We start from the raw sequence: 230686 nt of genomic DNA, 5'->3' as shown, positions 1-230686 counted from the left end.
TATAAAAAAGAACGCGTTCGGTGGTCGTTGTCTTACCAGCGTCGATATGCGCCATAATACCTATGTTTCTATAACGCTCTATTGGAGTTTTTCTTGCCACAGTTTAATGCCTTACGATTAGTTCAACTTACAATTTACTCTGCACCGACACACCAATAACCCGACTCACTAAAATCTGAAATGTGAGAATGCTTTATTGGATTCCGCCATTCTGTGCACCTCTTCTCGTTTCTTTACTGCACCACCGCGCCCCTCAGCAGCCTCTGCCAACTCACCCGCCAGTCTGGCATCCATCGATTTCTCACTTCTTTTTCTGGCCGCATCTCTTAACCAACGCATCGCTAGCGCATTCCGGCGCACCGAGCGAACTTCAACCGGCACTTGATAGTTTGCCCCGCCAACGCGACGGCTTTTAACCTCTACAATTGGACGAACATTCGTTAAAGCTTGCGTAAAAACCTCCAAAGGATCACTTCCGGTTTTTTTCCCTATGTGCTCCAACGCACCATAAATAATTCTTTCCGCAACAGACTTTTTGCCACGCGTCATGAGCACATTAACAAATTTTGCCAATTCAACATTGTGATACTTTGGATCAGGCAATATTTCACGCTTTGGCACTTCTCTACGTCTTGGCATTATGTAACCTCTTTCTTACGCAAAATTTTTATAACACTAACTTCTTTAATTCAGTGAATATTAAAGTATGTTTCAAGCAGTTTTTGGTTTCTTCGAGCCGTATTTTGACCGCCCTTGTTTACGATCTTTAACGCCAGCCGTATCCAGACTACCCCTGACGGTATGATAACGCACACCCGGCAAATCCTTGACACGACCGCCACGTATCAGCACCACTGAGTGCTCCTGAAGATTGTGCCCCTCGCCACCGATATAACTTGTCACTTCAAATCCATTCGTCAACCTAACCCTAGCCACCTTTCGCAGTGCCGAGTTGGGCTTTTTAGGTGTAGTTGTATATACCCTTGTACACACTCCCCTTTTTTGCGGACTGTTCTCAAGCGCTGGAACATTGCTTTTCACTCGCTTAGCAACGCGTGGTTTTCGAACTAACTGACTGATTGTCGGCATTTCTGTATCCTAAAAAACTGTAACGGCTCACTGCCGTTCTTTATCTGTTTGCGGGGTTTATTTTATTACCCAACCAAAATTCTTATTGGCATTTATTTATCTGCATCTCATCTGAGCTCAAGATGCGGCAAAAAAGAGAGCGGATTCTATTGTGTTTATCAAACTATGTCAACATTAAGATAGGTAACCTTTAAAATTCTGACAATTTGCTTTACCTATCCGATCTTGATTATTCCCAGAACTTATAAACCAAATTCTGCCGGCTTACCGTTGAATATTTTCCATCACCGTTAATCTCTGAAATTTTGAAATTGCAATGGAAAGTTATCGATGGATTTTTTTATCAACTGAATCACCTCTTGCAGTACATCTTTTTTGGCGCCGGCCACGCGTACCATATCACCCTGGATACTGGCTTGCGCTTTCAGTTTGCTGTCTTTAATCTGCTTAATGATTTTTTTTGCTAACTCCGTTTCCAATCCGATCTTGACCGTTACCAGCTGCTTCACTTTGTTTCCACTGATCTTCTCCACCTGACCTTTATCCAAGCAGCGCACATCCACATTACGCTTGGTCAATCGGGTGCGGAGAATATCCAATATTTGCTCTAGTTTAAACTCGTCATCCGCGAATACCGTCAGCTGATAATCTGACTGCTCCACTCTCGCATCGGAGCCTTTAAAATCAAATCGCGCACCGACTTCCTTGTTGACTTGATCGACAGCATTTCTGACTTCCTGTTTATCAACTTCCGAAACAATATCAAATGAAGGCATTATTTCTCTCTTCGTACTAACAATAAAACCTGCAATTTCCTGCAAATTTGTTATTCGGGGATAAACCGGTGATTTTGATCAAGCTGCCAAAATCAATCAGGCGAAAAATTAACTGTTACTTTCTCTTTTTTCCGGCATTAGCTGCAATACGCATTCTTAAAGCATTCAATTTGATGAATCCGGCCGCATCCCCTTGATTATAAGCACCGGCGTCGTCTTCAAACGTTGCGATGGTCGGATCAAACAAGGAATCGGTTGGTGAATCTCGGCCGACCACAATGACATTTCCTTTATATAACTTCAGTCTCACCCAACCGTTTACTTTTGCCTGACTCGCATCGATCATCGTCTGCAACATCTTACGTTCCGGACTCCACCAATAACCGTTGTAAATCAGTGCGGCGTAGCGCGGCATTAAATCATCCTTCAAATGCGCCACTTCCCGGTCCAGCGTAATCGACTCAATGGCACGATGCGCTCGCAGCAGAATCGTTCCACCCGGCGTTTCATAACAGCCGCGCGATTTCATGCCGACATAGCGATTCTCCACCAAATCCAATCTGCCGATGCCATGCTTCCCGCCTAATTGATTAAGTTTCTCCAGCACACTCGCCGGTGATAATGCCGTGCCGTTCAGTGCCACCACATCTCCGCACTTAAACTCTAAATCCAAATACTCGGGTTCGTCCGGCGCTTTTTCCGGCGATACGCTCCAGCGCCACATGGATTCCTCCGGCTCCACCGCGGGATCCTCCAGAATCCGTCCTTCATAGGAAATATGTAACAGATTGGCATCCATGCTGTACGGCGATCCCGCTTTCTTTTTCATTTCGACTGGAATGCCATGCCGCTCGGCGTATTGCAGCAATTTTTCCCGAGAGGTCAAATCCCACTCGCGCCACGGCGCGATCACGTGAATATCCGGCTGCAATGCGTAATAACCCAACTCGAAACGCACTTGGTCATTGCCTTTACCGGTTGCGCCGTGAGAAACCGCATCCGCACCGGTTTCCTTGGCAATCTCGATCTGCCTTTTGGCGATCAACGGACGAGCAATACTGGTACCTAGCAAATATTCACCTTCATAAATCGTGTTGGCGCGAAACATGGGAAACACAAAATCGCGCACAAACTCCTCACGCAGATCATCGATATAAATTTCCTTTATACCGAACTGTTTTGCTTTCGCACGCGCCGGCTCGACTTCCTCGCCTTGCCCGATATCCGCGGTAAAAGTAACAACTTCGCATTGATAGGTATCCTGCAACCATTTCAGAATTACAGAGGTATCCAATCCTCCGGAAAATGCCAATACCACTTTTTTAATTTTTTTCATTGTTCCCAATAGGTTCGTTTACTGAGCGCCATACGATACTGCGCTCTTCATTAATCCCAAATTTCCGATTTAACTACCTGCGCTGACTCTGCCAAGCAGCAAATATTCCATCAATGCTTTTTGCGTATGCAGCCGGTTCTCAGCTTCATCCCACACCACCGATCGTGGTCCTTCCAGCACTTCAGCGCTTACCTCTTCACCGCGATGCGCCGGCAAGCAATGCATGAACAATGCATCCGGCTTTGCCAACGCCATCATTTCCTGATCTACACAAAACTCGGCAAAGTCATTCTTTCTTTGTTCCGCTTCGGCTTCGAATCCCATGCTGGTCCACACATCCGTTGTCACCAGATCCACGCCGGTCACTGCTTGATGCGGACTCTTGAATTTCTCAAAATGCGCGGTGCTTTTAAGTCCTATCCGATCAGGATCGATATCGTAACCTGGCGGCGTCGAGACATGCACTTTGAAATTGAAAATTTCGGCTGCCTGCAGCCAGGTATTGCACATATTGTTGGAATCGCCGATCCAAGCTACGGTTTTGCCTTCAATACCACCGCGGTGTTCGATATAGGTAAAAATATCGCTCATAATCTGACAGGGATGATACTCATCGGTTAATCCATTGATAACGGGCACCCGGGAGTGTTCCGCAAAACGGCTGACGATGTCATGTTGATACGTCCGGATCATGACCAGATCGACCATGCGGGAAATCACTCGCGCCGCATCTTCGACCGGTTCCCCGCGCCCCAGTTGGGTATCGCGCGTCGATAGATAAATGGCCGCACCGCCTAATTGATGCATGCCGGCTTCAAACGATAAACGTGTGCGCGTTGAACTCTTATCGAATATCATCGCCAGCGTGCGATCCGTCAGCGGCCAGTATTGCCGGTATTGTTTGAATTCTTGCTTTATCCAGCGAGCGCGTGCGAACAGATACTCATATTCGTCACGGCTAAAATCATTGAATTGCAAAAAATGCTTTATTTGCATAACAAGGTAGATAGCCAATCAGCCATATAGATTCAGAGCCGTCTGCTTAGCTATTCAAGAACTCCTCTATCAGTGAGCACGTGATATTCACGACTTGCTCAGCTTCGTCGCGCTGCATTACAAACGCAGGAAGCAGACGAATCACTTTATCCGATGTCACATTAATCAGTAATTTCTTCTCCAAGGCTTTTTTCACCAACTCAGCGCAAGGCACGGAAAGCTCAACGCCGACGATCAGCCCCTGACCACGAACTTGCACGACACCCGCTACATTTGCCAGTTGATTTCTTAACCGCTCGCGCATGAAATCGCCCAACTCGGTCGCATGATCGAGCAAACCTTCATCGGCTATCACATTCAGCGTTTCGATCGCCGCGGCGCAGGCTAAAGGATTGCCGCCAAACGTAGAAGCATGATTGCCCGGCTTAAAAACCTCGGCCGCTATGCCCTTCGCCAGGCAAGCACCGATCGCCACACCACCTCCCAGCCCCTTGGCCAGAGTGACGACATCCGGCATGATCTGGCTATGCTGAAACGCGAACCATTTGCCACTGCGCCCGATGCCGGATTGCACCTCGTCCAGCATCAACAACCAGTCATTCTGATTACACAAATGGCGCAATTCCTGCAGATAATGCACTTCAGGAATATTGACCCCGCCTTCGCCCTGGAAGGGCTCCACCAGTACTGCAACGACATCTTTATTATTGGCGGCAACCTGTGCAATCGCTTCCATATTGTTATAGGGAACACGCACAAAACCGGACAGCAATGGTTCAAATCCGGCTTGTACTTTACGGTTTCCGCTGGCAGTGAGTGTCGCCATGGTACGGCCATGAAATGACCGCTCCATGACAATGATCGTCGGCAGCGATATTCCCCGGTTATGCCCATGCAACCGGGCCAGCTTGATTGCCGCTTCGTTCGCTTCCGCGCCGGAATTGCAGAAAAATGCGTTGTCCATTCCAGACAACTCGGTCAGACGATCGGCCAGCCGTTCCTGCTTTTCGATGTGAAAAAGATTGGACGTATGAATCAACTTCCCGGCTTGTTCGCAAATCGCCTTGGTCAATCTCGGATGGCAGTGCCCCAATCCGCACACGGCAACACCGGATAACGCATCCAGATAACGCTCGCCCCGGTCATCCCATAACCACACGCCCTCGCCTTTGGCGAAAGTAACCGGCAACCGTGCATAGGTATTCATCAAATTAGACACAGCACCACACTCGCATTTTTAGATGGAAAATTCAATTCAGCGCTTCTCCCGGTAAGGTAAGCTAAGGAAAATTTGAAAAAGTTGTAATGTTTACCTATTTAATCTGCTTTTTCAAGCTTTTTTGTTTGAGTATAACCTTATTCAGCGCAATTTTTACCCGTTCATAACCCAAAGTTAATCGAGAAACGATGGCAGCATGTTAGAATGGCCCGATTGATAAATTTCTGATACCCGGTTTCAAGAAGATACATTTCTGCGTCATAACCCGTTGTTTCTCACAAAATCATAAGCTATGAATCAGTTCGCCAAGGAAACTTTGCCGATCAGTCTTGAAGAAGAAATGCGGCGTTCCTACCTTGATTACGCCATGAGCGTCATCGTGGGCCGTGCCCTGCCGGATGTCCGGGATGGTCTGAAGCCGGTGCACCGGCGCGTGTTATTTGCCATGCACGAGCTGTCCAACGACTGGAACCGGCCGTACAAAAAATCCGCACGTATCGTCGGTGACGTCATCGGTAAATACCATCCGCACGGCGATACCGCGGTCTACGATACCATCGTCCGGATGGCGCAGGATTTCTCATTGCGTTACATGCTGATCGACGGGCAAGGCAACTTCGGTTCTGTCGACGGCGACAATGCCGCGGCCATGCGTTACACCGAAATTCGCATGTCGCGCATCGCGCACGAGCTGCTGGTCGATTTGGACAAGGAAACGGTCGACTTCGGCCCGAACTACGACGGTTCGGAACAAGAACCACTAATTCTGCCCGCTAAAATCCCGAATCTGCTCATCAACGGCTCTTCTGGCATCGCCGTCGGCATGGCGACCAACATTCCGCCACATAATTTAGGCGAAGTGATCGATGCCTGCCTGGCGCTGCTTAAAAATCCGGAAATCAGCATCGATGAGCTGATCGAACTTATCCCGGCGCCCGATTTCCCGACCGCAGGCATCATTTACGGCGTCGAAGGCGTCAGAGACGGTTACCGCACCGGCCGGGGCCGCGTGGTGATGCGTGCACGCACGCATTTCGAGGATATGGAAAAAGGCAGCCGCCAATGCATCGTCATCGACGAACTGCCGTACCAGGTTAACAAAGCTAATTTATTGATACGCATCGGCGAACTGGTGCGCGACAAGAAAGTCGAAGGCATTTCCGATCTGCGCGACGAATCCGACAAATCCGGCATGCGCGTTGTCATCGAATTGAAGCGCGGCGAGCTGCCGGATGTCATCCTGAACAATCTGTATAAAGAAACCCAGATGCAGGATACCTTCGGCATGAACATGGTGGCATTACTCGACGGCCAGCCGCGGCTGCTGAACTTGAAACAGATTCTCGATGCCTTCCTGCGCCACCGCCGCGAAGTCGTCACGCGGCGCACGGTATTCGAGCTGAAAAAAGCGCGCGAACGCGGTCATCTATTGGAAGGTCTGGCGGTTGCGTTATCCAACGTCGATGAAATCATCGCATTGATCAAGGCCGCGCCGACACCGGCCGACGCCAAAGAAGGTTTGATGGCGAGAACGTGGCATTCCAATCTGGTTGAAGAAATGCTGAAGCGTGCGCTGGCCGATGCCAATGCCTTGCGCCCCGAAGGTCTGGATACCGCTTTTGGTTTGCAAGCGCAAGGCTACCGGCTCTCCGACGCTCAGGCGCAAGCGATCCTGGATTTGCGCCTGCAACGCTTGACCGGTTTGGAACAGGAAAAAATCGTCAACGAATATAAGGAAGTGATCGACAAGATCATCGACTATCTGGATATTCTGGCCAATCCGGAGCGCATTACCCGCATCATCACGGAAGAATTGGACGCCATCCGGCAGCAATTCGGCGATAAACGGCGCAGTGAAATCGTTCTCGACGCGCAAAATTTAAGCATCGAAGACTTGATCGCTCCCGCCGATGTCGTCGTGACGCTCTCGCACAGCGGTTATATCAAATCGCAATTGCTCGACGATTACCGCGCGCAAAAACGTGGCGGACGCGGCAAGCTGGCGACCAGTACCAAGGAAGACGACTTCATCGATAAATTGTTCATCGCCAACACGCACGACTACATCCTGTGCTTCTCAAGCCTGGGACGGGTTTACTGGATCAAGGTCTACGAAGTGCCGCAAGGTGGACGGCAATCGCGCGGCAAACCGATCATCAATTGGGTGCAACTCGAAGAAGGCGAAAAAATCAACGCCATACTGCCGGTCAAGACCTTCGACGACGATCACTTTGTCTTTATGGCGACGGCTTTCGGCACCGTCAAGAAAACACCGCTGTCGGAATTTTCCCGTCCGCGCAACAACGGCATCATCGCCATCGGTTTGGATGAAGGTGATTATCTGATCGGCGTCGAATTGACCGACGGCAAGCACGACGTGATGCTGTTCTCCGACAACGGCAAAGCCATGCGCTTCGACGAAAACGATGTGCGGCCGATGGGGCGTACCGCGCGCGGCGTGCGCGGCATGAAGCTCGGCCCGGGACAGCAGGTCATTTCGATGCTGGTGGCTGAAAATGAAGAACTGGCAGTACTCACCGCCACTGAAAACGGTTTCGGCAAACGTACGCCAATCGGCGAATACACTCGCCACAACCGTGGCACGCAAGGCATGATCGCGATCATCACCAGCTCGCGCAACGGCAAGGTGGTCGCGGCGAAACTGGTCAAACCGGATGACGAAATCATGCTGATCACTTCCGGCGGCGTGATGATCCGCACGCGTGTCAACGAAGTACGCGAAATGAGCCGCGCCACGCAAGGCGTCACCCTGATCAACCTCGATCCGGGTGAGAAACTGGCCGGACTGGAACGCGTCGTGGAAAGCGAAGATAGCGAAAGCGACGGCTAAGCGCTGACAATCTACCGGGAAACACGCAATGGAACAGATCTATAATTTCAGCGCCGGACCCGCAGTGCTCCCCAAGGAAGTGCTGCAACAGGCACGCGACGAAATGCTGGACTGGCACGGCAGTGGCATGTCGGTGATGGAAATGAGTCATCGCGGCAAGGAATTCATGGCCATCGCGGCGCAAATGGAAAACGATCTACGCGAACTGGCGGGGATTCCGCAAAACTACAAGGTGCTGTTCTTGCAAGGCGGCGCTTCCAGCCAATTTGCCATGGTGCCGATGAATCTGCTGCGCGGTAAAACCACAGCGGACTACATCAACACCGGTCAATGGTCAACCAAAGCGATCGAAGAAGCCGGCCGCTATTGCAGCGTCAATGTCGCCGCGTCATCCGCAGACGCGAATTTCACCTACGTGCCGCCGCAAGAACAATGGCGCCTCAACGCGCAAGCCGCGTATGTGCATTACACCAGCAACGAGACCATCGGCGGCGTCGAATTTCAATGGGTGCCTCAAACGGATGTTCCGCTGATCGTCGACATGTCGTCCGACATCCTGTCGCGTCCGCTGGATGTGACCCGTTTCGGCTTGATTTATGCCGGCGCGCAAAAGAATCTCGGCCCCGCCGGGTTGACGCTGGTGATCGTACGCGAGGATTTGTTGGGAAAACCTCTGCCCGGCACACCGACTTTGTACGACTATCAGATTCACGCCCAGAACGATTCGATGTACAACACGCCGCCCACTTATGCCATGTACATCACCGGTTTGGTGCTCACTTGGCTGAAGAAACAAGGCGGATTGGCGGCGATGGAAAAAATCAACATCGCCAAGGCGGATCTACTGTACAACTATCTCGACAGCACCGACTTCTATCATTGTCCGGTGGCGAAAGCCGACCGTTCGCGCATGAACGTGCCGTTCACATTAAAAGATTCCGCGCTGGACGGCGAATTTCTCAAGCAAGCGCAACAAAACGGTTTATTGCAACTGAAAGGCCATCGCTCAGTCGGCGGTATGCGCGCATCGATCTACAATGCCATGCCGCTCGAAGGTGTCGCGAAACTGGTCGCGTTCATGAAGGAGTTTGCTAATCGCTATGCCTGAACAACAAATCTTCAAGATTCTGACGCTCAACGCGATCTCAGCGCACGGACTCAACCGCTTTCCCGCCGATCATTATCAGGTCGGTCATGACATCGAGGAACCGGATGCCATCCTGGTGCGCTCGCACAATATGCTCAACAACATCATCCCGCCGAGTGTCAAAGCGATCGGCCGCGCCGGCGCGGGCACCAATAATATTCCGGTCGATGCCATGAACGCGCGCGGCGTGCCGGTCTTCAATACGCCCGGCGCCAACGCCAACGCCGTCAAGGAACTGGTGCTGGCCAGTTTGTTTCTGGCTGCACGCAATCTGGTTCCGGCATTGCAATTCGCCGACAGCCTGCAAGGCGACGATGCGGCATTGAACAAGCAAGCTGAAGACGGTAAAAAACGCTTCTCCGGCATCGAATTGCCGGGGCGCACGCTGGGTGTGATCGGTTTGGGGGAAATCGGACGTTTGGTAGCCAATTCGGCCATCCGGCTCGGCATGAAAGTCATCGGTTTCGACCCGAAGATCACCGTCGAATCGGCCTGGAGCCTGTCGGCGGAAGTCAAAAAGGCCAACAGCATGGAAGATCTGCTGCGCCACAGCGAATTCGCCAGCGTGCACGTGCCGCTGCTCGATTCGACGCGGCATTTGATCAATGATAACAACATACAGTTGATGAAGCATCATGCGACTCTGCTGAATTTTTCGCGCGCCGCGATCGTCGACGAAGATGCAATCCTGCGAGCCATCGCTGCCAATAAAATCAAAACTTACGTCAGCGATTTCCCCAGCCAGAAACTGCAACACCAGAAAGGCGTGATCACGTTGCCGCACCTCGGCGCATCGACCTCTGAGGCGGAGGACAACTGCGCCGTGATGGTAGTTGATCAGTTGATCGATTTCCTGCAGAACGGCAATATCGCCAACACCGTCAACTTTCCCGATACACAGATGGAACGCGAAGTACCTTACCGCGTCGCCGTCGCCAACGCCAACGTGCCGAACATTCTCGGGCAGATTTCGACCAGCATGGCCAAAGCCGGACTGAACATTCATACCATGATCAACAAATCGCGCGGCGAAATGGCGTATACGCTGGTGGATACCGACAGTCCGGTGCCGCCACCGGTTTTGCGCGAGATTTCATCGATCAGCGGCGTGCTGATGGCGCGCTACCTGCCGTTTGCGCAGTAAACTCCGCGCAATGACCGTATTGTCCAACACTTAGTCAGCTATGTCCGAACAACTCAAACAACTCCGCGATCAGATCGACGCCATCGACGACCAATTGCTGCAACTCATCAGCCGGCGCGCCGGGTTGGCGCAACAAGTCGGCAAGATCAAAAAGAGCGGCATCATTTACCGGCCTGAACGCGAAGCGCAAATTCTGGCGCGCATGCGGCAACACAACCCCGGCCCGATCAGCAATGAACATATCCAGCAATTGTTTACCGAAATCATGTCGCTGTGCCGCGCGCTGGAAAAACCGATGAGCGTGGCATTTCTCGGTCCGAACGGCACTTTCTCCGAGGAAGCGGCGCTGAAACGCTTCGGCAACGCGATCAGCGAAGTGCCGTGCGACTCGATCGACGATGTGTTCCGTACCGTGGAGTCGGATACCGCCCATTACGGCGTGGTGCCGGTGGAAAATTCTTCCGAAGGCGCGGTTGGCAGAACCATGGATTTGCTGCTGCAAACCCCGCTCACCATTTGCGGCGAGATTCAGCTGCCGGTGCATCAGTTTTTGATGGCACAGCAAACCGATCTGACGCACATCAGCAGGATTTATTCGCATCCGCAATCGCTGGCGCAATGTCATCATTGGCTCACCGCCAACTTGCCGCATTTGCCCAGTTCCGCGCTGATCCATGCCGCCAGCAACGCCGAAGCCGCACGCCAGGCCGCCGCCGACAAACAAGCGGCAGCCGTGGCAAGCAAAAGAGCGGCGGAATTATTCGAACTGACGATTTGCGCGGAAAACATCGAGGACGATCCGAAAAATACCACACGATTTTTAGTCATCGGTAAACAATCGGTCGATGTCTCGGGAAAAGACAAAACCTCGCTGATCGTATCGACCAGTAACCGTTCCGGTGCGATTTACACCCTGCTCGAACCGCTGGCGCAACACGGCGTCAGCATGAGCCGCCTGGAATCGCGCCCGTCGCGCACCGGGTTATGGCAGTACGTGTTTTTTATCGATCTGGAAGGACATCAGCAAGACGGCAATGTCGCAGCCGCATTGACCGAGTTACGTGAAAAAGCAGCTTTCATGAAAATCCTCGGGTCGTACCCGGCATCGTAACCGCCGATTGCCCTGTCATCTTGAGCCTATCGAACTCATCCGACTTTTCATTTCCGTTCTTTTAATCAATAACCATACTAAATCTTATGAATCTTTGTGATTTTGCTCCGGAATATATCCGCTCGATCCAACCCTACCAACCCGGCAAACCGATTTCGGAACTGGCGCGTGAAATCGGCCTGGACGAGTCGTACATCATTAAACTGGCGTCCAATGAGAACCCGCTCGGCACCAGCCCGCTGGCGTTGGACGCGATGATCAATACGCTGCATGACGTCGCGTTGTACCCGGATGGCAGCGGCTATGAACTGAAAGCGGCGTTGTCGAAACGCTACGGCGTCGATCCCGAGCAAATCGTTTTGGGCAACGGCTCCAACGACGTGCTGGATCTGGCTGCGCGCGTGTTCCTGAAACCGGGCGCCAGCGCGGTGTATTCGCAACATGCTTTTGCCGTGTATCCGCTGGTCACGCAGATGATCGGCGCCAACGGCATTGCGGTTCCCGCGCACGATTACGGTCACGACCTGCCCGCGATGCTCGACGCCATCACACCGGAAACGCGCGTCGTCTTTATCGCCAGTCCCAACAACCCGACCGGTACCTTATCGAGCGAAGAAGACTTGCTGCGCTTCATGGAACGGGTATCGCGCGATGTGCTGGTGGTCATGGACGAAGCGTATTACGAATACCTGCCGGAAGCGAACAAGCCGGACAGTATCCAGTGGCTGAAACAATTTTCCAATTTACTGATCACGCGCACGTTTTCCAAAGTGTACGGCTTGGCGGGTGTGCGCGTCGGCTTCGGGTTGACGCGCCCCGATGTCGCCAATCTGATGAACCGCGCACGGCAACCGTTCAACGTCAGCAGCATCGGCCTGGCCGGTGCGCTGGCGGCGTTGCACGACGCCGAGTTCGTGCAGCGTTCGTACGCATTGAACCGCGCCGGCATGCTGCAACTGACCGACGGCTTCCGCAAAATGAGCATCGAATACATTCCGTCGTACGGCAATTTCATCAGCTTCCGCGTCAAAGGCGAAGCCGCCAACACGCCGAAAGTGTATCAAAGCCTGCTGCGCCAAGGCGTCATCGTGCGCCCGCTGGGCATTTACGAAATGCCGCATCACCTGCGCGTCACCATCGGACTGGAAGCGCAAAACCGGCGCTTCCTCGAATCGCTCGAGCACGCCTTGAGCGAGCTGGATTAACCTTTCACCACTCCGTCGACAACCATGACAACTACCGTGGCTCTGAATAAATTGGTCATCATCGGCGTCGGTCTGATCGGCGGATCATTCGCGCTGGCGCTGCGTAAAGCCGGTCTGGTCAAACATATCACCGGTATCGGCCGCAGCCCGGCCAACATGCAACACGCCATCGAGTTGGGCGTAATCGACGAAATCGCCAGCGATACCGCAGCGGCGCTGCACAATGCCGATCTGTTGTTCCTGGCGATGCCGGTCGGCCAGACGGCTGCGACCATGGAACACATTGCTCCACACCTGCACGCCCACACGATCATCACCGACGCCGGCAGCACCAAGCAGGATGTCGTCACCGCCGCACGCCACTATCTGCCGCTGCAAAGCCGCCACCACTTCGTTCCCGGCCACCCGATCGCTGGTGCCGAGCACAGCGGTGTGCAAGCAGCGCAAGCGGATTTGTATACCCACAAACATGTGATCCTGACACCGCTACCGGAAACCAGCACGCAAGCTGTCGAACGGGTGCAGCAATTATGGCAAGCCTGTGGCGCCAACGTATCGCTGATGCCCGCGGACGAGCACGACCGCGTGCTCGCCGCGACCAGCCACCTACCGCACCTGTTGGCGTTCACGCTGATGAATCACCTCTTTCACAGCACCGGTCATCCCGAAAGCCTGCTGCGCTTCGCCGGCAGCGGCTTCCGCGACTTCACCCGCATCGCCAGCAGCTCGCCGGAAATGTGGCGCGACATTTGTCTGGCCAATCGAGAGGCGTTGCTTGAACAGATTAAGGCTTATCAGAATGAGTTGAACAGCCTGCGGGAAATGCTGGAAAAGCATGATGGTGAAGGGTTAGGGCAAGCGTTTTTACAGGCGCGGGAGATGCGGGAAGATTGGTTGAACAAGAAAACTTATTCGTAAAAGATCGAGAATGTTCGACGCCAAGCTTAATTTATTCTCAAAAGAATATATGAATTGTGATTTTCTCTATCGGGCGGTACAAGATAATCCAGATTTCACAGACATCAAAGAACATGTATCTGAATTATGGAAAACTTATCATCCATATGCAGACCCCCAATTCTCGCGTGAGTTTTCACGTCACTTCCTACAGAGATATTGGGAGCTCTGGCTTGGTGTCAAATTTATTGCTGCTGGTTTAACTCTTAATAGAAATTCAGGTGTAAGAAATCTCAGGGTTGTTTACAGAGAGGTTGATTGAAATAAGCGTTGAGTATTTCATAAGGGGTAGCATTATTCAAACTCTTGAGGCTTAACGGTATTGTAGAAGTTAATGAAACGGAGAAGCTGAATGCGTCGATCGGCGCTGTCTTTAAAGTGAATCTTACTGTGCCACATATCCATCAGGGTGCGGATAACCCGCTCAGCTTTACCGTTGGTTTGCGGACGATTGATACGGGTAAACTTCTGACCGATACCGTGCTGCCTGCAAGCTTTGACAAAAGCATGGCCGTCAGTTCCTTTAAATTCTTTGCCGTTGTCAGAATAAGCATAGTCGATCTGGTAAGGACATTGAGCAACAGTGCTTGTGAGAAAGCAAGCTGCACTATGCTGGGTTTTATCGGGAAGATATCGGCATACAATTCCCTGGAGAAATCATCGATGGCCACAAACAGGTACTCGCGAGGTTTATTGGCAGACTGTCCTTTCAATAATGGAAGCCGCTTGGTATCGAGGTGAACGAGCTCGCCCGGATAAGATTTGTTATAGCGCTTCGCTTCGCGCTTGAGACGTTCCTGGATGGTTTGCTCTACTTTAGCCAAACGTTTGAGGCCATACTGCAGTGTCTTGAAGCGCTGATTGGTACTGCTACGCGGAGTAAATTCCTGGAGTCTGGCTCGTTTCAGTACGTCATAAATCGTTGGCCGGCTGACGTGAAAGTATTCTGCCAGCTGAACTACCTTCCACAGCCGGGTTTGATACAGCCGCCAGATTTCCTGACGATCCAATAATGTTAAACGAGTGCGTTTGTGTATGTTCATCTACAGTATTCTCCTGAATACTGTAAACAACGCTAGAAATTCTTACACCCTATATCCTTGCTATCAATGTCGGTGATATTCCATTTATTTTCGTTGACGAGAATCCCCCAACTCTGAGTCATGTCTGCCTCGGATTTGGAGGAATCGCATATTCAGGTAGCTCAACACTTATATCTCCGTTCCCATTTATCTATCGTAAGAAATATCCGAATGATCCTATTAGTACAAGAATTTTCTATGACCCAGAATATAAATGGATATCTGGTATATTTTTGTCTGATGTGAATCCCTTTTATCTACCACAACGTAATCATATTCAATTCCTCCACAATCCTAATGCAGATATCAGAATTCCGTTAGGATGGTTTCCATATGGCTCCGAATGGTACTGCAACAATCAAAAACTCATCAACCACAAATAAACTAAAAATCAGTGCATAAAGTACAGCGTTTGTATGGCAACAATAAGCAAAATATATGCGCCATCTTTGTTAATTCTTCTTGAAATTTAGCTCTACTATTTTTAGTTACTCCCACCAGATTTACCAGGCTGTTTACCCGCCGCGCGCAAATCGACAATCTTATTCAACAGCTGAAACCAAAACGGCGCACCGAGCGATCCGGCGAAAGTCGTGATCAGAATCCCCATGATTTTGACCAGCCATTCCATGAAACCGAATCCCTCGGCAGCCCATTGTCCATCCGGTTTCTTCCAGCCGATGGGCAGATGCAATTCTCTGATTTGTCCGATCAAAGCACCGGCAGTTCGGGCGGACTGTTCAATCCTTTTGATCGCGGCAGCGTTTGTGGCGGCAGTATCCGCTTCCACTTGATTGTCCGGTAGCTCTGGCGATTTATCATCCCCGTCTGCTGGCGGTTTTTGTTCCGCCGGTTGCTGCGCCATCAAGCCGGCAATATCCGCCGATGACACCGCTTCAACCAATGCTTGCCTGAGCGCGATATCGGTCCACAGAGTTTGGGAAATTTTGATGGCATCGATGTTCAGCGCAGTACATACGATCAGCGCAACGGCAAAAATGACGATCTGTGTTTTCTGTTTGTACCAGCCGCCCACGCGATCCATCGCATCGTTGTACCAGCCTTCCAAGTTCTTGCGCGCTTTTTCGGCATCATCCCCGGCTTCATGCAATAACAGGAGGATCGACCGGCCCGCTTCGGTTTTTGCATACAAGCCTTGCTGTTCGATCGTCTCGATTAACGCTTTGTTGTCGGCCGGCAGCTTTCCGGTATTGCCGGTCATGATGTCCATCAATGCCAGGGTAAAATTCTTCGGCGGAATATACGATGGTTTTTGCCCTTCCTTTGAAAGTCCGTTGATCAGCGGATGCTTATAAAGATCGTCGGCCAGCTTGTTGCCATCACCCGATTGCAGCAGATTTCCCAGCCCCGCTTCGAGATTTTTTGCCCGCAAGCGCAAGAATTGCGCGAGCATCTCGTTGATCGCGGAACACAGCAGACTGATCAGCACGAACAGAAACACCATGCCCATGGCAATATCCAGTATCGAGGAATTCAGCATATTTTCACCATTCTAGTTAGTCGTTTTGCGTCATTTTGCATCGAAAACATCGGATCAAAAACTGATGACTTTGTTTGACAGCTTTTTTGCTTTTCAGTATAGTCGATTTCATATCAGGGTTAAGATTTTTCCATAACATTAGAAGAATCAAATAATAATAAAGGGTTACCCCGTTATTAGTCTCACACCAACCCGCCCAAAGACCCTTCACCGGAACAGGTAACAAATCAGCAGTTTTCCGCTGATCAGCAAGTTCAGTCAAATTTAAAACGAAACAACCGGGATTCACCGGTAATTGGTGAATGTCGTACCAGCATCACTGCATCTGATCGTTTCTCGTCCATCCTTGATAACGCGAATCGATGAGTTGAATTACTAAGACAAGCGAAACCGGGCGCATCGCCCAGTGCATCGGGTTTTATTAATAGGCGGTTACTATGGCTACAAATGTCTCTTTCAAATTAGCAGGTTATCCTGAAAGCATCGCCCGGCAATCCGCAACAACCGCATTGCCGCGAGCCGGTGCGATGATCAGCAATTTAAAAAGCACAAGCCGTTCGCACCACACCCATTTCGGATTGGGAACATTGGGTTTTCTTGCCGCCAAGCGCGGCGCACCGGATTGGCAATCGTTGGTATTGGTGTCCAACCGGCATGTCTTGCTCGCTCACGGTGCTGAATGCGGCGACATGATTTTCCAGCCGGATCACGAAGAACTCGGCGATCAAGTCGTGTTTGACGCGCCACGCTTAAATGCCGTTGCCAAAATCGATGATGCCGGACTGTGCGAGCATTTTTCCTATGCCTACCCCGGAGAAGCCGAGAAGCCCTATTTCATCGACTGCGCAACTGCTGCGTTGCTGTTAAAGCAAAGCAAGAATCCGCAACAAATTCACACCAAAACACAGCATTTCAGCAAAGTGGCCAGAGTGCATCCGCACGATACCTTCGCGGGACGGGAACTCAAAGTGCGCTTGTCAGGCCGGGATAACACGGTGTGGGGAAAAGTCATCGACAGCCAAGCCACGGTTGAAACGGTGAGCGGCGAGCGCTGCCATAACACATTGGTAATCCGCGCCACCCCCGATCACAAAGGCGTACTGCGGCCGTTCTCACGCAACGGCGATTCCGGCGCATTGCTGATCGACCAGTATCAGCGCGCTGTCGGATTACTGTGGGGCAATCACCTGCTCGATCCCGCCATATCGTACGCCTGCCATATCCATCCGGTGCTCAGTTATCTGCAAATTACACCGTGGTGTTTCGATTTTTGCGCAGCGCAATCAACTCAACAGGATTAACACGATGCAACGGAAACATTTCATTCAATCGACGAACGCTTGCTGCGTCGGATGGAGGTAACGCCAATGGATCAAAAAGAACTGGCTGCATTACACGCGGAAGCCGAGGCCGAACTGAAAAAAATTCCCGGTGTTATCGGTGTCGGCTACGGCTTGAAAGAAGTCGGCGGCAAAACCACGAATCAGGTTTCGTTTCGCGTTTACGTCAAGGAAAAGCGCAAACCGGAAGACTTGAATCCGGCCGATGTCATTCCGAAAGAATACAAGGGTATACCCACCGATGTGGTGCTGGTCATTCAAACCAAACCGTTGCATTGCGAAGACTTGGATCAACATTCACCGTTGATCGGCGGCATATCGATTACCAATTTCAAAACCAATGCGTCGAACGACGTAGAAATAGGTACGTTGGGATGCTTTGCCACGTTGAACGGTGTCAGCGGACCGGAAAATGTCGTACTGCTCTCGAATAATCATGTTCTTGCTGCCAACAGCGCAGTCAATGGCGATACCATTTATCAACCCCGTTTCATTAGTAGCGGCGGAACCATTAGTGTAGACGCCACCCAAGAACGTCGCAATCCCATTGGAAAAATACACAATGTCGGGCAAAAAGCGCCTTACTCCTACACTTACCCCAGCGAAGGCGCACAAGACTATTACCTGGATTGCGCTATTGCCAAATTGGATATTTGCATTTCCAGCTGGTGCCACACCAATTGCGGCGTGTCGTACAAAAACGAAATCCGCGGACTGAATATCGGCGGCAACAGTAAATTGGAAGATATCGCCCGTGTCGCACAAAGCGATCTGAGCGGCGGCGATTATGTCGTGTACAAAGTTGGCCGCACCACCAGCAAAACGACAGGCAAGGTCATTGACCCCATCGCCATCGAAGCTGCGGGCGGGCGTTTTTTACTCATCGAAGCCACTCAGCCGGATTGCAACGGCATATTGCAATTTTCCGCACATGGCGACTCGGGTTCCGCCGTAGTCAATGCGCAAAACAAAATCATAGCGCTTTTGTACGGAGGCGATGCAAGTAACCCAGCCAGATCGGCGGCTTGCCATATCCACCCGATCATGTCATTCCTCAGCATCACCCCCATCACCACCGCCAATCCGCCGGTCGGCCCCGCCGGGCAAACGTTGAACGATGTCGAAGGCATTTTCACCGGCATCAACCACACCATCGAAGTACGCGAGCGCTTTTTAAACACGCGCAAAGGCGCGGAGATTTACCAGCAGATTCTCGATCACCGTCAGGAAGTCATTGCACTCGTCAACCATCGTCGGCCGGTCACGGTGGCTTGGCATCGCAGCAAAGGTCCTTCGTTCTTGGCACACTTTGTCAACAATGCGCGCGATCCCGCGCACATCATTCCGTTTGAAGTGGAAGGCATCAGCCGCGATCAGATGATCCGGCGCATGGCCGAGGTGCTCACGCAGCATGGCAGCGAGTCTTTGCAACAAGTTGTCCGCCACTACTTTGACGAAGTGATGGGATTCATTAACAGTTTCGATAACCTGCACGAATTCGTTAAGCAATTTGAAGATGCATCCGGCTCCGGTGACTTCAGCGATCACATCGCACGCAAGAAGGAGACCGTCGATGTCAAATGAAGTGGATACCTTACAGCGCGTTCTGCTGCAAATCTCCAACGTATTGGAGCCGCTGGAGCGCGAGCTGAATAGCACGCGCGCGGTGCAAACATTTGCCGAACTCGGCATCACGCTCAATAGCGGCCAAGTGTCGTCGCTGGCTTCGCCGATGCAAGCGCTGGTCGCCAGCAGCAAAACCGTGCTGCAAAAAGCCGGGGATTTGGTGGAAGCCATCGAAGCGGAAAATATCGAGCAAATTGTCGCCATCAGCGTGGAACTGATCAGCCAGGTCATCACCGCAATCCAGAAAATCGACCAATTGCAAACCGCCGTGCAAGGCATCGGCGGTATTCCGGCCAGTGTTTCCAGTCATTTTGCCGAACGCTTGTTCAATTACTTGCTCGTCCGCGCGCTGGATGCCGCCAACGGCGTCAACGAGTTTCTCGAGTTGCTGGGCATACTCGAGCGGCAACGCAACAATGTCGGCTCCACTGACCCGGGCAACCCGGAATTCACCATCTCGACCTTTCATTTCAATGAGCTGGGCAAATGGCTGGAATCGCCGGTGACCGCCTTGCAGTCGCATTACAACTGGGGCAGCAACAGCCTCGACGCAGCGAATTTGTTGCAGCGGCTCGAACGCTTGTTGCTGCATCTCAAAGCACCAGTTTTTTATGATGACACGTCGCCCACGCCGATTCTCGAAGCGGTCATTTTTCAACTGCGGCCGCGCACCGATCTCAATCCTAATGGCTTGAGCTTATCGGTCCGGCAGAATCTCAGCCCCGGCAAAATCGAATTTGCCGCCGACGATTTAAAAGTCACGCTGGATTTGCAGGCCACGCTGCCGTTCGGCACGGAATTAGTGATCCAGCCACCGGCCAAGTTTACTTTCCAGACTACCAGTCCGGCCGATACGGTTTCCGGTTCGTTGAATCTCAGCGTCAGCGCCGATCGCACGCAAGCCGCAACGCCTTATCTGCTAATCGGCGACCCGGACGGCAGCCGGCTGGAAGTGGGTAAATTCGGTGTCAACTTTGGCGGCCGGATTCAAGGCAGCGGCGGACAATCGACGGCCGATTTTACCGTCGGCGGTGAAATCGGCGCCGGTAAGCTGTCGATCTCGTTTGCCGATGGCGATGGTTTTATCACCGATATTTTGAGCGGTATCCAGCTTAATTCCGACTTCGGCATGATGTTCGGTTACAACAGCAGCGACGGTCTGTTTTTCGTCGGCAGCAGCGCGCTGGAAATCCAATTGCCGCTGCATCTGAATCTCGGCCCGGTGGAAGTCAGCGCGTTAACTTTTTCCGTCGGTATCGAAAACAACAAATTCCCCACCGCCATTTCAACGGATATCAAAGCCGCGCTGGGCCCGCTCGCTGCTGTCGTGGAAAACATCGGCTTGGCCATCGATTTCGCCTTGGTGGACAACCGTAGCGGCAACGCCGGGCCGGTCGATATCAGTCTGGGCTTCAAGCCGCCGAACGGCGTCGGCCTATCGCTCGATGTCGGCATCGTCAAAGGCGGCGGCTATCTCTACTTTGATTTTGACAAGGAAGAATACGCCGGTGCGCTGGAACTGATGTTCAGCGGCATCGTCACGGTCAAAGCGATCGGCCTGATCACCACGCGCATGCCCGACGGCTCCGAAGGTTTCTCGCTGTTGATCATTCTCAGCGCCGAATTCGGCACGCCGTTCCAATTGGGTTTCGGATTCACTTTAAACGCCGTCGGCGGATTGCTCGGCCTGAACCGCACCATGGAACTGGAAGTGATCGCCGCCGGTGTGCGCACCGGATCGATCAACAGCATCATGTTCCCGGACAATATCATCGAGAATGCGCCACGCATCATCAGCGATCTGCGCCAATTCTTTCCGCCCGCGCAGGATGTGTTTCTGATCGGCCCGATGGCAAAGCTCGGCTGGGGAACACCGACACTGGTGAGCGCATCGCTGGGTATCATCGTCGAGATACCGCCGGGTAATATCGCCATTCTCGGCGTGCTGAAAGTCGCGCTGCCCGACGAAGACGCGGCACTGATCATCATTCAGGTCAGTTTCATCGGCGCGCTGGAAGTCGACAAGCAACGCTTGTGGTTTTATGCCAGCCTGTACGATTCGCGGGTCATTTTTCTCACCATCGACGGCGATATGGGGTTATTGATCGCTTGGGGCGACAAGGCCAATTTTGTCATCAGTGTGGGCGGTTTTCACCCCTCCTTTAAGCCGCCTCCACTGCCTTTTCCCAACCCCAACCGGATTGCGATCAACATCCTGAATACCTCATTCGCGCGCATCCGCGTGGAAGGGTATTTCGCCGTCACCTCAAATACCGTGCAGTTCGGCGCCAAGGCGGAAGTTTATTTCGGTCTCAGCGCGTTCAATATTTCCGGTCATATCGGCTTTGACGCGTTGTTCCAGTTCTCGCCGTTCTACTTCATCATTACCGTTTCCGCCTCGTTCGACGTCAAAGTGTTCGGTGTCGGCTTGTTCGGCGTGCATATGCGCGGCGAACTCGAAGGCACATCGCCGTGGCATATCGAAGGTGAAGGCTCGATCTCGCTGCTGTTCTGGGATATCGACGTACCCTTCAGCCACACCTGGGGCGAGGATGAAAACACCACCTTGCCGTCCATCGACATCATGCCGCTGATCACGGCGGAATTCGACAAACTGGACAACTGGACAGCCGAATTACCGGTATCCAACCAACTGCTGGTGTCATTGCGCACGATCGAAGGCAGCAGCGATTTGATTTTGCATCCGGTCGGCGTGTTGCGCGTCAACCAGCGCGCCATCCCGCTCGATCTGGATCTCGACAAGGTCGGCAATCAAAAACCGAAAGACGCAAAACGGCTGACTGTCGAAGTGGTCGACACCGGCTTGGCCAAAGTCGCGGACACAAAAGAATCGTTTGCCACGGCGCAATACAAAAACTTGAGCGACGCCAATAAATTGAGCGCGCCCTCCTACGAAAAACAAAATGCCGGCATCGAACTGTCGGTCAGCAACCAGCAACTAAAATCGTCGGCAGCGGTTAAACGCGTGGTGCGCTACGAACAAAATATCATCGACAACAATTTCATTTCGCTGCTGATCCGCTTTGTCGCCATCGGCGCCGAATTTTTCAATCACTTCCTGGGCCGCAATGCCGCATCGAAATCGGCACTCTCGGCAAGTTACAAGGTACAAAAAGCGCCGGTCGAGCAGAAAATCGTCGTGAAGGAAACCGGTTACGTGGTCGCTTCGACGATGAACAACAGTCCGCATAGCAAAGACGCTTATTTCGCCACGCACGCGCAAGCGCAAGACTTTCTGCGTAAGCAAGTGAATCAGTCGCCCGGACTGCAAGATAATTTGCACGTCATCCCGAGTACGGAAGCGGCACCCTTGCAGGAGGCGGCATAATGGCGATCGGCACGTATACTTTTCTCCCGTGGTTACGGCAAGGCGTTGCCAATAATATTCAGTCGGCGGATCTGGATGCTTCGGTCAAAACGCGCGCCAGCGTCGCCGTCAGTCTAAATATCAAAGGCAGCGGCGGCGAAGGCGGCGATGTAGCCGCTCCGGTCAATAAGAACGTCGCGCTGTACGGCCCCGGCGACATCATCGGTATCGAATCGCGCGCAGTGATCAAAACCGAACCGCTCAACTGGATTACCAACTTCGAACCGAATTATCTGTGCCACATCGAGTTTTACGACGAAGATTTTCCGTGGCGTTACACCCCCGCCGCACCCGCGGGATCGCGGCTACGGCCTTGGGTCACGCTGATCGTATTGAGCGAAGCCGAGTTTGCCGAAGGCGGCAATATTTCCGGCAAGCCGCTGCCCTTCATCGACATCAAGGCCAATCCGCTCGCAACGGTATTTCCCAAAGCCGAGGAACTGTGGGCATGGGCGCATGTGCACGTTAACAAAAATATCGCCGGCAATCAGGATGCGCCGCAAGCGCCGGACATCAACACCGCGCTGTCGCAACTGCAAACTGTGCTGGCGCAAAACGCCGACGAAGCCTATTCGCGTATCGTCTGCCCGCGCAAATTGACCCCGAACGAACGCTACCACGCGTTTCTGATCCCGACCTTTGAAACCGGCCGCTTGGCCGGATTGGGGCTAAATCCCGACGATGCGCCGCATGCGACATCCTCGGCATGGGGCGAAGGCCGCCCGGCGCCGACGCAATTCCCGGTTTACTACCGCTGGTTTTTCCGCACCGGCTCGCAAGGCGATTTCGAATATCTGGTACGGCTGCTCGAGCCGAAACCGGCGGATAGCCGCGTCGGCCGCCGCGATATCGACGTTCAGAACCCCGGTTCCAACATCAGCGGCATCCAAAATCCGGATCTCGAAGGTGTACTGAAACTCGGCGGCGCGCTGCTCGCGCCGTTAAGCAAGGAAGCCGAGCAGGAAATCGCCAAGTGGGAAAACTGGGATCAACCGTATCCGCATGTGTTCCAGCAGGAATTGGCAGCCTTTCTGAATCTCACCGACGACTACGCCCGGCTCGCCGCCGATGCGGCTAACCAGAATACCGATTTGCCCGCGGAAATTCAGGCCGACCCCGATCCGCTGATCACCCCGCCGATTTACGGGCGCTGGCACGCACTCCGCAATCGCGTATTAAAAGAAGCCGACGGCAGCGATGCACCGAACAATGATAACTGGTTGCACGAACTCAACCTCGACCCGCGTTGGCGCAGCGCCGCCGGTTTCGGCACCGACGTCATCATCGCCAACCAAGAGGAATACATGGATGCGGCGTGGGATCAGGTCGGCGATGTGCTCGAAGCCAACCGCCAAATCCGTCTGGCGCAACTGGCCAAGATCACCGCCAACAGCTGGTATCAAAAGCAAGTATTGCCATTGCAGCAAATCAGCCACGACAAAGTACTGTTCATGACGGCGCCGGTGCAAAAACGCGTCATCAGCCAAGGCATCACGGTTTCTCATCGAATCAAGCAAAGCCTGGTGACGCCCGCGCTGACCTCTGCACCTTTACGGCGCATGTTGCGCCCGAACGGCCGCTTGCAAAAGCTATCTGCTTTCGATGAAAGTATTCATGCAAATAATTTAATTACCCGCGTCAATGATGGCGTTGTCACCGCCGCCCCGCCGCATGTGATCCCCGCTACGTTGCCGTCACTGGATAATCTCTCGCAAGATGCGCAACCGAAGAATGTGCCGTCCTGGTTGCTGGATTTGCTGAAACGTTATCCGTTCATCCCTTACCTTTTGTTGACATTGATTCTGCTGCTGATCGTCGTGCTGGCGGTTATCGGCGCCAGCGCCGGAATCTGGGCTGTAGCAGCGGCGGTTGGCGCGGGATTATTGTGGGCGTACCGCACCGCACAGCGTTTGATTGCGCAAGCCAATCAAGCCGACTCGGTGTCCGAAACCGGGCAAACACCGGCTGCGGTGGACGCGATGCCACCGAGCAGTAATTTTGTGCTGACGCCGGAACTGAATCTGCTGACATTGGATCCCGCCAATCCGCCGCAACCGGCAACCGCCGGCGCAACCGACAGCGCGCAATCGAGCCGCTTTAAAACAGCGCTGAAAGATTCTTACACACTGCTGCAAAACGGCTTGCAAGCCGGTGTCATCCCCGCAGCCGTACCGGTAAATGTCGCCCAACTGGCGACCGATACATTGGTCAAACTGAACCCGGCGGTTACTATTCCAAAATGGACGCTGGGCAACATCCTGTTACCGCCGCATATCATCGGATTGATCGGCGAAAAGTTTGTCGAAGCGATGGCGTACCCGGAATTCGATATCCCGATGTACAAACCGCTGGTCGATAAATCCACCGAGCAGTTTGTGCCAAACCTGAATTACATTGCACAAAACACCATCACGTTATTGAAGACCAACCAGCCCTTCATCGAGTCGTACATGGTCGGCCTCAATCACGAATTCGCGCGCGAGTTGCTGTGGCGCGAATATCCGACCGATCAGCGCGGCTCCTATTTCCGGCAGTTCTGGGACGTCAGCGGTTTCCTGAGTCCGGCCGAAGATAGCGAGCAGCGCCGCGAGGAATTGAAAGACATTCCGCCGATTCACCGCTGGTCGCGATTCTCCAAACTGGGCGAGCACGACCATCGCGAACAAGGTCTGGAAAACGAGGAAGAATTGGTCCTGGTGATTCGCGGCGAATTGCTGAAAAAATACCCCAATGCGGTCATCTATGCGCAAAAAGCCAAATGGCAGCCGATCAGCGACACCAATCCGGCGCCGAACAAAAATACCGAACGAGTATTCGACGACAACGTGCCGATCAAAACGCCGCTGTACGAAGCCCAAGTCAAACCGGACATTTACTTTTTCGGCTTCGATTTAACCGAAGAAGAAGCGCGCGGCAATCCCGAAGTCGACGATGAACCGGGCTGGTTCTTCGTGATCAAGGAAAGGCCGGGTGAACCGCGTTTCGGTCTGGATATCGACCGCGAAGGTCCGATTCAGGTTTGGAACGACTTAGCGTGGACAGATGTTGCGCCCGGCATCAGTGACGGCGAATTTATCGACATCGCCAGCGCACCCGCGCGCAGCTTGCCCAATACGGCGCCGGGCGGCACCGCGCAGGAAAAAGCGGAGCAGTGGAAAGAAGATCATTTGCTGAGTTGGACCAATAATATCAACTCGGCGGAACTGGCTTATATCCTGTTCCAAGCGCCCGTGCTGGTTGGCGTGCATGCTGCCGAAATGCTGCCGCGCGACTAAACCTGGCGATCCACGTATGAAAAACTAACCGGCAGAATTTGGCTTATGACCCCATTTAAAGACACTCAAGAGCAGATCGATCAGGCACGGCAGCAGCACCGGCAAAGCCGCCTAGACTGGTCTGTGACCAATGAAAAGCTGCAAAAAAACGAGCGTTTGATCGCATCGTTGCGCCGCCGGACAGACGGCAAAGCCAAGGAACAGTTGCAAGCATTGCTGCACGAGCAGGATGCATTGCGTGGCAATGCCGTCAAATTACAAGCCGAACTTGAGCGTAACCGGCAAGTACTGATTGATCGGGAAGCGCTGTTCGAAGTTTTTTCCGATCCCACTCAAAACATCGCACAACTCAACGATCTTCATCCGATTCTGCTGTTTCCGCTACGCATTGAGACACGCTTCAAAACAGTTTCCAACCCCGATGTGCGCGATGGCGTTCTCAATCAACTATGGGTGCGTGTCTACCCGGACGACATCAGTGTCGACACCTTCGAAGAAATTCCTTCCGAAGTCGAAATCAGCAATACGCGTGTTTATTGGACCAATATCTGGAAAGCGGGCGGCGCCGATAGCGAAAAACGTGCGGCGTGGCAAGCGCTGGTCAAAAGCCACGGCGCGGGCCGGGCGTATTGGTTGAGTCAATTGTTCAAACCGTTGAATCTGACTGAAGAACCGATCAAAGCCGACGGTGATTATCTCCTGGTAATCGTGTCCGAACAGCCGCTGCCCGCTGCCGAGAAACCCATTGTGCAGCAATACTGGCAAGCCGTATTTAACGCCAATAACGATGTCACGGCCTTGGATACGGCGTATGACAAACTCAAAAACGATCTCGGCGAAGCGCGCGCGCAAGAAATCGTCGCTTCGTATCAGCCGCAGAACTTGAACGTCAAACCCGCGCAACCCGAAACCATCACCAACGTGCGCGTTGAATTCCTGGAATTACCCGTTATCAATAGCGTCGATACACAACTGCAAGCTTGGACCAATCCGGCGCGTGTGGCGTTGTTACCGGAACGGTTTGTGGTGATGGGTTTCAACGGTAAGGAACAAACGTTGCAGCACATCGGCCGCCCGGTACCCTCGGAACTGATCGTCGGACCCAATCCCAATGCCCCGGAAGATCAACAGCTACGTCTCGAAGACGACGAACTGATCGTGCCCGATGAAATGAAATGGGCCACCGATTTTGACGAAGCGGTCGCCAAAGGCATGGGGTTCAAGATTAACTTAAACGATATCCAAGCGCGGCGCGGTTTCGACCGGCTGTTTGTGCTCGGTGTCCGGCTCAGCGCCGATGTCGATAAAAGCCGCGAGCAGTTGCAGCAGTTGATTCAGCACCATCAACGCAGCCGCAAAGGATTCAGTTTCCTGATGCAGGGCGCGCCGACCAATAACGTCGAAGATCAGGAAAGCAGCTACACTTGGTTCAGCGATGCCGATGCCAGTTACGATCATTATTTCAATCAGCTTATCACCGACGACGACCCCACCGACTGGCGCACACGAAAGGATGGCCGCTGGCTGGCACACAGCCTTGGACTTGACCCGGCGATTCTGAAATTATCGCCGCAGTATTACGCCAGCGATCAACTGGAAGCCCGGGCGATGAACGAAGCGCTATGGCCAGCGACATTGGGCTATTTCATGGATCAGATGATGGAGCCGGTGTTCAGCGACGACACCATCACCGCTACGCGCAACTATTTCAACCGCTACGTGCTCGGCCGCGGCACACTGCCGGCAATCCGCATCGGCAAGCAGCCTTATGGCATCCTGCCGGCTACACCGTTCTCGCGCATGGCATGGATCAATCGCAAATTGTTCAACAACGACCGGCTGGAACCGCAAATCTCAGGCTCTTTTTTGTTCCTATCCCGGCTCTACACACTCATCAAGAAAGCCGATGAACGTTGGACTTCGCTGCTACCGAACGTGTCGTATGTCGGCAAACCGCAAACCGACCCGCAGCAAGCGTTACTCGATATCGTCGGCTTACATCCCGCATCGGTCGAGTTTTATCAACGCTACGCGGAAAGCGCCGAACAGTTGTACAACCGCTATAAAACTTCCGGCATCAACGGTGCAATTTACGCCGCGATCGTATCGCTTGTGTATACCCAAAGCGGTCTCAATCTACTGGCGCAATTGGGCTATTCGGCGCAGGACAACAACAAGATTCCCGACATTCTGAACAAATTTTTCACGCTCGCCGCCAACTTGCTGAAAGGCCCGTTGATCGACGACCAAGCGCTTTCGGAATTCAATCCGGTGCGGGTTTATCACACCGATGGTTCGAATTACCTCGAATGGCTCGCTGCCGCAGCGCGCAATTCGCACAACACGCTGCGCTTGCAGCAAGGATTCATCGACGACAAGCCGCCAACCGCGTTGCTCTATTTGATGCTGCACCATGCACTTGATCTGTCTTACCTCGATACCAGTTTGCGCTTGCACCTGGAAGCAAATGTGCTGAATCCGCAACAATTTTCACTGGCAAAACGCGAGCCGAAGTTTCTGCATATCCAGGAAGCCGATGACGATAAAGGCAGCCCCTGGCAATATCTATACAAAGCCGAACCGGCGATCACCAGCCAGCCGGATTTGCAAATCGCCGACTTCATTCCGCAAATCCTGACGCTGAAGAATCCCTACCTGAATACGCAAATCAACGCGCTGGAGCGATTGCAACAAACACCCACGGCACGGCTGGAAAGGATTTTCGCCGAGCATATCGATTGTTGCAGCTACCGCCTCGACACGTGGTGGTTGGGACTGTTGAACGTGCAACTGGATATCATGCAACAAATCGCCGGGCAAACGCAGCCGGAGCCAGGCACGACACCGGATCATGATAACGCTGCCGACTCGCATGGTTGCTACTTGGGAGCCTACGGCTGGCTGGAAGATGTCCGGCCGGAAAACAAAAATCTGACACCGGTCAAGCTGACTGAAGAGCTCGATAAAATTTTCAATAAACCCGGGCAAGCACCATTGGCCGCTGACGACAAGAATTTCGGCTACATCCACGCACCTTCGTTGAACCATGCCGTCACCGCCGCGGTGCTGCGCAACGGTTTTCTGGCCAACGCCACACCGAGCAATCCCGACAGTCTGGCGATCAACCTCACCTCCGAGCGCGTGCGGTTGGCGATGAACGTCATCGATGGCATGCGCAACGGCCAGAGCCTCTCAGCATTGCTCGGATACTATCTGGAGCGCGGTTTGCACGATGCCGGCGATTTGTTCCTCGACAGCATCATCTTCGATTTGCGCAAGCAATTCCCGCTTGCCGGCGACCGGCTATCGATCACCGCAACCGCCAGCAACACACCGATCAGCGCAGTGGAAGCACGCAACGTGGTCGACGGCTTGGCGCTGATCGAGCATGTTCAGACGCAAACCGGTACGAACCGGAATTATCCCTTCGGTATTACGCAACTCCCCACAATTACCGAACAAAACAAACTGGATGCGATCAATCGCGAAGTGCAGCGCATCATGAACATCAACGACGCCGTTGCCGATCTGGCGATGGCGGAAGGCGTCTATCAAGTGGTGCGCGGCAATTACGAGCGTGCTGCCGGCACACTCGATGCTTTCAGCAAGGGACATTTCCCGCCGATCCCGGAAGTGGTGCAGACACCACGCAGCGGCGTCACACTAACGCACCGGGTCGGCTTGCACTTGCGTGCCGGATTGAATCCCGGCGACCCTGCAAACAGCACGCCGCGCGCCAAAGGAGAACCGGCCGTCAATCAATGGTTGACACAGTTATTGCCGCCGATGAACGACATTTTTTGTAGCGTCGATTATTACAACCAAGGTAATGCGCAACAGAAGCAACAAACGGTCAGCGCGCAGGATTTGGGCTTGCTGGCGAGCGACCTGATGTATATGTTGTCGAGCGACCAGCAGCAAATGACCGCGCTCGACGACCGCATCCTGACCTACGTGTATGCCATTCCCGGTGTGCGCGTCGACAGCGAGATCAGAATTCAATACCGTGGCAAGCTGCCCGGAAAATTCTCGTTCTTTGAAGTGATGCCGATGCTGCTCGATCTTAAAGCGCTGATCACGCAATCGCGCCCGCTCAAAACCACCGACGTGAAGCTGCCGGACGAAGCATCGCAACAAGATGACGGCGTGGCAGCCATCCGCGTGGAAAAAGCCACCGCGATACGTGACTTGCTGTTGCCGCAACAAACGGCCTTGAACGCGCTGAAAACACAAATCGATACCTGGTTAAACGACCCCGATCCGGCCATCGCGGAAAGTAATGCGCTCGCTCATCTCGATGAAATGATCAACGGTTATTTGCCGGTTGCACACGCGATCGGTCAGTTCGGTCTGACCGGCGCAGCAACCGGTTTTGTACACGATTGGCGGCGTACTCAATTCCTAGCGTTGCTGGAGAAACTGCAAGGCATCGTCACGCGCTGGCAAGCGGCGCTGCTGGAATTCGAGCAACGCATCGCCGATTTCGCCACGCTCGATCCGGCGATACCGGTCGAAGACAAAATGCAGTATCTGATGCAAGTGGCATTATTGATCGTGACCGAATCGATCCCGATCCCGGCATCGAACGATCCCAACGATTTGCTCACCACGCTGAATACCACGCATAAAACGAATTTTCAGAGCAGCCTGACCAATCTTGAAAATCTGCTGGCAAGCGCCAGCCAGGTTGGTGCGTTGTATGCATCGCTGCAAGCCAAGGAAAGCGATATCGCATTGCACGACACACAGACATTGGATATTGCCGATCATAAAAAAGCCATCGTCAGCTTTGCACAAACCTTGCAGGCCAAAGTACAAGCGCTGACGGTGGATATCGACAAGCGCCTGGCAACGGCCAACGGCTTGATCACCGGCGATGCTTCGGCATCCGCCGAGCAACGCATCGACGAATTGACGCGCGCAATCCGGCAGTTGACGCATGAAGATTTCGTCATCCTGCCTGAGTTTAATTTGAGTGCCGCGCATGGCGGCGAATGGCAGCAAAGCTACGATGATCGCGCGCAATTGCTGAATTATCAGAAAAATGATCTGGGTACGGATTTTCCTGAAGACAATTGGTTGTACGGTATCGCCCGGGTTCGGGAAAAATTGCAACGCTGGGAAAGCGTTATGCAGTTTGGCGAGGCACTGAACAATGTCAGTCTAAATCTGACGCCGTTGCAGTTTCCGTATCGCGCCGACGATCATTGGCTGGCGTTGCAATATCCCGATACCCAACCCGGCACGGGCGAGCCGTTTGTGATCGACGGCGACAAATTGCTGTACACCGCGCATTATGCCGATGCTTTCGCGCAGAGCGCAGCGGTCTGCGGATTATTACTCGACGAATGGACCGAAGTCATTCCCACCACGCAGGAAACCACCGGTTTGACGTTTCATTACGACCGCCCCAATTGCGAAGCCCCGCAATCGTTGCTGCTGGCGTTACCGGCCAATTTTACCGGTCACTGGCAGTGGCAGGATCTGGTCGATACTTTGCACGAAACCTTGGACATGGCGCGCAAACGCGCCGTCGAACCGGCGCATTGGAACGAAACCGAGTACGCCCGTTTCCTGCCTGCTGTGGTTTCATCGGTAACCCGTTATCCAATCATGATGACACTCGATCTGGCCTTCAATAACGCAGTGCAATTCAAATCCAACGTTGAGAGTTAGCTATGAACGATTTTATTGCGATAAAAAATATTCAGGAAGTGCTCGATCGCAAAGTCTTGTTACCCACGGTGGTACTGTGGAACCGCCTGGAAGGACGGCCACGCACCAAAAACTTTATCCGCGCGCTGCGCGCGGAAGTGCGCGATCCGCTGTGGATGCTGTGCAAACAGTGGCAAACCGGGGAATTCAAGGGTGACGACGCCGGATCGCCGATCTTTGCCAAGGTACATATGACTACCACTGAGCTGACCAAATATCAGCCGGGCAATGCCGCCGCGCAGGATTTTGACCGGTCGGCGCCGCTGGAAGCGATCGTCGAACAACGGCCGCTACCCTATAACGGGCAACAACACATTCTGTCGCTCGATATTCGTTTGCTGATGGGGCGGCAATGGCTGAAGTATTTGCAATCGGCCGGTTTGTCGGCGTTGAAACCGCAATACCTGCAACATCCCGGTTATCGCATCGCCGAACCCGATCCCGCCAGCCGTAGCGATGCTTTTTTAACCGCGCATCCGGCGGTGTGGCAAAGTTTCTCGGCCATGGCGGGGCGCGCCATGGATGGCGCCAATCTGTATTTTTATCTGAAAGCCGACAGCTCGCACTACGCCTACGACGGCATCACTTTGGCGAGTGACGGCGATAAAATCATCATCGATGATCTAGCCGAAAAATTCGTGCAATGGTACGAACAATTGTTTTATCAGCCGGATCAAGGTCAAAACGACGCCTGGCTGCCGCAGCAACTGGAATATCAATTTGCCGTTTCGGCGCCGCAGAATGGCACGGAAAAAATCATGACCGCCGAGGAGTATTACCAAGGCCGGTTGGATTGGTACAACCTGGACGTCGATCCGGCCCGGGAAAGCTTGAGCGATGGCAATGGCGATTCGGTGGCAGGAAAATCCACTTTGTCGTTCTTTCCGACCGCGATTCAATTCGAGGGCATGCCGAACACGCGCTGGTGGACGTTTGAAGAAGGCAAAACCAATTTCGGCGACATCAAACCCGATACCACCGATATCAACAAGCTGCTGTTAATGGAATTCGGCTTGGTGTATGCCAACGATTGGTTTCTGGTGCCTTTTCAGTTGCCGGTCGGCAGCATCGCCAATGTGCAAGGACTCGCGGTCACCAATGTGTTCGGCGAAAGAACTTGGGTCACGGCATCCGGATCGGGCAGCGATGAAGACTGGCAGCGCTGGGCGATGTACAACCTATCGGTCAAAGGCAGCGATGACGTTCGCGCCGATACCTCGCTGCTGTTGTTACCGACTGTGCCTAAAATTCAGGAAGGAAAGCCGTTCGAAGAATTGTGGTTTGTGCGCGATGAAGTGGCCAACATGGTGTGGGGGATCGAAAAAAATATCCCATTGGCAACCGGTCGCAGCAAACCGGGCAATGAAGCAGGACGTGAACTCTTCAGCCGCCTGGAAAGTATTCTGGATGGCGAAATCGAGGGGGGATTGGTTGTACCGGACATTCCGGAAGCAAGCGCCGCCATCCGTTATCAACTGATGCAAGGCGTACCGGAAAATTGGATTCCGATGATTCCCGTGCATCTCGACAACAACAACCGGGAAATCCAATTGCAGCGCGCGTCAATGCCGCGCATCATCCTGGGCGATCCCAATCCGCCGGAAAAAATCAAACCGCGCACAGTGCTATTGCGGCAAGGGCTCGATCTGCAACCGCCGCAGCCTTATTTTCTGCACGAAGAGGAAGTGCCGCGGGCCGGTATTCAAGTCACACAAGCGTATCAGCGCACGCGCTGGAACAACGGTCAGGTCTTTTGCTGGCTCGGCGTGAAAAAACAAACCGGCCGTGGCGAAGGCAGCAGCGGTTTGGCGTTCGATCGCGTCAAACCGGTTAATCAACGGCTGCGCCCCGCGCTGCGGCCGCCATCAAAATAACCTTATGAAACCAAGGGCTTTGCCGCCTACCCGGGCAATCGGTGTCCACCCAGGCGGCAAAGAAAGACCACACTCACTTCGATAAAATTTCGGGCTGAAAAAATTATCATCAGCAGTATATAATTTTTGTTTTCATCTTTTACCCGATCAAAATGCAGGAACCTAAACCCCCGGTTATTGAACCATATACCTTTGTTTTCAAATGGAAGCGCTTTCTCGTACATTGTGCGATCATGGGTTTCTGTATATTCCTGGGTCTGATGACCTGGTATTTCGGTAAACCGCCCAGCGTCCGTTTTTATGAAACCAAATCGGAAGAACCGCTTACCGCTCCATTAACATCCGGTATCGATATGGCTCTGGATACGCGCAGCTCCGTTGCCGTCAAAGAGAGTGAGCCGCTGCAAGTGGAATTGTTTAAAGGCAATGTTTACTTTGACATCCAGAAACATGCCACTCAGCAACTGGAAGTGAAAGTCGGCAACACCATCATCAAGGATTTCGGCACCCGTTTCAGTGTTGAATTACATAAGGACGGCACCGCTCATATCGCAGTGGCGGACGGACATGTCAAACTTCACGTCGCAACCGGGGTATATCAGATCAGCTCACTGGAACAAGCGGATTTTGACGACATCAAAGTCAGCAAACATCGCCTCGTAACCGAGCGGGAAGTCGCACCTTGGCGCTCCGACCAATAATCTGATTACAATTGCTCTGGAAGAACAAGAAAAGCAGAGGAGCATAGGCTCCCCTGCAGATAGACTTACTTAATTAAGCGTGTTTACGGCAGCTTGCTACGAAACCCAGTATACCCAACCCAGCCAGTAACATAGCGTAGGATTCGGGTTCAGATACCGGAGTCAAGATTGCGGAAGTCAGGAAAATTCCGTCTTCCGGCTGATTCGGAAAGAAACCAATATCGCTGGTATTGAATGCACCGCTCGCACTATCCCAGAAGATATGATACATGTGGTGATTACCCTCATCAGTAATAACCGCGTCACCCTTGTATGCCGAGAATTCGCTTACATCCGCTTTGATCACATTGACCGGATAATTCGCTGCATAAAAACCTTCCAGCGGATTGCCACTATCGCCTAAATTTAACGGAACAAAGCTCAACATTTCAGGCGTGCCAAAATGCAATCCGAGATCAGTCTGTGCGCCTCCCGGGGTGATTGCAGTGAGTTTGCCGGTACCTTCTGATACAACTACCAAAGTATGGGCCGGAATACTACCGAACGCCTGAGGAGTAAAATCCAAGCCTTCCGCATCGCCACCTACGTTTGCCAATAAATTGACGGATCCAGTGCTATCGACTGTATAGACATTACCTGTTTGCGTTGTTACCAGCATATTAAAACCGTAAGCACCATAAGGATCAAATGCAATGCCACGAACATCTCTGCTTAATCCAGAAGCGAATAATGACTGTGTCAATCCGTCGTTAGAGAAACGGTAAATATTGCCCGCCGCTTCTGATCCTGCAAATATATCGCGCGCTGCGTTTGATCCAAATCCACCCAGTCTGAGTGAGCTGGAGACATATATTTCGCCAATACTGCTACTGCTGATAGGCAGTGGCGAGCCAAAAGGCTGCAGACTACCGCCAGCAAGATCGGTTTGGTAAAGTTGATTATTGAAATAGTTTGAACCTACGAATTTATTGCCAGCATATGCGAATCCAATGGATGAGCCGCCCATACTGCCTACAAATGTATTAAAGCTGACGGCGAGTGCATTGCCTGTCCACAATAATGCCAAGCTTCCCATTACTGATTGACGTTACCAATTTCTTTTTCATTTTGTTCTCCTGTCGATCAAGGGTGAATTATTTTTATTCGGTAAATGATCATAAACTTAAAGAATCCCTTCAATAAGGGAAGTCTATACTATTTTATCCAGGTTATTTGTCCTGCTTTTTGGTACTTTAACACCTGGAATCAAATAGTAATGACAGGAGTAGATTAGCATAAATTCTGCCGGTAACCTATAACCTCAAGCTTCTGATGTTACCCTGCTATCTGATGCTAAAATTTGATTTATACGAACCTTATGAGCGCACCACGAGGCATCCCATTCCTTGCCGGACTAGATTCTGGCAGGCCGTACGGGCTTGGCTTTCTTGCAAACCTACCAGACGTGCCCGGTACAGTTTGCGATTACTGACTTCCACTTCGGTTATCACCACCTCACCCGGTATCCAACGCGCAGCAACCTGCGCCTGTGCATGGGCCCGGTTCGATTCTTGATAAGAGCCGATCTGCACCGCCCAGCTGTCGTTCAACGGCGTGGCTGTCTTCTGCGGTTGAGATTGCGAGTTGACTGACGGCTTGACAGCCGATTGTTGTACCGTGGGCTCAACTGCCTTTTCAGAAGTAAGGTTTGATTTGGCACGCGGAACTTGAGCTCCGGCCTTCTCTTTCCGCTCACCGGGTGATCCTGCCGATATGGTCCGGCTATTGACGGTATTACTGGCTAATTGAACCGAACTCTGGTTAAAGCTGCGGTCAAGCAATTGCGCCATGTGCTGATCGCGTGCGGCAGCGGTATTTCCCCCCATTACAACGGCCACCACACGCCGATTACCGCGTTTCGCCGAAGTCGCCACGTTAAAACCGGAAGCTCGGATAAAACCGGTTTTCAAACCATCGACACCCGGCGTGTTTCGCACCATACGGTTATGACTCTTATAGACAGTACCTTTATGACTGAAAGATTGCGTGGAAAAAAAATGATAATACTTGGGAAAATCCTTGATCAGCCGTACCGAGAGGGTAACCATATCGCGTGCTGTCGTCTTCTGTTCGGTATTGGGCAGACCCGAAGCGTTACGAAAAGTCGTGGAATGCATGCCCAGTTTGCGCGCTTTCTCGGTCATCATACGGCCAAAGTTCGTTTCGCTCGTACCCAAAGCCTCAGCCACCACAGCCGCCACATCGTTTGCCGAACGCACGATCAGCGCCGGAATCGCTTCCCGTACACTGATGCTGTCGCCGGCGCGCAGACCAATGTTCGTCGACGGCATTGATGCCGCATGACCGGATACCAGCATGCGCGAATCCAGCGTCATTTTGTGCTGCTCGATCGCCTCGAACAAAAGATAAAGCGTCATCATTTTGGTCAGCGAAGCGGGATAACGGCTGGCATCGGCATGAGACTCGTGCAACACTGCCCCGCTATCCGCATCAATTACGATAGAAGCCGAACGGGGATTCGCTTGCACTGGGTTTACCAGGAACAGTGACCCTAACACTGCGAAAACAAGAAAACCTTGCACCACCCCACACTCTGACATCGTCATCCTTTTCACCCTCGCCAAATATCGATCAATATTAAGAAACATCCATGAGTGGCATGACACTACGCCGCTCCCGCTGAAAAAATTTCCCTTTTGCGGCAATGATGGCAAGTGTCGTCTGATATTTGCTTGCTTATTATTTTTAACATTGATCATAGGATGATGACCTCCAGCGTTCTATCGCGGAATTTAACGATTGCATAGTTTACTAGATCAATCGAGTACGCTATTTCATAATAAATAGCATATTTCCCTCTATCTACAAAGCATTTTATGAAATGTTCTCGATGATTGAGTTCTGTGTAATTACGCTGCTTGTATTTAAAAAGAATCAATCCGCGAGGAATAGCGTATTTATGGAATACCGATACCGTAACATACAGTATCTGAGGTGTGAAGGCCGCAGAAAGGATACTTCTAAGCGCAGCCGGGTAAACCGATATGAATTTTACAGTTGAAGAACACAAGAACACCGCCTCAATGGCAGTGTTCTTGTACAACAGGAGACTTAAAACTCTTCCCAGTCACCGCCACCGGCGGCGGCAACTTTGCGCGGTTGAGCTTCTATCGCTGCTGGAGCCGTATTATTAACATTGGCCGCTATCTTTTTGGTAGCAGACCCACGATTAGGCAGCTTAGCAACAGTGCGATTACTTCTTTTTACCGGAGTTGCTGCGACATGGCCACTATCTCTCGACAACTTGAAGGTACTTACCGCTTGTGTCAGTGCTTGCGTCTGATCTTGCATGGATTCCGCCGCTGCCGCCGCTTCTTCCACCAAGGCCGCATTTTGTTGCGTCACCTCGTCCATCTGCGTTACCGCTTGGTTAACTTGCTCAATTCCCGAGCTTTGTTCTTGCGACGCAGCGGAAATCTCAGCCATGATATCTGTCACACGTTTCACAGCACTGACGATCTCATCCATGGTTGCACCCGCTTCATCCACCAGGCGCGAGCCATCCTCCACCTTCGCTACCGAGTCGCTGATCAGTTCTTTGATCTCCTTCGCTGCTGCTGCCGAGCGCTGCGCCAGCGTGCGCACTTCCGTAGCCACGACAGCAAATCCACGGCCTTGCTCACCCGCACGCGCTGCTTCCACTGCGGCATTCAACGCCAAAATATTAGTTTGGAACGCAATACCGTCTATGACACTGATAATGTCGACAATCTTCTTCGAGCTTTCATTGATCGAACTCATGGTTTGTACCACTTGACCGACTACTGTTCCTCCCTTCACTGCAACTTCGGAAGCACCTGCGGCCAGTTGATTCGCCTGACGAGCGTTATCCGCATTTTGCCTTACCGTGGAAGTCAGCTCCTCCATTGAAGACGCCGTTTCTTCCAAACTGGATGCTTGCTCTTCGGTACGCTGACTCAAATCTGAATTACCGGAAGCAATCTCACCGGAAGCCGTCGCGATTTGATCCGTACCCATACGCACCTTACCTACCAAATCCGATAAATTGTCATTCATAGTTTTCAGCGCCTGCAACAAGCGACCTGTTTCATTGGTTGAATTGACCTCAATACGGCTGGTCAGATCACCCGAAGCAACTGCATTGGCAACAGCAATGGCTTCATTCAAAGGCCCCACTACTGCGCGAATTAACAGGTAGCCGATGACTGCCGCCAGCACTATACCCAATGCAATCACGATAATGCTGGTAATAAAAATATTTTCGTAGTTTGCTTGCGATGCGCCGAATTCTTTCTTACCTTCATCGCGTTGAAGTTCAATTAACTTGAACATGGTCGCATGCGCTGCATCAAATCTAGGCGTTGCCTCGGTAGCATTTTTAACTGCCGCATCGAAATCACCGGCCGCAGCCAAGGCCATGGTACGATTACGCGCTTCCGTATAAGCTTTCCATTCGTGATTAAAGTTCTCTATCAATGTTTTTTCTATCGGCGTCAAATTGGTCGCCAAGTACCTTTGCCAGGCATTGACAATCTCAGCATCGCGCTGATCGGTCATGGCTTGCCGTTCTTTTACTACTTCCGGTTTACGTGCGTATGAAGCAATAACCGCATTAAGTCGTGTCCGTTGCATGCGATCTATAACCAGACCCAATTCCCCCAAAGGAACAGCACGATCTTCATACACAGCTTTGAAAGCATCATTCGTTTGATTTAATCCATAAATGCCCAAACTACCGATACCGACCAGCAATACCGACAACAAGCTTATTACCAATATCAATCGCGATTTAATTGTCATATTGTTAAACACTATAGAGTCTCCTTAAAGTCATTCCATTAAAAATTACTTACCTATCAACCCACGCTTCGCTCAAGCAATCCCATATCACTACTACTCATCAATTTTTCGATATCGATCAATATCAGCATTCGTTCTCCGACCGTTCCCAACCCTGTAATATATTCGGTATCGATGACGGAACCGAATTCAGGCGCGGGCCGTATCTGACCGGCCTCAAGATCGATCACATCCGATACGCCATCGACAACGATTCCCATCACTCGCCCGGCTACATTTAAAATAATCACAACGGTAAATTGGTTGTAATCCACACTATCCAGCTTGAATTTAATTCTCATATCCACGATCGGAACGATGATTCCACGCAGATTAACAACACCTTTGACAAACTCGGGGGCATTCGCTATTTGTGTAACAGAATCGTATCCTCTGATCTCCTGTACTTTGAGTATCTCAATTCCATACTCTTCGCTACCCAGGCGGAAGGTTAGAAATTCGTTGGTCATGTGTTTAGCTGCGGAGCCGGGTGACTCAGTAAGTACATTAACAGCTTGCATCTGCGGCATAGTTTCTGCTCCTCTTATACAAATCATTTAAAACTGAATTGATTCAATGATTATTGAATTTTGTATATTCTTTGTGAATATTCCTTCATAACTCTATTAATTCTCATAATTTTTTACTTTGTGGAGCACAGCTAGCTGTTACGGATTTTGTGCAGCTTATTTATATCAGCGGATTCTCTTTATCTACTAAGAAATCATGTAAGTTATAAGCAAGATTATTCTTACATAAATCTTTATTTATTATCTCTTGATGAAAATTCATCATATAAATAATTGGTTAGTATTGGATAAATATTCCGATTTTTTACTTCCTATAAAAAAACGCCATCCAAAAAATCTGGATGGCGCCTTTTATGCCAACTCAATCGAATTTAAAATTCTTCCCAATCATCCCCGCCGCCGGCAGCCACTTTACGCGGCTGAGCCGGTATTGCAGCGCTACTTGCTACGGATTTCATCGCAATTTTCTTTGTTGCAGGTCCCCGATCCGGCAATTTGGCCACTGCGGCGGCACGACTGTTTCTTTTAACCGCCACAGGCGCTCCTTGACCTCCCGATAGTTTGAAGGTGCTGATTGCCTGCGTTAAGGCTTGCGCTTGTTCCTGCATGGATTCCGCCGCCGCCGCCGCTTCTTCCACCAACGCGGCATTCTGTTGCGTCACCTCGTCCATCTGCGTCACCGCTTGGTTGACTTGCTCAATGCCGGAGCTTTGTTCTTGCGATGCCGCCGAGATCTCGCTCATGATGTCCGTGACCCGTTTCACCGCATTGACGATCTCGTCCATGGTCGCACCCGCTTCGTCCACCAGGCGCGTGCCGTCTTCCACTTTCGCCACTGAGTCGCTGATCAGCTCTTTGATCTCCTTCGCCGCTGCTGCCGAGCGTTGTGCTAGCGTGCGTACTTCCGTCGCCACCACCGCGAATCCGCGCCCTTGTTCTCCGGCGCGGGCTGCTTCAACCGCGGCATTGAGCGCCAGGATGTTGGTTTGGAAGGCTATGCCGTCGATCACGCTGATGATGTCGACAATTTTTTTCGAGCTTTCATTGATCGAGCTCATGGTTTGCACCACTTGTCCGACCACTGCGCCGCCTTTCATCGCAACGTCGGATGCGCCCGCAGCCAGTTGATTCGCCTGACGCGCATTATCCGCATTCTGCTTGACGGTCGATGTCAGTTCTTCCATCGACGACGCCGTTTCCTCCAAGCTGGATGCCTGTTCTTCCGTGCGTTGGCTCAAATCCGAGTTACCCGATGCAATTTCTCCCGATGCCGTTGTGATCTGGTCGGTTCCCGAGCGGACTTTAGCGACCAGGTCGACCAAATTTTCGTTCATCGTTTTCAGCGCTTGCATCAAACGTCCTGTCGATGATTTGGTTGAGGTCACAGCGATATGCGAGGTCAGGTCACCGGAAGCTACACGATGCGCAATTTCAATCGCTTCATTCAGAGGCGCCACAATCGAGCGCAGCAACAAGAACCCCAGAATAATTGCAAGTGCAGCGCCTCCCACCATGGTTGCCACCGATGCAATAAAAATACTTTCATAGCTGCTTTGAGCCGCAGCATATTCTTCAGCAGCAACGGCTCCTTGCAAGTCAAGTAAAGCAAAGACGGTATCTCTCAGTATGTTAAATTTTTGCGTGGTATCCGTTGCAAGATATTTCGCCGCAGCGTCGAAATCTCCGGCTATCGCAAGCTGAAAAGTTTTATTCATTGAATTGACATACAGAGCATGCTGCTCACTTTTCGTTTTAGTGAGAACCTCTTCTTCCGGTGTTAATGCGGTCGTCAAATATTGCGCCCAAACACCTTCGTTTTGCTTGACAAGCCGGTTTGCTTCTTCCGCAAGTTTCTTTGAGATCTCGACATTCTTCGATTCGGTAGCATCTATCGCATTTTTTCGCACCTGATACCAAACATCCAGAATTTTTCCCAACTGTACTGCTGTCACCGTACGGTCTTCATAAACTGACTTCAACCCATCGTTGGAATGATTGAAGCCATACAAACCCAAAACACCAATACCTATCATTAGCGCTGACAACATGCTGATCACAAACATCAAGCGAAATTTAATCGACGTATCTGTAAACATCACTATCTCCGTTAAATTTTCCCAAAAAATAATTTTTTACTAATTAATACTTTGTTCGACCAACCCCATATCACTGCTACTCATGAGTTTCTCGATATCGATCAATATCAACATGCGTTCGCCAACGGTTCCCAGCCCCATGATATATTCGGTATCGATTACCGAGCCAAGCCCTGGCGTTGGCCGCATCTGTTCAGCTTCCAAGCTGAGTACGTCGGATACCCCATCCACTACGATCCCCATGACACGTCCGGCCACATTCAGGATAATCACCACGGTGAATTGATCGTATGTCGCATTACTTAGTCTGAATTTAATCCGCATATCCACAATCGGCACGATAATTCCACGCAGATTAACAACTCCTTTGATAAACTCCGGTGCATTGGCTATCTGTGTAATGGCGTCATACCCACGGATTTCCTGAACTTTTAGGATTTCTATTCCATACTCCTCGCTACCCAAACGGAAGGTCAGGAATTCATTTACCATCTGATTGATTGCTGAACCGGATGATTCAGTCACTTTACTTATTGCCCGTTCCACATACATTGCTTAAGCTCCTGTTATCCTCTTTATAAACTTGAATCAACGTCAATTTCTAAATCCCCTTTACTGATTATTGTTTTTTTTCTGTTTATTCTTATCATCCAATTTCGTAAAAATAAATTCATTTGTAGGTTTTTTCTTACGACAAAAAGAAAAATTTTCTTTAATTATTTTTTAGAAAATTATTAAATTTCTTTAACTTCAATAAGAAATATTTTTACAAATTTAGAAAACAGACTTCTAAAAATATAAAATATTTGGGTCTTAGGAAGTTAAGCACTTACTAAAGTGTGCTAACTTTCTGAGATGAATGCTAAAAACAGATACTATTTTCGTTCTCGAATCAGAGAAGCAAAATTCAGGCAACTTATTCGATGTTTTTCGATGGATTTTACTGCTACTGACACAGCCCAATTGACCGGCATTTCTATCCGATCCGTCAATACCATTTATCTTAAAATACGACAGCGAATTGCCCAGAATTGCGAACTTGAATCCCCTCTGCAAGGTTCTGTAGAAGTTGATGAGTCTTACTTTGGTGCCCAGCGAGTCAGGGGTAAAAGGGGGCGGGGCGCTTATGGCAAAACAATAGTCTTTGGTGTGCTTAAACGCCAAGGAAAAGTTTATACAGAGATTGTTCCAGATTGCTCTAAAGCGACATTGCAAGCCATTATCCGTGGGCATGTAGCGCCCGATACCGTAATCCATTCCGATGGATGGCGTGGTTATGACGGATTGGTCGATATCGGCTTTGATAAGCACTTCAGGGTTCACCATGGTGACAATGAGTTTGCCAGTGGCGAGCGGCATATTAATGGTATCGAGTCTTTCTGGAGTTTTGCTAAAAGACGTTTGGCCAAGTTCAATGGTGTGCCCGAACATACTTTCTACCTGCACTTGAAAGAAACCGAATTTCGTTTTAATCATCGCCGTGATAATCTCTATCATGAAATTCTTAAATTGTTACGTTTAAACCCGCTTTAACTTCCTAAGACCCAATATTTTTATTCGGATAATAAGAAGATTGAATGGAATTCTTATTGTGAATAAGAAAAGCGCACAAAATCATGCTATAAATTTTGTTTTATTCATGGGTATAGCAAAATGGCGATTGAAGGAATGAATCATTTCACGGTGCTAAGCAAGGACCTGGAAAGAAGCAAGAATTTTTATATCAAAGCATTGGGATTGACTGAGGGTTATCGTCCGCCGTTTGCGTTTCCGGGTGCATGGCTGTATGCCGGAAATCAGGCCATTCTGCATATCATGACAGGCAAGCCCATGCCTGCCGACGCAGCCGGCATAATCGATCATATGGCTTTCACGGCAACCAACCTGCAGGCCACGGTTGATACCTTAAAGCAGCATGGTATTCCGTATGATTTGCACCGTCTGAAAGGATTGGATATCTGGCAGTTGTTTTGCCATGATCCGGACGGTGCAAAGGTGGAGTTGGATTTTCCCGCCAGCGAGCCGGAACCCAAGGTTTAGAATATTATTTTACGCATTTCGGCTGTTTACCCGCAGCACGAGCTTGCTGCATCAGTGCATTAGACTTGGGTAAGCGCGCGCGCAAATCATCGATGCGCGTTTCATGTGACGGATGGGTCGACAGGAATTCAACCGGTTGCGTTCCCTGACTGGCCTGTGCCATTTTCTGCCACAGCGTGACGCTTTCAGCCGGATTAAATCCAGCCTTCGCCATCAACTCAATGCCGATCATATCCGCCTCGCTTTCATGCAGACGGCTGAACGGCATGATGATGCCGTACTGCGCGCCGACACCCAGCAAACTGACCGCTGTCTGTCCCATCGGCGTAGTTGGCGCGGCAACCGCCGCAATCAGCGCGATTCCCATTTGTGCTCCGAGTTTTTGCGACATCCTTTCATTACTGTGCCGCGCCAGCACGTGACCGATTTCATGGCCAATCACGGTCGCCAGTTGATCCTGGTTATCGACCAGCTCAACCAAGCCGGTATGCACACCGATTTTCTGACCCGGCAATGCAAAAGCATTCAAGGTGTTGTCTTCAAACACGACCACTTCCCAATTCCCGCCAACTTCATGGGTAAGGGCATCAGCAACACAAGTAACAAACTGATTTTCCTTCGAATCCTGGTTGATCTTCTTTTCACTTTTCAGATTTGTGAAAGCTTGCAATCCCATCGCATTGACTTCACTGTCAGGCATAAAGATCAGCTGGCTTCTACCCATCGGCGAAGTCGCACAAGCCGTTAGAGTCAATATCACCCACAAAGCGCCAATAAATCTCAGTTTCATATCCGAATTTCTCCTCATTCAGGGGCAGGTATTTTGTTCCGGCATCGTGATGACGCGCTATAAAATCAGTCATTTTCTTCACAGTTATTATATTGAAATTCTCACAGGGCTAACCGGCTAAAGTATGCTATAACGCATTTTTCGACAAACAAAAGGGAGTCTGCAAAATGGGCGATCATGTTTATAAAATTATCGAAATTGTCGGCTCGTCGACTAAAAGCAGCGATGACGCAATTCAGCAAGCCATCGCCAAAGCCGGCGCAAGCTTGCATAACCTGGATTGGTTTGAAGTGGTGGAAACGCGCGGACATATCGTCAATGCCAAGGTCGCGCATTATCAGGTCAAGTTGAAGATCGGCTTCCGCTTGGATTGATGAGTTAATCATTTAATTTCTGCGATCCATCTAATAAAACAATTCGCGCAATAAAGCCTCAGATCGTGAGGCTTTATCTTAGCGCAATCCAAGTTTCTGCTCAGTGCCATATATTCTTCAAGTATCACAACCGAGCCGACATCATCGTCCGGCGGCGGCGGCGCTCTAATCCCTCTACACAGCACACACTCATCCAGATGCAGCATCAAGTCAACCGGTTCGCGGTATAATTAAACAATTTACCCAATAAAAACATCGTCCCCATGCAAGAAAAATACCATCCCCAGGAAATTGAAAAGAATGCCCAGCAGCATTGGGAGCAAACCGCCGCATTCAAAGCCGTTGAAACCCCCGGTAAACCGAAATATTACTGCCTGTCGATGTTCCCTTATCCATCCGGCAAGTTGCACATGGGGCATGTGCGCAACTACACCATCGGCGACGTGCTGTCGCGTTATCGCCGCATGCAGGGCTACAACGTATTGCAGCCGATGGGTTGGGACGCGTTCGGGCTGCCGGCGGAAAATGCTGCGATGCAAAACAACATCTCACCGGCGAAATGGACCTACGACAACATCGCCTACATGCGCAAGCAACTGAAAAGCCTGGGGTTGAGTATCGATTGGACACGCGAAATCGCCACTTGCGACCCAAGCTATTATCACTGGAATCAATGGCTGTTTTTACGCATGCTGGAAAAAGGGTTGGCATACCAAACCACCGGCACGGTCAATTGGGATCCGGTCGATCAGACCGTACTGGCCAATGAACAAGTCATCGACGGTTGTGGCTGGCGCACCGGCGCGCCGGTGGAAAAACGCGAAATCCCGATGTACTACCTGAAAATCACCCAATACGCCGATGAATTGCTGGCTGCGCTAGATAACCTGCAAGGTTGGCCGGAGCGGGTCAGAACCATGCAAGCCAACTGGATCGGCAAAAGCTACGGTGTCGACATCACCTTCCCCGCCGACCGCGAATCAGGCGCGCCGCAGGATCTGAAAGTGTTCACCACGCGCGCGGATACGTTGATGGGCGCCACCTATGTGGCGGTTGCCGCTGAGCACCCGATCGCATTGCACGCTGCCCAAAACAATCCAGCACTGCAAGCCTTCATCCAGGAATGCAAACTGGGCTCCGCCAAGGAAGCCGATCTCGCCACGCAGGAAAAGAAAGGCATGGATACCGGTTTGTTCGTGATCCATCCGCTCAATGGTGAAAAGTTACCGGTGTGGGTCGCCAATTACGTACTGATGGGTTACGGCGAAGGCGCCGTGATGGCGGTACCGGCACACGATGAACGCGATTTTGCCTTTGCCACGCAGTACCGCTTACCGATCAAAGCAGTCATCAAACCGATCGAAGACAATCTGACACTGCCTTTGCCGGAAGCCTATGTGGAACATGGCACAACCTTCGATTCCGGCGCATTCTCCGGATTGAATTTTGAGCAAGCGGTCGATGCCATCGCCGCAGCATTGCAACAAAAAGGACTGGGCAGCAAGCGCGTGCAGTTCCGCCTGCGTGACTGGGGCATTTCCCGTCAGCGTTACTGGGGTTGTCCGATTCCGCTGATCCATTGCAGCGATTGCGGCGTGGTGCCGGTACCCGACGATCAATTGCCGGTAGTGCTGCCGCAGGATCTGGTGCCGGACGGTTCCGGCAATCCACTGGCCAAGACACCGTCGTTCTATGAATGCAGTTGTCCGAAATGCGGTAAAACGGCGCGCCGTGAAACCGATACCATGGACACATTTGTCGATTCCTCATGGTATTACGCCCGCTATGCCTGCCCGGATCAGCATAACGCCATGACCGACGAACGCGTCAATTATTGGCTGCCTGCCGATCAGTATATCGGCGGCATCGAGCACGCCATTTTGCATCTGCTGTACTCGCGCTTCTGGAGCAAGATCATGCGCGATCTGGGTTTGCTGAAACTGGACGAGCCGTTCACCAACCTGCTGACGCAAGGGATGGTGCTGAATGAAATCTTTTACCGCAAATCCGGTAGCGGTCGCATCACCTATTACAATCCAACGGAAGTCACGTTGCAGTTCGACGATCAGGGTAAACGCTGCGGCGCAATCCTACAAACCGACAATCAGCCAGTGGAATCCGGTGGCATCGGTACCATGTCGAAATCCAAAAATAATGGGGTCGATCCGCAAAAACTGGTGGAAGAATACGGCGCCGATACCGCACGCCTGTTCATGATGTTCGCCAGCCCGCCGACGCAAACGCTGGAATGGGCGGATGCCGGCGTTGACGGCGCCTATCGTTTTCTCAAGCGCTTGTGGCGGCAAGCCTACGTCCACCTGCAATCCGGCGCGGTCAAAGTCGATCCGGACTTGCACGCGGCATTGCCAGCGGAACTCAAGGCCCTGCGCTGCCAACTGCATCAAACCATCGCCAAGGTCACTGACGATCTGGAACGCCGCCATACCTTCAACACCGCCATCGCCGCCGTGATGGAACTGATGAACGGCCTGGCAAAATGCCAGGATGCCGATCCCGCCAGCCGCAACTTGATGCAGGAAACCCTGGAAAACATCGTGCTGCTGCTATCGCCGATCGTGCCGCACATTTGTCATGAACTGTGGCGTGAATTGAAACCTGGCACAGAATTATTCGAACAATCCTGGCCGAAAGCAGATGATGCCGCCATGATTCAGGATGAAATCCAGCTGATCGTGCAGGTCAATGGCAAATTGCGCGGACAGATCAATATCGCCAAGGATGCCAGCAAGGAAACCATCGAACAGGCAGCACTGAACAATGAACATGTACAGAAATTTATCGAAGGGCAAGCGATCAAGAAAATCATCGTCGTACCCGGCCGGCTCGTCAACATCGTGGTGTAAAATCCAGCTACCATGCCAACCATGAAACTAAGCAAACAGAAAATTTTCATCCTGCTGATGCTGTTCCTGCTGACGGCTTGCGGCTTTCATTTGCGCGGGCAGATTAGCTCTTTGCCGTTCAAGTCTCTGTACATCGCAGCGCCGGAAAGCAGCACCATCGGTATGAACCTGGAGCGCGCCATCGGCACGTCGTCGACCACCAAAGTGGTCGCCACCGCGGCAGAAGCCGAAGCCACGCTGGAAGTCATCAGCGCTAGCAGTGAAAAGGTCATTCTGTCGCTATCGGGAGGTGGCCGGGTGCGCGACTTCAATCTGGTGTACCGCGTCAAGTACCGGCTCTACAATAAAGAGGGCGTGGAAATCGTGCCATATACCGAAATCACGCTGACACGCATTCTACCGTTCCTGGACGCGCAAATTCTCGCCAAGGAAGCGGAAGAAAAACTGCTGCAAAAAGATATGCAGGCTGATGCAATCCAGCAAATGCTATGGCGCTTATCGACCATCAAGATATAGACCGGAATGAGTAGCGGAAACTTCTCCGCTGCCGGCCGGCCATTCACCTCGTCATGCGGATAAAACTGGAACAGCTGCCCCAGCAACTGCAAAAACAAACCGCTCCGCTGTACACACTGTCCGGTAACGAACCGCTGCTGATCCTGGAAGCTGCCGATTCGATTCGTACACACGCACGCCAGCAAGGATATACCGAGCGAGAACTGTTCACTGTCGATCAGCATTTCGATTGGGCGGAACTGCTCAACGCCGGTCATAACCTGTCACTGTTCGGCGAGCGCAAAATCCTGGATATCCGCATTCCTACCGGCAAACCCGGCCGGGAAGGCGGCAAAGCACTCGAAGCGTATTGCGCCGCATTGCCGTCCGACACCGTGACACTGATCACACTACCGCGCATCGACAAACAAGGACAAGCAAGCAAATGGTTCAAAGCGCTCGAAACCGCCGGCACGCTGATTCCGGTGTACCCGGTCGAACGCGATCAACTCCCCGGCTGGATCGGGCAGCGTCTCGCCCAGCAGCGGCAAAAAGCCGATACCGCCACCCTGCAGTTTCTCGCCGGTCAAGTCGAGGGCAATCTGCTCGCCGCCCACCAGGAAATCCAAAAACTCGCGCTGCTCTATCCCGCCGGCAATTTGACCTTCGATCAAGTTAAAGATGTCGTGCTGAACGTCGCGCGTTACGATGTCTACCAACTATCCGACGCCATGATTGCAGGTGACACCGCCCGTTTTCAGCGCATTCTGACCGGCTTGCAAGGCGAAGGCACTGCACCGCTGCTGATTCTCGCCACGCTGGCCGAGCAAATCCGCCAATTAATCATCATCCGCAAGGGCTTGGACAACAACCAGCCGCCTGCGCAATTACTGCAAACGGCGAGAATTTGGGGTGAGCGGCAAAAAACCGTAATCGCCGCCGCCAGACGCATCAGTCTGCAAATGCTGATACAAGGACTGGCCGATGCCGCGGAAATCGACCGGATGATTAAAGGAGTGGCGCAAGGCGATGCTTGGGAGGCGTTGCTGCATCTTGGATTGCGCTTTGCCGCTCGCGGCCATCGATAAGCTGACCCGGTATACTCAAAGTAATCAAGTTTGATTTTCAGATAGGAATGAAGTAGCGTGCACAAATAAAGACTGAATGCGATTGCTAACTCTATTTCACGAACAATGATAACGGGAGGGCAGTATGACGAAAGTTCTTGTTCTGTACTACAGTATGTATGGTCATATCGAAATTTTGGCCAATGCGGTAGCCGAAGGTGCACGCAACGTCGAGAATACCGAAGTTATCATTAAACGCGTCCCCGAACTCATGCCGGAAGAAGTAGCACGAAGGGTCGGTGCCAAGCTGGATCAGCCAGCACCCATCGCGACGGTTGATGAACTCCCAAACTATGATGCCATTATCTTCGGCACACCCACACGCTTCGGCAATATGTGCGCGCAAATGCGTAATTTCCTGGATCAGACCGGCCGGTTGTGGCTGAGCGGCGGCCTGATCGGTAAAGTGGGCAGCGTGTTTACCTCTACAGGCACGCAGCATGGCGGGCAGGAAACCACGATCACTTCCTTTCATACCACCTTGCTGCATCACGGCATGATCATCGTCGGTGTTCCCTATTCCTGCCAGGAAATCATGAACATGAGTGAAATCACCGGCGGCTCGCCCTATGGGGCAAGCACGTTAGCCAGTGGCGATGGCAAACGCCAGCCGTCAGATAATGAAATAAAAATTGCACGCTTTCAGGGCGCTCACGTCGCGCAAGTGGCCAGCAAACTCGCCCGCTGACGGAGGAGGGGTTTGGGGGAACATAATGTCTACTCTTTCCATCAACAGGAATTTTTGATGATGAACCCAAAATCACCAGCGCTTTCACCCGTTCTGTTTTTACCCCACGGCGGCGGGCCGTTACCGGTTCTCGGTGACAAAGGGCATGAAAAAATGGTTTCTTTTCTAAAGGAAATCACCAGTGAGCTGGGTGAGCCAGCAGCGATTTTAGTCATCAGCGCCCACTGGGAAGAGGAACAAGCAACGATAACCAGCAATAGCCATCCCGAAATAATCTATGATTATTATGGATTTCCTGCTGAAGCCTACACCATTCAATATGCGGCGCCGGGCAATCCCGGGTTGGCGAAGGAAATTCACGCGTTGTTAATGGCAAGTGGTATACCGGCAAAACTCGACGAGCAGCGCGGTTTTGATCATGGATTGTTTGTGCCGCTCAAGCTGATGTTTCCGCAAGCCAGGATTCCATGTATTCAGCTATCGTTACTCAAGAATTTGAATCCGGGAAAGCATATCGCTCTTGGAAAAGCGATTGCATCGCTGCGAGAGAAAAATATTCTGATCATCGGTTCAGGCATGTCATTTCATAATTTGAAAACATTTTTCTCTAACAATATCGATAGCAGCAAAGAAAATGAAGGATTTGATCACTGGTTGATTGAAACATGCACCGATCCAGCGATTTCATCCGAAGCGCGCGAACAACGATTGATAGAGTGGGAAAAGGCACCCTTTGCCCGGTTTTGTCATCCGAGAGAAGAGCATTTATTGCCCTTGCATGTTTGCTATGGTATCGCTTGTTTCGGCACTCCAATTGCAAAGGTTGCATTTAATGATCAGATTATGGGAAAAAAAGTGACGAGTTTGCTGTGGCAGTAGGATCATGGAATGGAGAATTAACATGAAAAAAGCAAAATTGGCAAATTGCATATTCGGCTGTCTAATTGCAATCATTTTTACGATAAGCAACGCATGGCCGGCACAAGATGAGAAAAACAATCCCGGATTTGCATGGAAGGATGGCGCGGAAATTTACGCCAAAATCTGCGCGTATTGCCATGAAGCGCAAGTCGGGCCGCAACTTCGCAATCGCGAACTTCCCGCAGCCTATATTCGCGCAGTCGTTCGTAATGGGAACCGGGCCATGCCGGCTTTTCGTCCTTCGGAAATCGACGATGAATCATTAATCAAGCTGGCGGATTTCATTTCAAACAAACAAGCTCAGCATTAAGGAGGTCACATTTCATGGATGAAAAGCGGCGTATCCTCATCAAGGGCATGGTGACCGGCGGAACCTTGCTGGCCTTCGGTATTCCTACCATCGCTCAAGCAGCATCCATCAGCCAAACGCTCTCCGGTAGCACGCGCAACTGCCAGCTGTTGCTGGGAAACACCCCCATCGATGAAGCATTTGCCAAAGGTGCTCAAGCCGCTTGCAGTCACTACATCGATTTCCATCACGGTACATTACCGGCATTCCCATTAGAAAACGCGCTATTAACCAACCCGCTACGCATCGTCAATTTATTGACGCAATCCCGGGATATGCGTTGGATTGCCGTCATGGATTACGCCAGCGCGGCCATCTTCACTGAATTGGTGAGGAATTTAGAAGGGCGTCTGCTTTCATTGGGCTCACACATGTCTTCGTCCGGCAATGACGCTTCCTTTCCTACGCGACATGTGTGGACTAGCGCATCACCGGCGTACAGCGCCGCGGGATTGCTGGCTTCCTTGCTCAGCCAGGGTCAGCATGATTTCTCCATTGTCGAAAATTTTCTTGAACAAACGGCGGTTGATCGTGCAATCAATGATTCATCGTTAGCGGGATTTTCGTCTTATCGGTTGGCAGAGCGGCCCGCAACTCATTTGCATTGTGCCGGAGTATCGCCGTTGGAAGCCGGTCAACTGATTGGCTGGAAAACATCGGAAAATTGGAAATCGGCATCATCCCGGAGCGATGAATCTTCCATCGATCAAGACAAAACAGCGGCAAGTGCAACAACTGAACAGCTCCGGTTTGACAACTGGATAGAAGCTACCGGTTACGCGATCGTGGCCACTGCAATAGGTATGGGAACGCATCAGGAATCTTGTTCCAGCCGCGCATTTGTATATCGATCCGGTCAGAGCGATCCAGATCATCGAGGGTTACCGGGAAATCATTTTGTTTCGTTTGTCATCGACGTGTAGGGAGAACACAGCATGGCCAGTCAATATATCGCATTGCCCAAAGGCGTATCGGAAAAAAACTTCGATGCGGCCATCCGTGATTTTCGCAAGGTCCTGGGCGATACTTCTGTACTCACCAGTGCGGAGCAGCTTGCGCCTTACATCAAGACGATGATGCCGGTTCCCGATAGCGACCATACGCCGTCCGCGGCATTACTGGCAACCACCGTCGAGCAAATCCAGAAAATCGTGGCGATTTGCAATCAGTACAAAGTACCGATCTGGATGATTTCCACCGGGAAAAATCTGGGTTATGGCTCGGCCGCTCCGGCAGAACGGGGTCAGGTGGTGCTTGATCTCAAGCGCATGAACCGCATCATCGAAGTGGACAAGGATCTGGCCTTTGCCTTGGTTGAACCGGGTGTCACCTATCAGCAACTCTACGATTACATCAAAGAACACAAATTGGGTTTATGGCTATCTATGCCCGCCCCTTCCGCCATCGCCGGGCCGGTGGGCAATACGCTGGATCGGGGCGTGGGTTACACACCTTATGGCGAGCACTTCCTATTTGCTTGCGGTATGGAAGTCGTGCTGGCGAATGGCGAGGTATTGCGCACTGGCATGGGTTCGATGCCTAATTCCAATACTTGGCAGGTCTTCAAATGGGGCTATGGCCCCTACTTGGATGGCATTTTCACGCAATCCAACTATGGCATCGTGACTAAATTCGGTTTTTGGCTGATGCCTGAACCACCGGCATTCAAGCCGTTTGTGATTCAATATCAGCATGAAGAAGATATCGTAGAAATTGTCGAAACGATTCGTCCGTTGCGTATCAGCGGTGTGATTCCCAACGCTGTGGTCATTGCCCATGCGCTCTATGAGGCGCCGGTGAAAGCCAAGCGCAGTGATTATGTGTCCGGACCGGGTTCAATTCCGGATGAAGCGGTGTATCGGATCATGAAAGATCACAAACTGGGCATCTGGAACGTCTATGCCGCACTCTATGGCACGCAGGAGCAGATTGATGTGAATTGGAACATCGTCACGCAAGCATTCGGTCAATCGGGCAAAGCTAAGATACTAACGGAACAGGAAGCCGGTGATGATCCCGCATTTGCTTACCGCGCCAAGCTCATGCGCGGAGAAATGACGTTGACGGAGTTTTCGCTGTATAACTGGCGCGGAGGTGGCGGGTCGATGTGGTTTGCGCCGGTTTCGCAAGCACGTGGCAGTGAAACCCTGAAACAAATGGCGCTGACCAAGCAAATATTGGCCAAGTATGGACTGGATTATTCCGGCGAATTCATCGTCGGCATGCGCGATATGCATCATATCGTCGACGTGCTGTACGACAAGACCGATCCTGAACAGACGAAAGCGGCTTACCAGTGCTTCGATGAACTGCTGACGGAATTTTCCGCGCGGGGGTATGGCACTTATCGCGTCAATACCGCCTTCATGAATAAAGTCGCCGAAACCTATGGTCCGGTGCAGCGGAAAGTACACAAAACGCTCAAGAAAGCGCTGGATCCCAATGGCATCATCGCGCCTGGGAAGTCAGGCATTCGCTAACTTTATCCTGAGCAAGCATGAAATAACGATCCCAAAGCGGAGGTGCACGTGAAAACAATCAAGGCAGCCGTTGTCCGCCAGCCAGGCGGGCCTTTCCAGATAGAAGAACTGGTACAGGATGAGCCACATTTTGATGAAGTGCGCGTGCGCATTGTCGCAACAGGAATGTGCCATACCGATATGGTCGCGCGCGATCAGCTTTATCAAGTGCCGCTTCCCATCGTGCTTGGACATGAAGGATCGGGGATAGTCGAGCAAATCGGCAGCAACGTGAAGAAAGTCGCGGTTGGCGATCACGTGGTGCTGACTTATATGTGGTGCGGTCACTGCAAGCCTTGTTTGAATGGTGATCTGACTTATTGCGAGCATTTTTATGCCCTGAATTTCAATGGCGCACGCGAAGATGGCAGCACATCAACCTTCACAGCCGGTAACACAGCGGAACCCATTCACGATCATTTCTTTGGGCAGTCGTCATTCGGCACCTTTGCGCTGGTGCACGAACGTAACGTCATCAAAGTACCCAACGATGCGCCCTTGGAGTTGCTCGGCCCGCTGGGCTGCGGCATTCAGACTGGCGCGGGAGCCGTGATAAATGCACTCAAGGTGAGTCCGGGCAGCAGTTTCGCGGCTTTTGGCGGCGGCGCAGTGGGACTCAGCGCTGTGATGGCGGCACGGGCTGCCGGCGCTACCACCATCATCTCGGCGGACGTGGTTCCTGCGAGATTGGCATTGGCGATGGAACTTGGAGCCACGCACACCATCAACAGCCGGGAAACCGATCCCGTCGAAGCGGTTCGTAAAATTACCGGTGGTGGCGCTGATTTCGCACTGGAATCCAGCGGACGCTCAGCCGTGCTGCGTCAGGCCATTGATGCGCTGGCTATCCGGGGAACATGCGGCATTGTCGGCGCACCTGCGTTGGGTACCGAAGCGAGCTTCGATGTGAACGGCGTGATGACGGCAGGGAAACGCATTATCGGCATCGTCGAAGGCGATAGCAAACCGGATCTTTTCATTCCGGCGCTGGTTGAGCTTTATCAGCAGGGAAGATTTCCTTTTGACAAGCTAGTGAAGTTTTACTCCCTCGATCAAATCAATCAAGCTGCTGAAGATAGCGAGAAGGGCATCACGATTAAACCGATTATCCGGCTAGAGTAAAAAATTTATCAACTTTCCTCCGAATATCTTCAACTGGATTTTGGGTAAAACAAACAGGGAAAATGCATTATGGAAAATAAAAAAGAATCTCCACCGCCTTATTCAAATTTCGATCAACTATTGATCAACGGTCAATGGCGGCACGGCAGGGGAACAAAGGTTCTAAGCGATCTGAATCCATACAATGGCAGCACGCTGGTTGAAATCCCCCATGCCAATCGCGATGACATGGATGAAGCCTATCGTGGCACCGCCAAGGCGCAGCGCGCATGGGCGGCATTACTGCCGGGCGAGCGCGCAGCCATCATGCGCCGCGCGGCGCAGATCATGGAAGCGCGGCGCGAAGAAATTGTGTCATGGATCATTCATGAATCCGGCGGCACGCGCATCAAAGCCAATCTGGAATGGAATGCCGTGCATGGCGTACTGCTCGAGGCAGCCACGCTGCCTTATTTGGTGGAAGGCCGGATTCTGCCCGCCGATATTCCCGGCAAGGAAAGCCGCATGTACCGTAAACCCGTCGGCGTTGTCGGTGTGATCAGCCCTTGGAATTGGCCATTCCAGCTCACCGCTCGTTCCGCAGCACCCGCGCTCGCGGTCGGTAATGCTGTCGTGGTCAAGCCAGCCAGCGATACCCCGGTAACGGGCGGACTGCTGTTTGCAAAAATCCTTGAAGAAGCAGAATTACCTCCTGGCGTACTCAGCGTTATCGTCGGCGCAGGCAGTGAGATTGGCGATGCCTTTGTCACTCACCCTATTCCTCGCGTCATATCGTTTACCGGCTCAACGCCCGTTGGCCGCAATATCGCAAAGCTAGCGGCTGAGGGCCCCATGCTAAAGCGACTTGAGTTGGAGCTGGGCGGGAATGGTCCGTTCGTGGTATTGAATGATGCCGACCTGGGGCAAGCTGTGGAAGCTGCCGTGTTTGGTAAATTTCTTCACCAGGGCCAAACCTGCATGAGCGTTAATCGTTTTATTATCGAGGATCGAATTCATGATGAGTTCGTCGAACGCTTTGCCGATCGTGTGCGTCAATTGAAAGCAGGTGACCCGAATGCGCCTGATACGATGATTGGACCTATTATCAATGAATCCCAGTTAAATGGCCTGCAACAACGGATCCGCGATGCTCTTTCAGCGGGGGCGCACCAAATGGTGGGTGGCGAAGCGCAAGGATTAGTACTTCCACCGCATGTATTTTCTCAAGTCACCAATCAGATGCCACTGGCGCAAACGGAATCGTTCGGCCCCATTGCACCGATCATACGTGCACACAATGAAGCCGAAGCATTGAGTATCGCCAATGACACCGATCTTGGGTTGGCTGCCGCGGTGTTTACGCAAGATGTCGAACGCGGTCTTCGATTCGCACAGCAGCTTGAATCCGGCATGGCGCATATCAATGATCAGCCAGTCAATGATCTACCTTATAACCCATTCGGCGGTGAGAAAAATTCAGGCGTCGGCCGTTTCAATGGGGCTTGGGCCGTGGCAGCATTCACGACTGATCAATGGGTCAGCATTCAGCATATACCGCGTCACTACCCCTTCAATGCCCGGAATATTACATAAGCTTCAAGCTATTGAAGCTCTTATCAAACACAATGTGGTGTCTGCAAAAATCCATGACTGCCGAGCAGCCCCACGCTGAAGAATGCCACCTTTGCAACCTTGGTAAATCTGTGAAATTCTCCTGACCCCGGTAATCCTCTAAAAAGCAACGCGATGATGATCACATCTTCACTGCATGCTACTTTTTCTGATCAGTCGTCTTATTTTCCTTTTTTTCCTTTGTAATCGGATTCTGAAGTCCATAACCCTCTTCTTTGGCTTTGTAACCGCCGTATGCACCAACCCCTCCCGCTGCAAGAAGCCAGCATCCCGATAGCATTGGAATCATGAGCAGAGTTACCATGCCATTTAATATCTTTGCTTTCATCGCAACCCTCCAGCAAAATTTATCAAAATCTCCCCCCTGTTTGCCATTCTAATACCGGCAATTTCAACAAGGGAATAAGCATAATGCTTATTTTAAGGATCTGGGTTAGTAGATGCGCTAATCTGTGGCCATATTTCCATAATAATTCGGACCATTAGTATAATCCCCACATCGCCCGGAAATAACAATGGGAGCCGTAGCTCCCATTGTTAATACCCCATCACTTTGAAGTATTACACTTCAGTTGCTTTTCTACGGCGCGCCATGAAGCCCGTTAAAACCAAGCCGGCCAATAGCATGGCATAAGTTTCAGGCTCGGGAACCGGAGTTACTTCAAATCCGGCGTACCTCACGTTGGATTGCGAATTGTTATAGAAACCGAATTGTCCTGATGTGAAAGTGGAATCCAAAACCGTGACATTCCATAATTCGGTGGCTCCCTGATTGATGACAATATGAATTTCTCCGGGATTGACGTTGTACTCCAGGTGGAATGTGTATAAAACATTGTCAACCCACCCCTTCGTACTGGAATGATTGGTCGCAAGCACACTCATATCGCCGAAATCAACCTGATTCTCCCAGAATTCCGCCAGCGATAAATCGGCAAGCCCATCGCCGGTTGCACCTTCAAATTTCTTGATGGTCATACCTTCCGCCGCTGTGCGGCCTACGTAGCCTTGCGATGCTTTTTTCCAGTCGAACAAATAAAAATTGCTGGAATTTTGATAACCGAATGCAAAACCCATGTAATCATCGTCGCCGGATGGTTTGACTTGCCAGGTGCCGTCAACGGTATAGCTGCTCAGGTTTTGGTTGTTCAAAAAGAACGACGGATCGGCATTCAGTTTTTGCTCAACTGCGGTATTGCCGGGTTCCAGCACCCAATTTCCGGCACCCTGTCCGCCTGGGTAATTCAGTGTCAATTCCGTCCACCCTGATAAATCGACAGGCGCTGCTTGTGCGGTAATTGAAGTGCACGATAGTAATCCTGCGATCGCCCAGTAGCGTAAATTTTTATTCTTCATGATAAAACCCCTCAAAATATTTTTATTATCACAAGATCTCTATTAATTCATTATCAATAGCTTACCTTGTTTATTTCCGGTAAAAATTTAACTCTTGACATTTTCACCGGGATTGATATTAAACCTTTCAAGCAATAATCTGAATAAGTATTTCACTTATTTTTCGAATCTTATTACTGCAAACCGGCAACAAAACCGCATTGCTGCCGGTTTGAAATCCGGCATTACGCATGGAGCAAAGCAACCGAGACCTATCCACACGCTAGGCGAGGCAGTGAGCGCCGAGCAAAGAAGTGATTCGCTCGTGCAGTCAATTAACCGGCATTTCCTTAATCTGCGTGACTAATGCGCGATGGCTCTTATACTCTAGTAGCGCTCATACGCCAGCACCGGCGCCAGCCAGCGTTCGGCTTCTTCCAGGGTCCAGCCTTTGCGCTTGGCGTAGTCTTCTACCTGATCCTTGCCGATTTTACCAACGGCGAAGAAAGACGATTCCGGGTGCGAGAAATAAAATCCCGACACCGCAGCCGTCGGCACCATGGCAAACGATTCGGTAATGACGATGCCAGCATTTTCGGTGGCGTTCAGCGTCGCAAACAACGGGCCTTTTTCGGTATGATCCGGGCACGCGGGATAACCCGGCGCAGGACGGATACCAAGGTATTCTTCGTTGATCAATTGCTCGTTGCTCAAGGTCTCATCCTTGGCATAGCCCCAGAATTCACGGCGCACGCGCATGTGCATATGTTCGGCGAAGGCTTCCGCCAGGCGATCGGCCAGCGCTTTCAGCACGATGGCGCTGTAATCGTCGTTGACCGCTTCGAATGCTTTGATGCGCTCATCGATGCCGAATCCCGCGCCGACTGCAAACAAGCCGATGGTATCTTGAATTCCGGTGTCCTTCGGCGCGATGTAATCCGCCAGGCAACGGTTCGGCTTGCCGCTCGGTTTCTGATCCTGCTGTCGCAGGCAGTGATACACCATCGCAATTTTGCTGCGGGTGGCATCGGTATAGATTTCAATGTCGTCGCCGACCGCATTCGCCGGGAAAAGACCGATCACGGCATTGGCGCTGAGCCACTTCTGCTCGACGATTTTCTTCAGCATGGCCTGCGCATCACGGAACAGTTGGCTGGCGGTTTCGCCAACCACTTCATCGGTCAGAATGTCGGGATAGCGCCCCGCCAGTTCCCATGCCTGGAAGAACGGTGTCCAGTCGATGAACGGCACGATTTTATCGAGTGGATAATTGTTCAGCGTGCGCACACCGATCAATTGCGGCTGATGCGGTTGGTAATTGGCCCAGTCGGTCTTGAACGCATTGGCGCGCGCTTCTTGCAGCGTCAGCAGTTTGGCCGGGCCTTTCTTATTTTTGTGCTGGGTGCGGACTTTTTCGTATTCGTCCTTGATGTTCTGCACGTAATTCGCGCGAAGGTCTTCCGACAGCAAATTGCTGCACACGCCGACCGCGCGGCTGGCGTCGGGAACCCACACCGTCGGCCCTTCGTAATGCGGCGCAATCTTAACAGCGGTATGCACGCGCGACGTCGTCGCACCACCGATCAGCAGCGGAATGGTGAATCCCTCGCGCTGCATTTCCTTAGCCACATGCGCCATTTCCTCGAGCGACGGCGTGATCAGCCCGGACAAGCCGATGATATCGGCATTTTCACGCCGCGCCATATCGAGAATCTGCGCGCTCGGCACCATGACGCCCATGTTGATCACTTCGTAATTGTTGCACTGCAATACCACCGCAACGATGTTCTTGCCGATGTCGTGCACATCGCCCTTGACCGTGGCGACGACGATCTTGCCTTTCGGTTTGTCGTCGCCGAGTAGTTTCTTCTCCGCTTCGATGTACGGCAACAGATACGCCACCGCCTGTTTCATCACTCGCGCCGATTTGACCACCTGCGGCAAAAACATTTTTCCGGCGCCGAACAAATCACCGACCACGCTCATGCCATCCATCAGCGGACCCTCGATGACTTGAATCGGCCGGCCGCCTTTTTTCTCGATCTCGGCACGCGCTTCTTCGGTATCGACTTCGATGAACGTGGCAATGCCTCTGACCAGCGCATGCGTCAAGCGCTGTTGCAACGGCTCATCACGCCATGCCAGATCTTCCACCTGTTCCTTTTTCTGCCCCTTGTACTGTTCGGCAAATTCGACCAGACGCTCGGTTGCATCCAGGCGGCGGTTCAGCAGCACATCTTCGACCTTTTCCAGCAATTCGGGCGGAATATCGGAATACACGCCGAGCTGCCCGGCGTTGACGATCCCCATCGTCATGCCGGCCCTGATCGCGTGATACAGGAAAGCGGTGTGAATCGCCTCGCGGATCGGCTCGTTGCCGCGGAAAGAGAACGACACGTTCGACACCCCGCCGCTGACCTTGGCGTACGGCAAAGTCTGCTTGATCGCGCGCGTCGCTTCGATGAAATCGACACCGTAGTTGTTGTGTTCCTCGATCCCTGTGGCGATGGCAAAAATGTTCGGATCGAAAATGATGTCCTCCGGCGGGAAGCCAACCTTGTCCACCAGAATGCGGTAACTGCGCGTGCAGATCTCGACCTTGCGCTGCAACGTATCCGCCTGCCCTTGCTCGTCGAACGCCATGACGATTACGGCGGCGCCATAGCGGCGCGCCAGCTTGGCGTGATGGATAAATTCTTCTTCACCTTCTTTCATGCTGATCGAGTTGATGACCGATTTGCCCTGAATACATTTCAAACCGGCCTGGATCACCGTCCACTTGCTCGAGTCCAGCATGATCGGCACCTTGCAGATATCCGGTTCGGCTGCCACCAGATTGAGGAACGTCACCATGGCCTTGTGCGAATCGAGCATGGCTTCGTCCATGTTGATGTCGATGATCTGCGCACCGTTTTCCACCTGGCTGCGCGCCACGTTCAGCGCTTCCGCATAGTTGTCGTTCAGGATCAGCCGGGCAAAAGCGCGTGAACCGGTCACGTTGGTGCGCTCACCGACGTTTACGAACAGCGAATCGTCACCGATGTTCAATGGTTCCAGACCCGACAGCCGCAATTTTTTCGGAATGTCGGGAATCTTGCGCGGTGCGATAGGTGCAACCGCTTGCGCAATGGCTTTGATATGTGCCGGCGTGGTGCCGCAACAGCCGCCGACAATATTGACGAAACCGTCTTGTGCAAAGCCTTTGATCTGGCTGGCGGTATATTCCGGCGATTCGTCATAGCCAGTCTCGGACAAAGGATTCGGCAGACCTGCATTGGGATGCACGCTGATGTATACGTTCGCCACACCGGCCAGTTCCTCGATATACGGACGCATCAGTTCGGCGCCCAGCGCGCAGTTGATACCCACCGACAATGGCCGGGTGTGGCTGACCGAGTTCCAGAAGGCTTCCGGCGTCTGTCCTGACAAGGTGCGCCCCGAAGCATCGGTGATCGTCACCGAAATCATGACCGGCAAGCGTATGCCGTGATCCTCGAAAAATTGATCGATGGCAAACAGCGCCGCCTTGGCGTTCAGTGAATCGAAAATGGTTTCCACCAGCAAAATGTCCGCACCGCCATCGACCAGCCCGCGGATCGACTCGGTGTAGTCGGTGACCAGTTGATCGAACGAAATATTGCGAAAACCGGGGTCGTTGACATCGGGGGAAATCGATGCGGTTTTGGTGGTTGGACCGATCACACCGGCGACAAAACGCGGCTTGTTGGGTGTTTTGGCTTCATATTCTTGTGCCGCATCGCGCGCCAATTTAGCAGCGGCGACATTCAATTCGTACACCAGATCCTGCATGTGGTAATCCGCCATCGACACCGCGTTAGAATTGAACGTGTTGGTCTCGATGATATCCGCACCCGCTTCCAGATAACCGGCGTGAATCGAGCGGATGATGTCCGGTTGCGTCAGCGTCAGCAGATCGTTGTTACCCTTCAGGTCATGCGCAAAATCCGCAAAACGCTGTCCGCGGAAATCCGCCTCGGTGAGTTTGAAGGTTTGAATCATGGTGCCCATCGCACCATCCAGAATCAGGATGCGCTGGGAAAATAAACTTTCCAATAAAGCTGTGCGGGATTCTCTCGTCATGGATTCAATGATGTTGTAATTAGATGAAGGGGCATTATACCTGAGACGGTTTGATCTATTGGTAAGGGAAAAAGCAGGATTACACACTTCTTTATCCTGTGAATCGCCTTACTCCGCCAAAAAAATACGAACCCTATTAATACCGGCTTGTAGAACTTAAAATGATAACATTCTCCTTTGGAGCATATGCTATGGGTATAGCAACTGCAAGCGGTATCCTAATGCGCCTAAATTCGTGCTGTCGAAATCCAGCCGGACATCGATTTCCTGCTGCGGCTGAATGAATTGCCGTGTGTTATCCTCTTCCGGCAAGTATTCCACGGCGGTAAAGATGCGGCTGGCAATGATTTGTCCCTGTGCATCCAGTAACAATAGTTGCAAAGCCGGAAGAGCTTGCGGGAAAAGCGCATGATTGCTGATGGTGGCACGCATGGTGGTGACTTCCGGCTGGCGCGCGGGATTTTTCTGTAAATCGGATGATTCGATACCGAGCTGCCGGATGTCTTGCGGGTAAGGCACCTGACAGCCGATGAGCGCACAATAGTGCTCCAGATGAGGCCGGGTTTCCGGTTTGATCATGGTCAGTTTCGTGCGATTGGCGAATGCGACCTGGCCGATTAAGACCAACAGCAACAATAGGCTGGCCCATCCCCAGGCACTCGATGATTGCCTTGCCGGTTCATCGTCAAATAAGCCAGCGGATGATTCCGCATCGGTTTGTTCCCAGCCCGGGGTTTCGTTATCTTCATGCGGCGCAGGCAGGTATGTTTCTACCGCCGCTTCGGTTTTCACGGCCGGTTGCAGCGGATATTCGAGCGCCGATTCATTCACGGTAATCAATGTAGCGAATCCGTTGAAAACCCGCTGACAATGCCCGCACCGCACATCGCCGCCGTGCGCTTGCAGTTGCGCGGCATTGACGCGAAAAGTCGTGCCGCAACCGGGGCAAAGTGTCACCAACGCCATGAATCACCCGCAGTATGCAATCGCATGCAAAAGCACCGCTAATGAACAACGGAATTATACGGCTTACTTACCTTCAAGCCAGGAACGGCCATTATTTCACCTTTTGCTACCGGTTAACAGCACCCAGCCTTCCTGTTCGCCGGCGATGTTCATATTGAACCATTGCTGATAAGTATCTCTGACTTCCTCGGCTTGCTCCTCCAGTATCCCGGATAAAACGATATGGCCGTGTGGCCGGACAATCTGTGCAAGCAGCGGCGCCAGTAGAATCAAAGGATTCGCCAGGATATTGGCGACCAAGACGTCCGTTTGTTCCGCCGCTTGCAAATTCCATTCCGTGACTTGATATGCCGTTGCAAAATGAAATCCCGACGGATCGCACTGATTACGCAGCGCGTTTTCCTCGCTGGCTTTGATCGCTTGGGGATCGATATCGATACCGGTGACATGCTGCGCGCCCAGCTTTAGCGCCGCAATGGCGAGTATGCCCGAACCGCAGCCATAATCCACGACGGTAGCGCCCGGCTGCAAATTCTGATCCAGCCAGCGCAAACATAATTGTGTCGTGGGATGACTCCCGGTACCGAAAGCCAATCCGGGATCGAGTATCAAGTTGATGGCCGCAGGATCGGGCGATGCGTGCCAGGTCGGCACAATCCACAAACGCGCCGAGATTTGAATCGGATCGAATTGCGATTGCGTCAGGCGCACCCAATCCTGTTCTTCGATCCGCTCAACACGGTGATTGAGCGGTTGATCCGTTTGCGCGATGGACGCGACATTACGCAGAATCTCAACGATATCCGCGTCTGCATTGAACAGCGCGGAAACTTCCGCGTGCTGCCAGATTTCTCCGCTGGGTTCGCCAGGCTCGCCGAACAGCATCTGTTCGTCTGCCGTATCGGCGGCGGCATCGTGAATATCCACCGACAATGCACCCTGTTCCAGCAGCGCATCGCTCAGTGTTTCGGCGTGCGCCGCATCCGTTTCGATAATCAGTGTCACCCAGGACATGCGGCGGGATAAGAATTGTTAACGGAAGAATCGAGCCGGATATGCTTGCCTGTCAATTCGATTTGTTATGCAACGCGAGCTTTTGCTCTAAATAGTGAATCGAAGCGCCGCCGCGCAAAAAGGTGGCATCGTTGAGCAGATCGCGGTGCAGTGGAATGTTCGTTTTAATACCGGTGATCACCATTTCCGACAATGCGATACGCATACGGGCGATCGCCTGTTCGCGCGTGTCGCCGTAGGTGATAATCTTGCCGATCATGGAATCGTAATACGGCGGCACCATGTAATTGTGGTAAACGTGCGAATCCACGCGCACCCCCGGCCCGCCCGGCGCATGATATTGCGTAATGCGTCCGGCGGATGGCGTCAGCTTATAGGCATCCTCGGCATTAATGCGGCATTCGATCGCATGCCCTTTCATGACGATGTCTTTCTGCTTGACCGGCAGCACAACACCGGCTGCAACGTTGATTTGTGCCTGCACCAGATCGATGCCGGTCACCGCTTCGGTGACCGGATGCTCAACCTGCAAACGCGTGTTCATTTCGATGAAATAAAATTCGTTGTTCTCGAACAAAAACTCAAATGTGCCAACACCGCGATATTTGATGCGGCGACACGCTTCCGCGCAACGCTCGCCGATTTTGTCGCGTAATTTTTCCGGTATGCCGGGTGCCGGCGCCTCTTCCAGAATTTTCTGATGGCGGCGCTGCATGGAGCAATCGCGTTCTCCCAGATGCACGGCATTGCCATACTCATCGATTAATAATTGAAACTCGATATGACGAGGATTTTCAAGAAATTTTTCCGCATACACCACCGGATTGCCAAATGCGGTCTGTGCTTCGTTGCGTGTCACGATGATCGCATTCGATAGCGCAGCTTCGGTATGCACCACGCGCATGCCGCGCCCGCCGCCGCCGCCAGCCGCTTTAATGATGATCGGATAACCGATTTCGCGCGCAATCTTCTTGATCTCATCGATGTCTTCCGGCAACGCGCCGTCCGATCCCGGCACGCAAGGCACACCGGCTTTTTTCATGGCATTCTTCGCGCTGACCTTGTCACCCATCAAACGGATGGTTTCCGGACGCGGACCGATAAACACGAAGCCGCTTTTTTCCACGCGCTCGGCAAAATCGGCGTTTTCCGACAGAAACCCATAGCCGGGATGAATCGCCTCGGAATCGGTCACCTCGGCCGCGCTGATGATGGCCGGTACGTTTAAATAACTGTGCGCCGCCGCCGCCGGGCCGATGCACACCGACTCATCGGCCAATTTGACGTACTTCGCTTCCGCATCCGCTTCGGAATGCACGGCAACTGTCTTGATACCCATCGCACGGCAAGCGCGCTGTATCCGCAAAGCGATTTCGCCGCGATTGGCAATAAGGATTTTTTCAAACATAGAATTTAGCCTTTATTCAGACTATTGGATGACGAATAAAGGCTCGCCGTATTCGACCGGTTGACCGTTTTCCAGCAAGATCGCTTTAATCACCCCGCTTTTATCGGCTTCAATCTCATTCAACAGTTTCATCGCTTCAATGATGCACAAGGTATCGCCTTCCTTAACTCTTTGCCCGACCTCCACGAAAGCATTGGCACCCGGAGATGGCGCGCGATAAAACGTACCGACCATCGGTGACTTGACAACATGTCCCTCGGGGATTGAACTCTTGTCGGAACCATTGCCTTCTGCGGCTTTATCCACATCCGGTGCAGCAGCTGGCACTGGTTGCTGAACCGGTGCCATAACCGGCTGCATGGCGGGCGGCATGAATGCATAGTTCTGCACGCCGGAACCCGACTTGCTGATGCGAACTTTCTCCTCGCCCTCGGTAATTTCCAGTTCCGCGATACTCGACTCTTCAACCAGCTCAATGAGCTTCTTAAGCTTTCTTAAATCCATTTTCAATCTCCCGAGACGATGTCTCGTTTTAAGGTAGTGTTAGCACTGAAAAACAATGTTACTGAATGTAAAAATGAGCAAAATGACGGCATCGCAAAAGAATTGAAATTACAGAAAGAAATTAACGTATAAACCGGCGGATCAATAAGAGGTCATCGCATATTCCAGCGCAAGCTCATAGCCTTTTGCCCCCAAACCGCTGATCACACCGACTGCCAGATCTGAAAAATAAGATCGCTGGCGGAAAGGTTCGCGCGCATAAACATTCGATAAATGCACTTCAATGAATGGCAGCTTCACGGCGGCAAGTGCATCGCGCATCGCCACGCTGGTATGGGTGTATGCAGCCGGGTTGATAATAATAAAATCCGTCCCGTCATGCATTGTTTGCTGAATCCTGTCGATCAATGCAGATTCCGCATTATTCTGAAAAAAATCCAGCCTAATCCCTTTATTTTCAGTTAGCTTGCTTAAATTTCTGTTAATATCCTGAAGTGTAACAGCACCATAAATATCCGGCTCGCGCACTCCCAGCAAATTCAAATTTGGGCCATGCATGATCAAAATATTTTGCACTTTTACACTTTTTAAGTCCATTTTAATAATTATGGACTCTTATACTAAAAATGTACAGATTTTAACGAAATTAGCCGAACTTAAACGAATATTTGTTAAAAATATTGAACCTAGATCTTCAATAAATTAGGTGTGCATTATTCAAAAGACATAACAAGAGAAAGCATGCACAATCTTGAATTCAATTCTTTATCATTTGCCGGCAACCCTCCAACCATCTATAATACGCCGCTCAATTTGCATTCAGGCTGTTGTAGCTCAGTTGGTAGAGCAACTGATTCGTAATCAGTAGGTCGGAGGTTCGACTCCTCTCAACAGCACCATAAAACAAAGACTTAGAAACATAACCGAACCGCTTTTACTTCGATTGTGTCAAATTTGTGCCATTAAGTACGTTATCCACGATTCTGGCATGTTGAGCAAATTGCTCTGGAGCTAGATGCGCATAACGTCTTACCATCTCAGCAGATTCCCATGCGCCCATCTCCTGAATGACATTTAATGGCACACCATTCTGAGTTAACCAACTTGCCCAAGTATGGCGCAAATCATGCCAGCGAAAATCTTCAATACCTGCACGTTTTAACGCTTTATACCAAGCTTTTGTATTAACTTGGATGATTGGTCTGCCCTTGTAACTAAATACTGACTTGGGATTCTTGCCGATCTGTTTGGTTAATACTGCTATAGCCGTCGCATTGAGCGTTACATGAATCGGCTTTCCAGCTTTAGCCTGATCACCGTGAATCCATGCAACATTTCGTTGCATATCCACTTGCGACCATTCCAGTTTCGTGACATTCGACCGTCTCAACCCTGTAGCTAATGAAAACCTTACAATATCCGCCAAATGTTCCGGCAATTCCTGGATAAGCAAATTTGCTTGCTCTGCACTTAAATAACGTACTCGGCGCTTTGCTTCACGATACAGCTTGATAACAGGGGGCTTATCAATCCATTCCCAATCTAAAGCAGATCGCCGCAAGATCGCACGAATTAGCGCCAATAAGCGATTAGCTGTTGCTGGACTTGATTGCTGAAGCTTTAGCTCACCAATGTTTGCGATTACATCACGAGTCAACTCATCCAGATACTTGCCTCTGAAGAACTGTTGGATCCAGTTTATTTTAGCCACATCTTCATGATGTGACTTTTTATGTTGCGTCTCCATCAGCCATTTATAAGCCGCCTCATCCCAAGTTCGCCTTGGCTTATCCCCCAGTCTTGCAACGCGCCAGGACTCCGCTTTCAACTTGTCGTGGAATTCTTGCGCCTGGGTTTTATCTTCAGTTGCAGCAGAGCATCTAACTCGCTCGCCGCTTGGTGTGGTGAAACTAATCCACCACGTCTTACCACGTTTACAGAGTGACATAATTGTTTCTCCTCATGTCCCACTTGCAACGCTTGCCGGGTGCAAGCATATAACGAGCGAATGTGGTCGGCAAGATCATCTTCAATAAATGCCCATCGTTTACCTAATTTTGCACCCGGAATAATTCCTGCTTTAGCGCGACGGCGCACTTCTTCAGGGTGCAATTTCAAGAATTGGGCAGCTTCACTTAAATTTAATGTTCTCATGCGCCATTCCATTGCATTGTTAAAAAAGATTAGCTATAACAAAATCAAAAATATGGTTACAACCGAAATTAAGAGTAAGGTTGATGCCATCAAATTGATAATGGCCGCCTGCCTGGAAATTCTGGTCAGCTCATAAATCTCCTGACCCTCTCCACTTTTTATCCTTTCATCAATCAGCTGAATACAGCTTTCCAGGAATTGGTCTCGTGTTAATTGCGCGTTACCCATGGATGAACTAATAATGGCATTGGATTTCTTGGTCGAATATTCACACCACCGATTAAAGTTTTCTTCCAATATCGCCTGGTAATTTCTTAACAGCTCAGCATGGGCTTCTTTATTTTGTTCCAGCAATACTTCGTTGAGTGTATGCATCATCAATACCGGATCATCCTGCGACAAAACTATTCCATGCTCTGACGCTATTCTTTCAATGAGCGCATCTAATTTGTCGGCACTCATGTTAGAACTGCCGCTACATTTTCAATATTGGTAAAAAGCTGCCTGCGGATAATCGTTAACCTTTGGCGTACCATCACCGGCAAAGAACTATTTTTAAGCGCTTCATCAAAGGTAAATTTTGATTGCAGGATTTCGCTTAAATCTTTGCCGAAAGTCTCAGGCTTGTAGTGCGGAATTCGGATAATGGCTGATACTCGGGCTTTGTTATCCACATACGCTTTCATTTCTTCGAACTGTTTGCCATTCATGGTGATTTCTCCCCAATAGGGATTTAACCAGACAACGAACAGTGCTTCCTTGGGGAATTGTTTAATCAGATGCACAAACCCATTCAATGTGTCCAGTAAAGCCTGACTACCCGTGATGACGGTATGCACAACCAATTCATGCCCCATATCCAAAAGTAAGGCGGGTATCTGGTTGCTGATGAGATAATGTGACATCGGTACAAAGGTGCTGGCACCATTATCAATAATGACGTCATTGTCTGCTTTAGCTATCAATTCAATTAAATCATCAAACTTTCTCGGATCAATCTCATCATTGTTCATCACATTAATCTGCTTAACATTGAGCTTTTTAAATCCATAAAAAGTGGCATTAACCGGGTCTGTATCAATGCATAATGGATTGCCGCCTTTGGCAAACTTATGTTGTGCTAGCGTGGATGATATGAACGATTTGCCTACTCCGCCCTTCCCTTGCAAAATCATATGTATTTTAGCCATCAGACCAACTCCTCTTTTTCAGTTGCAGAATTAAAACGAAATCCTTCATGATTACTCCCAGCTGTCTTTTCTTGATCAATGCGCGAATGATGCTTTCTGTCCTCCCCAATATGTCGATTGACCAAAGTCCTGAACCATTGATAAGAACATTTGATCTTCTCTTCCTGGTGCAAAATGTTCCAGATTTGGCGAATCGTCCAACCATCCTTTAATGCCTGCTCAATATCAGGCTTCAACGCGATGAACGCCGGTAAAAATTGCTTACCGGTACTTTTGTTTTTATCCGCATAAAGTGCGATTCGATCTGATAAGGATTTAGTCATCACACAATTTCCACAAAAATATTTATCTTGGCGTCCAAACAGCTTTTTGATTTTTTGCTTTCCTTTCTGTTTCTTTTTGTTGTTTTCAATTTCTTTGAGTTTCTTATTCTTTCTTTTTGTTTCCAAGTCACTGTTATTTAGTTGAATCAAGCTTCTTTCAAGTATTTTTATACTGATTGAAATTATGATATAACGAAAGTAATCTATTTGCAAACATCGATTATAGTGTTAGTATATTTCTTGAAACTCACAGAACCGGGCAAGATATGTGGAGATGGCCATCTCCACTCCAACTTATTTGCACTCTGTGCTCAACGTTGATCTTGCTCTTCGAGGAAAACCGAAATGATTACCCAAAAGAACCCCAAGACAATCGGAAAAGAAAGAAGAGATAAGAAGCTTAGGGTTCCTGTTTTGCCAATCGAGGAAGCTGAAATAAAGACTAAGGCGCAGGATGCCGGATTAACCGTTGCCGAGTATCTGCGCAATCTGGGCCTGGGTTATCAAGTACCCAGTATTGTTGACAGCAGACAGGTAGATAGCCTGCTAAAAATTAACGGTGATCTTGGCAGATTGGGTGGATTGATCAAACTTTGGCTTACCAACGACAAGCGTACAAAATTGATTGGCAAGTCACAGTTGCATATGACCTTGGACAGTATCCGAAATACGCAAAGCACGATGCTGGATGTCATTATGAAGCTTAAAAAATAACTTTCGGAATAGTCCTTTTTGACTTAAGCAGCTTAAATACGATGATCGCTAAAATCATACCCATCAAATGTGTGCGCAAAAGCAGCTTTTCTGTGCTGATACAGTACTTAACTGATCCCCAAGACAAGAGTGAACGTGTCAGCCAGATCAAGGTATCAAACTGCTATACAGACGATCTAATGGCTGGCTTACTTGAAATTCAGAACACGCAGGAAATGAACACGCGCGCCAAATCAGACAAAACCTGTCATTTGGTGCTGAGTTTCCCTGAAGGAGAGCGTTCATCCCTTGCTGATCTGAATGCCATTGAAGAGCGATTTTGCGAGGCTCTGGGTTTTGTTGGCCATCAACGCATCAGCGTAGTCCACGATGACACCAATAACCTGCACGTGCATATTGCGATTAACAAGATACATCCTATAAACCTCACAATCCATAACCCTTACTATGACTACAAAAAAGTAGCAAAGCTTTGTGAGCAGATTGAACAGGAATATGGTTTAACAAAAGTTAATCATGAAACTTTAAGTGATAAAGCCTCCAGAGTGGCTCAGGAAATTGAAACCAGAACAGGGGTGGAGAGTTTATTGGGCTGGATCAGGCGTGAGTGCTTGAATGAATTGAAGCAGTCGGACAACTGGCAGGATTTGCATCAGGTTCTAGCTAGACATGGCCTTGAAATCAAGGAACGTGGCAACGGGTTTGTATTGGTTGCCAACAATGGTGTGGCTGTTAAAGCCAGTTCGGTTGACCGTTCTCTCTCCAAAGGCAATTTGACCCAAAGACTGGGCGCTTTTGTATCTGGTGAGCATTCTGTTCAATCTTCAAGTCCAGACACCAAACAATACCAGCCAAGACCGCTACAAAATCAAATGGATACTTCAAAGCTCTATTCAAGATACCAGCAAGAGCAAGCGAATAGCGTCAGACATCGTTCAAGCCAGTGGGTTATGTTGCGCCAAAACAGAGATCGATTAATAAAACGCGCCAAACAGGAAGCAAAACTCAAGCGCAACCTCATTAAAAACATCAAAGCCGGGAGATTGGCAAAGAAAGCGCTATACGCAACCGCACATCAGCAGTTCAAAACAACGATAGCAGTCATTAAAAATGATTACCAGAAAGCCTACCAGCACTCTAAAACCCGTCATTCCAGAATGGGGTGGTTGGATTGGCTAGCATTTGAGGCCAAAAATGGTAATGCTGAAGCATTAGGTGTTTTGCGATCCAGAAGAACCGGTCAATTTAAAGGCAACCAAATATCGGCCAAGCAAAGCCATGATTGTTTCAGCACCGACCGGGACTTCAAGGATAGTTTTGATGAATCGATTACCAAAATCGGTACAGTCACTTATAAAGCAGGATCAACCACCATCCGCGATGACGGCAAACGGCTCATCGTTCTGCCGGATACATCGCGTGAGGCATTGGCAGACATTTTGCAAGTGGCCATGAAGAAGTACGGCTGCCACCTGGCGATCAATGGAACTGAATCGTTTCGTCTTGAGATAGCACAGGTCGCAGTACAAAACCAAATGCACGTGACTTTTGATGATAAGGCACTGGAACAATACCGTCAGCGATTAATGAAACAGCACAGGGTCAATAAAGCGCAATCGGCAGGTCAAAAACGATCCGTTACCTAAACCACTCGAAGGAGTCTTTGATGAATAAAGCCAATTTTGATTCTAAAGACAGCAGAAATATTACAAAAGATACATTTATCGTTCGGCTATTGTCCGTTGTGTGTCTTGTTGGCGGATTCCAAGTCGCCACCCAGTATTTTGCCTATAAATTCAATTATCAAGAACAATTAGGCGCGCACTTTTTTTGCATCTATGAACCCTGGGCAATTCTGCTATGGGCAAATAAATGGTATGGCGAGTATTCGGGCATCTTCGATCTGGCGGCAGGTTTCGGCATTTTATTCTCCAGCATCGGTTTGATACTGGTATTGGTCATTAAAATGGTGCTGGCCAATTCATCCAGAACCAATCAAGGATTGCATGGTTCGGCCAGATGGGCAGATAAAAAGGACATTGTAGCTGCAGGATTGCTTGCAACAGGCAAGAATCACAAAAGTAACCAGAGCGACGCCGTTTATGTCGGCGGCTGGCGGGATAATTCCGGCAAAACCCACTATCTGAAACACAGTGGCCCGGAACATGTATTGTGTTATGCCCCAACCCGCTCTGGCAAGGGTGTCAGTCTCGTCATACCGACTCTGCTTTCCTGGACTCAGAGTGCAGTCATTACTGACCTCAAAGGTGAGTTATGGGCATTGACCGCCGGTTGGAGAAAGCATTATGCCAAGAACAAGGTACTACGTTTTGATCCGGCATCAACCAGTAGTGCGCACTGGAATCCGCTGGATGAAATCCAGATTGGCAGCGGGATGGAAGTGGCCGACGTTCAAAACCTGACTACCTTAATTGTTGATCCGGATGGTAAAGGATTACAAACCCACTGGCAGAAGACCAGCCAGGCATTGCTGGTAGGTGTCATTTTGCATGCTTTGTATAAATCAGAGCGAGAAGGAATCCCTGCCACATTCTCGACTGTCGATGCAATGCTCTCTGATCCTGATCGCGATATCAGGGAATTGTGGATGGAAATGGCCATGCAAGATTATCTGGACGGCAAAAGTCACTCGGTTATTGCAGCCAGTGCGCGCGACATGCTGGATCGCCCTGAAGAAGAAGCGGGTTCCGTGTTGTCGACAGCCAAATCGTATTTGTCTTTGTACCGCGATCCGATCGTGGCCAACAATATCAGCACATCGGATTTCACAATCCGCGACCTCATGCACCATGAGCATCCCGTCAGCTTATACATTGTGTCACACCCCAATGACAAATCGCGGTTGCGTCCTTTAATCCGCATTCTGATCAATATGATCATCAGAAAGCTGGCCGACAGAATCACGTTTAAAGACGGTCAACCCAGCGCACATTACAAACACAAGCTTTTGTTGATGCTGGATGAATTCCCAAGTTTAGGAAAACTTGAAATTTTTCAGGAATCCCTCGCATTTATCGCAGGCTATGGCATGAAAGCCTATCTGATCTGCCAGGACTTAAATCAGCTTAAAAGCCGTGAGACCGGCTACGGGCATGATGAAGCGATTACTTCCAATTGTCATATCCAGACCGCGTTTGCACCCAATCGGATTGAAACGGCGGAGCACTTATCCAAACTGACCGGGCAAACCACGGTTATCAAAGAACAGATCACCACCAGCGGCCGCAGGTCATCGATGATGCATGGACATGTCACCCGTACCTTACAGGAGACGCAGCGCGCGTTATTAACGCCGGATGAGTGTATGCGACTGCCCGGCCCGATGAAAGATGCTGACGGCAAGATTACCAAGCCAGGCGACATGATTATTTATGTGGCCGGTTTCCCCGCAATCTATGGCACACAGCCTTTGTACTTTCAGGATGAAACCTTTACCGCACGAGCGCAAGTCAATCCCCCAAGCTTCAGCGATAAATTAACCGGACTGTGAGATACCTCGCACGCTTGAGAATCAACTTCATGAAAAAAACAATCAAAATCCTGGTTGTATTTGTTCTAGCAGTGAGCGTTAGCCTATTTGTGCTGAGTATTGGTGCACGAATCAGCGGGATTTATATCAATTCAACGCCCAGCTTGCCAGTGGGTTTCTACAAAGTGGTTGATGAACCGATTTTAAGCGGCGCTTATGTTGCTTTCTGCCCACCACAGAATGTGGTTTTTGATATGGCCAAGGATCGATCCTACATCAACCGAGGGGATTGCCCTGGCGGTTATGGTTTGTTGCTCAAACGCGTCTTTGCACAATCCGGAGATGTGGTTTCCATCAATCAGGCTGGCATCTTTGTGAATAGTGAACATTTGCCCAACAGTGCTCAGCTCACAGCCGATGCTGATGGTCAACCCTTGCCACAATACCGGCTTCAAGCGGTACTGGATGATTCTGAATACCTACTGCTATCCGATTTAAACTCCCAATCCTTTGATGCGCGCTATTTCGGACTGATTGCGCGTGATCAGATTCAACAGGTTGTCCGTCCAGTTTTTACCTGGAGTCATTAATTAAAATTTAAAGGAGACAATGTTATGGATAGACCGCAGATTGATGCTGAAACCAACAATCCTGACATAACAGAAATCATTCAGGAAAAACTACTCGATGCAGAAATACCGGGCTTCCAGGCTGAATTTGATCCCTTAGAGGCTGAAAGGCTGGGCGCATTCACGGAAGATGCTTTGAGTGAACAAGATGCGCTGGATAGCGGCATTGATCATACAGCGGAGGTTGACGATGAAAGAGGCTAAGAAGGCTTTTCATGAACAAGTCGCCGAGAATCTGATTGAGCAACTTAAAAAAGGTGTTGCGCCTTGGCAAAAGCCCTGGAAACCCGGTGATCTGCTGGCCGTATTACCCATGAATCCAACAACGGGTAAGCGCTATCGAGGCATTAATAGCCTGAATCTGATGAGTCGTGCACATACCGATCCACGTTGGCTAACCTACAAGCAAGCGGTAAGTCTGGGGGCACAGGTGCGCAAAGGTGAAAAAAGCACGCTCGTGCAATACTGGAAATTCACCGATGAACGCATCAAAACCGATGACAACAATAATCCTGTACTAAATAGTGAAGGTAATCCTATTAAAGAACAGGTCAGACTGGAGCGTCCCAGGGTGTTTTATGCCGCCGTATTTAATGCGCAGCAGATGGATAATCTGCCAGAACTCGATATAAAAGCCCCTGACTGGGATCCACTGGAGCGGGCAGAACGCATATTACAAGCATCCCATGCCGTGATCCGCCATGGCGAGGCTGATCGTGCATTTTACCGGCCATCAACTGACAGTATCCACTTACCCCATAAGCACCAGTTTCCGACCCCCGATCGCTACTACGCAACCGCCCTGCATGAACTGGGCCACTGGACAGGTCATGAATTGCGCTTAAGTCGTGATCTATCGCATCCATTTGGAAGCGAAGACTATGCCAAAGAAGAATTACGTGCCGAGATTGCCAGCATGTTGCTCAGCGGTGAGCTGGGTATTGGTCATGATCCGGGGCAGCATGTGGCTTATGTAAATTCATGGATCAAAGCGCTGCAGGAGGATCCGACAGAGATATTTCGTGCTGCTGCTGATGCGGAAAAAATCCAGGATTATGTACTGGCATTGTCACAACAACAGGAAATTGCACAGAAAATTGATAAGCAGGAGGCAACCAAAATGGATCAAATCAAGCAAAACACCACAGCTTATTTACTGAATCTCTCACCTGATCTGGCCACCATCGCATCTCGCAATATCAAACTGTTGAATGAGTTGACACAGGATATGTCAAAAAAGGATCAGGATGCCATCATTCTGGTTGCCGATGCACTCAAATTTTCGAGGGGCGGCGGCATTGATAACCTGGAGTTTGAAGAGGTGGCAAAAGACAAACTGGGTTTTAGCATTCCTGCTAGCTGGAATGGACAATTACAGATTCAGGGTAACATCATTCAAACCGATGAAAATGGTATTAAGTCTATAGTATCCGCTGATTCAATAAACATGGAGCCACAATTTTGGGGCGTGACTATGCAGCGTGATGATCAGACCTTTCAATGGGTGAGAGACTGTGAATCCAAACAAGAAGCGCAAGATTTAACGGATCTGCTCGCACTTATAGATGTCGCTGCAGAACAAAATGAACATGAAAAGGCCATTAAGCTTGCCAACATCCATGAAAACCGCATTCGAAATGATCCAATTAGCACTGGAGTATCGATATCAGGAGCCAAGACCGAGCAAGATGATGACAATGCTCGTCAATATTTGATTGTTCCTTATACGGAAAAGGATTTGGCGAAATCTGCTGGCGCTCGTTGGGACAAGAAGGCCCATGCCTGGTATGTAGGGTCAGAAGCAGATATTCAAACATTACAACGTTGGCTGCCGGAGAATGTTTCCAGACAGCAGGAACCGGCTATCGATCCTCACGTGGAATTTGCTGAATTGCTGCGCGCTCAAGGTTGCCGGGTTGATGGCAATCATCCGGTGATGGATGGCGGCACACACAGAATTAAAGTTGAAGGTGACAAGCCGGGTGAGAAATCAGGTTTTTATGTGGCGCATCTGGATGGTCATCCTGCCGGATATTTCAAGAACAATCGAACCGGTATTGAAATTCGCTGGAAGGCTAAGGGGTATTCGTTAACGGATGAGCAGAAAGCCGAGCTGATCGCCCAAGCTGCTATCAAGCAGCAGAACAGAAAAGCCGAACAACATGCACAGCAAATTAAAGTTGCTGATGCAATTCAGCAATTGCTGACTATCGCACCTGCTGCCGATTCCGAACATCCTTATCTGAAAGAGAAGCATGCCCGGCCAGGCGATTTAAGAATCGTGCCGCAGAATGTGCATGATTTGCCAACCGATTCAATCATCAAAATTGGTCAGAACTGGCAGGAAGTCAGGCTACTACGTGAGGAAAATCCAGACAGTATTGTACTGACTGCCGGTGATTTATTGCTGGCTGTACAAGATATTCATGGTCAGATCTGGAGTGCGCAAACGATACAACCCAGTGGTGCAAAGCTTTTTGCAGCGGGTAGCAAGAAAGAGAATAACTTTCATGTGGCGGGTAATGCAGGTCAGGGATTGGATGCAGCAATTAACAAATTACCTGCCATTGTAATTGCTGAAGGTTATGCCACCGCAGATACATTATCTCAGGGGCTGAATTATCCTGTCATAGCTGCATTTGATTCAGGTAACTTGCCCAAAGTTGCGCAGGATTTACATCATAAATACCCGCACAAGCCAATCGTTATCGCAGGCGACGATGATTATCATCTGGAATCCACCCTTGGCAAAAATCCCGGCAAGGAAAAAGCGTTGGAAGCAGCGACATTGGTAAATGGGGCTGTGGTATTTCCGATTTTTGCGCCGGGTGAACGGAACTCAAGGAAATTAAATGATTTTAATGATCTCGCCAATAAAAGCGCGTTGGGTATTGAGGCAGTCAAACGACAAGTTGGATCGGTTGTTGAAAAAATATCTCAGCAGGCTAAGCAGGACAGCTTATTGAAGTTACAAGTCCCTATTGAACCTAAGCAGCAGGAAATCAAGCAAAAACGTGCATTGACCAGGTAATCTTTTAAGGAGACCATAAGATGCGCGATAATATGCTGAAGATTCCAGGAAACCCATTCGATTCTGATGAAGGTGATCTTTATGAAAAAATTGAGACTCGTCCCGGTACTACAGACAAGCAAAAGAAAGCAGGAAGAGGTGCCTATACAGAACTGCTTGAAGCTCATGCTCGATGGGCAGGTGGCACCTTATTGGGTTGTGATTTCCCAAAAGACTTCAAAGAAAAAGGAGGAACCACTTTCCTGAATCAGCGCATCAAGTCAGGCCATGATCTGGCAATAATGACGCAAATATTACGCGATCCGCGTTATGAGACACTGAGAATCTTCTATACCCGTATGAATCGCATCATTCATCATACGGCTGTGAGTTCCAGATTGCCGGGTGCAGTCTATTTGGAAAAGATTGGGCATGCCAAACATGATCTGGGTGTTTTAGTAGGAAAGACTAGACGACATGTTAAAGCAGATGGTTACTGGTTATTGCATAATCATCCATCGGGTAGTGCTACGCCATCGAGTCAGGATGTCAGACTCACAGAGATACTGGCATCAACTGTTCCGAGTTTCAAAGGCCATGTGGTAATCAATACCAGTCAATACAGTGTCATTGATAAAGACGGTCATGTCGATTTTGTGGCTTGGATGGGTGATCAGGCAGGAGGTTATCAGAATAATCATTATAAAAGTCATGAGCTGCTTTTGGAGAAAATAGCCTCACCGGAGGATCTGGCAAAGATAGGTCATGCTTTAAAAAAGCGAGATCAGTTTTTTAACTTCATAGGGCTTAGTGCAACAGGTTTTGTATTGTCGTTAAGTGAGTTACCCCTGTCTGTATTGGAGCGTCCTCAAAATCTGCTTCTGGCACGACTACAAAATTTTGCACGCAATTCTGGCGTCAATACGGTATTTGCCATCACGAACACCAATGATTACAGACACCCGGTATTATCCAAAGCCTGTGAAGCTGGCATCTTAAAAGATGTGCTAACCGTAGAGGGCTCTGATTATCGTTCATTGCGGGAAGAAGGATTATTTGCGTCAATGCCCGGTGAAATAAGCGCCATTCTTAGAAAGCCCAGATCCTTTGTGAAGGAAGATGGCGGATTAACCAAGTTAAGGGGCAAAGGACGCAATAGGTAGCGGACTGGATGACTATTTGTGGCGGTATTGAATTCAATTAGAAAAGCTTTAGTTGTGTTTGCTGTGCAAAAACTGAAAGTGATATTTCTAGATCCCCTTTTTTTCTAATTGTGGTGATTTCCGCACTTATGGTTTTATCTCCAATAAAAAATTGCGGTGTTTCGCTCTTCCATGAGTCAAGTACAATTGGTGCTGTAACTTTTAATAAAATTTCCTTAGTTGCCGCATGTTCTCTTTTATCAGTCCATTTATTTATTCTAGTTTCGGAACGACGATAAGGTGCATAATTAGAGACACTCTGAAATTCGTTTAGAGGCAGTGAATTTTGAGAAGAATCTAAATTGTATTTTGTAGAAGGCAATGGATTTGTGGTTTTTACGAGAACAACACCATCCTTAAATCCACCAACTTTATTTAGTTTTCTTTCCTTTGCTTTTGTGACTTCGGACATGTCTGCTTTTAAACTATTTAATATCCCATCTATAACTTCTTGGACATCTGATAATTCTTCGATTATTGAGTCATGATCTTTCGCATCTAAAACTTCAAGAGATTCTTCTACCAGTTTTTCACATAAAGCTCTTAATAGGTCATCACCTATTAAACGTTCAGCTTTTACAAGTTCTCCACCCGATTCAATTTTTTGAGGGATCTTGTCTCTAACTAACTTATTAAATACCTGCTGCTCATTATCACCTTTAAATGTAGTACCTGCTTCTACATTTGCGCCCGTTTGAAGAAGTTGATAATAAGCATGAGAAAGAGTAGCCCCTTCTAGAAAAATAACAGCATCAATTTTTTTAACTAGCCCACCAATTTTTTGTAATGCATTTCTATCACGTAACAATATTTCATCTTGAGGTTTTACAAGCACTCTTCTAATACTCTTGTCATTCGAATCTACAAGTGCTTCTAGTTTTGCAATATCTTCAAAATTTTTAATTTCAAATATTTTATCAAAATGCGTTTTATTTCTATGACCATGACTTCTTTGTATTTTTTTTAAGTCATATTCTTCATGATACCAAGGTAAAACCGAAGCTGTAGAAAATTCCTTTGGGACACCAACAAACCACATGATGCTTAGTGGCTTATCTTCTTGAGTCGATATCAGTCTAGAATCACAAGCTATTTTTCGGATCCATTTTTTATATCTAATGCTGCTTTTCCAATCATACGGTTTGGAAATTGCTTGATTTATCCATGTACCATTTTCATTTGGGGCAACACAATTACGTTTAAAGTTCTTCTTCTCTGTGAGAACGTAATTGTCGATTGATGTACTAGCCTTATCGATATCTGAATATAGTGTGTCAACAATATAATTATCATGTGAGTTGTAATACAATCCTTCGGGAATACCCCATAAAGCTTCAATTTGGACTTTCCTTTCCCCTGGTGCAGAGAAAGCAAAAGCTGATGCTTCAGCAGGAATAAAGTTATGAAAAATGAAAGCTAATTCTATAGGCCCTGAAACTTGACTCAAAAGAATTTTAGATTTACTTATTAACCATTCTTTTGCATCTTCAATATTTCTGACTTCATGTGTGCGAGGAAGAAGCTGTTTATTTGATAGTTCATCACTAACAATATCGGTTCTTATAACCAATGAGGATCTTACCAATTCACCAATATCGTGTAATAACTCTTCTTGGAAATTTCCATTAGAAATTTCTTTTATTACTCCCTGATTATCTAGAACATATAAACTGGTTATCGGAAGATCAAGTTCCATATAAGTAAAAACATTGTTAATCTTATGATACTTCCTACCATGTTCTTTCGATATTTTAGAAAGTATTTTGGGCACGAAGGAAAAATGTGATTGATTATTTTTTTTACAGTGTTTTACAGGATCAAAATTTCCTAATAAACTTTCAACATCAGCCTGAACCAAATATATGATTTTGCCATCCCATACCCATTCAAAATGCAATCGACATTGATGTGCAGTTCCCCATGATGCTGCTTTCTTTAAAACATTTTGTAGAGATATTTTGATATTACAATCTAGGGGTTTTAGCGCAGACTCAAAATTATTTTCTTTACTTCGCCAATTGCGCAAATTAATTTGAAATGGCTCTTTTTCATTTTCTATTTCACCTAACCAATCTCTTGATTCTTTGGAGCATCTTCGTTCATTTGATAGATGACCTTTGGCAGAAACCAACGAGTATTTCTGAATAATAAGATTTATTTGTTCGTTTCTTAGCGTTTCATCTGAGATGATCTGTACTAGCCAACTTATTAGGTCATCAGCTAGTTTATTGGATCTTGCTATTTTTGTATGGAATTTTCCTCGATTCTGGATAGATTCGTTTATCCCGGAAGATCTCAAAGTTAGATGCGTTTCATTATCTAATCCAGTCTTTTTAAGTGCAAAAGTTAGTTCGAGAAACCATTCTGCAATTAGCAAATGAAGTTGTGAGTGATCCATCTTGCTTGCAGATGCTACAAGCTCTCCAGAGACTACAAAAAATGGGAGTGTCCATAAAGATGGAATACAAGCAAGACCGAAAGCTTTTTCACCTACTAATTCAGTTGAAACTTGATCGGGTAATAATTCAATAATTTCATCTTTATGTACCAATAGAATATTATTGATAGGAGTTAATCCATTAATAATATTTTTTGACATCACTTTTATGTACTTTATTTTTTATGATGTAAGCTTGTAGGACCAAAAAGAACCATTGCAATTTCATACATTTTTCCGATTGCTTGGTCAGCAAAATAACCAACTAAGAATCCAATGCCTATAGCCGATGCTGCTGAATGACTAAATTTAATGGTATCTGACCCAATATAACTTGCGCTAATTAATGTACCGACAGCAAAAGATATGCTTATAGACATAAAAGGTGATAACAATCTCCAAATTTGTCTGTCCAGGTGCCAATATCCACGCGCAACTACCCGGTACATGTACTTTATCGAAAAGGTTGTTCCCCCTAATAGTCCCGCAAAACAATAGTAGCTGTAAATACGAAAAATTTTTGGATCTAATATTTCTGGATTAAAAAGAAAGTTTTCGAGATATCTATTCCACGTTAAAAGTATTCCGAGAAGTGACATAAGAAGCAGAATAAATAGATAGATAGACTCGAACCTTATAATTTGCATCGCATCTTTAGGATATTTGCTTTGCCATTCATATTGTTGCCTTCCATCAGTGGGCTCAGCCGTGCTCGCATTGGGATCATGTGCTTCATGGCTATTGTTACTCATCGGATTTATTCCAGAAACTAGCTTAGGCCTTGCAGCTCTAGTGCTGTTCGTTGGGTTTTTTCAAGGAGGGGAAAATTCTTGTAGTCGCTAATAAGCTCATTTCCTGTTTTCCTTGCCAATATTTTTCTAAAGAATTGAGAAACTGGTCTATCAACTATGTGCAAATACCCATTAATTTTGCTAAGAGTTGGTGGTGTTTCACTATAAAAAAGGTAGTCTCGGCCACATGATTTATTGGTAATTTCACTTGCGATACATTTTTGCCACGGTAACCTAGTCTCTTTTAAATCTTCTAATAGAGATTCAACAAATGGGACGAAATGAAAATGAGCATGATCAACGCCGCATCCTGTTGGAGAGCCGCTATATGATGCACCATGCTCAAACATTACTGGCCGACCAAATTTTTCTTCAATATATTTATAAATTTTTAGTGCTAATCTTACAAATTCATCATCTTCGTACAGTTCTGACATGTCATATATATGTTTTCTTGGAACAATCATTACCCATCCATCTATAAAAGCCCCAATTGAAGGAATTACCATGTAATTGGGCGTTTCATGAATTGGTTTATCGACAATTCCGTTTATATGTCTGCTTTTTACGATTGAGCACAACCTGCATAAATCAGTTGTTGTACTTTTCATTTTTGAACTCACTAATAAAAAATGGTCAGTTAAGCTTAATAATTTACACTGGAATGAAATTATTTGTTTGATTCATAAATTTTGATGACTTAGCATCAAAATCTCTTATTGAAATTCCACTGTGATAATAGTTCGTATCAAACTTTGGCAAAGTTTTCAGGTTAGTTAATAGTAGCTCTCTTCCAATAAATGAATTCCCACCAATTGGATGGGTTGAGTATGTACTATCAATTATGCAGCCGTTAACTTGTTTTCCAGACAGATACATATCACGAATAATTTTTGAATCATCATACGATAAAACCCAAGGAATATCGCAAAAATTATGTAAATATTCATATAATGCAGCGTGTTCATTTTCATCAAATACATATCTATAAAGTCTATCCGCCTTGTTGTAGTAGGGGGGGTCAAAATAAAGAAAACATGAGGAAGTAATGCTTTGACAGATAAAATTCCTCCAAGGTTTATTTTCAATAAAATTTACCCTATCTGCATAACTAGACAATTTTTCTATCCGTGCAGCCAATTTTTCTCGATTGAATCTACATCCAATTGTCCAGCGATCCTGTTTTCTTCCTCCAATAGGACCTGCATGCTTATGTAATAAACCAGAAAAAGAGGTTCTGTTGAGATAGAGGCATTGGAATGCCTGTTCTCTAAGTGTTTGAGGAGTTTTTGATTTTTGATAATCCCAGTATTCAAGTGTCAAAGGAGCGGTCATTACTTGCTCGCAAAGCCATTTGCTATCGGAGGTAGAAAAAACAGCTTTCCATAGAGATGCGATCATTGGATCTAAGTCATTTAGACTAATTGTTTCAACTGCATCAGCTTCCAGTAGGTTTAGAGAAATTGAAGCTCCACCACAGAATGGTTCAATAAATGTTTTCGGTTGCAGTTTGTTCAGCTTAAAAATAGACACGAGTATTTTAGCATGTCGGCCTTTTCCACCCGGGTATCTCAATAAACTGCCAGAAAGGGATCTAATTTTGAGAGGTTCTGATGCCACGCTATTTCACCAATTTTCTATGCATTGAACAGTAACTATATAAAGTATCCAGTTTTTTTAACACAACCCATGCACGACTAGTGTTCAGAAAAGATCGCTCTGATTATGAATACATCAAGTCGAGCGCATCTGCATCCAACGACAAAGATGGTTTGTACCACAATAAATGCATGCGTTCACTATTCACTTGACCATAATCGCACCAGTTTATAGATGTTGAGCTTTTATTTAGCAATCGCACTGAAAACAAAAGCACTACAGTTGCACAACACACTTTCTATTACTAGAGCAGATTATGCCGCACAAGATCAAGTATCCGTGCCCCATATAGCTTCTTGCTTTAACGATACAACAATCCAGAGCCACGCAATATTTTAATAAAATTCTATAAGAATCTTGTTTTAATCGGTTCTACACCAATTGCAAGAACAGTAGCACTAAATACCAGCTCATCGCATATTTAAAATAATAGGGGCTGTAGTAGATCAGGTTAAATCTGGGTCCAAAGTTTGTGTATTTATAGTTGCTGTTTAGGTGTTCCATAATTAAATCTAAATTCACATTCTTTGAGAAACAGAGGAAATGATCCTTTAGGAATACCATTGTATTTTCTTAAGACGCATTTTGCCTGATTCCAAAAGTTTTCAATGCCGTTGATGTGATTCTTACCTTGAGCAAATAGCGTGGAATGATTGATCCGTTCATGGTAAAAATGATTCACGTCGAGAGCATTATAACTGCGGTAACAGTCTGTATAAACTATGCTGTCAGGTGCTATTTTTCTAGTAATGGGCGGCTCAACGTTTCTGTCTTGGTATCTCCAACAACCTTCGTATAGACCTTATCACCGCGTTTCAATATGCCAAACACAGCAACCTTATGGAGATTATCTCGTAACGGAAGCCATCGGATGAAGTCGAAAGTAACAAGCGGGCGTTAATGATAAATGTTCCATCGATTGCCTTGGCATCGGTCGCGTTATCGTATGTAACGGGTTCAATGCGCAGTTCGTCAATGGAGATCGTCATGATTATTCGCTTCCGTTGACAGGGCTTGCAGTGCTAGTTCAGCAATGGAAAAATCCGAATCTGCGTTTTGGCGATCATCATCTTCCAAAAACCATGAAGCCGATAAGCCAGCATATGCCAATGTCCACTGCAATAAGCGCCGTCGTTCCAAATTAGCAGCTTGCGCAATCACGTAAGATTGGCGAATAAATCTGATGGGATCAGTGACCGATGGTAATTCCGGATTGCACAGAAGATTCGCATAATCATAGCCGCGCTCACCGATTATGCGCTTCGGGTCGATGGCAAGCCAACCGCGCGAACCAAAATCTAATACGTTTTCATGATGTATGTCACCATGCAGCACTACAATGTCGTGCGGTGAGGCCAACAACTCGCGGGCGGCAGCTAAACTTTCAAGAAGCACGCCCCCTTCGCGCTGTGCAGCCGACTCTAACGCCTCAAACCAAATATTTAATGGGATAAGCTCTGGCGGCGGCATAGATCGGGGTTGGTGTAGTTTGGCGATTACATTGCAAGCAATGCGGCTAGCCTCATCATCTTGACCATTGCATGCCATCTGCATGAGAGAATTAGCTCCTTGAGCCCGTTCCATCAGTAGTGCATCACCTTCGTAAGCATACACTCGCGCTGCGCCATCGCCATTCCACCATTGCATGACTAAACCGCCAAATTTTTCTTCGGTATCCATGACAATTTTCAGCATGGCAGGATTGCCATTTATGTGCCCATCCATACGCACTGGCAATAAATAGCTGCCGCGCGTGACAATGGGGTCGCCATCGGGAAGGAGATTCCATCGTCTTAAATAAGGTTCAAACATAAAATCATTTCAGCAGAGCTTATTATTTTTCTGAGCGTATGACACTTCTACCTTTTCGCATGGCGTGATTGGGTGCTTGTTAGTGCAAATAATCAACTTGTTTCAGATTTTCAGAAATAAACAACCTCCCTGGCAAGACCACGGGGTATTAGAAAAGCGCAAGCTGACGCAGTTCTTCTTTTGGCATACCTTGGTTCTTTACATACCGCTCAACTACATTCCAATCCGCTCTTCCCCCTACAGTTGCGATAATAGCCATCCGTCCAAAACTCTCCATTCCACAGGTCTTCCGGCCTCTTCTTAAACAATTCTCGCGCTGTAATGCTCTTGAACACCCTTACAATCTGACCCGGTGCAATCTTCGGATGCGCTGTACAAAGTATATGACATGGTCTTTGCGCAACCTATCTGCTCAAACTCAATGTCGTAGCGCTCTTCTATCTCTTTCGTAGTCATCATAATGATTCTTACAACCGCTTCGTCTAACAGCCCTCGTCTGTATTTCACAGGAAATGCAATGTGATAATGTATCTACCACGCATAGTGGCTCGCCTTTTCTACGACATCTCGCATCCCAACATTCTAAAACCTAATTAGATCCCCGTGGCAAAACCACAGGGAATCACAAGATGAAAAAATGAAAATTCTCGTTATTATATCAATGATTATTTGTAGCTTAATTGGCTGCGTGACATATGACACTTCTAATCAGTTAGAACAAAATGATAAATGTGCCTTAGCGGGAAGAGCATTCATGCACTCTTGCATGAGTAGGAGATAACTTTAATAAATTTCAGATAAATTAAAAACATGAGATATTGAACAGATTAATAGGTTATTCTGGAATCACTAGCAACAAAATAGAAGCTTGTCAGGCTGCTAACCCTCTCCCCTCCTAGATGTATATAAAATCTGAAGATTAAAGCAACCAATAGCGGTTTTATATTATTTGGCCCAAATGCTCTGATAAATGACCCTAGGGCCACTAATAATTTTTTATTAGCCTCCTCATAATGTCTTCTACACAAACCATTAGAGGAGCACCACAAAATGCAATTTACTCAAATCAGAAATGCCACACTTAAAATTAATTATGGTGGTAAGAAAATATTAATTGATCCTTGGTTAGCGGAAAAAGGAGCCTTGCCGGGGTTTGGCGGGACGATCAATGAACATATTCGCAACCCAACGTCAGAATTACCTATGCCAATCAATGAAATAATTGATGTGGATGCGGTTATCTTAACGCATGATCATCCAGATCATTGGGATGATGCGGCTAAAAAGGCAATTCCTAAAGACATGTTGATTTTTACCCAACATGAAAAAGATGCAAAAGCCGTAAAATCTGCCGGATTTAACAATGTTCAGATACTAAATGAAGTCAATGATTATGAGGGTATTACGCTGATTAAAACATTGGGACAACATGGAAGGCCGAAGGTAGTAGAGGATATGAAAGAATTGCTGGGAGAAGTGAGCGGTATCATTCTCAAACATCCCGACGAAAAAACATTTTATATCGCTGGAGATACGGTCTGGTGTGAAGAAGTCGAGAATACCTTGAGCAAATATCATCCTGATGTGGTTGTATTAAATAGTTGTGATGCACAAGTTATTGGTAATGAATCTATTATTATGGGCAAGGAAGATATTTATGAGGTCTACAAAGCCGCTCCTGAAGCAACTATTATTGCAAGCCACATGGAAGCAGTGAATCATGCCACTTTAACCAGAAAAGAGCTGGGTGAATTTCTCAGAGCAAAGGAAATGACGCAACGAGTATTAGTACCCCATGATGGTGAATCATATACGTTCTGAGGTCAAAATAATGCATCTACCTTACTGATGCATTATTTTCTTCATATATTGTCTGATTATTTACAAGCTTTCATCATAAATACTATTTGAACGGTAAAAAAGTTTACCCTGCGAGGTTTTAATATGACAGTCCCATTAGTTGCGGTTGTTGCTTTTAATCATTTCAGCCCTTTTCACTTATCGGTACCATGTATTATTTTTGGTGATCTCCTGCACGATCAAAAATTATTTGAACTGAAGATCTATGCAGAGGAATCGGGCCAGATACGTTCAAATGAGGGGCTGAGTGTTCAATCGTCACTTAGTGTGGAGGAATTGGCGAAAGCAGACATTATTATTGTTCCTTCTTGGCGAGATCCTGCTGAAAAGCCAAACCAGGTAATGCTGGATGCAATGGTTGAGGCACATGCTCGAGGTAATCAAGTTGTAGGGCTGTGTTTGGGCACTTATGTGCTTGCGTATGCAGGTTTACTGAAAAACCATAAGGCGGCTACGCATTGGGAGTTTGAGCAGGATTTCATAAATCGTTTTCCTGATGTAGAACTCGACTGTAATGCGCTATATGTTGATGATGATCGTTTGATTACTTCGGCAGGGACAGCAGCCGGTCTCGACTGTTGTTTATATCTAGTTCGCCAGCGTTACGGCAGTGCAATTGCTAATAAATTGGCTAGACGTATGGTGATTCCTCCATATAGAGAAGGTGGTCAGGCACAATTTATTGAACGTCCTGTGCCTGTTTCAACACAGGATGCCAGAATCAACAAGCTTCTAGATTATTTAAGAAATAATTTAAATAAAATACATGGGTTGGATGAACTTGCTCAATATTGCATGATGAGCCGACGTACCTTCACCCGACAATTTTACAAAGCAACTGGAATGACAGTTGGAGATTGGCTATTAATAGAGCGCCTTCAGCGAAGTCAGGAATTATTAGAATCTACCTCTTTAGCAATAGATACTATTGCAGAGCAAGTAGGATTTCATTCTACTGTTTCCCTGCGTCAACATTTCAAACATAGATTTAATGTAACTCCAAGTGAATGGCGAAAAACTTTTCAAGGTAAATATCCACGCTTAGCATCCGCCGAGATAGCCTAAGAATCTTTGTTATTTTTTTATTAATTTTTACTGCGGAGAACTATACATGGCAGAGTATGTAGATGAAGTCGTTATTCCTTATGATCGTGATTTGGGGCCGGTACTTTTCGATTATTATGGTGTAGACACTGCGCGACGTATTTCAGAGCAATCACCACGCGACGTGCTTGAAATTGCAGCTGGCACAGGTATTGTCACCCGTCATTTACGTGACATGTTACCTAAAGAGACTCACTTGACTGCGGTGGACATTAGCGATTCCATGATGGAACTAGCCCGCACAAAATTTCTTTCCAATGAACAGATCATCTTCCAAAATGCCGACGCTACCGCGTTACCATTCGAAGACGAGGCGTTCGATGCTGTAGTCTGCCAATTCGGTATTATGTTTTTCGATAAAGAACTAGCATTTCGTGAGACGTATCGAATGCTGAAGCCTGGAGGCAATTACTTGTTCCGTGTCTGGGATTCTGAAAAGTACAATCCATTCGCGAGCTTGAGCTTTGAGGTATTCAAACAATTTTTTCCTTCAGATCCTCCCCACTTTTTATTTGAACCAGTTTCGTGTCACCAAATCGATCCCATCAAAGAAAAACTGATAAATGTTGGTTTTGATAATATAGAAATCTCAGTTCAGCGCCATTCATACGACATTTTAGATGTGACTGCTTTTGCACGTGCATTAGTGTTTTCGCCAGTTATTTTTGAAATAAGAGATCGTGGCGGTGTTGATCCGGAGGATATAGTTAAGGTGTTAGCAGAGGCATTTAAAAAAGAATATGGTTCAAATCCAATGCGCTATCCGATGCAAGCCATATTGTTTGAAACGGAAAGACTTTAAGTATTGCGGGCAGATGTTATTTAAAATCGAAAATTAATATCTAGCATATCGAATGAATTATTTTGGGTCTTAGGAAGTTAAGCACATACTAAAGTGTGCTAACTTACTGAGATGGCTTCCCTTTATAAAGTAGCATACGAAATATCATACCCACCGGCGAACCGATCTCAAATATCTGGCATAGTCATCGCCAAATTTAGCCAATAGGGCATTTTCTTCCGAAATAATCTGAAATCGATTTAAATACACAACAAACAGCGGTAACAACAAAACAGACAAGACATTTGCTAAAAATACGCCCCATGCCGCAAGCATCAACAAAAATCCGACATACATGGGATTTCGGCTCAATCTATAGACACCGGTGGTGACTATAGAAGTGGCTAATCCAGGAGTCAATGGATTTGCTGTTGTTTTTGCTGAAATAAATTCAACGGCAGCGACAATGATCAATGCAAAACCTATTAACCATAATGCCCCTGCCACCCACTCCTTGCCCGGAATTTGAATCACCGCCCATGGATTCATCGATGAAACAAACCACATGACTACTGCAAACAAAAGAACCAACATAGCCGGCGGAATTTTAAGTTCAAGACAATACATAGCTTACTAGAATGAAGCAATATCCTTAGAAGATTCTGAATGGGAATCAAGTGATGTTTTCGCTAAAAATAACCAGCAATGATTCCGATAAGCTTGGTAAGCACAACAAGAATTGTGCATCAATTGTGAACCGCTACTATCTCTAAACTGAGTAGTCAAAGTCCCAAGTGGAGCGACACCACATGCTATAAAAATGCAACCTCCTACCGCTCCTTTATTCCAGTGCGACACAGAAAATGATAGTAGAAGAAATAGGAAAAACATAACTAACTGATAATTCCAGAATATGCCACTCCAAAGTACCCAGAAACCAACAATCGACAAGAGAAAACTTCCAGCCAAGACAAGTAAGATAACCACTATCTTTTTCCAATGATTACGATGTCCAGATTCTTTCTTCATTCTAACGAAAGAGGCACGATGATGACAGAGAAGAATGTCAATCCCGGAGATGGTATAGACTCATAGATCCTCAATATATTTACTTATATCTCACCAATATGAGCGTTACCATCATTTATTTCTGAATTTATGTTCAATACTCATCAAACTCCATGATGCTCTAGATTTCAAGCATTTTGTGCATTCAGATCTGAGAATTTGTGCTGATGTATCGAACCATCAGGGAAACCGGTTCTGCTACTATAGCAATCAAAGAACAGGCTGACACTTTTCTCCACGTTGCTTTTCGAGCCACATCCAGTTCGATGATCGGACAGGACTAAAGCGCGAGATACTCAGTGAAAGCCTATGATGGTATTTGTTTCGAGTTTAATCCAGTTTGATCTATATTTATTGTTTTGATAGTTCGTTGTTCCCTGTAACTGGTTTTGCCTTGCTACTTGTTAACAAGTTGGGTGGCGGACCTATCGGCTCAAAATCTTTCAGCAAGGGAATGTCATCCTTATAAACCCAGCGGATATCCGTGTCGAAAGTACCTTGCGGCCCCCAACTACCAGTGAATTTCTTGCCATCCGGGGTAAAAGTCCAACACATGTCCTCACCGTCAGTATTTATGGAATCACCGAGATTGATCGGCTCTTGCCATTCACCATTTGCTTTTTGATGTGAAATCCACATATCATGCCCACCACGGGAACCCAGATCAGTCCGCATACTGGTGACGACTAAACTTTTTCCATCTTTTGACAGCCCAGTCCAGTGCATGTGATCACGCTGCGGAGAGTTAATTTTCGATCCCAGGCTTACCGGTTTTTGCCATATCCCATTTTTCTTCTCAACTTTCCAGATATCACTCTCTTGTGTTACCCCTGGCTGGCTATAGTTGAAATAAATCAGGCTGTCAGAAGCAATAATCGGACAGTGTTCCTCACCGGTCGGCGTATTGATGCTGGGGAGTTCCGGAACATCATTCCAGTTCCTGGCCGATTGCCATACGCCATCTACTTTCTGAACGACGTATAAATCACCCGACAATAAATTACCGGGTTCATATCTTGTAAAATAGATGACATTTCCATCATCGGAAAAACTCGGTTCCAGTTCCCAAGCTGCCGTATTAATATTTGGCCCGACAGCAGGATCAATATCAGATCCTAAGTGAATAGGCGGTTGCCAGACACCATCTACATTGTGAGACATCCATATATCGAAGTTGTACGGGTTACCGGATGATTCTAGGCTACCTTCACGGGTCGACACAAAAATTGCAGTTTTGCCGTCTGCGCTATAGGTAATCTCGATTTCTGAACCAGGCGAATTGATCGGCTCACCCATGCTTTTTGAGATGCGTGGCAACTCCGAGGCACTCCCGTGGCCGGCTCCATGCATACCTGGCATTGCATAAGAAACACCATGCACTAACAGCAATACAAGCGATGTGCAGCCAAGTTTTGCAGTAATCAGTTTACTTTTCATCATAATTGCTCCCTCTTAAAATAATAGCCCCAAATTTAATGTGACGATCCCGAAAATCTTTCCAATCACCGCTAAGCACATAACTCTTCTTTATGTCAGTCAAAGATCAATTAGCGCTTTCTTGATTGCTTAGTTAATTTAAATTGTTGCGTTTCTGATTTGCTTAAATTGCATTCTTATATACTCCTCTATCAGTATTTGATGGAGTTTATTATGAGTAAACTGCTGGAAAATGGCAGTGACCCACGGGACATTTCTCACAACATTTGGGCCAAAAAAATATTGAATCGAACGACAACTTTCCAAACGAATTGATCAAGGTAATTGTTGTGAGGCACTGATAATTGTGACAAGGGGGTGTAATATCTTTGCGTATAAATTCAGCATAACTTGTTAGCTATACTTTTTCATATGCGCCGGTATTCAATACCAAAATCATAAAACTTACTTCCTCCAGTTTGAGAACAAATTATCATCAAAACATATTGTTATAATTAAACTATCTGACAAGTGTAAATAGCGCAACCTCCTTTTGGTTCATCAAATACAACGCAGCTTATCGTCCACCTTGCGGAAAGAGAAGGAAAAATGAGACTACTAACTAAAAAATGCATTCCAAACCACTTTGACAATCAAGCCAATTGCAACACTAATTGCTAAAATGGCAAAACTTTGCTGCAATCTATGTCCTGCAAAACGATGAGCGAATAATCTGCCAACCAATATTCCTGCGATAGTTCCACCACAAAAGGGAAAAGCAATCGACCATATCAGAGCACCAATCAGTATTGCTGAAACAACACCAGTCAGAGAAACCAATGCAATAATGGTGAGTGATGTGGCCAATATGGATTGCATGTTCAGATTAGTGACTTTCTTGAGTGTAGGAACGATTACAAATCCACCACCTACGCCTAGTAAGCCTGACAGAAAACCTGCCATCGTGCCTGACAATGTTAATGCTCTAAAGCAAGGGATGTTCCAAACCAAACGTTCGCCGATTTCATCCAGTCGGCAAGGTGGATCAGCCATTATTCTCACGTCTTTGTTATTTTCATCCAGGCTTTGGTGAAACATGCGAATAGCAACATAAATTAACACACAGGCAAACAACAAGGTCAGCGGTGCGTTTGGCAACTGTTGTGCAGCCCATATGCCTATGGGGGCAGTCAGCGCACCTGTCGCTGCGATCAGCATAGCTGCCCGGTATCTGACAATTTTTTGCCTGAATGCCAACAATGCCCCGATTGCAGCTGACAAGCCGACCGCAAGTAAACCAATGGGAGCAGCTTCTGCAACCGTAAGATGCAAGCTGAACATGAGCAGCGGCACCGCAATGATGGCACCGCCAGCCCCTGTTAGTGCAAGAACGATGCCTGTGAATGAGCCCAGTAGAATGCTGATTAAGTCTGGTTCCATTTTACTTAACTTACACCTGTTGAACGAGTGAGCCATTCGCGGCCTTTCAACATGCCGTTCCAGTATAACCAAGGAAATAATCTGGCTTTTAGAAACCACGCAAATCGCCTTGCCACGGTCGGATTAAGTGGAAAAGTGGGCAGCAATTTACCGCCAAAACCAAATTCGGCTAATATCACCTTGCCATCCCCTACCGTAAGAGGACAAGCACCATAACCATCATAAATATTAGGAAATTCTCTCCCTTCTTTGGCTGCCAGGAGATTTTCTGCCACTATGACAATTTGCTTTCTGGCTGCGGCGGCTGTTTTGGCATTAGGCGAAGAGCAGGCATCTCCTAAGGAAAAGATGTTGGAGTAACGCGGGTGCTGCAACGTTTTGGGATTGACCTCACAAAATCCGGCAGCATCGGCCAAAGAGCTTTTTGTGATGAAGTCTGGCGCAACCTGAGGCGGTACCACGTGCAGCATATCAAACGGCTTTTCCATGCGTGTAACATTTCCTTCGCTATCCTTGATGTCGAAGACGGCTATTTTGTTGGTGCCATCAACTTTTACCAGATTGGAATTAAATGCCAGTTTTGCATGATAACGTTTCACATACTCCATCAGTGGCGGGACAAAATCAGCTACACCAAACAATACTGCACCGGCCGTATTGAATTCGACTTCGATATTGTCCAGCAAATGATGGCGCAACCAATAATCAGAAGATAGATACATGGCTTTTTGAGGAGCACCGGCACATTTGATCGGCATGGAAGGCTGCGTAAACAAGGCCTTGCCGCTTTTGAGATTCTTCGTCAGTGACCAAGTATAAGGCGCCAAATCAAAATGATAGTTGGAGGTGACGCCATTTTTGCCGAGTGTTTCTTGTAAACCATCGATTTTTTCCCAAGCCAAACGTATACCTGGACAAACGATCAATTGCCTATAGCCAATTGAACGGCCATCTGCCAGATTAACTAGATTGTTGTCCGGTTCAAATCCAATCGCTGCTGTTTGTACCCATTCTGCATTCGGTGGAATGACATCTGCCATGTTCCGCACCGTTTGTGCCATGTCATAAGCGCCACCACCAACCAGTGTCCAGGCGGGCTGATAATAATGTTTATCACAGGGTTCGATGATGGCAATGCGAAGAGCAGGCCTGCGGTGCATGAGACTAGCAGTCACTCCGATTCCTGCTGCGCCACCACCTATCACAACAATGTCAAACGCATTACCCCAATTACAAGCAGCTGCCACTGAAAGTGACTTGTCTTGGGATGCGTGTGGAATGTGAATTGTTTCAAGTGCTTCACCTGTCCAACTGCAAGCGGCTCTGACAAATTCATCCTCATATTCGGGCTCTTGTTTTTGCCTGATCAGTCCATACAATGCCCTGGCCCGATTGCCAGTATTACAGAAAGCAAGAATTGGTCCGGGCAATTCAGTTAGTAGTTTGTTGAATGATTCAATCTTTTCGGTGGAGACTGGGCCAATTTCGATGGGTAAATAAATAAAATTGATTCCAAATGGGCGCGCTGCTTTTTCTAGTTCCAGGCTAGAGGGCTGGATATCGCCTTCTTCATGATCAGGACGATTGCAAATAATGGATTTATATCCCGCTGCTGCTATTTCTGCCAAATCATTTACACTAATTTGGCGAGTAACAAACAATTTCTCATCCAATTTTGTCGTAACTATGCTCATTTTTTTCTCCTTCCAAATCATCCCAAGCAAATTTAAATAACACCCATATCTATGAATGCTAATGATGGCCGCATGCGCATCCAGGTGCGTGTCCGCGATTTGTTTGATCGAGTTTTGGCTGAAGCGAGCGCATTGCCAGATCACGGCCACGTGCCATGTTGCCATGCATCGCAGGGGCAAAAAGAATCACTTTTTCTGTCATGTTTCCGCATGCCGAACAATCCGGGTTGGATGCGTTAATTGAATGACGTACTTCAAATTGGAGCTTGCACTGTGTACACAAGTAATCATAAGTTGGCATTTGGAATCCTTATTTATTACATGAATGGCATTTTTCAGAAACACTAAGATATGACCACTTGAGATGCCAAGTGGTCACGCTTTTAGGTTTTTTCTCTTAAATTTAGCTCCAACGAGGCGGTTGTTTTTCTTTAACGCCGAATTGAGCAGAAGTGACATCGGTCCTGGCCCGTTTTTCAGTGTCTCGTGTCGGTGCTCTCAGTCGGCGCGTTTCAACTTCCCAGATCCAGCCGCTGATGACTACATCCTTGGGAATGAGAGGGTGATTTTTAAATGCTTCGATGGTCTTCATGCAGGTTACATCTACGTCATCCATCATTCCGATCCACTTGGCAAATGCACCTTTCTCTAACTTCTGCTCTGGCAGAGTTGGATCCAACGCGATATTATCCGGATCAATTCCCTTGTCACGAAAAGCCTTTTCCAGATCAGTCGCATTTGCAGACAGCATGCCGCATTGCGTGTGCTGCACAATAACAATTTCTGTGGTGCCAAAAAAATTACAAGTCAGCATCGCCGAGCGAATTGCATCGTCGGTGACGATTCCTCCAGCATTACGGAAACAATGTGCATCTCCATGACCTGCCGGGGTATCCACATGGATACCGAGCGCCTCATCTATCGGCAGGCGTTCGTCCATACAAGCAAGTACCCACAACTTCCGGTTATTATGCCCACCCGCTCCATGACGGCGACGTTGTGCCCAGTGATCATATGAGGCTAAGCGTGTATCCAGTTCCTCTTTGAGAGTTTTCAATTTTGAGTCTCCTCGGTAATAGGTTGAAATTTAAAACTCCCTAAAACGATCTACTTTCTCAGTAGAACCTTAAGGGTTTCCTAGGGTATATAACCCGTGCACCTAGTTATTTCGAGATGCAATAAAGTTAATAGCAAATACCATGCCATCAAGATAAAAATAATATTTATTATTAATTACAATAAGTTAAGTTTTATTTGTTGCTAGCTTAGTGAAGCTATGCTTCAATAAGTGAAGATTAACTTCACTAATCATCCATAATTTATGAATAACAATCCTCTTTCTGAGTTAACGCCGATCTTTTTTTTGCAAACCTTCATTCTTGAACTGATGCATGCCAGCGAACAGCAGGGACAAAAGCATTGTGAAGAGTTGATTGAGCATATAGCCCAAACTGCAGGATGTTTTTTTGAAGAAACTTATCGAGAAAATACTAATAAAAATGAACAGCTCGATAATGAAAGCTATACCGAACTAATACTCGGCATCAAAAACAATATCGGAGGTAAATTTTCGCTGGTCTCCAGCAATCAGGACTGTATTACAGTTACTAATTCTCGCTGTCCTTTCGGTGAACAAGTTACTAATTTTCCTGAATTATGTAGAATGACTTCCAGTGTATTTGGAGGTATCGCGGCCAGAAACTTTGGTTACGCCAAAGTTGAAATCAAAAAAAGTATAGCCCGCAAAGATGGCAAGTGTGATGTATGTATTTACACGAATCCACATGCAGCAAAAGGCCATGCGGGAATGGAATATACCGATTCGACACCAGTTAAGGAAATCAACGATACGAATGAATTGCAGTGCCGAATTGAAACTAGTATGCAGAGACTTTGGCAGAAACAAAATAGGCAAATATCAGAAAAACATCAGCCTCCTGCAATCATCGCAAAATCACCAATGATGCAGAAAATACTGCAATCAATTGAGATTATTGCCCCTACTATGGCAACGGTTCTGATTCAGGGTCAAACAGGCGTAGGTAAGGAGCTTATAGCACGTGCCATACATGCAATGAGCGATCGCTACAATAAGCCATTCATCGCCATTAACTGTGGCGCGATTCCAGAAAGCTTGATTGAAAGCAGCTTATTCGGACATGAAAAAGGCGCTTTTACAGGAGCCCTCGAGGTACACCACGGTTTCTTTGAGCGAGCCGAAGGCGGTACTTTATTTCTTGATGAAGTCGATTCATTGTCGCCAGCTGCACAAACCAGATTGCTTCGTGTAATCCAGGAAGGAGAATTGGAGAGAGTTGGCGGCAAGCAAACCTTGGCGGTTGATGTAAGGATCATTTCAGCAACAAATCAGAATCTGGAAGGACTTGTTAAACAGGATCTCTTCCGCAATGACCTATACTACCGCATCAATGTAGTGCGTTTAAGTATTCCTCCCTTGGTCGAGCGACCGGAGGATTTACCTTATCTTGTGCAATTGATCATTCAGCGATTGAATAAGCGTTATAACAAACAGGTTAAATCAGTAAGCCGTGAAGTTATGCAGAAAATCCGCACTTATCATTGGCCAGGCAATGTTCGTGAGCTAGAAAACATCCTTGAGCGTAGCATCTTGTTTGTTAGTGGCAAAGAAATGACTGAATTGGATATAGAGCTTCCAACTAAAACAAAAAGTATTGGTGAATGGAAAGACGAAAAAGAATATGCTCTTACCAAAATTGAAAAATCATTCCTTGAAACAGCTTTGAAACAACACCATGGAAATATAAAAAAAGTGTCTGAGAACATGGGAATTACTTCACGTGCTGTTTATGCCAAACTAAAAAAATACGAAATAAACTTGGCAGAATTCCGTATTTTTGATTGAAACCATCATATCAATCTCGAAATGGCCACGCAAATTCGGACAGCCCCCTAAGTGTTAGCTTTGCTCAACCCAAACAGAAGTGTATGGGTCAAATTATTAGAAAGTCCCAATGCGTCAAGACTACAACAGAAGCAGAAACAACGTTTAAAAACAGATTCATTCTATAAATCACTGCTAATATAAATGCTGTTGGTGCGGAGTGTTAGTACTCATAACGAATACGAGAAACTGACACGCTAACCCTAATCCGATTAGCATGATTTCAATTTAATAATTGAACAAAATTCTACACAGGAATTCTATACTGCATACAGCTAGTTTCTTATCGAAACCAACGGACGACCAATGGAATTGAAGGAGATTAAATGGAACTCGGAATTATCATTTACTCGAATGATCCAGAAACTATATGGAGCACCTTCCGGCTTGGAATTTTCTCCCGTAAGCAAGGAAGATACTGTTACAGTCTTTTTGCTTGGAGAAGGTATGGAGGTAGAATCTCTTAATAGGGATAAGTTTGATATTACCGGTCAGATTCACAGTTTTTTGGATACAGGTGGTGCAATTCTAGCTTGCGGAACCGTCTTAAGCTTCGTCAGTCTGAAGAATTAGGAATCTATCCGATATCCACGATACAGGATTTATATAGTCTGATTCACAATTTATATAAGATATTGATATTTTGTGTAAATTACCAATGGATAATAAGCAGCATTGAGGCTAGATATATACTACCAAAACATCTGACCCAGGCAGTTGGTTTCAGGAACATGCGAACCAGTCTCTGCGACTAATCCATAATACAAAATACAAGACTCGATAAAGATGCGGCCATTATTGATGTGGGAGGGAGGAACTTCCAGGCTAGTAGATGATCCTGTGGTCGAGGGCTATACTGAGTTGACAGTATTTGATTCATCATCAACTGCGCTTGTTGTTGCCAGACAGCGTTGGGGGGCATGCGGATATTGTTCACTGGATAGAGGCGATAATATTACCCGTGCAAAATTTCTCCTGAATCGATTCGACATTTAGCATGACCGAGCAGTGTTCCATTTTTTGACTGATCCAGCAGATCGCCATGCTTATGTCGATCGGGTTTTAAGTTTAGTTCGACCAGACGGACCATGTGAATGGTGCCACTCTTGCCGAGATGGGCCAGAAAAATTTAGTGGTCTTACCCGGATGAGATACCAATCCGAAGCCCTACATGAGGTATTTGGAGATCTTTTCAGCTAGTCGAACATGAAAAAGAGGCACGCCATACGCCGTTTGGAGTTTGTTTATTGCTATTGCCGCAAGAGGTAGTAAGTGATAATTCCTCGAATAAATATCTTCAGAGTGCATAATCTTTCCCGGGTAGAAGCGCAACGTATTGATCCTGATTATTTCTTTTTGCTAAATGTTTTTGAGATTTCTAAACTTTTAGACTCTTGCAAGAGCATCGCAGGCACCCAGCGTATGTAAATCAACTCACCGACCAGTTCCACCAGCGTTTGAGTAACGATGACGACAGATGCCAGAATCCAGCCGTCCGGCAAAGCCAATGCTAAAGGCAGAACCACCAGCGAATTCCGCGTCCCTGCGCTAAAAATGAGTGCTCGTCCTGCCTGTGTGTCCAGGCGAAACGCATATGCCGTCAAGCGAGCAAGAAACGGCATGATAGCCATGAAGGCCATATAAACTGGCACGACTTGTGCCACAACCGGAAGGTACTCGTCTATTCTGTCAATTTGAGATGCTACGACGAAAAGTAATGTCATTGCCATAAAGGGCACCGGAAGCCACGCCGTGACTTCAAGCCAGATGGCACCGCTACGTCGGCGTTTTGCCCAAAACTCGGTCGATAAGGCAAGTCCCAGAGGAAGCACAATCAATACAAGAAAAGCTTCCAGGAATGGTTCAGCACTCATGACTTGTGCATCTTGCTCTTCCATGAAAAGCCATAGATACACGGGCAGAAGAAGCATCTGGGTAAGCAGCAGCAAAGGTGTGGAAGCAAGCACGAGTCGGGCATTGCCACGACCAAGATGGGTAAAAACGACAACGTAATCAATACAAGGTGTTAACAGAACCAGATATACCCCAAGTAGCAGTGGTGGGTGCTCCGGTAAAAGAAGCGACAAAAACCAGACCACGATGGGTACGATGATGAAATTGACTATCAATAGCGCGGCTGTAAACCGTTTGTTCGCGAACGCAGCGCGCAACTGAAGGAATGGAATCTGCGTAAACATGCTATAAAGCAGCACCGCAAGCACGGGGGAAATCAAATACTCTAGGCTGGCACCAAAGTTAGGATGCCACAACCCAAGCCCCACCCCGGCAGCCAAGGCTACCGCGTATAACTCTATCTGATTTTCTTCCAGCTGTTCTCTTCGCATGTGTTTCCTTAAAATACAAACCATCCCGGGTCAGCGCCAAATTTGTGCCATAATTTGGCGCAACGTTTTATTTCAATGATTCTGATCATTTTGGTATAACGATTGTAATTCAACCTATAAATCTTCGATCGACTCCATATAATTTTATGGTTCTTAGGAAGTTAAAGCGGGTTAGAACGTAGTAATTTAAGAATTGCATAATAGAGATTATCACGACGATGATTAAATCGAAATTCTGTTTCTTTCAGGTGTAGATAAAAGGTATGTTCAGGAACGCCATTGAACTTTGCCAAACGTCTTTTTGCAAAACCCCAGAAAGATTCGATTCCGTTAATGTGCCGTTCGCCACTGGCAAACTAGTTGTTGCCATGATGAACCCTGAAGTGTTTATCAAAACCGATATCGACCAGCCCGTCATAGCCGTGCCACCCATCGGAATGAATGATTATGTCTGGTGCTACATGCCCACGGATAATGGTTTTCAATGTGGCTTTAGAGCAATCCGGAACAATCTCCGTATATACTTTCCCCAGGCGCTTCAATACACCAAAAACAATTGTTTTGCCAAAACACCTCGACCTCTTTTACCCCTGATGCGTTGCGCACCAAAATAAGACTCGTCGACTTCTACAGCACCTTGAAGAGGCGATTCAAGCTCGCAACACTGAGCTATTCTTTGCCGGACTTTGAGGTAAATCGTATTAACAGACCGTGTAGAAATATCGGTCAATTGTGCGGTACTTGTGGCAGTAAAATCCAGAGCAAAACAGCGGATAAGTTGCCTGAATTTAGCTTCTCTGATTCGAGAACGAAAATAGTATCTGTTTTTAACATTAATCTCAGTAAGTTAGTACACTTTTGTAAGTACTTAACTTCCTAAGACTCAATTTTATTTATCCGCTACTTTGAAAATTCACATGTCGGGAAACGAATTGATACATGGTACATAAACATTCCCACGATCATAACCATAACCACACCCCAAAAAACTTTGATCGCGCATTCGCAATTATTGAGATTATGAATCGGCCCGGGGTGATTCAGTAACACGCTTTACCAGGCAACACATTCGTTCAGCACAACAAATCAGAAGTGATGCATTACCCTGCTTGACATCGCTGAAAGAGACTCAACACCATGCCGCATGGGTGACTCCAGCAAACAAAGCAGGTAAAAGGCTGCCTTGGGTACATCATCATAGGCAATTTCAAGATATTTCTGTTGGGCACATATCACATACTAGTGTATTGGGCAAATACTCGCAGGAATATCTAAATAAGTTTTGTTATCGCTTCACAACCGCCGTCGCGTGTTACATGAACTTCCGCTACGACTGCTTAACGCTTGCGCGCGGCATGTTCCAATAAAGTGTGCAGTGCCTTTGTTAAGATGCATAAATATTTATTTATCTGATTTTGACATCTTACTATTTCCGGTATATCATCCCCAAAAAAGAGAATGACTGGTCTACTTTTTTGAAAAGAAAAAATAGTAACAGACGATATAAATGCCGGATACAAATGCGAAAAATTCATTTCTTTAATTTGTTTGTCATGGAGGTCTGACGATGGTTAACTCGAATATCAAAAATATCGTCAATGGAATTGATCTTGAGCAATCCCAAGTCATATACGGTCAGATTAAGATAGAGGGTAACAACGATATTGCCAAACCTCACTATCAGGCGACAGTTGTTTGGGACAACGGTTACAACACTACCACGAGCGTAAATGGTGATCAGACCATCATCGGCGATGAGCCGGTCCGCTATGGGGGAGGAGGCATGGGTATTACACCGCAGGATCTTCTACTTACCGCCGTTGGCCATTGTCTTGCCGCCACTTATATCGGCGGATTATCGGTTGCCCGGATTAATGTGGAATCACTCCGCCTGCATGTTTCAGGGCGTGTCAATTTCCGGGCGGCTTTTGCAATAGAACCGGGCAACCCCGGATTTGAAGATATAACGGTTGTAGTGGAGATACAGACTGACGCGCCATTGGACAAAGTAACCGCTCTTTTGAAAAAACTGCAGCAGATAGCTCCCATACCGGACACCATCATGCGTCCGGTTCCGGTCAACATCGAGATTCATCACCATTCAGAGCAGGCCACAATGCCACATGACTGACAACAGCTTATTACGGCGAAACGCTACAGGCCGGATCATATACGCCAGAACACATTCCCGGTTGGAAACAGGAAAGGAGATAAGCAATGAAAGCCAGTGATATTCATGACGTGACCGTAATCGGTGCAGGCCCGGCAGGTTTGTCGGTAGCCTATGAACTGACAAAAGCAGAACTGACTCCACTGGTATTGGAACGTACGCTTGCTGTAGGGGATGTCTGGCGCAATCATTATGATGGTCTGCGCCTGAATACAGGTCGTTTCCTTTCAGCCCTGCCAGGCAGTAAATTCCCAAGATCTACTGGAGCATGGCCTTCGCGTGATGCGGTCGTGCATCTACTCGAAACATTTCCCGCTCGGGGCGGTTTCACTGTACAGACTGGAATCGAAATTAAAAAAGTCAGTTATGACCGTAACCGCGATATCTGGTTGATCACAAGCAGTGATGGCCGACAATTTGAATCCCGGGCGGTTGTCATGGCAATCGGCACTTGCCGTATTCCGGTGATTCCTGAATGGGAAGGGAGAGAGGCTTTTCCAGGAGAAATCATTCACTCTTCAAAATTCAAACGTGCACAAGATTACGCGGGAAAGCATGTGCTCGTGATCGGCAGCGGAAATTCTGCGGCTGAAATTGCCAGCAGACTGACTGAATATGCGAGCTCGGTAGCGATGTCTGTCAGGACACCGCCGTACTTTTTGCCCAAAAGTATTTATGGTATTCCGATTGTAGGCCTAGGAATAGGGTTAAAGCATTTGCCCAATAATCTAGTTGATATGTTGCTAAGCTTTCTGCAACGCAGAACGATAGGTGATCTGACAGCATATGGTCTCCCGTTTCCAACGATGCCCCTCACCAGGCAATACGCTATCAATAATGTAGTGCCGATTCTATACGGTCCTTTCGCTAACGATGTTCGTGCCGGTCGGATCAAAATCGTCGGACCGATACAGAAAATTTCGGGGCGGATGGCACATGTTCTGAATACTGTTGGAACAGCACAGGATAGTGATAACACCGTGACGACGCTGGAACCTGATGTCATTGTTGCTGGAACCGGTTTTCGTACCGGAGTTCCTGAGCTTGTTCAGATACCGGGCATTGCTGACGAGAAGGGTAGGCCAAAAATTTCGGGTGACCAGGAATTCGAGGGAGCGCCCCGTCTCTACTTTATCGGACAAGTCAATCCACTCAGTGGTCAGTTGCGGGAAATTCGCATCGAAGCTGGCAAAATCGCCAGGAAAATCAGGAAACAGATTGGGGCAAAATAGAGTGAGAATGTTTGAAGAGATTCTTTTACCTCAATGGCTTAAAAATCATGGATCTACCAGTATGAAGGCCGATGTCAGCATACTGGATTACCTTGACAACGATGCCTAGAAAAATATCAGTAGAGGAAAAAATACTGCGGACGACACGTCGTCTGTTTTGCCGTGTGGGCATTCATGCTACCGGTATCGCCAGAATCATTGAAGAATCGGGTGTATCCCGGCGCAGTCTCTATACGCATTACGGATCGAAAGAAAACCTGCTCAAAGCCGTGTTCGAGGCAGAGGCAGATATGTGGTTCCGTTGGTTTGATTTGGATCTTCCGACAATGGAATGCTCTCCTTTCGACCGCATCCTGGCACTGTTCGATTTAATGCAGGACTGGTTCGGCAGTGAAGATTTTTTCGGTTGTGTATTTATCAATGCCGTGGCTGAACATGAAAAGAGCAATGGCTGGATACAGGAAATAGCCAACGGGCACAGGGAGAAAATAAATGCCAGACTCCAGGCAATGGTAGCGGAAAGCGGCGCACGGAATCCCGAGATAGTAACGGAAAAACTGAGCCTATTGATTGATGGCACCATCGTGACAGCAATGGTTACCGGCAATGGTGAAATTGCGCATATAGGACGATTAGCTGCTGAGGATATTCTGCGCAGCGCTACATAGGAGAGAATATTACCTTGAACTGGTCGCTACATATTGACAGAGCGCTGCCCCAACCCTTGCGAGTAATTTTAAGAGGTGCGGGACAGGTAGTTTTCTGCTGCAATGCCGTAACGGGATTCATTGTTCTGGCTGCATTCTATGCTGGTGGAGTAATCTTGGGGCTGGCTGCAACCGTTGGGGTAATCAGCAGTACGGTTACCGCGTATGCTCTCAGATTCTGCGAGGATGATATTGATGCTGGATTATATGGATTTAACGGCACTCTGGTAGGGCCCTGCCTGTTTCTATTTCTCGAGCAAACGCCTCAGCTCTGGCTCTACATTGTACTTGCCTCGATGCTGTCAAGCATCGTGTGGGTTACTCTGGCGAGAATTCTCCAGAACTTTAAGATTCCAGCTGCAACCTCGCCATTCGTCCTGACTAGCTGGTTGTTTTTGATAACGATATACGCATTTGATAGTTATGCACGACCAGCATTACCCGCAGCAAGCACTCAAACAACTGCGATAGAAATAGGGGCCATACCTATCGAAACGTGGTTTAGCGCGCTAGCAAGAAGTCTAAGCCAAGTTATCCTTACTGACAGTATCCTTGCCGGCGGTTTACTTTTAATGGGTATTGCGATCGCTTCGCTGCGTGGCGCACTCATGGCCATAGGCGGAGCAATCATCGGGGTTGTCTTGCCAGCGCTGATTGGGATTAGCCAGGAGGTAATCGAGATAGGGCTGTATGGATTCAATCCGGTCCTGACTATGATTGCGGTAGGGTGGGTTTTTCTTGAACCTACTGCTAAAAGTGCTGCGCTGGCAGTATTAGCTGGTATTCTGGCAGTGTTATGCCAAGCAGTATTATCTAGTCTACTGACACCCATGGGTCTGCCCGTTCTGGCATCTCCCTTTATTCTTACCTTATGGGTAGTCCTGTTTATTGCGAGTAAATCCAGATACTGATTTTCGGCAGCAATGAGTTAAGCAAATTATCCCCTTTTCGATTCCAGAAAACATTTCCAGGAGGAGTTTATGACCACAATCTGGCAGAATTTATCGATCCACACCCGGCGCCTTGTAATTGTCACGGGAATATTGATGAGCATCGTTGTGATCGGCATGCAGTTTCACGTAAGCTCTCAGGGAGACAGATCGGAAACTTATCCCAAAGGCTTTCGTGGCGGCACCTGCACGATCGAGTCCGATACATTATTGATCGGCTATTCCGCTTATTTTATTCCTGATGACTATGAAATACCGGAAGATGCATTGAGTGCAATGGCCGCTCCAATTCTGTGTGGAAAAATACCCGGCCCGGGCCTGCTCAGTATTACCATCGATCTGTTATATCCCGTAACTATACGGGAACAGCCCGTAGCACTTACCCTGTTCAGGGAAGTCGATGGAAAATCAGGGCAACCACTTCTTTCGGCTCCTGCCGGAAATTATCATTCAGGCATCATTTCCCAGGAAATTCGTATTAAGGAAACGGGAGAATACATATTCCGTCTCTCCGGAATAGATGAGCACCAGGCTGAATTCAATCTGGAAATCCCGATCACGGTCGGCACGGAATGGTATGAGCCTTTCATTCAGTTCTGGCCTTTGCTCTTACTAAGCGCGGTAGCTGTCTTTTTATATAATCTCAGACGAATGGTCGATTAGTTTTTCTTCTGCTTATAAAGATCCGGTCATTTGACCACCGTACTATGGTCGATCAGACACTTTATCCTATCAGTTAACGTTTACTGGAGAACTCAATGACAGGTTATTTTGGCAACGTCGCTATCCCTTACGATCAAGACCTCGGCCCGGTGCTTTTCGAGCACTATGGCGCCGACATCGCACAACGTACCGTGGAAAGATCACTTAAGGACGTGCTTGAAGTTGCCGTCGGTGCTGGTATAATACCCGTAAGTTGCGTAATATGCTCGCAACACACAACTGACTGCAATCGACACCAGTAATTCCATGCTGGATGTTGCCCATGCGAAATTTCTTCCTCATGAACAATTCATATTTTTTGATAAAGAAATGCCTTTTCGCGAAATCCACCGGACATTGAGACATGGCGGGTGTTACTTGTTCAATGTCTGGGGCTCGGAACACTACAATCCATTCGCCAGGTTGAGTTTCGAAGTACTTAATCAATTCTTTCCGTCGGATACGCCCAGATTCCTGTTCAATCCCATTTCCTGTCATGCAATCGACCCCATCAAAGAAATACTCACTCGTTCAGGCTTTGACCGAATCGTAATATTAGTCTCAATCAATTACGTGCGGTTGATATCTCTCGAATTGGCAAAAAACAAAGTAGACTTGAGAGTCAATATCTGCAAGCGATCAAACAAGCTTTGGCAATTGTCAGTAGAAATATCAAAAACACTGACAAATTTTCAAAAAATTTATAAAATTTGTATCTAATGAATAGCAAAAAGTGTTGGATTTTGATCCGGTGGGCTAAAAAGACAAAAGAATCCAACTGTGCCAAATTTATGCTAAATCGCCCTGCAAAAGGTAGTCACCATAATTGCTAGAAGTGCCATCTTCAAGAAAGCGACTATCATTAATCCATAGCTGAAGTAATCCGTTCTTCCAACCAATCAGCCCATTTAACAGCTCTGGCAATCAAATCAGAGCGATACTTTGCATTATATTTTGGAGTCCGTGAATGATAATTGGCTGCTTTTGTCCAGATGTCGCCCTTGTCATTCCTGATATGCAGACGCACCCGCCAGGCGGCCAGATCATAGGCATAACAACCAACTCTTGCCACATGCTCAGCCGTGATGCCATATTTGGATAAATCTTGTAGGTATGAGGTATTAAACTGCATAGAACCAACATCGTAAGTGCCATTCCTATTATTGACCCATTGACCTGGCTTGCCGCCCTCTTTTTCGGCTATCGCCAGTAAGATATTGGCGGGTATTTCATACTTGATGGCAGCAGTGATTGAACACACCACCCTTTCTTGCATATCCGGCGGCAAATCCATCATCGAGCGAATCGTTTAAATGCCTTATTAATTATTTACCCCTCCTCGCGAAATATTGTTCATACCTGACGATTCCTGAGCCTGGCCTTTTTCTATGGCACTCCGTAAGGCATTCGTCCCTGCACTTCTTGCTGCCGTCAGCCGACTTGCTGCCAATGTGCCACCATAAGATGCAACAGCCGCCGCCGTACCTGCCGCTGCCATAAAACCGCTGGCGCCATAACTGCCAATTCCGACAGTCGAACCTATGCTACTACCCGTTATAATACCAGCGAGCAACAGCGGCAATCTGGAAATCAATACAAAAAACGCAATCGAAAAAATCAGCATAACCGCCAGTTCTTCATAATTCAGAACGTTTTTACCCATTTTGGTGTAAAAACTGGTTAACAGATCACTGCCAATACCGACAATCAGGAGCATTACAAATAGCTGAATACCGACACCCAGAACTGTTTTAAAGTAGTTTATGGCAATATCGGATGTCCAGCGTGCGCCGCCAAAACCTAAGAAGAAGATACCTGCATACATTAATACCCATCCTGATATCAGCAAGAGCAGCATGTTGACTGCAATTACTGTCAGAATAATTAAAATAATCAAAGAAATGATAAAACCCATCAGACTATCCATAGGCTGCATAAATGTAAGACTATTAGTTGCCTGGTTCCAGATTAAAATACCTGTGTGCATGATACCGGCATGACTGGCTCCACTTGGCAGACCAGCAGCGGTTCCGCCTAGTTGCTGCATCGAATCTATGATTGTCCCTGCAATATTGTGCCCTGATACTGCATTGGTCAGCAGCCAGAAGTAAAAGCCTGTAAAGATAATAAAACGGGTGAACTCGGCAAAGAAATCCGCGATATCGGCTTTGCGCAACAGCATCATTCCAAATGTCCACACCATCGAAATCAGCACCAACGTCCAGAACAAACGCTCGGCCGCGGCCTGAACAACATTTTGCCAGCTCTTAACCTTTGTCCAAAATTTTTGGACAACCTGATCCAACACACTCTGATTGGTTGCTGGATCAATGTAGGCCAGCTCAGCAGATGCCTTTGTAGAAAGAAATATCAGAAGCAAGGTACTTAATAAGACACATAATAATTTGTACATATGTTTGATCTCTTGATTCTTCTCGCAATTTTAGGCGAACAACTATTTTGCTTTTTCTAATTCAATTGGATTACCCGTTTCATCTACTGGCCCATTAATAGTCCATCTAATTCCAGGCGGCATCTCACTTAATTCCTTCTTAGGCTCCTTCAATTCAAGCTTGCCATCGCCATCCTTATAACACCCTGACGACAGCAACAAAGACAATGAACAGATAACTGCAATAATCAAATGACCTTTTTTCATCGGTATCTCCTTAGGTTAGAGTTTCAAAAGGCGTCCCTGACAGACCAGTTTCTACCCACTGGCAGTATTTCAGGACTCAATCGCTTGGTTGCCGCCTCACGCGCAGCCTGTTGCATGGCCTTTTGGTCTACCTCGGCCTGACTTAGCGTATTGGCAGCATTATGCTGGGCAATGAGCATTTGACGCATTTGCAGCAACTGATTTGCCTGGTACGCGGCCAACTGGTTGGCATATTGTAGGGCTTCCATTTGTCCCTGGGCCGACTCGGTTTTTTGTTGCAGGACTTGCAGGTGAGCAGCATCCACTGGAATCTGATTCTGATGTTCGCTTAAACCCCGTAATAACGAATCATTGGCATTTTTTTGTGCGTCCGTACTGGTATTTTGTCCTTCCTTCAGGAGTTTCCAGGCGCCCTCATTGCATTTTTCCTGCAAACTAAAACACGGGGAACTGCGATAATATTCAACATTGCGAAACCGCTGCATATAACCATCCAGTCCGCCATACTGCTGTTCATAATAGCGTATGGTATTGGTCAAATTGATGAGCTTGTTCATCGCATACTCCACTTTCGCCCAGACATATGCAGGCGGTGCCATGGTGTTTCGAATCATGTTCTCATATTGCTGCAATTGCGTCTGATACTGCTCTATTTGCTTTTGTGTCTGTTCAATTGCTTCAAGCGCGGTAATCGTGGTTTGCTTGATATTTGCCACATCAATGACAGCCATTCCACCGGCTTTTATAACCGGTGAATAACCAGTATTACCCAGCACAAGCAGTATCATGATCAATCGGGTGGTTAGATTTTTACTGTTTGTCATGTTTGAACCTCCTGTCATTAATAATCAAATGATTGGTATGGCTTAGAGAACTTCATGTCTTTGGTCACAATGATGTTAAAGCGATACCCTGGCCTGATTTCAAGGGTGGGTGATATATTCAGGTTTTTCCGAATGAGATTGGCGGTCACCAACCCCAATTGCTGACCCAATGACTGACTCATGATGCTCCCGGCGTTTTGTCGTCCGAACGCACCGCCTGCATCACGCTGACTGTACGCGGCACCGGCCACGATCGCCGACATGATCAGCGCTGAGCCGAAGATGCGCAGGTAATGGTTATTCACCAGATCCTTAAACCCTGCATAACCCACCCCGTCAGCACCCGGCATGGCACCGATATCCATGGTCTTGCCATCCGGAAAGATAATGCGTTGCCAGGCAACCAGCACACGTGCCTGACCAAATTCTACTTCGCTGGAATAAGTACCCACCAATCTGGATCCTTGCGGAATCAAACGCCATTTGCCGATCGGTGAATCATAAATATGCTGGCTCACCTGCGCCATGATCTGCCCCGGCAGGCTGGAATTAATACCTGATATCAAGGTTGCCGGTATTACAAACCCTGTTTGCAAAACATAAGGCGATGCGGGCTTTTGGACTTCGCTATTTAATTTCCAGCGTTCCTCGCCACTCGCTGAATCAAAGCGCGAATAATCCTTATCCCGAGCACCAGCCTCGTCATCCAGCAAGCGAGGTGTTCCATCATCCATGAATTCATCACTTCTACCCATTCCCATTCCTCCGGCTACACTCGCCCCCCCATCCTGCCGCAACTGCGCCAGGCGCGCATGATAAGCCGCCGTAGGATCTTCGCGCAGGTTTACATCGATCTGTTGACGCACCGATGCCAATTTTGCCAACATTTCCTCGCGTGTTTTAGGTGCACCGGCGTTGGCTAAATTCGGCGATGATCCTGAGCTTCTCGGTGCAACGACATTCACATTGGTTTTGGCCTTGATCGCTTCTTCCATTTGCTGGCGTTTTAGCATCCGAATATGCGCAATATCAGCGTGAAGCGATGGATCGACAGTATCCATAAAGGGCGGCAAAGGCGGCCGATCCAGATCCGCTGGTCGTTCAATAATAATTCCCTGTAGGGGTGCTTTTTCGGTTAAATCAGGAGTTTTAGTCTGAGTTTTGGGTTCGATAATGCCGCCGATATAGTCCTTGGCAATCAGTGCGGCAAAAGAATTGCTCGACTGAGCATCATGATTACCATCAAAATCGTATTGACCGCGTTCAGCTGCGCGATTCATGGCGACGATCATCATAAGCAACATGAATATCAGCATGATTGCGCCAAAGATAACAATCGGCAGGTTATTGACGCGCCGCACCCCAACGTTTTTGGCAACTACATCCGGGGATGAATCAGGCGACAGGAGTTTTGAATTGGTTGACATCACTCTTACCCCCTTATTCTTTTCTCACCCAAAGACCGGCAGGATGGATACTGTCGGCCTGTACCGCGAATGCGCGCGACAATCGCATATCGTCAATCATGAGTTTGACATGATACAAATCACCCGACTGATCTACGATGTAACTTAGCGTGGATCCTTTTTGCGGTTCAGTATCAGGTTGATGCGGCGCAGCAAAGATTTGCTGCTGAATTGATTGCTGAGTCGCTTCCTGAACTGCAAACCCTGCCAGTCTCAGGTTCTCGATCAAGGCATGACCAAACGGATCATTAACCACATGGCGCAGATTGAACTTCGTATTGGCCGCCGGATACAGCCGCACTATTTGGGCTGTCACGTCATCAGCCATGTCTTTGCTGTATGTAGTTGAAGGATTTTGAATAAAATTGCCATACGGTTGGCTTACACAACCATTCAATAGCAATAAAACCAGCATGAGGATAAAAACAGAGTTGGATGCGGTGATCATTTTATTCATCATCATTTCCCCCGCGTAATCGTCACTCGGCTTTGATTGCCGCCGACACCGGCAATTAGAATCGCACGATCAAAAACGGTATCCACAATATAGCGATCACCCTGCAAACGGTAATTCACCATAACCGTTTCATCATCGCTAAAAATGCCACCTTCTTTGTTCAGTAGTAGCAAAGTCGGTGCTTCCGTTTGCGCCATGATGGCAGGCATTTGTATGATGGTTTTCAGACCGTCGTTATAAACACGCAGCGGTTTCCAAGCGGCATCCCCAGACACTGCATACGCAAAATCCAGATTGCCCAGATATTCCCCGGTTTCAGAAATGGTGCGCGATCTCCTGACTCCCATCGCATGGCTTTCTTTATCTCTGATCGCATCCCATTTAATCAGCGCATCTTCCGGATAAGTAAAACTCACTCTCGGCATAAAATCACGCCGATGAGATCGCAAGCGCAGGTGATACGTGCGCCGGTTGGTCGTCACAACTAAGGATGTTTCCAGCCCCACATCCAGTGGTTTTACGATCAGATGTTGCACCTCAGCATATCCTTGACCGGTCACTGCCGGTTCTATTAGCCAGCGCGCCTGATCACCCAAGTGGATGGAATTCACTTGCTCACCCGGCTGCAATTCGATATCGCAGACCTGCAATACCGCACAGACGATGCTGGGTTGCTGAGAGCCAAACAGAAAACGAATGGATCCATCCGGTCCTGCAACCGGCTTTGTGCCGGTGGGGTTGCTTGATTGCCATTTCTTGGCCAGATCAATTGCGGCGCGCTCCTGCGGGGTTAGTTGAGGATTCTTATCGGTGAAATACGCTTCTGACAAGCCGTTGGCATAGCTTGGAGCAGCGAGTCCAATGGACAAAATCAATGTGCTCAGGATACTTAAAGCGAATAACGGTTTCATGATGAGTGCCCTCTTTAGGTTTGTTTCGACCAGGAGAAATCCTGGATATAAATACCCAGCGGGTTATTTCGGATCTGTTCTTCCGTGGTGCTTTGCGTGGTCGGCTTGTTATAGATCCTGAGCAAAGCACGCATTTTGAAAGGTGGCTCGGTTAAGTGCCCTTGCCGGTCATAGACTTTCTCCAGCCAATCGACCTGCCAGGTCTCCGGTGATTGGGGAATCACCGATATGATTTCAACATTAACCGTTTGGGTTTCAGCCCGTTTGAAAGGACTGCTGGCCTCACTGCTATTGAACCATTCGTTGGCTTTTGCCGTGGCGGGATCGTTATTGGATAGCATGGCATACGCACGAAAGATGGCGCGCCGTTGCAAGGCGATATCCGGTGTTACCATGCGCAAATCATTAATAAACGCTGCCACGGACGCATGCACCACGCGCTGATCGGCCACCGCGGCAATATCCGCACGGGAAACCGCGATGGCTTCCCCCAGTTTATTAACCTGCACCACATAAGGGATGAATTTAGATTGGCTGCCGATAGCAATGACTCCACCTACTCCTGCCAGCGCAATCAACAAACAAAGAAGAGCTAACATTTGCCACATAGTGCGCGAAGCAATTACTTCCCTCATGTGATCATTCCAGGTACGCCTTGCTGACTGATAGGGATTTTCATTTTCACCAAAACGGCGACCGCCTTCCATCCTGTCGTCATTAACGCGCATAGTTTTATGCGCACCCGGCTTTAGCTTGAATAGTTCGTTGATCATATTCATGCGGCAACTCCATAATCAGATAACGTTAATCCTTTGATCGTCAACCATTCGTGAACCCAGCCATCACCATACTTGTCATGTAGATTCTTGATGGTTGCAATCGATTCCTTATCCGTAGATCCCACAAAAGCGAGCGCCAATGGTCCAAGCGCCAAGTCGTAGAGCCGCCTGCCGTTCTCGGACACGGTGTAATATTGCTGCTTGGGAATGGCAGAAGCCAGAATATCAATCTGGCGCGTATTCAATCCCATGCGCCGGTAGAGTGCCGAAGCCTCTTCATCACGGGCGAATACATTGGGTAGAAATATCTTGGTGGCGGTGGATTCGACAATGACATCGAGAATCCCGCTGTTGGCCGCATCCGACAGGCTTTGTGTTGCCATCAACACCAAGCAATTGTTTTTACGCATGACTTTCAGCCATTCGCGGATCTTTGCGCGAAACACCGGATGACCCAACATCAACCAGGCTTCATCCAGAATAATGGCGGAAGGTTGCCCATGCAGACTGCGCTCGATGCGGCGAAACAGATACAGCAACGTGGGCAGTGCGTATTTATCACCGAGATTCATCAATTCTTCGATTTCGAACGTGGTGAAGGTCGACAGATTCAAACCATCGGCTTCAGCATCGAGCAAATGTCCCATCATGCCGTCGATGGTGTATTGCCGAAGATACTCGCGTATGGATTCATCCTGGATCGTCACTGACAAATCCGATAAGGTTTTTGAGCCGCTTTGATGCATGTTAGTAATGGCCTGACTGATTTCGTTACGCTGCAGAGGCGTGACTGTGATGTTGTTTAATTCAACCATCAAACAAATCCATTCCAGCGCCCAGGCACGATCGCCCTTGGTGTGCAAGAACTGCAATGGACAGAAAGACAGCGATTCATCATCGCCTGCTACGGTGAAATGCTGACCACCCACCGCTTTTGTTAGCGGATACATTGACATTCCCTTGTCAAAGCAATAAATCGATATGCCGGAGTAACGTCTCAATTGTGCGGCAATCAACGCCAAGTGCGTGGACTTACCGGCTCCGGTTGGGCCGAACATGAAAGTGTGACCTAAATCACGCACATGCAGATTCAGCCGGAAAGGGGTTGCTCCTTGTGTGACGCAGTGCATCAATGGCGGTGAATTGGGGGGATACATCGGACAGGGTGCTATGGGTTTACCTGTCCAGATGGTATTGACCGGCAACAGATCGGCCAGATTCATCGTATTGATGAGAGGCCTGCGCACATTCTCGACACCGTGACCGGGCAGGCTTCCCAGATAAGCATCCATGGTGTTAATCGTCTCAACCCGTGCGGCAAATCCCAAATGATTGATGGCTTTCTCTACCTTTCGCCCGGCTTCTTCCAATGCTGCCCGATCTTCCATCATCAGAACGACTACGCTGGTATAGTAGCCTTGACCTACAAAACCGCTATTCGTCTCAGCAATCGCTGACTGCGCATCTTCAGTCATATTAAGAGCGTCTTCATCGATGTTGCTGCTTTGCAGATTAAACACCTGGTCAAAGAATCCACGAATTTTTTGTTTCCAGCGTCTGCGGAATTTTTCCAGATGGTTGACTGCTTCATGCGTATCCATAAAGATAAAGCGCGATGACCAGCGGTATACGCCTGGCAATTCAGAGAGCAGATTTAACATGCCGGGAGAAGATTCTAGCGGAAAACCTTCAATCGAGACCACTTGAACAAAATTGCGGCCAATTTTGGGCACGACCCCACCCCACATTTCCTGACCACCCAGCAAGGTATCCAGGTACATCGGATTGGCCGGTAGCACCATCGGGTGATCCAGGCCGGTTACGCATAATTGCAGCCACTGCAAGAAATCATCATGGGTGATGGTTGTACTGTCCTCATTGACCAGTTTGCGGCTTCTTAAACGCGACAAATGAAATACGCTGGATAATCGGGATTCAAAGTTGGCACATTCTCGCTGGAAATAATCCAGCAATCCTTGCGTTCTGGCTTTTTGATCCGGAGCTTGGGCTTCATCGTCAAACATCAGTTCTACAAACTTGCGTTGTGCCAGCATCGGCGGCAAATACGTCAGTGATACGATAAAGCAGCTCTCGTACATTGTGCCGATACGCTCGAACAGATTGCGCCGTTCCTCGTCAATGGCAGCGGTCACAGGATCGGGATAATTGGAGTGGGCTTTATCGGAATAACCTTGTGCCGGTTTGCGGATCGCATCGATATGAATCATCCAGCCGTTTCCTAAGCGTGATAACGCCTGATTAATGCGAAATGACACCCGTTCACGCTCAATCTCGGTACTACTGGCAGTATCATCGCCACAAAATACCCAGGCGGCCATCAACGAACCGTTCTTGCCGACAATCACACCGTCTTCTACCACTGCCGCATACACCAGCAGATCGGCAAAGCCCATTGCTTTGGATCGATGTTGATCCAGTCTTAATTCTTTATCCGTATCACGGATACGGATAAACAGTATCAGAAGCAGCGCAGCTCCAGAGATTGCGATAAGAATTGTGATGGCGGCAATCATAGATGCTGTTTTTCCTGTTGGCGGGTATTATCATAAAAAGGAGTGCTTCGCGCCGGATAGTATTTTTTGTATTTCATCTGGCGTAAGTAAACATGACGCAGTTGTGGATCATTTTTAGCCATCAATCGTAGTGCAAACAGTGCAAAAACCCATAGTGCTATGCCGAAGAGTGTGGCTTTGACTTCCATCGCCACAAAAATTGAAGTCGCTACAATCAGAATAGAAAACATGACCAGTTCCCGGTCGCCACCCATAAACAGGTTAGGACGGTTACCCGATTGACGGATAGGTATTGTTCGCAAAGCCATAATCAGCCTCCTATTCTTGTGGATTTACGACTGATTCCTGGATTTCACCCGGAATAACCGCACCCTGAAATAGATTAGTCATGATGTTGTTGGCGCCCACGAGTAATGCCATAACCAGCACGATAAAAATCAAGGTGCGGAAAAACGCATTGAGCTCACCGCCAAAGATCAGAATGCCGCCTGCAACGACAATGCCGACGATAGATAGGGTAAAAGCAACCGGGCCGGTGACAGAGTTTCTCAGATTAACCAGCCAGGTTTCATAGGGAAGCGCGCCACCCGCGCCTACAGCCGCTTGTGCGTTATCGGTTGAAAACAAAAGCGCAAACAAAAAAGCGATTGAGAAGAAACAAAAGAATGGAGAGATATCCTTGATATGAATCAGTTTCATAGACTGGCTCCTATGGATGATTTACAACTTTTTGATCTGGTAACTTCCTCTTTTAAAACCTTGCACTTCGATAATCTGCTGGATTTTTCTGCCGTGGGGTGCGCGCGTGATATGTACCACCATATCAACAGCCTCTGCGATTAATGACATGATCTCTTTAGGTGCTGAAGGATTGCGTGAAATCAGGGATTCCAGGCGGGTTAGTCCTGATAGCGCATCATTGGCGTGCAAAGTTGCAGCTCCTCCCTCATGACCGGTGTTCCAAGCATCGAGTAAATCCAATGCTTCAGGGCCTCTCACTTCACCGACCAGAATGCGATCCGGGCGCATACGCAAGGTTGTTTTTAACAATTGCGTCATGTCGACATCAAGTGTGGTGTGATACTGAACAAAATTCTGTGCGGCGCATTGAATCTCACCGGTATCCTCGAGGATGAAGATTCGCTCATCCGGGTCACTGCGAACCATTTCATTGATAATGGCGTTAATCAGCGTTGTTTTACCTGATCCGGTGCCACCAATGACTAGAATGTTGCGGTGCTTGTGCACGCTATCTTTGATGACATCAGAGTGTCTTGGCGACAACACGCCGGTTTCCACATACTGCTCAAGCGTAAAGATCTTGATGGCTTTTTTGCGGATGGCAAATGTGGGGGATGAAACAATGGGGGGTAGTTGACCGGCAAAGCGTGAATTATCGAGCGGGAATTCACCTTCAATCATCGGGTTGAATCGATTGACTTCCTTGCCATGGAAGCCTGCAACCGTTTTGATGACCGCTTCAACCTGAGCAGCCTGGATAATTCCGATATGTTGTATCTTCTGACCCAGCTTCTCTTGCCAGATACGGCCATCAGCGTTGACCATGATTTCAACCGTTTCAGGATCTTGCAAGGCCGACAATATTTCCCGTGCATCGCGTTCCAGCTTGCTCTTTGCCCGGTCTTTAACGGTTGTGACGTGAGGTAATTGATCTTGCGATGTCATGCGAGTACTCCAACGACTTACACATGACATTACAATATAACGTAATTACATTTTGTGCAATACTTTTTTTACTGTTTCTTTACTGCTTTTTATTACTTTATTTATTTCTTACTTTTGTTTTTTAACAAGAACGCTCTGTTCTTTTTATCCCATTGCTCGACTTGATAAGCCTCAAATTCACTCAGCACGCCCCCTTTCCAGACAAAGCCTTTAGGCAAATGCTTTAGTTTTCGATTGGTTAATGCTTCAAGATCAGCCGTGCTCATATCCGAACTATCCAATAGCATTGGCAGTGGGGTCTCGAGTGCTTCTGCAATTGCCTCTATAATTCTAAGTGATGGATTGGCTTTATCATTGGTCAGATCAGTAAAAAAAGAGATGGAAACACCCGCCTTCTCTGCTAATTCTGACTTGGTCATATCCTTTTCATCAAGGATACGCAAAATATTTGTGATTAAGATTAAATTGTACATATAATAGCCCTGCCATTTTTAGGGTTTAAGCAGCTTAACTAATCAACACCATTGTTTTGCAGTAGTATTGCTGCTATTTTAATCCAAAATAAATACGCAAATTTATTAATTCTATGGAGGGCTAAATAATAGTTTCGTTATATGCATATTTTATGGATAATTATTAATAGTAGGTTTAGAATAGAAATTTAAACTAAAGATTTATCATATCATTGATTTATATCAATATAATTAATATTAATAGTTACCTTAGAATGCTATGAATAGAGGGTAGATGAGTGACTGATGGAAAATCTGATGAATCTGAAAATACATGCTGTTTTCAGATACGAGAGATTAAGCATTCAATAATAAACTGAACAAGAAGAACAAAAATATAAAAGCGCAAAAACAACTTTTGCGCTGTTTTATTTGTTGATGACTGCATCCATCGTTTCTATCTTTCTAATCATAAATTGGCAGAATCATTTAATCCCAATAAATATTTCTGCCCAGCATAACGAGCGCAAGTTAGGTCCACGATAAAAATGACAGAGAAAAAAAAGGAAAATATAAAAGGGCTTGTTGCGCCTATCGGTGCAACAGAAATTGATATTACGCTGATCAGCGAAGATGCCCATCAACCCAGGAAGGAGTTTAATCAGGAAACGTTACGAGAATTAACGGAGACGATTAAATTACGCGGAGTCAAATCACCGATATCGGTTCGCCCCAATCCGGATAAACCAGGAACTTATATCATTAATCATGGGGCGCGACGCTATCGCGCCAGCATTAATGCCGGATTAACCAAGATTCCTGCATTCATTGATACCGATTACAGCGAAGCGGATCAGGTAATCGAAAATCTGCAAAGAGATGATTTAACCTCCAGAGAGATTGCTGACTTTATTGGACGGCAACTGGCCGGTGGTAAAACCAAGTCTGAAATTGCCAGACTCATTGGCAAAACCAATCCTTATATCACCATGCATGCCACACTCCTTGATCTACCTGATCCACTCGCAGATGTATACCGGACAGGCCGTTGCACTGATGTCACTGCACTCTATGATTTAACAAGGCTGTATAAAGCCAATAAAGAGGAAGTAATCACTTGGCTGGCGCTCAGTACGCAAGAAGAGATATCACGATTGGATGTCTATCAATTCAGTCAATTCTTAAAGCTGAAAAAAACACCCTCATCTAATTCTGCGGATGATCAAGTATCCAGCGCTGAAGGCAAATCAAATACTCTTTCAGCTCATAACAACGATCAAAAACAAACCACGCCGAATTCATTGCTGGATTCTATTTACAACCTGATTAAAAAAGACAAACGCAAGCCACAGGATTTAATGCGCGATCTGTCTAACGATAATAAAGAGTTACTAAAAACCAAGATTAGCGATTATTTTGAGCAAGGCAGAAATTGCCCAAATATCGTTCAGTTCACCATCAAAGCGCTTCAAGACGGCAGCTTCTCAGCTAAGGGCAGCGGCGCACTGCAATTGGTCGCCTTTTTGCATGGTATGGAAAGATCAGAGTCTTTCGATCTCATGAAAATACTGGAAGAAATTGCCGGACAACAGGAAGCAGGATAAATTAATCTTGCCAGTAATCCTACTTACAACTAATTTGAAATGACGACACCCGCAAAGCTACGAATGATTGTAATGAATGGCCAAAAGATTCTACAAACTCAAAATAATAATGAATGGGAGACGGTTGGCACTATCAAGAAGGTTGATGAAGGCATCAAGCCGGGTGTCTACAATATTTATTTAGCTAAAACACCTGTCGACAAAAATCAGTATGAGGGGCAAGTTATTCATATTGATAAAGAGAATGCTGTTTTTTATCAGCAGGTCAAGAAGGATTTTATTGTGCACCAATTAAAGGCTATTGATGGTAAACCAGTTGCTGGGAAAGATGCAGCCATTACGTATGATGGGGAAAAAGCTACATTAACTCTAATAGATGCGCTTAAGAATAAAAGAACGTTGAAAATTTGATTTGTCTGGCACAGATTATCGTACAAAAGTTAAATTACTTTCGGCAAAGCCGGAGGCTTATTGGGTGAACGCCTCAAAGGCGCCCTAAACCATGAGCCGCCCAAAAGGCGGCTAAACATCCAATTTCATTTGATCGTAGCGTTCATCCTCATGCTCTTGGTTGCGGATATACGCCCTGACTATCCCTTCATCAAGTCCGACCGTCGAAACAAAATCCCCTCGAGCCCAGGAACCTCACCAGTAAAATTCTTTACTCGACCTCTGAAGCGCCTCACTATCGCAATTGCGCTTTTCCCCTTGATGTACCCCATCACGTTCGACACCGCATATTTCGGTGGAATGCTGATGCACATGTGCACGTGATCCGGCATAATGTGCCCTTCTACAATCTTCGCTTCCTTATATCCCGCAAGTTCGTGGAATATCTCGCCCAGATGCTTGCGCAATACCCTAAATATACGCTTCTTCGGAATGAAAACCATATGGCACTTACAATCCCATCTTGTGTGGGTCAAACTCTGATACTCTTTCATCCTGAATCTCCTTCTCTTGTTCGAGATAGAAGATTTCCAATGACCGCCGTATAGGTCAAACCACTGTGAGTCCCCCGGCAAAGTGGGGGGCTTACCCCACTGAGTTACCACTTTCAGTATCTACAATAGACAAGTAGAAGAAGTATTAGAACGGCTCAAATTATTGTATGATGCACACCACATTGTTTTTGCAGATTACCTCTCATGCCTAGAAGCCGTCCAAGAGTCAAGACCGTAATCATGATCTTGTGGAGCGATCCTGAAATCAAGGCTACATGCGAAATAGTGGCGATCCAGGATCGTCGCAGTCTCACCAATTTAGTGGAGGTACTGCTGGTTAATCATTGCAAGATGTCTGCACCCTGCCCGATTCTGCGAAGGAAACCCGTAAATGAAAAGATCCGCGAAACCCCAGAAAGCCTCTTCAATGCAGGGGTGTAACGATGATGCAGGTTTGCCTGAGATTCATTTCTATCGTGCGAATGAGAAGCCCTATGGGGTGTTCAGTAACCTATACAGGCGCCCCATAGTGTTTGAGGGACGCGAGTATCCGACATCTGAGCATGCATACCAGGCAGGCAAGGCAGCCAAGGAATCGGTGCGCGAATGGATTTTGAGCGCACCAAGTCCATCGCTGGTGGCAATGGCTGCTCATGGGTTATATACGTGGGATATTGTTCCGGACTGGTCGAAGGTGAAGTTCGATCGGATGCGGGGCGTATTGCGTGCCAAATTCACCCAGCATCAGGATCTCCGTGAATTGCTCCTTTCCACGGGGGATGCGCGATTAGTTGAGTCGGCTAAGACAGATAACCCCGTCAATCGTCTGTGGGGTGAAGTGAACGGAAAAGGCAAAAATATGCTGGGAGTCCTCCTCATGGAGCTGCGTTCAGAGCTTAGGAGCAAGTCTGTACAGTCAAAAAGTAATACGAAGCCGAACGGAAAATCGCGAGCCCATTCCTTGTCGGGAATGGCGATAGTCGAGCTAGCGTGCTGATGTATCCAAGATGGATAACAGCCATTACGATACGGAGCTAGATCAGCTTGCAGCGACATATCAGCATGGTTTGATGCTCGATGTGGCGCCGCTGAGATCGGCAATAGCGGCCGCTTGTGAATCAAGTATCATTGGCGTCGGCTCAGGTGGGTCGTATACGGTGGCGTCATTGCTGTGCAATTTGCACGAGACGTATACGGGGCGTGTATCCAGACCGGTTACCCCTTTGGAGGTAATCTGCAATCCTACGCTGGCGGCATCCAGTCCGGTATTCCTTATCTCTGCCGAAGGACGAAATCCAGATATCTCTGAAGCATTGCGGCGAGCGCGCAGGCATAGCGCGAGAACGATCCACGTTCTGACCAATCGCACAAGCAGTCCACTACAGGAGTGTGTAAGCGGACTTACGGATGTAAGTGCGCACGTCTTCGATCTCGAAAAGAAAGATGGCTATCTGGCAACCAACAGTCTGTTGTTAGATGCAACAGTCGTTGCCCGAGCTTATGGTGAGCTCGACCAACACCGCCACAAGGATGCGCTACCCTCGCAACTAGACCATCTGCGAATCGGTAACCAGTCGATTACAGAGTGGCTGGAAAACGCACAGGACTTCATCACTGAAGTAGCAAGACGCGGTACACTGACCGTTGTGTTTTCGCCGCTCCTTCGCCCCATTGCCGCCGATCTTGAATCCAAATTGTCTGAAGCGGCGTTGCTTCATTGTCAATTGGCCGATATTCGGTCATACGCTCATGGACGGCACCTCTGGCTTGCGCAGCGCCCAGATGAATGCGCGATGTTGGTATTGACCGAACCAACGCTTGGTGATCTATGGGGGCATATGGTTGCACTCGTGCCTAGTGACATTCCCGCTTATACGATGCCTCTTAACGGCTCATCCCCCTCTGATTTGATTGCGGGAATTATCGCGCAGATGCACTTCGTTGCTGAGATTGCTCGTATGCTTGGCAAAGATCCTGGACGTCCGGATGTTCCACAGTTCGGGAGGGAATTGTATTACCTCGACTTGCTTGCCGTTGTTCCAGCGCCAGTGAATCACTCAGACGGTGCCGAACTTTCAAAATCGGAAGTACTAGGTGCACATTGGCCTTCTGCGCGAAGCACGGGGGCGATTCTTCGCGAACGAGAAGCATTCTGTGACGCATTAGATAAGCAGCACTTCCATGCTGTGGTCTTTGACTATGATGGTACTCTTTGTAGCTCACAAAGGAAGGATGGGGCGCCACCAAAGAGCGTGTTGGAACAAATCGAAAAACTGGTACAGGCCGGGGTTGTCGTTGGTATAGCATCTGGTCGTGGAGGCTCAATTCAGGAGCGTCTGCAGGAGAGCCTCTCATCCGACGTATTGGGACATATCCAGCTTGGTCTTTATAACGGGGGATGGGTTGGCAGTGCTGCCTCAGCACCAGAACAAAGGATCGAAACCAGCGAGTTTTTAAGTCATGTTAATCGAATCGCGGTGCGATTGAGAAATCTGGGTGTACCTATTCAGGATGTAAGAACTACCCATCCCTACCAAGTCAGTATTCGCTTCCGCGAAGGGCTGTCGACCGAGCAGATGTGGTTTGTGATGGCCGACTCGTTACGCCAGGCTGGACTTGATTTATCGAGTATGGTTAGAAGCAAGCATTCAATTGATGTGCTGGCTAAGGGTATAAGCAAAGCGAGATTGATTGCGCACATCATCCAAAATTTCAAAATAGACCCGCAAGCTATATTGACGATGGGTGATCAGGGGGCATGGCCTGGCAACGACACGGCATTGCTTGAGCACAAGTATTCTTTGAGTGTAGACGTCCCCTCACGAAGGCTTGATCGTGGCTGGAAGCTAGCACCAGCTCATTTGCGGGACGTGGACGCGACACTTTGGTATCTCAATCAGATCACAATTGAATCTGGTGCCAACCGGTTTCATATTTCAATACCCCATTAAGGACATCAGGTCGATACATGCGAGATCAAAATGCTGCGCAACTTCTGGCTACAGTCATGGGATGGCATGATGAGGCGACAGTCTCACGAATCCTGCCCAAGCTGCAGCTACTCGCCGACTACAAGTATGACCACTATCAACGATTCGGGCCTGGGCGCCGGTTCATAGAAAACTTGGCGCTCTGGTTGAACCAATTCGCCGAGCCTGACCGTGAAGCAGCTCTCGAGCTGGTCACCGAGCGGTTGGTGTACCTCTCTGACGAAGAATTCTCGCACTTAGTCCGTACCGCCTACCCAGATGTGATAGTGCAGGAGCGCATGCGTCTGGTGGCAGAGGAATATGACATACCCAGCCATCGGATAATGAAGATTGTTCGTCATAGACGTTTCGAGGAACTACGAATCAAATCGCTCTATCTGGGACTCAGCGATGGTGCCAGGACGAACGAGCTTCGACGCGCGAGCGGCAATGCGATCAGCAACGAGCAAATATGGCAGGCCTATGAACTTGGTGAAGACAAGGCCGAGGAAATGACCGATGATCTTGAGGAGACGCTGAAGAAGAATGGGTATCCTGCAGAGCAAGCACGATTCAATCTGATCTGGCTTCTAGACGACTTTTCCGGGAGCGGTAACACCTATATTCGCTATGATGCGAGCAAAGGCGTCTTCAAGGGCAAAATTCGGAAGATCTACGACAGGCTACATCGGGGCGATCTGGTAGATCCGGTGCACTACGAGGTCTTCTTGTTGCTCTACGTAGCGACCCGCCAGGCAATCGATCACATTGAATACTGGGTTGAACGATTCACGTCCGAATTCGGATACAAGCCGCTCCAGATTAGAGTCCTTTGCCCCATAGAGCCGGATATCGCTCTGACGCAGAACGTTTCTCTCCCGCTAAGCAACTTGCTGGCCAACACGGCGTACTATGACGTTCGGGCAACGGATAAGCACATTGCTGTTGGGGGAACCGCAGACGCTCGGCTTGGCTTTGCCGGATGCGCATTGCCCGTAGTTTTATCACACAACACGCCAAACAACTCCATCTATCTGCTTTGGGGACCGGAATCCTTCAACCCGTTCGGCCTGTTCCCAAGGATGAGCAGGCACAGAGAGTTCTAATGGCATACAAGGCTAACCCTTTTCTCGAAAGGATGTCCGAGCGAACTACATCGGACATGGATTTCGCCCGACTGTTCTCCCCGAAGATATTGGAGAAGTTGGCAGAGGACGCTTTCGAGGGGGCAGTACATATTTTCCGCAGTGCGCCCGGGGCCGGTAAGACGACGCTACTACGGGCGTTTACGCCGACAGCATTAGGTGCATTCTGGAGTTCGCGGCATATTCCTGAACTCACAGAATCATTTAAACACCTTGTCTCTCGCGGAGTGGTCGATGATCAGGACGGTCCGCAAATGCTTGGTGTCATCTTGTCGTGCGCCTCTGGTTATGCCGACCTTCCTCCAGGCGCCGAGCTCGCAAATGAAGGGTTGTTCCGAGCGCTACTGGATTGCCGAGTTGTACTTCGGACGCTGCGCAGTATCAGTGCTTTGGTCGGCATCAGTTCTACCGAGCAACTTGGCGCGGTTCGCTTGACTTACGGTGAGTCCGCCGCCGACCTGAAGTGTATTCCACGCCACGAAGACCCCCGTCAGCTCGTGGCCTGGGCAGAGCAGCATGAGCAACGCGTCTACGCACAGCTTGACGCATTTGCTGGCCATCAGGATGCAAGCATGCCATTGCATGTGCGATTTGAGAGCATTCTCTGGCTTCAATCCGTTAGCTTCCATTTCAAGGATCGAATCGTTGCACCGCGGCGCCTTCTGATGATTGACGATCTCCACAAATTACGTCGGAAGCAGCGAACACTCCTGATTGACGAGCTTACGGTATTGCGTCCCACCATTCCAGTATGGCTTGCCGAGAGAGCAAGCGCACTTGGAAATGATCTACTTTCGCAGGGGGCTCGCCAAGGACGTGACCTGCGCGAATACGCACTTGAGGACATGTGGAGCGGGTCCAAGGGTACCCACCAGTTCATGGCGTTCGCGCAGAATATTCTTGACCGGCGAATGTCCCTCCAAGACGTCGTTGCATCAAGCTCATTCTCGCAGTGTCTCCAAAGCGAATATTCTCCCGACGAAATCAGGGAAGAGGTCACTCGAGGGATCGAGGCTTTTAATACTGAGGTGCGCAGGCATGAGGGCAATGTTCGATACAGCGAATGGTTGGCACGAGCTCAACAACGAGTCGCAGAACCGACGATCGAAGCGCTCATCGACATGTACGTCATACGTACGTGGATAACTCGCGACGAAGCAAAGAGGCAGATGACACTTGACTTGGCGCTATCGATGGAGGAGCTCGAGGATAAAGACAATTCTCAGGTACGTGGCGCTGCGGAAATCTTCATCCATGACGAACTAAAGATCCCGTACTACTATGGTCTCGAACGCCTATGCGTATTGGCGACAAGCAATATTGAGGAGTTGTTATCACTTGCCGCCGCCCTCTACGTTGGGTTGCAAGCAAAACAAGTATTACGGAAACCGCAATTGGTTCTATCGCCATCTGAACAAGAGAAACTTCTCGTCGAAGCGGCGAAGCGCAAACGCGAGTTTATTCCGAAAAATCATACTGAGGGTTCACGTGCCTTCCGACTTCTCGATTCGATAGGCGGGTTTTGTCGCGAAAAAACATTTCAGCGAAACGCGCCCTATGCCCCGGGAGTAACGGGTATACGTTTGTCTCAAACGGAGTTTGCCAAGCTACATTCGACCTCAAGAGCCCTGGGCGGCATGGGCGATATTCTGACCCGAGTGCTTGCCGAATGCGCTGCCGATAATCTTGTTGTAACGAAACAAAGCTCTGCAAGTGCATCACGGGAAAGCGGAATGATCTTCTATCTGAATCGGACGCTTTGTGCCTGTTACGGACTGCCAGTGCAAATGGGGGGATGGCAGGACGTATCAGTAAGTGAGCTCATCGATTGGATGGAGCGCGGTTTTGTTCCGAACCGGCGACGCAAGTTGGAGATGAGCTAAGAATGCTTTGGGACCACTACATCTTTCGACGCGGGCGCGATGTCCACGAGTTATGGGATCAGCTGTTTGATTCCCGACCGGTCAGGATTCTCTATATCGCGGGGCGCGGTTTCGATGTCCGAGCCCAGAATGTCATGCGCGAATTCGTTTCAAGCGTGCAGGCCTCAGGGCGTAGAATCGAGAAAGCGCAACTTCTGTTGATCGGTTTCAGCGATTACACGCTCGATGACGAAATCAGTCAACTGACCGAGGAAAACGCTGCGGCACTCCAGTCGGTTTTCGCCCCGTTTGGTGGTTGCCAGACTATTACAATTGGTGGATCGTCGGGTGGCGAGGACGACCTCAGCACAGGAACTGCCCTAAAACTCGGAACGAGCCAGGTACTGGCCGAAGTGACAGACCAGACCGACATTGTCTTGGATGTCAGCTCTCTTCCGCGTGTTGCTTACCTCTCGTTGCTGACGAGCTTGCTTAACAAGCTCGTTCCCAACAAGAATGCCGGAGGTGAAATCTCGCCACTGACGGCGAACGGTGTGAACTTCCAAGTCCTGGTAGGCGAAGATGCTGCTCTTGACGGACACATTCAGGCCGAGGATCCAAGCAATGACCTCGTCATGATTCCAGGTTTTTCTGGCGCTCTGCATGCAGAGAGCGTCCAGGACTGGCCTCTGGTTTGGTTCCCCATCTTGGGAGAGGGACGTGTAAGCCAACTTCAAAAAGTCATGGCTTCCGCAGTGATTCCCAACTCAGCAGAGATATGCCCTGTTCTGCCACATCCCTCACGCAACCCTAGGCGTGCTGACAATTTGCTAGTGGAGTACAAGATACCGTTGTTCGACAGTCGACAAACTCCTACGTCAAATATCTTGTACGCCCATGAGTCGAACCCATTTGAGGCATATCGTCAACTGCTCGGTGCGATGCAGCGTTACCGTAACAGTATGACTATTATGGGTGGTTGTCGGCTAGTGGTTACACCGCTCGGGAGTAAGCTTATTACGTTGGGCGCCGGGCTGGCTTGCTTTGAAATGAGGCCATCTGATCTCAACGACAAGTACGGAGTAGCAATCCCGCATGCCGAGCCAACTCGGTATGTTGCATCGGTCGATACGATCAAAGCATCAAAGCCAGAGATTTCCGTAATGCTACTTACAGGCGATGCGTACTCCGCCACTTAACGCTAGGAGTGGACTAGGCCAATGGTCTTTAGGTGTTTGCTAACCGATAATGCTTATCAGTCTTGAGTCTCAGACAAGTCGAGGTTGCTTCGAAACTTTCATTTCACGCCGGTTATGAACATGCACACCGTCGAAGGAAATTTACACCGACCGTGGCTACCACCGTCACGGACTGACAGAGGGAGTCAAGGTATGGATTACAGGTGCCAGGCGAACAGTGACGTTAGCAATCAAAAAGAAAATCAAACAGCGCAATGCAGTGGAGCCAATGATTCAGGCACATGAAGAATAATGGGCTTTTTGGAAAAAACTTGGGATTGTAGTAGATCCGGTTAAATCTGAGTCCAAAGTTTAAGTATTTTTAGTTGTTGTTTAAGAGTTCCATAGTTGAGTCTGAATTCGCATTATTTGAGAAATAGTGGAAATGATCCCTTAGGAATACCATTGTATTTTCTTAAGACGCGTTTAGTCTGATTCTAGAAGTTTTCAATGCCGTTGTAGCCTAATGGAATGGACACCCATTACCCTAAACGACATCGAAGTGCCAAAGTAGCTTTCATCTAATTCCACCACACCATCAAAAATTTCGTGAGATTCCTGCTCCAGATGGTAAACAATTACTTCCCGTATTTTGCGATAAAACAGTGCTGCACTATTGAGTTATATTTCCAGTATATCGGCTACCGATCTTGCTGTAACCTCCAACACAAAATACTCCAGCAGCCTTGATTGTATTTTCTTCAATAATCCACAATGACTTATCTTCATTCAATTAGCTTAGCATCTAAACTAATCTACTACAGGCCCCAAAACTTTCTCAAAAGCGCTGCAGGTGATGTCATGTAACATGCCATATCGTAAACGAGTAGGCAAGCTTGCATTCGGTTGCAGGAAATATTCTGGTCCCTGGTATTGAACACCACCGCGCATGGCTCTCCCTGCCGCGCAAGCACATAGATTGCTGCAAAAGAAGGAAATTAACCCACTCAGACGACAGCTTCCAGACCGCGTTTCTGCACAAGATATAGCAACTTAAGAGCGGTGCCTGTTGGCCGTTTCTGTCCAATCTCCCATTTTTGTACTGTCGAAACACTAGTATTTAGTATGGCAGCAAACACCGCCTGACTGACACGTGTGGCTTCGCGAATTTGTTTTATCTGCTCCGGTCCCAACGATTCAATAGGCGGCAAGCACAATCGGTCGAATTCATGCAGCGTAACCTGATCCAGCACATCAGCCTTGTGTAAGCCCTTGGCCGTGTCATGTACAGCCTCGAGAATGGTTGATTTAGTTTTGCGCATCGCAGTTAATCTCCATTAATTCTCCCGCATGTTGTGCTTGATCGAGCGCCTGTGTTGTCAGTGACAGCAGGTGAGCAGCCAACAGCTTTAGGGCTACCTCTTCATCTTTGTCAATGTTGCTACGTTCGTTCTTCGGAAAACCAAATAAGAATATCCAACGGTTTCCTTTATTGGTGGCGACCAACGTGCGAAAACCGCTCCTCTTTCCTTGCCCTGGCCGCGCAATTCGTTTTTTCAGCAGTCCATTGCCGAGATCGGCATCATACAGTCCCTCTGTCATCTCATGTACGGCTGCGCAAAGACTGGACGAGGTTAACCCTTGTTTGTTTGCCCAACGATCAAACCATCGCGTCTTATAAACGACCATCCTGTATCTATCCTAAATGAAATATAGCACTTAGTGATATATCTGACAAGCTGAAACCTATAACATATTCGTTTTTAATTGGAACAGATAAACCGAAAATCCTCTGTTAATCACAAAAAATGTTGCCCTAAATGTTGCCCAAGCTATGCCAAAACATGCCAATTTATGCTTATCCTTAGGCAACATTACAATTATAACTAATTGATAAATATGACACCATCAATTTAAACTGCTGGTTCGAATCCCGCCTTCCCGCCACTAACCATGTATTCATGTGATATTGAAGCATATCGAATATTAATTACCATCAATGATCTCATCAAAAAAGTTTCGCTTGCTGGCTCTTTCTGAAGATAATAGCGGGCTTAAAAAGTACCCATAAAATCGCCCTTGCCAACTTCCAAACCATTGTGCCGCAAAATTGCATAGGCAGTGGTGACATGGAAGAAAAATTGCGACAAACCATAGTTGGTCAGATAATTGCGGCCAAGCAGCTTTTTCTCTTTTGGTGTTCCCGGGCGTAACACGATTTCACGCGTTTCGCTGCCTTCAAATTGTTCTGGTGCTAGACTTTCGATAAATAACAGAGTCTTACTTATTCGTGCTTGCAGATCGGCGAAAGTTTGTTCGTTGTCCTCATACACCGGCGCTTCAATCCCTGCCAGCCTTGCCGACACGCTCTTGGCAAAATCAGCAGCGACTTGCACCTGGCGGATTAAGGGAAACATATCAGGATATAGTCTGGCATTTAACAATACGGCTGGCTCAAATTTTTTCTCGGTTGCGTAGGCTTCAGCTTTGGTTAGAATGGCGCTTAAACTGTTCAATATCTGTTTGAAAACCGGTACGGATGTTTGGTACATATAAGACTTGGTCATAAATCGTTCTCAATTGGTTGATGATAGTAATGATAGATACCGGTACAAGTATCTCACATGATTAATTAAGGTTTGTGCGAACCACACTCACCTCCTGATGGAATTGGAAGTTAAATTTGTTCTGGAATGCGTTTTGTCTTGGCAAATTTACGGTTGATAGGTGTAATCAAGGTAAAATGCCAAGGATTCCCGATCAAGATAGGCGCCAGCTTACAAGCGGAATATAAAAAATGCAGCCAAATTTCTTCAATCATCTGGTACTCATCAGCGTATTTGAGCTCAAAAGAGGTTTTGCTACCCGAAAAAGTATATTGCCGTTGGTAACCTTTGTAGTCGTTTGGTATTTCATTTTACTGTATCCAATACGATTTGCTGCTGAGCTGTTGGTTCAGGAAAAGGAATTACAGGTAGAATTCAGTTTCTTTGACTTGATTGGCTTTGGTTCAATACAGCACTGGCCTATTCCTGAGTTTGGTGTATTCTGGCACTTTGCGCTAATGATATTCCCGATGTTGAGTATCTTACTCGCAGCCGATCAAACCTGTTCTGATCGAGAGCACGGCACGCTACGCTTTATTGTCATACGCAGTAGCCGTGATCGTGTATTCTTTGGCCGGTTTGTAGGCACTATACTGATTCAAGCAGTATGGATCAGTGCGGCCACATTCAGTACCTTTATTCTTGCTTTGACCCGTGATGCTTCGCTTCTTTATTTTGTATTGCCGGATTTTCCCATCCTAATTCTTAACTTAATCTTAGTCGTTCTACCTTTTACAGCCATGATGGCCGCTTTATCCGCGCAAGTTAAATCTGCCCGGCAAGCAATCCTGTGGGCAATTCTGATCTGGATGTTTCTGGCTGGAATTATCAACAGTTTGGCTTATTACTTGCCGGCATTGGCTTTTCTAAAATGTTTGATCCCTGGATATCAATTATCTGATATGGCGCAACTGCCAGGATGGCAAACACTATCATTGATATACATCCCCCTCCTGCAGAGCCTGTTTTTGTTAACTATTGGGCGCTGGATAATGCTGAGGCAGGCATTGTGAGTTCACCGATTATTCAGTGCAAACAGCTTAACCATGTTTATTCAGGCAAAGCTGCGCTCACTAATGTCAATTTTGAGCTGGATGCGGGCGAGCCTATCGGCTTGGTAGGCCCCAATGGAGCCGGAAAAACCACTTTGCTGAATATCTTATCTGGTTTCTTGCATCCCACTTCCGGCACTGTTCTGGTCTTTGATCACCCACCTGGTGCAACGCAACTCATTGGCAAAATCTCAGCATTGCCCCAGGATGCCCGGTTAGACGCGAGCTTCACGCTTACAGAACGATTGATTCTTTATGCGCGCCTGCAAGGATTCTCTTCCCAATATGCAAACCTGGAAGCCAGCCGGGTTTTAGAGATATTTGCACTCAAAGATGCCGCACATGAAAAACCTCTGGCGCTCAGTCATGGCATGGCTAAACGGGCGGCGATCGCGCAAGCGCTGATCGGCAAACCTGCATTGATCTTATTGGATGAACCGACTGCCGGGCTTGGTCCTGTGAATGCCCGAATCGTACGATCAATTATTGCAGAACAATCGTCAGAAACAACCTTCATCATCAGTTCTCACAATTTGATCGAACTTGACCGGTTATGCCAAGAAATTTTGTTACTGGAAAACGGCGTTCTGCAAACCGAGAAATTAAGAATCAACGAGAAACAAGTTTCCTCGCGATTTATCACTCTACAAATGGAAAACTGTCCGGCATCGGAGGTATTGGCTAAATTCAGCGCTTTTGAAGGTGTCTTACAGGTCACCAATCCACAAAAAAATGAATTTATAGTGGCGTACAATCCAAACCTGCAACCCAGCATGGATTTGCAACTCATGCATTGTATCCGTGCCAATCACTGGCAATATCGACAACTAAATCACGGTAAAACATTAGAAGAAAAACTCTTTCCTAGCGATTCACAGCGCCCATAGTTAATCCGCGTTGAAAATATCGCATATCGAGCACCTTTTTCAGAATAAATACTCACCAGAAGAAAATCTGGCTAATTTGCAGTAAATTACATTTAAACTAAAACATCAACAGGAGGCAAAAACCTACTCAGTCCGGTCCATTTGTCCACAGATGCGTAGTGTCTTACGTTCTATTTTCCCCTGCTCATTTTTTAACCGTAATAGCTGGTCAATTTTAAACCGGCATCAACAATAAAAGGCCATCTCACAGAAAAAAGTACACACAAAAAATACCAAGTCTCTTGTATCATACCCATACGAAATACAGTAATGTTTCAAAATAAGCACCTCAAACCAATAATAGTCCGATATAAAATAATTAGCGGCTAATATTGAATATGTGACAATCATTGAATAGCGCGAACTCACAATAGAAATTGCAACACAAGTCTTGCTGGTCTCCCTGAGCAAATTGGAAAGTGAGCGGTTTATTTATCTATGTCAATTAGAGTCAAATTATTCCTAACCTTTCTACTGACTACTTTATTAGTAGTCATGGGCATGCATCTCTTTACTCGCTGGTCATTAGAGAAAGGATTTGCCGAATTTGTTGAAAAAAGACAATCGGAGCGGGTGGACAAAATTATAGATGTGCTGGAAGAGTATTACGCAGAGAATCATGGCTGGGAAGCTCTGGCTGAAAATAAACTCAACTGGATTTCATTGCTTTGGCGCGCTGATCCGCATCGGCATCATCCACCAGAATGGATCATCAAACAGGCACAACGAGAAGCTGCTCAGCAATGGCCGCCAGAAATATTGCCTGAAAAAGTGAATCAAAGATGGCCCCCATTCGGATTACGCATAATGCTATTAAATGCAGACAAGTCGATACTGTTTGGACGAGAGGAGTTGCTTTCCCAATTACGCTTGTATGCGATCCAGTCTGATTATCATACCGTGGGTTATGTCGGACTTCTGCCGGGGAACCCGGTTAGCCAGGCAAGCGATATTTATTTTATGGAACGGCAAGCCAATTTATTTTTCTGGATTGCTTTGGTCATGATAGCACTTTCTGCATTGATCGCTTGGTTTCTAGCTTATCACCTTGGTCGCCCGCTCAAACGTATTACTGTGGCAGCACAAAGGCTTGCAGTTGGCGACTACAAAGTCAGGTTGCTAGTTGAATCCAGTGATGAAATGGGGCAACTGGCGCGCAATTTTAATGATATGGCGGCTGCGCTGGAACAAGCAGAGCAAAGTCGCAGACGATGGGTAGCGGATATTTCTCATGAATTACGCACACCACTCTCTGTACTACGTGGTGAACTGGAGGCTATCATGGATGGAATACGCCCGCTGACATATGATGCAATTAAATCATTGTCGGGTGATGTAATGCGGCTCAATCGTTTGACAGAAGATCTTTATCAATTGGCACTGTCCGATCAAGGAGCTTTGAGTTATCGGAAATTTTTACTTGATCCAGTGCCGATCCTGCAGAAAGACCTTGCAGCCTTTATTCCCGATTTCAATCAAAAACGGATTAACGTTAAATGGACTAATCGATTATCTAAACCATTACTGGTCAATGCGGATCAGGATCGATTATCGCAATTGTTCCGTAATTTACTTACCAATAGCTTGAATCATACGGATCCGGAAGGCCAAGTGGAGATTATGATTCAGCATATCAAAGATGAATTGTTAATTGAATTGACTGATAGCAGTCCCGGCGTTTCAGAACAAGATATCGTTCATTTGTTTGATCGTTTCTATCGTGTCGATAGCTCGCGGAACCGGCATTTAGGAGGCGCCGGTCTGGGTCTGGCCATATGCAATAATATCGTAAAGGCGCATGAAGGAACGCTCTTAGCATTCCATTCAGATCTTGGTGGGCTTGCGATGCGTATTTCATTGCCGGTTGCATCATGAGCCGTATCCTAATTGTCGAGGATGAGCCCAAACTAGCTAGTCTGGAAACCGATTACTTGCATCATGCGGGTTTTCAAACTCATTGTTTGAGTCAGGGATTAGAAGTGGTGCCGTGGCTAAAAGATAATAGGGTTGATTTAGTGCTGCTCGATTTGATGGTGCCAGGCAGAGACGGTTTTGACATTTGTCGTGACATTCGTAGTTTTAGCCAAGTACCGATCATTATCGTAACCGCACGTGTTGAAGAAATTGACCGTTTGCTTGGTCTGGAGATGGGTGCAGACGATTATATTTGTAAGCCTTTCAGTTCACGGGAAATGGTCGCACGTGTCAAGGCTGTGTTGCGTAGATTACAGCCACACGCCACGAACTCGGTTGAGCAAGCGCTTAGGCTACATCCGCAAAGTTTCAGAGTGCAGTACGATGATCAAGAAATCGAATTGACAGTGGTTGAATTTCAGTTGCTCCACGCGTTGTATCAATATCCAGGGCGTATTTTCTCGCGCTCTAGGTTAATGGATTTGATATATCAGGATCAGCGAATCGTTTCAGATAGAACAATAGACAGCCATATAAAAAAATTGAGAAAGAAATTGGCTGAGCTGATCCCAGAGAAAGAAGTGATTCATTCGGTTTATGGAGCGGGCTATCGATATGATCCACAAAATTTCGATTAGGAAGATACAGCTTTGATCGCTTTTAATTTAAGCGTATTCTTATCTTTCACATTTTTTCCACAATTGCTGCAAAATGTTTACACATTTACTGCATATAGTTACCCCCAAGAGCGACAGAAACACCGCTCTTAATCAAACATCAATGAGGAGAACTACGCTATGAACGTTAAACTTGTCAGTATGGTAATCGCTTTGGCACTTCCTTTGTCAGTAGTGGCATATCCAGGTGGGAAAGATGATCCCGAACAATATCGCGCAAAGAAAATGGAGCGGCTCAATAAGGAGCTGGGATTAAACGAGGATCAGAAAGTCAAAATTGATGCACTTTTCAAGGAACAAGGTGAGAAAGGCAGAGCACTCCATAAGGAAACTCAATCGCGATTGCAAGCAATATTGACACCTGAGCAAAATACTAAATTGGAAGAAATGGAGCAACGCCGCCATGAAAAGTGGCGTGAAAAGCACCAGCAAAGAAAACAAGATGAATCAAAGAATTCCAAATATTAAGCGAACATGAAATGTGTAGCCGAGGACAGTTGAAAGCCAGCTGTCGTAGGCTACACAAAAGCTCTTTTCGCACTCAGTAACGAGCTCTACTTGAAGAATTTTCAATAATCCTATCTACTCGTTCGTTGCTAACAACCTTTAAAATAACTAAACATTCCTAGCCCGTCATTTTGGGAGCAGAGGTGATAAAAATACTAGAGTGATCGGGACTCTTCGCTTGCAGCGGTTTTTCCTAGTGTCTATCATTTGTAAATAGATTCTATGAATTTTTAGTGAGGAGTATGCGTGATGCCAGCACCTAGCACTTCTAGCAAAATTATCTCTACAGGATCATCATCCGGTAACAATCTTATAGATTCTTTAATTCTGGGTGTCCGGTGGGCGGATGGGTTGATTACATACAGCTTTCCAGATGCAAATGCATACTGGTCCACCGATCCAATAAAAGGCTATGGTCCGAATACTAACCCTGAAGGAGAGCCTTGGAGTTCGTCATTCGCACCACTTTCTTCATCAGATCAGACTTATTTTAATAAAGCGCTGCAACAGTGGGCGAATGTTGCAAATATTCAGTTTAAGTTAGTACCGGAAACTTCAAGTGATGTAGGTGATATTCGTGTGGCTTACACCGCGATTGATCCCGGAGCACAAGCATACACTTACACACTGCAAGATGGATATGCTAAAAGTGGCGATATCTGGGTCGGTATAAATACTACAAATGCAACTGAAGATTGGATACCTGGTACCTACCCATTTCTCGCAATCATGCATGAAATCGGGCATGCATTGGGTCTCAAACATCCTTTCGAAGGCTCACCTACACTCCCTGTTTCTTCGGACACGATATCTGAGACTATTATGAGTTATTCAGCTATTGCGGGGAATCAAAATTCATTTCTTACATTTTATCCCACAACACCAATGCCACTGGATATCCTAGCTATCCAATATGTATACGGTAAAAACACTACATACCATAATAGTGATGATAATTATTTATTTGATGATTCTCAGACTTATCATGAAACTATATGGGATAGCGAGGGAGTTAATGACACGATAACTTATGCTGGCAATCAAGATTCAACAATTGATCTGCGTGAAGGCATGGGGTCGAAAATAGGCAATTCAGTATTTGCAGAATCTACTACCACCAAAAACCGCATTCCAAACATCTGGATTGCTTATGATGTGACAATTGAGAATGCATATGGCGGTTCAGGGAGTGATGTCATTATAGGAAATGATGCTGATAATACTCTCAATGGTGGAGGCGGAGATGATGATCTTGACGGAGGAGAAGGAAGTGACATGCTTTGGGGTGGTAACGGAAATGATATTCTGAGGGCAGGCTATGGTAATGACGTGCTTAATGGAGGAACTGGTAATGATACCTTCGGTTTTTATGCGCTAGGTGTTTAGTCCCACGGTATGGTGGAATGGGTTGACATTAAATTGTTGTGGCTCTTTTGTCCATATTTTGCAAATGTATTCATAAGGGGTGAGACCCTTAAGGGTTTTCAGTCGCCTGGCGAAGTTATATGCCATCACAAAAGTATGTAGGTGAGCCTTCAACTGATCATGTGAATCATAGTAATAGCGTTTCACAGTTGCTTCTTTGATTGTTCTATTCATGCGCTCGACCTGTCCGTTCGTCCAGGGATGTTTTGGTTTTGTGAGTCTGTGTTCGATGCCATATTCACTACAGACGCGATCGAAGATATGCATGAAGGCGTATTTATCACGGGCGCGATTGGCGAACTGGATACCGTTGTCGGTCAGGACGGTATGGATTCTGTAAGGGACGGCTTTAAGCAAGTTACGTAAAAAATCCGCCGCGATCATCTTTGTGGAACGCTCATGCAGTTCGGTGTAAGCGTACTTTGATGTACGGTCAATAGCGACGAACAAATAAAGCTTTCCTTCTTCCGTTTGAACTTCCGCGACATCAATATGAAAATAGCCAATCGGATAGTTTTTAAATTTCTTCTTTGCAGGCTTATCACCTTCGACATCCGGCAATCGGCTGATGCCGTGACGTTGATAACAGCGATGCAAGGTCGAGCGTGACAAATGCGGGATTGTGGGCTGCAGCGCATAAAGACAATCATCCAGCGGCAGAAGCGTATGCCGCCGGAAAGCCACACACATCGCTTCTTCCTCTGGCTTCAAAACCGTGGAGGCAGGGACCGAAGGCCCCATCGGCGCATCATGGACAAAGTCACGCTTGCGCCACTTGGATACGGTTTTCGGATTGATACCGTACTGCTTCGCTAGAACATTCAGGCTCTCTTGACTATGTTGTATCGCTCGACGCACTGCCTCCGTCGTACGGGCGCTTCCATGCAGTATTTGTCCCATAACTCCTCCTTTCGTAGCTGTTCATATATTACACCAGCATACCGTGGGACTAAACAGCTAGGTCATTTTCAGGTAAGTGATTTTACACGTGGTGAGGATCGATTCTTCTTCGATGCAGAAAAAATCGGAGTTAGCAATCTAAACGACTTAATAAGTGATATAACGAATATTAATCAGAAACCTACGGGTGTTGATATAGAGTTTGGTCCAAATGCATCCATTGAGCTTATCGGAATAAATTTTAATGAAATTACGGCAAATATGGTTATATTCGCTCTTTAGGATTTAATTGATTAACTCTAACATTTAAATGATTACCTTACTTATTATTACCCAATAATCTTTAATCTATTGAGTAGAAGGTTGAGGGGGCACTTGTAACCAGCCTCCGGGGCAGTATTCAATGTAGGGATAATATCCTTCAGGGTCTCGACAATAGTACCAATAATTGGATTGTAATTGAGTCGAAGACGGCATTGCAGGCTGTTGCTCAGTGTATGCTGGTGGTACTGCAGGTACTGCAATTGTAGGCGGGGGTGGATATGCATAATAAGGCGCCCCATAACCATAGCCTGATCCATAGCCAAGTGATAACCCTAGTCCGTAACCTCCAAAGCCATAACCCAAACCATAACCATAGCCTAGAAAAATAATGTTTGGACCTCGAAAGCGCCCAATGGCACCACCGTGATAATGACCTACGCCACCGCCACGATAATAGCCGATACCACCACCGAAGTGGTCGCCACCACCATAATGACCTCCAATCGGATGTCCGGTAATGCCGCTGCTTGGATGCCACCCACCAAATTGCCCTCTGCCGGTACCGGCACCGAAGTGTTCTCCACCCATACGTCCTGAACCAAAACTACCACCAAAATGCTCTCCACCTGCGCGCCCTGAGCCGAAACCTCCACCTGCATGGCCGCCACCATCATTACGAGCCCATATTGAAGCACTAGGGATTAGTCCTAATGCAATAACAAAACACATCACACCAATCTTTTTCATGACCAGACGAATATGAACACTAGCGCAACCAAAAACCACCCACTTTCCCATTTCTCAAGGCCATAAATTGAAGAATGTCATCATGCCGATCATTAAATTCAAGCTTCCAGACATAAACCTCAAATCCCTGCTGATTTAGTTTTGTTAAAAATGTAACGGTATAGCCTTGCTTAAGGCGAGAAGTAAGCGATTGACTGATGCTACTGAGCATTTCTTTGGTCATTCCCTCTTGGAATGCTTGATCACCGGCTGCGATAAAGTCAGGGTATGAATTAGTTTGTATCGCTGATAGCATGCTTTGCATCGTAGTTTCCACGGATTGCGGTGCTAATAGTGATCCGGATGTTTGTGCATATCCTTGTGACGAAAAAAGCAATAGACAGAAAATGAGAAAAGCAGTGAAGTTCTTGGGGGATAACATATACATAAAATCCTCCTATGAAAATAATCTAAGAGTGCAGAATAATTATTGAACTAGAAGTAAGCGGTTACTTATCTGCAAGTTTTTCAATATAGAACAATAATCTGCTTGGTGCAATAAAGCACTGTGTTTTGAGCAATTTATGGGGAGAATCAGTTCATTTTGCTGTGAAAATTGAATATTTTCATAATTTCTCACCTATATACCACTCATAACTCTTCCATTTAATACTTCTGTCATGCTGCTGTCATTCCGCTGCGTAAAAATTACACGGCATTCCTGTATTAATATTAATCATCGAATGACTGAATCTCATCAAACCTCGTAGGAAATTAACATGACAATTTACAAACAAAAATCAAAAATAATTCTGCCAATGTTTTTGGCAATCTCATTGGCAGCACCAACTGCAAATGCAGCACCGGTATTACTTGGTATTGGCAGCCTTTTAGGTACCGAAAGTGATTTATCAGGTTTGACAGGCATACTTGAAAGTGGAGTTTCCGCTAATCTTCTAGGTGGAATGGGTTCTGGTTTTGCTTATGCCGGCAACAATACTTTCCTGGCACTGCCGGATAGAGGGCCGAATGCTCTAGCCTATGCCGGAGGGAGTGCCGTGGATAACACGACATCCTATATTTCCCGTTTTCATACAATTAGCTTAAGCTATTCGGCAGGCACCACTCTACCTCTCACAGTTACAACTACTTTAAACAGCACCACTTTACTTGCAAGCACCACGCCTCTGACTTATGCAGCTGGCGCTGCACCTTCTTCAAATACAGCAACAATAAATTATTTCAGTGGACGTTCGGATAATTTTGGAGCTGGCAACTCACTCAATTCCAATAACGGACGCTTCGATCCGGAAGGAATTCGTGTTTCAAACGACGGCAAAAGTGTGTTTATCTCAGATGAATACGGCCCTTATGTTTACCAATTTGACCGTCAAACTGGCGAGCGTATCAATTCCTTCGCTTTGCCGGGCCATTTAGCCGTAGCTAACCTAAATTCAAGTGGTGCTTCAGAGATCAGTGGCAACGCCACTGGCCGAGTTGCCAATAAAGGTATGGAAGGGCTGGCTATTTCTCCGGATGGCACAACTCTATTCGGTTTTATGCAAAGCCCATTATTGCAGGATGGCGGTGACGGCGGACGAGCCAACCGCATCGTTTCGATAAATATTATTACCGGTGAAACGCACGAATTCGCATACGACAACCAGATCGGAACTAAAAATTACAATAGCAGCGAGATACTTGCTATTAATAATCATGAATTCTTAGTTCTCGAACGAGATGGCAAGGGTTTGGGCGACGACTCAAAAGCAACGATCAAACAATTATGGAAGGTTGATCTAAATGGTGCTACCGATGTAACTGGAATCAGTGGCGAAGCTAATCTGTTGGCCAATCAAGGTCATCCGGATAAGAGCTTATTCCTTGACATCAGAGCATTGCTAAACGCGAACGGAATTACCGATGCAAATATCCCCGCCAAGCTGGAGGGTGCGGCTTTTGGTGATGATGTAGTCGTTGGTACAGAAACTTATCACACACTTATATTAACCAATGACAATGATTTTTCAGCCGTTGCAGGGGATAATAAGTTTTTTGTGATTGGTTTCAAGGATACAGATCTTGGAGGTACTGTTTTTCTTCCTCAAGCAGTAGCAGCAATTCCAGAACCAGAGACTTATGCCATGCTTCTGGTTGGTTTGGGATTGTTTGGGTTCGTGGCACGCCGCAGAAAATAAGACGTACTGTAATTTCGTAATCAAACACGGGGGATCATACCCCCGTTTTCCTTGAGTGAGAGCTTTCTAAACAAAGACACCCCATAGAACGTAACAGAAAACGTTCCACGGGGTCGTTTGCTTTTGAAACAGGATGATGTTGCAAAAATAATAGCGGCATATGCACATCAAACTTTAAGTAAGTGAATTCCTCCGTCTTATCACACTTCCAATAACGCTTAACCCGATTAACAGCATGGCATACGCTTCCGGCTCCGGAATGACGGCAACGTGTGTAAATACAAACGTCTCATCGTCGTAATCAAAATCCCCCGCCGCGTAAATCCTCAAACCCGACATAAGTTCCGGCTGGAATACCATGAGCCGCATCGCCGGAAAATACCGCTGAATACACATGATTGATTCCGTCGGTGTTCAACACCTTATCTGAATACAAGACTTCCCCGGTGGTGACTACGTTTAACCTGAAAGTCAATACATCGCCTGCATGCACAGAGCCCAGGTTTGTTAATCAAGTTAAAAAAACTCGGTACCCACATGTACTGCTTTTGGTAATACACAGATTATGATTGATCCTCCAAAAAGATAGAGGACGGCTTGTAAAGCTTACCAAGTGATCTATGCTATAAATGAACAACCCTGCCCTGACGAGGTACAGAAAGGATAAAGGCATACTTGGAGAATATGATTTCTCGGATGAAAAAACTGATAGATTTCTTCGAAATTTAGTCCAATGGCACTCAATGAGATTGATTGTTATGGTCTTCTTCCATGAACTGATCAGCGATAATTAAAACCGGTCTTGAGTGCCAGGGTTTCCATTTGCCGCTTTTGATGGAGCTCAGTCGTGCCCAGCTGCTATTCGGAAATTTACCAGTGACTTCATCCTTGTGCCTACCCCACGTCATCCAGGTAATATGACCATCTCGTAGCTGCACGGACAAACATACATCTGGTTGCGGAAAATAAATCTTTTGATCCTGGTTTCACTACCACTGCACATAGGTACCCCTGCTACGTAAGCATATAGATTATTAGTCAGTTTCTAACTGATACCAATACCCAAAATTTATACTGCTAAAGGCGTCAACGTATAAACTCTACCAAATTTTCCTGCGGTACGAATATCTCCGCGTTGCAAGGCAGCACGAACATCATCTAATTTATATGCGTCTTCAATCGACAAATAAGGCGACCAGCCTTCTCCTGCGTCTATCAATTCGATCTCAACTTCCGCAATGTATTGGCCTTCTCGTACCAATTTCGTTAGATGTTTATTATTCATCATAATCTCCTCAAAAAATCATTACTCCACTTATCACAGTCAGGGCGATAAGCCGTAACGACAACAGCTGGCATGTCCGCATTTCTTGGAATACCCCACACTACATGGATTGGCTTGTTCTTTTCATCTTTTTGTAACACCAGCACACATGGGCCTTTCGGATAGTCTGGATAATCTTCCACGACTATTGCCTCACCAATACCAGAGAGAATATCTCTTGCAAAGATATTGTCGTGTGACAACTCATCATAACCATGTTCGGATATACGGACATCCCCGCTACCGACTAATGCTATAACCCGTTGTAAAGTCACACTCATGACAAAGTATCATCAGGTAAAATTATCAACACGAAATATGCCATCTATTTTTCCTGGAAATCATCACTCCAGCTTATCCTTTTATCTTTCATTGTATTTTATTTAACCTTCTTAAGTTCCATCTTCGACAACGAATCTTGGCAATTGGATCGGAACTGTATATTCGATCAAATGGTTGCATTGTATCAATAATAGCAAGCCAACTCTTGCAGTAAATTTTGATACAATTTTAAATGTTACAGATCGCGAAATTGATTGTGTCAGATTTGTGCCAAACTGCACCTGAAATACCATCATATGTAGCTGTGTGACACTGATTTTATGCTTGGCAAGCATTGCAAGTTATTGATTTATATAGACACAAAATTTATAGCTAGGTTTCGTAATCAGTAGGTCGGAGGTTCGACTCCTCTCAACAGCACCAATAATCAATATCCTACATAGAATAACCCAAAGATTCCTGGTTCATGTAGATATCACGCCGACAGAAAAACTAAAGGATTTTTTTCAATATATCTGGATGACGCACCAGAATAACGATCAGTGTTTTCGCTGTGCCGTTGGGATTACGTCGGCGTTGTTTCCAATCGTGCAAAGTGCGGACTGATATATCAAACAGTTTGGCAAATTCTACCCCTGGAAGTCCCATTTTTTCGTGATGATATTAAAGGCGGCATGACAATGCACCCCTTCTCAGCTTTTATTTTGCGAACAGATTAGTAATTCAGCATCCAAATCCCGGCTGCCTTCCCAGTCTTCCAGTTCCATATCGATCAGCGGCAGCTTCTTTAACGTTATGTGTTGCTGTTACCAATCGGATAGTTTGTAAATTTTTACAGCTTCATGGATGGCTGCGCGCACTCGCTCTAGCATTTTGTTGGTCACATGGTTGCGGCGCTCGATTTAGCTAACATAGACTTGACTAACACTTAACGTTGAACCAGTTGTTCTCGCGTAATACCGGCCTTGATTCGCACCAACGCCACGGGATTATTGACAAAACCTTCGAGAACCAACGGTTCATAGACTTGTTCATCATCCTGATTCGCTTCGCAAGCAGTCAATTCTTTTTCGATCTAACTTTTCAAGGCGCGATAAACCGTCATTGACAGCAAGACATATTCGTCTTTACCCGTATATGGATTTGATTTTTTGCAGTGTCATTTGTAAGCATCTCCACGCGGTTTGATGTTCTCAATCGTAACGATCCTGACTACATCACGCCGTTCAAAATTAATGCATCAATTACCAACTTTCAACCAAATGCTGATTGACAAAACGGAACAAAAAAATACCGGATGAGACTGAATTATTTTAGCAATGCCTTATTTTATAAATGCAAACTTGCATAATGTGAATTTTTCATCAATATTATGTGAACTTTTTGTGAATTACCGAATCTTATTGTTCGTAAACTTTCGATAACTTCAATAAACTTTCATGTAGGAGATAAAAATGAAAACAAGTCAAAGTTTTATCAGCACAGCTGTAAAAACCACTTTCGTTCTATTCGGTGTTTTACCATTAGTTGGACTTGTTGCATTTGGCGATTTGCGTTCATTTTCAGTAATGCAATCTGAAGTAAGCTGGTTAGAAATAGATCTCATGTTGGGGGCTGTATTTTTTCTAAGCTATCTCTTAATTGGAAGCGTATCGAAAAGCAGAACGCGCCTTCCGATGAAAAAAATATATGCTTAAACTTTAGTTTTAGTAAGTGCCTTGCCTGTAAGGTCAATGCTGCTTCAGCATTGACCTTTTTTATTTAAAAATCGGCGGAAATTAAAAGTGAAATAGCTTTGCAATATTTGCATATCACAAGGAAAATCAGCGCCGCTTAAAATTGGGGAGAAAAGAATTTATGCCATACCGTGCCATCGAACCCAATTGCCCATGCGCCCCTCCTGCCAGCGGCAATATTTTCCAAACCACTAACCTCATCGTCTTGCTTGAAAGTAGCGCCGCCATCAGCTGAGTTCCATAGAATTCCATTCTTCCCGGTCAGCCAGATTAAGCCATCTGCCGCTACGGCAACATCTTCGATTCCGCTAACTGCTATTTGGATCCAGCTGCTCGCGGCAAACTTCCACAATGTGCCGTCGGATTTAACAGCCCATACCACGCCATCCGATCCTGCAGAAATCCGGCTAAAACCGCTGCTTGCAATCCGGGTAAGCTGTTGTCCTTGGTCATCACTAAACCAGATCGCGCCATTTTTTCCTACCAGCCAAACTTTGCCTTCGGGTGCGATAGCAACATCCTCCATTTCATTTGCCGCTGTATCGAGCCAGCTTCCAACGGCAAATTTCCATAAACTGCCATTGGATTTAACGGCCCATACAACACCGTCGGGGCCGACAGCAAGCCGACTGAAACCGCTTCCCTCAATCGCAGTAAGAGAAGAGGCGTAGATATTATCCGATTTCCAGACGGTGCCGTTTTTGCCGGTAAGCCAGATTATCCCGTTAGGCGCCATAGCCACATCCTGCATGCCGCTGATTGCCGTACTGCTCCAAAGTTCGGCCTGACTGATGGCAGGCAGCATTCCCCACAACAGCAGAAATCCAAGCAGTAAATTGCGCGACAAACGGCGCTTTCTCGGCGTGAATACACTTTGCAAGCTACTAAACCAGCTCATTTCTTTCATATTGTCGGCTTCCTGTTAACGGCAGTTCGGAAACTGCCGATTCTTGATCAAAAACCACCCGCTTGTTCTCAGCGATCAGACCACACAGCGGAATACTCGCTGCAATCCCTCTATTATTATTTTTTTAGGCAATTGATTCTATACCGAATAAAGTCAGTATGCGCAGCAAAAACTTGATACTGCGCATTAACGACAAATGCCGATCCGGCCGGCAGTGCAGACAATCGGTCTGCAAAAGATTTTGTGATATTATTCGAGCCCATTCTTGAGTAAATTTCCGGCGCATCATCAAAGTTCGCTTAATTAAAAGGTCGCATGCATGATTTTCTGGCGCGTAAAATCACTTGATGCCATCCTGGCTACAGCAGAAAAGAAAAGTCTCCACCGCACCTTGGGTGCTTGGCAATTAACCCTATTAGGCATCGGCGCGATTATCGGCACGGGTATTTTTGTTTTGACCGCCGAAGCCGCACAGAAAGCCGGGCCCGGTATGATGCTTTCCTTTGTCATCGCCAGTTTTGTTTGCACTGTCGCCGCATTGTGTTATTCCGAACTTTCTTCCATGGTGCCCGTTTCCGGGTCTGCTTATACGTATTCTTACGCGGTATTGGGTGAATTGGTCGCCTGGCTGGTCGGCTGGGCACTGATGCTGGAATATTCCGTCGCCGCCAGCGCGGTCGCCGTCGGGTGGTCGGGTTATTTTGTCGGCTTGCTGCAGAATTCGCTCGGAATCGAAATACCCTTTGCACTGGCAAACGGCCCTTTTGCCGGAGGAATTATCAATTTACCGGCGGTTGTCATTTGTATGCTGGTTATCGGGCTGCTGGTCATCGGCACACGGGAAAGCGCTACCTTCAATGCCGTTCTTGTCGCCATCAAAATTGCCGCGCTCACGCTTTTCATTGCGCTAACACTCCCGGTCGCCGATTTGGCAAACTTCCAGCCGTTTTTGCCGCTGGGCGAAACCGGCGTGATTGCAGCCGCATCGTCTATTTTCTTCGCTTATGTCGGCTTCGATGCAGTCTCGACCGCCGCCGAGGAAACCAAGGATCCGCAGCGGAATGTCCCGATCGGATTGATCAGTTCGCTGGTAATTTGCACGGTCTTTTACCTACTCATTTCCGCCGGTGCAATCGGCGCAGTCGGCGCGCAACCGTTGCTGGATGAGACCGGTAAGAATCTGATCCCGGGCTCTCTCAAACTGGCTGAACAGTGCCAATCGCTGGCCGCTATCGGGCAACAACCGTTGGTTTGTTCACGTGAGGCGCTGGCATCCGTGCTGCGGGAGATCGGCTGGGAAAAAATCGGCAATCTGCTTGGATTGACCGCATTCCTGGCGCTGCCGTCGGTGGTTCTGATGATGTTGTTCGGCCAAACGCGTATCTTTTTCGTCATGTCGCGCGATGGTCTGCTGCCGGAAGTTTTAAGCCGCATTCACCCGCGCTTCAAAACACCGCATATCGTCACCTATGTCACCGGTTTGGGCGTCATTATCGCCGCGGCTTTCCTGCCGGTCGGAAAACTGGCGGACATCTCCAATTCCGGCACCTTGTTCGCTTTCATGATCGTGGCGTTTACCGTGATGATACTGCGCATCAAAGACAAGAGCCGCACACGCCCATTCAGAACGCCGGCCATTTGGCTGGTAGGTCCGCTTGCAGTCATCGGCTGCATCACACTTTTTCTCTTCCTGCCGGCGGATGCCAAACTGGTATTCCCGATTTGGTCCGGGATTGGATTGATTTTCTATTTTCTCTACGGCTACCGCAAAAGTCACGTCGCCCGGGGCATCGGTACGCCTACCGGCGGCGAAGATATCATCAGCCCGGTGCGCCCTCTAGCCGATTGCGATCCGGAAGACACAGCAAAAAAATAAGTTGATTGATCAATCTTAAGCTTCATGTGTTCGCTTTAGCCCTGGCGGCCGGAGTACGCAGCAAAGCCGGCAGGATAATCAGCGTGCAAATAAGCGTAAACGCCAATCCCACCGTCAGCAAAATCCCCATACTCGCCGTCCCCACATGCGACGAAAACATCAAACTGGCAAAATCGACCAGCGCTGTCAGTGCGCTATAGAAAATCGCCCGCGCAGTACTGGTGTGAATCAGAATTTCACTCACCAGTTCATTATTGATACTGCGGTACACCATGTGCAAGCTGCTGTCGATACCGAGACCGAGCAACAGCGGCAAAGCAATAATGTTGGCAAAGTTGAACGGAACATCCAGCAGAATGGTGAACGCGGTGGTGAATAAACTCGACAGCAGCAGCGGCAGAAGCACCAGCAAGGTATATTTGATGCTGCGCAACAGTACCAGCAGGATAACAACCACACCAATCAGCGCCAGCGAAAACGCCTGAACGAACGCTTGTACCACGGCCTCGCCCGCTTCCAGACTGATCACCGGTACGCCGATGGCATGCGGCGCCACTTGCTGCACCGCTCGCACGAAACGCCGCAGCGCATCATTATCGTTCAGATCCTCTTTGGGATAAACCGCCAGACGGTAGCCGCCGGATTCACTATGCCAACGGTCTCTAAGCGCGGCGGGCAAATCATTCTCGCCAAAAACGGTGGCTTCCGTCGCCGTGCGCAAGCTTTGTAAAGCCAACGGCAACATGGCCAGCAGATCGTCTTCCACGGCGTACAATAATTTACTTTTCTCCTGACTACCGACTTCATCCAGTTCCTCAAACAAACGCGCCAGCGACGACTTTAAAGCGCTGGCTGTGACCGCGGCGGCATGCTCGGGATGTTGGGCGGCAAACCGTTCCAATGCCGCAACCAGTTTCCGCAAAGCTTTATATTGTTCGACCAGAATCGCATCGCTGGCTATCCGGACTTGCGGCGGCGGTGTAGCGGCAATCGGCCCAATCGTCAGGGCCATCTCCTGAATCAGTGAAAATTTTTCTTCCTGCTGACCGGGGACAAAATCCAGCATCGTGACAACTTTGTTCACTTCTGGCAGTGCTGCCAAGCGTTTGGCCAGATTATCGGTTTCCTGGCGATCGTCAGCCAGTACCGCAATATGCCATGGCGTCAGATCGGGCTCGGCCAGCAGTTCACGGAAAGTCTGCACCGCGCCGCCTTGCGGATCCTGCATATTCAGCAAATTGTAATCGAACCGAACCTGCGGCAAGATGATCAGCGCCGCGACGGTAGCCGCCAATGTCAGGGCGTAAGTCAGCTTGTGCCATTTCAGCGAGAGCTCCAGCACCTTGCCAACGGAACTCTTCACTTTCGGTTTTGCAACCGTTTTTTTCGGCAGGTAACGTAACAATGCGGGACCGATGACCAGGGTAACCAGCAAGCTGACGATCATGCCGGTGCCGGAAATGATACCGAGCTCGGCCACGCCGCTGTAATCGGTCGGCATGAAGGCATAGAAACCGATCGCGTTGGTAACGGTACACGCGGTCAACGCCGCTCCGGCGTCACCACCGGATATGTAGATGGCTTCAGCCGGAGAATGATTGCTCTCCAGAACCTCGCGGTAGCGCAATAGAAAATGGATGGCAAAGTCCGCACCGAGACCGATATACAGTACCGCAAAGGCGATGGAAATCAGATTCAAGTGTCCGACCACGGCTGTGGCGAATGTGGCGGTAAGAATCAATCCCATCAGCAGGCAAATCAGCACATTGAGGATCAGTCCGCCGTTGCGCATCGCAAAAAACAGCACCACGCCGACCAAGACAAACGTGATGATCCCGGCAAACTCCATGCCACGTAGCGAACTGTTGAGCTCATCCTCCGCCAGCGCCACCTCACCGGTAATACGTAACTTCACCGGACTGTCCGCGGTAATACCAACGCTGTCCGCCGCTGCGTGCAAAGCGGCAATCGATTGCTCGGCGGGAAACAACTGGGAAAAATCAAGCTTCGGCTTGACGATGATGAGTTCCTGGTAGGTTTTTTTCTGCATTTCGCCGCTGAACATGGTCTGCCATGACAGCGCCCGGGGCGAGCCGTTCAAGCGTGCCTCCAGCGTTGCATTGACGCCGTTCAGCACGGGGCGCAATTCGATGCTCCGTCCCTTGTTCAACTCGTCCACGGCACTGGTCAGCACATCGGCGAAAGCCGTCAGCGACGGATCCCGGTTAATGCGCGTGATCAACGGTTGCGCCGCGGCCAGGCTATCCGTGATCCGCTCGAGTTCCGGAATGCTCTGATAAAGCAGTCCGTTACGCGCAGTAAAATCATCCACTCGGGGCGAATACACATCGTAAAAATGATCCGGATCCTGTTTCAGGCGCAGCGCCAGATTTTCTGCCGCTACTCGCACCTGTTCCGGTGTCGGGGCATTCAGCACGATCAGCAGCGTATCGATGTCTTGTGGGAATGATTCGTTGTAGCGCTTCAGATTGACACGAAACGGCAGTTCCTCGGAGAGCATCTCGGCGGTATCGGTATTCATACCCAGGTTGCGCGCCACATACAAACTGCTGGCAACCGCGACTAATAACGCCGCTAACAACACCCACAGCGCATGGTGATAGGAAAATGTGGTCCAACGCGCAAAAATGGCATGAATACGGCTATGTGAAGTTTCCGCTGGTGTCGTCATTGTTCTGTAGAGAGATAGAAATGATCAGTAAGAGGGTTCATGCAAAATCGATTGGGTAAAAACCAGCATATCAATACAAACTCCGGTTGTTTTACCGCACGCATTGTGCGGCCCGATCGTACCGGATTTTCTTCCGGTTTTGTCAAATCCGGCAATTCTACATTAACAACTCGGTGCTCCGGCAGAAACTCGCACCGCGCGTTCAACAGACTGATAACTAGCGCACTTCGATTCAGAGCGAAACACGATGCTTACGATTTTTTGTAGCGGTGTTTGAGGTATTCAATCACTGGCGGCGTGATCGACAAAATGATGATTGCCAAAATGATAAGTTTGAAATTTTGCTGCACCATCGGTAGTTGCCCGAAATAAAACCCAGCATACACGAACGTTCCCACCCACAGCACGGCGCCGACGATGTTGTAGACAATGAACGTGCGGTACGGCATTGTGCCGATCCCGGCAACGAACGGCGCAAATGTGCGGATAATGGGAATAAAGCGCGCGATGATAATCGTCTTGGTTCCGTGTTTGAGATAAAAAGTGTGCGTTTTGTCGAGATACTCCCGCTTGAAAAAGCGGGATTGTTGCGAAGCAAAGATTTTCGGCCCCGTCTTCTTACCGATCCAGTAATTGACAGAATCCCCCAAAATACCGGCGATGCTGAGTCCGGCGAACAACACATGCGGGTTCAGTTGAGAACCTTCCAGCGACGCCAGAGAACCGGCGGCGAATAACAAGGAATCACCCGGCAAAAGTGGCAAAACGACGAGCCCGGTCTCGCAAAATACGATCAGGAAAAGAATACCGTAGATCCATAAGCCGTATTCTGAAGCCAGCTGCTGCAAATGTTTGTCGATATGAAGAATGAAATCAATAAGAAACATAAGGATAGCGACGAGAAAAAATGTTATGACCGGATCAGGATGAATAGACAAACCCGGATTTAAGTTCCGGCCCGGGTAAGTTTAGCGGGAAGAGCGGAAAAAATCTCCCGGAATCGTTCCGGGTTGCCGGAAGATATTCCGTTTAAAGCGCAATAAGCGCTTTGTACAGATTGAACAGGCTGATGGTAACGATGAGCACACCCACCATGATCAGCAAAGTGCGCGCATGAAACTTCTTGCATAAGTAGGCGGCAAAAGGGGCTGCAAATAAGCCGCCAAAAACCAAACCGATGATCAACGGCCAGTGATCGGTTTCCATCAGCAGCGCAAACGTCGCTGCACTGGCCAATGTCAGGAAAAATTCGGCAAAATTTACCGAGCCGATCGTGGTGCGCGGATCGGTACCTGTCCCAACCAGGGTTGTCGTCACAATCGGTCCCCAGCCGCCGCCGCCGGCAGCATCCATGAAACCGCCAAAACACGCCAGCTTGCCGACATGCCGGGGTGCTTCCTTGCGCACATTCAATTGCCGGAAAGCCTTGCTGAGAATATAAGCACCCAGCAGAACCAAGTAAGCCGATATGAAAGGCTTGAACAAGGCGCTGTTGACGTGCGTAACCAAGAATGCCCCCAAAACGCCGCCCAGAACACCCGGTACCAGCAAGCGAGTGAACAATTGCTTATTGACGTTACCGAATTTGGCGTGCGCCACGCCCGACACACCGGTGGTAAAAATCTCCGCAATATGCACGCTGGCGCTGGCGGCAGCCGGACTCGCACCGGACGCCAATAAAAAAGTCGTGGCGGTAACACCGTAGGCCATGCCTAAAGCGCCATCGACAACTTGCGCAAGAAAACCAACGGCAACAGCGCTCCAAAAAATCCGGCTGTCCAGTGTATCGTTGATGATCTGTATGCTATCGCCCCAATCTTGCGCGAGAAAAAAGCGCGCAATGAGAAATGCGATCAGCAAAACCAATACAATGACGGCAAACCAAACAGCAGCCCGCAGGAAAGGGTGCGCTTCGAGGTGAGAAACGGTATCTTCAACCGGCGGCAACCCTAATTGCTGGTGCTCTTCGTTAACTGGATTACGGGTGAGATCAAGGTTGCGGATTTTCATGAACTTGGTTTGGCTTGATGACGCTAAAAATGCGCCAAACTATAACCGCACCTGGATATAAATAGAAATACTATTTAGTAATATACTTATATCCGAAAATTCTGGATCCGCGGCTGAAAGTCATTCCCCGGTTTCAAAACCGGCCACTCTTGAGGAACACCGCCATGAAAAAAGAATCCCTCGGTTTATTGAGTCTTGCGGCGCTTGGCGTGGTGTATGGCGACATTGGCACCAGTCCGCTGTACGTCATGAAAACGGTTTTCGATCCCGCCCATGGACTCGCTGTTAGCGCGAATAACATCATCGGCGTCGTTTCGCTGATTTTCTGGGCGATCATGATTGTGGTAACGATCAAGTACATCACACTCATTTTGCGCGCCGACAATCATGGCGAAGGCGGCATCATGGCATTGCTGTCGTTGGCCAGTTCGTCTATCGCCGATCGCCCTCATTTACGCACCGGACTTTTCATGATCGGTGCATTCGGCGCCGCTCTGTTCTATGGCGATGGCGTGATCACGCCCGCCATTTCCGTGCTAAGCGCGGTGGAAGGTCTGGAGGTAGCAACACCGCTGCTGCAACCTTATGTGTTGCCGATCACCATCGGTGTGCTGATTGCCCTTTTTTTGATCCAGCAGCGTGGCACCGGCGGTATCGGCACGTTGTTCGGCCCGGTGATGCTGTTATGGTTCGCCACGCTGGCGTGCATCGGCGCGATTAACATTGCGTCCGCACCGGAGATTTTGCAAGCTTTTGATCCGCGCTTTGCCGTTCATTTCTGCTTGAACAACGGTCTGCTCGCTTTTATCGCTTTCGGCGCCGTGGTATTGGCACTCACCGGGGGCGAGGCGCTCTACGCCGACATGGGGCATTTTGGTATCAAACCGATCCGCTTTACCTGGTACGGTTGCGTTCTGCCCGCGCTGGTACTGAATTATCTGGGACAAGGCGCGCTGTTGCTCACTGACGCCACGGCAATTTCCAATCCATTCTTTTTGCTGTTCCCCGCCTGGGCGCTCTATCCGGCTGTGGCATTGGCGACCGCCGCCACGGTCATCGCATCGCAAGCGGTCATTTCCGGCGTTTTCTCGGTAACGCGGCAAGCCATTCAACTCGGATTCCTACCACGCATGCAGATTCTGCATACCTCCGATCAAAAAATCGGCCAGATCTATATTCCGTTTGTTAATTGGATTCTGCTCGCCGCAGTAGTGATGGCAGTCGCCGGATTCGGTTCCTCGGCCAGCCTGGCCTCGGCGTACGGTGTGGCTGTCACCGCGACGATGGTAATTGAAACCCTGCTGACCTTTTTTGTGCTACGTTTCACTTGGAACTATCCGCTACTTGCGGCTATCGCAACCACTGGATTTTTTCTTGCGATCGATACTGCATTTTTTGCCGCCACGCTATTGAAAATATTCCAGGGCGGCTGGTTTCCGCTGACCATCGGCGCGCTGATATTTTTTATCATGACGACGTGGCACGATGGACGCAATCGATTGCTGGAACATTTGTGGAGCGACGACATTCCGCTCGAACCGTTCTTGGAATCGCTCCTGGCGCAACCGCCGGTCCGGGTTGCCGGAACGGCGGTTTTCTTGACTTCAAGTAGCAACGGTGTGCCGCACGCGTTGTTGCATAATCTTGCGCATAATCAGGTTTTACACGAATGCGTGGTGTTCCTGAAAGTCAGTTACCGTAAAATTCCTAGCGTCCCGGAAAGTGAACGACTTACGATGAAACCGCTGACCGGGAATTGTTATCACATCACCGTCCACTACGGTTACAAAGATGAACCCGATTTACCCGCCGCGCTCAAAATGTGCGAACAACCTGGACTGGAATTCGAACCGCTTAAAACATCCTACTTTATCAGCCGCGAGACTATCGTGCCCAGTCCCGGCAGCGGTATGGCGCAATGGCGCGAACGCATTTTCGCCGCAATGGCCAGAAACGCCGGCAACGCAGCCGAGTACTTCAACTTGCCGGCCAATCGCGTGCTGGAATTGGGCACGCGCATTGAAATCTGATTAATCCGATCATTCAGGAGAAAATATGGCCACGGATATTGCCTACACACCCGATACTATTATCAGCAAGTCCATGTTCAACTTCGATGCATTCGGATTATCCGATTACAAGCTCAACGGCCCCATCCGCGTCTCAGTTTCCGATGACTTTAGCCGCGACGATTCCCTGAATGCCGGTTATTCGCGCTTCAATCCGATTCTTTATACCTCGGGAGCCAACGAGGTCGCCTGGACTTCACAGATGAAAAGCAATATCCAGGATATTCTGCAAACGTATTCACAATTCGCGAGTATCACCTTTCAATGGGTCGGCGACTACGACACATTTTCAAGCGGCACCGATACGACGCCCAATCCGGAAGATGTCGGCAGAGCCGGTGTTTCCGATATCAACATTAACTGGATCGATCGCTCTGACGTGAACTTTGCCGGAATCTCGGGCGGCAGTTCCGATGATTTTCTGTTCAACTATACCGGTGCAGCTAACGATATTTTTCTCAATGCTTATGCGCCAAAATTCAACGACGATCTGTCACTTAACCTGAACACGCGCGCCCGGCAAACCTTGATGCACGAATTGGGGCACTCGCTCGGTCTTTCCCATCCGCATAGCGCGTATAACGCCAGCACCGGCATACCCACCATCACCGATGATTACGCCGCCACCAAGGATCTGGGATTTTCCCAGCTTGGCTTCCGCACCAATACTGCACTCGACATGTACAAGGAATATTTCACGATCATGTCGTACGATGATCAAAACTCCTTGTTACCCGGATCGAACGTCGTGTATCAAGCTTATACACCGATGATTCTGGACGTGATCGCACTGCAGCAAGCCTACGGTGAAGGAAGTGGAACGAGCGGATCGGGCAACGACAGCATCACACCGGGAATCGCCGGATATCGAACCTATTTTGATACCGGCGGGATCGATACCGTCGATCTATCGGATTACACCAGCGGTGCTTACTTCAACATGGGCGTCAATATCACCGGAGCCGCTCATCTGGTTGGGGTATCGATGAGCACATTCGATGCACAGAATACGATTTCACTGGGCAAAGACCCCGCCAATCTGCGCTGGTTCTATGGCGAATACGAGAATGCCACCGGTTCGGCAGCAGCCGACCAGATCGTTGGTAATTCGCTCGATAACATGATCGTGGGTAAGGACGGCAATGACACGCTCTCCGGTGGAGGCGGCAACGACAGCCTGAACGGCGGCAGCGGAGACGATATTCTCAACGGTCAGGATGGCATCGATACAGCGGTTTATGCCGGTAGCCGCGACGCTTTCACAATCACGCGCAACACCGATCACAGCTATACGATTACCGACAACACCCACACTGAAGGAACCGACACACTCAACGGTATCGAGCGGATTAGCTTCAGCGACGATCATCTCGCGCTGGATATCGATGGCAACGCCGGTATCACCGCCAAAACACTGGGTGCGGTATTCGGCAAGGACGCATTAGCAAATAAAGAATACGCGGGTATCGGACTGAAACTGCTGGACGGCGGCATGAGTTACAACGATCTCATGGAATTGGCGATAAACACAGAGCTCGGCACTCATGCCGACGATACGGCGATCGTAAACTTACTCTATTCCAATGTCGTCGGTACTACACCATCAGCCAGCGATTTGAATTACTACACCGGATTATTACAAAACGGTTCTTACAACGAGGCCAGCATTGGCATACTGGCAGCGGATTCAACGGCTAACGCCAACCACATCAATCTAATCGGATTAGCCGCTACGGGTTTGGAATTTGTCTGAGTCGGTCAAAGGAGAAATGCGTTAATCGTTTTTACCGTCATCATCTTTAATCATCGCAGCGGTATCGTTGCCGTTGGGCCATGCATTGAACGGAAACGGATGTTGTTTGCTGTTAAAAGTCAGGAAATTAATGATCTGATGAATATAAGCGCTTAGGTTACAACTAAAATCAAGCAAAAATTCATTTACTTTCCCGGTCACTATCAACGTGGCGTACTGGAAAAATAGAATACAAATGACCAACGAATTAGAAAATCCGTAGACAAACATGAAAAAAAGCATAAAAAGGCCACGTTGCCAGATTTCCTTTGTTTGCAACCTTTGTTTAATTTCTTCGTTCATTCTATCTCCCTGAATTAAGTGCAATCACATTCACCGGCCGAGGCGTAAAAATAATCGCGGGAGGGTAATGCCGTTACCCGACAATGCTGTCAGCGTGGAAATGTGCTTTCGCACGGTGTTTATTTGCGTGGAATGCGCAGCTCTAGTGATTAAATGCGAACGGCTTTCCAATAGTTGGCTTGCCAGTAAACATGATCCAACCGGGATATGGTGACACCCTTTTTCTCCGAGGCGTGCAGAAATTTATTTTTTTCCAGATAAATCCCGACATGCTTTGAAGCTGGACCGGTTTTGAAGAAAATCAGATCACCCGCCCTTAAATCATTTTTCCTGATTTCTCTTCCGGCCATGGATTGCATCGTGGTTGTTCTCGGCAGATGCATTCCGAGCTTTGATTTGAATGTCAGATGCACGAAACCGGAACAATCGATGCCGCGTTGACTGAGTCCGCCACGCTGATAGCGCACCCCCTGCCATTCACTAAATTGAGAGTAAAGCACTCTTTTAATATGGCTGGAGTCTGTTGATTTATTGGCGTTCGGACGTGGATCTTGTTTAAGCGAAGATTTTTCTTGAAGCGATCCACAACTCACTAACAAGAAGCTGATGCCAATCAATATAATAAATCGAGAGATATTCCTTTTCATTGACAATGTACTTTTTCATCCCGAAGTAAAAAGTAAACATTAATGCAGATTACACGCGATTACCATGTGATCCCATACTGGAGATTTTTGCCAAGACGCTTCTTGCCATATCTTTTAGTGAAACGACTTCGTTCACTCCACCTGCCGCTATCGCTTCTTTAGGCATCCCGAACACAATACAGCTAGCCTCATCTTGAGCAAAATTATAAGCCCCCACTTTATGCATCTCTAGCATACCGGCAGCACCATCTTTTCCCATTCCGGTTAGAATAACACCAATCGCATTCTTACCCGCACAGTTTGCAGCTGAGCGGAATAGTACATCAACCGATGGGCGATGTCGACTGACAAGCTCACCTTGATTTAATTCCGTCATATAGTTTGCACCACTTCGTTTCAGCAGTAAATGTGAATGCCCAGGTGCGATAAACGCATGCCCTGGCAACACCCTTTCACCGCCTTGGGCTTCAACCACCGATATCTTGCATAGGCTGTTCAAGCGATTGGCAAATGATTTTGTGAATCCTTCCGGCATATGCTGAGTAACTAAAATTCCCGGCGAATCAGGCGGCATACGGATTAGAAATTCTTTGATAGCTTCTGTCCCTCCGGTAGAAGCACCGACGATGATTAACTTTTCTGTTGAAGCGATACGATTTGAAACCGATGGCAACACGGCATCGGCTGTTGCACTTTTAGTAACCGGCAGTGGTGCTGCGCGTTTGAGTCTCGCAGACTTTGCGATACGGATTTTATTGGCAATTTCACTGCTATATTCCTTTAATCCCGCCGCAATGTCGATTTTCGGCTTGGATACAAAATCCACCGCACCCAGTTCAAGTGCACGAAACGTGACATCCGATCCCCTTTCAGTCAGAGTCGACACCATAACTACCGGCATGGGCCTCAATCGCATCAGTTTTTCTAAGAAATCAAGCCCATCCATTTTAGGCATCTCGACATCCAGTGTCAGCACATCAGGGTTCAATTCCCGGATCATTTCACGTGCCGCCAACGGATCAGCCGCTGCTCCGATGACTTCCATATCGGGCTGACTATTTATAATCTCACTCAATAATTTACGGATTAACGCTGAATCGTCGACAACGATGACTGTTATTTTTTTCATGATCAAAGCTCAATTTAATCCAAGTAGCAACAACTCAGGAAAATAACTCTACCTCACCACCGCTATCAACCTTATGCAAACGTTGCCTATAATCTTTTTCACGTTGGGAAATGGTCGTGTTATGCATATTGCGCAATTTCTTCACCATCACTTTGCTGCTTTTGGGAAAGAAGTAAACTTTACGTGGAAAAATATCAACTAAATCTTGTGCTACAACTCTTATTTTCTCAGTTTGCAAAAATTTCAATACAAAATCAGCATTCCGCTGACCAACATTTGCAACTGTAAGTCCATCCAGAACATTGCCACCACCGAAAACTTTAGCTTCGAGATTAGATCGGCGGGCACCTAGCTTTAACAACTGGTTAATCAGTATCTCCATCGCATATGTGCCATAGCGGGCTGAAGCATTCAGCGGACTACCGGGATCTCCTCCGCCATCAGGCAGCATAAAATGATTCATACCGCCAATACCGCTGTAGCAATCACGAATACAAGCTGCAACGCATGAACCCAGTACCGTCACTAGCAGCAAATCCTTGTCTGTCACATAGTATTCACCCGGCAGCAACTTAACAGCCTGACTGTTAAAACTCTTGTCAAAATACAAATTAGTTGCAACCTGATCATCAATGATCTCGGCCATACGATCACCTCGGTTTATTAGCTAACTCATAGACAGTTTTCTCACGCAATTTAAACAAATCAACTGCATGCTGAAAGCTCTCGGAATGCCCGGCGAACAACAGCCCATCCGGCGCGAGCAATGGCACAAATTTCTTCAGGATCTTATACTGCGTCTGCTTATCAAAGTAAATCATAACGTTACGACAAAATATCGCATCGAATGGGCCGCGGATTGGCCAGCTTTCATCGAGTAGATTCAATTGCCGGAATGTAATCATATTCCGTAACTCAGGACGCACTCTTGCTGACCCCGCATGAACCCCTTTTCCTTTGAGAAAAAATTGTTTAAGTTTTTCTTTGGGAATTTTCTCCAGCTTATCGAGAGAGTAAATACCCAACTGTGCCTTCGCAAGAACATTGGTATCCAAATCCGTTGCCAGGATATGAACAGGAGGTGAGAATGTCTTAAATGCTTGCATCATCGCCATCGCCATTGAATACGGTTCTTCCCCAGTTGATGAAGCACTGCACCAAAGCTGAATTTTGTTCTGATTCTTGCGTTTCTCAACATGTTTCTCGAGAATTGGAAAATGATGTTGTTCGCGGAAAAAGGCAGTCAGATTTGTCGTCAGCGCATTGGTGAAAGCTTCCCACTCTTCAGGATTTCCACGTTCCAGAAAATTTAGATATTCATGAAAACTTGTCATGCCATTAGCTCGCAAACGCCGAGCAAGTCTGCTGTACACCATGTTTTGCTTACCCTTCGAAAGCGAGATACCCGCATGCGAATATATCAGCTTTCTAATGCGCTCAAAGTCGGCCTGGGTAAAAGCATATTCACGTGTTCTATTATCAATGTTTTCATTACCTAAGATCAGTTCCATAATATGTCCATTTGAATTCCAAGAGACATTGCATTGCTATCATCTCTTACAGTATTAAAATTCAGAGCTTCATCACTACTTTGATAAAATGATGATCTGGAAACTGTGAGCTTCAACTGATTGTCAATATGAAGCGGATAACTAAGAGACTTCGCCTTTAGTCAGTAGCGAATTCTATATCGGAGTCTTTACAACCCATTTCGATACTCCTTCTTGATTCGGTAACTTAACGATTGCCGATCCTATGAGTTATTTTTAAGCTACCAGATTAGAAACAGTCATTCATTGGTTTAATTAATCGTCTGTTCGATTAGTCCCATATCGCTACTACTCATCAATTTCTCTATATCGATCAATATCAGCATACGTTCATCAACGGTTCCCAGTCCCATGATATATTCGGTATCAATTACCGAACCCAGACCGGGAGCGGGGCGCATTTGTTCAGCATTGAGCGTAATTACATCAGATACGCCATCGACCACAATTCCCATCACCCGCCCGGCCACATTCAAAATAATCACTACTGTAAATTGGTTGTAATCTACATTACCCAATCTGAATTTGATTCTCATATCGATGATCGGAACGATGATTCCACGCAAATTGACAACCCCTTTGATAAACTCCGGTGCATTGGCTATCTGTGTAATGGCGTCATACCCACGAATTTCCTGTACTTTAAGGATTTCTATTCCATATTCCTCGTTACCCAAACGAAAAGTCAGAAACTCATCCGCCATATGGCTGGTCTGCGGGTTGATTTGATTGGCTGTTGTAAGTGCCATTTGTTCTTGAGACATGGTTTGCGCTCCTGATTAAATAAATACTTATCGATAAAAAGCTCTTCAAATATTTGCCGCGATCTATCTATGCCATTTCTTGTTGGCATGCCAACACGAGCGCAGCTGTATCGAGAATAAGCGCAACCTTACCGTCACCCATAATGGTCGCACCTGAAACACCTTGTACTCTGCGATAATTACTTTCCAGACTTTTAATTACCACTTGATGCTGACCAATTAAGTCATCCACAAACAATGCCGCTTTGTGGCCTTCGGCTTCGAGAATGACCAGAATTCCCTCGTGCACTGCGGTCACATTAGGATGCAAGTTGAAAACCTCATGCAATGCAATCACAGGCAAGTACTCGCCGCGCACCTGCACTACCCTTCCATGACCACTAACCGTTTTAATATCGGCAGCTGTCGGTTGCATAGATTCGATAATGTAATTAAGCGGTACAATGAACATTTGATCTCCGACCGCAACAGACAATCCGTCAAGAATCGCCAACGTTAATGGCAATCGAATCGATATGCGTGTACCTACACCGAGTGCCGACTCAATATCAATACGTCCGCCCATACTTTGAATATTACGCTTCACAACATCCATGCCTACACCGCGGCCAGAGACATCAGTGACAGTATCTGCGGTAGAGAAGCCTGCTTCAAATATGAGCGACCAAACTTCTTGATCGGACATTCCGTCACTTACCGGCAAACCGCGCTCCTTGGCTTTGGCAAGAATTTTCCCTCGATTCAAGCCGGCGCCGTCGTCACTAACCTCAATCACAATACTGCCTCCCTGATGAAAAGCACGTAATGTAATCGTGCCTTGCGCAGACTTACCCGCCGCGACACGTTTTTCGGGCACTTCTATGCCATGATCGAGGCTATTTCTCACCAAATGCGTCAACGGATCGGCAATTTTCTCGATCAAACCTTTATCGAGCTCAGTGTTCTCACCGACAGTTTTCAGTTCAACGCGTTTATTTAATTTCGCTGCCAAATCACGTACAACCCGCGGGTACCGGCTAAACACAAAACTAATCGGCATCATTCGGATCGACATTACAGATTCTTGCAAATCTCGCGTATTTCTTTCCAATTGACTCATCCCGCTCAGTAGCTTTTCAAAAATTACTGGATCGAGTTGTGAAGCTGTTTGCGCAAGCATTGCTTGTGTAATAACTAATTCACCAACAAGATTAATCATTTGATCAACTTTCTCTATGCTGACACGTATTGATGAAGTTTCATTGGTGGAAGCGGCAGTAGCAGAACCTGCCTTGTTCGAAGGTTTATTCACTGTACTCTGCACTTCATTCTTGCTGCTTTGAGCATTCTGTTGTTGCACAGAACTCGATTGCGATTCGGAACCATCGAGTTCTTTTGGTGCAGCAGGCGCACCGGGAAAGAAACCGTAACCCGGTGCTGGCGGCAACTCAGCCATTGAAAGCTCATCTTCTTCGAAGCGATCTGCGGCGCTATTGACATCACTTGAGAAATTTTCTTCAGGACCGGCAGTTTCCGCAATAAGATTTGTTTCTGCTTCAATCTTCAGGTTTGCTGGATCAACAACAAATGCCAATGTTTCCCAAACGTCTTCTTCGCTGCTATCGGTTGAGAGTCTTAACTTAAAGCGATCACTTTTATCTGCTGACGATGTTTCTTCAAGATCGCCCAGACGCTTCAGATTTGTAAGTAAGTTTTCAATGGCAGCATCGCTCATGCCCGCGCTGGAAAACTCAATACAATAAATTTGCTTCGGCGAATCATCTTTCGGTTGAGGCACGTTAACGGTAACTTCAGGAACATTACCAATATCGGCTTCTACTGTTGCCGTGTTCATCTTAAAACTTGCATCGGCTATCGCCTCAGCAGGTATCCGATCTTGTGTTTCATCACTCAATCTCTTTAACTCTTCACACACTTCAGCTGCAACCGCCGGATCTGCTTCCCCTTCTCCACGATGCCCTGCTAGTTGTGCTTTAATGACGTCACCAGCTCTCAAAAAAGCATCCACCATCTCGCTACGAACTGCAAGCTCCCCTTTGCGCAATCTATCCAGCAATGTTTCCAACATATGCGTCATCTCCGTCATATCTGTAAAACCAAAAGTGCCCGCCTGTCAATGGCGGAGTAAAAGGGTACCAAATAGCGCGCGAAGAGTGTACCAGTTAGGTTAATAAAAAGAGGGATTTAACCTCTGGTTTTGCGCCTCTGATTTTTTATTTCTTGGGTTTCAGTAAAGGCGCAGTGTTTCCCCTAAAATCTTTTATATTGGTCTGGCATCCTCCTTTTCTATAGGCTTGGTTTGTACTGTCTGCTTTTGCCGTTTCTTGCTTGCGGCCAGGCGATACGATTCTCCATTCATTTCCAGAATATGAACATGATGGGTTAAGCGATCCAACAGCGCACCGGTCAATCGTTCTGATCCCAACACACTGGTCCACTCATCAAATGGTAAATTCGATGTGACTAAAGTGGATCCATGTTCATATCGACGGCTGAATACTTCGAATAAGAGCTCTGAACCAATTGCAGTAAATGGCACATAACCCAGTTCGTCGATGATCAGCAATTTGACGTTGGTCAATTGCTTTTGCAAGGTACGTAATCGCTTTTCATCGCGCGCCTCCATTAACTCATGCACCAGCGCTGCAGCTGTCGTGAATAAAACGCTCATGCCTTTTTGGCAGGCAGCCAGCCCTAAAGCCAATGCGATATGAGTCTTGCCAACGCCTGATGGGCCCAACGCAATGATGTTCTCGCGCTTATCGATCCATTCACAGCGCATCAACTCCAGTATCAATGATTTATTCAGTCCAGGTATTGCAGCAAAGTCGAACGTATCCAGGCTTTTAATTACTGGGAATTTCGCCTGACGTATGCGCCGCTCGGTATTCCGCCGTTCACGATCAATGCATTCCAGTTCGCATAGTCGCAATAAATAGCGTGCATAATCAACATCCTCACGTGCGCATTCGAGTCCCACCTTTTCATATTCACGTGCAAAGGTTGGTAACTTTAGGGTCTTGAAGTGATTGATCAGCAAGACTTGCGGCGCGACCGTGGTGGGAATAGAGGTATCAGTCATAACGCACCTCCGTAGATTGGCTTGACTTGAATCCTTGCAGCAAGCTTAAATACGATCGTGGTTCAGTGGATTTCACGCTGGCACGGGGTAAATAGGGATAGAGCATCAAATCGAGCTTGGCAGGTCGTTGCTCTATCGCGCACAGAATCAAATGCTTGATGGCATCAAAACCAATTGTACCGAACCCCATCGCTTGTTTGATTGCCTGCTCAACTTGCGCTAGGCTAAAATTCTCCAGCAACCGCAAAATCTGGATATATTCCTTGCGGCCACGGCGTTCCATGCGGACTTCCAACACGCGACGCAGCCGATCGAATACTTCAGGTAGTACCCAATCTTGCAAGGGTGCCGCTTGATCGAGCGCACGCGGTTTCTGCTCTAACAATGCCAGGTAGTGCAAGGGGTTGTATATGAATTCTTCCCGACCGTAGCTGCGCGCATGACGTGCAATCGTATCTGTGCCCAGGCAAATCTCTACGCGATCCACATAGCCCTTCACCAGTACCTCCCAGTGACCGTATTGAGTAGGCACCGAGTAATCGTTGCTTCGATAACGCACGAGCGATAATGAAGATACACGCGTGGAAATCTTATGGCAGGCATCAAAAGCAACTGCAGGTAAAGCCATCAATGCAGCCGTATCGCGTTTCATGCGCTCAGCGATGGTTTCAGTTTGACCCCGCAACTTGGCCTGTTGGCGCTTGATGCACCCATCCAACAATTTTGCATTCAGGGCATTAAAATCAGCAGCAATGGGTAGCGGCACCATGAAGTGGCGGCGACTGTAACCAACCATGCCCTCAACTTTCCCCTTGTCGTTGCCTTTGGCCGGTCGCCCAAACTTGTCTTCAAACAGATAGTGGCTCTGCAGCTCGCTGAATGCCTTGGTACGCTGGCGTTTGCCATCGCCCAGTATCTTGGCCACCGCAATCTTGGTGTTGTCGTACAGGATCGATTGCGGTATCCCACCCAAAAATGCAAAGGCAGCAACATGCCCATCCAGAAAGGATTCGGTATCTTCAGTTGGATAGGCTTTGACAAAGCAACCATCCGAATGCGGCATATCAAGGCAGAAATAATGGAATCGAACCAGTTTGCCACCAATATAGCCATCGGCTTCACCAAAGTCTACCTGGGCATGGCCAGGCAAGTGCACTAACGGCATGAACATTTCCTTCTGCCGAATTGCAGCCTTGTTAACATAGTTACGTACGATGGTATAACCACCAGTAAAGCCGTGTTCTTCACGCAACCGCTCCAATATCCGTATCGCAGTATGGCGCTGCTTAACATGCACTTGTTTGTCAGCTTCCAAAATAGCATCAATGATGCCAGTGAAAGGAGCAAGCTTGGGAGATACGGGTTCGCGCTTGCGCCGATAACCCGGCGGTGCAGCGTATTGACACATCTTCTTCACAGTCTTGCGGTGAATTCCAAAATAACGCGCAACTTCGCGCTCGCTTCTGCCTTCTACCATCACCGCACGTCGAATCTTTACATATAGTTCCACTGTATACATCCTCATCGCCTTTCACTTGATGCTAATCGCATCAGCTTACAGGCTTCAGACTGGTACACTTTTATTCCGAGATTCCCGCGAAATTCAGTGCGCCTCAGTGGTACATTTTTACTCCGCTATTTACACCCGCCCCACCCTTGATAGAATGTGCCGCACGGAATATAGCGTTTAAATCTTCCAAATCTGGCGAATTTACATCGAGCCTCAGCAAGCATGCTTCCATATCCGCAAGTAATTCTGAGGACTCTTCAAAAAATATTTCATAAAACTGTTCGAGATCTGTACTCATAGGTAACCTTGTTTTACGTTGAGTTATTAGGCAAGCACCTTAAAGAAATGAGCAAAAAATAAATGGCGAGAATAGATACTCACTCTTTAAAATAAAATAAGTCATTCACAGCTTATCCATCTAACTGGTCATATAGATATCTAACCAATAACCTTACCGATTACTTCCAGTAATCTCTTTGGATCGAATGGCTTTACCAGCCAACCGGTGGCACCCGCCGCCCTACCCTTTGCTTTTATTTCATCGCCGGATTCAGTGGTTAGAATCAAAATAGGAATATTTTTGTAGTGCGCCAACTTACGTAGTAATTCAAGTAGCTTTAATCCATCCATGCGTGGCATATTGATATCAGTCAATACCAAATTAACCTGATGATAGTTAGCTTTATCCAAAGCATCCTGCCCATCTACTGCCTGAATGACTTCATATCCGGCTCCTTTGAGCGTAAAAGCAACCATTTGCCGGATGGAAGCAGAGTCATCCACTGCAAGTATTGTCTTAGCCATTTACCTTACTCCTCTTGCCAATATTATTCGTTCGTTTGATAAAAATATGCATATCAGTCAATGCGACTAGAAAAGCTCAATATCACCCATCTGCATACCCTGCTGCACCACCGGCTTTCTTTTACTTTTAGTTTTTGCTATTTCTACTGCCTTAGAAATTCCTTCCTGCATTGCATCAAATGCGTTTTTTCCTGCCTTTTCTTTCCAGCTTCCTTTTCGATCGATGCGCTGCAGTTCGATGTTCAACGCTTCCACTTGACCAGCAGTATGTGCGAGTAATTGCGTCACTAGATCACCAAACTGTAAGGAAGTGATTGCCATTTCCAGCTCCTGCTCTATCTTGTCAGCAATAACCATCTGCTTTTCTAACAGTTCCAGTATAGGTTTGCTCCCCTCCGGGGCCGCCATTTTTTCAATTGCCAAAACCATGTCGTGATGAGACTTGGTTAACTTACTGATATACTTAAAACTGATAACCAAATTGTTTACCGCATCACTCACAAGCCGATCGACCTGACTTAGCTCTCCTTTAATGTTCATAAAGTACTCATCAGCTTCAGCAGTGCACAATCCGACATCTTGTTCTATCACCTCCGGTTGGTGCGTAGCGTAATTACTGTTCTCACCATCAGCTGTTTGCATCTCAGCCATAATTTTCTCCTTGGCGCTCTGCCTTGATCAGAGTTTTTGAAACTTGCCCCTCGATCCAGAAAAACTACAACTTATAACACCCTGATCACTCACATGCCCTGCGGATAAAAGCACTAGAAGTGGGTTACGTTAAACACATACCAGAGGTTTCATTTCATAACAAAGTTATTTACAATCAATTTTTTAACGACACATCAAAAAATAACTTTAGTTCAACAAAGTAAAAACCACGACACAATCCATATAGAAATCAGCAACCCAGATTTTTTCGCTAACATTGGTTGAAATTTATTTTCAATCAATTTGCCGATTCACCGATCCGGTTCGCCCATGCAATGGCTTGTATCTCGATATCCGCCAATTCGCTCAAACTTATAAAACCTAATTCGGTCAACATCGATTGAATTGCGGCGACCTCGCCTTTCTCGTTTGCCTCAACTAATTTCAATTCCTGACCTAGACGACCTTCCCGGACTAATAAAGCCTGACTCATGTCATCGGGAATTCCCAGTTTGTCAACGATTTGCTGCATCTCGATGCCGAGCAATACATCCAGCAACGATAAAATTCCTACCATGAATGCTCTTTCCTGGTGGTTTTTGTCATGCGGCCGCTCCGCTGTCGCAATTAACTCCATCAGCTTTCCACGCGCCGCCGCTGTTTGCATTAATGCGTTTGACATACTATCGTCGGACTGATTGGCGGTATAAAGCAGCAGTTGTATCCATCGCTGCAGCTGCTTACGCCCCAAAATCATGATGGCATGTTTGATGGAATTGATTTTTTGCGGCAAACCGCTGGCAACGGAATTCACCATGCGCATCAGGTTATAGCTCAAACCAGGTTGATGTTTAAATTCCCGTTCTAGCTCTTCGATATCGCTATCACCCATAACCAGTGTCAATAGTTTCAACAGCGAGAGCTTCCCCGGATCGGCTCGTTTTACTGACAGCACCTCGGGTTTTGCGAAATAATAGCCTTGGAACATTTGAAAACCTAATTGCATGCAATGCTTCTCTTGCTCCCGGCTTTCCACTTTTAACGCCAGCAGCAATACCGGCCATCGATTCAATTCGGTTACTAATTTAGCAAGTGCATTTTGTTCCAATGCAAGCACGTCCACTTTCACAACACTGACAACTGGAAGCAACTGCTCTACCTTACTATTCATTTCTACAATATTATCCAACGCAAACTGATAGCCCTTTTGCTTTAGCTCGTTACAGCGCTGCATGAATTCTTCCGTTACTGTCGCCGTTTCTTTTATTTCCAATACGACATGCTTACTAGGCAATAGATTGATAATGTCACTCATCACCAATTCTGGGTTAGCGTTGATGAAGCCGCGCTGCTTACCGAGCACATTCTGGATTCCCAGTTGGCAATAGGCATTGATAATGACATTTGCTGATGCGGACAAATCGTTTTTTATACTGACCGATTCTTCAGTTTCTTCTTGCCTAAACAGTAATTCAAATGCCACAAGGTTTTGATTACGATCTAGAATTGGCTGGCGCCCAAGAAAAAAGCCTTCCATTTATTCCCCCGCGTTAATTCATCTATCGATACAAAAGTTTCAATTCATCGGCTTCATCGCGTGTTTCTTAAGTATTTTTATTACTCATGAACACCACTGATCAAAAACCCTACTTGGCGACAGCAGAGTGTTCACCCACAAAAATTTTTGTTTAATCCGATTAGATCAGGGCAGGAATTGCTCGATTCTTTCCTGTGCGCTTCGCTTGATAAAGTGCTTTATCCGCTCGGCTCAGGACTGAATTTTGATGTTCTCCGAATGACCGTAGCGCAACTCCAGCGCTAAAGGTTATTGGCAATGTTTGGCTATCCGATTGGATCGAGAAGCTTTTTGTCAAATTATTTTGTATCCGCTGAATAATTGTCAGCGCATCTTGCATTTCCACATCGGGCAACAAGATCACAAACTCCTCTCCGCCGAACCGCGCAACGATATCGGAAGGTCGTAGCGTTTCTTTGGCGACCGCGACCAAATTGATCAGCACACTATCGCCATATTGGTGACCCAAGTTATCATTGATCTGTTTAAAGTTATCCAGATCAACCAGAATCACACCCAATGACTGCGCATTCCGGTCTGCACGCGCTGCCTCGCGTTTGAAAATATCCTCTAAACCGCGGCGATTGAACGCGCCGGTCATCTGATCCGTTTGCACAAGCTCGCGCAGTTGTTCCAATTCACTCTTCAGGGACTCGATCTTCTGTTCTGCAAACTTCACTTGCTCCTGCGCTGCAAAAACTTCATCACTGAATCTCAGCCCTCGTGTCTCCGACAGTACGATATCAAGAATTCCGATGATCTCATCCGCGTTACTTGTTTTGCGAATCTGTTCAGCATAACGCTCTACTTGCTTGTAATAGTCTTCAGAATCAATCATAGGTTTCTGCTCACTTTTAATAGCATTTGTCGATTTAACCAATCTCAGCATTCTTTTTTGTTTAGTAGCTTCTTGCATGGCTATTCTCCTCAATGGACATCATTCAATGCCAGGCTAAACCAGTTCGGGAGATAATTCGTTGGATTGCGAAGGAGAACCCATTCCGGCTAGACTGTCATGTCAACAACATTAACAGAGCAGTTCGCGAATGGATTGGATGAATAAAAAGGGAAATCGGCGCTATTTACCGATAAAAAAGATATAACGATTTACCAACAGAAAGTTAAAGAAACTATTCAGCGATAAGAATCTGATTCTTGCCACTTTTCTTTGCGCGATACATGGCTTCATCCGCGCGCTTGAAAACGCTTTCCTGCGATTCGCCTGCTTGCAATTGTGCAACACCGGCGCTAAAAGTAATCAGCAAGCGTTTATTCTCGTGCAAAAAAAACTTCTTGGTTAGATTCCGCCGTATCCTGGACAAAATTTGAACAGCTTCTTCGAGACTCGTATTGGGCAATAAAATTACAAATTCCTCGCCGCCATAGCGCGACACGACATCTTCGGGGCGCGTTGTATCCTTAACGGATTCAACCAAATAAACCAGCGCATCATCCCCCACTTTATGGCCGTGCGTATCATTTAACTGTTTGAAATTGTCAATATCCAGCAATGCAAAACACAAGGGCGTCTTATGACGGATCGAGCGCGAAGTTTCGCGTTCAAAGGCACCATCCAAGCCGCGCCGGTTCAATATGCCCGTCAGATGATCCTCATGGACCTTCTCTCCCATTTCCTGCAATTCGGTTTCAAGTTGATTGATTTTATCCTGCGCCATGCTGACTTCGGCACGCGCCGCGAGAAAATCATTGCGGTAATTTAATGCGCTTTTTTGCATCTGCTGGGTTTCTTCCATGAGTTGCACCAGCAACTGATTAAGTTCTTTAATATCATCCGTTTTTCTGATTCTTTCGGAGTACTGCTCCAGCTTTATCTGATACCCTCCCGTTGTATCGCTGAGTTCCTCAATATTGGTGATCAAAGAAGTCACCATTTGTTTCAGTGTCAGTTTGGCTTCGCTCAAGTTACGCCGGATTATTTCCTGCCTTTGCGCGATTTCTTCCAAATAACATTCTGCTTGTTCGATGACCTGAAGATCCAGCGGCTTGGCTATTGTTTCGCGCAATTTGCCGATCTGAGCACCCATCCACCGGTCTTCAGCCAGCAATTCACCGGTATTATTCATCAGCATATTGAGTAGCTTCAGCAAACCTTGCTGCAATTTACGGCCATTCTCGCCATCGGTGTCAAATTTGCCGCAAAATTGTCCGAAATCAGCTGCAAACTGCTCCATTTCCGATTTTTCTTGGATCTTACGCACCTGCTGCGCCAGCATCTTCGCTTCATCAGCCAAAGCGCTATCATCCACTTGCCGGGCTACAACATGCTCTAACATTTGCGCCAGCACTCCCAGCAACTGATCGGTAAACTGTCCGGCAATAGCAGTTGCTTGTGAAGTTACTCGCTTCGATTGCGTATCTTGTGTATCCGGATTAATCTGCGATAACGACTCTTCCGTCTGAAGGTCTGTACTTGATTCTTGAGCCGCAATTGCCGATGCTCCCCATGAATCGATCAATGCCTTCAGCTTATCGTGCAGTTGCTTGGAGTCCTTCGAGAACTTGGCCAGAACCCGATTCACCCCTTCTTTTTTCTTTGCAGTTGTCAACGTGCCTTGTTTATTCTCCAATTGCTTCAATAACGCTTCTATCGTTTGTCCCCAATCCGGAACAGATTCAACTGCTGCATTATCAGCTGGAGCTGCCGGTTCTGCAGTGGCAACAGCAGCGGAATTTGTGATGCCTTCGGTATTACCTGAAATCTGGTTGTACAATTTATGATAATTGTCGGGAGTCGGAGGAATTCTTAGCGATGCGAGCTGCCGCAATGTTTCACGCGCAATAATAGTCGGATTGGAGTCTTTTAATTGCTTCATAGCATTGGCCAAAATTAATTACAGTATCCAGGCAGTTCAGAGAGTTAAAAAGTATCGGCCAAGCGGCATAAATCTTAATCCTGATCCGATGAAAAAGATTTACTGACTGCAACAACAATCAAGCAATCAGTCGACCAGTTTATTCTTAATCGCATAGCGAATAAGTTCCGAATTGTTAGTGAGTTTGAGTTTTTCCAGCAGCCGTGCCCGGTAGACACTGACTGTTTTAGGACTAAGAAACATCTCGGCTGATATCTCCGACAAAGTTTTTCCTGCGGCGATAAAACACAGCGTCTGATATTCCCGATCGGATAGCGTAGTGTGCAACGGCTTATCGACATCGGAATTAATGATATTGGCGAGCTCTTGCGCCACAACCGGACTGACATACTTATCGCCCGCCGCCACCTGACGAATAGCCACCACCAATTGCGCCGGCGCACTTTGTTTGTTGAGGTAACCGGATGCGCCCGCCTTTAATGCGCGAATAGCAAACTCATGTTCGTTATGCATGCTGAGCATGAGCACAGCCAAACTCGGTCTGTCTTTTTTTATCTGTTTCAAAATTTCAATACCATTTCTATCCGGTAATGAGATATCCAGCAACATGACATCGAAGTCTTGCTGCCGTGCGATTTTGATTGCCTGAAATCCCGTCTCCGCCTCACCTGTAACTTTTATATCATCAGTTTCACTGAGTATCTGCTTCAAACCTTGACGAACAATTGCATGATCATCAGCAATCATCACACTTATCATGAATACCTCCGGCTTTTAAAGCCGCGAAACCTTCTTTTTCTTTTTTACCGTTGTCTGAAGCTGCGCAGATCCCTTAAGTCTGCCATCCAATTCAACCACATGCCCAGGCTGATGATCCAGGTTACCCGTGGGTATAAGTATCGTCACTTTTGTTCCTTTTCCAGGATCTCCCGCGATATGAAAGTTCCCTTTCAACTGCTGGCAGCGTTCGCGCATACCCCTTATCCCAAAAGAGTCCTGCTTTTCCATATCGATGTTAGTAATACCGCAGCCATTATCCATCACCTCAAGAAAAATCAATCCTTCCAATTCGACAAGCTTGACCTGAATCCGGGAAGCATTAGCGTGCTTGGAAATATTGGTCAGCGTTTCCTGGAAAACACGAAAAATCGCGATCGCTAAATCGGAATCCAGCGATATTTCATCATTTGCACAGGAGACTTGGCAAACGATACCGGTACGATCACTAAATTCTTTGGCTTGCCATTGTACTGCCGCCACAATGCCGCAATCGAGAATACCCGGCCGCAAATCCAGTGAAATCCGCCGCGTACTATCAATGACACGATCCACAAGCGATTCGATCGATTTTGCTTTCTGTTGATAAAACTCCGGACTTCTTGCAGTTATATCCATGCACGGATACAACTCACATTTGATAGCCGTTAATGTTCCGCCGATATCATCGTGAATTTCGCGCGCAATGCGAGCCCGCTCCTGCTCTTTTACTCTCTGCAAATAAGACGATAACTCCGCAAGCTGCTCACGGGAGCGCACGATCTCCCTCTCCGCCAGTTTATTGCGCGTAATGTTAATCATGATGCCATCCCAAAGAGTGGCGCCATTCGCCATTCTCCTAGGCGTTGCACGCAGGCTGATCCACTTGATATCGCTATCGCCCTTTACTTGAATACAACCCTCCCAGTTCCAGGTCGAAAGCTGCTCGGCAGAAGTCATCATCAGCTGATGATAAGATTTTTTGTCTTCCGGCAAGATTAATGCGGGAAATAGCTCCGGCTTTTCCATGAGCATCTGGGGAGGTAATCCCAATAATGTTTCACTGGCATCACTCACATAAGGAAAACTTGTTTGGTTATTACCCGATAATAAAAATTGAAAAACCACACCCGGAAGATTAGAAGTAATCGCTTGAAAAAGCGCTTCGCTCTTTTGTAATGCAGTTTGCGCGGTAATGAAACACTGGAAATTTTTAACTTCATGCAAGCTGCGCCTTATTGCCGGAACCAATCGGGCAAGATTCGATTTCATCATGAAATCGTAGGCGCCCAAAGCCATAATATGCTCCGCCGCCTCTTCACCTATCTGACTGGATATGATGATCAACGGTATGTCCAGCTCTTCACTTCTCATGATGTGCAAAACTTCCTGCGCACTCAATCGAGGCAAATCATAATCGGACAAAATGACATCCCAATCCCGAATTTTCAATGCATCATACAAATCGGCGGTCGTACTGACGCACAGACAATCCGTCTTGAAACCTCCTTGCGCAAGTATTCGCAATACCAGATCCGCATCCTCCTCAGAATGCTCAACCATTAAGATTTTCAGTTTATCTTCAGTATTCATCTCAGTGCATCACCGGTTGAAGTCGATATAACATTGAGCTTCTCTTAACTTCTGAAATTAACTTTCTGAATATATTTCAAATTTTGCAAAGCAATTTTACGCGAAAAAATCATTTTCTACTATTAATAACTCATATTAACCAGCCAATTAGACAAAAATCATGAAAGTAAAATTCTAAACTTTTCAAAATGATTTCCGATAACTGCAATCAACGGTGGTTAAACACCCTCTTGGATTGCAGGGCAGCCAACGTCGTAAATGGCAATTATGCCAAAACCAATAGTTATCAAAAAGGAGAACCCAAATGCCACAAATCATTAACTCTAATGTAGCCTCATTAAATGCGCAACGGAACTTAAACACTTCACAAACCGCTTTAAACACTTCGTTGACACGTTTATCGTCCGGTTTACGTATCAATAGCGCCAAAGACGATGCTGCAGGTCTGGCGATTTCGGAAAGAATGACCTCACAAATCCGTGGCTTGAACCAAGCTGTACGTAACGCCAATGATGGCATCTCACTATCGCAAACTGCCGAAGGTGCACTGGGTGAAATCGGTAACAACTTGCAACGTATTCGCGAACTAGCAGTTCAATCTGCCAATGCGACCAATAGCGCCAGTGATCGTGCTTCGTTACAAGCTGAGGCCGCTCAACTAAGTGCAGAGGTAACACGCGTTGCTAGTCAAACGCAATTTAACGGCCTTAATTTATTAGATGGTTCTTTTCTGAATCAAAGTTTCCAAGTTGGCGCAAACGCAAACCAAACGATCAATATTTCTTCAATCGGTGATGCTCGTGCGACTGCTTTAGGCAGTAATGTACTTACCACCAACGGAACTGCCATGAATACAGCAACAGCAGCCGGTGCTGACAACTCCGGTGGTAACGGCGTAACTGTCGAAGCTGCCCTAGTGCTCTCTAATAATAAAGGAGCGACAGGCAATATCGGTTACGCAGTAGGATCCGATGCAAAAACAATAGCAGCAGCCATTAATGCCTCTGCTTCCAGCATCGGCATCACCGCTACTGCCTCCAATAGTGCGACATTGGGTAACATTGCTTCGGCCGGTACGATATCTTTTGACTTAAATGGGAACACAGTCTCAGCCACCGTAACCGACACTTCAGACTTAAGTGGTTTAGCTTCCGCCATTAATGGTCTGCAATCTCTTACCGGTGTCACCGCTTCATTTGCATCTCCGACCAATAAATCAGTGATTACGCTCACAACAACCGATGGAAGGGATATAGGAATCCAAGACTTTAACAACACTGGCGCAACAAAAACAGCGGATGTAGTTGCCGGCGCAACCACAAGAACCTTAACAGGCGGTGCGGCAACCGATTCGACAATTGCCACCGGTACCGTTGAGCTCACAAGTGCCAACGGACAGATATCAGCTAGCGGTGGAAATGCTGATGTATTCGGCGCTACTACCAGCTCGTTTAATTCTGTCGCTACTGTGGATATATCATCGGCGACCAATGCGCAAGTGGCAATTAAAACGCTGGATGAAGCTTTAAAAACTATAAATAATTCACGTGGTGATCTTGGTGCAATTCAGAATCGCTTTAGCTCGACGATTGCAAACCTGCAAACCGCATCGGAAAATCTTTCCGCTTCTCGCAGCCGGATCCAAGATGCTGACTTTGCTGCAGAATCAGCTAATTTGACTCGTGGGCAAATTCTGCAACAAGCCGGTGTAGCGATTCTTGCGCAAGCAAATTCACTACCCAATAACGTTCTATCACTTTTACGTTAAACAAATCGTGACAGATGATACTTCGTATTAAATAAAGCTGACAGAAACGCGGAATCCAATTGACCTCTCCGCGTTTCTGTCAACTTTAAGGAGTTACAAAATGACTATCAATCAATTAAATGCTACCGGTGCACTTCTACCATCTTCGCCATCTTTATCGATGCCTCGAAAATCATCCATAACCAATGTGGATGCAACAGCATTACCAGTTTCAACTATTGATTCTCAAGTAAATAGCGCAAAATCCGAAGATCAAGTTAAGCAAGCTGTTCAAAAGATTCAAGGCACTGTGGACAACTTGGCACACAACTTGCGTTTCTCGATTGACGAAGATACTGGGAAAACAATTATCAAAGTAATGGATGTACACACCGAAGAAGTTATCCGTCAAATTCCATCCGAAGAAGCTGTCGAAATAGCCCGAACGTTGGACAAAGTTCAAGGATTGTTATTTAACGGAAAAGCATAACAACAATCATTTTGGATAGAGCTTAAAAATGCTTTCGTCTCCAGGAATTGGATCAGGTTTAGATGTCAATGGTTTAGTCACCCAACTAATGAAGGCTGAAAGTCAGCCTCTGACAGCTCTTGACGCTAAAGAAGCTAAACAGCAAACCCGGTTGACTGCTTTTGGCACTTTAAAAGGAGCATTATCCTCATTTCAGAGCAATTTAGCCGCATTATCTGATCCGGCAAAATTTACCGCCATAACGGCCGGTTTTTCTGATACCTCATTAGCAAATGCAAGCGCAACATCGTCCGCAGTAACAGGAAGCCATTCCATAGAAATACAAACACTTGCACAGTCACACAAACTCAAATCCACCGTTTTCGCAACCACAAGTTCTGCAGTTGGTAGCGGTACCTTGACTATACAATTTGGCACATATAGCGGCGGCACGTTCACACTAAACCCAGATAAAGCGGCACAGTCGATTACCATTTCCTCAGGTAATTCATCGCTTTCCGGTATCCGTGACGCAATCAACCAAGCCAATGCGGGCGTATCTGCCAGCATAGTCAATGATGGCACAGGTAACCGTTTAGTAATTGCTTCTCAAGACACTGGTTTGAGTAACGCGCTAAAAATAACCGCAACTGACACTGATGGAAATAATACCGATAACGCAGGGCTTTCCCAGCTTGTTTATGATGGATCGACGGGGGGCACGACCAATTTGACTCAAACTGTAGCCGCTAGCAATGCTACATTAGTTATCGACGGCATCTCAATCAGCAAGGCATCAAACAATATCACAGATGCTATTGAGGGCGTCACGTTAAATTTATTAAAAGCAAACCCTGGCACCACATCAACCTTAAACTTGTCGCGTGACACTGCTGGCATTCAGAACGCTGTGTCATCATTTGTAAAAGCTTTTAATGATCTCAATAAAACTATTGTTGGTCTTTCAAAATATGATGCGGGAACTAAGCAAGCATCCATCCTAACCGGAGATTCAACCGTTCGGTCAATTCAAACCCGAATACGTAATGCAATCTCCGATCCGTTGACTACAGCTGGTGGAGGTTTAAGCTTACTATCGGAAGTAGGTATCTCGTTCCAATCGGACGGGACACTGCAATTTGACTCCACTAAGCTATCGAAAGCACTGAGCGATCCGACCAAGGATATTTCAACATTATTTTCCTCTGTTGGAAAAACAAGTGATAGTCTCGTGTCATTTACCAGTGCCAAATCGGATACAGTCAATGGCAAGTATTCATTGAACGTCAGCCGTATTGCAACACAAGGCAGTGCCTTAGGCGATACAGCAGCTGCATTGACGATCAATGCCGAAGTCAATAATTCATTAAATCTTTCTGTCGATGGTGTAAGCGCAAATATAACACTGGCGGCTGGCACCTATACAGCAGCATCTCTAGCCGCTGAAATTCAATCGAAGATTAACGGCGCTTCGGCACTATCTTCTGCTGGCATAAAAGTTACAGTGAGCGAATCTTCTGGAAAACTAGCCGTTGTCTCAAATCGTTATGGCTCTGCCTCAACCGTATCGATCACCGGTGGAAATGGTAAATCGGATTTATTTGGCACACCTGCTGAAACCGCAGGAGTAGACGTAGCAGGCACAATTAATGGCGTTACTGCAACTGGTTCCGGTCAAACGTTAACCGGTGCCGCTGACAGTAGCGGACTCGTTATCAAGGTAACTGGAGGCAGTACAGGTGCCAGAGGCGAAATAGATTTTGCGCATGGTTTTGCAGCCAAATTGAATAAATTAGTAGGCGAGATGTTAAATGGTCGCCTAATTGATAGCCGCATTGATGGTATAAACTCAACGATCAAAGATATAGGATCTCAGCGGGATGCTTTGAATCAACGGCTTGCCGATACAGAAAAACGAATACGAGCTCAATTTACCGCATTAGACACAACGATTGCCAGCATGACACAAACCAGTAATTTCTTACAGCAACAATTATCCAGATTACCAACAACAAGTAGCTAACAACCAATCTCGTCAATAGACTCTCCACAAAATAAAAGGAGTACAGAATGTATACAACCATGAATAGTGCAATATCCGCTTATCAGCGCATTGGAGTGGAAACAGGTATTGAATCAGCCGATCCACACAAACTAATCTTAATGTTGTTTGAAGGCACGCAAGAGGCTTTGGCAAAAGCCAGAATGCACATGCAACACAATGAAATCGCCGAGAAAGGTCAAATGATCTCTAAAGCTATTATGATTATTGATCATGGTCTGAAAGCAAGCTTGGATATGAATGCGGGCGGTGACCTGGCGGTTAAACTTCAAGCTCTCTATGATTACATGGCATACCGGCTTTTGGTTGCCAATATTCAGAATAATCTTGAAATTATTAATGAAGTCAGCAAATTGCTATCCGAACTGCATAGTGCCTGGAAAGAAATCGGTAAAACGAGTGAAACACAAACTGCAATAAAGGCAATCGCAATCTAGCTGATAATTCTGTAATAACAATAAGGGTACCAAGATAAATGGATAGTGTACAAACGCTGAAAACATACAATGCTATTTTAGCAACTACCGGTAAAATGCTTGCGGCGGCTCAAAATAACGAATGGGATCAATTGATACAGCTGGAACAGGAATGCAAGCAATTAACTGAAATACTTATTAAAAACGATCAGGAACCTATATTGGACAAAGAGTTCTTGCAAAAGAAAGTAAAAATTATCCATCAAATATTGGCAGACGACGCACAAATCAGAGCGATTACTGAACCATGGATGATGAAGTTGCAAGATATGCTCAACGCTAATAGCCGCAAACGCGATCTTCATCTCGCTTATCAACCGATTAACAATCTATAAATATTCTTTAGAAACAAAGCAATGTGCTCACACTTTTTCTAAGTCATTATTTAGCGCGAAGATGAGCTGCCGTGATTCCAACCATAATCAAAACAGATGTAGCCGCAATTTCAACTCAGATAAAACCAACCGCACCCGTTTCACCGGTAACAGCAATACTCGATTCACAAACTTCTTCTACAGAGTTCATACAAGGCCAGAAGTATCAAGCACTGGTTGAAGCCCGCTTATTGAATGGCGATTCACAAGTGTCAGTTGCAGGCAAGTCAATACAAATGCGCTTGCCTGAAAATTTTCAACCGGGTAACAAACTGGAGCTTGTTTTTATTTCAAATGAGCCGAAGCCGGAGTTTTTGACTTTGAGCGATGCACCCTCAGATAACGAAGTAAACAATACATCCATCAGTACCGCCGGCCGTTTCTTGGGTGCTTTGATGCAAGATGTTTTAAAATACACATCAGGAAACACAGCGAATACTTCAACCGCTCACTCACTCACCAGTCCGAATCCGATATTAACGAGTGCGCCAACAAATAGCACTGATTTACCCGGTTTATTACAAAAAGCAATTGTTCAAAGTGGTTTATTCTATGAATCGCATCAGTCGCAATGGATTCACGGAGAAAATACACTTGAAAATTTGCAACAAGAACCGCAAGGAAAGCTAATGCTGGTAACAGCTGACTTATCAACTGTCAAAGCTGCCGCAACGGCCTCACTAACCTCGGAAATGCCTGTACATGCACAGACAATCCCGTTAGTGCAGCAACAGCTAACCACTTTGGAAACAGGACATTTGCTCTGGCGTGGCGACGCGTGGCCGGGACAGCCGATGGAATGGGATATTTACGAGGAATCCCAAGATAATGCAACTAGGGAAAATGGCTCTGATCAGGCCGCTCAGTGGCGCACACAGTTTCGTTTATCAATGCCGGAACTTGGCGACATCGCCGCAACCATCGCGCTGAATGCAAGTGGCATTAGCATTCAACTGAACGCTGCACAATTAGAAACCGCCCGTTTACTCAAGAGTAATCAATTGCCACTGACCAGTGGTATGCAATCTGCCGGATTAAATATCCAAATAGTAGAAGTCAAGCATGATGACAGCAAATGAATCCTATCTGACTGCCGTTGCACTCGCTTACCGTGAAGGACAAATCGCACCCAAAGTAGTTGCCAAAGGCCGTGGCGTAATCGCTCAAGAAATTATCAAACGCGCTAAAGAAGCGGGAGTCTATGTTCACGAATCCAGTGAGCTGGTTGCATTACTGATGCAAGTCGATCTTGATGATCGCATTCCACCGCAGCTTTATGTGGCAGTAGCAGAATTATTAGCGTGGCTTTACAGATTGGAACAAGGAAAAACGTCCTTGGCTACAAGAAATGACCTTGATAAAAGAATTACACAGAAAATTCTGGAGAATCAATAATGTTACAAACACCTGATCAGATCACCGAAGCTATTAGCATTTTAGCGCCGACTCAATTCTCTCACGAAGAAACCGGTGAAAATTTCCGCATCCACTCCGAAATCGATATTCTTTTCATTCTTCGCGGGATTATGCAAACCAACTCATTAATCACCCTCTATCCTGATTATGCCAGCGATTTTATTCTGACATCCATAATCGCCATCGATACTGATAAAAGAGAAATGATGATTGATTATGGAGCCAATGATAAACACTGCCAGAAAGCACTGCATTGCAAAGAACTTGTCTTTGTAACCACACAAAATAGAGTAAAAATCGAATTTGTCTGCAATCAAATCAGGAAAATTCAGTACCAAGGCCGGGACGCTTTTGCGGTAAACATCCCCGAGTCGCTCCTGCGGATACAAAGAAGAAACCATTTCCGCATTACCACTCCAATCGTCAAGCCGCTAAAGTGCGTCATTCCAATACCTGGAAAAGACCCAGCCACCAAAGCTGAAGTGGCATTACTCGATATCAGTTGCGGCGGAATTGCCGTGATCGACCAGCACCCGATTATTAATTTTGATCCCGGTATGGTCTATAGTGACTGCAAAATCGCTCTTCCGGATATTGGCACTATCACTGTCAGCATTCAGGTAAAGAACACCTATGAAATCACTTTGCGCAACGGACAAAACTGCATGCGCGCAGGGTGTCAGTTTATTGAACTGGCGGCCAGCATGGAAGCAATGATCCAACGCTATATCATCAAGCAGGAGCAGATGAGAAAAGTCAAATAACCCATCAGGAAACAACTTGCAATACCGGAAAACGCAACTTGGTTTCGCTATAAATACCGGTCAAGCTGCCTTCCATACATAATAACGATCGCTCCGGTCAAACAAAAACCTACCCCAATCCAGTCAGCCGTTGCCGGACGAACACCATCGATCGCCCACAACCATATCAGTGCCACACAGATATAAACGCCGCCATACGCGGCATAAACCCGGCCAGCCGCTTGCGGGTGTAGCGTCAACAACCAAACAAATATCACCAGACTGATCACAGCGGGAAAAAGCAGCCAGAAAGGTTTACCTTCTTTCAAATAGAGATACGGCAAATAACACCCGATTATCTCGGCGAGTGCAGTAACAACGAATAAGCCCAATGTTTTTAGAATTTCCATAATTTGGTCTCGCAGCTTTTAGTCGTGTATATTATGCCTTCATATCATCAATAAAAGGATTAACGGCTATGACTCAAGATGCTATTTCGTGCGATCTCCATGACTTCGTGGAAGTTGCTTGCATGTACGGCTACCGGCTGAGGCTCATCTTGAAAAATAATCAGATAATCGAAGGAAAAGCCATTGATATTGTCAGTTCACCCGAGAAAAACGAATGCTTGGTGATCGATGGCGATTCGCGGCAACAGGTTGAATTAACCCGGCTCGCTAAAATGGAAGTTCTGACACCCAATGCCAAATTCAGCGAAGTCATTTTCCCGTAAATCCTGCCAAGCAGTCATCACGATACAGCGCTGATAGCCGTTTTTCCACTAATTCATCCCGGCATATTTGAATCCCCAAGCAACATTACCATGTCGTTTATAGCATCCCGGCTAATTCATTGGCATCGCGATCATGGCCGCCACCATTTGCCGTGGCAACAAAGCAGGGATCCCTATGCCGTTTGGTTATCTGAAATCATGTTGCAACAAACACAGGTCAATACAGCCATCCCCTATTACACCCGGTTTATACAAGCATTCCCAACCATTGCAAGTCTGGCGCAAGCGCCGCTGGATGATGTATTGGCTTTATGGAGCGGCCTTGGTTACTACTCCCGCGCCCGCAATCTGCATTTGACTGCTCAAAAAATTGTGCGAAACCATCACGGACAATTTCCTGATACACGAGAAATTATTCAGCAACTGCCCGGAATCGGTCGATCGACCGCTGCCGCTATTGCTGTTTTTGCTTTCGGTCAGCGTGATGCGATTCTGGACGGTAATGTGAAGCGAATATTCGCACGTTTTTTTGCTATCCGCGGCTATCCCGGAGAAATGAAAGTTCAGAACTTGTTATGGAAAAAAGCCGAAGAGTCTCTGCCCGTTGACCACTCTCATGGCGCGATCGAAACTTATACCCAAGCCCTAATGGATCTGGGCGCCACAGTCTGCACGCGCCACACCCCGCGTTGCGAATCTTGCCCATTGCAATCGCAGTGCGTCGCATTTCAAGAACAGTGTATCGATCAGTTACCAACCGCAAAACCCCGCAAAGTGCTGCCGCAAAAAGAAATCGTATTTTTACTGCTACTACAACAACAGAAATTGCTGCTGCAGAAAAGAGCAGCTTCGGGTATCTGGGGAGCGTTATGGTGTCCCCCGGAAATCGCAACCGGCATCGATGCCGCTGATTACTGTCAGCACCAGTTGGGAATCCGGGTTGAACAACCACTCGAACTACCTGCGTTGGATCATCAGTTCACTCACTTCAAGCTTCGTATTCATCCGCGCTTGTTGCATGTCGTCTCAGATTCCCGCATGACGGAACCGGAATCGATCTGGATCAACCCGGCTGATGCGCTTGAACATGGCATTCCGGCACCGGTCAGAAAACTATTAAAACAAAACTTCTTGTCTGATAACCTGATCGCGGATATTCAAGTTAAGAATCATGGATAACTTGCCGGAGTGGAAGAAAAATTTGCGCAAACAACTGATTGCCGCCCGCGAAGCCGTACCGGCGGAACATCATCAGTTATGGAGTCGGGCGATCACCGGTTTCCTCAAACAAGGTCTCCCGCAGCCGCAGCACATGACCATCGGCATTTACTGGCCGTTCCGCGGTGAATACGATCCACGGTCTATCGCTGAATATTTCTTGCAGCACGGCGCAACGCTGGCGCTACCGGAAGTAACGGGTAAGGATGAACCGCTATGTTTCCGGGAATGGTCGCCGGACACGCCGGTTAAAAGCGGCGCTTACGGCATTGCAGTACCGTTGGAAACGCGGATTGTCCGGCTGGATGCGGTGATAATCCCGATGGTCGGGTTTGACCGGCACGGTTACCGGTTGGGTTACGGCAGCGGCTACTTCGACCGCACCTTGGCAACTTACGAGCATCAACCGCTTACCATCGGCGTGGCATTCGAACTACAGCGGCTCGACAGCGTTTATCCCCAAGCACACGACATCTCGATGCATTATGTGGTAACCGAGGCGGGGATTTTTCGCACCAAGGATCATCAGCTCACACCAGTTTCAGTGCTGCAAAATACTTCCGGCTAGCACGGCGTAAAAAAGCACGTTTTAGCTTTCCTCACCCCAGCGGGCAATTAGATTATGTTTGACACCCAAATGATCGAGGATACGCGCCACAACAAAATCCACCAAATCCTGCACTGTTTGCGGATGATGATAAAAACCCGGGTTAGCCGGCAAAATGACGGTGCCGCTACGCGCCAGTTTGAGCATATTTTCCAGATGAATGACCGAGAACGGCATTTCCCGCGGCACGATGATAAGCGGCCGGTTTTCCTTTAATGTAACATCGGCGGCACGTTCGATCAGATTTTGACTCATGCCTGCAGCTACCGCAGCTAAGGTTCCCATGGTACAGGGACAAATCACCATCGCATCGGCCGGGTTGGAGCCGGAAGCAACCGGTGCAAACCACTCCTCGCGCCCGAATACCCGCAGTTGCCCGTCCGGCAGACGATAGTGACGGTTAAAGAAGGTTTCCGCTTCCTTGGCGCTGGAAGGCAGCGCTAGACTCATTTCCTGTTGCGCCACCACTTGCGCCACTTTTGAATACAGCAAGTAAACCTGCTTATCTTGCTGCAACAGCATTTCCAGCAAACGAATACCGTACGGCATGCCGGATGCGCCGGTGAAAGCCAAAGTAATCGTTTGCGGATGGTTCATATAAACCGTATAGATCTGGGTGTTTGTTCTCGGAAAGACTGCAAAAAACGAAGGAGAAGAATATCTGTATGAGTATTAATTCTTATCGACCGATTGGTTATTCATCTCACGCTCGTGGCGTTCGATAAATTCCTTTGTGCCATCGATTCCGCGTAATTGCAATACATAATTGCGCACCGCCGCTTCCACTAGAACAGCCAGATTACGCCCGGCCGCCACGGGAATCACAACCTTGCGGATATCGACATTCATGATGTTCTCGGTGAGATCACTGATCGGCAAGCGCTCCAGAGCACCCGAGCTGGATCCTCCGCTATTTTGCAAGTGCACGATCAATTTCATATTCTTACGCCGCCGCACTGCCGTTTCGCCAAAAATGGTACGGATATTCAGCATACCCAGACCGCGCACTTCCAGATAATCCCGCAGCATCGGCGGACAGCGGCCTTCCAGAGTTTCCGGTGCAATGCGCCGCAATTCCACCACGTCATCGGCAACCAAACCGTGACCGCGGCTGATCAATTCCAGCGCCAATTCACTTTTACCGACCCCGCTTTCGCCGGTTATCATCACCCCCATGCCGAGCACGTCCAGCAGCACGCCATGCAAGCTGCAAGAGGGTGCCAACGCGGTGCTCAGATAAGTACGGATCAGCCAGATCACTTCCAGGCCGGGATAGGGTGAATGCAGCAAGGGAATATTATTTGCACTGGCCATGTTGAAGATCGGCGGCGGCACTTCGGCATTGTCCGCGACGATGATGCAAGCCAGATTAATCTGCGTCAGCTGATTGATCTTTTTTTCCAACGCAGCCGCGTCCAGTTTGTTCAAATAATGAATTTCATCGCTGCTGATCACCTGAATCCAATCCGGATGGATGAAATTCAAATGACCGATCATGCCCTGGCCAGATTGCGCTATTTCCTCGTCGCTGAGCTCGATATCGGCGCCGGCCTGCCCGGTGATCCAGGTCAGTTTGAGTTTGTCTTTCTTATCCTCGAACAGCTGTGCAATACTAATTCGTGACATTGGGTTCCCAGTCCGTAATCAGCTTATGGATCTGCGCGGCATCCTTGCATTTCAGGATGCTATCTCGAAATTGCTTATCGCTGAACATTTGCGCCAGCTCGCTCAAAATCTGCAAGTGCTTGTCAGTGGCCTTTTCCGGAACTAACAAAATACAGGCAATATTAACCGGTTGACCGTCAGGTGCATCGAACGGGATCGCTTCTTTCATCGTCACCAGCGCCGCGATTGCTTCGCGCAACCCTTTAATCCGGCCATGCGGAATAGCGACACCTTGCCCTAAGCCGGTTGAACCCAGTTTCTCGCGTGCAAACAAGCTGTCAAAAACCTGGCTGCGCGCAATCTGATTCGTATTTTCAAATAACAAGCCGGCTTGTTCAAAAACACGTTTTTTGCTGCCGACATCAAGATCGACAATGACGTTTGTCATGGGCAGCAGTTGCGAAATTTGATTCATGAAAAATGGAATGATTTCATTGGAATGATGATGCTCATCATGCGTAAAGCATGATGCCACAACTATTATTGCTCCAGGTCTTGATCTTTCAACGAGCCGTGATTACGCCGCTCAAGATTTTTTTCCTTATGTTTGAGGATTTGCCGGTCCAATTTGTCTACCAGACTGTCGATCGATGCATACATGTCTTCACTGTCGGTTTCGACAAAAATATCCTTACCGCGTATATGAACATTCGCTTCCGCTTTCTGTTTGAGCTTCTCAACCGATAAAATGACACTGACATCGATCACATGATCAAAATGACGTGTAATTTTACTGATCTTTGAAGTGACATAATCACGCATGGCATCAGTAATCTCAACATGGTTACCGGTAAGTTTTAAGTTCATTATCCTTCCTCTAATTTGATTAAAAAGACTTGCGAAGATTGGCCGCCGGAATCTGCAATGATTCCCGGTACTTCGCTATGGTTCGACGCGCAACGACTATGCCTTGTTGCTCAAGAATACTTGCAATTTTATTATCGCTCAGTGGCTTTCTTGGATTTTCTTCCTGTACCAATTGCTTGATCAGCGCACGAATAGCCGTAGCCGAACAGGCTCCTCCTGTATCCGTGGCGACATGGCTGCCAAAAAAATATTTAAGCTCAAAAATACCCCGCGGAGTATACATAAATTTTTGTGTCGTTACCCGAGATACTGTTGATTCATGCAGATCCAACGTTTCCGCGATTTCGCGCAGCACTAGCGGCCGCATCGCAACTTCGCCATGCTCAAAAAATTGCTGTTGCCGTTCCACAATTGCACTAGCTACTTTCAAAATGGTATTGGAACGTTGTTCAATATTTTTAATTAACCATTTGGCTTCATTCAGCTGACTGATCAACTGATGCGCGGAGCGATGCTCCTGTTTGAGTATGTTAGCATAGAGATGATTGATATTGAGACGCGGCATGGCATGGCTGTTCAGATTCGCCACCCATGCGCCATCCTTTTTCGTCACGGTAATATCCGGCACGATGTAGCGTTCGCTATAGGAACCAAATTGAGCGCCCGGTTTGGGATTTAAACCGGTAATCAACTTGTTGATAGCCCGCAAAGTATCGTCGTCACAGGCCAATAGCTTCTTTATCTGACTGAAATCATGCGATGCCAGAATTTCCAGATACTCCTGCACTACCTTAATCGCTTGCTCGCGATGATCGACATTGCCGGGCATTACCTGTAACTGCAATACCAGACATTCCTGCAAATTGCGCGCGCCTACGCCTGCCGGATCGAAACGCTGCAAATGCTGCAGCGCGCTTTGCATCTCATCGAAACTGATATCCAATTCCGGCAGCAACAAAGTCATCAGCTCATTTAAATCCTGTAATAAGTAACCATCATCATCCAGACTGTCAATTAGCACGCCAATGATTATTTTCTCACGCTCGGAAAGCTGGCTCAGGCAAACCTGAAAATTCAGATGCTCGCGCAGACTTAATGGCCGATCCGGTATCTGCGGCGCTTCCATGTCATCGTCCTCAGGCGTGCCATACGAGATACTTTCTTGCTGCCATTCGGAATCCTGCGGAAAACTATCTTCCTGCTCTGCTTTAGCTTCGGCAATTTCGTCTGTTGCTGAAGCGCCGTCAGAATCCGCTGATTCCGCAGCCGATTGCGCATGCTCATAGGAATCGTCAGCCGACGGTGCATTCCAATCCTCGACTATTTCCAGCAATGGATTCTCTTGCACCATTCTTTCAATTTCTTGATTAAGATCGAGTGTAGATAACTGCAATAGCCGGATGGATTGTTGCAGTTGCGGCGTGAGTTTGAGTTGCTGTGATACCTTTAATTGGAGTGTAGGCTTCATAATCCTGAAAAAACTGTTGTCGATAAACGGTTCAGCTTCAGTTGACTCATCCTATATTACAAGCGGAAATGTTCTCCCAAATAAACTTCCCTAACTTTTTCATTATCAATAATCTCTTCAGGTTTACCTTGAGCCAGCACGTGGCCTTCACTGATGATATAAGCCCGGTCACAAATTCCTAGAGTCTCGCGCACATTATGATCGGTAATGAGCACACCAATCTCCCGTTCTTTAAGGAAGGCGATCACTTTCTGAATATCGATGACGGCAATCGGATCAACGCCTGCGAAAGGTTCATCCAGCAGAATAAAGCGCGGCTGTGATGCCAATGCGCGCGCTATCTCAACACGGCGGCGTTCACCTCCGGACAGGCTGATCGCGGAATTATCGCGCAGATGACTGATGTGCAAATCGTGTAATAAGTCATCTAAATGCCGTTGTTTCGTGTCTTCATCAAAATTCTGCAACTCCAGTACCGCCAGGATATTTTCTTCCACCGTCATGCGGCGGAAAATCGATGCTTCTTGCGGCAAATAACTCAACCCGAGTTTGGCGCGCTGATGAATCGCCAGTTGTCCCAAATCCTGATCGTTCAAATAAATCCCGCCACCATCCAGCGGCACCAAACCGACGATCATATAAAAGCAAGTAGTTTTACCGGCGCCATTGGGTCCCAGTAAACCAATCACCTCACCGCTACCGAGCGAAAAAGAAACATCCTGCACCACCGTGCGCGACTTATAGCGTTTCTTTAAATTATTCGCCTTTAATTCACTCATTTTCTGAAACTTCTTGCGTTCTTCAATCGATGATTCATTATTCGGATTTATTTTTAGGCTGAATCGTGATGCGTACCCGTTTGTCTGGCCCCGTCTCGATACCGCGCTCTTTGCTGCCGACAACCTTGAAAAACTCGGTGCCCATGTCGTAGGAAATATAGTCGCCATGCACCTCATCGGAACCACGCTTTAATCGCGCCTGGCGAAATAATTCAATCTTGTCCGTCTTACTGTCGTACTCCGCTCGCTCGCTCCATCCTTCAACGTATTCATCCATGCGATCGCGTTTCTGGCGAAAACTGACCAAGTTCCCTGTGGCTGTGGCATGGCGGAATCCTTGCGCATCCTCTTTCATTACCAATTTATCGGCCAGTATGCGCAGCGTACCTTGAGTCAGCACGACATTCCCGGTAAATGTGCTAATCCGGCTGCCTTCCTTACGATTCACATCCTCCACCGTAGCGCGATCCGCTTCCAGATGAATCGGCTTTTCGCGGTCACCGCGTTCAGCACTGGCGGATTGCATAAGAAACAAACCGCAAAAAACGATAGCAAACAATATTTTCATATTTTATCGATTACTTTTTTTATTGACCGCTCTGACATTGGATAACAGCTCTATCATCCCAATGCGGTTATTGAATTCCAGTCCATTCGCATTAACCGTGGTATTAAATCGGGAAATGGTCACAGGCTGATCCGTTTTAATCAAACTTTCATCCGGGATAAGATGCAAGAAATGTGTCGTTAACGTGATCTTGCTTTTCTCCCCATCCATTCCTCTGACCGCCGTCACATTACCCATTAAATAAATATCCTGACCTTTACTTTTCACCACCGCCCGGTCGGCAAACATGCGTATCAGCGGCTTTTCCGGTTCCGTATTGGTGAAATTGACTTGCTCCAGCTCCGTAACCTTCTCATCCAGATAGTAAAATAGCTTTTCCGCGGTAAACTTACGCTCAATTGAGCGTTCGTAATCCATACGGATACCGGATAAATCTTCCACAATATAATCCGGATTGCGATTCAGATCGCCGTCTTTGGTCTGCTCCGGCGGACGGGTCACGCGATCGAGCCAGAATGTCAATACAATCAACAAGACCAAAAAAATCAAAGGAGATTTGAGATTCAAGCGATCGCTCATGGGGAAATAGTACTCGTTTCTTTATTCACAAACATCCGGAATCACTCGAACGCTGCCGGTTACACATTTCATTTTTTTGAATTATAACAGAACACTAATTCCGGTTTAACGAATCGATCCCGGCACCGGACCTTTAAATTTCAACTTGAATTTATATTTTGATGTAGAGTAATGTGCATCATGCCATTAACAAACTGGGATCAATGAACTGCAATGCATCAACAAGCCCTTGAATTTGAACACTATGATCTACTGCAGGACGAAGTATGCGCGCAACGCATTGTCGCCGCAAAAAAAGCGTTGGGAAAGCGCGCCGTCATTCTGGCGCACCATTATCAGCGCGCCGATGTGTACCGGCACGCCGATCTTACCGGCGATTCCTTAAAACTTTCCCATCTTGCCGCGCAAACGGATGCGGATTATCTGGTTTTCTGCGGCGTTCACTTTATGGCGGAAGTTGCGGATATGCTCTCCAGTCCGGAGCAAATCGCAATCCTGCCCGACATGGCGGCCGGCTGTTCCATGGCCGATATGGCCAATCTCGCCAATGTCGAGCGCGCTTGGCGTGAGCTTGCCGACATACTCGATCCCGATGAAGTGATTACGCCGGTCACCTACATCAACTCTGCCGCCGATCTCAAAGCTTTTTGCGGCGAGCATGGCGGCATTGTTTGCACCTCCAGCAACGCCGGTAAGATTCTGCAATGGTCATTCCAGCAACGCGAAAAAGTACTGTTCTTTCCCGATCAGCACCTGGGGCGCTGGAGCGGACATCAATTAGGTATTCCGTTGGAGGAAATGGCGGTATGGAATTTTGACGAACCCATGGGCGGGTTGACTGAAGAACAAATCAAAAAAGCCAAAATTCTATTGTGGAAAGGCCATTGCTCGGTGCATCAAATGTTCCAACCGCACCATATCATACGTTTTCGCAATCAGCATCCCGACGGCATCGTCATTTCGCACCCGGAGTGCAGTTTTGAAGTCTGCAAGGCGTCGGATTATGTCGGTTCGACGGAATACATCATTAAAACCATCGCAGCAGCAAAAAGCGGCACGCGTTGGCTGGTCGGCACCGAATTGAACCTGGTCAGCCGCATCGCGGAAGAATTCAAAGCGCAAGATAAAATTGTGCAGTTTATGTCGCCGATGGTGTGCATGTGCTCGACCATGGCGCGGATCGATCCGCAGCACTTGGCTTGGGCGCTGGAGAATTTGGTCAACGGCAATGTGGTGAATCAGATCAAAGTCCCCGAGGATGAGGCCAAACTGGCGAGGATCGCGTTGGATAGAATGCTGAAAATCTCGTAGCCGCGTGGCGTCAATCCATGCCTGAAAATCCGCCGCATGAGAAATTTTCATTTTGCCGCAAACAATCAAATCACTCTGCTGCAAAATGGCGCGGAATATTTCCCGCAATTAGCAGCGGCGATCGATCGGGCGCAAGTTGAAATCCACCTGGAAACGTATATTTTCGAATACGACGCAATCGGCAGAAAAATTGCGGAGGCGCTGATACGCGCGGCGCAACGAGGTGTATCGGTATACCTGCTGCTCGATGGCTTCGGCTCTCAGGATCTCCCCCGGGAAGAAATACAGCGTATGCTGCAGACCGGTATCAAAGTACTGATCTTCCGTCCGGAATTTATTTTTTCAAAACCGCGGCGCTACCGGTTGCGCCGCATGCACAGAAAATTAACCGTGATCGATGCGCAAATCGCCTTTATCGGCGGAATCAATATCATCGATGATCAGCACAATCCGGAAAATCTGACCCCGCGCTTTGATTATGCCGTCGCGATCCAAGGCCCGCTACTGGTTCAAATCCATCAAGCGGCCAAACATCTGTGGATGGTTGTCGCGTGGGCTCATTTTAAAAAACGCTGGGTTCATCCTTCCGCGCTAAAACCTTCGGTCAAGCCAAGCGGAAATCAAAGTGCTGCGTTGGTGATACGGGATAATTGGCGTCACCGGCATGACATTGAGCACGCTTATCTGGATGCCATTAACCAAGCGCGCAGCGAAATCATCATCGCCAATGCCTACTTCCTGCCGGGAAGAAAATTCAGCAACGCGCTGAAAAATGCCGCCCGGCGCGGCGTGCAAGTCGAACTTTTGCTGCAAGGCAAAATCGAATACCGCTTGCAGTACCATGCCACGCAAGCGTTATACGAGAACCTGCTGGCAGCGGGCATAAAAATTTACGAATATAATCGCAGTTATCTGCACGCCAAAGTCGCTGTCATCGATCAATATTGGGCCACGGTAGGTTCCTCGAATATTGATCCTTTCAGCTTGCTGCTGGCGCGCGAGGCCAATGTTCTGATCAAAGACCGGTCATTCGCCGCTGCATTAAGACTCAGCCTAAAGACTGCGATCGAACAGGAATCGATCCCGGTTACACCGGCCGACAAAAGGATTTTTTCGTGGCGCAACTATCTGGTGAATTGGTTAAGTTTTTATCTCGTGCGCCTGATGCAAGGCATCCTCGGCTATGACTGGCGCGACGATGTATCGTAAGACTGGCGTAACATAACGGAAAAACCTCGTTGATTGAAATAATGGACAAAACATCAGCAGCACCGCAGCAAGCCGGATTGACGCCGGAGCAACAGCAACAAATTGCCGCTGCCGCTCAGATACTGCACTCGGGTGGCACCGTCGCATTTCCAACTGAGACCGTGTATGGCCTTGGCGCCGATGCGGCCAATCCGTCCGCTATCCAAAAAATCTACCGGATAAAAAATCGCCCCGCCGATCATCCGCTGATCGTGCATATCGGTGACATTTCCGGTCTGCATCATTGGGCACAGGCGATTCCTGAATCCGCCTGGAAATTGGCCCGGCACTTCTGGCCCGGACCGCTGACATTGATTCTGCCGCGCAGCCCTCGCATTCCCGATTGCGTGATCGGCGGTCAAGATACTGTAGGTCTGCGCATACCGGCGCACCCCATTGCGTTGGCCCTACTGCATGCATTGGGTCCGGAGAAAGCGCTGGCGGCGCCATCGGCCAACCGTTTCGGGCGTATCAGCCCGACTGCGGCAGCTCATGTGCGGCAAGAACTGGGCACAGACGTCGATATGATTCTGGATGGTGGCACGTGTCAGGTCGGCCTGGAAAGCACCATCATCAGTTTTCATGACGAAACACCTCAGATACTTCGACCAGGAGGAATTACGCCCGCCGCGATCGAAGCTGTTTTGCAAAGTCCGGTGCTATTGGCGCACCATCATCCTCAGACGATTCGCGTTTCTGGAGCGTTACCCGCACACTATGCACCGGCAACCCCGCTGCGGCTATACCCTGCGGCGGAGCTTTGGCGGCATGCAGCAGCGTTGGCGGAACAAGGCTCGCGCGTCCTGGTCATTACGTGGTCGGATTGCAACCGCTCACGGCCTGCTTTGAGCGAATCTATCGAGCAAGTTATCATGCCGTCCGATCCTGCTGCTTACGGTCAGCAACTGTACGCCAGACTACGCCAAGCCGATCAGTCGGATTTCGATTATCTGCTGGTCGAAGCACCATCCGATCACCCCGGCTGGCTGGCCATCACCGATCGCTTGCAACGTGCGAGCTATCATTGAATCAACTTTTACTTTAATCAGCACAATGAATACAAATAACAAATTACAAGCTGTATTGTTCGATGTCGACGGCACTCTGGCGGATACGGAACAAGACGGCCACCGTCTTGCATTCAATACCGCGTTTAAACAGTTCGATCTCGACTGGAATTGGGATATCGATCTTTACGGTGAGCTGTTGCAGATTACCGGAGGAAAAGAGCGGATCCGTTTCTACCTGGAACAGTACAAGCCTGCGGAACTTAACAGAAATGATCTCAAAGAGTGGATCGCCGGTTTGCACAAAACCAAAACCAAGCATTTCGAATCCTTGATGGAAGCCGGAAGCATTCCGCTGCGCCCCGGTGTTGCCCGGTTGATTCATGAACTGCGGCGGGAAAAGATAAAGCTCGCGATTGCAACCACGACAACCATGGAAAATGTCACCGCGCTGCTTAAATCGACATTGGGCGAAGAAGCGATCGGCTGGTTCGATGTCATCGGCGCCGGCGATATCGTGCCACTGAAAAAACCGGCGCCGGATATTTACCACTGGGTGCTCGATCAACTCAAACTAACCGCATCACAATGCATCGCCGTGGAAGATTCGGAAAACGGCTTGAAATCCGCGCTGGCCGCAAATCTTCCCACGCTCATTACCGTCAGCGGTTATACCCGTTCGCAAGATTTCAGCGGCGCGGCCGCCGTGTTATCGGATTTGGGTGAACCGTCTCAGCCGTTCACCCAAATTGCGGGACCGGCGCTTGACAAAGGATGGGTCGATCATACCATCCTCAGCAAGTGGGCCAATCGCTAGGGAAGGTTTAAAAGCAAGCTTTTAAAAATTGATAGTTACTTTTTCTTAACCAGTACGGAGGAAATATCATGAAGCTCAAGCAAACATTCGCCATTACTGCTATCAGCACTTTGTTTTATTTCAGTGCGCCAGTCATTGCAGCCGATGCGCATCAACATGCGGCTGAAGCCATCAAGCACGCCGAGGATGCGCAGATTCACGGCAAAGCGGGTCATAGCAACGCATTGTTGGATCACGCGCAAGAAAGCCTCGTTCATGCCAAAGCTGCGGAAAAAGAATTTGCCGAAGCGCATCAACACATGACCGAATCCATCAAGCACTTGGAAGAAGCGATCGCGCATGCAAAGCAAGATCATGCGGAAGAAGCAACCAAACATGCCGCCGAAGCGCTGAAGCATATGAAACATGCCGCGGCTGAATAAAAAAACAACTGCAATAAAAAACGGGGTAACCATCAACGTTACCCCGTTTTTTATTTCCTTATCGATCGGAATGTGTGCTGTTCGTTATGACTGACTAGGCAAGTACTGTAATGGATCAACGGGCTTGCCGTTTTTGCGGATTTCGAAGTGCAGTTGGATCGTATCGGTATCGGTATTACCCATTTCTGCAATTTTCTGCCCTTTCACCACCGCCTCGCCCTCTTTTACCAGCAGCTTACTGTTATGTGCATAGGCACTGAGAAATGTATTGTCATGTTTGATGATGATCAGATTGCCATAACCGCGCAAGCCATGTCCGCTGTAAACCACTTCACCTGCGGCGGAAGCCAGAATCGGCTGGCCCGCTTGACCCGATATCTTCACCCCTTTGGAATTTTTGGAAAAAGATGACATCAGTTTTCCTGTCGTAGGCCATATCCAATCGGCAACGGAATTAGCTGCCTTATCGGATACCGCCGGTTCCGGCTGAGGCGCAACTTCGATTTTGCTGTTTTTTTCCGCTGCTGCGGGCGGCGAAGGCGGTACCGCGGGCGCAGACGTGTTGCTTGGATATTGTAAGCGCGCTGCATTTTGTTCTGAGTAAGGCAGCTTGAGCGCTTTGGGGCTGGTTATTACCTTCCCGCCCGGCACCGCCGGGCTACTTTCTTGAGGCGCGGGAACAACCGGAATGACAGGACTCTGACCCGGTTCAAGCGTCACCGTTTCCGGTTGTTGAGGTAACGCAAATAACGTGGGTTGCGCGCTTTTTGCCGGCATCGACAAGTTGATTCTCTGCCCCGGCTTGAGCGATCTGGGATCCGTAATATCATTCCATTCCATCAGTTTCTTGAAATCCACACCGTGAGCCAGTGCAATTCCGAATAACGTATCCCCTTTTTGCACAACATAAACCTGATTGTCGGTCGCGCTTGATTCAGCCGGTTTCGCCGGTTGCACTGCATCGGCTTTCGCCCGGTCGATCACGGGCACAGGCGGTTGGGTGGTACTACATCCACTCAAGAGAAGGCTGGCGGCAAACAACCCATAAAAACCATGCGCTAGCGATCTGGATTGTCTCGGTGAAGAAAATATCGTAACCATAGACTTGCGGATATCAAGAGTGTTGATCAGTTTGATCGTTGCATTCACTATCATTTTATACCTCGTGCCGCTATTTTTTGATGACACCTGCCAGTAAAGGTACAAAATTCACCTCTTCCAATACCGTTTCGGCATAACCTTGCGAATTTCGCTCAATGATGCACAGATGCTGTTTCTGAGTTCCCTTGGGAAAAACCATCCTGCCACCGACGACCAATTGATCCAATAATGCAGCGGGAACATGCGTGGTTACGGCTGTCATGATAATACCATCAAACGGCCCCGCTTCCGCAAGACCAAGCAAGCCATCCGCATGTTTTAAATAGATATTCCTGATCCGCAATTCTTGCAGCCGGATGCGAGTGCGAGTCAACAGCGGCCCGATACGCTCTATGGAAAAAACTTTTTGTGCGATCTGCGCCAGCACCGCTGTCTGATAGCCGCAGCCGGTACCTATTTCCAGTACTTTGCCTAAATTGGAGTTGGCGCGTAACAGCTCGCTCATCCGCGCGACAATCCACGGGCTGGATATCGTCTGCCCGTAATTGATGGGTAAAGCGACATCTTCATAAGCTCTGCTTGCCAGCGCCTCTTCAACAAAAATATGACGCGGAATAGCGCCCATTACGGACAAAACCACTTCATCGGTAATTCCCTGCGCACGCAAACGTTCAATCATGCGCATGCGGGTGCGCTGAGAAGTCATGCCAATTCCAGAATGACGTACGTTCACCTGCCAGTACCCTTAATTATTGTTATATCACCCCAGTAGCATAACAAGTACCTAATTATTTAGCCATCTTGTTATCTGATCCAGTTGATCATAATGCGTGAGGTCGATTTGTAACGGCGTGACCGAAACGCGGCGATGCTGGACTGCATAAAAATCCGTACCGGCTCCCGCATCTTGCGCCGGACCGGCAGCGCCTACCCAGTACTGCATCTCGCCGCGGGGATTTTGTGATTTAATCACAGGTTCGGCTTTATGACGCCGCCCCAGACGGGTAACTTCGATCCCCTGCAATTGTTGGTATTCAATGTCTGGCACATTGATATTGAGCAATACCGGAGTTTTTATCTCATTTTCCCGGAAACGTTTCAGCATATCGGCAGCTACCCGCGCGGCAGTCAGATAATTGCCGTTGGATGCACTCACAAGCGAAACGGCCAGCGATGGGATTCCGAGTAAAAAGCCCTCGGTTGCGGCGGCGACAGTCCCGGAGTAAATCGTATCGTCGCCCATATTGGCGCCATGATTGATACCTGAAATGATCATATCCGGCATCACGTCAAGCATGCCCGTTACCGCCAGATGAACACAGTCCGTGGGCGTGCCGTTGACATAATAAAAACCGTTATGGGATTTACGCAAACTGAGCGGGCGATCTAATGTCAACGAATTACTCGCCCCGCTGCGATCTCTTTCCGGAGCAACAACGGTAATCTCAGCAAGTTCCGAGAGCAATTCTGCGAGACAGATCAAACCAGGTGCAAAATAGCCGTCGTCATTGCTAAGTAATATGCGCATCGTAAGATTTAAGATTGCAACTGGATAATTAAACGAGCATATTCAATGATGCTCATGCCCGGTACTGCGAATCATCAAAAAGCACCTGCATTTGGTCGGGGCGAGAGGATTTGAACCTCCGACCACTTGCACCCCATGCAAGTACGCTACCAGGCTGCGCTACGCCCCGAGCGGGGCATTATAGCAAACAATACATCCAATCTTGAGAAACTATTACTGGGAAATTGCCGTTCACGCAAGTAGCTGCGACACGATACTTTTAATTTCACGCCGGATGTAGCGTAAATCCGTTACAGAAGATTGTGCATCGGTGGCAATATCATCCATTGAGATTCGTTCGTTTTCCTCAACTTGTTCCAGGCGATTACGCGCACCATTGATCGTAAACCCTTGGTCATAAAGTAACTCTTTAATACGCCGTATCAACAATACTTCTTGATGCTGATAATAGCGGCGATTGCCGCGCCGCTTCACGGGTTTCAGTTGAGCGAATTCCTGTTCCCAATAGCGTAATACATGCGGTTTGACACCGCAAAGCACTCCCACTTCTCCAATGGTAAAATACCGTTTAGCGGGAATCGGTAACGATGTGCTATTTACCTTTTTGTTTTCCATGATAATTTTTCTCCACCAAAGCCTTTAACTTCTGGCTGGCATGAAATGTCACGACACGACGGGCAGTGATCGGAATCTCTTCCCCGGTTTTTGGATTCCTTCCCGGGCGCTGGGGTTTTGCACGCAATTGAAAATTACCGAATCCCGAAAGTTTTACTCCCTCACCATTTTGCAAAGCCGTACGGACCTCTTCATAAAAAGATTCGACCATATCCTTCGCTTCACGCTTATTAAGCCCTACATTTTCAAACAATAAATCAGCTAATTCAGCTTTCGTTAACGCCATACTTCACTCCAGTTAGTCAGTTATTAATTTTATAGCTATCAATTCTTCTTTAATGGAATCATTTAAGCAGTAGCATTTTTACTTTAAATAAAAAGAGATTAATAACTTATCTCATACATTCAATCTTTGCAGAGTCAACCCGAATAATCGAAACCAAAAAAATCAGTCGACGCATAGGCAAAAGCTATGCATCAATTACGCAATGCAGCGGAAAATTTATTCTTCAGGATTTCTACTATGCTTGCCACCGCAGAATCGGCTTCTTCGTCGGTCAATGTTTTCTCAGTATCTTGTAACAACACCCGGAATGCAAGACTTTTTTTGCTGCTGTCCATCCCTTTGCCGCGATAGATATCAAACAACGAAATGTCCGACACGATCGCTGATTTTTCCGCATACAGAGCAACCAGTAGAGAATGTACGCTGATATCATTATCGACGATAATTGCAATATCGCGCCGTACCGGTGGAAATTTAGAAATTTCCTTAACCGTTGGTAAAAACTTAGACATCAAACTGTCCAGCTCTAACTCAAACAGCACGGCATTTCTCTGCAATTCATATTTCTTCTGCCAACGCGGGTGCAATTCCCCCAGCCATCCAATCGGTTTATCTTCAATGACTATTTGCGCTGACTTTCCTGGATGCAATGCCGGATGGGAGAATTTTCTGAAATAGATCGCTTTGCCTTTACACAAAGCCTCTACATCGCCTTTTACATCATAAAAATCAACATTTCTCGCCGGCACACCCCACTGTTCCGGCATAACGTCGCCATAGCTCAATCCTGCAAGTTTTTCTATTTGCTTGCAATCACTCTCGTCGTCTCTTATAAAACAGCAACCCATTTCAAACAGGCGCACCCTGGTTTGCTTACGGTTCAGATTAAATTGCAAATTGGCAACCAAACCGCCGATCAAGGTACTGCGCATAACGTTCATCTGACTTGCGATCGGATTCTGTAACGCGATGGGGCGGTTATTATTGACCAAATCAAGTTCCCAGTCGGAATCGACAAAAGCGTAGTTGATGACTTCCTGATAATCGCGCGCAACTAAGGTTCGTTTAACATCCATTGTGGTGTACCTCGATTCCGGTGCCGGTAACATCGCCATCCCGCCGTTCGGGTAATGAACCGGAATCCGGTCGTAACCATGAATCCGCGTTAATTCCTCTATAAAATCTTCTTCGATTGCCAGATCAAAACGGTAACTTGGCGGTGTGACGGTGAAAACATCCTCGTCTAGCGAAAACTCGAACCGCAAGCGCTGAAAGTAATCGCTGACTTGCTGCTTACCGATAGTAATACCTAACACCCGCTTTATCCGCTGTACACGCACATTGACAACCTGTCGCCGTGGCAGTTCGTGCTTGATCTCCGTTACCGGCCCCGCTTTACCGCCACAAATCGTTAGTATCAGGTAAGTAGCGCGCTCCAAAGCATCTCTCGTAGCGGCAAAATCCACCCCGCGTTCAAACCGGTAAGCCGAATCCGAGCTGAATCCCAGTTGAAATGATTTTCCGCTGATCGCATCCGGACTGAAATATGCACTTTCCAGAAATATATCCGTCGCGCCTTGGGTTACTCCGCTATCCAATCCTCCCATGATGCCGGCCAGTGCAAGCGGTTTTTGTTCGTCTGCGATTAACAACATTCCGGAATCGAGGTCAATTTGATTACCGTTCAGCAATTGCATTTGCTCACCTCGGCCCGCATACCGAACTTGGATAGCACCATTGATTTTAGCGAGATCAAACGCATGCATCGGCTGCCCGGTTTCCAGCAGCACATAGTTGGTAATATCGACGACCGGATTGATCGAACGCAATCCGCTGCGTTCCAGCCGCTGCCTCAGCCACAAGGGGGTCGGCGCATCGAGATTGACGTTTCGTACAACCCGGCCGCAGTACAGCGGACATGCTTCAGATGCCATCACCTGCACTGCCAGCGTATCGTCGATCTCTTCAGGAACGGACTTTTTCTCCAGCAAAACCAGTCCAGCGGATGTGATGGCCGCAACCTCGCGCGCTACACCCAGCACCCCGAGACAATCCGCTCTGTTTGGCGTCAGTTTTAAGGTAAAAACATGATCGTCAAGCCCGTAATAACTGCGAAAATCCGCACCCACCGGTGCATCCTCAGAAAGCAACAACAAGCCGTCAGCCGCATCGCTGACACCCAATTCCTTGGCCGAACATAGCATTCCGGCAGAATCCACGCCGCGCAGTTTGGTTTTTTTGATGGTAAAACCCGGTAAAGTTGCGCCAATCATTGCACAAGGAACCTTTACCCCAGCACTGACATTCGGTGCACCGCAGACAATCTGTAAAGTCTCTGTTCCGGTATTCACGCTACAAACTTTCAACCGGTCCGCTTCCGGGTGTTTCTCCACTGTCAGCACTTCAGCCACAATGACTTTATCAAACACCGCCGCCACCGGCTCCATGTTCTCCACTTCAATTCCCGCCATGGTCAATGCATGCGCAAGTTCATCGCTGGAGAGTGGCGGATTAACAAAACTACGCAACCAGTTTTCTGAAAATTTCATGAGATTCTGTTACGAACGACAGTAAATAAATGGATTTAATTCAATTGAATTGTTTGAGAAAGCGCAAGTCATTCTCAAAAAACAGCCGCAGATCATTCACCCCGTATCTAAGCATTGTCAACCGCTCGACGCCCATGCCAAAAGCAAACCCGATATAGCGTTCGCTATCAATTGCGACGTGTTTCAACACATTGGGATGCACCATGCCGCATCCGAGCACTTCCAGCCACCCCGTGTGACTACAGACCCGGCACCCCTTTCCATCGCACATGACACAACCGATATCCATTTCCGCGGAAGGCTCGGTAAACGGGAAAAAGGATGGACGGAACCGCACCGGCAAGTCATCCCGTTCAAAAAATTGCGCCATGAAATCTGCCAATACTCCTTTTAGCGCAGAAAAACTCGCGTTTTCATCAATCCATAATCCTTCCACTTGATGAAACATCGGGGTATGCGTCACGTCCGAGTCGCAGCGGTAAACCCGCCCGGGAGCAATCACTTTTACCGGCGGTTTATTGTTTTGCATGTAATGAATCTGTACCGGCGAGGTATGCGTGCGCAGCAAGTTGCCATTGTCGATATAAAATGTGTCGTGCATAGCACGAGCGGGATGCTTTTCCGGGATATTCAGCGCAGTGAAATTATAAAAGTCGGTTTCTATTTCCGGCCCCGCAACCACATCAAAACCGATCGAATGAAATAATGCCTCGATCCTTTGCAACGTCAGCGTCACGGGATGGAAACCGCCAACACTGGAGCCTCGACCTGGCAAAGTGATATCCAAGGCTTCTTCGGTTAATTTTGCTTCCAGCTCTTTTTCTTGAATGGCGTTACGCCTTGATTTAAGTGTCGCTTCGAGCCGGTTCTTGGCTTCATTGATTTGGCAGCCCATCGCGGGGCGCTCTTCGGCAGGCAATTTACCTAACCCTTTGAGTAACTCAGTCAGCACACCACTTTTACCCAGATAGCGCGCTTTGACATTCTCCAACTCTACCGGATCCTCGATGTTATTCATCAGAGTGATGGCTTCGGTGATAATTTCTTCCAGTTTTTTCATGTCAACAAAAGCATCAAGATTTAATTAGCAGCACATCCTATGGTTGTTTTCTTCACAACAAAAAGGGAGGTTCAGGTTCAACCCGACCTCCCAATATCGATTGACTTGCGTCTAATTAGGTTGCCAGACTCGCTTTAGCTTGTGCCGCAATTTTCTCAAAAGCGCTTTTATCGAATACAGCTAAATCAGCCAGAACTTTTCTATCGACAGCAATGCTCGCCTTCTTCAGACCATTCATAAACACACTGTACGACAGACCGCATTCACGAGCAGCCGCATTGATACGTGCAATCCATAAGGCACGGAATTGTCTTTTGCGCTGCCGACGGTCCCGGTATGCGTATTGACCGGCCTTCATAACGGCCTGTTTGGCTATACGGTACACATTCTTACGGCGTCCGCGATAACCTTTAGCTAAGTCTAATATTTTTTTGTGCCGCGCATGAGCGGTGACACCACGTTTTACTCTTGGCATGACTGTCTCCTTTTATGCGTAGGGCATCATAGCCCGAATCGAAGCGGTATTAGTGGCATGCACAGCAGCAGTGCCTCTCAATTGACGCTTATTTTTCGTTGTTTTTTTAGTCAATATGTGGCGTTTGAAAGCTTGTGAGCGTTTGACACTCCCGCTCGCTCTAAACTTAAAGCGCTTTGCAGCACCACTTTTTGTTTTCATCTTGGGCATAAATGCTCCTCTTTAACATGAAACCGGGTGTTTTCATGATTGAAAAACTTTCCCAACCCGGCGATCACTTATTTTTTAAATCAAGTTCACTACGAAACCGCTGATGAACTTTCTGCTGCCGATTTTGGTTTATCAGTTTTGACATCTTTTCTTTTAGGCGACAATACCATTACCATTTGCCGTCCTTCCATCTTAGGAAATTGTTCCACCATCGCGAAAGTTTCCAGATCACCTTTTACTCGTTCCAGCAATCGCATGCCGAATTCCTGGTGCGCCATTTCACGCCCGCGGAATCGTAATGTCACTTTTACCTTATCCCCTTCGTTCAAGAAATTAATCAAATTTCTCAGCTTGATGTTGTAATCCCCTTCATCCGTATTCGGTCTGAATTTAATTTCTTTAATCTGAACTTGTTTTTGCTTTAATTTCGCATCATGTTTCTTTTTACTCTCTTGATAGCGAAACTTACCATAATCCATCAAGCGACATACTGGCGGCTGCGCCGTCGGCGCGATTTCAACCAAGTCAACTCCGGCTTCTTCCGCCAGAGTATTTGCTGCAGCAAGTGACACGACACCAACCTGCTCTCCATTCACACCAATCAAACGCACTTCCGGCACATCGATTTCTTGATTGATGCGCACTGATTTATCCTGAGCTATGGTAAATTCTCCAAGAATAGTTTAAAAGAAATTTATACTTTCGCAGAAAGCTCTTCGGTAAGACGCCCCAATAACGCTTCTAATGTCATCTGACCCAGATTATCACCCGCACGATTGCGCACGGCTACTGTATTTGTTCGCACCTCTTCATCCCCAACGACAATTTGATAGGGAAGCTTCTGCAAGCTATGCTCGCGGATTTTATAGGTTATCTTCTCATTTCTCAAGTCCAAGGCAACTCTAATGCCATGCTGTTTCAATTGTGCGGCAACCAGCTGCGCATAATCGGCTTGTGTACGAGAAATATTAAGTACGACAACTTGCTCAGGTGATAGCCACAACGGCAACGCCCCCGCATAATTTTCCAATAATATACCGATGAATCTCTCCATAGATCCCAGAATCGCTCTATGCAGCATTACTGGTATTTTCCGCGAATTATCTTCTGCAACATATTCCGCACCCAAGCGATCCGGCATAGAAAAATCCAATTGCAATGTCCCACATTGCCAGACTCGTCCAATGCAATCTTTCAAAGAAAACTCAATTTTGGGACCGTAAAACGCGCCCTCACCCGGCTGCAATTCCCACTCCAGCTTAGCCTCGTTCAATGCTGCTTTAAGCGCGCCTTCCGATTTATCCCATTGCGCTTCTGATCCCACACGTTTTTGCGGCCGGGTTGATAACTTAACCATCAACTCCTTGAAGCCGAAATCGGCGTAAACCGCTTTCAGCAGATCAATAAATCTTACCACCTCATCTTGTATCTGATCTTCGGTACAAAAAATATGCGCATCGTCTTGTGTAAACGAACGCACCCGCATGATACCGTGCAGTGCGCCTGATGCTTCATTGCGATGGCAAGAACCAAACTCGGCTAAACGTATCGGAAGCTCCCGATAACTCCTTAAACCTTGATTGAATATTTGGACATGACCGGGGCAGTTCATCGGTTTGATAGCAAAATCACGTTCATCGGCATGCGTGGTGAACATATTCTCGCGAAAGTTTTCCCAATGCCCCGAACGTATCCATAAATCTTTATCCAAGATTTGCGGCGTACGAATTTCCAGATAACCGTTCTGACTAAGTATATTTCTCATGTATTGCTCAATCTGTTGCCATAGCAGCCATCCCTTGGGATGCCAGAATACCATGCCCGGGGCTTCGTCTTGCGTATGAAACAGATCAAGCTGCTTGCCAATTTTGCGGTGATCTCTTCTTTCCGCTTCTTCCAGGCGATGCAGATAATCTTTCAGATCATCCTTATTGGTCCAGGCTGTGCCATAAATACGCTGCAACATTTCATTATTGGAATCGCCACGCCAATAGGCGCCTGCCACTTTCATCAGCTTAAAAGCTTTTATTTTGGAAGTCGCAGGTACATGCGGTCCCCGGCACAGATCGGTAAAGTTTCCTTGCGAATATAACGATAAATCTTCATTGCCCGGAATGGATTCAATGATCTGCGCTTTATAGTGTTCTCCCTGTTCTTTAAAAAAAGAAATCGCATCCGTGCGTTCCAGGATCTTTCGTTCTATCTTTAAATCACGCTTACTGATTTCCAGCATGCGTTTTTCTATTGCTTGCAAATCTTCCGGTGTAAATGCCCGCTTATAAGAGAAATCGTAATAAAATCCATCCGTAATCACAGGTCCGATAGTCACCTGTGCATCAGGAAATAATTCTTTCACTGCGTGAGCGAGCAAATGCGCGCATGAGTGCCGGATAATCTCCAATCCTTCAACATCTTTCTCTGTAATAATGGCGAGATCGCTATCGTTGTTGATCGGACTGGATACGTCGACCAGTTTTCCATTCATTTTCCCGGCAATTGCCGCGCGAGCCAAACCTGGCCCAATTGCTGAAGCCACGTCCAATACAGTTACAGGATGATCAAAAATGCGCTCAGACCCATCGGGTAAACGAACAACAGTCACGGCAGTCCCTTCCAACTTTTCGGATAATTACATTGAATTAATACAGTTCTTAATGTAGCGAATTTAATCACAGAAAACTTTTTAAGCAGACAATCATTTAATAAGTGCTGTTTTATACCAGCTATTCATTTTTTGCAAACCGTTAAGGATTTTTGGAGAAAAACCAATGGCTACCGCATCGACTAAGCAATACCAAGCAGCAACACCGCTCGGCGGATTTCCTTGTGTCCAGTTAAAAACCGGCTCTATTGATGCCCACTTCCATGTACCTGCTGCAGTACCTATAATCTCCAGCCAAGTGCAAATAAAAAAGGCCCCCAGGTAAACCATTGGAGATCGTCCTTTGAATAAGCAAATGACAAAAATGCAGAACAAAAACGCGCCGACTTGATCGCCTTGTTCCGGTATGCCGCTAATACCCCACAGCGACCACAGGCCACCTGCAATAATCACAAAGGCCGCCAGTTTTCTGGCATTCATCAAAAAAAACCGCGAGCGCGACAATGCAACCGCCGTCAAATAAACCATGCCGTGTCCCGGCGGCACATAATGCGGCACATTTCCAAAACGATAGGTATAGCCTTCCATATAAATCGATGCGAAATGCTCTCCCGCTGTCGCAAATGCTACCGCAACCACGACCTGCATCCGGACTTCCTTATTCTCGCCGATCAGCAAAACAAACAAAAAAATCCAGGCGATTACACCCAGCACATTCTGCATTTCTCGAGCAGCACTGCCGTCGATGACTAAGCTGACCGCAACACAAAAGAAAGTAAAACCTGCAATAAAATAATCTCGGGTTCTATGTGGATAGTCGATATTCGGTTTTGGAAAATGATCCAACATATTTTAAAAAACCTTACAGGAATAAAAAGCCCGCCATAGGCGGGCTCGCTAAACTTTTATTACCTTTAAGACATTTGCTCTTATTTTTACTTGCATATAATCTGCAAATGCCTCGATTTATTCTACTTCAGTGAAGAGCGAAGAAATTACTCCTCATCGTCCTCATCATCATCGTCCGAGGCTTCCGAGCTTCCGGCTTCACCGCCAGCAGCAGCACCGCTGCCCGCACCTTCGCCTTCGTCCTCATCCTCTTCGTCTTCTTCTCCTGACCCACCTTCATCCTCTTCCTTCACCAGTACCATCTTGCCCGCCTTCAAGCTCGCATTCAGGTCGGTCTTCGGCACTTCTTCATGTACCAGATTCTGATGGCAGTCTATGCACGTCGCACCTTCCGTCTTCAGCTTCTTGTGCGCTTCCTGTGCGTCCGCTCCCGGCGGATTCGGGTTCTTATGGCAGTCGCGGCAGGTGATGCTGTCCCATTTCTTCAAGTTCATCCGCGCATCGTGCGCCATGATTAAACGGCGCTCATTAAACTTCTCCAGCGTCGAGTAATCGTTCACCAGTTCCAAGTACAGTTCTCTCGCACCATCCACCGCGTGGGTATACACGGCTAAGTGGAAGTTCTTGAACCCTTGCGGTATGTGACAGTCTTTACAGCCGGGATTTACACCCAGCGCACCGTAGTGCGTCGATTGCTTCAGTTCCGTTTGCGTATAGGTCATCGAGTGGCAGCTGGTACAGAATTCTTCGGTCGATAGCGCCGCTTCTCCGCCAAATACTACCGCTACCAGTACGATACCCAGCAATCCGCCTGTCAGCAGCGTGCCTATCGCTCCTTTTTGTATCCCTGTCATTACTCTTTTCCTTTATCTTTTTTGTCCGCTGTCTTTTCCTTGGCGCTGGCTTGGAATTCGTCATGGTACTTGAATTTCGGTTCGCCTACGAAAGTGCCGTCCAGTTTGTAGTGTTCGTGCATCGCTTTGACGTCTTTGACCATTTTGTCAAAGTCAAACGTGTATTTCGCGTCAACTGCTGGTGTGAATGGGGTGTACGGAGCTTTCGCGCCTTTCCAGGGTGAGCCTTCGTAGTTCAGGTGACAGGCGGCGCATGCTTCTTCAAAGTGGAAGTCTTGTCCTTTGTCTGCAACCACTTTGCGTTGTGTGGTGGTGCCTTTGCTTTCAAATGCTTGTCCTGCTTTGCGATGATCTCCACGGTAGCTCTTTCCAGGGCCGTGACAGGATTCGCAGCCAACTGCCGCCAATGGTTTTTTCGGTGCGTCTATGTTGTAACCGCCTTTTTTGCCGAAGCCGTCGACGTGACAGCCTACGCAGTCTTTGTCTTGGGTGTAGTCTTTTTCCGGATCCAGTTTGGCTTTAACTTTGGCTTCTTTGCGCGCGCCCGGTTTTAGCGATTCCATCGCTTTGGCGTGTGCGGTGTCTTTCCACGATTTGGCTTGTGATTTGTGGCAGGAGCTGCATTTCGCACGGCCTTCAAAGGTGTCCGCCAGTGCCGCGCCTGAAAAAAATGCGGTTGCCGCTAGTACCGCCAGTATATAGGTTATTGGGTGTTTCATCCTTCCTCCTTTATGCTTTTTTTAATTCAAGTTTGTTGGCTTCGTATTGTACGCTATCGCCGCATTGTGTAAATGGCTATTTTGCTGGCGTTGCCGTTTATGGTAGTTTGTAAACCCAGTAGCCGCCTTGTTGATAGATCAGTTGCGCTACTTCCAGTTCCGTCGGGGCTTTCTTGTCGACAAACGGCAGCATTCTGGCCAGTAGCGTTTGACTGCTCTTTTCATCGCTCAGGAAGAATACTCTGATTTCTTCGTCCGCGACCGATTGCAGGGTGTAGGTGTTGAAGTCGTTTTCCTTCAGTTGCACTTTCATTTGGTTGATCATGCCGTGCATGTTGCCGGTCATCGGGAAGTTCTGAAACGCTACGCCAATTTTGTCCGGGTGCATGAGTCCGACTTTGTATAGGTCGGTGACGTGTACGATGACGTAGGTTTCCCGGTCTGAGCCTACCAGTTCCCGCAGTTGCTTGACGCCTTCTTCCGCAGGGGCTGTCAGGGCTTCGCTGAAGCGTTTGAATTGTGCGCGTTCTTTTTGACTGGCTTTGCTTTCCCAGAATTGGTTTTCATAGGCTTGGATGGCTTCGCTTTGTTCCAGCCAGGGCACCGGTATCATCAGCGGTTCGTTCAGGTGGCTGGTAAAGAGCGTGTCGTTGCCGGTGAGCAGTTTGAGTTGCCGCGAGGTATCCCACCAGGACAGTATCAGGGCGTCTTTCGGCGCGTGTCTTTTGATTACGGCGGCCAGCGCACTGAGTTCCGATGGTTTGCGGTCGAAGTTGTACAGTATTTCGTTGGTGCTGTTCTTCCAGTAGATCAGTACCGGCGCTCCGCCTTCTTGCCGCGCTACCATGAATTCGGCTATCGGTTTGGTTACTCCGTCGGCTTGTACTTTGTATTGGCTGAGCTTCAGTTCCGGCCAGCCTTCCAGGTCCATTTTGCTGAACTTCCGGCTGTCGCCTTCCGCAACCAGTTGATAGTGATAGGGGGCCGGTACCGGTTTGAACCATATATATGTAAACCAGCCCAACAAAAGCAAACCTCCCGTCACCAGGAGGATCCCTAATGACGGGAGTAGCTTGTCTCCCGATCGCACTGCCTTGGCAGTGCGATCTTCTGCGTTAGCGCTTATCAAGCTTCGCTTTGCTTACGTTTGCGCCAGCCTGCCAGAGCCAGTGTTCCGGCCAGCAGCATGCCACCGCCTAAACCGCCCAGCGAGATTTTCTCTGCTGTGCCGTCTAAGTCGAGTAGACTGGTTTTCTTGCTTTCAAGATTCTTAACACGTTCTTGCAGTGCAACCATTTCACGGATGCGGGTGTTTTCGTCTTGAATTTCAACGTAGGCGCGGTTGATCGGCCCCCAGCCTTCGGTGTAAGTCCAGCCGCCCGGGTTGACGTGCGCTAAGCCTACGTGCATTTTAGCCAGGTCGTTTTCATGCATTTCCAGCACTTTCAGCTCGATCGCTGCAGGGCTGTTGCCTTTCGACCAGAACAGTTGGGCAAAGTATGCATAGCCTTCTTTTTCCGGTGCAGGTGGTGCAGGGCGGTTGGTTTTTTGCCCTGTCAATAAGCCTTCCTTGTACAGTTGGTGTACGATAGCGTTGGCTTCTTGGTATTTAGCCAGTCCTTCCAGCGTGCCTCTGTCCATCAGGTCGAGGTAGGAGCGGGCAAAACGTTCCGAGTGGCATTGGGTACAAGTCACGACCCATGAGTCCAGACGTTTTTCCGACCATTCGCTCTTGATGTTTTCAGCAATCCCAGGAACAAACGGATAGTTCGCCCAGCGGATTTTTCTAACCATGTTGTGGCTGTATTCGCCTTCGTATTCCATGTGGCAGCCGGCGCAGGTTGGCGCGCTTTGTCCGCCTACTGCATAGGCGTCTTTTAACGGTGCTTCCCAGTTCCATTGGTTACCCAGCATGCCGACAATCTTGCCGTGCTTGGACATGGAGTAAGCTTCCCAGTTGTTGTGGTCTACGCCGCTGTGACAGGTTGCGCAGGCTTCCGGTCTGCGGGATTCCGCTGCTGAGAATTCGTGACGGGTGTGGCAGGAGTCACATTTGTTTTGGTTGGTGTGGCACATCGAGCAGCCTTCGGCTACTTCGCGTTGCGGCATCGCTGCCCATACCGTGGTTTCCACGTTGGCTTTGTAGTCCAGCGCATGCGATGGACGTCCATCCGGCCATTGGTCGTGCGGCCAGATCATCGTGTCGCGTTCCGATTCACGTTCTGCAAATTCTTGCAGGTGACAGGTACCGCATACGTCCGCCGTCGGCATTCTGATGTCTTTGGTGTGATCGGCTTTTTTCTTCGCGCCAATGTCTACGTGGCAGTCGATACAGCCGACTTCTTTCAGGTTTTCACCTTCAGCCAGTCTGCCCATCGAGCGTAGGTTCTTTTCGATGTCTTCCAGTTTGGCTTTCTTATAAAAAGTAGGATCGCCCGGTTTCAGATTGCGGACTTTGTCCAGGTTCGCATGGCTGCTTCTCTTCCACGCTTGTACCCATACCGGCGATTCGTCGGTGTGGCATTCCACGCATTCTTTACGGCTCGCAACTTCTTTGTTCGTGGTAGGCGATTTGTAAAATGTCGCCGGATCCAGGTAAATTCCATACGGAATCGGTTCCCAATATTGCGCCAGCGTGCCGCGGCCCGCTCCTTGCGCAGGATCCTTGTAACGCTTAACCAGCGCTTCGTGCAATTCCTTCGGCGTTACTTTCTCTCGATCCAGTTTCAACGCTTCATATAATTCGTTCGGTACGCTCGGTATGTTCGCGTGCGCCGCTCCTATCAGCAACCCACCCAACATCGCCGCTACTATCTTCGGCCATAGCTTGCCTTTCATCTCTCTCTCCTTTGGTTTTCCATTCTCTTTTAACCCTTCGCCTTCCTTCTATTCTTATTTTCTCTCTACTTTTTACTATTTTATATGCGAGTGCGGCAAATTGCCCACGCCACAACTCACCATTCCTCAACTAAAACCCAGCCAAGACTACTGAGTACTCTTATAACTGTCAAGGGAATTTAACTGACAAGATAACGTAAGAATAACTGCTCTTGATCGTATTCGCCAATGCAAAAATTACACCGTTTGGCTACAACAGTGCAACTGATTTCAACCCGATCTAACTGTGAAAAAGCCTTTGCTTAGTTACACAGAAGCATCCGATGCTTTCTTGCGGCGCATAAAATAGAATGCGGCACCGCCGCCCGCAACAGCGACTAATAAACCGATTTCCATCACACCAAATCCGCCGCCGTGACTACCGTGTCCACCGCCTTTGCCAACATTCAGCGGGATTTTTACGACCGTTTTCACATTGCCAGCATCATCTTTGCGTTCCAGCTGCACCGCATACTGTCCTTTTTCCTGAATATTAGCTGCCACGACGATAATTCCGGAATTATGCTTTTGCGCCGGCATATAAACAATGCCATGCTCAGCAGCCCCATGTTCTTCGTGTTCATCATGATTCATTCCTTCATGACCCGCATGATCATTGGCATCGGCTGCTTTTTGCTCGACAGGCGCAGCTGGTTTGGCGCCGTGGCCTTCATGTCCATCTTTGACCAAACGAACTGCCAGAGGAATCTCGCGTGCTTCATGCGGCAACTCAATGGTCAAATTCACCTTGCCGGCATTTGGCAGATTCTCACAAAACGAATGCATGGGCGGTATGCCGCCTTCCGGTACTTCATAGGCGCTGAATGTTACCGGGAATTCACCGGTTTTAATCGTACAACCACCTGCATCATGATGACCTTCGTGAGCGAGCATCAACTGCGCATACGACGGCATTGCCAAAAAAGATGCTAATACCGCACCACCAACTTTTGTTACCCAACCGCTTCTAAAAACAACCTTCATATCTTCTCCAATTAATTGATTATCTTAAGCTTATTGCATCATTGCTATACGCTCAGAAATTCCGCTCGAACAACTTAGCACGGGATTGTATAACAAAAAAAATAGAATATTAATCGAAATGAAAACTTTTATCGTTTCAGCCGCCACATAGCCGCTCATCCACCAGCTCTATCCAGTGCTTGACTGAAAGCACCGTACCGGTTTGCAAATGCATCAAACAACCGATATTGGCAGTAGCTATCTGATCAGGTTTACCCGATTCCAGCGCGGTAACCTTATTTTTTAGCAGTTGCTGCGAAAGCTCCGGTTGCGTAATGGAGTACGTACCGGCGGAGCCGCAGCACAGATGCGCATTGGGCACGACAGTCAAATCAAAACCGGTTGTAAGCAGAATTTTCTCCACCACCCCGCGAATTCGCATGCCGTGCTGCAATGTACAAGGAGAATGGAACGACAATCGTTTTTTTTCGGCTTTAACATTGCGTTGAGAAAGTAAGCGTTCAATATTTTCCAGTTCTGCATACAGAGTCTCGCCGATATCTTTGGCAAGCGCCGAAACCTTAGCCGCTTTTCCGGCATACGCTGCATCATGTTGCAGAAAATGACCATACTCCTTCACCGTCACCCCGCAACCGCTGGCCGTCACTATAATCGCCTCGACTTCGTTCCGCTCCACCCACGGCCACCAGGCATCGATATTGCGACGCATGTAATCCAACCCCTCTTGCTGCGCATTCAGATGAAAAGCAACCGCGCCACAGCAACCGGCCTGTTCTGCCTTAATCAATGAGATTCCCAAGTTATCCAGCACGCGCGCAGTTGCAGCGTTGATATTAGGCGCCAATGCCGGCTGCACACAACCATCGAGCACCAACATTTTGCGCGCATGCCGCGCTGTGGGCCATGTTTTTGCCGAGCTGAGTTTGCGCGGTATTTTTGTTTTCAAGCTGCCCGGTAACAATGGCCGCACCATTTGACCGGCCTGGAACAACGCATTAAACAGCATCGCATTCGGCAAAACTTTACGCAACGTAAAGCGCATCACTTCTGAAGGGATGTTGCGTTTGACCTGTTTCTCAGCAATCGCACGGCCGATATCCACCAAGGCGCCATAGCGTACCCCAGACGGACAAGTCGTTTCGCAAGCGCGGCAGGTCAAGCACCGATCCAGATGCGACAAAGTCTTCTGCGTAACCGGTTGCCCTTCCAGCATTTGCTTCATTAAATAAATACGTCCGCGCGGGCTGTCCAGCTCATCGCCGAGAATTTGATACGTCGGACAAGTCGCCAGGCAAAAACCGCAGTGCACGCAACTGCGCAAAATAGCGTCGGCTTCCTCGCCTTGCGGGGAATTTTTTATGAAATCAGCAAGCTTCGTTTGCATTTAAATCCCGGGATAAAGCCGGCCGGGGTTGAAAACTCCCGCCGGGTCAAATTTTTCTTTCAAGGTGCAATGAATTTTCATCAGCGCAGGCGGCAACGGATGAAACACCGCGGTGCGCGCCGCATCACTGCGAAACAACGTGGCATGTCCACCTGCTTCTTGAGCTGCGTGATGAATGGCTTCAGTTTTATCGCCGGTAGTGCATAGCCAGCGTAAAGCGCCGTTCCATTCCAGCAATTGTTTACCCGGCAGATGAAAAGACGGTGCGGTCGATTTAACCGACAGGCGCCATAACCGCTGATCCGGCTGAAAAAAATCATGCGTGTGTTCGCGCACCGACCGCCAGAAGATGACATCGTCTTGTACTAAATCACCACCCAGTTTCGCTCGCGCGGCGCGCACTGCCGGTTCGGCGCCGGAAAGCCTGACAAACAGCTGGCTATCGCTAAAACAAGTTGCGGAAACCGGCAGTGGTTTTCCGGCCCATTGGTTCATTTTTTCGATTGCAGCCGCTTCATGCATGGCCATACATAGTGTCATTTCTACCGTTGGCTTGGGCAAGACTTTCAGCGACACTTCGAGCAAAACACCCAGTGTTCCCATCGCCCCCGTCATCAACCGGGACACATCGTAACCGGCGACATTTTTCATCACTTGCCCGCCAAAACGCAAATCCTCACCTTTTCCATCGAGCATGCGCACACCCAGCACAAAATCGCGTACGCTACCGACCGCAGCGCGGCGCGGGCCGGATAGCCCTGCGGCAATGCAACCGCCTAAGGTAGCCGCCGCACCGAAATACGGCGGTTCGAATGCCAACATTTGGCCGTGCCGGTCAAGCTCGGCTTCCAGATCGCTCAACTGCGTTCCGGCGCGCGCGGTGATCACCAGCTCGGTCGGTTCGTAATCCACGATACCGTGATAGCCGGTCATATCGAGCAATGTGCTGTTTGGTTCCCCTGTCGGATTACCGTAGAAATCTTTGGTGCCGCCGCCGCGTATTCGCAGCGGAATTTTAGATTCAACCGCTGTGCGGATAGCCGCCTGGTATTGATCAATTATGGTCTGCATGGCACTCAAAAACGCGGTAAATCGGCGAATTTTTGCTCACCGTGATGCACATGCATCGCCCCCAGCTCCGCGCAACGGTGTAATTCAGGCACCGCTTTGCCCGGATTGAGCAAACCCGCCGGATCGAACGCCGCTTTCACGGCATGGAACATGGCCAGCTCTCCGGCTCCGAATTGTGAACACATCTGATTGATTTTTTCCATTCCCACGCCGTGCTCTCCGGTGATCGTGCCGCCGGCATGAATGCACATTTCCAGTATCTTGCCGCCGAATTCCTCGGTTCTTTCCAACTCGCCCGGCTTGTTCGCATCGTACAAAATCAGCGGATGCAAGTTGCCGTCCCCGGCATGAAACACATTCATGCAGCGCAATCCGTATTCTTGTGAAAGCTTTTCGATGCCGCGCAGCACATCGGCCAGGCGTTTGCGCGGAATGGTGCCGTCCATGCAGTAATAATCCGGCGAAACCCGGCCCGCCGCGGGAAATGCCGCTTTACGGCCGGCCCAGAATTTAAGCCGTTCGACTTCATTATTCGACGTACTGATGTTGGTCGCGCCGCTTTGCTGCATGATGGCATAAATCCGCCGGATTTCATCCGCCACTTCCTCGGTGCTGCCGTCCGATTCGCACAACAAAATCGCCTCGGCATTCAAATCATAACCGGCGTGCAAAAATTCCTCTACCGCATGGATCGTAATCTTATCCATCATTTCCATACCGGCGGGAATAATGCCCGCGCCGATGACATTCGCCACCGCACTGCCCGCTTTCTGCACATCGTCGAACGCTGCCATCACCAATTGCGCCTTTTCCGGTTTGGGAATCAGCTTGACGGTGATTTCCGTGACGATGCCGAGCATGCCCTCGGAGCCGGTCATCAAGGCCAGCAAGTCATAACCCGCGCTGTCCAAACTATCACCACCAATTTCCAGGCACTCGCCGTCGATAGTCAGCACCCGCAGCTTGAGAATATTGTGCACGGTCAGGCCATATTTCAGGCAATGCACGCCGCCGGAATTTTCCGCGACGTTGCCGCCGATCGAGCAGGCAATTTGCGACGAAGGATCGGGCGCGTAATACAAACCATACGGTGCCGCCGCTTCGCTGATCGCCAGATTGCGCACACCGGGCTGCACGCGCGCGGTGCGCGCCAACGGGTCGATGGCGACAATCTGTTTCAGTTTCGCTAGTGACAGCAAAACACCTTGCGCATGCGGCAGCGCGCCACCCGATAAACCGGTACCCGCGCCACGCGCCACCACGGGTATTTTAGCCGCGTAGCAAAGTTGCAAGACCTTGACTATTTGTTCTTCCGTTTGCGGCAGCACCACGATCATTGGCAATTGCCGGTAGGCGGACAAGCCGTCGCATTCGTACGGTTTTAAATCCTCGGTTTCGTGCAAAACCGCGTCGGGCGGCAAAAAAGACCGCAGTTGATTGACAAACTCTTGAGCAGACATACGATTATTCGGGATATTATTGAATTTCGTGGTTAGCGAGTTTTTCCAGCATTTTGACAATGGCGGAATTATCCCATGTTGCGCCGCCGTGCGCGAGACAAGCGGAAAACAACTCGCGCACCGCGGCCGTAGTCGGCAGGCTCACGCCCAATTCGGCGGCGCTTTGCAACGCGATGTTCAAATCCTTGTGATGCAATTCGATGCGAAAACCCGGCTCGAAACGCCGTTCGATCATGCGCTGACCGTGCACTTCCAATGCCTTCGACGCGGCAAATCCACCCAGCAACGCTTGCCGCACTTTGGCCGGATCGACACCGGCCTTGGACGCGAACAGCAACGCCTCGGCCACCGCCTCGATCGCCGACGACACCACGATCTGATTGGCAACCTTGCACACCTGCCCGGCGCCAACATCACCGATATGCGTCACCGTTTTCCCCATCAATTCCAGCACCGGTTTGATGGTCTCGAACACCGCCGTGCTCGCACCCACCATGATCGTCAACGTGGCATTCCGCGCTCCCACATCGCCCCCGGAAACCGGCGCATCGGCGTAGTCATGCCCGAGCGCATCCAGCCGCGCGGCAAATTCGCGCGTCGCCAGCGGCGAAATCGAACTCATGTCGACAATGATCCGCCTCCGGCCAGGATCGGCTTGCAATCCCTCGATAACACCATCCTCGCCGAACAGCACCTTTTCCACATCCGGCGTATCCGGCAACATGGTAATAATCAAATCCGCATGCTGCGCAACCTTTTTGGGCGACGACAAAGCGCTGCCGCCCAGTTCAACCAAGTCGGCAGGTACACCGCTGCGCGAGTGCAAAAACAAGCGGTGCCCGCCTTTGATCAAATGCCCCGCCATGGGCTTGCCCATGATGCCGAGACCGATAAAACCGATAGTGGCCATATTTATAAAAATTGATTGGTCGAAATTTTTAAATCGATGACGAATGACACTACGCAGATCCGCCTCGTTATTTTGTCTGACAATCATACTGGCATTCGATTTTACCGGTCAAAAAATGTGCAGGCGGCAACTCAAAATCACCACTTCGAATTACAGTTCTGTCAGAACTCAACACATTTCCGGACACTCATTCGATACTTTAAATGACAGCGGAAATACCCTGATTTAGCGTGATTAATGGTTGTGTCATCGTGAGAAATCTTGTACATTGCTTGCCATCGGTCACGTCGAATTTTTATGATCTTATTGATTCTATGAATAAAAAAAATTTAGATTCACTCCGTGACGGCCTCGTGTTTGGCTTTTGCATCGGCCTTTTGTTGCTGAGCGGCTGTCAGTCGTTGCCGACGCAACAAACGGCTGCACCGGCGCCGGTAGTCAAGCCTTTGCCGATTCCGGTCGCCAGTCATGAATTCAGTTTCGATTCCGCGCGCGACGATGTCGTCGGCACCTTGCAAGTGGTCACCGCCGGTAAAGACGACACGCTGTCCGACATCGCGCGGCGTTTCAATCTGGGTTACGAAGAAATCGTCAGCGCAAATCCGGGCGTCGATCCGTGGCTGCCGAAAGCAGGCACGGAGATCATCATTCCCACGCAATTCGTGCTGCCGGATGCGCCGCGCCAAGGCATTGTGATCAATCTTGCTGCAATGCGGCTGTTTTATTACCCCAAGACCAAACCCGGTAAGCCACAACGGGTGATCACGCATCCGGTCGGCATCGGCCGGGTGGAATGGAAAACACCCGAGGGAATGACGCGCGTCACCTCGAAGATAGAAAATCCGAGTTGGATTCCAACACCTTCGATCCGCCGCGAGCACGCCAAAAACGGCGACCCGTTACCGGCCGTGGTGCCGCCCGGGCCGGATAATCCGATGGGCACGCATGTATTGAAACTGGATTGGCCGAACTACGCCATTCACGGCACCGATAAACCGCCGAGCATCGGCCTGCGCGGCAGTCATGGTTGTCTGCGCATGTACCCGGAAGACATCGTCGGCATATACCGCGATGTCCCCGTCGGCACGCCGATCCGCATTGTCAATCAACCGCGCTTGCTGGGCTGGCGCGGCAATCAACTTTATTTGCAAGCGTATCCCATCCTGGAAGACGACAAACGCAATCACGCCAATCTGCTCAAGAAATCGTTGACCACCGTGCGCGCAACACCGAAAGGTAAGCGCGATGCGCGGCGTCAGGCCAAGGTCAACCAAACTCTGCTCACTGAAGTCACGCGCAACCCGCGCGCCATCGCCATCCCGATCACGCAACCGGAAATGACGCTGCACGCTTATCTGGATCGCGCCAAGCTGGTGCAAAACACCCTACCGTTCAATGCCACCTGGGATGGCGACATGAGCAGGCAGCTCACGGCAAACGATGTATTGGAAATGGCGAACGAGGAATCTACCCGGATTCGATAGCAACAGCCAGCACCTCTCGTGAATACCATAGAAAACAACGGACTGAGCCAGTCTCAATCCTGCCGCGCATGACACCCCAAATATCTAACGCATCCATCCGCCTCATCATTCATGGCGGCGCCGGTGCGATCAACCGCAACCGTCTGACCGCAGAACGCGAACAGGCTTACCGGCAAGTGCTCTCGGAATCATTAAACACCGGTCATGCCGTGCTCAAAGCGGGCGGCAGCAGTATCGACGCGGTGATTGCCGCAATCATGGTGATGGAGGATTCACCGCTGTTCAATGCCGGTAAAGGAGCGGTGTTCAGTCACGAAGGCCATAACGAGCTGGATGCGTCGATCATGGACGGCGCCACCCGCATGGCGGGCGCGATTGCCGGAGTCACCACGATCCGCAACCCGATCCGCGCCGCGCATGCGGTGATGACGCAAAGCAAGCATGTGATGCTGATCGGCCGAGGCGCCGAGGCTTTTGCTGCTGAACACGGATTGGAAATTGTCGATCCAGCCTATTTCTTCACGCAGCACCGCTGGGATCAGCTGCAAAAAGCCATCGCGAAAGAACAGGTGGTGCGCGATCACGACATGGACTCCGGCACACTGCTACCTGATGGTGATGAGAAACACGGCACTGTCGGCGCCGTGGCACTGGACCGCTACGGCAATCTCGCCGCGGGCACTTCGACCGGCGGACTGACCAACAAGCGCTACGGACGCGTCGGCGATTCACCCATCATCGGCGCGGGCACTTACGCGGACAATCGCTCGGTGGCGGTTTCCGCGACCGGCAGCGGGGAAATGTTCATCCAAACCGCAGCGGCATTTAATACGGCAGCGCAGGTGCGGTTGCAACAAATTCCTCTCGCCGAGGCTGCCGACCGTACACTCGCGGAAGTCGCCGCGCTCGGCGGCGACGGCGGGTTGATCGTACTGGATGCGCAAGGCCGCTTCGCGATGCGTTTCAACACCAGCGGCATGTTCCGCGGCAGCATCGGGAACGATGGCATTGCGCGGACGGGTATTTTTCCAGATGACGTAGATTATTAGTCCGGTTCCCGCTCCAGACCGCAGCAATGCGATGCTGCGTGTTCTACATCAGGTTTATGCAGAATTTCACCGGTCACCGCATTGGGCCGGAACGTAGTGCAGCCCTTCAAACCGAGATCGTACGCTTGCCGATACAGATCGAGAAAAGCCGCGAAGTCGTAATCCACCGGAACGTTGATCGTCTTGGAAATCGCCTGATCGACGTACGGCTGAATCGCGGCCTGCATGCGCAAATGCTCGGCTGGTGCCAGTTCGTGCGCAGTAACGAAAGCGAGCGGCAAATCGTTACGGGCACGAACTTTGCGCCATAAAGCAGCGGCGCAATCGGTCACCGCATAATCCGCATAACAACCATCGCGCTTCAATACCCGTCGCGTGTAATCACTGTCAAATACCGGTTCCAGCCCGCTCGAAACATTGTTGGCCAGCAGACTAATGGTACCCGCCGGAGCGATGGCGGTCAGATGGCTGTTGCGGATGCCGTATTGCGCGATGCCGTTGCGGATGGATTCCGGCAACGTCCGCACAAAAGCACCGGCCAGGTATTTTTCTTTATCGAACAGCGGAAACGCGCCCTTCTCCCCCGCCAGTTCTATCGAAGCCTGATAGGCCGCGTGACAGATACGCTGCATAGCAAGCTGCGCGATTTTTTCCGCTTCACTGCTACCGTAGCGGATTTGCAGCATGATCAGCGCATCGGCCAAGCCCGTCAGCCCCAAACCGATACGCCGAGAGCAGTGCGCCTGTTCAGCCTGATTGGGTAAGGGAAAATGCGAAACGTCGATGACATTATCCAGCAGCCGCACGGCAGTCGCCGCTGTCGCCCCAATCGCATCGAAATCAAGCCGCGCTTGCGGGGTAAAAGGATCGCGCACGAATTGCGTGAGGTTGATCGAACCCAGATTGCAAGCGCCGTAAGGCGGCAGCGGCACTTCGCCGCACGGATTGGTGGCTTGAATCGTTTCGCAGTAATACAAATTATTCAGCCGGTTGATGCGGTCAATAAACAATACGCCCGGTTCGGCGTAATCGTAGTTGGCTTGCATGATTTTCTGCCATAACGTGCGCGCCCGGATGCGTTTGTACACCTTGCACGGCACCAGATCATCGCAACCCGGCCAGACGCGCACGAGCAGCTCGCCACCGGCTTCACTTTCGTTTGCAGGAAAAACCAGCGGCCAATCTTCGTCGCGGCTGACGGCAGCCATGAACGCGTCGCTGACGAGCACGGAAACATTGAAATGCCTCAACTGACTGCGATCCTGCTTGGCAGCGATGAATTCCTCGATATCCGGATGATCGCAACGCAACGTGCCCATTATCGCGCCGCGCCGCGCGCCGGTCGACAGGATGGTCGCGCACATGCTGTCCCAAATGCGCATGAACGAAACCGGCCCGGAAGCCACCGACCCGACACCGGCGGCTGACACACCGCGTGGCCGCAACGTCGAGAAATCATACCCAACCCCGCCGCCCTGCTGCATCGTCAACGCCCCTTCCTTGAGCGCGTCAAAAATGCCATCCATCGAATCGGCAATCGTTCCCATCACGAAACAATTGAACAACGTCACCTGGTGCGCAGTTCCCGCCCCCGCCTGAATCCGCCCGCCAGGAAGAAATTTAAAATCGCGCAGAATGCTGTAAAAACGCGCCTGCCAATCATCCGGATTTTTTTCCGGCACGGCCAGCGCCTTCGCAACGCGCTGCCAGGTGTCTTCGATGCAAGTGTCCAACGCGACACCGTGCTCATAGTGACGGTATTTAGTATCCCAGATGTGTTGGGCGATGGGGGTGGTGAGATGGGGGTCGTTCATGGTTTTCATGGTGGAAATTAATTATTCCAATAAGTTAACTAAGATAAGCTAATTTGGATCATGTGTTTTTAGCTTTACTTCTCGAAGTTGCATTAATTCACAATTACTAATTCATAACCTGATGCAGGTAGCACTTATGATACAGTTACTTATTGAACAGCCATGATTTACAAATCTAAATTAATTGCATGTCAATTATTCTCAAATAGACGACTTTAAATAATTAAATAATTTATTCTCACGCAAATCAATGGAGTACGTAGTGGAAGGTTTTAATAACTCGGCAAAGAGAATTCTTAACATACTAAATAAACTTCAAAATGCGACTAGTAGCGACAGTGCATTCATTGCTTGGTCAAGAGCTTTAGATACTATCGAACAGATTCCCAAAAACGATCCTCATGAATTACAAAGAAGGCTTGGGTTGCTGAAAAATGAATTGGATCTTCTCGAAGCTTCGATGTCTTCCACAGAATTTAGCAAGTCACTTTATCTACCATACATAGAAAGAATAAAAACCACGGTTTCAATAACTAACTTGGATTCACCTTGGACAAATTATGTTGGTCAGCTTGGTTCAGATGTAATGTTATGCATTATGTTTTGTTCAGAAATTCTTCCAAGCGACCCTAACGTTAAATTTGATGAATTAAATGAGCTTCTAAATAAAATTAAATCTTTTAGGGAAGAAATTAGCAGCAACAACTTACCTCACTTCACCAATCAATTTGTTAATAGTCAAATTGATATTATTGAAAGCGCAATATTAGATTTTCCAATTAAAGGAGGTATTGCAGTTAAACAAGCATTTACTGCAGGATTCTCAGATCTAAGTGATAAAGCAGACAGCTTGGCTAAAGATGAAGTTATTACAGTAACATCGAAGGTTGGCTCTTATTGGAAAGATCTTAAGAAAGCGGGAGATGAATTTGTAGCAACTGATCGAATGGTAAATGCATTTGTTAATTTAGCTGAAAAGGGGCAAAGCTTAGCAAATAGCATCATCTCTTATTTACCACCTGGAACTAATTCATAAGGGCAGATTTGAGGTCGCAATGAAAAACCACCCAGTAAAACCCGGCAGCAAGCTCGATCTGTCGCAATGTGATCCCGGTGATACCGGCGATTTCGAGAAAACCACGCAGGGCAAGGAAGCAGCCAAAGCCGTTACGGAAAAATTGATCGGCAAGCTGGATGAATTGCAGGAGCGTTTGTTCGCCAACGGCAATCGCGCGCTGCTGATCGTGTTGCAGGGTATGGATACCAGCGGCAAGGATGGCGTCATCAAGCATGTGATGTCGGGCGTCAATCCGCAGGGGTGTAAAGTGGTGACGTTCAAGACGCCGTCGGCGGAAGAGCTGAAGCATGATTTTTTGTGGCGTGTGCATCAGAAAGCGCCGGAAAAAGGCCAGATCGGTATTTTCAACCGTTCGCATTATGAAGATGTGCTGATCACGCGCGTGCACGGCTTGATTTCGGACAAGGTGGTGCAGCAGCGGTTTGATCAAATCAATGAATTCGAGGAACTGTTGTCCGAAAGCGGCACGTGCATTCTGAAGTTTTTCCTGCATATTTCCAAGGATGAACAGAAGAAACGGTTGGAAGAGCGCATCAACAATCCGGAGAAACGCTGGAAATTCAGCACCGGCGACATCGAAGAGCGTAAATTCTGGAAAAACTATATGGAAGCGTTCGAAGCCATGCTCAGCGCCACCAGCACCGATCTCGCGCCGTGGCATATCGTGCCGGCCAATCGCAAGTGGTACCGTAATCTGGTCATCGCACAACAGGTAGTGCATGCTCTGGAAAACATGAAACTGAAAACACCGCCGGCGCCCGCCGGAATCAACTTTGATACCTTGAAGATTGAGTAGTACAGTATCCGCTCCGCGCCACCCATTGCAGCGCCAACCTCACGAGAAAATTGTATGGAAATCGAGCTGAAGCTGGCTTTGCAGCCTCGCCATGCCCCCCGCATCCGGCATCACCCCTTGCTCAGCAGCAGTCAACCGCAACAGCATGCATTGCTCAGCATTTATTTCGATACCCCGAAGTTTGACCTGATGCGGCGCGGCATCGCATTACGCGTGCGCCGCATCGGTAAGCAGTGGATTCAGACGCTGAAAGCCGAAGCACACTCGGTCGGCGCGCTCACCAGCCGCCCGGAATGGGAAGCGGTTGTCGCGCATGGCGACCGGCCGGATTTCTCGGCATTGCCGCAAGCGGCGCTGGATTTACTGAGCGGCATCAAGCACAAACGTGTCGCGCCGGTATTCACCACCGAATTCCGGCGCACAACGTGGCAAATCGGCGATGGTGCCGCGCAAGCCGAAGTGGCGCTTGATCGCGGCAAGATCACGGCCGCCGGACGAAGCCGGGTGATTTGTGAAGTGGAAATCGAACTCAAATCCGGCAAACCGGAATTTCTGTTCGATATCGCCGAACAACTGCTGCATGCCGCGCCGTTGCACGTCGAGCCGCGCAGCAAAGCGGAGCGCGGCTATGTCTTGTGCGGTGCCGTGACTCCCAGTCCGGCCAAATCTATACGCCCAGCCATCGATAAAGACCAACCCGCCGGTGAAGCCTGGAATGCCATTCTGCAGGCAGCGCTGGTGCAGTTATCCGCCAACGTGCCCGGTTTTTTGGAAAATGCGCACGACATCGAATACCTGCACCAACTGCGCGTGGCATTACGGCGCTTGCGCACGGGTGTGCAATTGGCGAAATCATTGGGGCAGGAAACACCCGCCTGGGAGCGACCGCTACGTGAATTGATGCACGCACTGAACCCGGCGCGTGACTGGGACGTATTTCAGCACGAAATCTTGCCCGGCATCCTGCCGGTTCTGGCGGCGCAGGCACCGCATACAGCCGCCAAAGATGACACCCTTGCAGTGTTGCAAAATGCCGCCGCACAAGCCCGCCAGCGTGCGCAAGCGCTATTGCTGCGACCAGCCTTCACTCAACTTATACTCGACATCGGCCGCAGCCTGCTGATGACTCCCGCCGATTCGCACCGGCGTGATACCCAAACTTGGGCGGCAACCTTACTCGAGCAATGCTGGCAAAAACTGCGCAAGCGCTGCCACGGTTTCGCCGCTTTGAATCCGGCTGAGCGCCACCTGGTGCGTATCGCCGCCAAAAAGATGCGCTACAGCGCGGAAGCGTTTGCATCTCTGCATGGAAAACGCGCCACTCCGTTCATTGCGGCATTGGCGGCTTTGCAGGACGAATTGGGAGCGGAAAACGACCGGCATATGGCCATGCGATTGTTGCAGGGATTGCCGAAAGAAACCGCCGCTGTTAGTTTTCAGCTCGGGCAATTGAGCGGCTCACTGGCATTTGCGGCCGCACAACATGATCAGCTGTCGTCCGCAAGCTGGAAGAAACTGGCAGGGTCTACTTTATTCTGGCGGTAACGATGCGCACGCTCAGCCATGCACATGCATCAGCCAAACGGTCGCGCAAACCGATACGACACACGCGGTCAGTGCGGCGTAGCTATTGCGGCGGAACTTTTGCGCCAATAACGCTTGCGGGTACACCGAGATGATGAACGGCTGCGAAGAATTACGCGGTTTTGCAATGATATGGGTATCCGGCTCTACAGCGAGCTGATCGTAAATGCGTTGCGCTTCGGCCTGCGCCTCGGAGCGCGCCGCTTCCCACTCCTGTTGATCGATATTGCCGTCACGGTTGGTATCGAAGCGTTGCCGCAACGCCGGTTGATCGCGTTTCCACTCGTCGATCACACCGATCATGACATCGCGCACAGATTTCTGCGTCATGGCGGATGCGGTACTGAATTGCCCTAGAATATACAGCGGCTGCCCCGGCAGTATCAGCGATTCGCTGTAACGGTAGCGGTTCGACATGGCGTGCACGATCGACTGGCTTTCCAGCATTTGCGTGCGGGTCGGCCACTCGGCATTGCCGTACCACACCAGTTTCTCGTTGCCGTTGACTTCCGCGCGGTCCGGGTCGACATCGCAACTGCTGGCGCCGTCGGTAAGCCTGAAATGATGTTCACTGGTATTTGAGTACACAACGCTCCAGCGCGTTTGGGTCCGGCCGTTTTCGGTGAACGTTTCCTGCTCTTCAATTTTGCTGGAGTACCACAAGCAGGGATGGTTGCTGAGCGGCGCAAAAATTGGCTGATCATCGATGAACCGGCCTTTTCCTTCCAGTTCGACATACCCCTGATGCGCCGAACGCAATTTCGCCGTCGGCGTATCCTCGATGAGACGCAGGCGTTTCCAGTTGCGCATAAACAAGTAAAAACAAATCAATGCCGCCGCTATTAATGTCCCCAGCACATAGGGATAGTCCTGCGGCGGAATCTCTGCCAGTATTTGATTCATGCGCAAGACACCCGTCAGCCGAACAGCTTGCCGATATTGACATCCTGCTTGTCCGCTGCGCTGAATTCGAGCAAATCGCGCGGTTTGAATTTAAACCAATTGGCGATGATGACATCGGGAAATTGCTCGATCCGCACATTATTGATCTTCGCCGCTTCGTTGTAATACTCGCGCCGGTCGGCGATGCTATTTTCCAATCCGCTGATGCGTGCCTGCAAATGCTGGAATTTTTCGCTGGCTTTCAATTCGGGATAATCCTCCGCAACCGCAAACAGATTGCCCAGACCGAGACGCAAGCTACTCTCCGCCGCACCCAGCGCACCGATATTGCCTGCTTCGCGCGCGCTAGCCACTTGCGAACGCGCCGCAATCACTTGCTTCAGCGTTTCCTGTTCATACCCCATGAATTGCTTGCACGTCTCGACCAGCTTGGGCAATTCATCGTGACGCTGCTTCAAAAGCACATCGATATTCGACCACGCCTGCGACACGCTATGTTTGATATCCACTAACCGGTTGTACAGCATGACGCCGTATGCGACGGCAATGGCCACACCTGCCAGGGAAAGATAAACGATAATTTCCAACATCCCGCCTCCTCTCAGTTATGTTCACGTACTATACCTTACCGTTCTTTCCCAAAATGCTTTGAAAAGATACCCGGAGCGGCTTTATTTCTCAACATCCCCCTTATTCCGCGTGCTTTCGTCAAATGCTATTGACGGACGGCGCAACGCTTATCTATGCTACCCTGCTTTGAAAAATACCAACATGACGGATCAGGAGTTGTCGATGAGCGCTTTCAAACCATGGAATAAATTAACGAGAAAAGTATTGCTGGCTATGCTGATCTTAAGCAGCACCGAAGTTTCCGCACAATCGAACAAAATGCCGGCGCAACCGGAAAAAAACACAACAGTGACGATGGTGCTCGGTGCGGAAGCTCCGGATGGTTGTGAATTGCTCGGCAAGGTTAAAGGTTCTTCAAAAGAAAACGACAACGACACAAACAGCGCGCCGTATGTAGAGCGACTGATCAAAGCGCGCAACAACTTAAGAAACGAAACGCAAAAACTGGGCGGCAATACCGTGCATATCACGTATTCCAATAATTCGGGGAAATACGAGGTTCCCGGTGCGGATAAGGAAATCATATTCATCGGTAATGCTTACCGCTGCGATTAATCGGGAAAAATCGGCCGCTAATTGCGAGTCATACTCTTGACGGTAAGTTTTTGAGCATACAGATAATTTATCGTATAATCCCCGCCAATCCGGATAGCCTCTCCAATTTTGATCTCACATTTAAATCTCTAAAACCCGCTTCCTTATCAGAAAACGAATAAGTATGAATATCCGAGTCAATGAGGGCTTATCCGATCAGCTGTATGCGCCGGTCAATTATTTCGATTTGACCAATACCGAACAAGGCAGGATCCTCCAGTTTCAGCAGGAAATTCTTCAGTTAGTGGTATTAGGCAACGACTACAAAGTGATCTGTGAGAAAGTCTGCTTGCTGATGGAGCAGCTTCTGGATAACGCGGTCGCCACGGTCATGCTGCTGGACAAAGAAAAATACCGTATGAATGTATTTGCCGCTCCCAGCGTGCCCCAAGAATGTATCAGGCAGTTGAACGGCTTGCGTCCAGGCCCGGGCGCCGGTTCTTGCGGCAACGCGGTGTTTCGTCAAGAGCCGGTTTTTATCGAAAGCACGCTGGACGACCCGCGCTGGCAGAATATCCGCCAACTGGCGATTGATTTTAATATTCTCTCTTGCTGGTCCATGCCGATACGCAGCAAAGGCGACGAATGCATCGGTTCATTTGCGCTGTCCAGTTTCGAGCACCGCTTGCCCAGCATCTTTCACCGCAAGCTGCTGGAAATCGGCTCATTCATCATCGGCATCGCGCTGGAACAGCAAAAAATGAACGAGCAACTCTATATCTCCAGCAAGGTTTTTGAAAACAGCACCGAAGCGATCATGATCGCGGATGCCGGCAAAATCATCATCTCAATCAACAAGGCACTGCATAAAATTACCGGTTATGTGGAAGAAGAAGTCATCGGCAAACCGGTATCCATCGTCACATCCATCCGGCATGGCAGTAATTTTTTCCAGAAAATCTGGCAAAGCGTCAGACAACACAACCACTGGCAGGGAGAAGTATGGAATCGCCACAAGCAAGGCCGGGAATACCCATCGTGGTTCAATATTATCCCGGTACGCAGCAAGAATGGCCTAATCAGTTATTATCTGATCAATTTCTCCGATATCACCGACAAGAAAAAAGCGGATGAAATCATCTGGCGGCAAGCCAATTATGATTCATTAACCGGACTGCCGAACCGCAATATGTTTTACGAGCGGTTAAACCACGACATCAAGAGCGCCACCCGCATCGGCATGGGATTAACCGTGCTGTTTATCGATCTCGACCGCTTCAAGGAAGTCAACGACTCTTTAGGGCACAGTGTGGGCGATGCCTTGCTGGTGGAAGCTGCCAAACGGCTGACCCGTTGCGTACGGGAAACCGATACCGTGGCGCGCCTGGGCGGCGATGAATTTACCATTATCCTGAACGGCATCAGCGAGCCGCACCAGGCCGAAAAGATTATTCACGCAATCCTGCTGGAACTGGCCAAGCCGTTCTATCTCAACACCAAGCTGGCATACGTTTCCGCCAGTATCGGCGCAACCTTCTTCCCCGATGACGCGAGCAGCGTCGAGCTGTTGATGAAAAATGCCGATCAGGCCATGTACGCCGCCAAAAATAATGGCCGCAATTGCTGGAGCTGCTTTACGTCGAATATGCGCGCGGCGAGCGAAGTCCGCTCAAAAACCGCATACGAGCTGCGCAATGCGCTGAAGGAAGAGCAGTTATTTTTGCTGTACCAGCCCATCGTCGAACTAAAAACCGGCAAGGTATACAAAGCCGAAGCCTTGATCCGCTGGCAGCACCCGGAACGGGGAACCATTTATCCGGGAGAATTCATTACCATCGCGGAAGAAACCAACCTGATAACCGACATCGGTGATTGGGTATTCAAACAGGCGGTCGATCAGGTTGCCTTGTGGCAAGCCAATTTCAACGCCGATTTCCAAATCAGCATCAATAAATCGCCCAAACAATTCATCAGCAAAATGGGCGATTGGGTCGGCCATCTCAACGCGCGCGGCCTGGACGGCCAGAGCATCATTGTTGAAATCACCGAAAACCTGCTGCTCGATGTGCACGAACTGGTGGTCAAACAGTTGCTCAATTACCGCGATGCAGGCGTTCAAGTGGCTATCGACGATTTCGGCACAGGTTATTCATCGCTATCCTATCTGAAAAAATTCGACATCGATTACCTGAAAATCGACCGTTCGTTTATTTCCAATATGGATAGTCAATCCAACGACCGGATTCTTTGCGAAGCGGTTATCACCATGGCGCACCGTCTGGGCATGAAGGTCATCGCCGAGGGTGTCGAAACCGATTTGCAAAAACAGCTGTTGATCGCCATGGGCTGCGATTACGGACAAGGCAACTTTTTCAGCAAACCGATGATGGTTGATAAATTCGAGGCTTTTCTGCAGCAGAATTGAAGCATGATATTTCCCGGATATTGTTGCATGAAATTCCTGACACGCATTGTCCTGTTTTTCTTTGCCGTTTCATCCATCAGCGGCTGCCTGTCGCCGGTCGCACTGAACCGCGCTGTCGAAACCTATGATAATGCTGCGATCCACGCCGAATCGCGCCAGCTGCTGATCAACATCGCCCGCGCCCAGCATCACGAACCGTTGCATTTCACCCGCGTGTCCAGTATCGCGGCGACCTTCAATTTCAGCGCTAACGCGGGTGCAACGCCCGCACTGACCGGAGAAAGCGGTGGCTTGCTGGCACCAGTATTCGGCGCAGGCGTGGCGGAAAATCCGACCTTCAGTATCGATCCCATCGCGGGTGACGAATTCACCAAGCGCATCTTGACTCCTTTCAGCCAGCACAAGCTGACGCTATTACTGCGCCAGCACTTCGATATCGACCTCATGCTGCGGATGATGGCACAAGAAGTACACTTGCACCATCCGGCAACACCGCACTCGGCGAATGCTGCATCACCGGAAAAACAACACGTCAGACAGCACCGGCGGCACGGTCCAGCAAAAACAGCCGGGCTTGCGGAAGCGGAAGCCGATTCCGATGATTCATTTCTTCCCGGCATTCAACTGACGAAAGAGCAGGAGCGCCGTCTCCGCAGCCGCCAGCGCATTCATTTGCAACAATCCGTTTATCACAACAACCCGTCGGATCGACCCGGTTATGAAATGTTCCGGCGGATTGTGCTACACCTCGCGGCCATTCAGGATCAAAAACAATTGTATGCGGAACCGCTGACTTTCGAACGCAGTTGGACAATCCCGGCCAGTGCGATATCGCCGGAAGGATTGTTTCAAGCCATCGAAAAAGATTTCACCCTGAATCATGACGAAGAAAAGAATTCCTACACATTGAGCAAGCAACTGCCCGGCCCTATTCTTATCACCAACTATGATCCCGATATTCTGTGCTGCGAGGAACGCGCGGTGCTATACGAACTGATCAATCCGTGGATAGAAAACGACGTCGCTTTCGACATCCGTCCCGGTTACCCCGGCGGTGAATGGCCTCTCCGCGGCGCTTTCCGCTTGCGGAGTTTTCACACCATCCTGAATTTTCTCGGTCACTCCCTCGGCGAACAGGCCGAATACTTCGTAGATAAAGATGCGCGCACGCCGCCCCTCATCAGAAATGAAAACCCCGGTCACACATTGGGCCTTATCGTGTCTGATCGTTTACCGGATGGCGCAAAGCTATTCGCCCGCTCCCATGACAAATACTATTCGGTGGACACCACAGGCGAGAATGCGCACTGGAACCTTAATGCATTCCAGTTGCTGTATATTCTGTTTCGCTTAACGGTAACCGATGCGAAATCGCTGGGTTTGCCGATCACCATTTCGAAATAAATACAAGCAGGCAGTCGCCTAGGGAAGCGCTGATTAATTCGGCGAACGTGTGAAGAGCGAGGCGCACGGAACGCAACAACCGAGATATATCAATCAGATAGGCGAGGGAGTAAGTACCGCGCAACGAAGCAATTCGCTCGTACAGTCAATTAATCAGCGTTTCCCTAGATCAGCAGTTCCGGTTGCAAAATCAATACACAACCCAATCCCAGCATGACCACGCCACTGATCAGCTTTAGCCACCGCCCCGAGCGTTCGGTCAGCTTGCGATTACTCAAAGCGATCACCGCAATCGCGACCATCAACGAATCGTCTGCGACATAACCCACAATATAAAGCCCCAAATAAGCATAATAAACCAGCGGGTTAAGGTCTTGCTGCGCCAGAATCGCGGTATAAACGGCCGGAAAACCGGCGGTGCATAGCAACTCGATGAAATTGACCAGAACAGCCAATGTAGCAACCGCAATCATCGCGGGTAACAACCGGTCGGCAACGAGTACCGCACGCATCCGTGCATACAATCCCGGTTTGGCGGAATCTGGTATGGATAAGGAAATACCTTGCTTCCACGCAAAAAAATCTTTGACATTCAGCCCGCCGATCGCCAAAGCCACGCCACCCAATAGCCCTCTCAGCGCTGTCGTAAATCCGATCAACAAAAAGATGTTGAGCCATGCCGCCATAAATACGTAGTAAACAACGCCGCTTGTCAATACGAAAGTACCGGCGATCATTGCCATTTTTTTGCGGTCTTGCAAATGAATCAGTAGAGACAGCAGAAATAACAATACCCACATGGCGCAAGGATTGAAGCCATCGAGCAATCCGATCGCCAAGGTGAACAGCGGCAACCCCAGGCGGGCCACATCCAGCATGCCAAACAATGAGGATTCGATTTGACCGGAAGTTGCTTCTGCGCCATCCACCAAGGCAGTCAAAACGGAACCGGTATGCGCCGAATCATCGAAGCCGACAATCAACTGGCCGTTGAATCGAAAAGTGGGCACGCCGGGAGGCCAGATACCAGCTGCTTGTGAGTAACGCGATAACCTGTCCAATGCTTCGGGATCACGATCAACAGAAAAATAAACGATGCGCAGGTGCGGACGTTCGCTGTTCAATACCGATAAAAATGCTTTGGCTTTGGCGCAGTGCGGGCAACCCTCGCGGACAAAAACTTCAAGCTCATGGGTATGAATGATTGGCTGCTGCGAAGTGGGCTGTGTTTCACTGCCGCTTGCTTGCAACGGTGGTGTAAACAGCAAAAACACGAGAGAAAAGTAAGCAATCAGTACCGGCAGCCAATTGAACCGGATCATGCGGTAATCATAAAGCATGCGTGATCGGTCCATTATTTCACGATGGGATGTATTTATTTTGCAGAAAAAACGCTTGGATAATTTCCGGAAACTGGTTGGCGCAAGCCAACCAGTTTCCGGTTCAATAGATAATCACGGAAACGCTGGAACTCTCGGTTCCGTTTGCTCGACTTCAACCTGCGGCAAATGCTGTTTGACGCGTGTCTCAATCTCCGCCACCCGGTCTGCAGGCACATCGGCCAGCACCAATAATTCACCGGCTTCGATCGCATCCTCGAATTCTTTCGTTCTCCGGTTACCGACACTCATGCCAACCATCCCACCCAACCAGGAACCGACACCGGCGCCCGCCAATGTGGTCGCCAGCAACACGCCGCCTGCTATCACGGTAGAAGCCGGGGGCAGGGCAATGGCAACTAGGCCGGCGAGCAGACCAGTCGCTCCTCCCAGTGCAATCCCCTGTTCCACGGCTGGAATGAAATCGGATTTTTGCAACAGATTCGCTTCGGGTAAATCTTCCAACGGGGTTCCGCGTTTTGCGATCACATGAAGATGTTTCTCTTCAATTTTCGCCAGCAACAAATCAGCAATAATTTTCTTGGTAACAGCTACATCTGGAACTAAAAAGTATATCCGGCGCATGATTATCTCCTTTGAAATCAATTATCGGCTGGCTTTTTCCAATCACACCAACATATCCGAGATAACTGCCGGTGCAATGCTTATTTCACTGCAATTATCCAGGATGCTTTCAATGGTACGATATTTAAACTAGATTGGCATAGCCCGCCATAAAAAAACAAAACGGGATTCAGTGCCCGCCATGACCGCTTTTTTTCTTGCCGTCATCATGCGAATCATGGCCGTGATCCGCTTTAATCGATTTCAGCAGCGCTCTTTGCTGCTCCGATAAAACCGCATGAATGGCTTGGCGTTCTTTAATGTGATGCTCAACCATTGCGTTAAAGCCATCGATATGATTCTTTGCCAAACTGCGCAACCGCTCATCGCTGCCCCCCGGATTCATGCTTTCATGCCGGAAGGCATGCATGTCTTCTTGCAACCGATGCTTGAGTTCTTCGTGCGCTTCTTTATTTTTTAGGTGCAACCGGACAATTTTCCCCAATTGCTCGTCGGTTAGCTTCAATTCATCGGTATGCGAAATAATCACATGCGCATAATCATGCCGCATCTTCATGGCATGACCATGA

General features: G+C 48.2%; 202 protein-coding genes, 2 tRNA genes and 10 pseudogenes (2 of these 214 cut by a window edge). 87 read left to right on the top strand and 127 right to left on the bottom strand.

The window, feature by feature from the left end:
* From fusA to HRU77_13025, 7 genes are all read right to left on the bottom strand, one after another.
* On the bottom strand, positions 1 to 100 hold the 5' end (the start) of the coding sequence (gene fusA, locus HRU77_13055; protein QOJ21524.1) for an elongation factor G. Its footprint begins 1991 nt before the window's first position; only the first 100 of its 2091 coding nucleotides appear in the window; the start codon lies at positions 98 to 100; its stop codon lies beyond the left edge, outside the window.
* A 68-nt stretch (positions 101 to 168) separates the two neighbouring features.
* Positions 169 to 639 (bottom strand): 30S ribosomal protein S7, encoded by a 471-nt coding sequence (rpsG, locus tag HRU77_13050; protein ID QOJ21523.1) that lies wholly within the window; start codon positions 637 to 639, stop codon positions 169 to 171.
* Positions 640 to 711: 72 nt separating this feature from the next.
* Positions 712 to 1089: a 30S ribosomal protein S12 gene (gene rpsL, locus HRU77_13045; protein ID QOJ21522.1), complete on the bottom strand. Its 378-nt coding sequence runs from the start codon at positions 1087 to 1089 to the stop codon at positions 712 to 714.
* A gap of 290 nt (positions 1090 to 1379) precedes the next feature.
* Positions 1380 to 1865, bottom strand: a complete 486-nt coding sequence (locus HRU77_13040; GenBank protein ID QOJ21521.1) for a YajQ family cyclic di-GMP-binding protein — start codon at positions 1863 to 1865, stop codon at positions 1380 to 1382.
* Between the two features lie 115 nt (positions 1866 to 1980).
* Complete coding sequence (locus tag HRU77_13035; GenBank protein QOJ21520.1) at positions 1981 to 3201, bottom strand: argininosuccinate synthase; 1221 nt, start codon at positions 3199 to 3201, stop codon at positions 1981 to 1983.
* 69 nt (positions 3202 to 3270) lie between these two features.
* Positions 3271 to 4197 (bottom strand): ornithine carbamoyltransferase, encoded by a 927-nt coding sequence (gene argF / locus HRU77_13030; protein QOJ21519.1) that lies wholly within the window; start codon positions 4195 to 4197, stop codon positions 3271 to 3273.
* A 46-nt stretch (positions 4198 to 4243) separates the two neighbouring features.
* The gene (locus HRU77_13025) at positions 4244 to 5404 is read right to left on the bottom strand and encodes an aspartate aminotransferase family protein (GenBank protein QOJ22181.1); all 1161 of its coding nucleotides are present in this window, start codon (positions 5402 to 5404) and stop codon (positions 4244 to 4246) included.
* A gap of 304 nt (positions 5405 to 5708) precedes the next feature.
* Here HRU77_13025 and gyrA point away from each other — a divergent pair, with 304 nt between their 5' ends.
* The 7 genes from gyrA to HRU77_12990 all read left to right on the top strand — a co-directional run bounded on the left by gyrA (position 5709) and on the right by HRU77_12990 (position 14093).
* Entirely contained in the window at positions 5709 to 8267 is a 2559-nt protein-coding gene (gene gyrA, locus HRU77_13020) for a DNA gyrase subunit A (GenBank protein ID QOJ21518.1), read from the top strand.
* Between the two features lie 28 nt (positions 8268 to 8295).
* Positions 8296 to 9375, top strand: a complete 1080-nt coding sequence (gene serC, locus HRU77_13015) for a 3-phosphoserine/phosphohydroxythreonine transaminase (protein ID QOJ21517.1) — start codon at positions 8296 to 8298, stop codon at positions 9373 to 9375.
* Positions 9368 to 10558 (top strand): 3-phosphoglycerate dehydrogenase, encoded by a 1191-nt coding sequence (locus HRU77_13010; GenBank protein QOJ21516.1) that lies wholly within the window; start codon positions 9368 to 9370, stop codon positions 10556 to 10558. Before serC ends, HRU77_13010 begins: the two co-directional genes overlap by 8 nt.
* A 40-nt stretch (positions 10559 to 10598) precedes the next feature.
* Positions 10599 to 11669 carry a prephenate dehydratase gene (gene pheA, locus HRU77_13005; GenBank protein QOJ21515.1) on the top strand — a complete coding sequence of 357 codons (1071 nt, stop codon included), beginning with the start codon at positions 10599 to 10601 and terminating at the stop codon, positions 11667 to 11669.
* Positions 11670 to 11755: 86 nt separating this feature from the next.
* Complete coding sequence (locus HRU77_13000; GenBank protein ID QOJ21514.1) at positions 11756 to 12874, top strand: histidinol-phosphate transaminase; 1119 nt, start codon at positions 11756 to 11758, stop codon at positions 12872 to 12874.
* 24 nt (positions 12875 to 12898) lie between these two features.
* Complete coding sequence (locus tag HRU77_12995) at positions 12899 to 13792, top strand: prephenate dehydrogenase/arogenate dehydrogenase family protein (GenBank protein QOJ21513.1); 894 nt, start codon at positions 12899 to 12901, stop codon at positions 13790 to 13792.
* A gap of 10 nt (positions 13793 to 13802) precedes the next feature.
* Positions 13803 to 14093, top strand: a complete 291-nt coding sequence (locus HRU77_12990) for a hypothetical protein (protein ID QOJ21512.1) — start codon at positions 13803 to 13805, stop codon at positions 14091 to 14093.
* Here the strand turns inward: HRU77_12990 and HRU77_12985 are convergent.
* Positions 14065 to 14874, bottom strand: a pseudogene (locus HRU77_12985) (transposase family protein). The gene HRU77_12990 and the pseudogene HRU77_12985 overlap by 29 nt on opposite strands.
* Positions 14875 to 15397: 523 nt before the next feature.
* Positions 15398 to 16414, bottom strand: a complete 1017-nt coding sequence (locus HRU77_12980; GenBank protein ID QOJ21511.1) for a hypothetical protein — start codon at positions 16412 to 16414, stop codon at positions 15398 to 15400.
* A gap of 437 nt (positions 16415 to 16851) precedes the next feature.
* Between HRU77_12980 and HRU77_12975 the strand changes: the two genes are divergently transcribed.
* The 7 genes from HRU77_12975 to HRU77_12945 all read left to right on the top strand — a co-directional run bounded on the left by HRU77_12975 (position 16852) and on the right by HRU77_12945 (position 34333).
* A complete protein-coding gene (locus tag HRU77_12975; GenBank protein QOJ21510.1) occupies positions 16852 to 17715 on the top strand; it encodes a hypothetical protein in 864 nt (287 codons plus the stop codon).
* A 66-nt stretch (positions 17716 to 17781) separates the two neighbouring features.
* The gene (locus HRU77_12970) at positions 17782 to 19338 is read left to right on the top strand and encodes a hypothetical protein (GenBank protein ID QOJ21509.1); all 1557 of its coding nucleotides are present in this window, start codon (positions 17782 to 17784) and stop codon (positions 19336 to 19338) included.
* Positions 19328 to 22729: a hypothetical protein gene (locus HRU77_12965; protein ID QOJ21508.1), complete on the top strand. Its 3402-nt coding sequence runs from the start codon at positions 19328 to 19330 to the stop codon at positions 22727 to 22729. The genes HRU77_12970 and HRU77_12965 overlap by 11 nt, the downstream gene beginning before the upstream one ends.
* The gene (locus HRU77_12960) at positions 22729 to 26043 is read left to right on the top strand and encodes a hypothetical protein (protein QOJ21507.1); all 3315 of its coding nucleotides are present in this window, start codon (positions 22729 to 22731) and stop codon (positions 26041 to 26043) included. The genes HRU77_12965 and HRU77_12960 overlap by 1 nt, the downstream gene beginning before the upstream one ends.
* Positions 26044 to 26088: 45 nt before the next feature.
* Positions 26089 to 31719, top strand: a complete 5631-nt coding sequence (locus tag HRU77_12955; protein ID QOJ21506.1) for a hypothetical protein — start codon at positions 26089 to 26091, stop codon at positions 31717 to 31719.
* Positions 31720 to 31721: 2 nt separating this feature from the next.
* A complete protein-coding gene (locus HRU77_12950; protein QOJ21505.1) occupies positions 31722 to 33632 on the top strand; it encodes a hypothetical protein in 1911 nt (636 codons plus the stop codon).
* A gap of 152 nt (positions 33633 to 33784) precedes the next feature.
* Positions 33785 to 34333, top strand: coding sequence for a FecR domain-containing protein (locus HRU77_12945; protein ID QOJ21504.1), 549 nt, complete (start codon positions 33785 to 33787; stop codon positions 34331 to 34333).
* 73 nt (positions 34334 to 34406) lie between these two features.
* Here HRU77_12945 and HRU77_12940 read toward each other — a convergent pair whose 3' ends face one another.
* From HRU77_12940 to HRU77_12915, 6 genes are all read right to left on the bottom strand, one after another.
* On the bottom strand, positions 34407 to 35408 hold the full coding sequence (locus HRU77_12940) for a PEP-CTERM sorting domain-containing protein (protein QOJ21503.1): 1002 nt from the start codon (positions 35406 to 35408) through the stop codon (positions 34407 to 34409).
* Between the two features lie 280 nt (positions 35409 to 35688).
* Positions 35689 to 36933: a D-alanyl-D-alanine carboxypeptidase gene (locus tag HRU77_12935; GenBank protein ID QOJ22180.1), complete on the bottom strand. Its 1245-nt coding sequence runs from the start codon at positions 36931 to 36933 to the stop codon at positions 35689 to 35691.
* A 511-nt stretch (positions 36934 to 37444) separates the two neighbouring features.
* Positions 37445 to 39166, bottom strand: a complete 1722-nt coding sequence (locus tag HRU77_12930; protein ID QOJ21502.1) for an MCP four helix bundle domain-containing protein — start codon at positions 39164 to 39166, stop codon at positions 37445 to 37447.
* Positions 39167 to 39210: 44 nt separating this feature from the next.
* Positions 39211 to 39723: a chemotaxis protein CheW gene (locus tag HRU77_12925; GenBank protein ID QOJ21501.1), complete on the bottom strand. Its 513-nt coding sequence runs from the start codon at positions 39721 to 39723 to the stop codon at positions 39211 to 39213.
* A 371-nt stretch (positions 39724 to 40094) separates the two neighbouring features.
* A complete protein-coding gene (locus tag HRU77_12920) occupies positions 40095 to 41819 on the bottom strand; it encodes an MCP four helix bundle domain-containing protein (protein QOJ21500.1) in 1725 nt (574 codons plus the stop codon).
* A 39-nt stretch (positions 41820 to 41858) separates the two neighbouring features.
* On the bottom strand, positions 41859 to 42371 hold the full coding sequence (locus tag HRU77_12915) for a chemotaxis protein CheW (protein ID QOJ21499.1): 513 nt from the start codon (positions 42369 to 42371) through the stop codon (positions 41859 to 41861).
* Positions 42372 to 42674: 303 nt separating this feature from the next.
* On the opposite strand from HRU77_12915, the gene HRU77_12910 reads away from it, so the two are divergent.
* Both HRU77_12910 and HRU77_12905 read left to right on the top strand, forming a co-directional pair.
* A complete protein-coding gene (locus tag HRU77_12910) occupies positions 42675 to 43352 on the top strand; it encodes an IS1595 family transposase (GenBank protein QOJ21498.1) in 678 nt (225 codons plus the stop codon).
* Positions 43353 to 43472: 120 nt separating this feature from the next.
* Positions 43473 to 43859, top strand: coding sequence for a VOC family protein (locus tag HRU77_12905; GenBank protein ID QOJ21497.1), 387 nt, complete (start codon positions 43473 to 43475; stop codon positions 43857 to 43859).
* A 4-nt stretch (positions 43860 to 43863) separates the two neighbouring features.
* Here the strand turns inward: HRU77_12905 and HRU77_12900 are convergent, their stop codons facing one another.
* Positions 43864 to 44649, bottom strand: coding sequence for a M48 family metallopeptidase (locus HRU77_12900; GenBank protein ID QOJ21496.1), 786 nt, complete (start codon positions 44647 to 44649; stop codon positions 43864 to 43866).
* A 167-nt stretch (positions 44650 to 44816) separates the two neighbouring features.
* On the opposite strand from HRU77_12900, the gene HRU77_12895 reads away from it, so the two are divergent.
* From HRU77_12895 to HRU77_12845, 11 genes are all read left to right on the top strand, one after another.
* Positions 44817 to 45023 (top strand): dodecin domain-containing protein, encoded by a 207-nt coding sequence (locus HRU77_12895; GenBank protein QOJ21495.1) that lies wholly within the window; start codon positions 44817 to 44819, stop codon positions 45021 to 45023.
* A 263-nt stretch (positions 45024 to 45286) separates the two neighbouring features.
* Positions 45287 to 47887, top strand: coding sequence for a leucine--tRNA ligase (locus HRU77_12890; GenBank protein QOJ21494.1), 2601 nt, complete (start codon positions 45287 to 45289; stop codon positions 47885 to 47887).
* A gap of 21 nt (positions 47888 to 47908) precedes the next feature.
* Positions 47909 to 48403, top strand: coding sequence for a hypothetical protein (locus HRU77_12885; GenBank protein ID QOJ21493.1), 495 nt, complete (start codon positions 47909 to 47911; stop codon positions 48401 to 48403).
* Positions 48404 to 48456: 53 nt separating this feature from the next.
* A complete protein-coding gene (locus HRU77_12880) occupies positions 48457 to 49470 on the top strand; it encodes a DNA polymerase III subunit delta (protein ID QOJ21492.1) in 1014 nt (337 codons plus the stop codon).
* Between the two features lie 124 nt (positions 49471 to 49594).
* On the top strand, positions 49595 to 50197 hold the full coding sequence (wrbA, locus tag HRU77_12875; protein QOJ21491.1) for an NAD(P)H:quinone oxidoreductase: 603 nt from the start codon (positions 49595 to 49597) through the stop codon (positions 50195 to 50197).
* Positions 50198 to 50257: 60 nt separating this feature from the next.
* Positions 50258 to 51076, top strand: coding sequence for a dioxygenase (locus HRU77_12870; GenBank protein QOJ22179.1), 819 nt, complete (start codon positions 50258 to 50260; stop codon positions 51074 to 51076).
* 22 nt (positions 51077 to 51098) lie between these two features.
* Positions 51099 to 51428, top strand: coding sequence for a cytochrome c (locus HRU77_12865; protein ID QOJ21490.1), 330 nt, complete (start codon positions 51099 to 51101; stop codon positions 51426 to 51428).
* Positions 51429 to 51442: 14 nt separating this feature from the next.
* Entirely contained in the window at positions 51443 to 52390 is a 948-nt protein-coding gene (locus HRU77_12860; protein ID QOJ21489.1) for a hypothetical protein, read from the top strand.
* Between the two features lie 12 nt (positions 52391 to 52402).
* A complete protein-coding gene (locus HRU77_12855) occupies positions 52403 to 53947 on the top strand; it encodes an FAD-binding oxidoreductase (GenBank protein ID QOJ21488.1) in 1545 nt (514 codons plus the stop codon).
* A gap of 48 nt (positions 53948 to 53995) precedes the next feature.
* On the top strand, positions 53996 to 55108 hold the full coding sequence (locus HRU77_12850) for an NAD(P)-dependent alcohol dehydrogenase (protein ID QOJ21487.1): 1113 nt from the start codon (positions 53996 to 53998) through the stop codon (positions 55106 to 55108).
* 69 nt (positions 55109 to 55177) lie between these two features.
* On the top strand, positions 55178 to 56680 hold the full coding sequence (locus HRU77_12845) for an aldehyde dehydrogenase family protein (GenBank protein ID QOJ21486.1): 1503 nt from the start codon (positions 55178 to 55180) through the stop codon (positions 56678 to 56680).
* Between the two features lie 178 nt (positions 56681 to 56858).
* On the opposite strand, the gene HRU77_12840 is transcribed toward HRU77_12845, so the two are convergent.
* The 8 genes from HRU77_12840 to aroQ all read right to left on the bottom strand — a co-directional run bounded on the left by HRU77_12840 (position 56859) and on the right by aroQ (position 66644).
* Positions 56859 to 57047, bottom strand: a complete 189-nt coding sequence (locus HRU77_12840) for a hypothetical protein (protein ID QOJ21485.1) — start codon at positions 57045 to 57047, stop codon at positions 56859 to 56861.
* Between the two features lie 233 nt (positions 57048 to 57280).
* Positions 57281 to 58075, bottom strand: a complete 795-nt coding sequence (locus HRU77_12835) for a PEP-CTERM sorting domain-containing protein (protein QOJ21484.1) — start codon at positions 58073 to 58075, stop codon at positions 57281 to 57283.
* A gap of 366 nt (positions 58076 to 58441) precedes the next feature.
* Positions 58442 to 62155, bottom strand: coding sequence for a methionine synthase (gene metH / locus HRU77_12830; protein QOJ21483.1), 3714 nt, complete (start codon positions 62153 to 62155; stop codon positions 58442 to 58444).
* Positions 62156 to 62344: 189 nt separating this feature from the next.
* Positions 62345 to 63121: a zinc-ribbon domain-containing protein gene (locus HRU77_12825; GenBank protein QOJ21482.1), complete on the bottom strand. Its 777-nt coding sequence runs from the start codon at positions 63119 to 63121 to the stop codon at positions 62345 to 62347.
* 96 nt (positions 63122 to 63217) lie between these two features.
* Entirely contained in the window at positions 63218 to 64135 is a 918-nt protein-coding gene (gene prmA, locus HRU77_12820; GenBank protein ID QOJ21481.1) for a 50S ribosomal protein L11 methyltransferase, read from the bottom strand.
* Positions 64136 to 64187: 52 nt separating this feature from the next.
* A complete protein-coding gene (gene accC, locus HRU77_12815; GenBank protein QOJ21480.1) occupies positions 64188 to 65543 on the bottom strand; it encodes an acetyl-CoA carboxylase biotin carboxylase subunit in 1356 nt (451 codons plus the stop codon).
* 21 nt (positions 65544 to 65564) lie between these two features.
* Complete coding sequence (locus HRU77_12810) at positions 65565 to 66047, bottom strand: acetyl-CoA carboxylase biotin carboxyl carrier protein (protein QOJ21479.1); 483 nt, start codon at positions 66045 to 66047, stop codon at positions 65565 to 65567.
* A gap of 141 nt (positions 66048 to 66188) precedes the next feature.
* On the bottom strand, positions 66189 to 66644 hold the full coding sequence (gene aroQ, locus HRU77_12805; GenBank protein ID QOJ21478.1) for a type II 3-dehydroquinate dehydratase: 456 nt from the start codon (positions 66642 to 66644) through the stop codon (positions 66189 to 66191).
* A 226-nt stretch (positions 66645 to 66870) separates the two neighbouring features.
* Between aroQ and HRU77_12800 the strand changes: the two genes are divergently transcribed.
* Positions 66871 to 66946, top strand: a tRNA-Thr gene (locus HRU77_12800).
* Between the two features lie 35 nt (positions 66947 to 66981).
* Here HRU77_12800 and HRU77_12795 read toward each other — a convergent pair.
* From HRU77_12795 to HRU77_12780, 4 genes are all read right to left on the bottom strand, one after another.
* Positions 66982 to 67995: a site-specific integrase gene (locus tag HRU77_12795; GenBank protein ID QOJ21477.1), complete on the bottom strand. Its 1014-nt coding sequence runs from the start codon at positions 67993 to 67995 to the stop codon at positions 66982 to 66984.
* 239 nt (positions 67996 to 68234) lie between these two features.
* Positions 68235 to 68663: a conjugal transfer protein TraM gene (locus HRU77_12790; protein QOJ21476.1), complete on the bottom strand. Its 429-nt coding sequence runs from the start codon at positions 68661 to 68663 to the stop codon at positions 68235 to 68237.
* Positions 68660 to 69391, bottom strand: a complete 732-nt coding sequence (locus HRU77_12785) for a conjugal transfer protein TraL (GenBank protein ID QOJ21475.1) — start codon at positions 69389 to 69391, stop codon at positions 68660 to 68662. The genes HRU77_12790 and HRU77_12785 overlap by 4 nt, the downstream gene beginning before the upstream one ends.
* Positions 69391 to 69864, bottom strand: coding sequence for a hypothetical protein (locus HRU77_12780; GenBank protein QOJ21474.1), 474 nt, complete (start codon positions 69862 to 69864; stop codon positions 69391 to 69393). Before HRU77_12780 ends, HRU77_12785 begins: the two co-directional genes overlap by 1 nt.
* A gap of 195 nt (positions 69865 to 70059) precedes the next feature.
* On the opposite strand from HRU77_12780, the gene traJ reads away from it, so the two are divergent.
* From traJ to HRU77_12745, 7 genes are read left to right on the top strand one after another with little or no spacing between them, the layout of a single operon-like run.
* Positions 70060 to 70428 carry a conjugal transfer transcriptional regulator TraJ gene (gene traJ / locus HRU77_12775; protein ID QOJ21473.1) on the top strand — a complete coding sequence of 123 codons (369 nt, stop codon included), beginning with the start codon at positions 70060 to 70062 and terminating at the stop codon, positions 70426 to 70428.
* A 41-nt stretch (positions 70429 to 70469) separates the two neighbouring features.
* On the top strand, positions 70470 to 72074 hold the full coding sequence (locus HRU77_12770) for a relaxase/mobilization nuclease domain-containing protein (GenBank protein QOJ21472.1): 1605 nt from the start codon (positions 70470 to 70472) through the stop codon (positions 72072 to 72074).
* A gap of 20 nt (positions 72075 to 72094) precedes the next feature.
* A complete protein-coding gene (locus HRU77_12765; protein ID QOJ21471.1) occupies positions 72095 to 73939 on the top strand; it encodes a type IV secretory system conjugative DNA transfer family protein in 1845 nt (614 codons plus the stop codon).
* A gap of 29 nt (positions 73940 to 73968) precedes the next feature.
* On the top strand, positions 73969 to 74508 hold the full coding sequence (gene traF, locus HRU77_12760) for a conjugative transfer signal peptidase TraF (GenBank protein ID QOJ21470.1): 540 nt from the start codon (positions 73969 to 73971) through the stop codon (positions 74506 to 74508).
* Positions 74509 to 74532: 24 nt separating this feature from the next.
* Positions 74533 to 74751: a conjugal transfer protein TraD gene (locus tag HRU77_12755; GenBank protein QOJ21469.1), complete on the top strand. Its 219-nt coding sequence runs from the start codon at positions 74533 to 74535 to the stop codon at positions 74749 to 74751.
* Positions 74738 to 77578 carry a DUF1738 domain-containing protein gene (locus tag HRU77_12750; GenBank protein ID QOJ21468.1) on the top strand — a complete coding sequence of 947 codons (2841 nt, stop codon included), beginning with the start codon at positions 74738 to 74740 and terminating at the stop codon, positions 77576 to 77578. The genes HRU77_12755 and HRU77_12750 overlap by 14 nt, the downstream gene beginning before the upstream one ends.
* 20 nt (positions 77579 to 77598) lie before the next feature.
* Positions 77599 to 78720 carry a DNA repair protein RadC gene (locus HRU77_12745; GenBank protein QOJ21467.1) on the top strand — a complete coding sequence of 374 codons (1122 nt, stop codon included), beginning with the start codon at positions 77599 to 77601 and terminating at the stop codon, positions 78718 to 78720.
* A 37-nt stretch (positions 78721 to 78757) separates the two neighbouring features.
* On the opposite strand, the gene HRU77_12740 is transcribed toward HRU77_12745, so the two are convergent.
* The 7 genes and pseudogenes from HRU77_12740 to HRU77_12710 all read right to left on the bottom strand — a co-directional run bounded on the left by HRU77_12740 (position 78758) and on the right by HRU77_12710 (position 85841).
* Positions 78758 to 81358, bottom strand: a complete 2601-nt coding sequence (locus tag HRU77_12740) for a nucleoside triphosphate pyrophosphohydrolase (GenBank protein QOJ21466.1) — start codon at positions 81356 to 81358, stop codon at positions 78758 to 78760.
* Positions 81359 to 81372: 14 nt separating this feature from the next.
* The gene (locus HRU77_12735) at positions 81373 to 81948 is read right to left on the bottom strand and encodes a hypothetical protein (GenBank protein QOJ21465.1); all 576 of its coding nucleotides are present in this window, start codon (positions 81946 to 81948) and stop codon (positions 81373 to 81375) included.
* Positions 81949 to 81965: 17 nt separating this feature from the next.
* Entirely contained in the window at positions 81966 to 82598 is a 633-nt protein-coding gene (locus HRU77_12730; protein QOJ21464.1) for a hypothetical protein, read from the bottom strand.
* Between the two features lie 43 nt (positions 82599 to 82641).
* Positions 82642 to 83607 carry a DNA adenine methylase gene (locus HRU77_12725; protein ID QOJ21463.1) on the bottom strand — a complete coding sequence of 322 codons (966 nt, stop codon included), beginning with the start codon at positions 83605 to 83607 and terminating at the stop codon, positions 82642 to 82644.
* A 517-nt stretch (positions 83608 to 84124) separates the two neighbouring features.
* Positions 84125 to 84486 (bottom strand): annotated as a pseudogene (locus HRU77_12720) (IS1595 family transposase).
* A gap of 132 nt (positions 84487 to 84618) precedes the next feature.
* Complete coding sequence (locus HRU77_12715; protein ID QOJ21462.1) at positions 84619 to 85458, bottom strand: 3'-kinase; 840 nt, start codon at positions 85456 to 85458, stop codon at positions 84619 to 84621.
* A 209-nt stretch (positions 85459 to 85667) separates the two neighbouring features.
* Positions 85668 to 85841, bottom strand: coding sequence for a transposase (locus tag HRU77_12710; protein QOJ22178.1), 174 nt, complete (start codon positions 85839 to 85841; stop codon positions 85668 to 85670).
* Between the two features lie 667 nt (positions 85842 to 86508).
* Between HRU77_12710 and HRU77_12705 the strand changes: the two genes are divergently transcribed.
* The 3 genes from HRU77_12705 (at position 86509) to HRU77_12695 (ending at position 89224) form a co-directional block, all read left to right on the top strand.
* Positions 86509 to 87279 (top strand): MBL fold metallo-hydrolase, encoded by a 771-nt coding sequence (locus tag HRU77_12705; protein QOJ21461.1) that lies wholly within the window; start codon positions 86509 to 86511, stop codon positions 87277 to 87279.
* Between the two features lie 123 nt (positions 87280 to 87402).
* Positions 87403 to 88383, top strand: a complete 981-nt coding sequence (locus tag HRU77_12700; protein ID QOJ21460.1) for a helix-turn-helix domain-containing protein — start codon at positions 87403 to 87405, stop codon at positions 88381 to 88383.
* Between the two features lie 46 nt (positions 88384 to 88429).
* Complete coding sequence (locus tag HRU77_12695) at positions 88430 to 89224, top strand: methyltransferase domain-containing protein (GenBank protein QOJ21459.1); 795 nt, start codon at positions 88430 to 88432, stop codon at positions 89222 to 89224.
* Positions 89225 to 89368: 144 nt separating this feature from the next.
* Here HRU77_12695 and HRU77_12690 read toward each other — a convergent pair whose 3' ends face one another.
* The 6 genes from HRU77_12690 to HRU77_12665 form a co-directional block, all read right to left on the bottom strand.
* Positions 89369 to 89770, bottom strand: a complete 402-nt coding sequence (locus HRU77_12690; GenBank protein ID QOJ21458.1) for an isoprenylcysteine carboxylmethyltransferase family protein — start codon at positions 89768 to 89770, stop codon at positions 89369 to 89371.
* A gap of 852 nt (positions 89771 to 90622) precedes the next feature.
* Positions 90623 to 91708 (bottom strand): PD40 domain-containing protein, encoded by a 1086-nt coding sequence (locus HRU77_12685; protein QOJ22177.1) that lies wholly within the window; start codon positions 91706 to 91708, stop codon positions 90623 to 90625.
* Between the two features lie 597 nt (positions 91709 to 92305).
* Entirely contained in the window at positions 92306 to 93127 is an 822-nt protein-coding gene (locus HRU77_12680) for a sulfite exporter TauE/SafE family protein (GenBank protein ID QOJ21457.1), read from the bottom strand.
* A gap of 5 nt (positions 93128 to 93132) precedes the next feature.
* On the bottom strand, positions 93133 to 94821 hold the full coding sequence (locus HRU77_12675) for a TIGR01244 family phosphatase (GenBank protein QOJ21456.1): 1689 nt from the start codon (positions 94819 to 94821) through the stop codon (positions 93133 to 93135).
* A gap of 58 nt (positions 94822 to 94879) precedes the next feature.
* A complete protein-coding gene (locus tag HRU77_12670; protein QOJ21455.1) occupies positions 94880 to 95122 on the bottom strand; it encodes a zinc ribbon domain-containing protein in 243 nt (80 codons plus the stop codon).
* Positions 95123 to 95224: 102 nt separating this feature from the next.
* Positions 95225 to 95878 (bottom strand): carbonic anhydrase, encoded by a 654-nt coding sequence (locus HRU77_12665; GenBank protein ID QOJ21454.1) that lies wholly within the window; start codon positions 95876 to 95878, stop codon positions 95225 to 95227.
* Between the two features lie 264 nt (positions 95879 to 96142).
* Between HRU77_12665 and HRU77_12660 the strand changes: the two genes are divergently transcribed.
* Positions 96143 to 97705: a sigma 54-interacting transcriptional regulator gene (locus tag HRU77_12660; protein ID QOJ21453.1), complete on the top strand. Its 1563-nt coding sequence runs from the start codon at positions 96143 to 96145 to the stop codon at positions 97703 to 97705.
* Positions 97706 to 99090: 1385 nt separating this feature from the next.
* Here HRU77_12660 and HRU77_12655 read toward each other — a convergent pair.
* Positions 99091 to 100089, bottom strand: coding sequence for an arsenic resistance protein (locus HRU77_12655; GenBank protein ID QOJ21452.1), 999 nt, complete (start codon positions 100087 to 100089; stop codon positions 99091 to 99093).
* 161 nt (positions 100090 to 100250) lie between these two features.
* Positions 100251 to 100927, bottom strand: a pseudogene (locus tag HRU77_12650) (IS1595 family transposase).
* 729 nt (positions 100928 to 101656) lie between these two features.
* On the opposite strand from HRU77_12650, the gene HRU77_12645 reads away from it, so the two are divergent.
* From HRU77_12645 to HRU77_12625, 5 genes are all read left to right on the top strand, one after another.
* Positions 101657 to 102220, top strand: coding sequence for an OsmC family protein (locus tag HRU77_12645; protein QOJ21451.1), 564 nt, complete (start codon positions 101657 to 101659; stop codon positions 102218 to 102220).
* Between the two features lie 86 nt (positions 102221 to 102306).
* A complete protein-coding gene (locus HRU77_12640) occupies positions 102307 to 103491 on the top strand; it encodes an NAD(P)/FAD-dependent oxidoreductase (protein ID QOJ21450.1) in 1185 nt (394 codons plus the stop codon).
* Between the two features lie 101 nt (positions 103492 to 103592).
* Positions 103593 to 104159, top strand: coding sequence for a TetR/AcrR family transcriptional regulator (locus tag HRU77_12635; GenBank protein ID QOJ22176.1), 567 nt, complete (start codon positions 103593 to 103595; stop codon positions 104157 to 104159).
* A gap of 14 nt (positions 104160 to 104173) precedes the next feature.
* Complete coding sequence (gene yut / locus HRU77_12630; GenBank protein QOJ21449.1) at positions 104174 to 105109, top strand: urea transporter; 936 nt, start codon at positions 104174 to 104176, stop codon at positions 105107 to 105109.
* Between the two features lie 69 nt (positions 105110 to 105178).
* Positions 105179 to 105811, top strand: coding sequence for a hypothetical protein (locus HRU77_12625; protein QOJ21448.1), 633 nt, complete (start codon positions 105179 to 105181; stop codon positions 105809 to 105811).
* Positions 105812 to 106712: 901 nt separating this feature from the next.
* Here the strand turns inward: HRU77_12625 and HRU77_12620 are convergent.
* The 13 genes from HRU77_12620 to HRU77_12560 form a co-directional block, all read right to left on the bottom strand.
* Entirely contained in the window at positions 106713 to 107147 is a 435-nt protein-coding gene (locus HRU77_12620; GenBank protein QOJ21447.1) for a conjugal transfer protein TrbN, read from the bottom strand.
* A 24-nt stretch (positions 107148 to 107171) separates the two neighbouring features.
* Complete coding sequence (trbL, locus tag HRU77_12615) at positions 107172 to 108263, bottom strand: P-type conjugative transfer protein TrbL (GenBank protein ID QOJ21446.1); 1092 nt, start codon at positions 108261 to 108263, stop codon at positions 107172 to 107174.
* Positions 108264 to 108305: 42 nt separating this feature from the next.
* Positions 108306 to 108509 carry a hypothetical protein gene (locus tag HRU77_12610; protein ID QOJ19221.1) on the bottom strand — a complete coding sequence of 68 codons (204 nt, stop codon included), beginning with the start codon at positions 108507 to 108509 and terminating at the stop codon, positions 108306 to 108308.
* A 23-nt stretch (positions 108510 to 108532) separates the two neighbouring features.
* Positions 108533 to 109333, bottom strand: coding sequence for a P-type conjugative transfer protein TrbJ (gene trbJ, locus HRU77_12605; GenBank protein QOJ21445.1), 801 nt, complete (start codon positions 109331 to 109333; stop codon positions 108533 to 108535).
* Between the two features lie 17 nt (positions 109334 to 109350).
* Positions 109351 to 110760 carry a conjugal transfer protein TrbI gene (locus HRU77_12600; GenBank protein ID QOJ21444.1) on the bottom strand — a complete coding sequence of 470 codons (1410 nt, stop codon included), beginning with the start codon at positions 110758 to 110760 and terminating at the stop codon, positions 109351 to 109353.
* Positions 110761 to 110773: 13 nt separating this feature from the next.
* Complete coding sequence (locus HRU77_12595; GenBank protein ID QOJ22175.1) at positions 110774 to 111247, bottom strand: conjugal transfer protein TrbH; 474 nt, start codon at positions 111245 to 111247, stop codon at positions 110774 to 110776.
* 11 nt (positions 111248 to 111258) lie between these two features.
* The gene (gene trbG, locus HRU77_12590) at positions 111259 to 112167 is read right to left on the bottom strand and encodes a P-type conjugative transfer protein TrbG (GenBank protein QOJ21443.1); all 909 of its coding nucleotides are present in this window, start codon (positions 112165 to 112167) and stop codon (positions 111259 to 111261) included.
* 14 nt (positions 112168 to 112181) lie between these two features.
* Positions 112182 to 112946, bottom strand: a complete 765-nt coding sequence (locus tag HRU77_12585; GenBank protein ID QOJ21442.1) for a conjugal transfer protein TrbF — start codon at positions 112944 to 112946, stop codon at positions 112182 to 112184.
* Positions 112943 to 115480, bottom strand: coding sequence for a VirB4 family type IV secretion/conjugal transfer ATPase (locus HRU77_12580; protein QOJ21441.1), 2538 nt, complete (start codon positions 115478 to 115480; stop codon positions 112943 to 112945). The genes HRU77_12585 and HRU77_12580 overlap by 4 nt, the downstream gene beginning before the upstream one ends.
* Positions 115477 to 115788, bottom strand: a complete 312-nt coding sequence (locus HRU77_12575) for a VirB3 family type IV secretion system protein (GenBank protein ID QOJ21440.1) — start codon at positions 115786 to 115788, stop codon at positions 115477 to 115479. The genes HRU77_12580 and HRU77_12575 overlap by 4 nt, the downstream gene beginning before the upstream one ends.
* Positions 115789 to 115798: 10 nt before the next feature.
* Positions 115799 to 116179: a TrbC/VirB2 family protein gene (locus tag HRU77_12570; protein QOJ21439.1), complete on the bottom strand. Its 381-nt coding sequence runs from the start codon at positions 116177 to 116179 to the stop codon at positions 115799 to 115801.
* A gap of 21 nt (positions 116180 to 116200) precedes the next feature.
* Positions 116201 to 117166 (bottom strand): P-type conjugative transfer ATPase TrbB, encoded by a 966-nt coding sequence (gene trbB, locus HRU77_12565; GenBank protein ID QOJ21438.1) that lies wholly within the window; start codon positions 117164 to 117166, stop codon positions 116201 to 116203.
* 101 nt (positions 117167 to 117267) lie between these two features.
* Entirely contained in the window at positions 117268 to 117639 is a 372-nt protein-coding gene (locus tag HRU77_12560; GenBank protein ID QOJ21437.1) for a helix-turn-helix domain-containing protein, read from the bottom strand.
* A 527-nt stretch (positions 117640 to 118166) separates the two neighbouring features.
* On the opposite strand from HRU77_12560, the gene HRU77_12555 reads away from it, so the two are divergent.
* Together HRU77_12555 and HRU77_12550 are read left to right on the top strand one after the other, a co-directional pair.
* Positions 118167 to 119222 (top strand): ParB/RepB/Spo0J family partition protein, encoded by a 1056-nt coding sequence (locus HRU77_12555; protein QOJ21436.1) that lies wholly within the window; start codon positions 118167 to 118169, stop codon positions 119220 to 119222.
* A gap of 39 nt (positions 119223 to 119261) precedes the next feature.
* On the top strand, positions 119262 to 119633 hold the full coding sequence (locus HRU77_12550) for a conjugal transfer protein TraO (GenBank protein QOJ21435.1): 372 nt from the start codon (positions 119262 to 119264) through the stop codon (positions 119631 to 119633).
* Positions 119634 to 119744: 111 nt separating this feature from the next.
* Here HRU77_12550 and tnpA read toward each other — a convergent pair.
* A pseudogene (gene tnpA / locus HRU77_12545) lies at positions 119745 to 120166 on the bottom strand (IS200/IS605 family transposase).
* A gap of 427 nt (positions 120167 to 120593) precedes the next feature.
* Here tnpA and HRU77_12540 point away from each other — a divergent pair.
* Genes HRU77_12540 through HRU77_12520 form a run of 5 tightly spaced genes read left to right on the top strand, consistent with a single transcriptional unit; the run spans position 120594 to position 127341 of the window.
* On the top strand, positions 120594 to 121163 hold the full coding sequence (locus tag HRU77_12540) for an NADAR family protein (protein QOJ22174.1): 570 nt from the start codon (positions 120594 to 120596) through the stop codon (positions 121161 to 121163).
* 10 nt (positions 121164 to 121173) lie between these two features.
* Positions 121174 to 123117 (top strand): HAD-IIB family hydrolase, encoded by a 1944-nt coding sequence (locus HRU77_12535; protein QOJ21434.1) that lies wholly within the window; start codon positions 121174 to 121176, stop codon positions 123115 to 123117.
* 17 nt (positions 123118 to 123134) lie between these two features.
* Complete coding sequence (locus HRU77_12530; GenBank protein QOJ21433.1) at positions 123135 to 124241, top strand: hypothetical protein; 1107 nt, start codon at positions 123135 to 123137, stop codon at positions 124239 to 124241.
* Positions 124241 to 126163 (top strand): hypothetical protein, encoded by a 1923-nt coding sequence (locus HRU77_12525; protein ID QOJ21432.1) that lies wholly within the window; start codon positions 124241 to 124243, stop codon positions 126161 to 126163. Before HRU77_12530 ends, HRU77_12525 begins: the two co-directional genes overlap by 1 nt.
* A gap of 2 nt (positions 126164 to 126165) precedes the next feature.
* On the top strand, positions 126166 to 127341 hold the full coding sequence (locus HRU77_12520; GenBank protein ID QOJ21431.1) for a hypothetical protein: 1176 nt from the start codon (positions 126166 to 126168) through the stop codon (positions 127339 to 127341).
* Between the two features lie 404 nt (positions 127342 to 127745).
* Here the strand turns inward: HRU77_12520 and HRU77_12515 are convergent.
* From HRU77_12515 to HRU77_12500, 4 genes and pseudogenes are all read right to left on the bottom strand, one after another.
* Positions 127746 to 128109, bottom strand: a pseudogene (locus tag HRU77_12515) (hypothetical protein).
* 218 nt (positions 128110 to 128327) lie between these two features.
* Positions 128328 to 128642, bottom strand: a complete 315-nt coding sequence (locus HRU77_12510; GenBank protein ID QOJ21430.1) for a DNA-binding transcriptional regulator — start codon at positions 128640 to 128642, stop codon at positions 128328 to 128330.
* On the bottom strand, positions 128629 to 129009 hold the full coding sequence (locus HRU77_12505) for a type II toxin-antitoxin system RelE/ParE family toxin (protein ID QOJ21429.1): 381 nt from the start codon (positions 129007 to 129009) through the stop codon (positions 128629 to 128631). Before HRU77_12505 ends, HRU77_12510 begins: the two co-directional genes overlap by 14 nt.
* Positions 129010 to 129374: 365 nt before the next feature.
* Positions 129375 to 129887 (bottom strand): DUF1993 domain-containing protein, encoded by a 513-nt coding sequence (locus HRU77_12500; protein QOJ21428.1) that lies wholly within the window; start codon positions 129885 to 129887, stop codon positions 129375 to 129377.
* Positions 129888 to 130117: 230 nt separating this feature from the next.
* Here HRU77_12500 and HRU77_12495 point away from each other — a divergent pair, with 230 nt between their 5' ends.
* The 6 genes from HRU77_12495 to HRU77_12470 all read left to right on the top strand — a co-directional run bounded on the left by HRU77_12495 (position 130118) and on the right by HRU77_12470 (position 136388).
* Positions 130118 to 130939 (top strand): ABC transporter permease subunit, encoded by an 822-nt coding sequence (locus HRU77_12495; protein ID QOJ21427.1) that lies wholly within the window; start codon positions 130118 to 130120, stop codon positions 130937 to 130939.
* The gene (locus HRU77_12490; protein QOJ22173.1) at positions 130936 to 131865 is read left to right on the top strand and encodes an ABC transporter ATP-binding protein; all 930 of its coding nucleotides are present in this window, start codon (positions 130936 to 130938) and stop codon (positions 131863 to 131865) included. The genes HRU77_12495 and HRU77_12490 overlap by 4 nt, the downstream gene beginning before the upstream one ends.
* A 477-nt stretch (positions 131866 to 132342) precedes the next feature.
* Positions 132343 to 133779: a HAMP domain-containing protein gene (locus HRU77_12485; protein ID QOJ21426.1), complete on the top strand. Its 1437-nt coding sequence runs from the start codon at positions 132343 to 132345 to the stop codon at positions 133777 to 133779.
* Positions 133776 to 134456: a response regulator gene (locus HRU77_12480; GenBank protein ID QOJ21425.1), complete on the top strand. Its 681-nt coding sequence runs from the start codon at positions 133776 to 133778 to the stop codon at positions 134454 to 134456. Before HRU77_12485 ends, HRU77_12480 begins: the two co-directional genes overlap by 4 nt.
* A 159-nt stretch (positions 134457 to 134615) precedes the next feature.
* Positions 134616 to 134963: a hypothetical protein gene (locus HRU77_12475; protein ID QOJ21424.1), complete on the top strand. Its 348-nt coding sequence runs from the start codon at positions 134616 to 134618 to the stop codon at positions 134961 to 134963.
* Positions 134964 to 135251: 288 nt separating this feature from the next.
* Positions 135252 to 136388, top strand: a complete 1137-nt coding sequence (locus HRU77_12470) for a M10 family metallopeptidase C-terminal domain-containing protein (GenBank protein QOJ21423.1) — start codon at positions 135252 to 135254, stop codon at positions 136386 to 136388.
* Here HRU77_12470 and HRU77_12465 read toward each other — a convergent pair.
* From HRU77_12465 to HRU77_12450, 4 genes and pseudogenes are all read right to left on the bottom strand, one after another.
* Positions 136377 to 137327 (bottom strand): IS481 family transposase, encoded by a 951-nt coding sequence (locus HRU77_12465; GenBank protein QOJ21422.1) that lies wholly within the window; start codon positions 137325 to 137327, stop codon positions 136377 to 136379. The genes HRU77_12470 and HRU77_12465 overlap by 12 nt on opposite strands.
* A 537-nt stretch (positions 137328 to 137864) precedes the next feature.
* A pseudogene (locus HRU77_12460) lies at positions 137865 to 137969 on the bottom strand (sulfur globule protein CV1).
* A 56-nt stretch (positions 137970 to 138025) separates the two neighbouring features.
* Complete coding sequence (locus HRU77_12455; protein QOJ19220.1) at positions 138026 to 138250, bottom strand: hypothetical protein; 225 nt, start codon at positions 138248 to 138250, stop codon at positions 138026 to 138028.
* A gap of 107 nt (positions 138251 to 138357) precedes the next feature.
* Positions 138358 to 138765 carry a hypothetical protein gene (locus tag HRU77_12450; GenBank protein QOJ21421.1) on the bottom strand — a complete coding sequence of 136 codons (408 nt, stop codon included), beginning with the start codon at positions 138763 to 138765 and terminating at the stop codon, positions 138358 to 138360.
* Positions 138766 to 139096: 331 nt separating this feature from the next.
* Between HRU77_12450 and HRU77_12445 the strand changes: the two genes are divergently transcribed.
* Complete coding sequence (locus tag HRU77_12445; GenBank protein ID QOJ21420.1) at positions 139097 to 140515, top strand: esterase-like activity of phytase family protein; 1419 nt, start codon at positions 139097 to 139099, stop codon at positions 140513 to 140515.
* A 174-nt stretch (positions 140516 to 140689) separates the two neighbouring features.
* On the opposite strand, the pseudogene HRU77_12440 reads toward HRU77_12445, so the two are convergent.
* The 4 genes and pseudogenes from HRU77_12440 to HRU77_12425 form a co-directional block, all read right to left on the bottom strand.
* Positions 140690 to 141017 (bottom strand): annotated as a pseudogene (locus HRU77_12440) (DUF4114 domain-containing protein).
* Between the two features lie 567 nt (positions 141018 to 141584).
* On the bottom strand, positions 141585 to 141800 hold the full coding sequence (locus HRU77_12435) for a hypothetical protein (GenBank protein QOJ22172.1): 216 nt from the start codon (positions 141798 to 141800) through the stop codon (positions 141585 to 141587).
* Positions 141800 to 142120 carry a DUF4258 domain-containing protein gene (locus tag HRU77_12430; GenBank protein ID QOJ21419.1) on the bottom strand — a complete coding sequence of 107 codons (321 nt, stop codon included), beginning with the start codon at positions 142118 to 142120 and terminating at the stop codon, positions 141800 to 141802. The genes HRU77_12435 and HRU77_12430 overlap by 1 nt, the downstream gene beginning before the upstream one ends.
* Before the next feature lie 807 nt (positions 142121 to 142927).
* Positions 142928 to 143284, bottom strand: a pseudogene (locus HRU77_12425) (helix-turn-helix domain-containing protein).
* 291 nt (positions 143285 to 143575) lie between these two features.
* On the opposite strand from HRU77_12425, the gene HRU77_12420 reads away from it, so the two are divergent.
* Entirely contained in the window at positions 143576 to 143818 is a 243-nt protein-coding gene (locus tag HRU77_12420) for a hypothetical protein (protein ID QOJ21418.1), read from the top strand.
* Between the two features lie 136 nt (positions 143819 to 143954).
* Here the strand turns inward: HRU77_12420 and HRU77_12415 are convergent, their stop codons facing one another.
* Positions 143955 to 144764 (bottom strand): hypothetical protein, encoded by an 810-nt coding sequence (locus tag HRU77_12415; GenBank protein QOJ21417.1) that lies wholly within the window; start codon positions 144762 to 144764, stop codon positions 143955 to 143957.
* 319 nt (positions 144765 to 145083) lie between these two features.
* Between HRU77_12415 and HRU77_12410 the strand changes: the two genes are divergently transcribed.
* A complete protein-coding gene (locus HRU77_12410) occupies positions 145084 to 146640 on the top strand; it encodes an amino acid permease (protein QOJ21416.1) in 1557 nt (518 codons plus the stop codon).
* A 22-nt stretch (positions 146641 to 146662) separates the two neighbouring features.
* Here the strand turns inward: HRU77_12410 and HRU77_12405 are convergent, their stop codons facing one another.
* The 3 genes from HRU77_12405 to HRU77_12395 form a co-directional block, all read right to left on the bottom strand.
* Entirely contained in the window at positions 146663 to 149332 is a 2670-nt protein-coding gene (locus tag HRU77_12405) for an MMPL family transporter (protein QOJ21415.1), read from the bottom strand.
* 251 nt (positions 149333 to 149583) lie between these two features.
* Complete coding sequence (locus HRU77_12400) at positions 149584 to 150219, bottom strand: DedA family protein (GenBank protein ID QOJ21414.1); 636 nt, start codon at positions 150217 to 150219, stop codon at positions 149584 to 149586.
* 142 nt (positions 150220 to 150361) lie between these two features.
* Complete coding sequence (locus HRU77_12395) at positions 150362 to 151342, bottom strand: sulfite exporter TauE/SafE family protein (GenBank protein QOJ21413.1); 981 nt, start codon at positions 151340 to 151342, stop codon at positions 150362 to 150364.
* Between the two features lie 164 nt (positions 151343 to 151506).
* Between HRU77_12395 and HRU77_12390 the strand changes: the two genes are divergently transcribed.
* The 3 genes and pseudogenes from HRU77_12390 (at position 151507) to HRU77_12380 (ending at position 155164) form a co-directional block, all read left to right on the top strand.
* On the top strand, positions 151507 to 153372 hold the full coding sequence (locus HRU77_12390) for a potassium transporter Kup (GenBank protein QOJ21412.1): 1866 nt from the start codon (positions 151507 to 151509) through the stop codon (positions 153370 to 153372).
* Positions 153373 to 153397: 25 nt separating this feature from the next.
* Positions 153398 to 154132: pseudogene (locus HRU77_12385) on the top strand (hypothetical protein).
* Positions 154091 to 155164 (top strand): hypothetical protein, encoded by a 1074-nt coding sequence (locus tag HRU77_12380; protein QOJ22171.1) that lies wholly within the window; start codon positions 154091 to 154093, stop codon positions 155162 to 155164. Before HRU77_12385 ends, HRU77_12380 begins: the two are co-directional and overlap by 42 nt.
* Before the next feature lie 21 nt (positions 155165 to 155185).
* Here HRU77_12380 and HRU77_12375 read toward each other — a convergent pair whose 3' ends face one another.
* The 17 genes and pseudogenes from HRU77_12375 to HRU77_12295 form a co-directional block, all read right to left on the bottom strand.
* Positions 155186 to 155506 carry a DUF4389 domain-containing protein gene (locus HRU77_12375; protein QOJ21411.1) on the bottom strand — a complete coding sequence of 107 codons (321 nt, stop codon included), beginning with the start codon at positions 155504 to 155506 and terminating at the stop codon, positions 155186 to 155188.
* Between the two features lie 149 nt (positions 155507 to 155655).
* Positions 155656 to 156153, bottom strand: a complete 498-nt coding sequence (locus HRU77_12370) for a C40 family peptidase (protein ID QOJ21410.1) — start codon at positions 156151 to 156153, stop codon at positions 155656 to 155658.
* A gap of 49 nt (positions 156154 to 156202) precedes the next feature.
* Entirely contained in the window at positions 156203 to 157282 is a 1080-nt protein-coding gene (locus HRU77_12365) for a chemotaxis response regulator protein-glutamate methylesterase (protein QOJ21409.1), read from the bottom strand.
* A gap of 34 nt (positions 157283 to 157316) precedes the next feature.
* Positions 157317 to 157928: a chemoreceptor glutamine deamidase CheD gene (gene cheD / locus HRU77_12360; GenBank protein ID QOJ21408.1), complete on the bottom strand. Its 612-nt coding sequence runs from the start codon at positions 157926 to 157928 to the stop codon at positions 157317 to 157319.
* A gap of 4 nt (positions 157929 to 157932) precedes the next feature.
* Positions 157933 to 158793 (bottom strand): chemotaxis protein CheR, encoded by an 861-nt coding sequence (locus tag HRU77_12355; GenBank protein ID QOJ21407.1) that lies wholly within the window; start codon positions 158791 to 158793, stop codon positions 157933 to 157935.
* 290 nt (positions 158794 to 159083) lie between these two features.
* The gene (locus tag HRU77_12350; GenBank protein QOJ22170.1) at positions 159084 to 159581 is read right to left on the bottom strand and encodes a chemotaxis protein CheW; all 498 of its coding nucleotides are present in this window, start codon (positions 159579 to 159581) and stop codon (positions 159084 to 159086) included.
* Between the two features lie 82 nt (positions 159582 to 159663).
* Positions 159664 to 161682: a chemotaxis protein CheW gene (locus tag HRU77_12345; GenBank protein QOJ21406.1), complete on the bottom strand. Its 2019-nt coding sequence runs from the start codon at positions 161680 to 161682 to the stop codon at positions 159664 to 159666.
* 174 nt (positions 161683 to 161856) lie between these two features.
* The gene (locus HRU77_12340; protein ID QOJ21405.1) at positions 161857 to 162678 is read right to left on the bottom strand and encodes an ATP-binding protein; all 822 of its coding nucleotides are present in this window, start codon (positions 162676 to 162678) and stop codon (positions 161857 to 161859) included.
* Positions 162671 to 164197 (bottom strand): IS21 family transposase, encoded by a 1527-nt coding sequence (locus tag HRU77_12335; GenBank protein QOJ21404.1) that lies wholly within the window; start codon positions 164195 to 164197, stop codon positions 162671 to 162673. The genes HRU77_12340 and HRU77_12335 overlap by 8 nt, the downstream gene beginning before the upstream one ends.
* Before the next feature lie 94 nt (positions 164198 to 164291).
* Positions 164292 to 164486, bottom strand: a complete 195-nt coding sequence (locus HRU77_12330; GenBank protein QOJ21403.1) for an Hpt domain-containing protein — start codon at positions 164484 to 164486, stop codon at positions 164292 to 164294.
* 140 nt (positions 164487 to 164626) lie between these two features.
* On the bottom strand, positions 164627 to 164992 hold the full coding sequence (locus HRU77_12325) for a response regulator (protein ID QOJ21402.1): 366 nt from the start codon (positions 164990 to 164992) through the stop codon (positions 164627 to 164629).
* Positions 164993 to 165058: 66 nt separating this feature from the next.
* Positions 165059 to 165562, bottom strand: a pseudogene (locus tag HRU77_12320) (hypothetical protein).
* A 379-nt stretch (positions 165563 to 165941) separates the two neighbouring features.
* The gene (locus HRU77_12315) at positions 165942 to 167180 is read right to left on the bottom strand and encodes an HDOD domain-containing protein (GenBank protein QOJ21401.1); all 1239 of its coding nucleotides are present in this window, start codon (positions 167178 to 167180) and stop codon (positions 165942 to 165944) included.
* 160 nt (positions 167181 to 167340) lie between these two features.
* On the bottom strand, positions 167341 to 168135 hold the full coding sequence (locus tag HRU77_12310; protein QOJ21400.1) for a GGDEF domain-containing protein: 795 nt from the start codon (positions 168133 to 168135) through the stop codon (positions 167341 to 167343).
* Positions 168136 to 168349: 214 nt separating this feature from the next.
* Positions 168350 to 170053: a diguanylate cyclase gene (locus HRU77_12305; GenBank protein QOJ21399.1), complete on the bottom strand. Its 1704-nt coding sequence runs from the start codon at positions 170051 to 170053 to the stop codon at positions 168350 to 168352.
* 126 nt (positions 170054 to 170179) lie between these two features.
* Complete coding sequence (locus HRU77_12300; protein QOJ21398.1) at positions 170180 to 170812, bottom strand: response regulator transcription factor; 633 nt, start codon at positions 170810 to 170812, stop codon at positions 170180 to 170182.
* A gap of 15 nt (positions 170813 to 170827) precedes the next feature.
* Positions 170828 to 172402, bottom strand: a complete 1575-nt coding sequence (locus HRU77_12295; protein ID QOJ21397.1) for a response regulator — start codon at positions 172400 to 172402, stop codon at positions 170828 to 170830.
* Between the two features lie 304 nt (positions 172403 to 172706).
* Here HRU77_12295 and HRU77_12290 point away from each other — a divergent pair, with 304 nt between their 5' ends.
* From HRU77_12290 to HRU77_12255, 8 genes are all read left to right on the top strand, one after another.
* Positions 172707 to 174170 carry a flagellin gene (locus HRU77_12290; GenBank protein ID QOJ21396.1) on the top strand — a complete coding sequence of 488 codons (1464 nt, stop codon included), beginning with the start codon at positions 172707 to 172709 and terminating at the stop codon, positions 174168 to 174170.
* 100 nt (positions 174171 to 174270) lie between these two features.
* A complete protein-coding gene (locus HRU77_12285) occupies positions 174271 to 174639 on the top strand; it encodes a flagellar protein FlaG (protein QOJ21395.1) in 369 nt (122 codons plus the stop codon).
* Between the two features lie 28 nt (positions 174640 to 174667).
* Entirely contained in the window at positions 174668 to 176641 is a 1974-nt protein-coding gene (fliD, locus tag HRU77_12280) for a flagellar filament capping protein FliD (protein ID QOJ21394.1), read from the top strand.
* Between the two features lie 47 nt (positions 176642 to 176688).
* The gene (gene fliS, locus HRU77_12275) at positions 176689 to 177117 is read left to right on the top strand and encodes a flagellar export chaperone FliS (protein ID QOJ21393.1); all 429 of its coding nucleotides are present in this window, start codon (positions 176689 to 176691) and stop codon (positions 177115 to 177117) included.
* A gap of 38 nt (positions 177118 to 177155) precedes the next feature.
* Positions 177156 to 177491, top strand: a complete 336-nt coding sequence (locus tag HRU77_12270) for a flagellar protein FliT (protein QOJ21392.1) — start codon at positions 177156 to 177158, stop codon at positions 177489 to 177491.
* Between the two features lie 71 nt (positions 177492 to 177562).
* Entirely contained in the window at positions 177563 to 178609 is a 1047-nt protein-coding gene (locus HRU77_12265; protein ID QOJ21391.1) for a flagellar hook-length control protein FliK, read from the top strand.
* Positions 178596 to 178925 (top strand): EscU/YscU/HrcU family type III secretion system export apparatus switch protein, encoded by a 330-nt coding sequence (locus tag HRU77_12260; protein QOJ22169.1) that lies wholly within the window; start codon positions 178596 to 178598, stop codon positions 178923 to 178925. Before HRU77_12265 ends, HRU77_12260 begins: the two co-directional genes overlap by 14 nt.
* A complete protein-coding gene (locus HRU77_12255; protein QOJ21390.1) occupies positions 178925 to 179710 on the top strand; it encodes a flagellar brake protein in 786 nt (261 codons plus the stop codon). Before HRU77_12260 ends, HRU77_12255 begins: the two co-directional genes overlap by 1 nt.
* 47 nt (positions 179711 to 179757) lie before the next feature.
* Here HRU77_12255 and HRU77_12250 read toward each other — a convergent pair whose 3' ends face one another.
* On the bottom strand, positions 179758 to 180099 hold the full coding sequence (locus tag HRU77_12250) for a YnfA family protein (GenBank protein ID QOJ21389.1): 342 nt from the start codon (positions 180097 to 180099) through the stop codon (positions 179758 to 179760).
* A 68-nt stretch (positions 180100 to 180167) separates the two neighbouring features.
* Between HRU77_12250 and HRU77_12245 the strand changes: the two genes are divergently transcribed.
* From HRU77_12245 to HRU77_12235, 3 genes are all read left to right on the top strand, one after another.
* Positions 180168 to 180422 (top strand): Rho-binding antiterminator, encoded by a 255-nt coding sequence (locus HRU77_12245; GenBank protein QOJ21388.1) that lies wholly within the window; start codon positions 180168 to 180170, stop codon positions 180420 to 180422.
* A gap of 90 nt (positions 180423 to 180512) precedes the next feature.
* Positions 180513 to 181601, top strand: a complete 1089-nt coding sequence (mutY, locus tag HRU77_12240) for an A/G-specific adenine glycosylase (GenBank protein ID QOJ21387.1) — start codon at positions 180513 to 180515, stop codon at positions 181599 to 181601.
* A complete protein-coding gene (locus tag HRU77_12235; protein QOJ21386.1) occupies positions 181594 to 182208 on the top strand; it encodes a 5-formyltetrahydrofolate cyclo-ligase in 615 nt (204 codons plus the stop codon). The genes mutY and HRU77_12235 overlap by 8 nt, the downstream gene beginning before the upstream one ends.
* Positions 182209 to 182229: 21 nt before the next feature.
* Here HRU77_12235 and HRU77_12230 read toward each other — a convergent pair whose 3' ends face one another.
* The 8 genes from HRU77_12230 to lptC form a co-directional block, all read right to left on the bottom strand.
* Entirely contained in the window at positions 182230 to 182844 is a 615-nt protein-coding gene (locus HRU77_12230) for a UbiX family flavin prenyltransferase (protein ID QOJ21385.1), read from the bottom strand.
* Between the two features lie 75 nt (positions 182845 to 182919).
* Positions 182920 to 183873 (bottom strand): HPr kinase/phosphorylase, encoded by a 954-nt coding sequence (locus HRU77_12225; protein ID QOJ21384.1) that lies wholly within the window; start codon positions 183871 to 183873, stop codon positions 182920 to 182922.
* Positions 183860 to 184327 carry a PTS sugar transporter subunit IIA gene (locus HRU77_12220; GenBank protein QOJ21383.1) on the bottom strand — a complete coding sequence of 156 codons (468 nt, stop codon included), beginning with the start codon at positions 184325 to 184327 and terminating at the stop codon, positions 183860 to 183862. Before HRU77_12220 ends, HRU77_12225 begins: the two co-directional genes overlap by 14 nt.
* Before the next feature lie 65 nt (positions 184328 to 184392).
* Positions 184393 to 184719 carry a ribosome-associated translation inhibitor RaiA gene (raiA, locus tag HRU77_12215; GenBank protein ID QOJ21382.1) on the bottom strand — a complete coding sequence of 109 codons (327 nt, stop codon included), beginning with the start codon at positions 184717 to 184719 and terminating at the stop codon, positions 184393 to 184395.
* A 19-nt stretch (positions 184720 to 184738) separates the two neighbouring features.
* Positions 184739 to 186187 carry an RNA polymerase factor sigma-54 gene (locus HRU77_12210; protein ID QOJ21381.1) on the bottom strand — a complete coding sequence of 483 codons (1449 nt, stop codon included), beginning with the start codon at positions 186185 to 186187 and terminating at the stop codon, positions 184739 to 184741.
* Between the two features lie 56 nt (positions 186188 to 186243).
* Positions 186244 to 186966 (bottom strand): LPS export ABC transporter ATP-binding protein, encoded by a 723-nt coding sequence (gene lptB / locus HRU77_12205; protein QOJ21380.1) that lies wholly within the window; start codon positions 186964 to 186966, stop codon positions 186244 to 186246.
* A 37-nt stretch (positions 186967 to 187003) separates the two neighbouring features.
* Positions 187004 to 187534 (bottom strand): lipopolysaccharide transport periplasmic protein LptA, encoded by a 531-nt coding sequence (gene lptA / locus HRU77_12200; protein QOJ21379.1) that lies wholly within the window; start codon positions 187532 to 187534, stop codon positions 187004 to 187006.
* Positions 187535 to 187537: 3 nt separating this feature from the next.
* On the bottom strand, positions 187538 to 188113 hold the full coding sequence (gene lptC / locus HRU77_12195; protein ID QOJ21378.1) for an LPS export ABC transporter periplasmic protein LptC: 576 nt from the start codon (positions 188111 to 188113) through the stop codon (positions 187538 to 187540).
* Positions 188114 to 188326: 213 nt separating this feature from the next.
* Here lptC and nadA point away from each other — a divergent pair, with 213 nt between their 5' ends.
* From nadA to HRU77_12170, 5 genes are all read left to right on the top strand, one after another.
* On the top strand, positions 188327 to 189424 hold the full coding sequence (gene nadA, locus HRU77_12190; protein ID QOJ21377.1) for a quinolinate synthase NadA: 1098 nt from the start codon (positions 188327 to 188329) through the stop codon (positions 189422 to 189424).
* Positions 189425 to 189460: 36 nt separating this feature from the next.
* Complete coding sequence (gene clsB, locus HRU77_12185; protein QOJ21376.1) at positions 189461 to 190633, top strand: cardiolipin synthase ClsB; 1173 nt, start codon at positions 189461 to 189463, stop codon at positions 190631 to 190633.
* A gap of 41 nt (positions 190634 to 190674) precedes the next feature.
* Entirely contained in the window at positions 190675 to 191700 is a 1026-nt protein-coding gene (locus tag HRU77_12180) for a threonylcarbamoyl-AMP synthase (GenBank protein QOJ21375.1), read from the top strand.
* A gap of 25 nt (positions 191701 to 191725) precedes the next feature.
* Complete coding sequence (locus HRU77_12175; protein QOJ21374.1) at positions 191726 to 192496, top strand: HAD family hydrolase; 771 nt, start codon at positions 191726 to 191728, stop codon at positions 192494 to 192496.
* 68 nt (positions 192497 to 192564) lie between these two features.
* Positions 192565 to 192918: a metal-binding protein SmbP gene (locus tag HRU77_12170; protein QOJ21373.1), complete on the top strand. Its 354-nt coding sequence runs from the start codon at positions 192565 to 192567 to the stop codon at positions 192916 to 192918.
* Positions 192919 to 193002: 84 nt separating this feature from the next.
* Here HRU77_12170 and HRU77_12165 read toward each other — a convergent pair whose 3' ends face one another.
* The 22 genes from HRU77_12165 to HRU77_12060 all read right to left on the bottom strand — a co-directional run bounded on the left by HRU77_12165 (position 193003) and on the right by HRU77_12060 (position 214452).
* Complete coding sequence (locus HRU77_12165; GenBank protein QOJ21372.1) at positions 193003 to 194073, bottom strand: peptidoglycan DD-metalloendopeptidase family protein; 1071 nt, start codon at positions 194071 to 194073, stop codon at positions 193003 to 193005.
* A gap of 16 nt (positions 194074 to 194089) precedes the next feature.
* Entirely contained in the window at positions 194090 to 194752 is a 663-nt protein-coding gene (locus HRU77_12160) for a protein-L-isoaspartate(D-aspartate) O-methyltransferase (protein QOJ21371.1), read from the bottom strand.
* A gap of 51 nt (positions 194753 to 194803) precedes the next feature.
* On the bottom strand, positions 194804 to 195547 hold the full coding sequence (surE, locus tag HRU77_12155) for a 5'/3'-nucleotidase SurE (GenBank protein ID QOJ21370.1): 744 nt from the start codon (positions 195545 to 195547) through the stop codon (positions 194804 to 194806).
* A gap of 92 nt (positions 195548 to 195639) precedes the next feature.
* Positions 195640 to 195716: transfer RNA gene (locus HRU77_12150), tRNA-Pro, on the bottom strand.
* A 62-nt stretch (positions 195717 to 195778) separates the two neighbouring features.
* On the bottom strand, positions 195779 to 196162 hold the full coding sequence (locus tag HRU77_12145) for a MerR family transcriptional regulator (GenBank protein ID QOJ21369.1): 384 nt from the start codon (positions 196160 to 196162) through the stop codon (positions 195779 to 195781).
* On the bottom strand, positions 196140 to 196448 hold the full coding sequence (locus HRU77_12140; protein QOJ21368.1) for an integration host factor subunit alpha: 309 nt from the start codon (positions 196446 to 196448) through the stop codon (positions 196140 to 196142). Before HRU77_12140 ends, HRU77_12145 begins: the two co-directional genes overlap by 23 nt.
* A gap of 191 nt (positions 196449 to 196639) precedes the next feature.
* Positions 196640 to 198997, bottom strand: a complete 2358-nt coding sequence (locus tag HRU77_12135) for a phenylalanine--tRNA ligase subunit beta (protein ID QOJ21367.1) — start codon at positions 198995 to 198997, stop codon at positions 196640 to 196642.
* Between the two features lie 40 nt (positions 198998 to 199037).
* Positions 199038 to 200057 (bottom strand): phenylalanine--tRNA ligase subunit alpha, encoded by a 1020-nt coding sequence (gene pheS / locus HRU77_12130; GenBank protein QOJ21366.1) that lies wholly within the window; start codon positions 200055 to 200057, stop codon positions 199038 to 199040.
* A gap of 115 nt (positions 200058 to 200172) precedes the next feature.
* Positions 200173 to 200532 carry a 50S ribosomal protein L20 gene (gene rplT / locus HRU77_12125; GenBank protein QOJ21365.1) on the bottom strand — a complete coding sequence of 120 codons (360 nt, stop codon included), beginning with the start codon at positions 200530 to 200532 and terminating at the stop codon, positions 200173 to 200175.
* A 12-nt stretch (positions 200533 to 200544) separates the two neighbouring features.
* Positions 200545 to 200742 (bottom strand): 50S ribosomal protein L35, encoded by a 198-nt coding sequence (gene rpmI / locus HRU77_12120; protein ID QOJ21364.1) that lies wholly within the window; start codon positions 200740 to 200742, stop codon positions 200545 to 200547.
* Positions 200743 to 200831: 89 nt separating this feature from the next.
* Positions 200832 to 201404, bottom strand: a complete 573-nt coding sequence (gene infC / locus HRU77_12115; protein QOJ22168.1) for a translation initiation factor IF-3 — start codon at positions 201402 to 201404, stop codon at positions 200832 to 200834.
* 32 nt (positions 201405 to 201436) lie between these two features.
* Positions 201437 to 203344 carry a threonine--tRNA ligase gene (thrS, locus tag HRU77_12110; protein ID QOJ21363.1) on the bottom strand — a complete coding sequence of 636 codons (1908 nt, stop codon included), beginning with the start codon at positions 203342 to 203344 and terminating at the stop codon, positions 201437 to 201439.
* Between the two features lie 93 nt (positions 203345 to 203437).
* A complete protein-coding gene (locus HRU77_12105; protein ID QOJ21362.1) occupies positions 203438 to 204193 on the bottom strand; it encodes a hypothetical protein in 756 nt (251 codons plus the stop codon).
* Between the two features lie 146 nt (positions 204194 to 204339).
* Positions 204340 to 205047: a NapC/NirT family cytochrome c gene (locus HRU77_12100; GenBank protein QOJ21361.1), complete on the bottom strand. Its 708-nt coding sequence runs from the start codon at positions 205045 to 205047 to the stop codon at positions 204340 to 204342.
* Entirely contained in the window at positions 205047 to 205766 is a 720-nt protein-coding gene (locus tag HRU77_12095; protein ID QOJ21360.1) for a cytochrome C554, read from the bottom strand. Before HRU77_12095 ends, HRU77_12100 begins: the two co-directional genes overlap by 1 nt.
* A gap of 97 nt (positions 205767 to 205863) precedes the next feature.
* Positions 205864 to 206895 (bottom strand): hydroxylamine oxidation protein HaoB, encoded by a 1032-nt coding sequence (gene haoB / locus HRU77_12090; protein ID QOJ21359.1) that lies wholly within the window; start codon positions 206893 to 206895, stop codon positions 205864 to 205866.
* Positions 206892 to 208604: a hydroxylamine reductase gene (locus tag HRU77_12085; protein ID QOJ21358.1), complete on the bottom strand. Its 1713-nt coding sequence runs from the start codon at positions 208602 to 208604 to the stop codon at positions 206892 to 206894. The genes haoB and HRU77_12085 overlap by 4 nt, the downstream gene beginning before the upstream one ends.
* A 306-nt stretch (positions 208605 to 208910) precedes the next feature.
* Positions 208911 to 209627, bottom strand: a complete 717-nt coding sequence (locus HRU77_12080; protein ID QOJ21357.1) for a hypothetical protein — start codon at positions 209625 to 209627, stop codon at positions 208911 to 208913.
* A 136-nt stretch (positions 209628 to 209763) separates the two neighbouring features.
* Positions 209764 to 211011: a glycolate oxidase subunit GlcF gene (gene glcF / locus HRU77_12075; GenBank protein QOJ21356.1), complete on the bottom strand. Its 1248-nt coding sequence runs from the start codon at positions 211009 to 211011 to the stop codon at positions 209764 to 209766.
* Positions 211012 to 212082 (bottom strand): glycolate oxidase subunit GlcE, encoded by a 1071-nt coding sequence (gene glcE, locus HRU77_12070; protein ID QOJ21355.1) that lies wholly within the window; start codon positions 212080 to 212082, stop codon positions 211012 to 211014.
* A 5-nt stretch (positions 212083 to 212087) separates the two neighbouring features.
* Entirely contained in the window at positions 212088 to 213542 is a 1455-nt protein-coding gene (locus tag HRU77_12065) for an FAD-binding protein (protein QOJ21354.1), read from the bottom strand.
* 16 nt (positions 213543 to 213558) lie between these two features.
* A complete protein-coding gene (locus HRU77_12060; protein QOJ22167.1) occupies positions 213559 to 214452 on the bottom strand; it encodes a 2-hydroxy-3-oxopropionate reductase in 894 nt (297 codons plus the stop codon).
* A gap of 314 nt (positions 214453 to 214766) precedes the next feature.
* Here HRU77_12060 and HRU77_12055 point away from each other — a divergent pair, with 314 nt between their 5' ends.
* Positions 214767 to 215936 (top strand): L,D-transpeptidase family protein, encoded by a 1170-nt coding sequence (locus HRU77_12055; GenBank protein ID QOJ21353.1) that lies wholly within the window; start codon positions 214767 to 214769, stop codon positions 215934 to 215936.
* Positions 215937 to 216004: 68 nt separating this feature from the next.
* The gene (locus tag HRU77_12050; GenBank protein ID QOJ21352.1) at positions 216005 to 216985 is read left to right on the top strand and encodes an isoaspartyl peptidase/L-asparaginase; all 981 of its coding nucleotides are present in this window, start codon (positions 216005 to 216007) and stop codon (positions 216983 to 216985) included.
* Here HRU77_12050 and HRU77_12045 read toward each other — a convergent pair.
* Positions 216982 to 218799, bottom strand: a complete 1818-nt coding sequence (locus HRU77_12045) for an adenosylcobalamin-dependent ribonucleoside-diphosphate reductase (GenBank protein ID QOJ21351.1) — start codon at positions 218797 to 218799, stop codon at positions 216982 to 216984. The two genes, HRU77_12050 and HRU77_12045, sit on opposite strands and share 4 nt — an antisense overlap.
* Before the next feature lie 262 nt (positions 218800 to 219061).
* On the opposite strand from HRU77_12045, the gene HRU77_12040 reads away from it, so the two are divergent.
* Genes HRU77_12040 through HRU77_12030 form a run of 3 tightly spaced genes read left to right on the top strand, consistent with a single transcriptional unit; the run spans position 219062 to position 222218 of the window.
* Positions 219062 to 219835, top strand: a complete 774-nt coding sequence (locus tag HRU77_12040; GenBank protein QOJ21350.1) for a hypothetical protein — start codon at positions 219062 to 219064, stop codon at positions 219833 to 219835.
* Positions 219836 to 219854: 19 nt separating this feature from the next.
* On the top strand, positions 219855 to 220673 hold the full coding sequence (locus tag HRU77_12035; GenBank protein QOJ21349.1) for a polyphosphate kinase 2 family protein: 819 nt from the start codon (positions 219855 to 219857) through the stop codon (positions 220671 to 220673).
* A 54-nt stretch (positions 220674 to 220727) separates the two neighbouring features.
* Positions 220728 to 222218, top strand: coding sequence for a CHAD domain-containing protein (locus HRU77_12030; protein ID QOJ21348.1), 1491 nt, complete (start codon positions 220728 to 220730; stop codon positions 222216 to 222218).
* A gap of 12 nt (positions 222219 to 222230) precedes the next feature.
* On the opposite strand, the gene HRU77_12025 is transcribed toward HRU77_12030, so the two are convergent.
* Together HRU77_12025 and HRU77_12020 are read right to left on the bottom strand one after the other, a co-directional pair.
* Positions 222231 to 223160, bottom strand: a complete 930-nt coding sequence (locus tag HRU77_12025) for an E3 ubiquitin--protein ligase (protein QOJ21347.1) — start codon at positions 223158 to 223160, stop codon at positions 222231 to 222233.
* A 14-nt stretch (positions 223161 to 223174) separates the two neighbouring features.
* A complete protein-coding gene (locus HRU77_12020; protein ID QOJ22166.1) occupies positions 223175 to 223747 on the bottom strand; it encodes a LemA family protein in 573 nt (190 codons plus the stop codon).
* Positions 223748 to 223952: 205 nt separating this feature from the next.
* Here HRU77_12020 and HRU77_12015 point away from each other — a divergent pair, with 205 nt between their 5' ends.
* The 3 genes from HRU77_12015 (at position 223953) to HRU77_12005 (ending at position 228153) form a co-directional block, all read left to right on the top strand.
* Positions 223953 to 224345: a DUF4156 domain-containing protein gene (locus tag HRU77_12015; GenBank protein ID QOJ21346.1), complete on the top strand. Its 393-nt coding sequence runs from the start codon at positions 223953 to 223955 to the stop codon at positions 224343 to 224345.
* A gap of 157 nt (positions 224346 to 224502) precedes the next feature.
* Positions 224503 to 226749 (top strand): EAL domain-containing protein, encoded by a 2247-nt coding sequence (locus tag HRU77_12010; GenBank protein QOJ22165.1) that lies wholly within the window; start codon positions 224503 to 224505, stop codon positions 226747 to 226749.
* A 27-nt stretch (positions 226750 to 226776) separates the two neighbouring features.
* On the top strand, positions 226777 to 228153 hold the full coding sequence (locus HRU77_12005; GenBank protein ID QOJ21345.1) for a hypothetical protein: 1377 nt from the start codon (positions 226777 to 226779) through the stop codon (positions 228151 to 228153).
* 164 nt (positions 228154 to 228317) lie between these two features.
* Here HRU77_12005 and HRU77_12000 read toward each other — a convergent pair whose 3' ends face one another.
* The 3 genes from HRU77_12000 to HRU77_11990 all read right to left on the bottom strand — a co-directional run.
* The gene (locus HRU77_12000) at positions 228318 to 229475 is read right to left on the bottom strand and encodes a glutaredoxin family protein (GenBank protein ID QOJ22164.1); all 1158 of its coding nucleotides are present in this window, start codon (positions 229473 to 229475) and stop codon (positions 228318 to 228320) included.
* A gap of 132 nt (positions 229476 to 229607) precedes the next feature.
* Positions 229608 to 230117 carry a DUF1269 domain-containing protein gene (locus HRU77_11995; GenBank protein QOJ21344.1) on the bottom strand — a complete coding sequence of 170 codons (510 nt, stop codon included), beginning with the start codon at positions 230115 to 230117 and terminating at the stop codon, positions 229608 to 229610.
* A gap of 169 nt (positions 230118 to 230286) precedes the next feature.
* Positions 230287 to 230686: the 3' portion of a Spy/CpxP family protein refolding chaperone gene (locus tag HRU77_11990; protein ID QOJ21343.1), read on the bottom strand. The gene runs 209 nt beyond the window's last position; only the last 400 of its 609 coding nucleotides appear in the window; its start codon lies beyond the right edge, outside the window — the gene reads right to left on this strand; its stop codon occupies positions 230287 to 230289.

It is taken from the genome of Gammaproteobacteria bacterium (assembly GCA_015709615.1).
Classification (GTDB): Bacteria; Pseudomonadota; Gammaproteobacteria; order Burkholderiales; family Nitrosomonadaceae; genus Nitrosomonas.
The sequence above is the reverse complement of the archived record's forward strand: the minus strand, read 5'-3'. Positions and strand labels throughout refer to the sequence as shown.

Excerpts from the sequence above, each read along its gene's own strand:
- HRU77_12595 (QOJ22175.1), bottom strand. The coding sequence starts at position 111,247 with ATGATCACCGCATCCAACTCTGTTTTTATCCTCATGCTGGTTTTATTG.
- HRU77_12525 (QOJ21432.1), top strand. The coding sequence starts at position 124,241 with ATGGCATACAAGGCTAACCCTTTTCTCGAAAGGATGTCCGAGCGAACT.
- HRU77_12995 (QOJ21513.1), top strand. The coding sequence starts at position 12,899 with ATGACAACTACCGTGGCTCTGAATAAATTGGTCATCATCGGCGTCGGT.
- nadA (QOJ21377.1), top strand. The coding sequence starts at position 188,327 with ATGCATCAACAAGCCCTTGAATTTGAACACTATGATCTACTGCAGGAC.
- HRU77_12045 (QOJ21351.1), bottom strand. The coding sequence starts at position 218,799 with ATGAACGACCCCCATCTCACCACCCCCATCGCCCAACACATCTGGGAT.
- fliS (QOJ21393.1), top strand. The coding sequence starts at position 176,689 with ATGTATACAACCATGAATAGTGCAATATCCGCTTATCAGCGCATTGGA.
- cheD (QOJ21408.1), bottom strand. The coding sequence starts at position 157,928 with ATGGCCGAGATCATTGATGATCAGGTTGCAACTAATTTGTATTTTGAC.
- serC (QOJ21517.1), top strand. The coding sequence starts at position 8,296 with ATGGAACAGATCTATAATTTCAGCGCCGGACCCGCAGTGCTCCCCAAG.
- HRU77_12260 (QOJ22169.1), top strand. The coding sequence starts at position 178,596 with ATGACAGCAAATGAATCCTATCTGACTGCCGTTGCACTCGCTTACCGT.
- HRU77_12705 (QOJ21461.1), top strand. The coding sequence starts at position 86,509 with ATGCAATTTACTCAAATCAGAAATGCCACACTTAAAATTAATTATGGT.
- pheA (QOJ21515.1), top strand. The coding sequence starts at position 10,599 with ATGTCCGAACAACTCAAACAACTCCGCGATCAGATCGACGCCATCGAC.
- HRU77_12140 (QOJ21368.1), bottom strand. The coding sequence starts at position 196,448 with ATGGCGTTAACGAAAGCTGAATTAGCTGATTTATTGTTTGAAAATGTA.
- HRU77_12900 (QOJ21496.1), bottom strand. The coding sequence starts at position 44,649 with ATGAAACTGAGATTTATTGGCGCTTTGTGGGTGATATTGACTCTAACG.
- HRU77_12855 (QOJ21488.1), top strand. The coding sequence starts at position 52,403 with ATGGCCAGTCAATATATCGCATTGCCCAAAGGCGTATCGGAAAAAAAC.
- trbB (QOJ21438.1), bottom strand. The coding sequence starts at position 117,166 with ATGACATCGCAAGATCAATTACCTCACGTCACAACCGTTAAAGACCGG.
- traF (QOJ21470.1), top strand. The coding sequence starts at position 73,969 with ATGAAAAAAACAATCAAAATCCTGGTTGTATTTGTTCTAGCAGTGAGC.
- HRU77_12145 (QOJ21369.1), bottom strand. The coding sequence starts at position 196,162 with ATGGAAAACAAAAAGGTAAATAGCACATCGTTACCGATTCCCGCTAAA.
- HRU77_12035 (QOJ21349.1), top strand. The coding sequence starts at position 219,855 with ATGAAAAACCACCCAGTAAAACCCGGCAGCAAGCTCGATCTGTCGCAA.
- raiA (QOJ21382.1), bottom strand. The coding sequence starts at position 184,719 with ATGAACTTAAAACTTACCGGTAACCATGTTGAGATTACTGATGCCATG.
- HRU77_12455 (QOJ19220.1), bottom strand. The coding sequence starts at position 138,250 with ATGCAGGTGGAGGTTTCGGCTCAGGGCGCGCAGGTGGAGAGCATTTTG.
- HRU77_12015 (QOJ21346.1), top strand. The coding sequence starts at position 223,953 with ATGAGCGCTTTCAAACCATGGAATAAATTAACGAGAAAAGTATTGCTG.
- HRU77_12700 (QOJ21460.1), top strand. The coding sequence starts at position 87,403 with ATGACAGTCCCATTAGTTGCGGTTGTTGCTTTTAATCATTTCAGCCCT.
- HRU77_12065 (QOJ21354.1), bottom strand. The coding sequence starts at position 213,542 with ATGTCTGCTCAAGAGTTTGTCAATCAACTGCGGTCTTTTTTGCCGCCC.
- HRU77_12980 (QOJ21511.1), bottom strand. The coding sequence starts at position 16,414 with ATGCTGAATTCCTCGATACTGGATATTGCCATGGGCATGGTGTTTCTG.
- HRU77_12370 (QOJ21410.1), bottom strand. The coding sequence starts at position 156,153 with ATGAAAAGGAATATCTCTCGATTTATTATATTGATTGGCATCAGCTTC.
- HRU77_12935 (QOJ22180.1), bottom strand. The coding sequence starts at position 36,933 with ATGTCAGAGTGTGGGGTGGTGCAAGGTTTTCTTGTTTTCGCAGTGTTA.
- HRU77_12990 (QOJ21512.1), top strand. The coding sequence starts at position 13,803 with ATGTTCGACGCCAAGCTTAATTTATTCTCAAAAGAATATATGAATTGT.
- HRU77_12340 (QOJ21405.1), bottom strand. The coding sequence starts at position 162,678 with ATGACTGATACCTCTATTCCCACCACGGTCGCGCCGCAAGTCTTGCTG.
- argF (QOJ21519.1), bottom strand. The coding sequence starts at position 4,197 with ATGCAAATAAAGCATTTTTTGCAATTCAATGATTTTAGCCGTGACGAA.
- lptB (QOJ21380.1), bottom strand. The coding sequence starts at position 186,966 with ATGAGTGAATTAAAGGCGAATAATTTAAAGAAACGCTATAAGTCGCGC.
- HRU77_12325 (QOJ21402.1), bottom strand. The coding sequence starts at position 164,992 with ATGGCTAAGACAATACTTGCAGTGGATGACTCTGCTTCCATCCGGCAA.
- gyrA (QOJ21518.1), top strand. The coding sequence starts at position 5,709 with ATGAATCAGTTCGCCAAGGAAACTTTGCCGATCAGTCTTGAAGAAGAA.
- HRU77_12500 (QOJ21428.1), bottom strand. The coding sequence starts at position 129,887 with ATGACCAAGTCTTATATGTACCAAACATCCGTACCGGTTTTCAAACAG.
- HRU77_13035 (QOJ21520.1), bottom strand. The coding sequence starts at position 3,201 with ATGAAAAAAATTAAAAAAGTGGTATTGGCATTTTCCGGAGGATTGGAT.
- HRU77_12480 (QOJ21425.1), top strand. The coding sequence starts at position 133,776 with ATGAGCCGTATCCTAATTGTCGAGGATGAGCCCAAACTAGCTAGTCTG.
- accC (QOJ21480.1), bottom strand. The coding sequence starts at position 65,543 with ATGTTTGAAAAAATCCTTATTGCCAATCGCGGCGAAATCGCTTTGCGG.
- HRU77_12880 (QOJ21492.1), top strand. The coding sequence starts at position 48,457 with ATGCGGATAAAACTGGAACAGCTGCCCCAGCAACTGCAAAAACAAACC.
- trbG (QOJ21443.1), bottom strand. The coding sequence starts at position 112,167 with ATGAAACCGTTATTCGCTTTAAGTATCCTGAGCACATTGATTTTGTCC.
- HRU77_12165 (QOJ21372.1), bottom strand. The coding sequence starts at position 194,073 with ATGATAGTGAATGCAACGATCAAACTGATCAACACTCTTGATATCCGC.
- HRU77_13025 (QOJ22181.1), bottom strand. The coding sequence starts at position 5,404 with ATGAATACCTATGCACGGTTGCCGGTTACTTTCGCCAAAGGCGAGGGC.
- HRU77_12750 (QOJ21468.1), top strand. The coding sequence starts at position 74,738 with ATGAAAGAGGCTAAGAAGGCTTTTCATGAACAAGTCGCCGAGAATCTG.
- HRU77_12210 (QOJ21381.1), bottom strand. The coding sequence starts at position 186,187 with ATGAAGCCTACACTCCAATTAAAGGTATCACAGCAACTCAAACTCACG.
- HRU77_12660 (QOJ21453.1), top strand. The coding sequence starts at position 96,143 with ATGAATAACAATCCTCTTTCTGAGTTAACGCCGATCTTTTTTTTGCAA.
- metH (QOJ21483.1), bottom strand. The coding sequence starts at position 62,155 with ATGACGAGAGAATCCCGCACAGCTTTATTGGAAAGTTTATTTTCCCAG.
- HRU77_12290 (QOJ21396.1), top strand. The coding sequence starts at position 172,707 with ATGCCACAAATCATTAACTCTAATGTAGCCTCATTAAATGCGCAACGG.
- HRU77_12520 (QOJ21431.1), top strand. The coding sequence starts at position 126,166 with ATGCTTTGGGACCACTACATCTTTCGACGCGGGCGCGATGTCCACGAG.
- HRU77_12505 (QOJ21429.1), bottom strand. The coding sequence starts at position 129,009 with ATGGTCGTTTATAAGACGCGATGGTTTGATCGTTGGGCAAACAAACAA.
- HRU77_12960 (QOJ21507.1), top strand. The coding sequence starts at position 22,729 with ATGGCGATCGGCACGTATACTTTTCTCCCGTGGTTACGGCAAGGCGTT.
- HRU77_12845 (QOJ21486.1), top strand. The coding sequence starts at position 55,178 with ATGGAAAATAAAAAAGAATCTCCACCGCCTTATTCAAATTTCGATCAA.
- mutY (QOJ21387.1), top strand. The coding sequence starts at position 180,513 with ATGTCGTTTATAGCATCCCGGCTAATTCATTGGCATCGCGATCATGGC.
- HRU77_12350 (QOJ22170.1), bottom strand. The coding sequence starts at position 159,581 with ATGGCACTTACAACAGCCAATCAAATCAACCCGCAGACCAGCCATATG.
- pheS (QOJ21366.1), bottom strand. The coding sequence starts at position 200,057 with ATGAAAAAACTGGAAGAAATTATCACCGAAGCCATCACTCTGATGAAT.
- HRU77_12060 (QOJ22167.1), bottom strand. The coding sequence starts at position 214,452 with ATGGCCACTATCGGTTTTATCGGTCTCGGCATCATGGGCAAGCCCATG.
- HRU77_12335 (QOJ21404.1), bottom strand. The coding sequence starts at position 164,197 with ATGTATACAGTGGAACTATATGTAAAGATTCGACGTGCGGTGATGGTA.
- HRU77_12465 (QOJ21422.1), bottom strand. The coding sequence starts at position 137,327 with ATGGGACAAATACTGCATGGAAGCGCCCGTACGACGGAGGCAGTGCGT.
- HRU77_12330 (QOJ21403.1), bottom strand. The coding sequence starts at position 164,486 with ATGAGTACAGATCTCGAACAGTTTTATGAAATATTTTTTGAAGAGTCC.
- HRU77_12055 (QOJ21353.1), top strand. The coding sequence starts at position 214,767 with ATGAATAAAAAAAATTTAGATTCACTCCGTGACGGCCTCGTGTTTGGC.
- HRU77_12925 (QOJ21501.1), bottom strand. The coding sequence starts at position 39,723 with ATGCCGCAGATGCAAGCTGTTAATGTACTTACTGAGTCACCCGGCTCC.
- HRU77_12530 (QOJ21433.1), top strand. The coding sequence starts at position 123,135 with ATGCGAGATCAAAATGCTGCGCAACTTCTGGCTACAGTCATGGGATGG.
- HRU77_12355 (QOJ21407.1), bottom strand. The coding sequence starts at position 158,793 with ATGGAACTGATCTTAGGTAATGAAAACATTGATAATAGAACACGTGAA.
- HRU77_12170 (QOJ21373.1), top strand. The coding sequence starts at position 192,565 with ATGAAGCTCAAGCAAACATTCGCCATTACTGCTATCAGCACTTTGTTT.
- HRU77_12235 (QOJ21386.1), top strand. The coding sequence starts at position 181,594 with ATGGATAACTTGCCGGAGTGGAAGAAAAATTTGCGCAAACAACTGATT.
- HRU77_12570 (QOJ21439.1), bottom strand. The coding sequence starts at position 116,179 with ATGAAACTGATTCATATCAAGGATATCTCTCCATTCTTTTGTTTCTTC.
- HRU77_12905 (QOJ21497.1), top strand. The coding sequence starts at position 43,473 with ATGGCGATTGAAGGAATGAATCATTTCACGGTGCTAAGCAAGGACCTG.
- HRU77_12255 (QOJ21390.1), top strand. The coding sequence starts at position 178,925 with ATGTTACAAACACCTGATCAGATCACCGAAGCTATTAGCATTTTAGCG.
- HRU77_12415 (QOJ21417.1), bottom strand. The coding sequence starts at position 144,764 with ATGAAAGAAATGAGCTGGTTTAGTAGCTTGCAAAGTGTATTCACGCCG.
- HRU77_12410 (QOJ21416.1), top strand. The coding sequence starts at position 145,084 with ATGATTTTCTGGCGCGTAAAATCACTTGATGCCATCCTGGCTACAGCA.
- HRU77_12180 (QOJ21375.1), top strand. The coding sequence starts at position 190,675 with ATGGACAAAACATCAGCAGCACCGCAGCAAGCCGGATTGACGCCGGAG.
- HRU77_12735 (QOJ21465.1), bottom strand. The coding sequence starts at position 81,948 with ATGAGTAACAATAGCCATGAAGCACATGATCCCAATGCGAGCACGGCT.
- HRU77_12030 (QOJ21348.1), top strand. The coding sequence starts at position 220,728 with ATGGAAATCGAGCTGAAGCTGGCTTTGCAGCCTCGCCATGCCCCCCGC.
- glcE (QOJ21355.1), bottom strand. The coding sequence starts at position 212,082 with ATGCAGACCATAATTGATCAATACCAGGCGGCTATCCGCACAGCGGTT.
- HRU77_12000 (QOJ22164.1), bottom strand. The coding sequence starts at position 229,475 with ATGATCCGGTTCAATTGGCTGCCGGTACTGATTGCTTACTTTTCTCTC.
- HRU77_12740 (QOJ21466.1), bottom strand. The coding sequence starts at position 81,358 with ATGTCAAAAAATATTATTAATGGATTAACTCCTATCAATAATATTCTA.
- HRU77_12940 (QOJ21503.1), bottom strand. The coding sequence starts at position 35,408 with ATGGGAAGCTTGGCATTATTGTGGACAGGCAATGCACTCGCCGTCAGC.
- HRU77_12375 (QOJ21411.1), bottom strand. The coding sequence starts at position 155,506 with ATGAACGAAGAAATTAAACAAAGGTTGCAAACAAAGGAAATCTGGCAA.
- HRU77_12380 (QOJ22171.1), top strand. The coding sequence starts at position 154,091 with ATGTACAAGGAATATTTCACGATCATGTCGTACGATGATCAAAACTCC.
- HRU77_12975 (QOJ21510.1), top strand. The coding sequence starts at position 16,852 with ATGGCTACAAATGTCTCTTTCAAATTAGCAGGTTATCCTGAAAGCATC.
- HRU77_12810 (QOJ21479.1), bottom strand. The coding sequence starts at position 66,047 with ATGGATTTAAGAAAGCTTAAGAAGCTCATTGAGCTGGTTGAAGAGTCG.
- HRU77_12050 (QOJ21352.1), top strand. The coding sequence starts at position 216,005 with ATGACACCCCAAATATCTAACGCATCCATCCGCCTCATCATTCATGGC.
- HRU77_12220 (QOJ21383.1), bottom strand. The coding sequence starts at position 184,327 with ATGAATCAAATTTCGCAACTGCTGCCCATGACAAACGTCATTGTCGAT.
- HRU77_12445 (QOJ21420.1), top strand. The coding sequence starts at position 139,097 with ATGACAATTTACAAACAAAAATCAAAAATAATTCTGCCAATGTTTTTG.
- HRU77_12730 (QOJ21464.1), bottom strand. The coding sequence starts at position 82,598 with ATGAAAAGTACAACAACTGATTTATGCAGGTTGTGCTCAATCGTAAAA.
- prmA (QOJ21481.1), bottom strand. The coding sequence starts at position 64,135 with ATGTCCTGGGTGACACTGATTATCGAAACGGATGCGGCGCACGCCGAA.
- rplT (QOJ21365.1), bottom strand. The coding sequence starts at position 200,532 with ATGCCAAGAGTAAAACGTGGTGTCACCGCTCATGCGCGGCACAAAAAA.
- HRU77_12135 (QOJ21367.1), bottom strand. The coding sequence starts at position 198,997 with ATGAAATTTTCAGAAAACTGGTTGCGTAGTTTTGTTAATCCGCCACTC.
- HRU77_11995 (QOJ21344.1), bottom strand. The coding sequence starts at position 230,117 with ATGCGCCGGATATACTTTTTAGTTCCAGATGTAGCTGTTACCAAGAAA.
- HRU77_12560 (QOJ21437.1), bottom strand. The coding sequence starts at position 117,639 with ATGTACAATTTAATCTTAATCACAAATATTTTGCGTATCCTTGATGAA.
- HRU77_12635 (QOJ22176.1), top strand. The coding sequence starts at position 103,593 with ATGCCTAGAAAAATATCAGTAGAGGAAAAAATACTGCGGACGACACGT.
- HRU77_12795 (QOJ21477.1), bottom strand. The coding sequence starts at position 67,995 with ATGTCACTCTGTAAACGTGGTAAGACGTGGTGGATTAGTTTCACCACA.
- HRU77_12625 (QOJ21448.1), top strand. The coding sequence starts at position 105,179 with ATGACCACAATCTGGCAGAATTTATCGATCCACACCCGGCGCCTTGTA.
- HRU77_12430 (QOJ21419.1), bottom strand. The coding sequence starts at position 142,120 with ATGAGTGTGACTTTACAACGGGTTATAGCATTAGTCGGTAGCGGGGAT.
- HRU77_12585 (QOJ21442.1), bottom strand. The coding sequence starts at position 112,946 with ATGAATATGATCAACGAACTATTCAAGCTAAAGCCGGGTGCGCATAAA.
- HRU77_12450 (QOJ21421.1), bottom strand. The coding sequence starts at position 138,765 with ATGTATATGTTATCCCCCAAGAACTTCACTGCTTTTCTCATTTTCTGT.
- HRU77_12955 (QOJ21506.1), top strand. The coding sequence starts at position 26,089 with ATGACCCCATTTAAAGACACTCAAGAGCAGATCGATCAGGCACGGCAG.
- HRU77_12345 (QOJ21406.1), bottom strand. The coding sequence starts at position 161,682 with ATGACGGAGATGACGCATATGTTGGAAACATTGCTGGATAGATTGCGC.
- HRU77_12645 (QOJ21451.1), top strand. The coding sequence starts at position 101,657 with ATGGTTAACTCGAATATCAAAAATATCGTCAATGGAATTGATCTTGAG.
- aroQ (QOJ21478.1), bottom strand. The coding sequence starts at position 66,644 with ATGGACTTAAAAAGTGTAAAAGTGCAAAATATTTTGATCATGCATGGC.
- HRU77_12485 (QOJ21426.1), top strand. The coding sequence starts at position 132,343 with ATGTCAATTAGAGTCAAATTATTCCTAACCTTTCTACTGACTACTTTA.
- HRU77_12225 (QOJ21384.1), bottom strand. The coding sequence starts at position 183,873 with ATGTCACGAATTAGTATTGCACAGCTGTTCGAGGATAAGAAAGACAAA.
- HRU77_12840 (QOJ21485.1), bottom strand. The coding sequence starts at position 57,047 with ATGAAAGCAAAGATATTAAATGGCATGGTAACTCTGCTCATGATTCCA.
- wrbA (QOJ21491.1), top strand. The coding sequence starts at position 49,595 with ATGACGAAAGTTCTTGTTCTGTACTACAGTATGTATGGTCATATCGAA.
- HRU77_12790 (QOJ21476.1), bottom strand. The coding sequence starts at position 68,663 with ATGAGTGCCGACAAATTAGATGCGCTCATTGAAAGAATAGCGTCAGAG.
- HRU77_12690 (QOJ21458.1), bottom strand. The coding sequence starts at position 89,770 with ATGTGGTTTGTTTCATCGATGAATCCATGGGCGGTGATTCAAATTCCG.
- HRU77_12100 (QOJ21361.1), bottom strand. The coding sequence starts at position 205,047 with ATGACAGGGATACAAAAAGGAGCGATAGGCACGCTGCTGACAGGCGGA.
- HRU77_12575 (QOJ21440.1), bottom strand. The coding sequence starts at position 115,788 with ATGGCTTTGCGAACAATACCTATCCGTCAATCGGGTAACCGTCCTAAC.
- HRU77_12395 (QOJ21413.1), bottom strand. The coding sequence starts at position 151,342 with ATGAAAATCCGCAACCTTGATCTCACCCGTAATCCAGTTAACGAAGAG.
- HRU77_12540 (QOJ22174.1), top strand. The coding sequence starts at position 120,594 with ATGCAGGGGTGTAACGATGATGCAGGTTTGCCTGAGATTCATTTCTAT.
- HRU77_12860 (QOJ21489.1), top strand. The coding sequence starts at position 51,443 with ATGGATGAAAAGCGGCGTATCCTCATCAAGGGCATGGTGACCGGCGGA.
- HRU77_12745 (QOJ21467.1), top strand. The coding sequence starts at position 77,599 with ATGCGCGATAATATGCTGAAGATTCCAGGAAACCCATTCGATTCTGAT.
- HRU77_13000 (QOJ21514.1), top strand. The coding sequence starts at position 11,756 with ATGAATCTTTGTGATTTTGCTCCGGAATATATCCGCTCGATCCAACCC.
- HRU77_12915 (QOJ21499.1), bottom strand. The coding sequence starts at position 42,371 with ATGTATGTGGAACGGGCAATAAGTAAAGTGACTGAATCATCCGGTTCA.
- HRU77_12945 (QOJ21504.1), top strand. The coding sequence starts at position 33,785 with ATGCAGGAACCTAAACCCCCGGTTATTGAACCATATACCTTTGTTTTC.
- HRU77_12315 (QOJ21401.1), bottom strand. The coding sequence starts at position 167,180 with ATGGAAGGCTTTTTTCTTGGGCGCCAGCCAATTCTAGATCGTAATCAA.
- HRU77_12295 (QOJ21397.1), bottom strand. The coding sequence starts at position 172,402 with ATGAATACTGAAGATAAACTGAAAATCTTAATGGTTGAGCATTCTGAG.
- HRU77_12230 (QOJ21385.1), bottom strand. The coding sequence starts at position 182,844 with ATGAACCATCCGCAAACGATTACTTTGGCTTTCACCGGCGCATCCGGC.
- HRU77_12685 (QOJ22177.1), bottom strand. The coding sequence starts at position 91,708 with ATGAAAAGTAAACTGATTACTGCAAAACTTGGCTGCACATCGCTTGTA.
- rpsG (QOJ21523.1), bottom strand. The coding sequence starts at position 639 with ATGCCAAGACGTAGAGAAGTGCCAAAGCGTGAAATATTGCCTGATCCA.
- HRU77_12310 (QOJ21400.1), bottom strand. The coding sequence starts at position 168,135 with ATGCAAGAAGCTACTAAACAAAAAAGAATGCTGAGATTGGTTAAATCG.
- HRU77_12550 (QOJ21435.1), top strand. The coding sequence starts at position 119,262 with ATGACGACACCCGCAAAGCTACGAATGATTGTAATGAATGGCCAAAAG.
- HRU77_12365 (QOJ21409.1), bottom strand. The coding sequence starts at position 157,282 with ATGAAAAAAATAACAGTCATCGTTGTCGACGATTCAGCGTTAATCCGT.
- HRU77_12755 (QOJ21469.1), top strand. The coding sequence starts at position 74,533 with ATGGATAGACCGCAGATTGATGCTGAAACCAACAATCCTGACATAACA.
- HRU77_12085 (QOJ21358.1), bottom strand. The coding sequence starts at position 208,604 with ATGAAAGGCAAGCTATGGCCGAAGATAGTAGCGGCGATGTTGGGTGGG.
- lptA (QOJ21379.1), bottom strand. The coding sequence starts at position 187,534 with ATGAAAATATTGTTTGCTATCGTTTTTTGCGGTTTGTTTCTTATGCAA.
- trbL (QOJ21446.1), bottom strand. The coding sequence starts at position 108,263 with ATGTACAAATTATTATGTGTCTTATTAAGTACCTTGCTTCTGATATTT.
- lptC (QOJ21378.1), bottom strand. The coding sequence starts at position 188,113 with ATGAGCGATCGCTTGAATCTCAAATCTCCTTTGATTTTTTTGGTCTTG.
- surE (QOJ21370.1), bottom strand. The coding sequence starts at position 195,547 with ATGCGCATATTACTTAGCAATGACGACGGCTATTTTGCACCTGGTTTG.
- HRU77_12535 (QOJ21434.1), top strand. The coding sequence starts at position 121,174 with ATGGATAACAGCCATTACGATACGGAGCTAGATCAGCTTGCAGCGACA.
- HRU77_12640 (QOJ21450.1), top strand. The coding sequence starts at position 102,307 with ATGAAAGCCAGTGATATTCATGACGTGACCGTAATCGGTGCAGGCCCG.
- HRU77_12675 (QOJ21456.1), bottom strand. The coding sequence starts at position 94,821 with ATGAGCATAGTTACGACAAAATTGGATGAGAAATTGTTTGTTACTCGC.
- HRU77_12555 (QOJ21436.1), top strand. The coding sequence starts at position 118,167 with ATGACAGAGAAAAAAAAGGAAAATATAAAAGGGCTTGTTGCGCCTATC.
- fliD (QOJ21394.1), top strand. The coding sequence starts at position 174,668 with ATGCTTTCGTCTCCAGGAATTGGATCAGGTTTAGATGTCAATGGTTTA.
- HRU77_12080 (QOJ21357.1), bottom strand. The coding sequence starts at position 209,627 with ATGAAGGTTGTTTTTAGAAGCGGTTGGGTAACAAAAGTTGGTGGTGCG.
- HRU77_12270 (QOJ21392.1), top strand. The coding sequence starts at position 177,156 with ATGGATAGTGTACAAACGCTGAAAACATACAATGCTATTTTAGCAACT.
- HRU77_12400 (QOJ21414.1), bottom strand. The coding sequence starts at position 150,219 with ATGTTTCTTATTGATTTCATTCTTCATATCGACAAACATTTGCAGCAG.
- traJ (QOJ21473.1), top strand. The coding sequence starts at position 70,060 with ATGATTACCCAAAAGAACCCCAAGACAATCGGAAAAGAAAGAAGAGAT.
- HRU77_12245 (QOJ21388.1), top strand. The coding sequence starts at position 180,168 with ATGACTCAAGATGCTATTTCGTGCGATCTCCATGACTTCGTGGAAGTT.
- HRU77_13010 (QOJ21516.1), top strand. The coding sequence starts at position 9,368 with ATGCCTGAACAACAAATCTTCAAGATTCTGACGCTCAACGCGATCTCA.
- HRU77_12390 (QOJ21412.1), top strand. The coding sequence starts at position 151,507 with ATGAAAAAAGAATCCCTCGGTTTATTGAGTCTTGCGGCGCTTGGCGTG.
- HRU77_12910 (QOJ21498.1), top strand. The coding sequence starts at position 42,675 with ATGAATGCTAAAAACAGATACTATTTTCGTTCTCGAATCAGAGAAGCA.
- HRU77_12495 (QOJ21427.1), top strand. The coding sequence starts at position 130,118 with ATGCAGCCAAATTTCTTCAATCATCTGGTACTCATCAGCGTATTTGAG.
- HRU77_12890 (QOJ21494.1), top strand. The coding sequence starts at position 45,287 with ATGCAAGAAAAATACCATCCCCAGGAAATTGAAAAGAATGCCCAGCAG.
- HRU77_12435 (QOJ22172.1), bottom strand. The coding sequence starts at position 141,800 with ATGAATAATAAACATCTAACGAAATTGGTACGAGAAGGCCAATACATT.
- HRU77_12250 (QOJ21389.1), bottom strand. The coding sequence starts at position 180,099 with ATGGAAATTCTAAAAACATTGGGCTTATTCGTTGTTACTGCACTCGCC.
- HRU77_12895 (QOJ21495.1), top strand. The coding sequence starts at position 44,817 with ATGGGCGATCATGTTTATAAAATTATCGAAATTGTCGGCTCGTCGACT.
- HRU77_12825 (QOJ21482.1), bottom strand. The coding sequence starts at position 63,121 with ATGGCGTTGGTGACACTTTGCCCCGGTTGCGGCACGACTTTTCGCGTC.
- HRU77_12305 (QOJ21399.1), bottom strand. The coding sequence starts at position 170,053 with ATGAAGCAATTAAAAGACTCCAATCCGACTATTATTGCGCGTGAAACA.
- HRU77_12175 (QOJ21374.1), top strand. The coding sequence starts at position 191,726 with ATGAATACAAATAACAAATTACAAGCTGTATTGTTCGATGTCGACGGC.
- HRU77_12865 (QOJ21490.1), top strand. The coding sequence starts at position 51,099 with ATGAAAAAAGCAAAATTGGCAAATTGCATATTCGGCTGTCTAATTGCA.
- HRU77_12920 (QOJ21500.1), bottom strand. The coding sequence starts at position 41,819 with ATGTTTACAGATACGTCGATTAAATTTCGCTTGATGTTTGTGATCAGC.
- HRU77_12475 (QOJ21424.1), top strand. The coding sequence starts at position 134,616 with ATGAACGTTAAACTTGTCAGTATGGTAATCGCTTTGGCACTTCCTTTG.
- HRU77_12835 (QOJ21484.1), bottom strand. The coding sequence starts at position 58,075 with ATGAAGAATAAAAATTTACGCTACTGGGCGATCGCAGGATTACTATCG.
- HRU77_12095 (QOJ21360.1), bottom strand. The coding sequence starts at position 205,766 with ATGAAACACCCAATAACCTATATACTGGCGGTACTAGCGGCAACCGCA.
- HRU77_12655 (QOJ21452.1), bottom strand. The coding sequence starts at position 100,089 with ATGCGAAGAGAACAGCTGGAAGAAAATCAGATAGAGTTATACGCGGTA.
- HRU77_12600 (QOJ21444.1), bottom strand. The coding sequence starts at position 110,760 with ATGTCAACCAATTCAAAACTCCTGTCGCCTGATTCATCCCCGGATGTA.
- HRU77_12610 (QOJ19221.1), bottom strand. The coding sequence starts at position 108,509 with ATGAAAAAAGGTCATTTGATTATTGCAGTTATCTGTTCATTGTCTTTG.
- HRU77_12715 (QOJ21462.1), bottom strand. The coding sequence starts at position 85,458 with ATGTTTGAACCTTATTTAAGACGATGGAATCTCCTTCCCGATGGCGAC.
- HRU77_12885 (QOJ21493.1), top strand. The coding sequence starts at position 47,909 with ATGAAACTAAGCAAACAGAAAATTTTCATCCTGCTGATGCTGTTCCTG.
- HRU77_13040 (QOJ21521.1), bottom strand. The coding sequence starts at position 1,865 with ATGCCTTCATTTGATATTGTTTCGGAAGTTGATAAACAGGAAGTCAGA.
- HRU77_12695 (QOJ21459.1), top strand. The coding sequence starts at position 88,430 with ATGGCAGAGTATGTAGATGAAGTCGTTATTCCTTATGATCGTGATTTG.
- rpsL (QOJ21522.1), bottom strand. The coding sequence starts at position 1,089 with ATGCCGACAATCAGTCAGTTAGTTCGAAAACCACGCGTTGCTAAGCGA.
- HRU77_12285 (QOJ21395.1), top strand. The coding sequence starts at position 174,271 with ATGACTATCAATCAATTAAATGCTACCGGTGCACTTCTACCATCTTCG.
- HRU77_12405 (QOJ21415.1), bottom strand. The coding sequence starts at position 149,332 with ATGACGACACCAGCGGAAACTTCACATAGCCGTATTCATGCCATTTTT.
- HRU77_12680 (QOJ21457.1), bottom strand. The coding sequence starts at position 93,127 with ATGGAACCAGACTTAATCAGCATTCTACTGGGCTCATTCACAGGCATC.
- HRU77_12005 (QOJ21345.1), top strand. The coding sequence starts at position 226,777 with ATGAAATTCCTGACACGCATTGTCCTGTTTTTCTTTGCCGTTTCATCC.
- HRU77_12965 (QOJ21508.1), top strand. The coding sequence starts at position 19,328 with ATGTCAAATGAAGTGGATACCTTACAGCGCGTTCTGCTGCAAATCTCC.
- HRU77_12420 (QOJ21418.1), top strand. The coding sequence starts at position 143,576 with ATGAAAACAAGTCAAAGTTTTATCAGCACAGCTGTAAAAACCACTTTC.
- HRU77_12025 (QOJ21347.1), bottom strand. The coding sequence starts at position 223,160 with ATGAATCAAATACTGGCAGAGATTCCGCCGCAGGACTATCCCTATGTG.
- HRU77_12620 (QOJ21447.1), bottom strand. The coding sequence starts at position 107,147 with ATGATGGATTTGCCGCCGGATATGCAAGAAAGGGTGGTGTGTTCAATC.
- clsB (QOJ21376.1), top strand. The coding sequence starts at position 189,461 with ATGAGAAATTTTCATTTTGCCGCAAACAATCAAATCACTCTGCTGCAA.
- HRU77_12300 (QOJ21398.1), bottom strand. The coding sequence starts at position 170,812 with ATGATAAGTGTGATGATTGCTGATGATCATGCAATTGTTCGTCAAGGT.
- HRU77_12510 (QOJ21430.1), bottom strand. The coding sequence starts at position 128,642 with ATGCGCAAAACTAAATCAACCATTCTCGAGGCTGTACATGACACGGCC.
- HRU77_12950 (QOJ21505.1), top strand. The coding sequence starts at position 31,722 with ATGAACGATTTTATTGCGATAAAAAATATTCAGGAAGTGCTCGATCGC.
- HRU77_12770 (QOJ21472.1), top strand. The coding sequence starts at position 70,470 with ATGATCGCTAAAATCATACCCATCAAATGTGTGCGCAAAAGCAGCTTT.
- HRU77_12470 (QOJ21423.1), top strand. The coding sequence starts at position 135,252 with ATGCCAGCACCTAGCACTTCTAGCAAAATTATCTCTACAGGATCATCA.
- HRU77_12580 (QOJ21441.1), bottom strand. The coding sequence starts at position 115,480 with ATGATTGCCGCCATCACAATTCTTATCGCAATCTCTGGAGCTGCGCTG.
- HRU77_12970 (QOJ21509.1), top strand. The coding sequence starts at position 17,782 with ATGGATCAAAAAGAACTGGCTGCATTACACGCGGAAGCCGAGGCCGAA.
- glcF (QOJ21356.1), bottom strand. The coding sequence starts at position 211,011 with ATGCAAACGAAGCTTGCTGATTTCATAAAAAATTCCCCGCAAGGCGAG.
- HRU77_12870 (QOJ22179.1), top strand. The coding sequence starts at position 50,258 with ATGAACCCAAAATCACCAGCGCTTTCACCCGTTCTGTTTTTACCCCAC.
- HRU77_12765 (QOJ21471.1), top strand. The coding sequence starts at position 72,095 with ATGAATAAAGCCAATTTTGATTCTAAAGACAGCAGAAATATTACAAAA.
- HRU77_12105 (QOJ21362.1), bottom strand. The coding sequence starts at position 204,193 with ATGTTGGATCATTTTCCAAAACCGAATATCGACTATCCACATAGAACC.
- HRU77_12670 (QOJ21455.1), bottom strand. The coding sequence starts at position 95,122 with ATGCCAACTTATGATTACTTGTGTACACAGTGCAAGCTCCAATTTGAA.
- trbJ (QOJ21445.1), bottom strand. The coding sequence starts at position 109,333 with ATGACAAACAGTAAAAATCTAACCACCCGATTGATCATGATACTGCTT.
- rpmI (QOJ21364.1), bottom strand. The coding sequence starts at position 200,742 with ATGCCCAAGATGAAAACAAAAAGTGGTGCTGCAAAGCGCTTTAAGTTT.
- HRU77_12785 (QOJ21475.1), bottom strand. The coding sequence starts at position 69,391 with ATGGCTAAAATACATATGATTTTGCAAGGGAAGGGCGGAGTAGGCAAA.